Source organism: Cupriavidus sp. D384 (assembly GCF_001652915.1).
In the GTDB taxonomy this organism is placed as follows: Bacteria; Pseudomonadota; Gammaproteobacteria; order Burkholderiales; family Burkholderiaceae; genus Cupriavidus.
In genome coordinates this window covers 1-175,648 of the sequence record NZ_BBQI01000093.1, presented here as the reverse complement: position 1 = coordinate 175,648, position 175,648 = coordinate 1, and the positions used below count along the sequence as shown (strand labels likewise).

Here is a 175,648-nt window from a genome sequence, read left to right as displayed (position 1 = left end):
GGGGGGGGGGGGGGGGGGGGGGGGGGGGGGGGCATGGCGTTTCAAATTGCGACGTGTCGTGGCTTGAGCCGCTCGCCCTCTCCCCCAACCCCTCAGCCCATTAGGGCTTACGCCTCACCGCCGCTCTCCATCCTCCGCATTGCGCCACGCCTGCACGAACTTGCGCAGGTCGCCGGCGGACGCGTCGGTGATCGCCACGTAGCGCATGCCGCCGGCGTTCCAGCTTTCGAGCTGGTATCCCTGCCGGACCCGTTCCCCCACCCCTGCGCCTGAACCCGGTATCACGAAGACGTCCACTGGATGCTGGCGGCGCTGGTAGACCAGCACAGCCACGCGCTGCCCGTCGACAAAGTCGACCCGGCCGCCAACCAGTGGAAAGCCGGCCGAAGCCAGGTCGCGCACGTCGGGCGCGTAGTCGATGCGACCGTTGAACCACGGCTTGACCGTGTGCTGGTCGGTCGAGATCACATCGCTGGCCCGGTTCGAGATCAGCCCGCGCACATGGCTGGCGACGATGCTGCTGGCGAGCAGGTCATCGGGTGACGGCTCGGTCTGGTACTGGAACACGCTCAGGCCCACCGCGGCCACCGTGACGGCGGCCAGCGCGGCATTGACCGGGGGCGACCATGCGAACCAGCGGCGCCAGCCGGCCGGCGCATCGGGCGCTGGCTCGGCAAGCGCGCCGTCGCCGTCGGCGGCGGGGGTGGGCAGGGCGTCGAGAATGCGGGCGCGCAGTTCGGCCGGGGCGCGGTGGTACGTGGCGCCGTGTCGGGTGGCGCGGCGCAGGGCCTGCAGGTTGCTCAGCGCATCCACGCAGCTGTCGCAGTCTTCGAGATGGCGTTCCAGCCGCACGCTGTCGGCCGCACCCACCTCGCCGTCGGCGGTGGCCTGCAGCAGGTGGCGGGCTTCATTGCAATCCATGGCGCCGGTCTCCTGCGGGGGGGATGGATTGGTCGGGGGCGGGGTCTGGGCCGGTTGCCGGCACACCGCTGGCGGCCTGCTGCGGCGCGCCATCGCGCAGCGCCACCACGGCGGCGGCCAGCATGCGGCGGCCGCGCGCCAGCCGCGACATCACGGTGCCCACCGGAATGTCGGCAATGCGCGCGATATCGCGGTAGTGCAGTTCCTCCAGTTCGCGCAACACCAGCACCTCCCGAAACGCCACCGGCAGCCGCTCCAGCGCCGCGTGTACCAGCCGCACGTCTTCCTCGCGCAGCAACCATTGCTCCGGATCGCCAGGCGCGCCGTGCCAGTCAGGCAGGTCGGCATCGATCAGCGATTCGTCATAGCCGGTCTCGGCGGCCGCGTGGCGCTTTTGCCAGGTGGTGAACCACGTGTTGCGCACGATGGTCAGCAGCCATGGCCGGGCCTGGTCGCCGCGAAAACTGCCGAACAGCCGGAACGCGCGCAGAAAGGCTTCCTGCACCACGTCGTCGGCATCGCCCGGATTGCCGCATAGCCAGCGGGCAAGGTTGTACGCGGCATCCAGGTGGGGCAGCACCAGGATGTCGAATCGGCGGCGCGTATTGGCGGCGTCCAAGTCAGTCCTTCAGGGGCGGATCGGCAGGGCACTGCGGCATGGGGCGTCTCCCGTGTATTACCGGCGCTGGGCCGATTCTATTCCCGGCTTTCCAATTCGCCAATGGTGATTGCCCCGCTCCCACTTGTGGGAACGGGGCGAAGCCCCCGGGGAATAAATCCCGTGCGATCCCGGTATGACAGTCACCACCCACCCACCGGAGACGGTCATGAATGGAAACTGGAGCCGGCGCGACATCCTGCGCCTGGCAGGAGCGGCCGGCGGCGCCGTGTTCGCATCGGCCTTGCCGGGCTGGGCAGCCGCCCGCGACGACGATTTTGTGTTCGTCCAGCTGTCCGATGCGCACTGGGGCTTCGAGGGGCCGCCCAATCCCGATGCGCGCGGTACGCTGCCCAAGGCCGTGGCGGCGGTCAATGCGCTGCCGCAGCCGCCCGATTTCGTGATGTTCACGGGCGACCTGACACATTCCACCGACGATCCGGCGGAGCGCCGCCGCCGCATGCGCGAATTCCGCGACATCATCGCCCCGCTGCGCGCCGGGGCCGTCCACCTGATGCCGGGCGAGCACGATGCCAGCCTGGATAACGGCGCGGCCTACCAGGAGCTGTTCGGGCCCACGCACTACACGTTCGATCACAAGGGGCTGCACGCCATCGTGCTGGACAACGTGTCGGACCCCGCCGGCCAGGTGGGCGAGGCCCAGTTGGCGTGGCTGGCCGCCGACCTGGCGAAGCAGCCGCGCGACGCGCGCATCGTGGTCTTTACCCACCGGCCGCTGTTCGACCTCTATCCCCAGTGGGACTGGGCCACGCGCGACGGTGTCAAGGTGATCGACCAGCTCATGCCCTATCAGAACGTGACGGTGTTCTACGGGCACATCCATCAGGAACATCACCGCATGACCGGTCATATCGCCCACCACGCGGCGCGCTCGCTGATGTTTCCGCTGCCGGCGGCCGGGTCCCAGGCGCGCCGGCTGCCGGTGCCGTGGGATGCCGCGCATCCGTACCAGGGCCTTGGCTGGCGCGAGGTGAACGCCACGGCGTCGCCCGGCAAGGACGCGTTCAAGCTGGCGGAGCAGCCGGTGGTGGGGAGAGCATGATGACGAGCGATCCGACCGATCCGCATGATGGCCCGGCCGCAGCGGGCCGGCGCCGGATGCTGGCGCAGGTCATGGGCCTGATGCTGGCGGCCGCCGTCGTGCCCGTGATGGGCGGAGCCGCCGCGCCGCGCGTGATCCCGATGCGCGCGCGGCGCTTCGTGTTCATCCCTGACAAGCTGGCGCTCAAGCCGGGCGAGACGGTGGTGCTGGCAATCACCGCCGAGGACGTCATCATGGGCTTCTCGGCACCGGACTTCTCGGTTCGTGCCGACCTGCCGCCGGGCAAGGCGGTGGAGGTGAGGCTGACCGCGCCGAAGAAGCGCGGCACCTACACCTTCCTGTGCGACATCTTTTGCGGTTCGGGCCACGAGAGCATGAGCGGCACGATCAGCGTGGCGTAGCGGACGAGAAACGGGGGAAGGGGAAAGGGGCGCCGTCCGGGGCCGCGACGCTCAGGCGTCGTCGTACCCGGTGGCGCGCGCGTCGGCGTGCGCGGGCGGCTGGCCCGTGCGTGCCGCGCGGCGCCGCACATACCAGTGATGCGCGCGATCCAGGTACAGGTAGACCACGGGCGTGCTGAACAGCGTCAGCATCTGCGACACGACCAGCCCGCCCACCATCGCCCAGCCCAGCGGACGGCGCAGTTCCGAGCCCGCGCCGTGGCCCAGCATCAGCGGCAGGCCGGCCAGCAGCGCGCACATGGTGGTCATCATGATTGGCCGGAAGCGCAGCAGGCAGGCTTCGTAGATGGCTTCGCGCGGGGCCATGCCGCGTTCGCGCTCGGCCACCAGCGCGAAGTCCACCATCATGATGCCGTTCTTCTTGACGATGCCAATCAGCAGGATGATGCCGATCAGCGCGATCACGGTGAAGTCGTAGCCGCCCAGCATCAGCACTGCCAGCGCGCCCACGCCGGCCGACGGCAGCGTCGACAGGATCGTCAGCGGATGGATATAGCTTTCGTAGAGCAGCCCCAGCACGATATACACGGCAATCAGCGCCGCCGCGATCAGGTATGGCTGCGAGGCCAGCGAAGCGCCGAAAGCCTGCGCCGTGCCCTGGAACGCGCCGGTCAGCGTGCGCGGGCGGCCCATCTCGTTCAGCGCCTTGTTGATCGCGTCCACCGCCTCGCCCAGCGACGCACCCTGCGCCAGGTTGAACGAGATCGTCACGGCCGGAAACTGCCCCTGGTGGCCGATCGACAGATAGGCCGTGCGGTTGGTGTCGATCTTCACGAACGACGACAGCGGCACCTGCTGGCCCGTGATGGGCGAGGTCAGGTAGAGCTTGTCGAACAGCTGCGGGTCCTGCTGCATGGCGGGCGAGACTTCCAGGATCACGTGGTAGCTGTTGATCTGCGTGAAGTACTGCGCCACCTGGCGCTGGCCGATGGCGTCGTAGAGCGTGGCGTCGATCAGTGCCGGCGTGATGCCGAAGCTCGATGCGCGGGCGCGGTCGATGGTCAGCACGGCGGCCGCGGCGGCGTTCTGCTGGTCGGACGCCACGTCGCGCAGTTGCGGCAGCTGGCGAAACCGCTCGACGACGCGCGGTGCCCAGCTGTTCAGTTCGTCCAGGTTGGCGTCGGTCAGCGTGAACTGGTACTGCGTGCGCGACAGGCGGCCACCCACGTTGATGTCCTGCCCGGCCTGCAGGAACAGGTTGGCGCCCTGCACCTGCTGCAGCTTCGGGCGCAGGCGCGCGATGACCTGGTCGGCCGACGCCGTGCGGCCGTCTTCCTTGGGGCGCAGGCTGATAAAGAAGTTGCCGGTGTTGACCGTGTTCTGGCCGCCGGTCATGCCCACGGCGGCCACGTCGGGGTCGCTGCGCACGATGTCGGCCAGCGCCACCATGCGTGCATTCATCGACTTGAACGATGCATCCTGCGCCGACTCCGCCGTGCCGAACAGGAAGCCCGTGTCCTGCTGCGGGAAGAAGCCCTTGGGGATGACGGCAAACAGCACCACGGTGGTCGCCACGGTCAGCAGGAACACGCACAGTGTCAGGAACTGGTGATCGAGCACGTGGTCCAGGCCGCGCCGGTAGGCCCCCAGCATGGCGTCGAAGCCGCGTTCGAACATCTGGTAGAGCCGGCCATGCTGCTCGGCGTGGGCCGGGTCGTGCGGCTTGAGAAAGCGCGAGCACAGCATCGGCGTCAGCGTCAGCGACACCACCACCGATACGGCAATGGTCAGCGTGACCGTCACCGCGAACTCGCGGAACAGCCGGCCCACGATGCCGCCCATCAGCAGCAGCGGAATGAAGACAGCCACCAGCGACACCGAGATCGACACGATGGTGAACGCGATCTCCCCGGCCCCCTGCAGCGCGGCGTCCATCGGCGACATGCCCGCTTCCACGTGCCGGTAGATGTTCTCCAGCATCACGATGGCGTCGTCGACCACGAAGCCCACGGCGATGGTCAGCGCCATCAGCGACAGGTTGTCGCGGCTGTAGCCCAGCAGGTACATGCCGCCGGCCGTGCCCAGCAGCGCCAGCGGCACCGTCACGCTGGGGATCAGCGTGGCCGGCACGTTGCGCAGGAACACGAAGATGATGCCGACCACCAGCACGATGGTCAGCACCAGCGTGAATTCGACATCGGCCTCGGACGCGCGGATGTTCTGCGTGCGGTCGGCCAGCACATTGACGTTGACCGAAGCCGGGATCGAAAGCTGCAGGCGGGGCAGGGCGGCCTTGATGCGGTCCACCGTGGCGATCACATTGGCGCCGGGCTGCTTGGTCACGGCCAGGATGATGCCGCGCCCGTTGTGGAAGGTGTTGTCGGCGGGGGCGGCGGCGCCGGCGAAGGCCCAGCCGGCCAGCCTGGCGTTCTCGGGGCCGTCCACGGCCTGGCCGATGTCGCGCACGCGCACCGGCGCACCGTTGCGGTAGGCCAGCACGATGTCGTTCCAGGTGCTCGCCTTCGTGATCTGGTCGTTGGTGTAGACGTTGAACGCCTTGGTGGTGCCGTCGGTGGCGCCGGTGGGCTGGTTGACGGTGCTTGCGGCCACCACCGCGCGGATGTCTTCCAGGCTCATGCCCATCGCGGCAAGCTTGCCCGGGTCCACCTGGATGCGCACGGCCGGTTTCTGCTGGCCGCCGATATTGACCAGCCCCACGCCCTCGATCTGCGAGATCTGCTGGGCCAGGATGTTGTCGGCATAGTCGTTCACGGTGGTCAGCGGCAGGGCATCGGACTGCACCGCCAACACCAGGATCGGCGCGTCGGCCGGATTGATCTTGCGGAACGTCGGCGGGCTGGGCAGGTTGGTTGGCAGCTGGCCGCCGGCGGCGTTGATGGCCGCCTGCACGTCCACGGCAGCGGCGTCGATGCTGCGGTTCAGGTCGAACTGCAGCGTGATCTGCGTGGTGCCCTGGGCGCTGGCCGACGTCATCTGCGTGAGCCCGGCGATCAGCGAGAACTGCCGCTCCAACGGCTGCGCCACGTTGGATGCCATGGTCTCGGGGTTGGCGCCGGGCAGGTTGACGGTGACCTGGATGGTCGGGAAATCCACCTGTGGCAATGGCGCAATGGGCAGCAGCGGCCAGGCGGCCAGGCCGACCAGGAACAGCGCGAATGCCAGCAGCGAGGTGCCGATCGGCCGCTTGATGAAGTTTGCCGATACGCTCATGGGCGCGCGCCGGGCGGGGCGGTGGCCGGCGTATTGGCTGGCAGGTTGGCTGGCAGGTTGGCGGCCACGGCCGGTGCGCTGCCGCGGGTGTCCGGGGCGGCGGCCTGCCCGGACTGCGGCGGGGTCTCGGCAATCCGCGCGCCGGGCTTGAGCTTGTACTGGCCGTCGGCCACCACGCGGTCGCCCGGGTTGACGCCGCTGGCGATCACGGCCTGCGGGCCTTGCAGTTCCGCCACCTGCACCGGCTGCAGCTTGACGGACTGGTCTGCCTGCACGGCATAGACATAGGTGCCGGCCTCATTGCGCTGGATTGCCGAGGCCGGGATGACCACGGCGTTGTCGTGCTGCCCCAGCACCAGCCGGGCGTTGACGTACTGTCCGGGCCACAACGCCTGGTGCGGGTTCGGGAAACGCGCCTTGAGCTGGATGGTGCCGCTGGTGGTGTCGATCGTGTTGTTCAGCAGGATCAGCCGGCCCTGGCCCAGCGCGATATCGGTGCCGCGCTCGTTGGCAAACACGGCCAGCGGCGTGGCACTGGCCGCCATCGCGCGCTGGATGCGGCCGAAGGCATCGTCGGGCAGCGTGAAGACCAGGTCGATGGGGTCGATCTGGCGGATCACCACCAGGCCCGTGGTGTCGGTGGCGTGGATGATATTGCCGGGGTCCACCAGCCGCGCCCCGACGCGGCCCGACAGCGGCGCGGTGATCGTCGTGAAATCAAGCTGCACGCGGGCCAGCGCGATCTGCGCCTCGTCGTTCCTGACCGTTGCGGCCAGCTGGTTGACCAGCGCGCGCTGGGTGTCCAGCGTCTGCCGGGTGGTGGAATCGGTGCGGATCAGGTCCTCGAAGCGCTGCAGGTCCAGCCGGGCGTTGGCCAGCAGGGCCTCGTCGCGCGCCCTGGTGGCCTGGGCCTGCTGCAGCGTGGCCTGGAAGGTGCGCGGATCGATGCGCGCCAGCACCTGCCCCGCCTTCACATCCTGACCCTCGACGAAGCCCACGCTGTCCAGCTGCCCGTCCACACGTGCCTTGACCGTCACGGTCGCCATGGCCTGCACGGTGCCCACGCCGGTCAGGCCGATGTCGACCTCCTGGGTGCGCGCCGTGGCCGTGCTGACCACCACCGGCGGCACCGGCGGGGTGGCGGGGCGCGGGCGCAGCAGCCGGTACAGCCCCCACCCGGCCAGCAGCACGACGACGATGGCCAGCGCCACGGCCAGCGGGCGGCGGCGGGACGGGACAGTTGCGGACATGGGTTCGACATCCATCGCTTGACTCGACAAGGATAGGTCGCGCACGTGACCGGCGACATGCGGGGATACGACGGGCGTATTACTGTTTATTTCAGCGTACGATGCCAACGCAGTCGTGCATCATCAGGCTTGTGGCCAACTTCTCTCAGGCAGACCACCATGGAAACCCAGGAAAGCACCCTGACCCTCGCATTGCTGACGGTGCCGGCCCGTGCGGCGATCTGCCGCGCGCTGCTGGAGGCCGGCGAAGATTGCCTGCCCGCCATTGCGCTGGCCGAGGCGTCGGGCGTGACGCTGCGCCGCGCCGCCCACTATTTCCAGGAGATGGTCCAGGCCGAGGTGCTGGCGCTGGTCATCCGCGACCATCAGGTCTGCTACATGCTCAAGGCGCGCCGCGCGGTGCGCGAGGCGCTGGAATTCGTGGACCGCAGCGGCCTGAACTGACTGTGCTGCTTCAGGCGCTTTTTTGAGGGCGCCGGTCAACTGGCCGGCGTGGTTCGCCGTTCATTCAGGGCGGCCGGCCTTTGTGGCGGCGCGCCTGCATCAGGAATCCAACGTGAAACTTTCGAACCGGATCGCTACGCTTGCGCTGTGGGCGGTCCTGTATTTCGTCCTCGGCTACGCATCGCACAAGATCAACGGGCCTTTTGCCGCCACCGGCTATATCTGGCTGCCGGCCGGGGTGACCGTGGCCGCCTTCATGCTGGCGCCGGCCCGCCGCTGGGTGGAACTGGGGCTGGCCTTCCTGGCCGCGCAGATGCTGCTGGGGATGGTGGAAGGGCGCGATGCCTTCCGCATGGTGCTGTTCTCGCTGGACGAGATCGGCTTTGCGGCCCTGGCCGTGGCCCTGGTCCACATGATGCGGTTTTCGCTCGAAGGCCTGGCCTTCCTGCGCGGCCTGCTGCTGGCCGCCGTGGTTGGCAGCGTGGGCGGTGCGGTGTTCGGCGCCGGCTGGTTCTGGCTGTTCCTGGACGTGCCGTTCTGGGCCACGGCCAAGGTGTGGGCCGCCGCGGATTTCGTGGGTGTCCTGATCGTCACGCCCGTGTTCGCGGGCTGGGCGCGCTTCAGCGCGGCCCGCTCGGGTGGCCGGCGCCGGGGCGAGTTCACGGCCGGGATTGCCGCGCTGCTGGCCGTGCTGGTGACCGCCGCTGTCGTGTTCGACGGCACCCGCATCGTGCAGTTGTCGCTGGACGTGGCCTACGCGCTGACCTATATCCCGCTGTTCTTCGTCGCTATCGCGGCGCTGTTGCTGGGCGGGCGCGGCGGGTCGGTGGCGGTGGCGCTGCTGACGGCGCTGGTGCTGCTCAATACCGCGCAGGGCGATGGCCCGTTCGCCGATACGGCGGTCTACCACGGCAATTCGCTGCTGGTGGCGCAGCTTTACCTGGCCGTGGCCGCCTTGCTCACGCTGCTGATCAGTACGCTGCGGACGGCCCGCGAGCAGTTGCACGAGGCGGCGGCAACCCGCCAGAACGACGTGGAGCTGGCCCTGGCCGCCAGTGGGCAACTGGTCTACAACCTCGATCCGCATAGCGGCCGGCTGCGCTGGGGCGGCAGTGTCGAACAGGCATTTGGCGTGGTGGAGCCGGCCTTTGCCACGCTTGACGACGTGCTGGCCTGCGTGCACCCGGACGACCGCGCCGAGGTGCGCCGGCGCTGGTTGCGCGAAAGCGACGGCGAGGTGCGCGGCGACCTGACGTTCCGGCTGATGCTGCCGGTGGGGTCGACCACCACGGTGGTCGACATGAGCGGCCCGCTGCTGGACGGCGACGACTCCGTGGCGCTGATCGCCGGGGCCTGGCGCATCGTCGCCAGCCACGACACCGAGGGGCGGCGCGCGGCATGACCACCGAACAGGCGCCGCGCGTCGGGGCCTTGCTGATCCACGGCCTGGGCGGCACCCAGTACGACCTCGGGCCGATGCACAAGGTGCTGCGGCGCGGCGGCGTGGAAACCCACGCCGTGACGCTGCCCGGCCACGGCGGTACGCCCGAAGACCTGCACCACGTGCGGGCCGAGCAGTGGATCGATTCGGTCACGCAGGCCTATGACTCGCTGGTGGACCAGTACGACACGTTCCACGTGATCGGCATGTGCATGGGCGCGCTGCTGGCGGTGGCGCTGGCCGAGCGGCGCCAGCACCGCAAGGGCAAGCTCGTGGCGCTGTCCGCGCCGGTCTTTATCGATGGCTGGTCGACGCCGCCTTACCGCTGGCTGCGGCACGTGGTCTACCACCTGCCGATACTGCCGGCCCGCATCAAGGTCGAAGAGAACGAGCCGTTCGGCATCAAGAACGACCTGGTGCGCGCCATCGTCAAGGCCAAGTTCGAGCGCGGCGACAACTTCCATTACCGCTGGGTGCCGCTGACCTGCATCCGCCAGGTGGACCGCCTGCGGCGCTGGGTGCTCGACGGCGCGCGGCGCGTGGCCTGCCCGACGCTGGTGGTGCATGCGCGCGAGGACGAACTGACATCGGTGCGGTCGGCCGACTTCCTGCTGGCGAACGTGCCGCAGGCCCAGCGCGTGGTGGTCGAGAACAGCTACCACATGATTTGCGTGGACAACGACCGCGAACAGGTGATGGCCAGCGTGGCCGGGTTCCTCGGGCTCGATGCGGCCGCCGGGCGCATGCGCACGCGCCGCGCCGTGGAGGCGCCCATGCCGGCCGAGGCCGTGCAGGCGCTGGTGCAGGATTACCTGGCCGCGTTGACCGCGCGCCATTTCGAGACCATCTATCCGCAGCTCGACCCGGCCATCGTCTGGCGCCACGTGGGCGATCACCCGCTGGCGGGCGAGTATGGCGACCGCGAGGCCGTCATCGCCCTGTTCCAGCGCCTGGCGCAACTGGCCGGCGACACGATCCGGATCGAAGTGGCGGGCGCGCCGCGAATCGACGGCCAGACCGTCGAGGTCGATATCAGCGTGTCGTATCTGTTCGACGGCACCCCGATGCAGGGCCATGGCACCCAGGCGCTGCAGCTGCGCAATGGCCGCATCGCCGCTGTCGAATACCGCTCGGCGATGGTGGCCGCCAGCCCGGCGGCGCTGGCCGGCCAGGCGGTCTGAGCACCTGCCCGGCGCCTGGCGCCGGTCAGAACACGCGGCCCAGCTGCAGGTAGATATTCCAGACGCCCGCCGGGGCCGCCGCAAAGCCGAAGTAGAGCGGCCCGATCACGCTGTTCCCGCCGATGAACGCACTGGCGCTGGACTTGTACGGGCCGCTGCCGAAATTGCGCCGCCTGAGCCAGACATCGCCCACTTCCAGACTGGTGCCGAAGACCGTGGTGCGCAGCCCGGGCAGCGTGAATTCACGCAGTTCGTTCAGGTAGGTCACGCGGCCGTACAGCAGGTAGTTGCCCGAGAACTGGTCCGGCGCATAGGCGGACAGCCGCTGGAATCCGCCCAGCGTGAAGCCCAGGCCGCCGCTGACGCTGTTGTTCGAGCGGTGGTCGTTGTAGGTCATGGCACCTTCGGCGGCCAGGTTCAGCGTGTGGCGGCCGTAGCTGCCGGCCCACAGGGCCTTGGCGTGCACGTCGTCGAAGCTGTTGTCGGCCCCGCCGAACGACAGCTGGTTCACCGCATACAGGTAATAGCCCTTGCGCGGGAAGAGCGGGTCGTCGAGCTGGTCGATGGTCAGCTGGGCGCGTACCACCGGCTGGCGCACCCGGGCGCTGAACCGGCCGTTTGGCGTGCCGGCCAGCAGGTAGTCGGAGTCGTAGCGCACCTGCTGGTAGTTCGCGCCAACCCGGAACTCGCCCAGGCGGCCGATCGGCAGCCCGAAGTCGACACCGGCCTGGGCCGTTTCCACGCGCACCGCCGTCAGCGGCGTGGCATTGCGCTTGTCGCCGTTGTCCGGGTAGATGTCGACATGCTTGCGGGCGTATTCCAGATAGGGCGCGATATAGAAGCCCAGGCGGTCGAATACGGGCTGGCGCAGTTCGGTATGCCATTTCGCCTGGTTGCTGCCCAGCACGATGTCGTTGCGCCATTCGAGCCCGCCCTGCGTCAGCCACGGGTAGCGGTGGCCAAGCTGCAGGTTGAAGGCGCCCTTGCCGTCGAACGTGGTGGACAGGCCGAAGCCGAACAGCAGGAACTGCGGGCCCCATGATTTTTCCTGCGCCTCCACCTTGAGCACCGAACGGCCGCCCTCGGTCACCAGTTCCTGCGTCACGCTTTCGAAGTCGCCGCTGGTCGACAACTGCGTCAGGTCGTGGTTGACGGCGGCCGTGTCATAGCGGTCGCCTTCGCGCACGCGCAGGTACTTCCGCACGTACGATGCCGGGATACGGCCCGAGGTATGGACCTCGATGGCATCGACGCGGTGCGGCTCCATGGCGGCCACGTGCGTGGCGCGCGCCGCGATGTACTGGTCCCATGCCTCGCGCGGCAGGGCCAGCGCGGCCAGCCGGGGCGCGATGGCGGTGGCGGACGCGTAGCCGAGCCCGATGCCGTCGCCGGCGTGCGAGAAATCGGCGAAGGACAGCTTGCCCAGGTCGGGCTCCAGCAGCACGTCGCGCGGCCCCAGCAGCGCCTTTTGCGCTGCCACGTTCTGGTTGGTCAGGATCGTCACCATCTGCTGGGTGACCGCGGCGGGGGACTCTAGCGTGGCCGGATCGTCGAGCGGGGTGGCCACGTTGACGGCGATCACGATGTCGGCGCCCATGTCGCGCGCCATCTGCACCGGCAGGTTGCTGACCAGGCCGCCATCGATCAGTGTGCGCCCGTCCACCGCGAACGGCGCGAACAGGCCGGGCACGGCGGCGCTGGCGCGGATGGCGCGGGGCAGCGAGCCGTGGTCCAGCACCACGGGCGCACCGGTGCCAAGGTCGGTGGCGATCGTCCGGAAAGGCACCGGCAGCGTGTTGAAGTCGACATCGCCGGGCCATGCCGACGTCCAGTCCTGCAGCAGGGTCAGCAGCTTGTTGCCCTGTACCAGCCCGATCGGCAGCTTGACGCCGTCCTTGCCCACCCCGGCCGAGATGCCGATCGGATACTGGAAACTGTCTTCGCGCAGCGTCTGCGGCAGTTGCGCGCGTTCGTTGCGATCGAACACGATGTCGCTGAGATTGACCCGGGACAGCCGGGTCTCAAGCTCGTCGGCCCCGATGCCGCTCGCGTACAGCCCGCCAACCACGGCCCCCATGCTGGTGGCGGCGATACAGTCCACGGGCACGTGCATCTGTTCCAGGGCCTTGAGCACGCCAATATGGGCGTAGCCCCGCGCGCCACCGCCAGACAACACCAGGCCGACGCGCGGCCGGGCAGCCGGGGTGCCAGGGGCACCATTGGCCGCTTCGGCGCCACAGGCCGCTTGGGCGTGTTGCCAGGGCAACAGGGCGATCAGAAACAGCCCGAACAGTACCGCCCACCCTGGCGGGGCACGGCGCGGCGCATTGGGTTGGCGAAACATGACGGTGACTTCGGAAAAGGCGGACAGCGGTGGCGAACCCGTCTGCCAACGTGGCAGCGGGACTTTTCGTGGACATTGTCAGGGGGATGGGCGCAGAAGTGGCGATCTGGCCGGCCGGCGGGAAAAAAATCGCCGCATACGGGAAAACCCCCATTCAGGCCGCGTCTTGAAAACGCAATACCCCGTCCCTATAATTAGCACTCGCTGGGGGAGAGTGCTAACAGCCAGTTGGCGCCCCGCCCCTGCGGTATTTCCGAAAACCTGATGGCCGTTGCCGGCTGGCGTTGATCGCCTCGATAAACGGCCATTTTGTGAATCAAAACTCACTTTTTGTATTTAGGAGTCCGTATGAACCTGCGTCCTCTGCACGACCGTGTGATCGTGAAGCGTCTGGACAATGAAACCAAGACCGCGTCCGGCATCGTGATTCCCGACAATGCAGCCGAGAAGCCGGATCAAGGCGAAGTGCTCGCCATTGGCCCGGGCAAGAAGGATGACAAGGGCAACAACATTGCCCTCGACGTGAAGGTGGGTGACCGCGTGCTGTTCGGCAAGTATGCCGGCCAGGGCGTGAAGGTGGATGGCCAGGAACTGCTGGTCATGCGCGAAGAAGACATCATGGCTGTCGTCAACAAGTAATCGACGCCTGTCTCACCAGACAAAACCCCAGATTCCTGAACGTCCCGCCATGCGCGCGGGGCGCTCTATCCAGATTCGGAGATTCAAGACATGGCAGCAAAAGACGTAGTGTTCGGCGACGCCGCACGTGCCAAGATGGTTGAAGGCGTGAACATTCTCGCCAACGCAGTAAAGGTTACGCTGGGCCCGAAGGGCCGCAACGTGGTGCTGGAGCGCAGCTTCGGCGGCCCGACCGTGACCAAGGACGGTGTGTCCGTGGCCAAGGAAATCGAGCTGAAGGACAAGCTGCAGAACATGGGCGCCCAGATGGTCAAGGAAGTGGCTTCCAAGACCAGCGACAACGCCGGTGACGGTACCACCACCGCTACCGTTCTGGCCCAGTCGATCGTCCGCGAAGGCATGAAGTTCGTGGCCGCCGGCATGAACCCGATGGACCTGAAGCGCGGTATCGACAAGGCTGTTGGTTCGGCCGTGGAAGAGCTGAAGAAGCTGAGCAAGCCGACCACGACCAGCAAGGAAATCGCCCAGGTTGGCGCGATCTCGGCAAACAGCGACGCCTCGATCGGCGAGCGCATTGCCGAAGCCATGGACAAGGTCGGCAAGGAAGGCGTGATCACGGTTGAAGACGGCAAGTCGCTGGCCGACGAGCTGGAAGTCGTGGAAGGCATGCAGTTCGACCGTGGCTACCTGTCGCCGTACTTCATCAACAACCCGGAAAAGCAGGTTGTTCAGCTGGACAGCCCGTTCGTTCTGCTGTTCGACAAGAAGGTCTCGAACATTCGTGACCTGCTGCCGGTGCTGGAGCAAGTGGCCAAGGCTGGCCGCCCGCTGCTGATCATCGCCGAAGACGTGGAAGGCGAAGCCCTGGCCACGCTGGTGGTGAACAACATCCGTGGCATCCTGAAGACCGCCGCCGTGAAGGCTCCGGGCTTCGGCGACCGCCGCAAGGCCATGCTGGAAGACATCGCCATCCTGACGGGCGGCACGGTGATCGCCGAGGAAATCGGCCTGACGCTGGAAAAGGCCACGCTGCAGGACCTGGGCCAGGCCAAGCGCATCGAGATCGGCAAGGAAAACACCATCATCATCGACGGCGCTGGTGACGCATCGGCGATCGAAGGCCGCGTGAAGCAGATCCGTGCCCAGATCGAAGAAGCCACCTCGGACTACGACCGTGAAAAGCTGCAAGAGCGCGTGGCCAAGCTGGCCGGCGGTGTTGCCGTGATCAAGGTTGGCGCTGCCACCGAAGTCGAAATGAAGGAAAAGAAGGCCCGCGTGGAAGATGCACTGCACGCCACCCGCGCTGCCGTGGAAGAAGGTATCGTCCCCGGCGGTGGTGTGGCCCTGCTGCGCGCCCGCGCTGCCATCTCGGGTCTGCAAGGTGAAAACCCGGACCAGAACGCCGGTATCAAGATCGTGCTGCGCGCCATGGAAGAGCCGCTGCGCCAGATCGTGCTGAACGCTGGTGAAGAAGCTTCGGTCGTAGTGGCCAAGGTCATCGAAGGCAAGGGTAACTACGGTTACAACGCTGCCTCGGGCGAGTACGGCGACCTGGTGGAAATGGGCGTGCTGGACCCGACCAAGGTGACCCGCACCGCGCTGCAGAACGCTGCTTCGGTGGCTTCGCTGATGCTGACGACCGACTGCGCCGTTGCCGAAACGCCGAAGGAAGAGTCGGCTCCGGCAATGCCGGGCGGCATGGGCGGCATGGGCGGCATGGACGGCATGATGTAAATCACGCCGGACTGCCGGGCCAGACGGCCTGACTGTCAAAAAACCCCCGAGGGCTCGCGCCCTCGGGGGTTTTTGTTTATGGAGCTGGCGCAGGGCAGGGCGGCGAGGGCGCTGCGGATCGGCCGCCTCAGACTTCCACGACCTTGCCCCAGTCGAACATGGGGTTCTCGGGCACGCCGGTGCGGCGCGAGATATAGCCGCGCGGATTGCAGACCACGCGCGTGTCGTCGATCCAGTAGTCGAAGCTGGTGTGCGTATGGCCGTGGATCCAGAGATCGGCCTGGGCCACGAGATCGGGGCGCCGCGAAATAAAGCCGGCGGAGACGATGTCGTGGGCGTAGCGCGCGTCGAGGCTGCCGAGGTCTGGCCCGTGATGCGTGACGACCACGGTCTTGCCGTCGAACGGCTGGGCCAGCGTGCCGGCCAGCCAGGCGGTGGCGGCGCGATGGCGCGCCAGCGCGTCGGCCGGCGTGTACGGGCGCGGCTGGCCGTCGTCGCCAGCGGTGGCGATCAGGCGATGGTCGAGCATCACCCTGGCGCAGGCAGCCATGGCTTCGTCGATACGGTTCTCGCCGTACAGCGCGTAGTCGGTCCACCAGGTGGTGCCGATCACGCGCACCGGGCCGCCCGGCGCGTCGGCAAACGCCGCCACCGTGCCGTTGAGCAGCATCACGTTGCCGGACGCGGCGGCGCCTTCGGCCATTTGCTGGTCCACGGGATCGAATGCGCTTTCGTAGTATTCGTGATTGCCGGGGATGTAGAGTACCGGGCCGGCGAATGTACGGGCGGCCCAGTCGATGCCGTCGCGGCCGTTGGCGATGTCGCCAGCCAGGATCGTCAGATCGGTGCTGCAGCCGGGGACATTCTCCGGCATGTGGTGTTCGATGTGGAGATCGCTCAGGATGCGGATTTTCATGTGGCGGCCCCCGTATCGGCATACGGGCGAGGATGGATCTGCAAGCATTCTTAAAGAAGACCTGCGCCCCGGTCAAGCCACACGGCGGTTTGTGGCGCATTGCCGATGCACCAAGCAGAAAAGCCCGGACCATGTCCGGGCAAGACTGTCTTCCTGGTATTGCACCAGGGCGGGACAGCCGGGGGAACCGCTATGACAATGCGCCTGTCGGGATGGCGTTTAGTTGCCGCCCGTCATGGTGGGTAGCAGGACCCGGTAGATCTGGATGAACGCGGGTCCCAGCAGGACCAGCAGCAGCGTGGGAAAGATGGTGAAGATCAGCGGGAACAGCAGCTTGAGCGCGATCTTGGCGGCCTGCTCCTCCGCGCGCATGCGGCGCTTGGTCCGGAGCATGTCCGACAGCACGCGCAGGGACTCGCCCAGGCTGGTACCGAAGCGATCGGCCTGGATCAGCATCGACGCGAACTTGTCGACGTCCTCCACGCCCGTGCGCAATGCCAGATTGCTGAGCGCCTTCTCTTTCGAAAACCCCGAGCGCAGTTCCAGCAGCATCAATTGCAGCTCATCGGCCAGCACCGGGCAACGCAGCGCCAGTTCGTCGGCCACGCGCATCAGCGCGGCGTCGAGCCCGAGGCCGGCTTCCACGCAGACAGTCAGCAGGTCGATGACGTCCGGGAATTCCTCGAACACCGTCCGCTGGCGCGTGGCTACCTTGCGCGACAGCACCACGTTGGGGAGGTAGTAGCCGATGGCGGCCAGCACCGCCAGCATCGCGAACATCGCACTCTCTTGCTGGAATGCCGGGGTACTGGCCGTTGCCACCAGACCCAGCATCGGCAGCCCGACCGCCAGCAGCGTCTTGCCGGCAAAGTACAGCGGCGCGGCACTCGCGTTGCGCCACCCGGCATTCATGAAGCGTACGCGCAGCTGCGAGCTTTCCCAGCCGTCCTTGGGCAGCGACAGCCGCGAGACGGGCTGTGCCCATCGCACGAGCGTCTCGATCAGGGCCTGGCGTTGCCCGGTATCGCCGGTGAAGCCGCCGGTCTCGCTGGCAATCTGCTCCATCCGGCCCCGCATCCGGTTGGGCGAGAACGCGTAGAGCACGCCGAATACGGCACCGAACGCGGCGACAAAGACCAGCGCCAGCACGATCAACTGGTCCAGCCGAAACCCCTGCATGATGTCTTGCATGATCCCACTCCCCCTCAGGTTGACCGTTGAAGCCTGCCTGTTGTTATCTGACTCATACCCGGATGCGGATGATCTTGCGCATCCACAGCACACCGAAGCACATCGACGTGAGGGCGCCGCCAATCATTCGCCATCCAAGCGGGTCTTCCCACAGCACCTTCATGAAATCGGGGTTGACGACCAGGATCAGCGCGGCCGTGCCGAACGGCAGCAGCCCGAGGATCCACGCGGAGAGCCGCCCTTCGGCCGATAGCACGCGAATCTTGTCGAAGAGCTTGAGCCGCTCGCGCACCATCGTCGCGATGGTGTCCAGGATCTCCGCCAGGTTGCCGCCGCTCTCGCGCTGGATCAGCACGGCGATGACGAAGTAGCGAAGGTCGCCCACCGGCACCCGGATGGCCAGGTTCGTCATGGCCTCGTCGAGCGCAACGCCGTAGTTGATTTCCTCGAACGTGATGCGAAACTCGGGGCCGAGTGGCGCCTTGATTTCCTGGCCGACCATGCCCAGCGCGCCGGAGAACGAGTGGCCGGCACGCAGCGCGCGGCTGATCATGTCCACGGCGTCGGGCAGTTGCACTTCCATATGCTTGAGCCGCTTGGCGCGTTGCCGCATGACATGCAGGAACGGCAGGATCCAGACGAACGCCGCGCCGCCCAGCATGACCGGCACCGGCACCGGCACCAGCGGAATCAGCGCCACGGTGCACAGCACCACCATCCCGCAGTAGCCCAGCAACTGCGCCACCGACCAGGAGCTGCCCGATTGTTCGAGCCAGCGGTCCAGGGCGCCGACGCGCGGCACGGCCATCAGCCAGCGCTGCATGCGCGGCGAATCGCTGAGCAGCCGCTTCTTGAGAATGGACAGGCGTTCGGCGCTGACCTGTCCGCCGGCCGACAGCGCCCGCAGGCGCGCCTCGATGCGCTTGGCCGCCGGGCCGTGGGCGCTGTTCCACCACAGATAGATGGCTTCGACACCGAGCACCACGGCGACGAACAGCAGGATGCCGAAGGCATAGAAGATCGTGCTCATGTGTTACCCCCCGGGGAATGTTGTGGTTGGCGCGTGCGCGGGCTCAGACTTCGTAGCGCCGCGCGGGATCGTAGATTTCGTCGGGCAGGCCCACGCCGAACACGCGCAGCCGCTCGGCAAACTTCGGATACACGCCGGTGGCCTTGAAGTGGCCCCGGACGGTGCCATCCTCGGCCACGCCGGTACGCTGGAAGGTGAAGATTTCCTGCGTGTTGATGATGTCGCCTTCCATGCCCGTGATCTCCTGGATGCTGATGATCTTGCGCCGGCCGTCCGTCAGGCGTGCTGCCTGGACCACCACGGTGATCGCCGAGGCGATCTGCTGCCGCATGGCCTTCGCGGGCATGGTCAGGCCAGCCATGCTGACCATGTTTTCTAGCCGGGTCAGCGCGTCGCGCGGCGTGTTGGCGTGGATGGTGGTGAGCGAGCCTTCGTGGCCGGTGTTCATGGCGTTGAGCATGTCCAGCGCCTCGCCGCCGCGGATTTCGCCAAGGATGATGCGGTCGGGGCGCATCCGCAGGGCGTTGCGCACCAGGGCGCGCTGCGTGATCTCGCCCTTGCCCTCGATGTTGGGCGGCCGGGTTTCCAGGCGCAGCACGTGGGGCTGACGCAGTTGCAGTTCCGCGGCATCCTCGATGGTCACCACGCGTTCGTCTTCGGGGATGAAGCCTGACAGGATGTTCAGCAGCGTGGTCTTGCCGCTGCCGGTACCGCCCGAGACCAGCACGTTCACCTTTGCATGCGCCAGCGCCTGCAGCAGCTGGGCCATCGGCTGGGTCAGGCTTTTCAGCGCCACCAGGTCGGAAACCTGCAACGGATTGACCGAGAAGCGGCGAATCGACAACAGCGGACCATCGATGGCGGAGGGCGGGATGATGGCATTGACGCGCGAGCCGTCAGGCAGCCGGGCGTCCACCATGGGGCTGGTTTCATCGATGCGGCGCCCCACGCGCGACACGATCTTCTCGATCACCTTCATCAGGTGGGCGTCGTCGTAGAAGACCACGTTCGTCAGTTCCAGCTTGCCGCGCCGTTCCACGTAGGTCTGGCGCGCGGTATTGACCAGGATGTCGGAGACGGTAGGGTCGTTCAGCAGCGGCTCCAGCGGGCCGAAGCCGAACATCTCGTCATAGATCTCCACGGTCAGCTGGCGGCGCTCGTTGTCGTTGAGCAGCACCTTCTGCTCCTCGATGATCAGGTTCACCAGGGTGGAAATCTCCTGGCGCACCTGCTCCTGGGGGAAGTGCGCCAGGCGCTCCAGTTCCACGCGGTCGAGCACGGTCTCGTGTACGTCGCGCTTGAGCGCGTGATATCCCGGGGAATTCGTGTTCGCGCCCATGTTGAAATGGATCGCGGCGTGGCCGTTGGCCGTAAAGGGGGTCCCGGCGTTGGCGAGCTGTTCGCGGATTGACATGATGGCTCCTGGCTAGACGGATTCGGTTCTGGCTGCTCTGGCGGATCTGGTGGCGCTGGCGGGTCGGGCTGGGCCGGGGCTGGCGGCTTCAGGTGCTGCGGGCGCGCAGCATCAGCTTGCGCAGCGGCGATACGCTTTCCTGCCGGCTGCGGCGTTCGGCCTCCTGGCTGGGCGCCAGCTGCATCGCCATCGACTGCAACGCGCGGGCGATGCTGCTGCGCTTGCTCAGCTTGGCTACCGGCTCGCCGTGGCTCACGGCCTCCTCGACCGCGGCCGGATCGTCCGGCAGTGCGAAGGCCACTTTCATGCCGAAGATTTCCTCCATCGTGGCGCGCGGCACTTCGTTCTTGCGGCCCACGCGGTTCAGCACCACGCGGATCTTGTCGTCGGGGTAGTGCAGGGCGCGCAGGATATCGAGCAGGCGCCGGCTGGGGCGGCCAAAGGCAATGCTGGGCTCGGTCACCACGCAGACGCGGTCGCTGTGATCGAGCATGCTGATCGACAGCGGATCGATGCTCTGCCCCACGTCGAAGATCACGTAGTCGTAGTTCGGCTGCATGACCGACAGGATCCACTCCAGCTTTTCCTTCTGGATCTGGCTGGCGCGCACCGGGTCTGCGGCGCCCGCGAGCATGTCGAAGCCGTTGTCGACATGCACGAGGCAGGCCTCCAGGAATGCCGCGTCCATGCGGTCGATCTGGCTGCAGATTTCCGACAGCGTGCTGGGCGGGGGCTGGTCGGTCACGATGTAGGTGAGATCGCCGAAATGGCGGTTCAGGTCCACCACCAGCACGCGCTTGCCGAAGTGGCGGGACAGCGCGTCGCCCAGGTTCGCGGCAATGAAGCTGGTGCCGGCGCCGCCCTTGCAGGAAATCAGCGACACCACCTGGGCCACTTCCTGTGATCGCGGCACATGCGTGGCTTCGACCCGCTTGAGCGCTTCGGCGAGCTGGCTCTTGTCCAGCGGCCAGGAGAGCACGTCGCGCACGCCTGCGCGCATCGCCTGGATCAGCACGGCGGAGTCGTGCGACTGCGTGATCAGGATGCAGGGCAGGTCGGGATGCTGCTGGCGCAGCGTTTCCACGGCGAACATCTGCGCGGGCCCGATATCGGCCAGTTCCAGGATCAGCAGGTCGGCCATGCGCAGGCGGCTGGCCTGCAGCGGCAGGCGCGCCAGCCCTTCCTGCAGCGACATGGTCTGGAAGTTTCCGGCGTTGGCCGTCAGCCGGTTGATCTCAGCCAGCCGTTCGGCGTCATCGGATGCGATCAGGATCTTGAGCATGGTGTCCTCGCGATGTTCGGGTCGGATGGAGCGAATGGGTGCCTGGGCGTCAGCTGCAGACCGACCCGCCGGTCGACGTCTGCATGCTTTCGCGTGTCATGGTGGTGGTGAAGGCCGGCATGCCGATGCGCAGGCGCATCACCGGTATCACCGTGGCAATCGTCACGTTGGTCACGCTGACGGTCACGGACTGGCAGCTGGCGCGTGCCGTGGCGGGGTCGCTGTCGCAGCCCGTGGGCAAGTAGGCCACGCTGATGTTCGAGTCCTTCAGCACCGGCAGCATGTTTTCCATCTTGGTCTTGATGATGCCGGCGTTGGAGTCGCATACCACGGCTGAGCGCGCGGCCAGGCGCGTGACTTCGGCGGCGGTGTTCCAGTAGAACAGCACCCGCGAGAATTCGATGATGCCGATCAGCAGCGTGAAGAACATGCCCGCGATCAGCGCGAATTCCACCGCGGCGACGCCGCGCTGCCGGGCAAACCTGAGCGGATGGGCGCGATGTTTCATAGCACTTGCCTCATGACGGTGGTGATGTCGCCGAACTTCAGCCCGGAGACGTTGATGAACGATTGCAGCGGCGAGTAGGCAAAGCCGCTGATCCGGACGGCCACCAGGTTCACGGTGCCTGCCTGCGCGCCGGTGCCTGCGGGGTTGTCGTAGGTGGCGACGTTGCTGAACGTCTGGCCCGGGCATCCGCTGCCGTCCACGCGGTCGCAGATGACGACCATCGCCGTGGTCAGTCCCGGTGCCAGCGGCTGGCCGGAGCAGCCGGTGTTTCCATAGGTCGCCAGGCACTTGGTGGCCGCCGTCGGGTACGTAACATCGTCCGGCGAGAACTGCGACAGGTAGCGGGTCGCCGAGCGTGTGGCCTTGGTCAGCGTGTCGTACTGGTAGATCGCGCGCCCGAACTCGGCTACGCCGCACGCCATCAGCAACATCGGCACAAGCAGGATGCCGAACTCGACCGCCGCCACGCCGCGCTGGCGCTTGCGGGTGTGGGCTCGGGAGTGTGTCAGCCGGTTCATGGTCGACTCCTATTGCACCAGCACGGGAACGAGCGGGCCGACGCCGGAACTGGCGCCCGGCATGCCCTGTGTGGCACAGGGGCTGCCCGGCAAGCTGGAGTCGCCGCGATATTCGAGATGCACGGTGTCGTTGGCGCCCCCCTTCTGCATGGGGTCGAGCATCAGCAGGCAGGCCCAGCCCGTCACGGGAATCTGGTGCGTGCCAGGCGTGCTGAGCGACGAGCAGTCGACGATCGGTGCCAGCACCAGGCGCCGGTCGGCGCCACTCTGATAGGTGGCCGCATTCGCCGTGTTGCCTTGCGTGGTCAGGCCGGCGGCCGAATCGCCCTGGTACGGCTTGTAGGCCTTGCGGGCGGTCAGGAAGTTCGACTGCGAGACCCCTTTGGTGTCAGACGACGCGCCGTTGTAGGCATTGCTTTTCGCTGTCCACGACGTGGGCGTATAGGCGAAGCCCGTGAAGTCGGTCACGCCCACGGTGTTGCCCTTGACGATGCCGAAGCGGCTGTTCCATTCGTCGGCAATCGACGCCTTGTTGCCGGTCGTGCCGATCATGGCGCCCGTTGCCGGCAGGTTGCATTGGCCAGGCCCCTTGAGCTGGTTGGCCAGGTCCTTGGCGTTGCTGCCGCCGCTCAGATCCGCCCAGCCGAAATTCCCGCCCCCGTAGGACAGGTCCTGCACATCCGATGTGCCGGCCTTGGTTGTCAGCCATTGTCCAATCGTGTAGCCGCCGGGCACCGGCGGCGTGGCGGTGTCGGCCCGGCAGACAAACACCGGAATCGCGCACGTGGTCTGGGCCGAGGTGGTGGTGGCCACCGCGAAGGCGGCTACCGTGCTCGGGCCGATGTTGGTGCCGGGCAAGGCGTTGAGCACCTGTGCGAACCAGTTGGCGATGCCGCCGCGCGAGACTTCGCACTTGACGTACTTGATGGTGTTGAGCGCGTACGTGACCGAGTTCTTGTCGAGGAAGGCGTTCGACAGCGAATCGCTGTACGTCACGGCCTCGGTCGACGTGATGCCCGGCTGCTGTTCCAGCTTGCCCTGGAACAGCACCAGGTTGCGGGCGCCGGCCGTGATGCCCGCCGCTTCGGAGACCATCAGCGGGGTGGCGCCGGTCAGGTCGCGCGCCGCGGCCAGCGCGCACGAGTCTGCCCGGTTCTGCAGCTCGCTCTTGCTCACGTACAGCTTGCCGAGATCGAGGGCCAGGCCGATGAAGCCGACCAGCACCGCGATCATGATGCCGACGATGATGGCGACGGCGCCGCGCTGCCGCGCATGGATGCGCGGCAGTGGCTTGCGGTAAGGCCTGGTTCTGGACATGGTGTGACCCTCCCCGGAAAGCGTTGCGTTTGCTCTAGCGTTGGCCGCCGCCCATGCCGACGCCGCCGTAGCCGCCGCCCGAGCCGAAGTCGATGCCAAAGACGCTGGGCGAGCTGCCGGTGCCTTGTTGCAGCCGCAGCAGCGAGCGGTCGAAGTTCCGCATCGCGGCGACCGCCGTCTTGCCGTCGGTGCCTTCGACGGTGGGCAGCCCGGCAGGCGCATCGGGGTTGATGATCTGCTGCTGCTTGATGGCGGCCAGCGCCTCGCCCCGGTGCTGGTCCCACACCGGCGTCGAGGTCATGCAGGCCGACAGCCCGAGGCAGGTCAGGGTGCCGAGCACCAGTGTGGCGGCGCTGCGCGAAAGCTTGCGTGTCTTGTTCATGATCGTTCTCCTTGTGGCGCGGCGGATCAGTTGCTGCCTGCAGTGCTGGGGCCGGTGACCGCAGCGGCGGCCCTGGCCTGGGCCAGGCGCTGCGCGGTGGCCTCGATGCGCGCGACGCGTGCGGTGTGGCCCTCTGCCGCGGCGGTGGGCGCTGGGCCGGAGGCCGGCGGCGCCTGGGGCGGCCGCGGCCCGGCTGCGGCTACCGGTACCGACGCGGTTGCGGGTGCCCCGGGAGCGGGCTCGTCAAGGACCCTGCCGACCGGAACCGTCGGGACCGACGTGCCCGGGGTGGTCTCGGTGCGCGGTGCCGAAGGTGCGGGTGCCGGGGCCGTTGCCGGTGCTGCGGGTTGCGAAGGCGCCGGTGCGGGCTGCTGCGGCTGCTTGCCCCGGCCTTCCATGTTGCCCATGAAGTAGAGCGACAGCGGGTCAGGCGTGGTGAAGCCGTCGGTCGGCAGCGGATAGTTCTGGGTCGCCATCGGCTTGACCAGGCGCGGCGTGATGATGAACACCAGCTCGGTCAGGTCCTGCTGGAACTGCGTGCTGCGGAACAGCGTGCCGAGCACCGGCACTTCGCCCGCGCCGGGCAGGGCCTTCAGCGCGCCGCGTGCGCTGTCCTGCAGCAGCCCGCCAATCGCGAAGCTCTCGCCATCGCGCATCTGCACGGTGGTGGAGGCACGCCGCGTGGTGATGAGCGGCAGGATGGTCTGGCCGGTCAGGGTGCTGCCGCTGACCGTTGCGCCGGTGGGCGACAGTTCCGACACTTCCGGCGACACCTTCAGGTGGATCCGGCCGTTTGCCAGCACCGTGGGCGTGAATTTCAACCCGACGCCGTATTCCTCTTCCTGCAGCGTGATGGTGGACGCCCCGCCCAGCGCATTGCTCTGGGCCACCGGGATGTAGATCTTGCCGCCCGCCAGGAAGCTGGCCTCCTGGCCGCTGATGGTGACCAGGTTAGGTTCGGCCAGCACCTTCACCAGGCTGTCGTTCTTCTGTGCGTCGATGGCGAGATTGAACGGCTTGTTGTTGGCCTTGCTGCCGAAGAAGCCGGCCGCCGCGCCCGTGAGCAGGTTCGTGAGCACGCCACCGGTCCAGGACCCGAAGCCGCCCTGGATATTGACGGCCGAGCCCAGCTGGTTCAGCAGCGTCTTGGAGACTTCGGCAACCTTCACTTCCAGCATCACCTGTTGCGGGGTGTCGACGGACATCATGTTGAGCACGCCGCCCTTCCTGGCGTTGGCGCCGTCGCCCTGGGCCGCGTTGGCGTAGGCCTGGGCGATGTCCATGGCCTGCAGGGCCGCCTGCGAGCTGGACACGCTGCCGGTCAGCACCAGGTTGTCGGCGGCGGTCATCACGCGAATGCCCGACTCGCCGGGCAGCAGTTGCGCCAGCGATGTCTGGAGACCGTTCGAGTCCGCGTTGACCACCACGTTGATGATGCTGCAGGCGCCGCTGCGGCCCTGCACGATCATGTTGGTGGTGCCCACGGTGCGACCCAGCACATAGAGCGTTTGCGGAGACACCATCGTCGCCTGCACGACATTCGGATTGCCCAGCGTACGGTTGCGCACCGGCTCGGGCAGCGGAATCAGCTGCGACTTGCCCACCGGCACGATCACGCTCGATTCATTGCGGATCGCACCGGAGCAGTTCGGTCCCCGCGCATCGGCGGCAACCGATGGCGCGGCCGGAACCGGCGTCATGCTGATGGTCATCTGCACGGGGCCTCCCGCGCCCGGGACCTTGACCGCAGGCCCCGCGGCTGCCGCCGGCGTGGTGGCCTTGGCGACGTTGCCGGCCTCGACGGCGACCTGGGCCGCGGAGGCAAGCGGTGTGCAGAGAATGGCGGCCAGCACGACAAGGCGTGTGCCGCGTGCTGCTTTGGATGTCTTCTCGTTCATTTTGGGTCTCCCCCCGGAGAATGATTCGGATGGATGCGTGATGCGTCTCGGGTGTCACCGTCCACGTTCAGAAGCACTCAAGGCTGCCCTGGACACCTGCCAGCACGCCTACGCAGTTGCCAGAGCGCGCCGGCGCGGCCACGATGGTGCGGGTCTTGACCACGGTGCGCGGCGCGGCAGCGGGTGCGGCGGCCGGTGCCGGCGCGGGCGGCTCGGTACGGCCCAGCAGCGTGTGCTTGGTGGCGCCGCCGGTGTTGATGTCGGCCACGTCCATCTGGTTGCGCAGCACCAGCGACAGCGTGCCGACGCTGCGTGCCACATCGAGCTTCTCGGCCTGGTCAGGCGTGACTTCGAGCGTCACGGCGTTGACCACCTTCGGCTGCGTGTCGTCGCGGCTGACCTGCTGGGCCACGGCGAGCACCAGGATCTTCTCGAGCACGATCTTCGAGATATTGCCGTTCTGGGTGTTCTTGACTTCCTCGTTCGTGTTGACGATGACGTCCACGTAGTTGCCCGGCAGCGCAAATCCGGCCACGCCCACCACGTCATTGACGCGAACCGTGATGGCGCGTTTGCCATCGTTGATGACCGCCGATAGGCCGCCCTTGGTGCCGATGGGTGCCAGCTTGGCGTCAAGGATGGGTTCGCCGCGCTGCAGGCTGGTGCGGACCACGCGGCCGTCCAGGGCCTTGAGGTCCTCGAACGCGCCCGGCGGCACGCTGGTGGCCGGCCAGCTCACGAGCTTGAGCTGGCTGCCGTTGAGCGGCTGCCCGAGGTCGAGGTCGTTGGCAGCCACCACCACCTGCTTGACCGAACTCGACGACTGCTGCAGCAGCCACCGGGATGCCGATACCACCGCTGCCGCGCCGGCGACCAGCGCAATCAGCAGCATCAGGATTGCTCGCGTGTTCTTCATGATGACTCTCCCCTACGTGTGTACGTGCTTCCTGGTTGGGCCGGTTCAGCCCGCTGCACGATGGCCGGCTGGCCAGCGGTGTTCGGTGACTGGCGACGAGACTTCCGGCCTGGCGCGCAAGCCGTAGTAGCTCTGCCAGGCGCGGCACAGCCCCTCTTCGGTGACGTGCGGCGCGTCGTCGTGGTAGCGCAGGTGCGATGCCACCAGCCGCAGCAGGTCGCGCGGGATGCAGGCCAGCAGCGGCGTGTCGCTGGAGAAGTGCAGGCTTTCCAGCAGAAAGTCGAAGGCCGGTTCCGGGCACACCAGGCCGAGGTCGGCGGCGGTGCGCAGGCAGACCTCGCGGTAGTCGTCGACGGACAGCGGTCCCACATAGAGCTTGCTGCCGAGCCGGCGCAGGAATGCGTCATCGCTCAGCTGGCTGGGCTCGAGGTTCGTGGAGAACACCGGCCATACGTCAAAGGGCACCGAGAACCGCACGCCGCTGTGCAGCGTGAACATGTCGATGCCGCGATCCAGGGGCACGATCCAGCGATTCAGCAGTTGGTCCACGCCCACCATCTGCCGCCCCAGGTCATCGACGATGTAGATGCCGTTGTTGGCCTTCATGTGCGGCGGTGCCTGATAGAAGCCCGAAGCGTTGTCGTAGCGCAGATCCAGCATCGAGAGCGTCAGCTCGCCGCCGGTCAGCACCACGGGCCGGTGGCAGACGACCCAGCGGCGGTCCAAGGCCCGGGGCATGGCCGATGCCTCGCCGGCCGCAAGCGGGGTGTGCACCAGGGGGTCCAGCACCTGGATGATCTCGCCCGCCACGGTGATCGCGTGCGGCACGGGGATGGCACCCGGCAGCAGCGCGCCAAGGCGCTGCGCCAGATAGGTCTTGCCGCTGCCCGGGGGGCCGTAGATCATCAGCGCCCGTGCGGTGTTCAGCGCCATGCCGATGGCTTCGAGCAGCGTGCCCGGTACCACCAGGTCCTGGAACGCGCTGGCCACGTTGGCCTGCGTCACCGAGGTGTGGTGGATGGAGTGCAGGGCGATGGCATCGACATACGCCTGCAGCGTGACCGGCGCGGCGCCCGTGTAGCTGCATCGTGCGATGGTCTCGGCGGCGCGGGCATAGCCTGCATCGGTCAGGCGGAACCGCACGTCGATGTCGCTGGCGCCGCGATGCGCCACTTCGAGCAGCCGTTCGCGAACGCCAAGCGCTGCGATTTCGTTCACCACGGAAGCCGGCAGCCGGAGCGTATCCATCAGGATGGTCAGCGAGACGCTGCGGTGCAGGTAGGCGGCCTTCAGCAGCAGGCCCAGCAACAGCGACACGTCAAGCCCGGTATCCGCGATGGTGCGCGGCGCTACGGTCCAGGCGGGCGGTGGGTCCTGGTCGACCTGGACATGGCGGACCATCGAGGCAACTGCCTCGGGGAGTCGAGTCGCCTGGTCGTCGTGGTGATCTAGCATTGCCGTTCCCCTTGAGAATGTGGTCTGCGTATCAGCGTCGCCGCGTGGCGTTGTCCGCCCATGCGGCATGGATTGGCCCGTCATGTCCGGGCGAACAGCATGGTCAGCGTGCCGGCCGCAATCGCCACGCCGTAGGGCAGCGAGCCCACCGATGGGCCAGCCTGGCCCGTGAGCGCGATGCCGCCGAGGTTGCGCAGCAGCTGGCGGCCCTTGCCGGACACGAGCACCAGCGCCAGCGCCCAGGCGCCACCGATCACGAAACAGACAAGGGCGATCCACGCGGCAAGCTGCGCGCCCAGCCAGGCGCCTATCGCCGCCATCAGCTTGACGTCGCCCGCAGCCATGCCGCGCAGCAGATAGACGGGCAGGAAGATGCCGAAACCGGTCAGCCAGCCGAGTGCCCACGCGGAAGCCCCCGCAGCCGGCCCGTGCACCATCATCTGGACGGGCAGCGCGGCCAGCCATGCGCCGAACGTCAGCCAGTTCGGAATGCGGCGGCGTTGCAGGTCCGTGGCGGCGGCAGTCAGCACCACCGCGATGACGATGGGGCCGATGAAGGGCGAGAGCGACGGAATGGTGGTCATGGCGGACTCGGTTCGTTCTGGTTTGGCCCTGGGCTACCCGGTTCAGGGCATCTCCGCTGCAATCAATTCGTAGAGCGCCTTGACATCGCTGCCCAGGACGCTCACGGCACCAATGATCACCATTGCAATCAAGGCACCCAGCAATGCGTACTCGATCGACGTCACGCCGCGTGCATCGCGCCAGAAGGCCCGGCAGAGGGTTCGGATGGCGTGCATGGTGGTCTCCTCAGTGGGGCCGTTGCCCGGTGATGGGCCGGTTCAGTTCAGCTCCGCGCCAATAAAGCTGAAGACGCTGCTCAGGTTCGTGCCGACGGTCTGCACCGTGGCGATGATCACCACCGCGATCAGTGCGGCGATCAGGCCGTACTCGATGGCGGTGACACCGTCGTCGTCGCGAAGAAAGGCTTGCAGGCTGGCGATGGGCTTATGCATGGTTGCTCTCCTGGGTGGGGGTCCGTGATGTCGGGCGTTGCAGGCTCCGCAGCGTGGGGCACGCACGCGCCACGCTGCGGAGCCTGCGGTCCATCAGCCGAGTTCGGCGCCGATGAAGCTGAACACGCTGCTCAGGTTGGTGCCGACGGTCTTCACCGTGGCGATGATCACCACCGCGATGAGCGCGGCGATCAGGCCGTATTCGATGGCGGTGACGCCGTCTTCGTCGCGGACAAAGCGCTTCAGGTTTTGGGTCAGGGTTTGCATGGCAGCTCCTTCTGTTGGAGAAAAACACTTCTGTGGGGACTACGAACGAACAATCGGAAACTCAGAACCGGAAACGGCGGCAGCGCGGCGGCGCGCAGATGGCGCAGCAGTGGAATGGCCACCGGCCGGCGCCCGTGCCGGGGCCTTGCGGGCTGCGGGCCTGCAGGCGCCGTTCGGCGGAGGCATGAACGCACCGTGCCGCATGTTGGGCGTGGCTGGCGCGTGCCATGCAACGGAAGGGCACGCTGCCGCCGCCGCGGGCGGAGACGATGCAACCCTGTGCCCGATGCACTCTCACGAGCAGACCAATAGCTGGCATGGTGTGGCTCCCCGAATCGTTGTTGTCTGCCGGCTGTCACAGCCTTCGCTGGCAGTTGCAGCTGGCCGGTTGGCCGGTGCTGCATGCCTGGCATAGGCAAACCGCGGGCCAGCCACGGCGAAATCGTTACGGCACAAGGCTTTGCGGGAAGGAGTGTCGTCAGGGGGCGGTGGCGATGCGGGCCGAAAGGGCTGTTTCGGGCCTCCGTCGTTGCCGGGTGGAAACGCTGGGCCGGCGATTTTTTTTGGATGAGGCCGCCGACGGATGAATCAGGCCAGGCCGGCGTTGCGGTGTCGCCGGGATGCTCGGCTGCCTGGTTCATCCGAAAGCATGAGGCAGACGTGGCGGATCGACGGGGCTGGTCAGGCCGTTGGATGACAACCGGCGGAGTGGGCCTGTGCGGCACCAGCCCTGACCCGACTGATGGATGAACCGCCCGGCTGCAGGGGCAACGTTTCCGAACAGAAACGTTCGCGGTGGCCCCGTGTGCAGGCCGACTCGCGTGCCGGATTTTCGCGTCGCCCGCAAACGCTTGCGGGACGCCGTTTTCCGTCGCGAAGCCCACCGTGATTCAGAACGGAAACGTTGCAGCCGTCAACCGGGCTTCAGGCGGCGTCGCGCCGGTTCCGGGCGCCTGGCGTGCCTTGCGCAAACGCCCTCGCATGACAAGACTAAGGCAACGCCAGGCCCTGCCGAAGTCCGGAACACTGCGACACGGCGCCTGCAAGACAACAATGGAACGGGGCAAGTCATGAATCAGGAAGCGATCCGGGCAGACTCGGGAAAGCATGGGGGGCAAGCGGGCCGCGCATGGCTGGATCTGGACCGGGCACGCGTCTACAGCGCCGCGGTGCTGTTCCTGTTCATCGTCCTGATGGTGACCTGGGCCTGGTACAGCAATGGGTTCACCGACAGCCACGTCAGCCGGCCTGGTGCCGACTTCGCCGTGTTCTGGAGCGCGTCGTACCTGGCGCTGAGCGAAGGCGCGGTACAGGCCTACGACGTTGCCAGGCATCTCGAGGTGATGGCGGCCTACGGGCCACTCGGGGTCGATAGCACCATCGTGCTGCCGTGGCTGTATCCGCCCACATTCCTGCTTGTCGTGCTGCCGCTGGCGACGCTGCCGCTGGCATTCAGCTACGTGCTGTTCGTGATGGCAAGCGGCTACGCCTACCTGCGGGCGATGGGCGGCGTGGTAGGCGCCGGATCGTTGCTGCGGCGCGGCCTGTGGTTGCCGGTGCTGGCGTCGCCGGCCGTCCTGATTTCCGTCATCCTGGGCCAGAACTCGCTGCTGACGGCGGCGCTGGTCGGCGGGGCGGTCTGCCTGCTCGGCAGGCGTCCGGTGCTTGCCGGCGTGCTGATCGGGCTGCTGGCGATCAAGCCCCAGCTGGCGTTGCTGGTACCGGTGGCGCTGATCGCCGGACGCCATCTGCGCACGCTCGCCAGCGCAGCGGCCACGGCGGCGCTGTTCGCGGCCGTCAGCGTGGCGATTTGCGGCTGGGAGACCATTCCGGCGTTCCTGCGCAGCGTTGCGTGGGCCCGCGCAAACCTGGTGGAAGGCACCCCTGACGGGTGGTATGGCATGCCGTCCGTCCTGGCGGCTGCGCAACTGGCGGGGCTGGGCCCGGCCGCCGCCTATGCCATGCAGGGGCTCGCAGCCGTGGCGGCGGCAGCGTCCGTGGCCTATGTCTGGTCACGCACGCAAGAGGCGCCGCTGTGCGTGGCGGTGCTGGCCGCCGGCGCGCTACTGGCAACGCCGTATGTGCGCCACTACGAGCTGACCTGGATGGGCATTGCCGCTGCGGGCCTGGTCGGCGACGGCATCCGCCACGGGCTGGTCAATCGCGAGCGCGCGTTGCTGCTGGTGGCATGGTGGCTGCCGCTCTTCGAGCACGCGAATCCCAAGCTCGGCCTGCCGCAGATCGGCCCCGTGGTGTCGGCATTGCTGGTGCTGGTGGCTGTGCGCCGGGCGATGGCCCGTACCGTGTCCGCGCCGGTTGCGGCGCCGGTGGGGACCTGACATGACCACCCTGCGGGCTGCCGCGCGTGGCACGGGGGCGGGTGCGTCACCCACGCATTGGCTCGACCAGCGTCGCCTGCGGCTCTATGCGTGCGTGGCGCTGGCGTGCTACGCGCTGTACTTCGGCATCTGGCTGCTTCGCGCCTGCGTGCTGAAGAGCCCGGGCGTGTATGCGCCGGGTGGCGATTTCGTCGTGTTCTGGAGCGCGGCCAAACTGGCACTGTCCGGCGGCGCGGCCGCGCCCTACGACCTGGCCGCGCTGCGGCAGATGGAGCTGTCCGCCGTGCCCGGGCTTGCCATTGGCGACGGGGTGCTGCCCTGGCTCTACCCGCCCGCATCGCTGTGGTTCGTGCTGCCGTTCGGGCTGCTGCCGTACGGGCTGGCGACGCTGGCCTTTCTGGCCGGAGGCGCCGTCTGGTACGCGTGGGCGATGCACCGCACGCTGCCATGGCGCGACGCGCGCCTGGCGGCGGTGGCGTTCCCCGGTATTGCCGTTGTGCTGGCAACCGGCCAGAACGCGCTGTGGCTGGCCGGGTGCGCCGGCCTGGCCCTGACCTGCCTGCGGTCGCGTCCGGTGCTGGCGGGCGTGCTGCTGGGCGTGGTGGCAATGAAGCCGCAGCTGGCGCTGATGTTTCCGGTGGCGCTGCTCTGTGCGCGTGCCTGGCGTGCGCTCGGGGCGATGATCGCCACGACGCTGGTGCTGACACTGGTATCGCTGCTGGCGTTCGGTACCGGCCCGTTTGCCGCCTTCCTGCACAACGCGGTCTTGGCGCGCGAATCGGTAGAGCAGGGCTCCGCGCTGCTGGCGCGCATGCCCACGGTATTCGCCGCGGTGAAGCTGCTCGGTGGCGGCCTGCTGCTGCCCTATGCCATCCATGGGCTGGTGGCGGTAGCTGCACTGGCGGCGGTGATGTACGCATGGACCGGGGCCTGCAGTTTCGCGCTGCGCGCCGCGGTGCTTGTCACGGCCGGCTTGCTGCTGCCCGCCTACCTGTACGACTACGACCTGGTGTTCCTCGGGCTGGCGATTGCCTGGCTTGGCGTGCACGGCCATCGCACGGGCTGGCTGCGTGGCGAGCGCGAACTGCTGGCGCTGCTGTGGCTGATGCCGCTGTGGACCCGCGTGACCGATGCGGAGATTGGATTCCAGCCGCTGCCGCTTGGGCTGATGCTTGCCCTGGGGCTTGGCGTGTGGCGAATCCGGTTGGAAAGGGCCGAAGGCATCGGCTGATGCCGGGAGACAAGGTGCGCCACCGGGCGCGCCGGGGAGGAAAGAGATCATGGCTGACTATGACGAAAACCAGTTCTTGTCGCTGGTGGTGCCGTTCTACAACGAGGGCAGCGCGCTGCAGGCTTTCTTTGCACGGGTGGTGCCGGTGCTGGAATCGGTGCCGGGGACGCGCTTCGAGATTGTCTGTGTCAACGACGGCAGCAGCGACGACACGCTCGCGCGGCTGATCGAGGTCTCGCGGCGCGATGCACGTGTCCGCGTGATCGACCTGACACGCAACTTCGGCAAGGAGGCGGCGCTGACCGCCGGCATCGACGAAGCCTTTGGCGACGCGGTGATCCCGATCGACGCCGATCTGCAGGACCCGCCCGAACTGATTCCTGTAATGGTGGAGAAGTGGCGGGACGGTGCCGAGGTGGTGCTGGCGCAGCGTTCCAGCCGCGCCACCGACACGTTCCTGAAGCGTGTGACGGCCACCGCCTACTACCGCGTGCACAACTGGATGTCGGAACTGAAGATCCCCGAGAACGTCGGCGACTTCAGGCTGATGGACCGCGCCGTGGTCAACGCGCTGAAGCAGTTGCCGGAGCGTCACCGGTTCATGAAGGGCCTGTTCGCCTGGGTGGGCTTCAGCACGGCGATCGTCCAGTACGAGCGGGCCCCGCGCAGCGCCGGCGAGTCCAAGTTTTCCGGCTGGCGGCTCTGGAACCTGGCGCTGGAGGGCATCACCAGCTTCAGCACGCTGCCGCTGCGCAGCTGGACTTACGTGGGATCGTTTGTCGCCATGATTGCGTTCTGCTACGGCTCGTTTATCGTGGCGCGGACGATTGTGCTGGGTGTCGATGTGCCGGGCTATGCGTCGGTGCTGTCGCTGCTGCTGTTCTTCGGCGGACTGCAGCTGATCGGCCTGGGTGTGCTGGGCGAGTACATCGGCCGTATCTACGACGAATCGAAGGCACGGCCGATCTACCTGGTCAAGCGCCGCTATCAGGACCGCCGGCCGCAAGGGCGCTTTGGCAGTGGCGGCCGCGTGATCTCGCTCGCGGCGGGCGGCAAGCGGCAGTGAGTTTCCCGGGGGAGCCGCCCGGTCCCGTCAGGGCCGGGCGGTTTTGTTTTGGTGCCGCGCCACGATCATGGCAAGCAGTCCGGCCAGGACAAAGGGCGTGAACTGCGGCATGCCGTCGATCACCAGCGGGCTCACCGCCTGCGCGGGCACCAGCCACGCGACGACCAGCAGCAAACGCTCCCATGCACGGCTGCCATGCCGGACCATATCCACGCACAGCAGCGCCAGCGGAATCGCCAGCCAGGCCAGGTCGTAGTAGATCAGGTAGGGCTGGACGAGCAGGGTGCCGATCACCAATGCCGACGCACCGAGCGCAAGCCGGGCCCCGCCACACCAGATCCACACGCACGCGCCCACCGCGCACATTGCCACGGCGCCATGCAGCGCGTAGGCCAGCGGCACGTCGGCGCCAGCCACGCGCAGCATGCCGAAAATCGTCGGCGCGCCACGCAGGATGCTGCTGTTGACGGCCACGGCGTCGCGGAACATTGCCATGCTCCGGAAGAAGGCCGGATAGATGTCCAGCCCGAAGACGAGCGTCGTCAGGCCGGCAAAGAGCACGGAGCATCCGGCAGCGGCCGCAAAGGCGACCCAGCGCCGCTCGCAAAGCAGCATCAGCGGAAACAGCACGCCGAGTTGCGGCTTGACGCATAGCAGCGCGATGCAGGCCCCGGCCGCAACCGGATGGCGGCGCAGCCACCACAAGGCGCAGCCTGCGGCCACGGCCGTGAACAGCGAGTTCTGGCCTGCGATCAACGCGACCCAGAGGCCCGGGAATGCGAGCGCCGGCAGGAACCAGTAGCGGTGCAGCTGGCCCACCACGGTACGCATATGGCCCAGATACGCCGCGATGCCGGCCAGCGAGAACAGCACCAGTGCCAGCCCGAAAGGCACCAGTGCCAGGGGGTAGATCAGCAGCAGGAACGTCGGCGGATAGGCGAACGGGCCGAATGTGGTGGGCAGCAGCGGCCGCTCGGCCAGGCGCAGCAGTTCCCAGTCGTAGGCCGCGGGCGCGCCGTGCAGCTGCGCGAGTCCCGAGGCGCACCAGTACACGACAAAATCCCAGCCCATCCCCGGCACGGTCGGATTGGCAAGGATCGTGTGGCTGTACCACCATGCCGCGATCACCACGCATTCGAGAACCAGCAGCGTGCCTGCGTAGAGGCAGATGCGCCCGGGTGTGAGCCAGCGGGCAGGGCGTGTGGTATCGGGCGAAGCCGTCTTGGAAAGGTCGGTGGCCGCTGGCATGCGGGCTCCTCTTGATGGGCCGCACCGGCCCGCTGGCAGTGAGGGAGGACCCACTCAGCGATACGTCCAGGCGCGGTGCAATATGAAGGTGACGACCGGCACCACCGACAGGATCATCGCCAGGCCGGCCCAGTAGCCAAGCCCCAGGGCCTGGGCGCCGGCCGATATGCCAAGCGTCAGGCCCAGTCCCAGCAGCGATACGATCAGAAAGCGCACGTAGCTGTCGCGCGTGGGCGTGGTGCCGAAGCTCCACAGCGTGTTGAGCAGATACGACGCGACATTGGCAACGACGAACGCCACGCCGTTGGCGCCCACCTGCGAGGCGTGCAGCAGGTAGATCAACGGCGTGGCCACCGCCACGTGGATGCCGGTGGCGATAACGCCCGACACGCCGAAACGGAGCAGTCGCACGAACGTGTCGCGCGACGGCAGGCGCTGCCAGATCGTCGGCCTGGCCGTGGCCTGGTCTGGCGCGCCCCGCGAGCGCAGGCGGGGCTGGGAGCGGGACTGGGCGTGCTGCATGATCGAACTCCGCACCGGCTACCGGTTCATCCGTTCAGTTCAGTTCAGTTCTGGACGCAGACCAGCCCCACGTTGCCCTTGCGCACCTGCAGCTTGTAGTCGCGCATCAGCCGGAACAGCGTGACGCGCGAGATGCCAAGCTCGGCGGCCACATCGATCAGGCGCTCGTGGTGCCGTTGCAGGGCCTCGACAATCGCGTTCTGTTCGGCCGTTTCGCGGATCGCTGCCAGCGTGGGCGGCTTGCTCTCCACGGGCGTGCCGAGTTCCAGATCGGACGGCTGGATCACGCCGTTCTCGCACATGGCGGCCGCCAGGCGGATGCGGTTCAGCAGTTCGCGCACATTGCCGGGCCAGGAATGGGCGGTGATGGCGCGCAGGGCCAGCGGCGAAAAGCCGCGGATATGCTCGGGAGAGTCCTTGCGCACGGCCTCCAGGATGTGTTCGGCCAGCAGCAGCACATCGGAGCCGCGCTCGCGCAGCGGCGGCTGCTTGACGCGCAGCACGCACAGCCGGTGATAGAGGTCGCCACGGAACCGCTCGGTCGCGACGGCCGCTTCGAGATCGACGTGCGTGGCCGAGATGACCCGGACATCCACCGCCACCGATTCCGTGCCGCCGAGCCGTTCGATGCGCCCGGTTTCCAGGAAGCGCAACAGGCTGGTCTGGCTTTCGAGCGGCATGTCGCCGATTTCGTCCAGGAACAACGTGCCGCCTTGCGCAATCTCGATCCGGCCCGGCTTGCGCTTGGTGGCGCCAGTGAAGGCGCCACGCTCGTAGCCGAACAGCTCCGACATCAGCAGCGTGGGCGGGATGGCTGCGCAGTTGACCGCGACAAACGGCTGGTTGGCCCGGCGCGAGGCACGGTGGATGGCCTGCGCGGCCAGTTCCTTGCCCGTGCCGGACTCGCCCGAGATCAGCACCGGTGTGTCCCACCTGGACACCTTCTCAATGCTGCGATACAGCGCCTGCATGGCACTGCATTCGCCAATGATCCCGTTCGGACGCGCCTCGGGCGCTGCCGGCTGCTCGCGGCCCGGACGCAGGGCGGCCATGCCGACCGCGTGGCCGAGCGCCCGGCTCAGGTCGGCCATGTTGAACGGCGCCGTGTAGTAATCGATGAAGTAGAGCCCCAGCAGCTTGCGTGCGGTGTCGGTCAGCGCGCCGGCGCAGCTGATCGCGCCAACCCAGCCGACCTGACGCGACGCCAGCCACGGCTCCATCAACTCGACCTCGGCGTCGCTGAAGCCGCTATGGAAATCGAACAGCCCCGCCGAGAACTGCCCATCCAACGGCAGCGCGGCCAGATCCTCGAGGCTGTTGGCGAACACCAGCTTCCATCCCTGTCCAGACAGGAAGCGGCACAACGACGCGTCGTGATGCCTGGAGACATACAGCAACGGGCGGTTGACGTAGTAGCTCATTTTTTTCCCCCAGCATTTCTTGTTTTTTCCAACTGCCGTGGTGACGAGTCATATACGGACTCCACCACCTGGCTTGCGGGAGAAAGGGAACGTTGAATCGCTGGAGGCAAGCCCATCCGGCGCGGTTGCGCCTGGCCGAGCAGAGCGGCGGTAATGCGTGACCCGCGCCGCTGCGTCGTGATTATGAGTATCCCCCGGTTCCGGCTTTGGATTCGCCGATTCCCGTTTCCCGCAAACTTTTTCCCGGTCGGCCCATCCACCGGACACGCTGACTACCCCAATGAGCCGCATACAACAGAAGAAAAAACCCTGGGCATATATGTCGTGGCAGCAGTCCGGCCATTTCGCCAGATGCCGCCACGCGGATTGGATCTGTGCATCGCTGCATCAGTCCATCACTTGTTGCGGGTCCCGTATCGCCTGGGAACGCTGCGGGCCCGCAAGACCGACCCGTCCCTGGAATCAGCCCTTTGATTGGAATATAGTCATGCATCCCCGACTTGTGTTAAGTCACTGATTTTTATTGTATTTTTTTCGCGGCCCGATTTTTGCCCCGTTTTACGGTGCAAAAGTGTTCCATTCATGAAACTGGGTCAGGATCGGTCATCAGGTGGCCGGCCGTTTCCATCTAGGGTCCACCCCTCATAAGTACCAAAATCACATGCACTGCGTTGCATGTTTCTCCCCCCGGAAGTGGGTGAAGGAAATGCATCAGACACTTCTGCGGAGATGACATGCCCGACTGGTTTCCCGGGAAGGATGTCTCTCTTCTGATACTTTACCGGGCGGTCCCGTGCGACGGGCGGTTCGCTGTCTTAATCCGGCCTGAAGAAATGGGGCGGGGGTTGAAACTCATTATCGATATCGACCCGGTGCGGGCGATGACATCTCGGTTCCTGTCCGTCATTTGGTCGATTTTCAGCGTTTGGCCTCGCCTTTTCGGATGAGTTTGGGCGGGTCCGGCACCCTCCCTCCAACCTTCGCGCCAAATGGTTGCAATGCTGAAACAAGCGGGGTGCCGCGATGCGCAGGTTGTTTCACTGCTGTAGTTCATTCGCAGGCGCAATCTCGGCAATCTGCTCCTTGAGCCACGCGTGGAAGCGATGGATGGCCTTTTCGCGCGGATTCCCTTCGCGCCAGGTTACCCAGTAATGCAGGCTCGACGGGATGCGCGTGGTGCCGATCTGCACCAGCTGACCGCTGACCAGATAGTCGTGCGCCAGCTGCGCGCGCGCCGTTGCCACGCCCAGGCCGGCGACGGCCGACTGCAGCATCAGCCCGGCGTCCTGGAAGATCGGGCCGCGCTCGGGTTCCTCGGGCGGCAGGCCGGCCAGCAGCAGCCAGTCGCGCCAGGGGCGCAGCGCAAAACGCAACATCGGCATCCGGGGCAGGTCGGCGACCGTAAAGCCGGGGTATTTGGCAAGCAAGGCCGGACTGGCAACGGCAATCACATAGTCTTCAATGAGGTTGTGACATTCGAAGCCGGGCAGATCCACCCGCTGGTGCCAGATGCCGATATCGACGGAATACGGATCGGGTGGCGAGATCTCCGCATGCAGCCGCAGGTGCAGATCCAGTTCAGGCGCCTGTGCATGCAGGCTGGGCAGCCGCCGGATCAGCCAGGCGTTGGCAAGGTCGGCCATCACGCTGACCTGCAGACGCACCACGGGCGGACCCGCCACGTCGCTGGCCTCGCGTAGCGCCACTTCCAGCTGATCCAGCGCGCCGCGCACCTGTTCGGCCAGGCGGGCACCGGCGCTGGTGGGCGTCATGGTCAGCCCGGTACGCCTGAACAGCTTGGTACCGAGGTTGTTCTCCAGGGCGCGGATGTGATGGCTGATGGCACTGTGCGTCAGGGCGAGTTCTTCGGCGGCACGCGAAAAGCTGCGGTGCCGCGCGGCGGCTTCCAGCGCGCGCAGCGCCTGGAGCGGGGGCAGGTGAAGGGGGCGACTGTTGACCATGGCAGGGCGGAATGTCGTCAAATTCTACTCACAATTGCCGCGGGTATCTTTCGCTGGTCTTGCACCACGCTGGTGATCACAATGCAGGACATGAACACTTCCACCGCTCATCCCACGCAACCGGCTGCCGCCACGGCGCTGCCAAACCATGCCTCGCCGGTGCGCTGGCGTGTCCTGGCGTTCTTTTCTCTCGGCTTTCTGGTCTCTTATATCTTCCGCGGCGTGAACCTGGGGTTCGCGCCCTTCCTGACGCGCGAACTGGGGCTGACCGCCGGCGACCTGGGGCTGCTGACCAGCTTCTACTTCCTGGGCTTTGCCTGCGCGCAGTTGCCCGCCGGCATCCTGCTGGACCGCTTTGGCCCGCGCCGCACCGAGGCCGCGCTGCTGATGCTGGCGGTGGCCGGGTCGCTGGTGTTTGCCTGGGCCCCGGGCATGGTCGGGCTGGCCGTGGGCCGCGCGATGATCGGCGTGGGGGTCTCGGTGTGCCTGGGCGCCGCCATCCAGGCGCTGTCGATGTGGTTCCCGTTGTCGCGCATGCCGCTGCTGAACGGGTTGGTGATGGCGATCGGCGGCCTGGGCGCGGTGGTGGTTGGCGCTCCGCTGTCGTGGCTGCTGTCCTGGACGGACTGGCGCACGGTCAGCGCCGGCCTGGCGGCCGTATCTTTCGGCATGGCCGTATTGCTATGGTTCGGCGTGCCCGACGTCAAGCGCGTGGGCAAGGAGAGCTTTGCCGAGCAGTTGCGCGGCACGCGGTTGATCCTGAGCAGCGAACGCTTCTGGCGCGTGGTGCCGCTGACGCTGCTGAACCAGGGCATTTTCCTGGCCGTGCAGACGTTGTGGGTCAGCGCGTACATGCGCGATGTGCAGGGCCTGACCGCCGGCGCCGGCGCCCGGCTGGTGTCGGTGATCGGTATCGCGATGATGGCTGGCTGCGTGGGCGCCGGCTGGGCGGCACGCCATCTGGAGCGGCGCGGCATCAGCCTCTATGCATTCGCCGGCTTCGGCATGATCGGCTTTATCGTGATCCAGCTACTGCTGATGGCGCGCCTGCCGTTTATCCCGCTTGCCGTGCTCTGGGCTGCCTATGGCGTGTTCGGTTCCAGCGGCATCCTGACCTATGCGCTGCTGGCGCGGCGCTTTCCCGATGCGCTGATCGGGCGTGCCACCACGGCCATGACGCTGACCGTGTTCCTGGCCACGTTCGTATTCCAGGTCGGCATCGGCTTCGTGCTCGATTTCTTCCCGGCCACGGGCGGTCACTATCCGGTGGCGGCCCATCTGTGGGTCTGGGCCGGACTTGTGGCGATCCAGGTGCTGGCGGCGATCTGGTACCTGATGGAAAAACAGCCGTAGGGCGCTGGCATCGACTGACAGCGCGGCCGGTCACAGGATGATCGGCCGGTCGTCGAGTTCGTTGGGGTTGCGCCCGCCGTGGGTTGGGAAATGAGTGGTCAGCAGCGCGTGGATCTTCGCAATGGCGTCGAGCACGGGCTTGACCGACAGGTCCCCTGCCAGCCCTTGCGCCAGCTGTGCGCAGACCTGCTGCCATTGCTGGGGCGTGACGCAGGCGTCGATGCCGTGATCGGCCAGCAGTTCCACGGCATGATCGGCCAGATTGATATACAGCAGCACGCCGGTATGGTCCTCGGTATTCCAGACCTCCAGTGCGCCGAACAGCGCGCGGGCGCGTTCGCGCGCCGAGGTGCCGCGCCAGGCCAGCGCCAGCGGCAGGCTGGCTTCGATCACCACGCGTACCTCGCCACGGTGATGCTGCTCGCCCTTGTGCACCGCCACCTGGAGCTGGTGGCGCGCTTCGTCGGGAAAGGCCTTGCGGGCCGTGCCGGGGCCGGTGCCGAGATGGCGCAGCACGCGCTTGAGCGAGCGCCTGGATGAGGGATGCGAAGCCTGCGGTTTGTGCATCGGATCTCCGTTATCCATCGTTACCAGTTGCCGGACGCGCCGCCGCCATCGAAGCCGCCGCCGCCTCCACCGCCAAAACCACCCCCGCCGCCTCCGCCTCCGCCGCCAAAGCCGCCGCCACCGCCGCCACCGCCGCCACCCCAGTGGCGCCCGATCTCGTAGCCGGTCACGCCGCCGAGCCCGCCGGCCGTGCCGGTGGGCCAGCCGCGTCGGCCCGTCACCACGTGGGGGTTGCCGCCGCGCCGCAGCATGGCCGACAGGAAGAAGAACACGATGATCGCCAGCGGGAACAGCACCGGCAGCCAGTCGCCGATGTCGACATTGCCCTGCTGCTTGCGGTCTGGGGCCGCCAGGCCTTCCTTGTCGATGGCCGCCTGGATGGCCGAGATGCCGGCGGCGAGGCCGCCGTAGAAATCGTTCTGGCGGAAATGCGGTGCCATCACATCGCGCAGGATGCGGCCTGACATGGCGTCGGTCAGCGACCCCTGCACGCCGCGCCCCGCCTCGATGCGCATCTTGCGCAGGCCGGGCGGGTTGTCCTTGGCGACGATCACGATCACGCCGTCGTCAATACCCTTGCGGCCTGCGCGCCAGGCGTCGGCCACGCGGATGCTGTAGGCATCGATCGTCTCGGGATCGGTGGTGGGCAGCATCAGCACGAAGATCTGGCTGCCGCGCTGCTGCTCGTACTCGGCCAGCACGTTTTCCAGCGCGTTGCGCTGGTCGGCGCTGAGCGTGCCGGTGAGGTCGGTGACGCGTGCGTTCAGCGGCGGCACCGCCACGAAGCCGTCGGCGGCCCGGGCCGGCCAGCCGGGGACGGCCAGCACAAAGGCCAGCATCAACTCCAGGAACGAGAGCGTAACCAGTCTGCGCATGATGGCGTCCGTGTGTCCGATCCGGCGGCTCTCAGAACTTGACGGCCGGCGGGGTGGAGATGGCTTTCTCGTTCTCCACGGTGAACGACGGCTTGACCGGATACTTGAAGATCATCGCGGTCACGTTGGTCGGAAAGCTGCGGGCCAGCACGTTGTAGTCCTGCACGGCGGCGATGTAACGCTGGCGGGCGACGGTGATGCGGTTCTCGGTGCCTTCCAGCTGGCTTTGCAGGTCGCGGAACGACGCGTCGGCCTTCAGGTTCGGGTAGTTCTCGGAAACCGCCAGCAGCCGCGACAGCGCATTGGTCAACTGGCCCTGCGCCTGCTGGAAGCGGGCGAACGCCTCGGGATCGTTCAGCGTTTCCGGGGTGACCTGGATACTGGTGGCCTGCGCGCGCGCCTTGGTCACGGCTTCCAGCGTCTCGCGCTCGTGGCTGGCGTAGCCCTTCACGGTGGCCACCAGGTTAGGAATCAGGTCGGCGCGCCGCTGGTACTGGTTGACCACCTCGCCCCAGGCGGCCTTGACGGCCTCGTCCTTCTTCTGGAAGTCGTTGTAGCCGCAGGCGGAGAGCAGGCTGGCCAGCAGGCCGAGCAGCAGCCAGCGGAACAGGGCGGGGGTGTGGGCGGTGATGGTGCGCATCAAGGGACTCCTCGATCTCCGGAATGGCAATTCTGGAGTGTAGCGCAGCGTTGTCACGCCGCCGGGCAAAGTGCATGCCGCTTGACGATGGTGGATGCCGGCCGGTAGATTGCTGCGCATGTCGTGCGCCATCCGCCTTTTCTTCATCCTGTCCGTACCCGTCCTGGGCACGGCGGATCAGGCTGCGCGCGCCAAAGCCAAAAAACAGTCGCTCGTCTGACCGGAGCGCGCTGTTCCGTCAGATGGGCGACGGAACAGCACCCACCGGCTGAGAGGGCGGACCCGCCTGGTCTACTTTCCCTGCCGCAAGTCCTGCCTCGTCGCGCATCGGCGGTTTCCTGAACCGGTCGATCCGGAGTGTATGGATGCAAGCCACGCAAACTTCCTTCCAGGGCATCTGGCTGCCGCTGGTAACCCCTTTTACCGACAATGCCGGCGGCCACGCCGTCGATCATGCCGCGCTGCGCCGCCTGGTGATGCACTACCGTGCCACCGGGCTGGCCGGGTTCGTGGTCTGCGGCAGCACCGGCGAGGCCGCCGCGCTCGACCAAGCCGAGCAACTGGCCGCGCTCGATACCGTGCTGGAGGCCGCCGCCGGGCTGCCGGTGGTGATGGGCCTGGCCGGCAATCATCTGGGGCATGCCCTGGCGCGGCTGGAGCGGCTCAATACCCGTCCGCTGGCAGGGGTGCTGGCGCCGGCGCCTTACTACATCCGTCCGTCGCAAGCGGGTTTGCGCGACTGGTTCGCACGGCTGGCCGACGCCGCGCGGGCGCCGCTGGTGCTCTATGACATTCCATATCGCACCGGCGCCACGCTGACGCTGGACACCCTGCTGGCATTGGCTGACCACGACAATATCGTCGCGATCAAGGATTGTGGCGGCAATGCGCAGACCACACAGGCGCTGATCGCGGATGGCAGGCTGGCGGTGCTGGCGGGAGAGGATCACCAGTTGCTGGGTACGCTGGCATTGGGCGGGAGCGGGGCGATCATCGCGTCGGCGCATTTCCGGCCCGAACTGTTCGTCGAAATCTGGCGCGCGGTGGGAGAAGGGCGGCTTGCCGACGCGCGCCGCCTGTTCCATGCGCTGATGCCGCTGGTGCAGGCGCTGTTCGCCGAGCCCAACCCGGGGCCGGTCAAGGCGCTGCTTTCACGTCAAGGCTGGTTGCGCAACGAACTGCGCGCGCCGATGACCAGGGCATCGCCGGAACTGGCGAACCAGCTCCCGAAGCTGTTCGATGCGGCTTGTTGTTGAGGCTACGGGGCAGCCTCGCTTGATAGGGTGCCTTGCCGATGCCGCTGGTTTGCTCCCCTCTCCCGCAAGGCGGGAGAGGGGTTGGGGGAGAGGGCAGGCCTATCAGGCGCCGCCGCGCTGGATCCAACCGGCAGCCGCTTTCAAGTCGGAGGTGTCAGCCCGCCTTGAACGCCTTTTCCGCTGCCTCGATGGTCGTCTTGATGATGGCGTCGTCGTGCTTTGCGGAGACAAAGCCGGCCTCGAAGGCCGACGGCGCCAGGTAGACGCCTTGGGCCAGCATGGCGTGGAAGAAGCGGTTGAAGCGGCCCACGTCGGCCTGGGTGACTTCGGCAAAGCTGGCCGGCACGGCGTTGGTGAAATAGAGGCCGAACATGCCGCCGATGGCGTCTGCCGAGAACGGCACACCGGCTGCGCGCGCGGCGGCGGTCAGGCCGTCAGCCAGCTTGCGCGTCTGGGCGGCCAGGCGGTCGTAGAAGCCCGGTGCCTGGATCAGCTTCAGCGTGGTCAGGCCCGCGGCCACGGCCAGCGGGTTGCCCGACAGCGTGCCGGCCTGGTAGACCCCGCCCAGCGGCGCCAGCTTCGCCATGATGTCGCGCCGGCCGCCAAAGGCCGCGGCCGGCATGCCGCCGCCGATCACCTTGCCCAGGCAGGTCATGTCGGGGGTGATGCCGTAGTGCGACTGCGCGCCACCCAGCGCCACGCGGAAGCCAGTCATCACTTCGTCAAAGATCAGTACGCTGCCATGCTCGCTGCACAGGTTGCGCATCGACGTCAGGAAGGCTTCGCTGGCGCGTACCAGGTTCATGTTGCCAGCCACGGGCTCGACGATGACCGCCGCGATCTCGCCCTTGTGGCGGGCAAACGCTTCTTCGAGCTGGGTCACGTTGTTGTACTCGAGCACCATCGTGTGGCGCGTCACGTCGGCGGGCACGCCGGCCGACGACGGGGCGTTCTGCGTGGTGTCCGCGAACGTCAGCAGGCCCGACCCGGCCTTGACCAGCAGGCTGTCGGCGTGGCCGTGGTAGCAGCCCTCGAACTTGATGATCAGGTCGCGGCCCGTGAAGCCGCGCGCCAGGCGCAGCGCGCTCATGGTGGCCTCGGTGCCCGACGACACCAGCCGCACCTGCTCGATCGACGGCACGAGCTTGCAGATTTCCTCGGCCATGACAATCTCGGCCTCGGTGGGGGCGCCGAACGAGAAGCTCTGGGCGGCGGTTTCCTGCACGGCGCGCACCACGTCCGGGTGCGCGTGGCCGACGATCATCGGCCCCCAGGAGCCGATGTAGTCGATGTACTGCTGGCCGTCGGCGTCCCACATGTACGCGCCCTCGGCCCGGGTGATGAAGCGCGGGGTGCCGCCGACGGAACGAAAGGCGCGCACGGGCGAGTTGACGCCACCAGGAATGGTTTGCTGGGCGCGGTCGAAGAGCTGCTGGTTACGGGACATGGAAATCTGGCCAAAGAGAAGATTCGGGAAAGACAGGCGTCCGGCCGGGGGCGGCTTGTCGCGTGCCTGGCGGCGGTCTGCCTGAAATACAGGCAATCCTGGCCGAAAGGGTGCCGTTCAGGCGGCATCTGCACGTCAAATTGCACGAACGCGGCGATACAGGGCCATTTGCGCAGGCCCATGGGTGGCGTCATCGGCGCCGATTGGGTACCATCATGCGCTGGATTTTAATAGAGACTGGCAAGAGCCTGCATATGGAATACAAGACTTGGATGTGCCTGATTTGTGGCTGGATCTATGACGAGGCCACCGGCGCGCCGGAAGACGGCATCGCCCCGGGTACCAAATGGGAGGACGTGCCCATTAACTGGACCTGCCCGGAATGCGGGGCACGCAAGGAAGATTTCGAGATGGTGGCCATCTGAGGCCATCGTCCGGAAATGGCCGTGCGTCGCGCCAAAGCGACAGAACGGCCGGTGACGCCGGGGTGTCCGGATTGACGGCCCCCCCACGAGTTGTCACACTCTGCGGCAAAACTGAACATCCGTCCGGCCGCGCCGCCATTGGCAGGCTGAAGACGGGGTGCCGCGGCACAAGAATATTGCAGTAACGGGCAGGCGCGGACTAGAAGCGCGCCGCCACCGGCCGGGTTGCCGGGTATTTTTTGACTGGGAATTTGAAAATCGGGGGCCGCCGGTCCGCCATGCGTGGCGCCGTGCGGAAGTTCTCAAGTGAATGCCTACGCCTGTTGTGTTACGCAGGACGCGGGTCGCGGGAACAAGATGCGGGTCACTCAAACAGAACAAGACACGTCTGTCGATGGGGTCAACGCCGGCGGCACTGCCGGTGCCAGCGAGGCATCCACAGCGCGCAAGGCCGCTGCGAAGGTGCTCGTGATCGACGACTCCAGCACCATCCGCCGGACGGCGGAAATCTTCCTGACGCAGGCAGGCTTCCAGGTCATGCTGGCCGAGGACGGCTTCGAGGCGCTCGCCAAGGTGGGCGACCTGCATCCGGACGTCATCTTCTGCGACATCCTCATGCCGCGGCTCGATGGCTACCAGACCTGCTCCCTGATCAAGAAAAGCCCGCGCTTCCACGCCATCCCCGTGATCATGCTGTCGTCCCGCGACGGCGTGTTCGACCGCTCGCGCGGCAAGCTCGTCGGCGCGCACAACCATCTGGCCAAGCCGTTTTCCCGCGAAGCCCTGCTGCAGGCGGTCCAGACCTGCCTGGCGGGCTGCGTGCCGGAAGAGGGCACGGCCGTGGCGGCATGACGCATGCCGCCCGAAGCATCCAGGAATGAAACAATGACCATCAGCAAAATCCTTATCGTCGACGATTCGCCCACCGAAGCCCTGTTCATGTCCGACCTGCTCGGCAAGAAGGGCTTCAAGGTCTCCGTGGCCGGCAACAGCGAACAGGCCATGACGCGCCTGGAGGCGGAAACCTTCGACCTGATCCTGATGGACGTGGTGATGCCGGGCCAGAACGGCTACCAGGCCACCCGCGCGATCAAGCGCGACGACCGCTTCAAGGACATCCCCGTGATCATGTGCACCAGCAAGGGCCTGGAGACGGATCGCATCTGGGGCATTCGCCAGGGCGCGTCCGACTACATCGTCAAGCCGGTGGACAGCGAGGAACTGCTTTCGAAGATCGCCGCGCTGGCGCACTGAGCGCCGCGGCAGCCTAGCGGCCGGAGTGGGCGCGGGAGTCCCGTCGGGGACGCCGGCGGCGCCCGCGCACGGCCATGACAACTGGTTTCACCACTGGTTTCCAGGTCTCACTGGTATCCGATCATGAACGCGCCGCGCCAAGACATCCGAACCCGCCAGACTCGCCAGACCCGCCTGCATGACTATCAGGCCATGCTGGCCCGGCGCCTGCGCGAGGCGCGCAACCTGCCCGCCGTCGACAGCTACCTGGGCGTGCTGGTGGGCCAGCGCAACTGGCTGCTGCCGCTGATGGACACCGGCGAGGTGCTCGAAATGCGCGCGCCGGCGGCCGTGCCGCTGACGCAGCCGTGGTATCGCGGCCTGGTCAACGCCCGGGGCAACCTGCTGGGCGTGATCGATTTCGGCATGTTCTGCGGCGACGGCCCGACCCCGGTGCAGCCGGGCAGCAAGATCGTGGTGCTGTCGCGCCATGTGGAACGTGCCTGCGGCATCATCGCCACGCGCGTGGTGGGCCTGCGGCACGCGGTGGACCTGACGCCGGCCGGTGGCGCCGAACCCGAGGCCTGGCGCGGTGCCGCCTTCGCGGACCGGGAGGGGCGCGACTGGCAGGTGCTGGATATCCGTCAGTTGCTGGATGCGCCGGCATTCCTGCAGGCCGGTCGCGATGCGACCTGAGGCCTGAGGCCCGATCACAAGAACCAAACAGAAAACGAACGAACAGAGGGTTGCCATGGGAATCAAGAAGATCAGCCTGGGCCGTCGCACCGCTACCGCCGGTGCCGCTGCCGAAGCGGCGGCGCCGCGCGCATCGGTATTCGCCAAGGCCGGCGCAGGCAAGGGTGGCGCGGGCCAGACGCCGGTGGAGATGATGTCGGGCTGGCTGACGCGCATGCCGTTCTCTTCCCAGCAACGGTTGCTGACCGGCGGCGTGGTGGTGTCGCTGCTGGCGCTGCTGGCATCGGTCTATCTCGATAACCGCCAGGCCAACAACGGCGCGGCCCAGATCGAGATCGCCGGTAACATGCTGATGCACTCGCAGCGTCTGGGCAAGGCGGTGCCGGTGGCGCTGCTCGGCAATGCGCAGGCATTCACGCAGCTGCGCCAGTCCAAGGAACAGCTGACCGCCGACCTGCTGGCGCTGCAGAACGGCAGCGACGAAAAGCACGTGCGCGCCACGTCGGGCCCGGCCGAGCCGCTGCTCGAAAAGGCGTTCGGCTCGTGGAAGCGCTCGGAGAAGAGCGCGGCCGACGTACTGGCCCAGCAGCCCATCCTGACGACGATCGGCCAGACGCTGCAGATCTTCAACGCGTCGAACCCCGAACTGCTCGAAGCCGCCGAACAGGTGGCCGCCATCAAGCTGCAGGCTGGCTCGAACACCCGCGAGGTGGCCGCTTCCGCGCAGCTGGTGATGCTGACGCAGCGTCTGGGTAAAAACCTGAACGAGTTCCTCTCGGGCGAAGGCGTCAATCCTGAAACCGCGTTTCTGCTGGGCAAGGACACCAACACCTTCCGCGAAACGCTGGACGGCCTGACCAACGGCTCCGAAGCGCTGCGCCTGGCGCCCGCCAGCGATGCCGAGACGCGCAGCTACCTCCAGCAGCTGTCGCAGCGTTTCGAGGCGGTGCAGAAGACCACGCAGACCATCCTGCAGAACCTGCCCGGCCTGATCGCCGCCAAGCGTGCGCAGCAGCAGATCTTCAACGACAACGAGGTGCTGCGCGGCGAGCTGTCCGAACTGCAGACCGCCTACGCCGAGGGCGCACGGTTCCGCCCCTGGACATTTGGCGCCATGGTGGTGTCGGCCATTGCCACGCTGCTGTGCCTGGCCGGGCTGGCCGCGCTGTACCTGCGCGACTCGCGGGTGCGTGCGCTGGAAGCCGAGGCGCGCGAGCGTGAAGCCGAAGCCCGCCGCCTGGAGGAAAAGCGCAACAACGACGCCACCCAGAAGGCCATTCTGCAGCTGATGAACGAGCTGCAGGACATCGCTGACGGTGACCTGACGCGTCAGGCCACGGTGACCGAGGACATCACCGGCGCCATTGCCGACTCGGTGAACTACACGGTGGAAGAACTGAAGGAACTGGTGGGCCGCGTGCAGCAGACCGCCGGGCAGGTGCAGCACGCTTCGTCGCAGGTGCAGGACACCTCGGTGCAGCTCGCGGCCACGACCGAAGAGCAGTCGCGCCAGATCCGCCAGACCGGCGAGTCGGTGGTGGAGATGGCGGACCGCATCACGCAGGTGTCGCGCGGCGCGGCGGAGTCGGCCAACGTGGCGCGTGCCTCGCTGTCCGCCGCCGAGCAGGGCCAGCAGGCCGTGCAGAACGCCATCGCGGGCATGAACGACATTCGCGACCAGATTCAGGAAACCTCGAAGCGGATCAAGCGCCTGGGCGAATCGTCGCAGGAGATCGGTGAAATCGTCGAGCTGATCTCGGACATTACCGAACAGACCAACGTGCTGGCACTGAACGCCGCCATCCAGGCGGCTTCGGCAGGCGAAGCGGGCCGCGGCTTCTCGGTGGTGGCGGAAGAAGTGCAGCGCCTGGCCGAACGCTCGGGCGAGGCAACCAAGCAGATTGGCGCGCTGATCCGCACGATTCAGACCGATACACAGGACGCCGTGCACGCCATGGAGCAGAGCACGGCGGGCGTGGTGGAAGGTGCTCGGCTGTCGGACAACGCCGGTGCCGCACTGGTGGAGATCGGCCGCGTGTCGCGCCAGCTGGCCGAGCTGATCGAGCAGATCGCGCATACCACCTCGCACGAGGCGGGCCTGGCCACCAACGTGGCACACCACATCGAAGGCATCCTGCAAGTCACCGCGCAAACGACGGCCGGCACGCGCCACACGGCCACGTCGGTGCGCCAGCTGACCGCACTGACCGAAGAACTGCGTAACTCGGTGTCGCGATTCAAGATCGCCTGACGCCCGCCCGTACGTTGACGGCCGCACCGGAACTGGTCATGTCCCTGAATTCCATCCTCACCAGCGACGAGGCCGCCACGGCCGCGCCGCAAACGCATGCCACGCCGGATACGGCTGCAGCCGGGGTACCGGCTGCGCCGCAGCGCGACCTCTCGGTGCTTGCCTGGCTGGCGCCAAGCCTGCGCACCGCGCTGGACGACGCCGCGACCGAGCTGGGCCACTATGTCGACGAGATCCGGCAAACGCCCGAAGCGCTGGGCGCCCGCGACACCACGTCGCTGCGCCTGGCCGGCCAGCATCTGCACCAGGCTGCGGGTGCCGTGCATATCGTGGGCCTGCGCGGGGTGGATGCCTATTGCCAGGCGCAGCGCCGGCTGCTGGAAGCCGTCGACGCGGGCACCGTGGCCGCCGATGCCGCCATGCTGGCGGTGTTCCGCACCGGCGTGCAGGCACTGGCCGAATACGTCGACGACCTGATGACGGGCGACGCGGAAGACCCGCTGCGCCTGTTCCAGCCCTATGCCGCCACGCTGGCGCTGATGAAGGAAGAGCGCGTGCACCCGGCCGACCTGTGGCTGGAAGACCTGCAGGCGCTGCCCGGCATCGTGCTGCCCACACGCTCGGCGTCGGCCGTCACGCGTGCGCGCCAGCGCTTCGAGGCCGCGTTGCTGAAGGCGCTGCGCCTGCCCACGCCGTGCACCGAGACGTCGCTGCTGCGCGAGGCCTGGCTGCCGCTGCAGTCGGCGCTCGATGACGTGCGCAACCACGAGCAGGACGCGCGCCGCACCACCGACACGCCCGATCGCGGCATCTGGCACACGCTGGCGATGGTATTCCGCGCGCTGGCGCATGGCCTGTTGCCGTCCGACCTGCTTGCCAAGCGCTTTGCCGCCCGAACCCACCTGCTGGTGCGCCAGTACCTGCAAGGCCAGGTGCGCGTGCCGCAGGCGCTGCTCAACGACGCCATTTTCCTGCTGGTCAGCACCGGGCTGACGCCGGACGGCCCCGAAGATTCGACCCCGCCCGTGGTGCAGGCCGCCGTACAGGTGCTGCGTGTGGATATCGCGCGCAGCCTGCAGGCGTACCGCGTGGACCCGGCGCATAGGGTGGCGCGGGCCGATTACCGCCAGCGCTACTACGGCTGGCTCGATCCGATCGATACGCGCAACCTGCAGCATGCGGCCACCGCCATCGAGCGGGCCGCCGCCGACGACCAGTCGGGCTGGGAGCTTGCGCTGGCATCGCTGGCAGAGGCCGCCATGCCGCTGGCGCAGCCGGCGCTGCAGCAGTGCCTGACCGCAGCGGCGGCCTACGCGGGCCAGCGGCCGGCGGGCGAGGCGCTGGGCCGGGGCGGCGTGGCGCTGTTCCTGGCGGGGGCCCTGGCCATGCCGTGGCGCGTCCACGGTAAATCCGGACATGCATCGGCGGCCGAATTTGCCGTGCGATGCGAGACGCTGACGGCCTGCCTGGCTGATCTTGATGCGGCGGCGCCTGCCTGGCTGGCCGAACTGGTTCAGTCCGCCGGTGCCCAGGCGCAGCGCACCGAAGCCGTGGCGCAGGTGCGTGCCCAGCTGGACAGCGGTGAATCGTGGCTCGATACCTATGACCGCAATGCGGCACGGGCCGATGCGGGCAACGCGCTCGACGACGCCGCGCAGGCCTTCGGCGCGCTGCTGGCCTCGATCGAACGTATCCATGGCAGTGCCGCGTTGCCAGAGGGCATCGACGACGAGACCGACGCTGCGCTGGCGTCGGTGCGTGCCGTGCTGGCGCGGCTGGGCGTGCTGCGTGAAACGACCGACCACGCCGCGCGTATCGATCAGCTGTCGGATATCGCCGCCGAACTGGGCGCCGTGCACGCCTTCGCCGACCTGCTCGAATTTGGCCGCAAGCAGAACGATGCTGCTGGCGACGATCCGCTCGCGCTGCGCACGCAACGCCAGGATGCCGTGCCGCAAGGCGCGCTGGGCGCGGCGCGCAGTGCCGCGATGGACGCCATCCGTGTGGCGGCCCATGCCGATTCCCCCGAGATCCAGCGGCTGCGGGCCGCGCTGCAGGCGGTGGCCGACCAGGCCGCCATCGACGACGACGCCGCGCTGCGCCGGCAGGCCGCCGAGGCCACCACGCAGCTTCACGCCTGGCTGGCCGGTAGCGAATCGGCGGCCGAACGCATGGTGGTAGCACTGGCCGACCCGTTGCCGGCCGCCGTGGCCCCGGTGACGGCAGCGCCCGCAGCGGCGCCGATGCCGGCCGATGCTGCCGCCATCGACGCCGAACTGCTGGAGATTTTCCTGGCCGAGGCCGAAGAGGTGCTGGGCAATATCGCCACGGACCTGGCGGGCGGCCTGCAAGCCCTGGGCGATACCGACGTGCTGAGCCGCATGCGCCGCGCGTTCCACACGCTCAAGGGGTCAAGCCGGATGGTCGGCCTGAACCGTTACGGCGAAGCCGCCTGGGCTGTCGAGCAGGTGATGAACCTGTGGATCGCCGAGGCGCGCGAGCCGGTGCCCGAACTGCCGGCCCTGCTGCAACAGGCACACGACCTGCTGCGCGAATGGGCGCTGGCCCTGCTGGAAGATCCGTCGACGCTGCGCGAGATCGCGCCGCTGGTAGACGCTGCGCAGGCGCTGCGCGAGCCGGGCGGCATGGCGACAGGCGCAGGCCAGGCCGAGTCGATCGATTCACTGGACGCACTGCTGGCCCAGGCATCCGCGCCTCTGGCATCGGTGCACACGCGGTTGTCGTCCGCCGAGCCTGTGGACCTGTCAGGCGGCATCGATATCACCGAACCGGCCGGAACGGCAGACAGTGCCGGTCAGGCCGACCTGGCAGATCCCGAGCCGGTCGAAGACAACGTGCTGCCGTTCCGCCTGTCGGGCGGGCTGGCGGACGACGACGAGGGCTACAAGGTCATCGGCCCGGTTCGCATCGGCCTGGCGCTCTACAACGTCTATCTGCAGGAAGCCGACGATCTGCTGCGGCAGTTCGCGACGGATCTGTCCGAATGGCGGCACGAGAACCATCCGTGCCCGAGCGAACTGGCACTGCGCGTGGCGCACACGCTGCAGGGCAGCGCGTCGACGGTGGGCCTGGAGCCGGTGCGCGAGATTGCCGAGGCGCTCGAACATCTGCTGTTGCTGCTGGGCCGCCATCCCGTGGTCATGCATCCGGCCGACTTCCGCCTGCTGGACATTGCCGTCGACCGGCTGCGCGCGATGCTGCACCAGTTTGCCGCCGGCATCTGGCCCGATGCCGATGCATCGCTGTGCCGCGACCTGAACGATTTTGGCGAACGCGCGCTGGTGCGTCCGCGCGCGGCGCTGCCGGCGGCCCAGTCCACCGGGCAGGAAGGTTCGGTGTCGCAACTGTTCGGCCAGAACCAGGCCGTGTCGCAGCCGCTGCCCGAGATCGACGCTGACGCGCAGGCCCCGCGGGCGGAACTGCCGCCCGTGAAGCTGACGCCGATCACGTCGCTGCCGCCGGTTTCGGCGCCGGCTGTCCCGGCGCTGATGCCGGTGACCCCGGTGCAGGACGCCGTGGTGATCGCGATGCCAACGGCGCCGCGCCATGAATCGATCGCCGTGGCGCACGTCAGCCCGGATTCTCCCGATACGCCACCCGATGACATCTCGACCGACGCCTCGTCGCTGGACCCGGCGCTGGTCGAGATTTTCCTGGAAGAAGCCCATGGCGCGCTGCCCGATCTCGGCAAGCTGGTGCGCACGTGGGAAGCCTCGCCGGACGATGCGCAGCACGGCGGCCTGATCCTGCGCGGCCTGCATACGCTTAAAGGCAGTGCGCGCATGGCCGGCGCCATGGCGCTGGGGCAGGCGGCCCATGAAATGGAAACGCTGCTGGAAGCCAGCGTGCGCGGCCAGCGCGTGACGCCGGACCTGTTCGGCAAGCTGTATGCCTGGTACGACCGTATCCTGGCGCACGTGGATGCGCTGCAGAACGGCCGCCTGCTGCCGGTGGACGATGCCGATGTGGTCAACGGCCTGGTGGCAGCACCCGCCGGCGCAGCCGCTTCGGCGACGGTGCTGGAAGCATCTGCTCAGGCGGCTGTGCAGGGTGCACCGCAGCACGCGATCGTGCCGGCGGCGCCGCTGATGCCGGCCGCTCCCGCCGCCTTGCCGACCGACGCCGAGCGGCAGCGGGCGCTGGTGCGCGTGCAGGCCCGTGCGCTGGACACGCTGATCAACGACGCCGGCGAAGTCAGCGCCACGCGCGCCCGTCTGGACAGCGAGCTGGAGGCACTGCGCAGCTACCTTGGCGAACTGAACGACAACGTCGCGCGTCTGCGCATGCAGCTGCGCGAGATCGAAATCCAGGCCGAAACGCAGATGGCGTCGCGAATCGCCGATCAGCAGCACAACCAGGAATTCGATCCGCTGGAATTCGACCGCTTCACGCGCTTCCAGGAACTGACGCGCATGATGGCCGAGTCGGTGAACGACGTGGCGACCGTGGAGCAGAACCTGCAGCGCGGCTTTGACCGCGCGTCGGGTGACCTGGCGCAGCAGGCGCGGCTGACGCGGGGCCTGCAGCGCGGCCTGATGCAGGCGCGCATGGTGCAGTTCGATGCGCTGGCCGAACGTCTGTATCGCGTGGCGCGCCAGTCGGCCACCGAGACCGGCAAGGAAGTGCGCCTGCTGATCAAGGGCGGTACCGTGGAAATCGACCGCTCGGTGCTGGACCGCATGGCCGGCCCGATCGAGCATTTGATCCGCAATGCCGTGGTGCATGGCATCGAGCCGGCCGACGCGCGCCGTGCGGCGGGCAAGTCGGCCACCGGCGCGCTGACGCTGGAAGTGCAGCAGGAAGGCAACGAGGTGGTGCTGACGTTCTTCGACGACGGCGGCGGCCTGAACCTGCAGCGCATTCGCGAGCGAGCCGTGGCGCGCCAGCTGATGGCACCCGACGAGGATGCCAGCGAAGCCCGCCTGACCGAAATGATCTTCGCCCCGGGGTTCTCGACCGCCGATGCGGTGTCCGAACTGGCGGGGCGTGGCGTGGGCATGGACGTGGTGCGTGCCGAAACGGTGGCGCTGGGCGGCCGTATCACGCTGTCGACCGAGGCCGGCCGTGGCACCAGCTTCACGGTGCACCTGCCGCTGACCACGGCCATCACGCAGGTGCTGCTGGTGTCGCTGGGCGGGCGCCTGTTCGCCATGCCGAGCGGCATGATCGACCAGGTTCACCAGTTGCGCGAGAAGCCGCTGCTGGAGGCCTACAACGCTGGCCGCTTCACGGCGGCCGGTATCGAGGTGCCGTTCTTCTACTTCGGCGCGCTGCTTGAGGAAACCGCCGCGATGGCGTCGGGCCGCAAGTATTCGCCGGTGGTGGTGGTGCGCTCGGGTGCCGAACGCGTGGCCGTGCATGTGGACGACGTGCTGGGCAACCGCGAAGTGGTGGTGAAGCACATCGGCCCGCACCTGGCGCGCCTGGAAGGCATTGCGGGCGCCACCACGCTGGGCGATGGCGAGATCGTGCTGATCTACAACCCGGTGGTGCTGGCCCAGCGCTGGGAACGCGAGCGTGGCGCCACGTCACCGGCCACGCCGATGCTGGCCGCGCCGCAGCATGGCGGCCAGACCGGTGCGGTGGCCGAATTCATCGACGCTGGTGCGGCAGTGCCTGTGCCGGGGCTGATGACCCAGCCGACCGTGATGGTGGTGGACGATTCGCTGACCGTGCGCAAGGCCAGCCAGCGCCTGCTGACGCGTGCCGGCTACCAGGTGGTGCTGGCCCGTGACGGCGTGGACGCGCTGCGTCAGCTGCAGGAAGTGATGCCCGACGCGATGCTCGTCGACATCGAGATGCCGAACATGGACGGCTTCGACCTGACGCGCAATGTGCGTGCCGATGCCCGCACCAACCACATGCCGCTGGTCATGATCACGTCGCGTACGGCCGAGAAGCATCGCCGCTATGCGGCGGAAATCGGTGTGAACGTGTATCTGGGCAAGCCGTTCAACGAGGACGAACTGCTGCGCACGCTGCAGCAACTGATCGGCGAGAAGGCCGCCGCCACGGCATCGTCCGTGGCGCAGATGCTGGGCGAGGCGTAAGCCGGTTGGTCTCTGGTTGCTTCCCTCTCCCGTTGCCCGGGAAAGGGGAGCAAACACGCGCAGGCCAGCAAACCTTCAATCAATCCGCCTTCCGGCCGATCATCCTTGCCGGCACCGACAGCGTCAGTGCCGCGCCCACCACCATGCAGGCGGCCAGCAGGTACATACCCGAGTCCGTGCTCTGGGTCATGTCCTTGAGCCAGCCCACCGCATAGGGGCTGATAAAGCCCGCCAGGTTGCCCAGCGAATTGATCAGCGCAATGCCGGCGGCGGCGCCCGTGCCGGCCAGGAAGGCCGTCGGCAGGCTCCAGAACAGCGGCAGCGTGGTCAGGATGCCGATGGTGGCCAGCGTCAGCGCCACCATTGCCATCGTGGTATCGCCATGCCATTGCACCGACAGCACCAGGCCCAGCGCGCCAAGCAACGCCGGTATGGCGATATGCCAGCGGCGCTCGCCCCGGCGGTCGGCGCTGTGGGCGAACAGGATCATGCCGATCACGGCGCAGCCATACGGAATGGCGGTGAGCAGGCCCACGTCGAGCGCGCCCTTCACCCCGGTCTGCTTGATGATCGTCGGCAGCCAGAAGCTCACGCCGTACAGGCCCATCACGAAGCTGAAGTAGATCGCGCTCATCAGCCAGACGCGCGGGCTGGACAGCACCTGGCTGACCGGCGGATCTTCCTTGTGCTGGTCCTCGGCCGCGATATTGCGTTCAAGCAGCGCCTTTTCGTCGGCGCTGAGCCACTTGGCATGGGCGATGCGGTCGTCCAGATACAGCAGCACCCAGATACCGACCAGAATCGACGGGATGCCTTCGACCAGGAACATCCACTGCCAGCCGGCCCAGCCGTTGTGGCCGTCGAACGACTGCATGATCCAGCCTGACAACGGGCCGCCGATCACCCCCGATAGCGCGATGGCCGTCATGAAGAACGTGGTGGTGCGCCCGCGGCGGCTGGCCGGATACCAGTAGGTCAGGTACAGGATGATGCCCGGGAAGAAGCCGGCCTCGGCAATACCCAGCAGGAAGCGCAGCACGTAGAACATCGTCGGGGTGGTGACGAACATCATGGCTGCCGAGATCAGGCCCCATGTGATCATGATCCGGGCGATCCAGATTCGCGCGCCCACCTTGTGCAGGATCACGTTGCTCGGCACCTCGAACAGGAAGTAGCCGATAAAGAAGATGCCGGCGCCCAGCCCGTAGATGGTCTCGCTGAACTGCAGGTCGTTGAGCATCTGCAGCTTGGCAAAGCCCACGTTGACGCGGTCCAGGTAGGCCACGACGTAACAGAGCAGCAGGAACGGCACCAGGCGCCACGTAACCTTGCGGTAGGTGGCGTCCTCGAAGCCGGCGTCGCGCGCGCCGGCGTTGACTGCGGTGGTTGTCATCGGTGTCTCCTCATTGGGTCTTGTAGTCGTACGACGTTACCGCGGGATTGGAAAAACGGATCGGTGGGTGACCGGCCGGCTCAGACGCAGCGGCCGCCATCCACCTCGATGCAGGTGCCGGTGATGAAGCTGGCCTCGTCCGATGCCAGGTACAGGCAGGCGTTGGCCACGTCCTGCGGGGTGGACATGCGTCCCATGGGGATGGTCGCCAGGAACCGGGCGCGGTTCTCGGGGGTGTCGGGCACGCCCATGAACTGCTCCAGCAGGCCCGTGGCGCCAATCACCGGGTTCACGCAGTTCACGCGGATATTGTCGGGGCCCAGCTCGGCGGCCATGGCCTTGCTGGCGACGATGACAGCGCCCTTGCTGCCGTTGTACCAGACCAGCCCGGGGCGCGGCCGGATGCCGGCCGTCGAGGCCACGTTGACGAAGTTGCCACCGCCACGCTGGCGGAAGTGCGGGATGAAGTGATGCGCCGACCAGTAGATGCTCTTCACGTTGACCGCATAGACGCGGTCGAACTCTTCCTCGGTGACTTCGAGGATCGGCTTGTTACGGTGGGTGGTGCCGGCGTTGTTGACCACGCAGTGGACGTCGCCGAAGGCGGCCAGCGTGGCGTCGCGCATCGCGGCCACGTCGTCGCCCTGCGAGACGTCGGCACGTACCGCGTCCGCCTTGCCGCCCGCGTCACGAATGGCCGCCGCCACGCGATTGGCGGCGTCGAGGTTCAAGTCGGCCACCATCACGCTGGCGCCTTCCCGCGCGAACGTATGCGAGATGCCTTCGCCAAAGCCCGAGCCGCCGCCCGTCACTACCGCTACCTTGCCAGCCAGTCTGGTCATTGCCTGTCTCCATGGGTGAAGCCCGGCGCGGTCTGTTGCCGCGCTACGGGCGGAACATCGGAATCGTCTGAATCAGTGGAAGGGGCCTTTGTTCTGCAAGGCATTCGCCACCATCATGATGCCCAGCAGGAAGGGCAGGGCCACGTACATGCACCAGTGGACGCGGTCGCCCACGGTGTCGCCCCATTTGCGCTTGAACACCTGCAGGCGGGGCATGCCGGAAGGATTGGTGGCGCGCTTGTGCCGCACATGCCAGGACATCCAGAAAAAGAAGATGGCAAAGGCGACCGAAAGAAAGTTGATGCTACCCATGTTGAATGGCGATGGTTTTCAGAGTGGTGAATCCGTACAGGGCTTCGAAGCCCTTCTCGCGGCCATAGCCCGACTGGCCGGTGCCGCCGAACGGCAGCTCGACGCCGCCGCCGGCGCCATAGTTGTTGATAAAGACCTGACCCGCCCGCAGCTTGCGCGCCAACCGCATCTGGCGTCCGCCGTCGCGCGTCCAGACGCCGGCCACCAGGCCGTACGCGGTACCGTTGGCAAGGCGGATGGCCTCGTCCTCGGTGTCGAACGGCATGGCGGCCAGCAGCGGCCCGAAGACTTCCTCCTGGGCCAGCCGATGCGTGGCGGGCACATCGCGGAACAGCATCGGCACCTGGTAGTAGCCTGACTCCGGCGCCTCGCCCACGATCTGGCCCTGGGCCATCACGGCGATGCCGGCGTGCTGCGCATCGGACACGAAGTCCCACACGCGCTGCTGCTGCTTGCGGCTGATCAGCGGGCCGCATTCCAGATCGAGTTCCGACGGGCCCACGCGCAGCGCCTCGAACACGCCTGACAGGCGGTCGAGCAGGGTTTCGTAGACGGGCCGCTCCACCAGCAGGCGGCTGCCCGCCGAGCAGGTCTGCCCCGCATTCTGCACGATGCCGTTGACCACCACGGGCAACAGCGCATCGAGATCGGCATCGGCAAACACCACCTGCGGCGACTTGCCGCCCAGTTCCAGTGTCACAGGCACGTGATTCTCGGACGCCAGCTGCGACACAAGCTTGCCGGTCTGTGGCGACCCCGTGAACGAGATATGGTTGATGCCCGGATGGCGGGCCAGCGCGGCCCCGGCTTCGTGGCCGTAGCCGGTGACGATGTTCAGCGCGCCTTCGGGCAGCCCCGCTTCGGCCGCCAGTTCGGCCACGCGCAGGATCGACAGGCAGGCGTCCTCGGCCGGCTTGACCACGCAGGCGTTGCCAGTGGCAAGCGCAGCACCCACGCTGCGGCCGAAGATCTGCAGCGGGTAGTTCCACGGGACGATATGGCCGGTCACGCCATGCGGTTCACGCACGGTGAGTACCGTGTACCCGGTGGTGTAGGGGATGGTCTCGCCGTGCAGCTTGTCGGCCGCGCCGGCGTAGAACTCGAAATAGCGGGCCACGGCGCGGGCGTCGGCACGGGCCTGGCGCAGCGGCTTGCCGGTGTCGCGCGCTTCCAGCGCGGCCAGTTCGTCTTCGTGCTCGATCAGCTTGAGCGCCAGGCGGTTCAGCAGGCGCACACGATCGGCCGGGTTCATCGCACCCCATTCGCCTTCGAAGGCCTGGCGGGCGGCGCGGACGGCCACGCTGATATCGGTGGCATTGCCGCGCGCGATCTCGGCGAACGGCTCGCCATTGGACGGGTCGAACACCTTGATGCGCAGGCCGGAATCGGGGGCGATCAGGCGATTGGCGACGAAATGCTGGGCATGCATGCAGGTCTCCACGGCTCCGGTTATGGAGCAAATGCTGAAATCGGGAATGCCGCATTATCGCGCACCGCGCCGGGCGCGCAAGGCATTAACCGCCACATGGCGCGATGGCGGTTGTCAGGCTGCGGTCAGGGCCGACCCGCTATAATGCCGCCCATCCCATTCCACAGGTATTCGGAGAACTCGCATGAGCTTCAACCTCGTCTCCCCGGGCAAGGACCTTCCCAACGATTTCAACGTCATCATCGAGATCTCCGCCCAGAGCGATCCGGTGAAGTACGAGGCCGACAAGGAAACCGGCCTGTTGTTCGTGGACCGTTTCATCGGCACGGGCATGCGCTACCCGGCCAACTACGGCTTCATCCCGCAAACGCTGTCGGGCGACGGCGACCCGGTGGACGTGCTGGTGCTGACCCCGTTCCCGATCCTGGCCGGCGCCGTCGTGCGCTGCCGCGCCCTGGGCATGCTGAAGATGACCGACGAGTCGGGCGTGGACGCCAAGCTCGTGGCCGTGCCGGTGGACAAGCTGAGCCCCGCCACCGCCCACATCAAGGGCCTGTCGGACGTGGCGCAAAATACGCTCGACCAGATCAAGCACTTCTTTGAGAACTACAAGGCACTCGAAGCAGGCAAGTGGGTCAAGGTCGAAGGCTGGGCTGGCATCGAGGAAGCCCACAAGGAAATCACCGACGGCGTGGCGAACTTCAAGAAGTAATCGCACCGCTGCTTTGGGCAAGGAAAACCCCGCCGGCCGGCGGGGTTTTTTGTTGGCGGTGTGATCGGCGGCAAGGCCGGGGGCGGGCGCTGGCGCTAAGCTTTCGGCCATTCCCCACAAGCAATGGAGTATCGATGCCTGTTCAGCAAGGCATGGCGACCGCGCCTGACGCGGCCGCATTCGCCCGCTATGACGCGGTGGCTATCGCGTTCCACTGGCTGATGTTCGTGCTGGTGGCAGTGGCGTACGCCGCGATCGAGCTGCGCGGCTTTACCGACAAGGGCACCACCGCGCGCATGGTTGCCATGGAAGTGCACAAGTGGTCGGGCGCGCTGGTGCTGGCGCTGACCGTGCCGCGCCTGCTCTGGCGGGCGGTGCGCGGAGCGCCGGCGTCCGAGCCTTATCCGTGGCTGGCCCGGCTGGCCGGCGCGGCCATGCATGTCCTGCTGTACCTGTTCCTGCTGGCGCAGCCCATTCTTGGCATCCTGATGATGAATGCCGGCGGCCGGGAACTGATGGTGCCGGGCCTGGGCGTCGGCCTGCCGCCGCTGATCGCGCCCGATGCGGCGCTCAAGGACGTGCTGGGCGAGATTCACGAGACGCTCGGCAATGCCTTTTATCTGGTGATCGGCCTGCACGCGATGGCCGCACTGTTCCACCACTACATGCTGAGCGACAACACGCTGCGGCGGATGCTGCCGCGCCGGTAGCCCGGTAGCCCGCCAGGCGGGTAGGGCGTACGCGGCTGCGCTTCAGTCGCCGCCGCCAGCGGGCCGCGCGAACGGGTTGCGGTCGTTCAGCTCGTCCAGATAGGCGTCCATGCCCTGGCGTTCGCGCTCCAGGAAGCGCTCCACGGCATCGGCAAAGGACGGATGGGCCAGCCAGTGCGCCGAACGTGTTGCCACGGGCAGGAAGCCGCGCGCCATCTTGTGCTCGCCCTGCGCGCCACCTTCGAACGTGCCGATGCCCTCGGCGATGCAGAATTCCAGCGGCTGGTAATAGGCCGTTTCGAAATGCAGGCACGGGTGGTGCTCCAGCGCGCCCCAGTAGCGCCCGTACAGCGTACTTACCGCCGGGTCGGCATCGTAGACCAGCAGCGAACTGGCGATGTCGGTGCCGTCGCGCGTGGCAATCACGAGCAGCAGGTTCTCCGGCATCGCCTCGCCGATGCGCCGGAAGAAGTCCAGGTTCAGGTAGGGCGTGGAATGATGCTCGCGGTAGGTCTGGCGGTAGCAGCGGTTGAAGAACTTCCAGGCCGCGTCGTCGATGTCCGCGCCACGCAACTGGCGGAACGTGATGCCGGCCTCGGCCACCCGGCGGCGTTCGGCGCGGATGTTCTTGCGCTTCTTCTGCGACAACGTTGCCAGGAAGGCGTCGAAGTCGGCGTAGCCGGGATTGGTCCAGTGGAACTGCACGCCGTGGCGCATCATCATGCCCGCCTCCTGCATCAGGTCGGCCTCATGGTCCGACGGAAACAGGACATGCAGCGACGAGAGCTGGCTTTCCTCGGCCAGCGCCAGCGCGAACCGCAGCAGCACCATGCGCGAAAGATCGTCCTCGGCCAGCAGCCGCGCGCCGCGCACCGGCGTGAACGGCACCGCCGCCAGCCACTTGGGGTAGTAGTCGAGGCCGTGCTGCCGATAGGCGTCGGCCCAGGCCCAGTCGAACACGTATTCGCCATACGAGTGCGACTTGGCATAGAGCGGCATGGCCGCCGCCAGCCGGTCGCGGCCCGGGCCCTTGCCGTCGGGTACCCAGAGCGTCAGGAAGCGGGGCGACCAGCCGGTGTCGTCGGTGGCGCTGCCGCTGGCGTGCATGGCGTGCAGGAAGGCGTGGCGCAGGAACGGCGTGGGTTCGGCCTGTGCGGCCAGCAGCGCGTCCCAGTCGGCGGCGTCGATCTCGGCAAGGTCCGGCAGGATTTCCGTGCGGTAGTTGGGGCGCGAATCACTCATGGACGGGTTGGCGTGGGTGCCGGGCGAGTCTACCGGAATTGAAATTGTGCTGCAGGCGCCGTCAGCGTGACGCGGACGCCGGGCTGCCGCAGGGCGTCGTAGAATGCGCATATCCGTTTTCCGATGTCCACTCCCCCGACATTCCTTCCCGGTACGGGTCCAGACATGACGCACCCTTTCTACAACCTCTATTCCCACGGCTTTGCGCGCGTGGCCGTTGGCGTGCCCGAGTGCCGCGTGGCCGATCCCGCGTACAACGCCGAACAGACCATCGCCCTGGCCCGCCAGGCCGCCGACGGCGGCGCGGTGCTGGTGGCATTTCCCGAGCTTGGCCTGCCGGCCTACACCTGCGACGACCTGTTCCATCAGCGCGCGCTGCTGCGCGAATGCGAACTGGCGCTGCAGTCGATCGTCGAGGCATCGGCCGGCATTCGTGCCGCCATGATCGTCGGCATGCCGGTGCTGGTGGAGCACCAGCTGTTCAATTGTGCCGTGGTGGTGGCCAACGGCGTGGTGCAGGGCGTGGTGCCCAAGACCTACCTGCCGAACTACTGGGAGTTCTACGAGGCCCGCCAGTTCAGCAGCGCCGATTGCGCCGCCGTCGACACGGTGTCGCTGCTGGGCGCCGAAGTGCCGTTCGGGGCGAACCTGCTGTTCGAGATCGAGAACATCCCGTTCTTCCGCTTCCACGCCGAGATCTGCGAAGACGTCTGGGTGCCGATCCCGCCGTCGTCGTTCGCGGCGCTGGCTGGTGCCACCGTGCTGGTGAACCTGTCGGCGTCGAATATCGTGGTCGGCAAGTCGGGCTATCGCCATCAGCTGGTGTCGCAGCAGTCGGCGCGCTGCCTGGCGGCCTACCTCTACACGTCGGCCGGCAAGGGCGAGTCGACCACCGACCTGGCCTGGGACGGTCAGGCGCTGATCTACGAGAACGGCGAACTGCTGGGCGAATCGGAGCGTTTTGCCGATACGTCGCACCTGCTCTTCGCCGATATCGACCTGGAGCGCCTGTCGCGCGAGCGCATGCACCAGACGTCGTTCGGGCAATCGGTGCGCCGGCACAAGGACGAGGTCGAGAAGTTCGATGTGGTGGCCTTCCAGATGGATTTGCCCACCGCGCAGGCGCTGCCGCTGGAGCGCAAGGTCGAGCGCTTCCCGTACGTGCCGGCCGATCCGCGCCGCCGCGACGAGCGCTGCATGGAGGTCTACAACATCCAGGTGCAGGCGCTGGTGCAGCGGCTGTCGTCGAGCCGCATCCAGAAGGTGGTGATCGGGGTGTCGGGCGGGCTCGACTCCACCCACGCGCTGCTGGTCTGCGCCAAGGCCATGGACCGCCTGGGCCTGCCGCGCGCCAATATCCTGGCCTATACGATGCCGGGCTTCGCCACCAGCGACCGCACGCTGAAGCAGGCGCGCGAACTGATGCAGGCCGTGGGCTGCACGGCGCGCGAGATCGATATCCGGCCGAGCTGCCTGGCCATGCTGAAGGATCTGGATCACCCGTATGCGCGGGGCGAGCCGGTCTATGACGTCACGTTCGAGAACGTGCAGGCCGGCGAGCGCACCAACCACCTGTTCCGGCTGGCAAATCACAACGGCGCCATTGTGATCGGCACCGGCGATCTCAGCGAACTGGCGTTGGGCTGGTGTACCTACGGCGTGGGTGACCATATGTCCCACTACAACGTCAACGCCAGCGTGCCCAAGACGCTGATCAGCCACCTGGTGCGCTGGGTGGCAGAAACCAGCCAGATCGGCAAGGGCGGCGAAGACGTGCTGCTGGCGGTGCTGGACACCGATATCAGCCCCGAACTGGTGCCCAGCGGCCCCGCCGCCAACGGGCAGGACGAGGCGCCCGGGCAGAAGACCGAACAGATCATCGGGCCCTACGAGCTTCAGGATTTCAACCTGTACTACACGCTGCGCTATGGATATTCGCCGTCCAAGGTGGCGTTCCTGGCGCTGCATGCCTGGGGCGACGTGGCGCGCGGCAACTGGCCGAACGGCCCGCATGTGGCCCGCAACAGCTATCAACTGCCTGAAATCAAGCGCATCCTCGGGATTTTCGTCGACCGGTTCTTCCGGACCAGCCAATTCAAGCGGTCGTGCATCCCGAACGCGCCCAAGGTGGGCTCGGGCGGGTCGTTGTCGCCGCGTGGCGACTGGCGGGCACCCAGCGACGGCGAATCGGCCGTCTGGGTGCGCGATCTGGCCCGGATTCCGGACCAGGCGGGCTGATTGTCATGCCGTCTGGCACGCCGATTGCGGGCAATGTGGGTACGCCCGCAATCGGCGTGTGGTGTTTCGGGCTAGAATCTGACATCTTCCGACACCTTTAGAGACAGAGGCCAGCCATGAAGCAGATTACCGCCATCATCAAACCGTTCAAGCTCGACGAAGTGCGCGAAGCACTGGCCGACGTGGGCGTGACCGGTCTGACGGTGACCGAGGTAAAGGGGTTTGGCCGCCAGAAAGGTCATACCGAGCTGTACCGCGGCGCCGAGTATGTGGTCGACTTCCTGCCGAAGATCAAGATCGAGGTGGTGGTGGCCGAGAACCAGCTGGACACCGTGCTCGACGCCATCGTCAAGGCCGCCCACACGGGCAAGATCGGCGACGGCAAGATCTTCGTGACCGAAATCGAGCGCGTGATCCGCATTCGTACCGGCGAGCAGGACGAAGCGGCGGTCTGAGCAAACGCTTGACACTTGCGTCAGGATGGATGGAAAGCCGGCCTCATGGCCGGCTTTCTTTTTGGCTGCTCGCGGGTGATTTGCTCCGCTCTCCCGCGTGTTCAGACCGGACACATGGGTGACAGGTATGCGAGGACATGGTTGACACTTCCGGACGGACCCACTTGGACGCGATTGGCGGTGGTGGCCTTCAACTTGGCAGCTTCCACGCGAACCGGACGGACAGCAGCCGCATGCCGATCGTCACCAGCGCGCCGGACAGCAGGGCCACTTCCTGGTCTGCGCGCAGCCACGTGAGCCCCACGTAGACCCAGCAGCCCACGAACGAACAGGTGGCATAGGGCGAGCGGTCGCGCAGGATCATCGGCACTTCATTGCACAGCACGTCGCGCAGCACGCCGCCAAATACGGCGGAGATGATGCCCATCATGACTGCCACGGTCGGGGTCATCTGCGCCACCAGCGCCAGCGACGTGCCCGTGACCGAGAACAGCCCAAGGCCAATGGCATCGGCCACCAGCATCGCGCGGTCCGACGCCACGGTGCTCACCATCCGGAACACCATCGCCGCGCCGATCGACATCGCAAAGATCAGCAGCACGTAGTATTCGTGCTCGACCCAGTAGAACGGCCGGCGGTCCAGCAGCACGTCGCGCACGGTGCCGCCGCCAAAGGCCGTGGCGAAGGCGACGATGAACGTGCCCACGGCGTCCAGCCGTTGCTTGCGGGCATCCACCACGCCCGATACGGCGAATGCCAGTACCCCGGTGATCTCCATGACGTGGAGGATCAGGGGCAGCCGCCCCATCAGCAGATCGAACGGCAGGTGCATAGGTGGCGTCAGGGTTTGGGCTGGCGCAGCAGGACCATCAGGGCACCCGCGCCGCCTTGCGACTCGCGGGCCTGGACGAAAGCGATCACTTCTTCCTTCTGCACCAGCCAGCTGCGGACCTTGCCCTTGAGCACGGGCAGCTTGTCCGGCGAGCCGATGCCCTTGCCGTGGATCACCCGCACGCAGCGCACGCCATTGCGCACCGAACGGCGCAGGAAATTGGCCAGCGCCTCGCGGGCTTCGTCGCTGCGCAGGCCGTGCAGGTCCACCTTGTCTTGCGGCACCCACTCGCCACGGCGCAGTTTCTTGATCACATCCTCGCCAATGCCGGGGCGGCGGAACGACATGGTCTCGTCGATATCGAGCAGGTTCTCGACGTCGAATTCATCGGACAGCGACGCTTCAAGCACCGCCTTGTCGTTGAGCTGGGTTTGTACCGGAATGGGGGCGGGAGCCTTGGCGGCGTGCTGCACACGGTTGCGGTCGCGCAGGGAACTGACCGAGCCGATACTGGACCGGAAGACATTGGCCTCTTCCTCGGCACGCCTGGCGGCGGCTTCGGCAGCCTTGCGCTCGGCTTCGCGGCGCTCGGCATCGGCCTTGAGATCGTCACGTACCGCGGCCAGATCGTGCAGGCCGAATCGCTTGGGAGGGGTTTTGGCGCCTTGCGACATAGCAGAAGTTTCTGAAAGCTCGGCACCGATTATAAGGAAAACGGGGACGGCCGCTGCAAGGCGGGCGTCCCCGTGGGGTTCGCGCCGGGGCCGGCCAGCGGCCGCCCGGCGGGAAATTACTTCAGGGCTTCGACGTAGCGCTGGGCATCCAGCGCGGCCATGCAGCCCGTGCCGGCGCTGGTGATGGCCTGGCGGTAGACGTGATCCTGCACGTCACCGGCCGCGAACACGCCCGGGATGCTGGTGGCCGTGGCGTCGCCCGACAGGCCGCTCTTGGTCACGATATAACCGTTGTTCATCTCCAGCTGGCCGACGAACAGGTCGGTGTTCGGCTTGTGGCCGATTGCCACGAACAGGCCCGAAAGCTTGAGATCCTCGGTCTTCGTCGTGTCCTTGGTGCTGCGGATGCGCAGGCCGGTCACGCCCGACTGGTCGCCCAGCACCTCGTCCAGCGTATGGTCGTAGCGCAGTTCGACGCGGCCTTCCTTGACGCGCTGGAGCAGGCGGTCCACCAGGATCGGCTCGGCGCGGAACTTGTCGCGGCGGTGGATCACGGTAACCTTGCTGGCGATATGCGACAGGTAGAGCGCTTCTTCCACAGCCGTATTGCCGCCGCCGATCACGGCCACTTCCTGGTTCTTGTAGAAGAATCCGTCGCAGGTGGCGCAGGCGGACACGCCGCGGCCCATGAAGCTTTCTTCCGACGGCAGGCCCAGGTACTGTGCCGAGGCGCCCGTGGCGATGATCAGCGCGTCGCAGGTGTACTCGCCGGCGTCGCCGATCAGGCGGATCGGCTTTTCGGTCAGATTGGCCGTGTGGATGTGATCGAAAATGATTTCGGTGTTGAAACGCTCGGCATGCGCCAGGAAACGCTGCATCAAGTCCGGGCCCTGGACGCCGTTAGCGTCAGCGGGCCAGTTTTCCACGTCGGTGGTGGTCATCAGCTGGCCGCCCTGGGCCAGGCCGGTGATCAGCACCGGGTTCAGGTTGGCGCGGGCCGCGTAGACGGCGGCGGTGTAGCCGGCCGGGCCGGACCCGAGAATCAGCACTTTTGCGTGTTTTGCGGACATGATGCGTTCCTGTAGACAGCAAGTGAGCCGGTGCGGCATTCGCCCCGGTGTCACTCGAAACCGCCATTATATGTGGCGCGGCGTTTGCCGACTGTTGCAAATTCCAATGAAGGCGATAGGGTCAGGCAAGGTTAAAATGGCCGCCATCGTCCACTTCGCACGATTGAACAGACCCTGACGCATGGCTCGCGCTACCACGACTACCCGGACCGACCCGTCGGCACTTCCATCGCGCATCGGCAAGCTGCTTGGCGAGGTGCGCTGGTTCCTGCTGCTTGCCGTGACGCTTGGCTTCCTGTGCGTGCTGGCCAGCTACAGCAAGGCCGATCCCGGCTGGTCGCATGCCAGCCAGGTGTCCGATATCCGCAACCTTGGCGGCCGTGTGGGCGCCTGGGTGGCCGACATCCTCTTTTTCATCTTTGGCTTTTCGGCCTACTGGTGGAGCGTGCTGCTGATCCGCCGCTGCTGGCGCGGCTGGCGCGTGCTGACGGCCGAACTGCCCGAGCGCGTGCCCGACCCCCAGCACAGCACGGCCATCAGCTGGATCGGCTTTGCGCTGACGCTGGTGTCCAGCATGGGCCTGGAGGCCATCCGCATGTACCCGCTGCGTTCGGCCCTGCCGCGCGCGCCGGGCGGCGTGCTGGGCGACCTGCTCGGCGGCTGGCTGCAGCTGGCGCTGGGCTTTTCGGGCGCCACGCTGCTGCTGCTGCTGATGTTTGCCATCGGCCTGTCGCTGTTCTTCCATTTCTCGTGGCTGTCGGTGGCCGAGCACGTAGGCGGCTTTGTCGAGACGCTGTTCATGGGCTTCAAGGCCCGCCGCGAGAAGAAGCAGGACCGCATCATCGGCGCGGCTGCCAAGGTGGAGCGCACCGAAACCGTGGAAGTGCAGCGCGTGAAGCAGGAAGAGGCCGCCCCGGTGCAGATCGTGCGTCCGCAGGCCGTGCCCAAGCACGAGCGCGTGGAGCGCGAGAAGCAGCAGCCGCTGTTTGCCGATATCCAGGATACGGACCTGCCGCCGCTGTCGCTGCTGGACGCCGTGCCGGCCCACCAGGAAACCGTCAGCGCGGAGACGCTGGAGTACACGTCCCGCCTGATCGAGAAGAAGCTCAAGGACTTTGGTGTCGAGGTCAAGGTGGTGGCCGCCTATCCGGGCCCGGTGATCACCCGCTACGAGATCGAGCCTGCCACGGGCGTGAAGGGCAGCCAGGTGGTGAACCTGGCGCGTGACCTGGCGCGCAGCCTGTCGCTGGTGTCGATCCGCGTGGTCGAGACGATTCCGGGCAAGAACTACATGGGCCTGGAACTGCCGAATCCGAAGCGCCAGACCGTGCGGCTGGGCGAGATCCTGGGCTCGCAGGTCTACAACGAGAGCGCGTCCAGCCTGACCATGGCGCTGGGCAAGGACATCGCCGGCAAGCCGATGGTGGCCGACCTGGCCAAGATGCCGCATTGCATGGTGGCCGGCACCACGGGCTCGGGCAAGTCGGTGGGCATCAACGCGATGATCCTGTCGCTGCTCTACAAGGCCCGCGCCGACCAGGTGCGCCTGATCCTGATCGACCCGAAGATGCTCGAAATGAGCGTCTACGAAGGCATTCCGCACCTGCTGTGCCCGGTGGTGACCGACATGCGCCAGGCCGGCAATGCGCTGAACTGGGCGGTGGGCGAGATGGAACGCCGCTACAAGCTCATGAGCAAGCTGGGCGTGCGCAACCTGGCCGGCTACAACAAGAAGATCGACGAGGCCGCGGCGAAGGAAGAAAAGATCCCGAATCCGTTCAGCCTGACGCCGGACGCCCCGGAACCGCTGGAAAAGCTGCCGACGATCGTCATCGTCATCGACGAACTGGCCGACCTGATGATGGTGGTGGGCAAGAAGGTCGAGGAACTGATCGCCCGCATCGCGCAGAAGGCCCGTGCCGCGGGCCTGCACCTGGTGCTGGCGACGCAGCGGCCGTCGGTGGACGTGATCACCGGCCTGATCAAGGCCAACGTGCCGACGCGTATCGCGTTCCAGGTCAGCAGCAAGATCGATTCGCGCACCATTCTTGACCAGCAGGGCGCCGAGGCGCTGCTGGGCATGGGCGACATGCTCTACCTGGCGCCGGGTACCGGTATGCCGGTGCGGGTTCACGGCGCGTTCGTGTCCGATGATGAAGTCCACCGCGTGGTCGACAAGCTCAAGGAGGGCGGCGAGGCCAACTATATCGAGGGTATCCTCGAAGGCGGGCTGGTCGATGGCGATGGCGCCGGCGACAGCCTTGGCGGTGGCGCCGGGATTGGCAGCGGTGGCGGCGAGGCCGATCCGCTCTACGACCAGGCCGTGGAAGTGGTCATCAAGAACCGCCGGGCGTCGATTTCGCTGGTGCAGCGGCACCTGCGCATCGGCTACAACCGCGCGGCGCGGCTGCTGGAAGACATGGAAAAGGCCGGCCTGGTCTCGGCCATGTCCGGCAACGGCAACCGGGACATCCTGGTCCCGGCCGGCAGCAGCGCCACGGCCGAAGACTGACGCCGCGCCTCTCCGCACAGGCTGAAGTGACGGGTAATATACCGTTACGCCCGTCACAGCCTGTCGCGGAATTGGCGATACGCGGCGTGCTCTAATCGGACATCAGCCAAATCGTAAGGAACGACTCCATGCGACATCGCATTCTCGCGCCGCTGTGCGCGACGCTGGCGCTGCTGGCCGCCGTGCCCGCTGCACATGCCGCTGCCACCGACCAGCTGCAGACCTTCGTGACCAGCGTGAAGACCGCCCGGGGCGAGTTCACGCAGAAGCAGATCAAGGGGCAGGGCGCTGATGCCAAGGTGGCCGGAATGTCGAGCGGGACCTTCGCGTTCTCGCGGCCCGGCAAGTTCACCTGGCGCTATACCAAGCCGTATGACCAGCTGCTGCAGGCCGACGGACAGACGCTCTATATCTACGACAAGGATCTGAACCAGGTCACCGAGCGCAAGCTCGATAACGCGTTGGGTTCCAGCCCGGCCGCCATCCTGTTCGGCAGCAACGACCTGTCGAAGAACTTCGACGTGAAGAACGGCGCCACGCGCGATGGCGTGGAGTGGCTGGAGCTGACGCCGAAGTCGAAGGACACGCAGTTCGAGCGCATCGGCATCGGCTTCAAGAGCGGCAATCTCGAAGCGATGGAGCTGCGCGACGCGTTTGGCAATACCACGATGCTGACGTTCACGGGCATGCAGAAGAACCCGTCGCTGCCGGCGGATACCTTCCGCTTCACCGTGCCGAAGGGTGCCGACGTGATGAAGCAATAAGGCGCGAGCCCGAGAAGCCCGCCCGCCAGACAGAGCCAGACAGACGCCATAGGACAGACATGAAAGACGCCCCCGCCTTCCCCCGACTGCCGAGCCTGCGCCCGGTATCCCGCCTGGCCGCTCCTGGCGGCGCGCTGGCCGCCGCGCTGGTCCTGTCCGCCTGCGCGCACAGCCAGGCCAGCAAGTTCGATGTCGATGCCTTCCTGCGCGGCTCGGACACGGCGCTGCCGGAGGTGCTGGGCAATACCGATTTCCTGAAAGCCACGCGCATCGCGCAGAACGAGTGCGCCGCGCTGCTGCAGTCGCCGCACAACGGCGTGCTGGAAGACCTGCCCGCCAGCAACACCACGCGCGGGCCGGCATGGGTGCTGCATCCCGCCGGTACCACTGACAAGGTCTGGCTGATTGTCGGGCAGGCCAATGGCGAGCGCAGCTGCCACGGCCCGTTGCCCGCGGACGCCATGAAGACCCTGACCGAGCGGGCCAAGGGCTGAGTCACGCCCCGCAGCGCCGGCCCGGCGGCACGGCGTGCGTGGGGATTGGCGGCTGCCTACGCCGCCAGTGACTCGCGTGCGTAGCGCTGGCGCGGCTTGGGCAGCGCCTGCAATTGCTCGCGCCGGATGCGGATCGATTCCGCATCGCCACGCTTGACGGCGGCGCGCAGCCTCAGCACTGCCTTCTTGTACTGCTTCTTCTTGCGCATGCGGGTGGTGATGGCCATGGCAGTGGTGTCCTCCTGATCCTGACGTCCTGACAAGCCAGCGCGGTCGCGCTGGCTGCCAGCCATGGTACGGCCGGGCCGCCCTGGTCATGCCGGAATTCAAAAGAATTCAGATCGCCCCCCGAGCATGCTCATTGCTGCGCTGCGCAATGGCATCGCTGCCGAGTCCATCAGGGCAGGTATCAAAGCAGGAAGCGGCGGTTGTCGTTTTCGTCGTAGCGCGGCTCCACCTTCCGGAATTTGAGCTTGGTACTGCTCTTGAGCTTGCGGCCGGCCAGCTTGCGCTGCAACTGGCGGTGCACGGCGCGGATATGGCCGACCGAGTCCTGGGCATACGGCTTGCCGTCGGTGGCACCGGCCAGGCCGCCGCCGGCAGCCAGCGCCTCGTTGTGAGCGGCCGCTGACCGCGCGATCAGCACATCCAGATACTGGCGGGCGCGCACGGCAGCGTGCAGCATGCCGTCGGTGGGGGTCTGCTTGGCGCGCACGGCGTCCTGCGGCAGTTTTACATTGGCGGCGATGCGGCGCAGCGACGCGCGCACTTCGGCGCCGTCCATGTCGGCTTCCTGGACGATCCAGACTGCGTCGTGGCGGATCCAGCCTTCCGTGTCGATCATCCGGCGCAACAGCGCCGGCTGCAGCAGGCGGCCCCCGTAGCGGCGGGTGCGGCGGATGGCGGCAAGGCCGATGCGGCGCACGTGCGGATTTTCATGCTCGAACAGGTCGGTGATGACCTGGTCGGCCTCTTCCTGCGATTCGATCAGTTCGGCAAACTGCCCGGCCAGCGAGATTTCTTCCACGCCATTGAGCTTGTTCTTGCTCGCCAGCCGGTTCAGCTTGAACATCAGCATGCGGTATCGCAGCATACAAATCCCCGAAATTCGCAAACAGTGAGTGGTTCTGAAGTGAGCCGCCGGTCGTTATGCCGGCGTCGACCTTCCCGCGTGCATGAAACGCGGGCCATTGGATGTTATCGGCGGAATCGGAGCCGACTTTAGGGGCGTGCGCAGAAATATCGGCCCGGCGCCGATCGTCTACACTGTGGCGTTCCGTGCCGCCTGTGGCGGCGCTACCACACGACAAAGGCTCCAGTACCGTGGCGGATTCGCTGTTCTCCGACCCTCCTGAACGTTCCCGACAACCGCTGGCCGAGCGGCTGCGCCCGCGCAATATCGACGAGGTCATCGGCCAGCAGCACCTGCTGGGTGCGGGCCGCCCGCTGCGCGTGGCCTTTGCATCGGGCGAACCGCATTCGATGATCCTGTGGGGGCCGCCCGGCGTTGGCAAGACCACGCTGGCACGGCTGATGGCCGACGCGTTCGACGCGGAATTCATCGCGCTGTCGGCCGTGCTGTCGGGCGTCAAGGACATCCGCGAGGCGGTGGAGCGCGCCGAGCAGTACCGCGCCCACGGGCGCCGCACGCTGGTGTTCGTGGACGAGGTGCATCGCTTCAACAAGAGCCAGCAGGACGCCTTCCTGCCGCATGTGGAAAGCGGGCTGTTCGTGTTTATCGGCGCCACCACCGAGAACCCGTCGTTCGAGGTCAATGGCGCGTTGCTGTCGCGGGCGGCGGTCTATGTGCTCAAGAGTCTGGACGAGGCCGATCTGAAGCAGCTGGTGAAGCGCGCCAGCGACGAACTGGGCGGCGTGCAGTGGGACGACGAGGCCATGGGCCTGATAGTCGGGTCGGCCGATGGCGACGGGCGCAAGCTGCTCAATAACGTGGAAATCGTGGTGCGCGCCGCGCGCAATGCCGGGGTCCAGACCATCGACACGGCCCTGCTGGGCAGCGCGCTGTCCGACAACCTGCGCCGCTTCGACAAGGGCGGGGACGCGTACTACGACCAGATCAGCGCGTTGCACAAGTCGGTGCGCGGCTCCGACCCGGATGGCGCGCTGTACTGGTTCTGCCGCATGATCGATGGCGGCGCCGATCCGCGCTACCTGGCGCGCCGCATCGTGCGGATGGCGTGGGAAGACATCGGCCTGGCCGATCCGCGCGCGGCCCGCATCACGCTGGACGCCTCGGAAACCTATGAGCGGCTGGGTTCGCCCGAGGGCGAGCTGGCGCTGGCCCAGGCGCTGATCTACCTGGCCGTGGCGCCCAAGTCGAATGCGGGCTACAACGCCTACAACGCGGCGCGTGCCTTTGTCTCGAAGGACAAGTCGCGCCCGGTGCCGGTCCACCTGCGCAACGCGCCGACCAAGCTGATGAAGGAACTGGGCTACGGCCACGCGTACCGCTATGCGCACGACGAGCCGGAAGCCTATGCGGCCGGCGAGCACTACCTGCCCGACGACCTGCGGCGCCAGGACTGGTACCAGCCCACGCCGCGCGGCCTGGAGGGCAAGATTGGCGACAAGCTGCGCCATCTGCGCGACCTGGACGCCGCCTGGCATCGGGACAACCGGGGCAGGCCGGAAGACGGCGGCAAGGACGGAAAGTAAGGCCGGAAGCCCGGCGGCAAGGTGGCCGCGCACGCGCCACGGGCAGAATGCGGCGCCGAATGCCCGAAAAGCATGGGAAATCGGGTCAGATTCGCTGCTGTGCGGTCTTGCCGGTGCAGTAAAATGTCGCGTTCGCCGGCATGTCGCCGGCACTGCACACCGATTGCAACATGCTCGACATCCAGCTTTTCCGCAAAGACATTGACGCCGTGGCCCAGCGCCTGGCCACGCGCGGCTACCAACTTGACGTGGCCACGTTCCAGGCCCTGGAGGCCGAACGCAAGCAGCTGCAGACCCAGACCGAGGACCTGCAGGCCCGCCGCAACGCGCTGTCCAAGCAGATCGGCATGCTCAAGGGCAAGGGCGAGGACGCCTCGGCCCCGATGGCCGAAGTGGCCGGCATTGGCGACACGCTGAAGGCGTCGGCCGAGCGCCTGGCCCAGATCCAGAGCCAGCTCAACGACGCGATGATGTCGATCCCGAACCTGCCGCACGACAGCGTGCCGCTGGGCAAGGACGAGACCCAGAACGTGGAAGTGCGCCGCGTCGGCACGCCCCGCACGTTCGACTTCGAGGTGAAGGACCACGTCGACGTGGGCGCCCGCCTGGGCCTGGACTTCGAGACCGCCTCGAAGGTGACCGGATCCCGCTTCTCGTTCCTGCGCGGCGGCGTGGCGCGCATGCATCGCGCGCTGGTGCAGCTGATGGTGGATACCCACACGCTGGAACACGGCTACACCGAGATGTACGTGCCGTACATCGTCAATGCCGCGTCGATGCGTGGCACCGGCCAGCTGCCGAAGTTCGAGGACGACCTGTTCAAGGTGCCGCGCAAGGTTGGCGGCGACGACGGCCAGGACACGATCGAGAATTTCTACCTGATCCCGACCGCCGAAGTGCCGCTGACCAACATCGTGCGCGATGCGATTGTCGCGGCCGAGAAGCTGCCGATGCGCTTCGTGGCCCATACGCCGTGCTTCCGCTCGGAAGCCGGTTCGTACGGCAAGGACACGCGCGGCATGATCCGCCAGCACCAGTTCGACAAGGTCGAGATGGTGCAGGTGGTGCCGGCCGAGCAGTCGATGGACGCGCTCGAGCAGATGACCGGCCACGCCGAAACGATCCTGAAGAAGCTGGAACTGCCGTTCCGTACCGTGGTGCTGTGCACCGGCGACATGGGTTTTGGCAGCACCAAGACCTATGACATCGAGGTGTGGATCCCCGCGCAGAACACCTATCGCGAGATCAGCTCGTGTTCCAGCATGGGCGATTTCCAGGCCCGCCGCATGCAGGCGCGTGCGCGTGCCGCCCAGGGCAAGCCGGAACTGGTACATACGCTGAACGGTTCCGGCCTGGCTGTGGGCCGCACGCTGGTGGCTATTCTGGAGAACTACCAGAACGCCGACGGCTCGGTCACCGTGCCCAAGGCGCTGCAGTCCTACATGGGCGGCATCGAGCGCCTGGAACCGGAAGCATAAAAATTTCTGCAAAAGGGGCTTGCGCAGCAGATGGCAATGTCCCTATAATCTTGGTTTCGCTGCTAACGCAACGACCAAGTTACCGGAGAGGTGGCAGAGTGGTCGAATGTACCTGACTCGAAATCAGGCGTACCGGCAACGGTACCGTGGGTTCGAATCCCACCCTCTCCGCCAAAACAAGAAGCTGCCGATTGATTCGACCACCGGCAGACAAAAATAGCGTAGTAAAACTCAAGCCGACGTACTGTGAAAACAGACGTCGGTTTTGTTTTTGTGCGTTCGGATCAGCCGTGTTACCTTGCGTGCAAACAACAAGGAGCGGTACGACATGCGCGCAGTCCGGGGACTTTCCGTGATGCTCATCACCACGCTGGCCGCCCTTGCCGGCGGCGAGGCGCTTGCCACGACCAAATGCCAGAAGGGCACCAGCACGCTCTATACCGAGTCGGCGACCTGTCCGGCGGGCTTTGCCAACGTCAGCAGCACGATGGGTGGCAATTTCTCCACGATCGGCAAGGATGACGCTGTGCGCCAGCAGGAGCAGTCGATCTTCGACAGCGGCGCGGAGACCCGGGCTGCGGACCAGGCCAGGGCTGCCCAGTCCGACCAGGCGGCTGCGCAACAGCAACCTGCCTCGAAGGCGTTGATGTGCGGCGCAATTGCCGACCAGATGCGCGCGCTGGAAACCGACATGCAGCAGCGCCACACGCGCCAGTCAATCGAGCAGGCCAGCGACCAGTACCAAAGACTGCGCGAGCAGCAGCTGCAAGGCCAGTGCTGAGCGCCTGAGCGACGTCCCCCGACGCTGGAGCCGGGGAACGTACGCCTTCACACCACCATCGAACTCCGATCGTCAGACCGGCAGTCCCTTTGCGCGCAGCACCGCGTCAAACCGTTCGGGATCCGCCGTGCCCAGCCGGTTGGTCTCCCTTACACGCGCTTCACGTTCCAGACCGGCGCGAGCGCGTGCCAGTACGGTTTCGGCTTCGGCTGCCGGGATCGCCACTACGCCATCGGCGTCGCCGACAATCAGGTCGCCGGGCAGCACGGCCATGCCTGCACAGGCAATCGGCACATTGATCTCTCCCGGACCTTCCTTGCTGGGGCCGCGATGCGAGTGGCCGCGCGCAAAGATCGGCATGCCGTCCTCCGCCCATTCGACGAGATCGCGGATCGCACCGTCGATCACCAGTCCGCCTAGCCGTTTGGCCACGCAGGTGGTGCGCATCAGGCCGCCGATCAGTGCTTGCGTGACATCGGCACTGCCGTCGATGACGAGCACGTCGCCGGGCTCGACCATCATCAGCGCCTTGTGGATCATCAGGTTGTCGCCGGGCCGTACGCGTACCGTCACGGCCGGACCGCATAGCACTTCGTTGAGGCGGCCATGGTAGCGGTGCAGACCCATCGTGCCGACACTGCGGCCGATGGCGTCGCTGATCGCGGCCACCGGGATTTCGCGGAAGGCGGCAACCAGCGCGGCCGAAGGGCCCGCCGCGCGGGGTTCGATGCGATAGCCGGCCGGCCACTGCACGGCCTGGCGTTCGGAGGGGGTAGCGGTCATCTGTGCGTCCTTGTCTGTGCGGTTTCCGGATCGGTTCAGCGCAGCGCCTCGCATGCCGCGCGCAGACGCCCCAGACCGGCCTCAAGCCTGTCCATTGACGTCGCGAACGAGATGCGGAAGAACGGCGACGTGCCATAGGCGCCGCCCTGGAGAACGGCCAGATTCTGGGCGTCCAGCAGGTAGAGCACGAAGTCCTCGTCGGTTTCGATCACCTTGCCGTCGGGCGTCTTGCTGCCGATCAGGCCGGCGCACGACGGGTAGGCATAGAAAGCGCCTTCGGGCAGATGGCAGGTCACGCCTTCGATGCGATTCAGCGCGGCCACCACGGCATCGCGACGCGACTGGAACACGCGTGTGCGTTCGGCAATGAAGTCCTGCGGGCCGGTCAGCGCCTCCAGCGCTGCCGCCTGGCTGATCGACGACGGGTTGGACGTGCACTGCGACTGCAGCTTGACCATCGCCTTGACCAGCGCGGCCGGCGCACCGCCATAGCCGATTCGCCAGCCGGTCATCGCATAGGCTTTCGAGACGCCGTTGATGGTCAGCGTGCGGTCCTTGAGCGCCGGTTCCACCTGCGCGATGGTGGCGAATCTGCGGCCGTCATAGAGGATGTGTTCGTAGATATCGTCCGTCATCACCCAGACGTGGGGATGGCGCAGCAGCACATCGGCCAGCGCCTGCAGTTCCGTGCGCGAATACGTGGCGCCGCTGGGGTTGTTCGGCGCGTTGAGCACCAGCCAGCGTGTGCGCGGCGTAATCGCGCGCTCCAGGTCTTCCGGTGCAAGCTTGAAGCCGTTGCCGGGCTGGCACGGCACGATCACGGGCGTGCCCTCGGCCAGCAGCACGATGTCGGGATACGACACCCAGTATGGCGCGGGCACGATGACCTCGTCACCCGCTTCGATCGTGCAGAGAAAGGCGTTGAAGATGATCTGCTTGCCGCCGGTGCCCACGATCAGTTCGTTTGGCGCGTAATCCAGCTGGTTGTCGCGCCGGAACTTGTCAGCGATGGCTGCGCGCAGTTCGGGCGTGCCACCCACATCGGTGTACTTGGTCTGGGACCGGGCCATGGCGCGCGTGGCGGCTTCGCAGACGTTGGCGGGCGTATCGAAATCGGGCTCTCCCGAGGTCAATCCGATGATGTCGCGGCCCGCGGCGCGCAGTTCACGTGCGCGCTGGCCGGCCATCGAGCTGGGCGAAGGTTGGATGCGGTTCAGTCGTGCGGCAATCAGGGTCATGATGGACGATCCGGGTCAGGAGAAGTTTGGTGTTCCAGCGCCTGAGTGCGGCGCGTGGGCGTGCGCAAGGCGGCGGTGACGGCGCAGGTAGGGCACGAGGCCACCCATGTCACGGATGGTCAGCACGATGTCGGGCACCGGCTCGCAGGGAATCACATGCAACGGCGCCTCGTGTCCGGTGCCGACGCGTAGTTCGGCCCGTGCGCCCGAGAGGTGCAGGGATACCGCATCGCCTTCGCGGATGGCTTCGTGGAGCAGGTCTGTGTCGGCCGTAACGGGCAGCAGGCCGTTGTTGACCGCGTTGCGCCAGTAGGTGCGTGCAAAGCTGCGTGCGACCACCACGCGAATGCCGGCGGCCAGTACCACGGTGACGGCCACCTCCATCGCCGAACCGCAGCCAAAGTTGTGGCCGGCGATCAGGATGTCGCCATCGCGCACCGTGGCCGCGAACGCCGGGTCGTAGTCTTCGAGCAGGTAGTGCCGCAGCACGTCGCCGTCGAGCGTGTCCTTCTTGCGGCGCGACGAGATGATGTAGTCGGTGTTGATGTCGTCCCCCAGGCGGCGTGCGCGGCCCGGAATGACGGTGGAAGGCAAGGTCATGATGAACGGCTGGCTTTCAGGCTGGAGGAACGACTGGGGCAGCGGCAGGATCAGCGGCCCGCGTCGCGAGGATCGGTCAGGTGGCCGGTGGCGGCCGCCGCGGCGCATGCCCGTGGCGACGCGAGAAAGATCTGCGCCTGGCGATTGCCCATGCGCCCCTTGAAGTTGCGATTGGCCGTGGAGACCACGTGCATGCCGTCGGCGGGTATCGTTCCGCAGGTTCCGCAGCACGATCCGCAGCCAGGCGGCTGGAACTCGGCACCCATCGCAGTGAACTCGGCAAGCATGCCGGTGGCGTCAAGTTCGGCAAGCACCGATGCCGAAGCGGGCGTGACGATCAGCCGCACGCCCGGTGCCACGCCGCCGTTGGCACGCAGGACTTCGAGCGCCTCGCGGTAGTCCTTGGTACGGCCACCGGTGCAGGTGCCCAGGTAGACCATGTCGACGCGCGTGCCCGGTGCCGCTTCGAAGCCCACGACGTTGTCGACGCGATGGGGCAGGGCCACCATCGGCACGACATCGTCGAGGTGGTAGTGCAGCGTTTGCGCATAGCCGGCATCGGCATCGGCGGATACCGGGTCCAGGGCCGCGGTGGTGCGGCCCGAGAGCCAGGCCCGGGTGAAAATGTCGCACGGGAAGATGCCGGCCTTGGCGCCCATTTCCACCGACATGTTGGCCAGCACGATGCGGTCGTCCACATCGAGCGATGCCACGCCGGGCCCATCGAACTCAAGCGCCATATAGTTTGCGCCGCCGGCACCGAGCGCGCGTGCCATGGTCAGAGCCAGATCCTTGGCCGAAGCATGAGGCGGCAGCTTGCCGGTCAGGTGGATTCGTATCGATCCTGGCACCTTCAACCATAGCTGGCCGCACTGGAAAATGCCGGCCAGGTCCGATGAGCCGATGCCCGACCCGAAGGCGTTGAGCGCGCCATACGACACCGCGTGCGAATCGGCCCCGACGGCCAGCTGGCCTGGGAGCACGCGGCCGGATTCCAGCAGCAACTGGTGGCCGATGCCCTCTGCCACATCGAATACATGGATGCCGAACAGCCGTGCGAAACCACGTGCCTTGGCCTGCAGCGCCATCGCGCGCTCGCCCGACGCCACGCCGTAGTGATCGAGTGCGAAAGCCAGGCGGTCGGGCCGTGCTGGCGCGGACAGCGCGCTGTCTTCCTGCATGTCGCGGAAGTACTCAAGCGCCATCGGCACGGACCCATCGGTACCCATTGCCATGTCGGGCTCGCAGATGGCCAGGTCGCCGGCATAGACGGCATGCCCGGCGGCGCGCGACAGGAGCTTCTCGGCCATGGTCTGGCCTCGGGTGGGTGTCATGATGGTGGCGGGCATCGCGAACGTTGTCGTGGGTATGGCGGGATGGGAGCGATCAGTTCAGCTTGATGCCGGCGGTCTGGATGACCTTGCCCCACTTGTCGTGCTCGGTCTTGATCTGGCGTGCGAAGTCCTCGGGCGTGCCGCCCACTGGCTCCACGCCAAGCTGCACCAGCCGCGCCTTCACATCGTCGGATTTCAGGATCTGGTCGATCGCGCGATTGAGCTTGAGCACGATGCCCTTCGGCGTGGCCGCCGGGGCCACCACGCCGCTCCAGGACAGCGATTCGTAGCCCTTGACACCCGCTTCATCAAGCGTCGGCACATTGGGCAGGCCAGGCAGCCGCTGGCGGCTGGTCACGGCCAGCGCGCGCAGCTTGCCCTGCTGTACGAAGCCGATCGACGACGGCGCGTTGTCGAACAGCATGGTCACGTTGCCGCCCAGCAGATCGGTCAGCGCGGCGGAGCTGCCCTTGTATGGCACATGCATCAGCTTCACGCCCGTCAGCGACGAGAACAGTTCGCCCGAGAGATGCGTGGAGCTTCCGGGTCCCGACGAGGCAAAGCTCAGTTCGCCCGGCTTGGTCCTGGCCATCTGGATCAGCGCGGGAACATCGGTGGCCGGCAGGCCTGGCGCCACTACCAGGATATTCGCGTTCTCGGTGGTGTAGCTGACCGGCACGAAATCGCGGGCCGCGTTGTAGTTGAGCCTGGCGTACAGATGGTCGTTGATCGACAGGACACCGGTGGCGCCCATCAGCAGCGTGTAGCCGTCGGCTGGCGACTTGGCCACGAGTTCGGCACCGATATTGCCGCTGGCGCCGGCGCGGTTGTCCACCACGAAAGGCTGCTTGAATTTCTCCTGGAGTTTCTCCGCCAGGATGCGCGCAACGACGTCGGTGGAGCCCCCGGCAGCGAACGGCACGACGATGCGTACGGCCTTGTCCGGGTAGGCGTCCTCGGGGGCGGCAACTGCAGACAGGGGGAGGCAGGCGAGACATGCAGCAGCAAGACCGGTCAGCGTCTTCATGGGGGATTTCCCTGAAAAGGATGATGCTTGTTGTGGGTTCGGCCACGTTTGCAGTCTCGCGGCTCAGGGAAAGTCTACGGACACGGATTTCCCTGGACAAACGAATTTCTTCCCCACATTATTCGCAAAATCTGAAAAATACAGAGACGACTGCCATGCGCCACAACGTCACGCTCAAGCATTTGCGCAGCTTCCTCGCCGTTGCCGAAACCGGCTCGTTCACGGCGGCGGCGTTGCGGCTGTGTGTGACGCAATCAGCGCTTACGGCCACCATCCAGCAATTCGAGGAAGCCGTGGGCTTGCGGATGTTCGACCGCACCACCCGGCGGGTGCACCTGACCAGCCATGCCGAACAGTTCCTGCCAGGGGCACAGCGCGCTGTGAATGGCGTCGACAGCGCGATATCGGACCTGCAGGCCGTCGCGCAGGGCGAGCGCGGGCATATCCGCATCTGCGCGGCGTCGTCGGTGATCGGCCAGTTTCTGGTGCCCGCCCTGCCGCGCTTCCGGGACGCATATCCCGGCATCACGATCTCGCTACGCAATCCTGCCGCGCAGCAGACCGAGCAACTGGTGCTGGAAGGCGAGGTCGACTTTGCCATCGACAGCAGATTCCACGGGCATGACGAGCTCGACTACACGCCGCTGGTGAAGGATTGCTACGGCGTGGTCTTTCACCGCGATTCGCCGCTGGCGCAGGCGGCGGGGCCCGTGACCTGGGATGCGTTGCAGCACGGCAAGTACGTGGGCTTCAGTGCCGATACGGGCATCGGCCGCTTTCTGCGCGGCCATGCCATGCACTGGCCCGAGCTGGCGCGCGAGCACGATGAAGTGGAGAGCACCGCCTACCTGTTCGCGATGCTCGCGCGTGGCGGTTATTACTCGGTGCTGCCGGCGCTGGCATACCAGCGCAATACATACCCCGAACTGTTGTTCCGTCCGCTGCAGGGGCCGGAACTGCTGCGCGAGCTGTGCGTGATGACGCGTCCGTTGCGCGCGCAGTCAGCCAGCGCGCAGCGGCTGCTTGGCATCGTGCGCGAAACGCTTGCCGGTCAGGAGATGCCGCCGGGGGTGTCGCTGGCCTGACCGTGCTGCGCACCCAGCCGCGACACCAGCAGCTGGTCGATCTTGTGATGGTCGATGTCCAGCACTTCGAAGCGGAAGCCCGCCACGGTAATCGATTCCGACTTCTTCGGAATGCGTTTCAGCGAATAGATGACCAGCCCTGCCGCAGTGTCGACGTAGTCCTCGCCGGGCAGCGTATCGAGTTCCAGCGCCTTCTTCAGGTCCACCAGCGGCGTCAGCCCATCGACCAGCCATGACGTGGCATCGCGCCGCACGATCTGTTCGTCCTCGGCCGAGTAGAGGATGTCGCCCATCAGCGCGCCGACGATGTCGTCCAGCGTGACGATGCCGACCACCAGCCCGTATTCGTTCATCACCACGGCAAAGCTCTCGTGCATCTCGCGAAAGCGCGTCAGCGACTCGGACAGCGTCAGCGTGTCCGGGATCACCAGCACGTTCTTGTCGTAGTGCTTGCCGATATCGTCCAGCACCGATGCGTTCTCGTTGGCAAGCAGCAGTTGCAGGATCGCCTTGGAATCCATGCAGCCAAGCACGTCGTCGATGGTCTTGCCGCAGACCGGGTACTGCGCGTGCGGCTGCTTGACCAGCTTGCGGCGCACGCTGTCGGCCGATTCGTCTAGCGTCAGGAACACCACGTCGTCGCGCGGCGTCATGATCGCGGTGATGGGCTTCGAGTCCAGCTCGAACACGTTCTCGATCAGGTGCAGCTCGTGCTTGTGCAGCACGCCGGCTTCGGCGCCGGCATCGACCATGGCCGCGATGTCCTCGGTCGTGATCTGGTCCACCGGCTTGGTCGGGATGCCCAGCAGCTTCAGCATCGCGTCGGCGGCCGCGTTGAAGATCCACACCACGGGCTTGAACAGCCGCAGCATCGTCAGCATCGGACCAATCACGGCGACCGCGCAGGTCTCGGGGAAGGTCATGGCCACGCGCTTGGGGATCAGGTCGGCAAACTGGATGAACAGCAGCGTCACGACCAGGAACGATCCGATATTGGCCACGCGCTGGGCGATGTCGGGGCTGAGCCAGGGCAGCAGGGCGTCGAACAGCAGGTCGGACACGTGCTTTTCGCCCAGGATGCCGGCCAGGATCGCCACGCTGTTCACGCCGATCTGCACGACCGTGAAGAAATTGCCGGGCTCTTCCTTGAGCAGCAATACCTTGGTGGCGCGGCGGTCGCCGCGATCGGAGAGGACTTGGAGCTTGGTGCGCCGGGCCGCGGTCAGGGCGATCTCGGAGATCGAGAAGAACGCGCTCACCAGCACCAGAAGGACAAGGGTCAGGACGAACATAGGAAGGTCACGCGCCCGTCGGGGCGGATTGATGATGGTGCACGGCGTGGCGAACTGTCAATTGTCTGCTCAATGTCCGTGCAATGTCAGGGGGCCTGGCGGGCCGTCGCGTCGAACTGTGCGGCAGGCGCCTCCAGCCGATGGTCGAGCGTGGCGTCCAGGGCTTCGGCGGCGGCGGCGAACTGCGCGTGCATGTCGTCGACCAGGCTCGACGCGCCGCGATGGCTGGCGCGCAGCATCTGGATCTCGAAGCCCAGTTCGGGCTGGACATCGTGCAAGGCCACATTGGCCGGATTGGCGCTCAGCGCCGTGTACTGGTCCAGCAGCGTCAGTCCAAGCCCGGCATCGACCAGGGCCAGCGCCAGCGAATATGTCTGCACTTCCAGCGTCGAATGCGGCTCCAGCGCGTGGCGTGCCAGGGTCTGGCGAACCAGCAGGCCCAGCGAGCTGTCGTCGTCATAGCCAATGAACGGCCGCTCCAGCACCTTGCGGATCGGCACCACGCCACGTTTGCCACCGGCAGGCAGCGGCAGCGCCCGCGGGACTGCCAGCAGCATGCGGCCGGTGGCTACGGGCACGCTGGAGATCGCCTCGTGGCGGGGTGGCGAGAAGGCAAAACCCACATCGATCTGGTTCGCCAGCAATGCCGCCACGATTTCATTGGTGTGGTGGGTCAGTACCTGGACTTGCGTTTCAGGATGCCGCGCGCAGAAGCGGCGCACGGCGGGCACCAGCAGCGGGTTTGCCAGGCTTGGCGTGGCGGCCACGCGCAGGCGCCCCGCGCCCTTGTGGCGCAGGCTTTCGGATACGCGCCGCACGCGTTCGATCTCGCCATATAGCCTTTCGACATCGCCATACAGCGCCTGGGCTTCGGGGGTGGGCTGCAGGCGTCCGCGCTGGCGATCGAACAGCCGGAAGCCCAGCGACGCCTCGGCATGCTGCAGGACCCGCGTGACCACGGGTTGCGAGACATGGAGCAGGCGCGCGGCCTCGCTGACGGTGCCGGTCAGCATGACGGCGCGAAAAACCTCGATCTGACGCAGGCGCATCGTTGTGGTGCCCGAAAAAAGCCGGTTTGGTGCGAAAAATGGTGCTTTGCACTACGGGTAGACCCGGGTGGCGGGACCCATAGCCTCGGGACATATTCTGGCACGTATTGGCATTGGGCAAGTCGTGCACAGTGCTCTACGCTCTGCCCCAACGTTTGAAATGGGAAGACAAGGGCGGAGTCAGATGCGCGTAGCAATTGTGGGCGCCGGTGTGGTCGGCATGACCACCGCGTGGCGGTTGGCCAATGATGGTCATGAGGTAACGGTGGTCGAGCGCCACGATGGTCCTGGCGAGGAAACCAGCTTCGCCAATGGCGGCCAGCTCAGCTACAGCTATGTGGCGCCGCTGGCCGGACCTGGCGTGCTGTCGAAGGTGCCGGGCTGGCTGCTGGACCGCGATTCGCCGATGCGCTTCCGGCCGTCGATGGACCCGGACCAGTGGCGCTGGCTGATGGCCTTCGTGCAGGCGTGCAATGCCTCGACCAGCGAGGCGACCACGCGCAAGCTGCTGCGGCTGGCGTTTTATTCGCGCGACCTGATGCAGGCCTTCGTGAACCGGCCCGAGGCGCGCCAGGAGGGGGGCGGATTCGATTTTGCGCGGCGCGGCAAGCTGGTGGTGCATCGCGACGCGGCCGCCTATGACTCGGCATGCCGCTTGCTGGACTACCAGGCCAGCCTGGGCTGCGAGCAGCAGGCGCTGGACCGCGACGCAACCGTGGCGCTGGAGCCGGCACTGGCGGGCATCCGTCAGGAGATTGCAGGGGCCATCTACACGCCGAGCGAGGAAGTGGGCGATTGCCACCTGTTCTGCGTGTCGCTGGCCCATCTGTTGCAAGGCAACCCGGCCGTGACGCTGAAGTTCGGCACGCGGGTGACCGAACTGGTGCGCAGCGGCGATCGTGTGACAGGTCTGCGCACCGATCGGGGCGATATCGCCGCCGATGTGGTGATCGTGTCCGGCGGTATCGGCAGCGTGCCGCTTCTGAGGCCGACCGGAATCCGGCCGATGCTGTGGCCGCTCAAGGGGTACAGCATCACGGTGCCGATCGCCGATGGTGCGCGGGCGCCGCACATCAGCGTGACGGACTTCGCCAACAAGATCGTCTATGCGCGCATCGGCAATACGCTGCGCGTGGCGGGCATGGCCGATATCGTGCGCGGCGGGGCGATCATCGACCGCGAGCGTGCGCAGACGCTGGTGACGCAGACGCGATCGGTGTTTGGCAACGTGATGAACGGCGCCGATCTCGATGCGCTGCAGCCCTGGGCGGGCTTGCGCCCGGCCACGCCGACGGGGCTGCCGATGATCGGCGAATCGCGCCTGCGCGGGCTGTGGCTGAACCTTGGACACGGCGCGCTCGGGTTCACGCTGGCAATGGGCAGCGCTGGCCTGCTGGCCGATCGCCTGGCGGGCCGCACGCCCGCCATCGACGCCGAAGATTTCAGTGCAGCGTCGGCCTGACGCCTTCGGGCCAGTCTGACGCAACACGGGTTGTGCTGGAAGTTGAGTAGTACGTTGGGTAGTGAGATTGCCTCAAGTCTGAAGTCTATTAAACCAAGCCCCTTGAAGGAGCGAACCATGAAGTCACTGTCTGTCCGTTCGACCCCCATCCACCGCCTGCTGGCTGCCGCCGTGCTGGCCGGCGCCGCCGCCGGCGCCCACGCCGCCGATGGCGACACGCTCAAGAAGATCAAGGACAGCGGTGTGATTTCGCTGGGATATCGTGAATCGTCCATTCCGTTCTCGTATTCGGATGGCAGCCAGGTGATGGGCTACTCGCACGATTACCTGCTGGCGATCGTCGACAAGGTGAAGTCGACGCTGAACATGCCGAACCTGCAGGTCAAGATGACGCCGATCACGTCGCAGAACCGCATTCCGCTGGTGCAGAACGGCACGATCGACATCGAATGCGGCAGCACCACCAACAACACCGAGCGCCAGAAGCAGGTGGCTTTCTCGAACAGCCTGTTCATCTACGGCATTCGCATGCTGACGAAGAAGGACTCGGGCGTGACCGACTTCCCGCAGCTCAAGGGCAAGAACGTGGTGACCACGGCCGGCACCACCGGCGAGCGCCTGCTCGTGAAGATGAATGGCGAAGGCATGAACATGAACCTGACCAGCGCCAAGGACCACGGCCAGGCCTTCCTGATCCTGGAGTCGGGCCGCGCGGCGGCATTCGTGATGGATGAACCGCTGCTCTACGGCGAGCGCACCAAGGCCAAGAACGCCGCCGACTGGGTGGTGGCCGGTACGCCGCTGCAGACCGAGAACTACGCCTGCATGTTCCGCAAGGACGATCCGTCGTTCAAGAAGCTGGTGGACGGCGTGGTGTCCGATATCCAGAAGAGCGGCCGTGCCGAGAAGCTCTATACCAAGTGGTTCCTGCAACCGATTCCGCCGCGCAACATCAATATGAATTACGCGCTGTCGCCGGAGATGAAGCAGCTGTTCGCCGAGCCGAACGACAAGGCGTTCCAGTAACGCCTTGCTGGCGGGCGACCCCCGGCCTTGGCGCCGGGGGCGCCCGCAGTGCAGAACTCGTTATATAGCCATTTCGAATCGTTATTTCGCCGTCGATAGTATTTGCGGTACCTTGGAGCCCGTTATAGGCTCATAGAGCCGTCGGCTTTCCCTCAAAAGGGGCGCCGGCACGCAAACCGCATCCCACTGGAGAAGATATGCGAACGATTCGATCGGGTTGGTTCAAATCCCTGCTTGCCACCGCCCTGGTAGCTGGCGCCACTGGCCTTGCCGCAACGGCCGCCCATGCCGCCGACCTGCTGGATACGGTCAAACAGGCTGGCGTGCTCAAGGTCGGGCTGGAAGGAACCTATCCGCCGTTCGGATATCGCGCCGCAAATAACGAACTGGACGGATTCGATGTCGAAGTGGCGCGCGCCGTGGCTGGCAAGCTTGGCGTCAAGGCCGAATTCGTGACGACCGAATGGAGCGCGATCATCGCGGGTCTGCAGGCCGGCAAGTTCGACATCATCGTCAACCAGGTTTCGGTCACGCCGCAGCGCAAGCAGGTACTGGATTTCTCCACGCCATACGTCTATTCGGCGGCCCAGCTGATCCAGCGCAAGGACGACAAGCGCGAATTCGCCTCGCTCGACGCGCTGAAGGGCCACAAGCTTGGCGTCAGCCTGGGCAGCAACTACAACGACCTGGCGAAGTCGGTGCCCGGCATCGACGTGAAGACCTATCCGGGCGCCCCCGAATACCTGCGCGATCTGGCCGCGCAGCGTGTGGACGCCGCGCTCAATGACCGGCTGATGGTCAACTACCTGATCAAGCAGGCCAACCTGCCGCTGCGCCCGGGCGCCGTGCTGCCGGGCGCCAACAGCGAAGTCGCGATCCCGTTCCGCAAGGACAACCCGAAGTTCGCCGCAGCCATCGACAAGGCGCTGGACGACCTTCGCAAGGATGGCACGCTGACCAAGCTGTCGAACAAGTGGTTCGGCTCGGACGTGACGAAGCCGCTCAAGTAAAACGCAGCCGCAGCAGCCGGAAGCCGCAGACCCACTTGCGGAGCTTCCGGCTCCGGATGCGCCGCCAGCCGACGTGATGCGGGTTGATGAGGACGTTGCATTCCTCCGGCGCGCTCACGGACGGCACGAACAGGATTGCCGGGCGACCCTTGGCAATCCATTGTTCGCCAGCATCGGCACATTCCATGAAAGCCTGCGTGGATCTGGCCCGCCACCAGATCCTGTCCTCCGATGGTCCGCAGAGATTCGGACGCCGGGCGATAGCCCAGCGAGAACGGCTCCCAGTCAAGCTACTCGCCTCACTCGCGCCGGGCCCCGATCACGTATGATCGCGGCATTCCGGCTCCAGATTGACTGAATCCCACCCCAGCCATGTCCGCGCTCCAGCTCGTTATCGATTCGCTTCCCGTGTTGCTGCAGGGCACGCTGCTCACGCTGAAGTTCGCCGTGTTGTCGATGGCTTTCGGCCTGATGATTGGGATTGTGGTGGCGCTGATGGGGATTGGGAATCAGCGGATTCTCAAAGTGATGGCGCGCGTGTACGTCAGCATCATGCGTGGCACGCCGTTGCTGGTGCAGATCTTCGTCGTCTACTACGGCTTGCCGGGCATCGGCATCGCGCTGGAGCCCACCCCGGCCGGCGTGCTGACGCTGAGCCTGAATGTCGGCGCCTACCTGTCGGAAAGCATGCGGGGCGCCATCCTGGGCGTGCCGCGCGGACAGTGGCTGGCGGCCTACAGCCTGGGCATGACCCCGGTGCAGACACTGCGCCACGTGGTGGGGCCGCAGGCGTTGCGGCTGGCGGTGCCAAGCCTGTCCAACAGCCTGATCAGCCTGATCAAGGACACCTCCCTCGTGTCGGTGATTACCGTGACCGAACTGCTGCGCACGTCGCAGGAGATCATCGCGGCCACCTACCAGCCGCTGCCGCTGTACCTGGCCGCAGCCGCGATCTACTGGATTCTCAGCACGGCCCTGTCGGCGTTCCAGCACGTGCTGGAACGGCGCCTGTCACTGCCGACGCGTCACTGATCCTGCGTTGCCGGTGAGGTTGCCGAAGACGATGCAGGCGCGGGTGGTGGCTTGGGCGCCTCGACATTGAGCTGGCGCCCGGTTTCCAGCAGTGTCTTCAGGCCGGCCAGGATCAGCGGCCAGCCGTTGCGCCCACCCTGCAGGATCTGCTCGTCCAGCGGTTCCTGGTGAAGTTCGCTCACGGTCAGCCTGACGGCTTCGTCGCCCAGCGCGTCGATCTGCCATGTGACGACCACCTCGGGCAACTGGCGGAACGCCTCCAGCCACTCCACGCGCCAGGTGACCGACAGCCGGTAGGGCGGCTCGGCGGCCAGGACCACGCCCTGCGAGTCCACCTTGCCGTCCTCCATGCGCAGCACGAAGGGGCTGCCCACCTGCCAGTCGGATTCGACGCGGCGCCCGAAGAAGTACTTCACACTTAGCACGGGGTCGGTCAGGGCCTGCCACACCTGCTCCGCCGTCGCGGCGATATAGGTGACGACAACGGTTTGCGGCGTAGTCATATGCGGGTCTCCTCGTCGACGGGCGGGGCGGCGGCCGTTGGCGTGGCGATGGGATTCAGTACGGGATACTGTGGCACCGAATGGCGGTGGACGGCAAGTGGCGGGGGAGGCAGAGGGGAGGGGAGGAGACCCTCTCCCGGCGGGCGGGAGAGGGTGGCAGCAAGCTGCCGGATTACTGCTGGGCGACCCGCTTGGCGATGTGGTCCAGCGCCTCTTCCACCTGGTCGATCAGGATCAGGCAGAGGTCGCCCGGTTGCAGGCGCGCCAGGCCCGTGTCGATGGCCAGGAATTCGCCGCGGATTTCCTCGGTATGGCTGGTGCGTTGCGCACCGACCAGGCCTTCGCGCAGCAGGGCCAGCACTTCGCCGTCTTCACGGCCGCGCTGGCACTGGTCCTGGTACAGCAGCACGTCGTCGAACACGCCACCCAGGATCTGGGTCTGCTTGCGGATGTCCTCGTCGCGACGGTCGCCCGCCCCGCTGATGACCACCACGCGCTTGTTCGAAGGCATGGTCTGCACGGCGTTGCACAGCGCCTGGATCGCGTCGGGATTGTGGCCGTAGTCGGCGATCAGTGTCGCGCCCTTGTAGTCGAACACGTTGAAGCGGCCCGGCGCGGTGGCGGCGTCGTTGACGAACGTTGCCAGCGCGCGGCGGATGACGTTCCAGTCGATACCCAGCGCCCATGCGGCCGCGATCGACGACATCGCGTTTTCCACCTGGAAGCCGATCGAGCCGTTGCGCGTCAGCGGGATATCCGCCAGCGCAAAGCGCACGCTGGTGTCGGCTTCGGTTGCCACGATCTCGGCGCCTTCCACGAACACCACGCGCTTGCCCTGGGCGCGGTGCAGCGCCATCGTCGGCAGGCCGGCATCGTGCGCGAAGAACGTGATCGAACCCGGGCAGGCATCGGCCATGCGCGCCACCATCGGATCGGCCGCGTTCAGCACGGCCATGCCGTGCGGCGCCACGTTCTGCACGATCACGCTCTTGAGCACCGCCAGGTCTTCCACGGTGCTGATGTACGACAGCCCAAGGTGGTCGCCTTCGCCCACGTTGGTCACCACGGCCACGTCGCAGCGGTCGAAGGCCAGGCCTTCGCGCAGCAGGCCGCCGCGCGCCGTCTCGAACACCGCGGCGTCCACGTCGGGGTGCAGCAGCACGTTGCGCGCGCTGCGCGGGCCGCTGCAGTCGCCAGTGTCGATGCGCTGGCCCTGGATGTACACGCCATCGGTGCCGGTCATGCCCATGCGCAGGCCGTTCGAGGCCAGGATATGGGTGATCAGGCGGACGGTGGTGGTCTTGCCGTTGGTGCCCGATACGGCCACCACGGGAATGCGGCCATCGTCGCCATCGGTGAACATGGTCGAGATGATGGCTTCGCCCACGGCACGGCCCTTGCCGTACGACGGCTGCAGGTGCATGCGCAGGCCCGGCGCGGCGTTGACTTCGACGATGCCGCCGGCCTGTTCCTCGAACGGCTTGAGCATGGTCTCGCACACGGCGTCGACACCGCAGATATCCAGGCCCACCATCTGCGCAGCGGCTACCGCGCGTGCGGCGATGTCCGGGTGGACGTCGTCGGTCACATCGGTGGCACTGCCGCCGGTGGACAGGTTGGCGTTGTTGCGCAGTACCACGCGCGCGCCCTTGGCCGGCACGGCGTCGGCGCTCAGGCCCTGCTTGGCCAGCGTAGCCAGCGCGATGTCGTCGAAGCGGATCTTGGTCAGCGACGTGGCATGGCCTTCGCCACGGCGCGGATCGCGGTTCACTTCATCCACGAGCTGGCGCACCGTGTGGGCGCCATCGCCAATCACCTGCGGCGGATCGCGGCGTGCCGCAGCCACCAGATGCTTGCCGACCACCAGCAGGCGGAAGTCGTGGCCCGGGATATAGCGCTCGACCAGCACGTCGGTCGAAATGTCGGCGGCCACTTCATAGGCCGTCATCACTTCCTCACGCGTGCGGATGCGCACGGCCACGCCCTTGCCCTGGTTGCCGTCGCGCGGCTTCACCACCACCGGGCCGTTGATCTCCTGCGCGGCGGCCCAGGCTTCCTCGGCACTGGTCACCGAACGGCCCAGCGGCACCGGCACGCCGGCCGCATGCAGCAGGGCCTTGGTCAGTTCCTTGTCCTGGGCGATCGATTCGGACACCGCGCTCGTCATGTCGGTCTCGGCAGCCTGGATGCGGCGTTGCTTGCTGCCCCAGCCGAACTGCACCATCGAGCCCTGCGTCAGGCGGCGATACGGGATGCCGCGCGCCACGGCCGCATAGACGATCGAACCGGTGCTCGGCCCCAGGCGCACGTCCTCGTCGAGTTCGCGCAGGCGATGCAGCGCGTCTTCCAGGTCGAACGGCTTGTCGTCGCGCGCGGCCAGGCACAGCTGCTCGGCCAGCTCGAAGGCCAGGCGGCCCACTTCTTCCTCGCTGTACTGCACCACCACCTGGTAGGTGCCCGGTTCCAGCGTTGGCGCGGCATGGCTGAACGTCACCGGGCAGCCGGCGGCGGCCTGCAGGCCCAGCGCGGCGGCCTCCAGCGCGTGCGCCATGGACGGCGAGCCGGCCTCGTCGTCAGGGCGCATCGGGCCGATGCCCGGAAAGCGGGCGCGCAGCCGGTCTTCGAAGCCCGGCAGTTCGGCCAGCAGATGCGATTGGTCCGAGCACGCCACGATGGCTTCGATGGCGGTATGCCGGCACCAGAGATTCGGGCCACGCAGAGCCCGGATACGAGAGACTTCCATAGAATCGTTTGTCCGTTGTTCTTCCGGGCGGGATTACGCGCGGCGTCCGCTGCGGCCCATCCACTGGTGTACCTGCTCGACGGTGCTCTCGGTCGAGGTCTCGTCGCACTGCAGGACCAGCAGGTCACCGGCCACCAGTTGCGACAGCGCGGCTTCCACCGCCTCGCGCCGACCGGCTTCGTCGATGATCTTCGTTACGCGGCGGCCCTCGTACAGGCCCTTCTTCAGCAGCGCGCGGGCTTCGGCATCGGGCAGGTCGCGGCGCACGCTGTGGTCTTCGCACAGGAATACGCGGTCGAACGACTTGCCGATCACCTTGCCCTGCTGCACCAGGTCTTCGTCGCGGCGCTGCACGCCGGCACCGAACACCAGCATGCGGCGCTCGGCCGGGAAGCGGTCCAGCGCGGCGGCCAGCGCTTCCAGCGCCGGCGCGTTGTGCGCGTCGTCGACGATCACCGTGGCGCCCTGGCGCTCGAACAACGTGAAGCGGCCCGGCACATCCACCTGGCCCACGTCGAAGGTAACGATGCCGGCACGGATCAGGTCGTTCGAGATGCCCAGCGCCCAGCCCGTGGCAACGGCGGCCAGCACGTTCTCGATCTGGAACGCGACGCGGCCGGCGTAGGTCAGCGGAATCGCCGACACATCGGTCAGCGCGTTTTCGCTGGCGCCGGTAGCCATCACCACCTTGCCTTCGCGCACGAACACGGCGCGGCGGCCAGCGGCGCGGTGCTCGACGATTGCGGGCAGGTCAGCGGACAGGCCGAAGAAGATCACGTCGCCATCGCTCAGCTCGGCCATCTCGACCAGCCGCGGATCGGCGGCGTTCAGCACGGCCGCGCCGGTCTTGAGCACCACGTCGATCTGCGTGCGCAGCACGTTGTACATGCGGTCTTCATCCTCGACGTAGTAGTCGCCAAGGTGATCGGGCTGGCCGAAGTTCGTGACCACGCCAACCTGGCAGCGGTCGTACGGCAGGCCTTGCGAAAGAATCATGCCGCTGTCGTTCTCGAACACGGCCGCTTCCACCGCGCGGTTCATCAGGATGCGGTGGCCGGCGTCCCAGCTGGCTTTCTCGCCACGGTCGCCCTTTTCCACCTGGCGGCGGTCCAGGAACAGGCCATCGCTGCAGGACAGGCCCGTATGCTTGCCCGACAACTGCAGCAGGCGCGCCACGAGCTTGGCTACCACGGTCTTGCCGTTGGTGCCGGTAATGCCCACCACCGGAATGCGGCCGTCGTCGTCCACGCCGTTGCGGGTCGGGAACAGGTGGTCGACGATGGCGCGGCCCACGGGGCGCGGCTCGCCGTCGGCAGGCTTGATGTGCATCAGCAGGCCGGGGCCGGCATTGACCTCGACGATGGCGCCGCGCTGGTCGGCCAGCGGGCGCGAGATGTCCTCGGCCACCAGGTCCACGCCGGCGATATCCAGGCCGACGATGCGCGCGGCCAGCGCGGCATTGGCGGCCACGCTCGGGTGCACGCGGTCGGTGACGTCGAAGGCCACATTGCCGTTGCGCTGGATCAGCACGGTGCGGCCCTCGGGCGGCACGGCGCTGCCATCGGCATAGCCCTGGCGCTTCAGTTCCAGGCGCGCGGCCGAATCCAGGCGCACCCGGTTCAGCGGATGATCCTCGGTGCTGCCACGGCGCGGGTCCGAATTGATCTGCGATTCGATCAGCTCGTCGATGGTTTGCTTGCCGTCGCCCACGACCGAGGCGGTCTCGCCCATCGCGCAGGCCACCATGCGGCCGCCCACGATCAGCAGGCGGTGCTCGTTGCCGGGCACGAAGCGCTCGACGATCACGCCGTTGCCTTCCTCGATGGCTACGGCATAGGCGGTCTGCACCTCGTCGCGCGTCATCAGGTTGGTAAACACGCCCCGGCCATGGTTGCCGTCGTAAGGCTTGACCACCACGGGCAGGCCGATGCTTTCGGCGGCATCCCAGGCGTCTTCGGCGCTGTCGGCCATGCGGCCTTCCGGCACCGGTACGCCGCATGATTCCAGCAGCGACTTGGTCAGGTCCTTGTCGCGCGAGATCGATTCGGCGATGGCGCTGGTGCGGTCGGTCTCGGCCGTCCAGATGCGGCGCTGGCGCGCGCCGTAGCCGAGCTGCACCAGATTGCCGTCCGACAGGCGGATCGACGGGATGTCGCGGTCATCGGCGGCATCGACGATGCAGGCGGTGCTCGGTCCCAGGCAGTGCTCGTCGACGAGGTCGCGCAGCGTTTCCACGGCGGCGGCCACGTCGAACGGGCGGTCCTCGATGGCGGCCATGACCAGGTCCCGCGCGGCGAACAGCGCGGCGTGCGTCACCTGCTCGTGCCAGGCACGGACGATGACCTTGTAGACCCCACGTACCGGGGTCTCGCGCGCCTTGCCGAAGCCGCCCGGCATGCCGGCCAGGTTCTGCAGCTCAAGCGTGACGTGTTCCAGGATGTGCCCGGGCCAGGTGCCTTCCTTCAACCGCATCAGGAAGCCACCGCGCACGCCCGGGCTGCAGCGGTGCTCGATCAGCGTGGGTAGCCACGCCGACAGGCGCTCGTAGAACCCCGGAATCTTGTTGGAGGGGAAATCCTCCAGTTCGCCGATATCGACCCATGCCTCCAGCACCGGCCGATATGTCCACATATTCGGGCCGCGCAGCGACATGACATCGAAAATCTCAATGTCCTTCTTTTTCATTGAATTTGCTTGAGGCAGTGGGCGAGTGCCCGGGAAATGGAAAGCTAATCTTTCGTTAACGTTACTGTAGCCTCAGGGTTGACCCTTCGTTACCCTTCGAGACCGGCAACGCATTGTGCAGCGCACCAAGGTGCCCGCTTGTTTGCGTTATGTATACTTGCGGGCAAAATTGCGGGCCGCCAGCCTGGCGAACCGCTTAAATTGTTTCAAGTTATGTCCGTATTTGATCCGTTTTTGGGTCTGCGGACGCGCTTTTATCGCTTTTTGCGCCAACAATGACCCAGTCCTCCCCGTCTGCTTCCAACCACCCCGGCCCGCAAGGTCCCTGGGCTGCCGAACTTGGCACCGGCTTGCTGCCCGGGGAAACCATCCTGGCCGGGCTGATGCTGGACCTGGACGCAAGGCTGCATTTTACCCAAGGGTGGCTGGTTGTGACGGATCGTCGTCTGATCTCGCGCGCGCCCGGGGAAACCGCCCTGCAAAGCTGGGATATCGCTCCCGGGCTGACCCTTGCCCACGGCGACCACGCCGGGGTCGGCTCGCTGGAACTGGGCGATGGCCGGCAGCGCCTGGCCACCTGGCGCTATACGCTTGGTTACAATCCTGACGCATTGCGGCTGGCCGACCAGTTCGATGCGCGCCGCGATCTGCTGGCAACCGGCCATTCGGCCACGCCGGATGCCGACATCTGCCCGACCTGCAAGGCGCCCATTCCGCCAGGCGAAGAGCAGTGCCCGCAATGCAGCCGCGAACTGGAAACGCCGCCGTCCACCTGGGCGTTGCTGCGCCTGTGGCGCTTTGCGCGGCCTTATCGCTGGGAACTGCTGGGCGGCTTCGTGCTGCTGCTGCTGGGCACGGCCGCCACGCTGGTGCCGCCTTACCTGACCATGCCGCTGATGGACAAGGTGCTGATCCCGTATCAGAACGGCGTGCCGATCGACTATGGCCTGGTCAAGCTGTACCTGGCCGGCCTGCTGGGCGCCGCGCTGGTGGCATGGGCACTGGGCTGGGCCCGCACCTACCTGCTGGCACGGGTGTCGGAGCGCATCAGCGCGGACCTGCGCACCACCACATACGAACACCTGCTCAAGCTGTCGCTGGAATATTTCGGCGGCAAGCGTACCGGCGACCTGATGGCGCGCATCGGCTCCGAGAGCGACCGTATCAGCGTGTTCCTGTCGCTGCATCTGCTCGACTTCGCCACCGATGTGCTGATGATCGCCATGACGTCGATCATCCTGATTTCGATCAATCCGTGGCTGGCGCTGGTCACGCTGGTGCCGTTGCCGTTCATCGCGTGGATGATCCACCTGGTGCGTGACCGCCTGCGGCACGGCTTCGAGAAGATCGACCGGATCTGGTCCGAGATCACCAACGTACTGGCCGATACGATTCCGGGCATCCGCGTGGTCAAGGCGTTTGCCCAGGAAAAGCGCGAGGTGGTGCGCTTCCGCGAAGCCAATCGTCACAATCTGGCGATCAATGACCGCGTGAATGCCGTGTGGTCGCTGTTCACGCCGACCGTGACGCTGCTGACCGAAGTGGGCCTGCTGGTGGTCTGGATCTTCGGCATCTGGCAGGTCAGCCATAACGCGATTACCGTCGGTGTGCTGGTGGCGTTCCTGACCTATATCAGCCGCTTCTATACGCGTCTGGATTCGATGAGCCGGATCGTGTCGGTGACCCAGAAGGCGGCCGCCGGCGCCAAGCGTATCTTCGACATCCTCGATCACGTGTCCAGCGTGCCCGAGCCGCAGAAGCCCGTGCGCCTGGAAAACGTGCGCGGCGCCATCGAGATGCGCGACCTCGGCTTCCGCTATGGCAACCGCGCCGTGATCCGGGGCCTGAACCTGACGATCGAGCCGGGCGAGATGATTGGCCTGGTGGGTCACAGCGGGTCGGGCAAGAGCACGCTGGTGAACCTGATTTGCCGTTTCTACGATGTCTCCGAAGGTGCCATCCGCGTGGATGGAGTCGATATCCGCTCGCTGCCGGTATCGGATTTCCGCCAGAACATCGGCCTGGTGCTGCAGGAGCCGTTCCTGTTCTTCGGCACGATTGCCGACAACATCGCCTACGGCAAGCCCGATGCCACGCGCGAGGAGATCATCGCCGCGGCCCGCGCCGCGCACGCACACGAGTTCATCCTGCGGCTGCCGCACGGCTATGACTCGCTGGTCGGCGAACGCGGCCAGGCGCTGTCCGGAGGCGAGCGCCAGCGGATCTCGATTGCCCGGGCGCTGCTGATCGATCCACGCATCCTGATCATGGACGAGGCCACGTCGTCGGTGGATACATCGACCGAGAAGGAAATCCAGAAGGCACTGGACAACCTCGTGCAGGGCCGTACCACGATTGCCATTGCGCACCGCTTGTCGACGCTTCGCAAGGCCGACCGCCTGGTGGTAATGGACCGTGGCCAGATCGTCGAAGTGGGCAGCCACGACGAACTGTTGGCGCGCGAAGGCGCGTACTACAAGCTGTATCAGGCCCAGGCGCGCAATGTCGATACCGATCCGGACGACACCAGCGCCGGCAATCGCGCCGAAGCCGCGGAGGCAGTCAGTGCCCAGTAACTCATCAGTTCAAGAAACGGCTATGCAAACGCCCGAATTCAGCCTGTCCCGCAACAGCCTTGGCAAGCTCGTGCTGATGACCGCCGACGGCGCGCAGCACGAGGGCGTGGTGCCTGTGCGCGCGTTTCCGATTTCCGCCGCCGACGATGGCGTGGGGATGATGAGCACCGATGGCAAGGAACTGGCGTGGATTCCGCGTCTGGATACGCTGCCAGCGCCAACCCGCGAACTGATCGAGGCCGAACTGGCCTCGCGCGAGTTCATGCCCGAGATCCGCAAGATTCTGAGCGTGTCGACCTATGCCACGCCCAGCGTCTGGACGGTGCAGACCGATCGCGGCCAGACCGACCTGGTGCTGCGGGGCGAAGAGAACATTCGGCGGCTGACGGGCACCACGCTACTGATTTCGGACAGCCACGGCATCCACTACCTGATCCGCGATCAGTTCGCGCTGGACAAGCACAGTCGGAAGATTCTGGATCGCTTTCTCTGATCCGATCCCTGACCGATACAAAAACGGCACGCCTGGGCGTGCCGTTTTGCATTGTTGCGGGCGATGCGCCCCCGTTGGGGCCCGGCGGTCAGTGCAGGACGGTGGGCGCGTCGTCGTCTTCCTCGTCGTCCCAGTCCTCGTATTCCAGCGGGGCGTCGGGGGCCATGTCCCAGACCATCGAATGGAACCGGACGCTGAACCATTCCCGGAACATGGCCAGCGACAAGGTTTCGGGCCAGACCGAATCGTCGAACCACTCGCCCAGCATGAACTCGAAAAACGAGCGCCAGCGCTTTTCCACCCAGCGCAAGGCGTTCTCGGGCGTGTCGGCGACTTCCGCGGGCAGCAGGAAGACACTGGCGTCGTCACGCACGTCGCTGAGCGTCAGCGTGGGCACGGGATCGGGGTCCACCGCCTGAATCCAGTCAAGAAACGGCTGCTCGGGCAGCAGCATGACCATGGATCGGCTGACAGTGAAGCGGGGGTGGTCGGACATGAGGGCAGGGCGTAAAACAGCGACGGCCTATTGTAGCTGCCATGCGCGCGACAACTGTATGGATTCGCGTATGGATGTGTATTCGCCATCCGTTTGACCCTCGGCAGAGCAGGAACCACTTTCGGACGATTCCGATTTCGTCAGCGTTCTGGGGCGCGTCAAATCGCGCAGCCATTCTCAATAAATGGCGAGTACCCCATCAACGTTTCAAGGAAGATCGCAATGTCCCACAAGGCAATCGGCATCACATGCCTCGTGCTTGCCGCAACGGTCGCCCCGCTTTCCGCGCAGGCGCACGGCACCATGGAGCTACCCGCCAGCCGGGTGCTGAACTGCTACAACGAAGGCGCCGAACAGCCACGATCGGGCGCGTGCAAGGCGGCCCGGGCAGTTGGCGGCGCACAGCAGTTCTACGACTGGAACGGCGTTCGCCAAGGCAATGCCGCAGGAAATCATCGCGCATTCATCGCGGATGGCGAGCTTTGTTCCGGCGGTTCGGCAAGCTTCCGCGGACTGGACCTCGCGCGGCTCGACTGGCCGCAGACATCGATCGTGCCCACGACCGCCGGCGACCACACCTTTGTCTGGCGGGCCTCTGCGTCACATGCCACGCAGTATTTCAAGTATTACATCACGCGCGATGACTGGGATCCGGGCATGCCGCTGCGCTGGAGCGATGTTGAAGAATTTGCGACGGTATCGGGCGCGCAGGCCACGAAGGAAGGCGGCAGATACCACATGAAGGTGCAGCTGCCGCCGGGCAAGAAGGGCAGTCATATCATCTACAGCATCTGGCAGCGCAGTGACAGCCCGGAGGCGTTCTATGCGTGCGCCGACGTCAAGTTCCCCGGCGACGGCCTGGCGGTGCGCGAGATCGGCTGGGAGGATCAAGGGGCGCTGACGGCCAAGGGCGATCTGGTGGTGGGCACGAAGCTGACGTTCCGTGCCCTGGATGCCATGGGACGCGATGCGGGCAAGCATGTGATGACGATCACCGCAGCCAACGCCAAGGCCCGCACGTGGGCCTATCAACTTGCCCAGAAGGTCAATTTCGAGTCGAAGATCTTCCGCATCGGCGAGTTGCAGGCGCGCAATGGCGCGTCGAGCATCGTGCCGCTGGGTTCGGCCACTGCCAACCGCGTGTATCTGAGCAAGTCGTACGCGGGATATCGCTTCGAAATCGACAAGGAAGCCCCGAGCGCAAGTGGCCGATCCGGCCGTGGCTCCGGCGGCATGTCAACGGGATTGCCCGACGGGAGCACGCTCGATACGTGGCGCGAGGGCCCTGCGTATGAAACGGGTCAGGCAGTCACCTACCAGGGCAGGCGATACGTCTGCCTGCAACGTCATACCGCGTGGCGCGGTGCAGGATGGACCCCTGCAGTGACGCCGGCCTTGTGGCGTTTGATTCGCTAAGTGTTGTATTTTCGCCGGAAACTGTTCGAATCTGTTCCGATCGCTTCAGTTTTCGGCGAAATTGGCCGTCATTGTTGGCATACGGGGTTAGGAGCCGTCTGATGAGCTTTACCTTTCTACCGCCTGGCGACGCGTTCATGCCGACCATGACGGAGCGTTTTGCCGAAGCGGAAAAAATCGAAGATCGTGCCCAGCGCTGGACTGCGCAGGCAGGAATCGCGCTGGATACGGGCGACATGTACCTGGTTGGGCTGGTGCTGTTCAAGGCCATCCAGGAGTTCGGGGTAGATGCGTTCGCGGCCCACTCGGGCGAGTCGCACGCGCTACTGCAGCGACTATGGATGCCGGGCATGGTCGGCTCTGTGGATCATGCGAAGCGTCTCTATGTACACCTGGGCGTCAGCCTGCCCGTGGACCGCTTCTACGCCGCCCGGCTCGAAAGCATGCCGGTCGATGGAGTCGTGGTGCATTGACGGGAAGTGCGAAGCAAAAAAAACGGGCCGCGAGGCCCGTTTTTCATTGCCCGGACGGTGATGCGTGTCCGGGGTGGTGCGGTGTACTGGTGGAGCCGGCGGGAATCGAACCCGCGTCCGCAAGCCCTCCACAGAGAGTTCTACATACTTAGTTCTGTCATTTGATTTAACCGGCGCATCGCGGACGAACACGCTCTACGACGGCGAGTCACTAGGTTTTCGTCCTCGGGCCCGTGACACTCCCGAAGCTTATCTGACGTAAATGACCTCGCTGGTTCTTGCGAACCCTAGCCCGTCAGCGAGCCAGTGCGAGGACGGCGGCCCTTAGGCTGCCAGTGCGTAACGTTCGTCGTTAGCAGTTATTGCATTCCCATTGATTAACGAGGTGACGGGTCCTCGGTATGCCCTCACTGCTTCGTAACCCACGTCGAAACCAGGTCGGCCCCAATGTGCGCTGTGAAACGCGAAAGAAAGCGGATTGTACCCGGTTTCGACGCCTGTGGCGTGCTTCCGGTTCCGTACTGTTAGCTGGGGGCTCAGCCCAGCAATTCAAGCAGTTCGGCCGGGTGATGGATCAGGTAGTCCGCGCCCCAGGTGTCCGGCGGCTCGCCTTCGCCGCAGTACCCGTAGGCCGCCGAAACCGTGGCCATGCCTGCGGCCTTGCCGGCCTGGATGTCGCGCAGGTCGTCGCCGACATACAGGCAGCGCGCCGCTGCCACGCCGCTCAGTTCGGCGGCATGCAGCAGCGGGCCAGGGTGCGGTTTGGCGTGCGGCGTGGTGTCGCCACTGACCACTGCCGATGCGCGTGGCGCGAGGCCGATGGCGCGTACCAGCGGCACCGTGAAGCGCGCAATCTTGTTGGTGACGATGCCCCACGGCACGCCGTCGGCCTCAAGCTTTGCCAGCACCGCATCCATGCCCTCGAACAGGCGCGTATGCACGGCGATATCGGCCTCGTAGTAGTCGAGGAAGGTATCGCGCAGGGCGGGGAACTCCGGATCTTCAGGACGCTTGCCGAAGGCCGCGCCGATCAGCCCGCGCGCGCCGTGCGAGGCCACCGGGCGAAGCTTCTCGTAGGCGACGGGTGCCATGCCGTGTTCCACGACAAGCCGATTGGCTGCGGCCGCGAGGTCGGGGGCCGTATCGGCCAGCGTACCGTCGAGATCAAAGAAAACTGCGTCGAACTTCGCCATCGTCATGCAACCTTCCGAAACGCCATCATGTAGTTCACATCGGTATCGCGACCGAGCGAATAGATCTGCGTCAAGGGATTGAAGGTCATCCCGCGCATCTCGATCATCTCCAGTCCGACGTTGCGCGCAAAGCGGGCCATCTCGGAGGGCGTAATGAACTTCTGGTAGTCATGCGTGCCGCGCGGCAGCATGTTCAGCACGTATTCGGCGCCGACGATAGCCAGCAGGTAGGCCTTCAGGTTGCGGTTGATCGTCGAGAAGAACACGTGGCCGCCGGGTTTGACCAGCGTCATGCAGGCGCGCACGATCGATTGTGGATCGGGCACATGTTCGAGCATTTCCATGCAGGTCACCACGTCGACGCTGGCCGGCGCGCGGGCCGCAAGGTCTTCTACGGCGATTTCCTCGTAGGTGACCGCCACGCCCGATTCCAGGCTGTGCAGGTCGGCAACCTTCAGTGCCTTGGCGGACAGGTCGATCCCCCGGACCGTGGCGCCAACGCGAGCCATGCTTTCCGACAGGATGCCGCCGCCGCAACCCACATCGATGACCTGCTTGCCCGACAGGTGCGCGATACCGTCGATCCAGCCCAGACGGAGCGGGTTCAGGTCATGCAGCGGCTTGAATTCACTGTTCGGGTCCCACCAGCGGTGGGCCAGCTCGCTGAACTTGTCGATCTCTTTCGGATCGGCATTGCGGCCGGTTGGGGTCGAGACGTTGAGGGTGGTCGAATGCGACATCGTTGGCGCCGCGCAGGCGGCAGGTCTGATGAAAAGGCTGCGGCAACTTTACCAAAAAAACAGTGCTACGCCGAATATGGAGGAACCGGCGCGCTGACGGCGAAAACCGCCGGAGGCAGCGCGCAGGAAAAGCCGAAAATATGGGCGAAAAAAAAGCCCAGCATATGCTGGGCTTTTCGTCATCGGAGAGGATCCGATTAACGTGCGCTGCGGGTGCCGACCACTTCGACTTCCACGCGACGGTTCGGCTGCTGGCAGGCGATCTGAGCGGTGCGGTTGCCCTTGCACGACTTCGGATCAACCTTCAGCTGACGCTTGCCCTTGCCTTCGGTGTAGACGCGGTTGGCTTCAACGCCCTTGCTCACCAGGTAAGCCTTGACCGATTCAGCACGACGGATCGACAGGCGATCGTTGTACTTGTCCGAACCGAACGAGTCGGTGTGGCCAACGGCGATGATGACTTCCAGCGTGATGCCTTGCAGCTTCGAGACCAGGTCGTCCAGCTTGGCCTTGCCTTCGGGCTTCAGAACAGCCTTGTCGAAGTCGAACAGCGTATCAGCAGCGAAAGTGACCTTCTCGCTGGACACAACCGGCGGAGCGACCGGGGTCGGTGCCGGAGCCGGAGCAGCAGCCGGAGCCAGTGCGCCATCGCACAGGGCATTAGCCGTTGCCGGGGTCCAGGAGCTGTCGCGCCAGCAGAGCTCGTTCGTGCCATTCTTCCACACGTACTCGCTCGTACCGTTGCCCCAGTTATCGTTCACTGCCTTCTTTTCGTAGGGGACGGACTGGGCTTGAGCGGATGCAGCCATTACTGCGGTAGCTGCAACGAGCGCGAGCTTGGCAAATTTTTTCATATTTCTCCTCTCAGGATGAGATCACCGCAGGGTTACTGCGAGCAAATGGACGAAAACAAGTCATACATTCTTCGGAGTATAACATTCTCGATGTGGTGGATGCTCCACTTCGAACAATGTCTGGCTCTTCGCTGGGGAATTGTGCCACAAGGCTCGTTTCCTAAGAAGTAAATATATTCGATTCAACCACGTGGTTTTAGGCCTGTGGTGTTTGTGCAACATCCGTCTTGCGGCGCCTGCAAACCCTTGTCCCGTCTGGGTTGCAGGGTGCCGGGGGTGGGCGCCGGGAGCGCCGGCGAGGGCCGCGCGGGGGTGGTTCGGGCGGGGGCGGGAAGGGGTTCCGCGCGTGATAGAATGCCATGTTGGCCCGTCGCCGGCATGGCGTCTTCATGCCGTCAGATTCACGGGCTTCATTTGCTTAAACCCGCCGCATAAACCACGCCGCAATGGATCAATTCGCCAAAGAAACCCTCCCGGTCTCGCTGGAAGAGGAAATGCGCCGCTCTTACCTCGATTACGCGATGAGCGTTATCGTGGGGCGCGCGCTTCCCGACGTCCGGGACGGCCTGAAGCCGGTACACCGGCGCGTGCTCTTTGCGATGCATGAGCTGAACAACGACTGGAACCGGGCCTACAAGAAGTCGGCCCGTATCGTCGGTGATGTGATTGGTAAGTATCACCCGCACGGCGATACTGCTGTCTACGACACGATCGTCCGCATGGCGCAGAATTTCTCGCTGCGCTATATGTTGGTCGATGGCCAGGGTAACTTCGGTTCAGTGGACGGAGATAACGCAGCGGCGATGCGTTATACCGAAATCCGCCTGGCGAAGATTGCCCATGAAATGCTTCACGATATCGACAAGGAAACTGTCGATTTCGAACCGAACTATGACGGTTCGGAGAAAGAGCCCGGTATTTTGCCGGCGCGAATCCCGAATTTGCTGATCAATGGGTCGTCGGGTATTGCCGTGGGTATGGCAACCAATATCCCGCCGCATAACCTCAATGAGGTTGTCGACGCCTGTCTGCATCTGCTGCGTAATCCTGAAACCACGATCGATGAACTGATCGAACTGGTACCTGCGCCTGATTTTCCGACTGCCGGCATTATTTATGGCATCCAGGGTGTACGGGAGGGTTACCGCACCGGACGCGGCCGCGTGGTCATGCGCGCGCGCACGCACTTCGAGGATATCGACCGTGGCACGCGCCAGGCGATCATCGTCGACGAGCTGCCGTATCAAGTGAACAAGCGGACACTGCTCGAGCGCATTGCCGAGCTGGTGACCGAGAAGAAGATCGAGGGCATTTCCGACATCCGCGATGAGTCTGACAAGTCAGGCATGCGCGTGGTGATCGAGCTCAAGCGCAACGAAGTGCCCGAGGTTGTGCTGAACAACCTATATAAGAACACCCAGCTGCAGGACACGTTCGGGATGAACATGGTGGCGCTGGTGGATGGCCAGCCGCGCCTGCTGAACCTGAAGCAGATGCTGGATGCCTTCCTGTCGCATCGCCGCGAAGTGGTGACGCGCCGCACCGTGTTCGAACTGCGCAAGGCGCGCGAGCGCGGGCACGTGCTGGAAGGCCTGGCCGTGGCGCTGGCGAACATCGACGAGTTCATCGCGATCATCAAGGCCGCCCCGACGCCGCCGCTGGCGAAGCAGGAACTGATGGCGAAGGCCTGGGATTCCGGGCTTGTCCGCGAAATGCTCTCGCGTGCCGAAAGCGACACTGCAGGTGGCCGTGCCTCGTATCGTCCGGATGGCCTGCCGGCCGTGTTCGGCATGCAGCCCGATGGCCTGTATCGACTGTCCGACGGCCAGGCGCAGGAAATCCTGCAGATGCGCCTGCAACGCCTCACGGGCCTGGAGCAGGACAAGATCGTCCAGGAATACCGCGAAGTGATGGGCCTGATTGCCGACCTGCTCGACATCCTGGCCCGCCCGGAGCGCATCACCACCATCATCACCGACGAACTGGGTGCCATCCGCGCCGAGTTTGGCGACGAGCGCCGCTCGCAGATCGAGCACAACGCGACCGAACTCGACACCGAGGACCTGATCACCCCGCAGGACATGGTGGTCACGCTGTCGCACTCTGGCTATATGAAGAGCCAGCCGATCTCCGAGTATCGCGCGCAGAAGCGTGGTGGCCGCGGCAAGCTGGCCACGGCGACCAAGGAAGACGACTGGATCGACACGCTGTTCGTCGCCAACACGCACGACTACATCCTGTGCTTCTCGAACCGTGGCCGTCTGTACTGGCTCAAGGTCTATGAAGTGCCGCAAGGGTCGCGTAACTCGCGTGGCCGTCCGATCGTGAACATGTTCCCGCTGGCCGACGGCGAGAAGATCAACGTGATCCTGCCGGTGCGCCAGTTTGACGCCGAGCATTTCATCTTCATGGCGACGGCGCGCGGCACGGTCAAGAAGACCGTGCTCACCGATTTCTCGAACCCACGCAAGGCCGGCATCATTGCCGTCGACCTCGACGAGGGCGACTTCCTGATCGGCGCCGCCATTACCGACGGCCAGCACGATGTGATGCTGTTCTCCGATGCCGGCAAGGCCGTGCGCTTCGACGAGAACGACGTGCGTCCGATGGGCCGTCAGGCGCGCGGCGTGCGCGGCATGAATCTGGACGAAGGCCAGGCAGTGATCGCCATGCTGGTGGCTCCGGCGGAAACGGAAACGGAAACGGCCGAGGGCGAGGCAGCCGAGGGCGCGTCGCCCTCGGTGGGTAGCGTGCTGACTGCCACCGAGAACGGCTACGGCAAACGTACGCCGATCTCCGAGTACACTCGACACGGCCGTGGCACCAAGGGCATGATTGCGATCCAGACGAGCGAGCGCAACGGCCGCGTGGTGGCTGCAGCGCTGGTATCGCCCGAGGACGAGATCATGCTGATCACCACGGGCGGCGTGTTGATCCGCACCCGCGTGGCCGAGATCCGTGAGATGGGTCGTGCCACGCAAGGCGTGACCCTGATCAATGTCGACGAGGGTACCAAGCTTTCGGGCCTGCAGCGCATTGTCGAGTCGGATGCCGATAGCAGCGGCAACGGCGAAGACGAGGACGTGGCGGAAGATGCTACGGGTGCGACCGGTGTCGATGGCGATACCGGAGCGGGTGCCACCGACGCGGACGCGAATTCGTAATTTGTTGCAACAACGGGACGACGGCCGGAACTCGCCAGACGGCCGTTCGGACTAATCCGGACGTATTTACCAGGGAGTCATAATGCTCAAAACCTATCGACGTATCGCTGTTCTGGCTGCTTTCGCTCCGATGATGATGCTTGCGCAAGGCGCGCACGCTCAGGAAGACAAGGACAAGACCGCGGCCATCAAGGAACTGCTGACCGTCATGCAGGCTGACCAGGCCGTGAAGGGTCAGGCCGATAACTGGCAACAGGGCGCCAAGCAGGAAGCGCCGCTGGTGCTGGAGCAGGTTCTCGTGGAGAACAAGACGCTGAACGACAAGCAGAAGCAGGCCGCTGTCGACAAGCTCAAGAAGAACGGCGCCGTGCAGCGCATGGTCGATGGCGCCGGTACGGCGTTCAACACCGACGGCTTCCGCCAGGACGCCCTCAAGGCGCACTACGATGCCTTCGGCAAGTACTACTCGACCCAGGAAATCAAGGACCTGACCACGTTCCTGAAGTCGCCGACGGGCCAGAAGTTCATGGCCAACCAGGGCAAGGCCACCCAGGAAATCTGGGGTTCGATGATGCAGAAGTACGGTCCCCAGGTTGGCAAGTCGATGCGTGACGCCGCCGAGAAGGAAATCGCCGCCGCTTCGAAGTGATCGACGGCTGACCTCTCCGGGCCCTCGGGCCGGAGAGGTCGCCTGTCCAGGCCTGGTCCGGATGCCCTTGGTGTCCAAGGGGCGCGGGTTTTGGGCGATAATGGCTGCCTGGTTCCATCCGGCAGCCATTTTTCTTTTTCTCCCTCCATGAACGATCCCCAGAACCCCGCCCTCGCCGGCCTGCAACGTTCCCTGGCCGAGCGCGTCTTCAATTTCTCGCCTGGCCCGGCCGCGTTGCCCACCGAAGTCCTGCAGCAGGCCGCCGAGGAAATGCTGTCATGGCGCGGTACTGGCGTATCGGTGATGGAGATGAGCCACCGCAGCAAGGAGTTCGAGAGCATCCAGCAGCAGGCGCTGGCCGATCTGCGCGAACTGCTGCATGTGCCGAAGAACTTCAAGATCCTGTTCCTGCAGGGCGGTGCCATCGGCGAAAACGGCATCGTCCCGCTGAACCTGGCCAACCGTGTCACTGCCGCGAAGCCGAAGACCGATTTCGTGGTGACCGGCACGTGGTCGGTCAAGACCGAGCAGGAAGCGCGCCGCTATGGCGAGGTGAATATCGCCGCGTCCAGCAAGGACCAGAAGTGGCACAAGATTCCCGATGTGAACACGTGGAAGCTGTCCGACGACGCGGCCTATGTGCATCTGTGCACGAACGAGACCATCGTCGGCGTGGAGTTCCAGGACATCCCGGACATCGGCCAGACCGGCACCCATGACAAGGGCCGCATCGTCGTGGCCGACGCGTCGAGCCATATCCTGTCGCGCCCGATCGACTGGTCGCGCGTACAGGTGGTGTATGGGGGCGCGCAGAAGAATATCGGCCCGGCCGGTGTGACGATCGTCATCGTGCGCGAAGACCTGATCGGTTTCGCGCACCCGCTGTGCCCCTCGGCGTTCAACTGGCGCCTGGTGGCCGAGCATGACTCGATGTACAACACGCCGCCCACCTATGCGATCTACATCGCCGGGCTCGTGTTCAAGTGGCTCAAGGCCCAGGGCGGCGTGCCCGCGATCGAACAGCGCAATATCGCCAAGGCGCGCGCGCTGTACGACTTCCTGGACCAGAGCGACTATTACCGTAACGAAATCGATCCCCGCAGCCGCTCGCGCATGAACGTACCGTTCTTCCTGCGCGATGAATCGCGCAACGAAGCGTTCCTGACCCAGGCGCGCGCGAACGGCCTGGTACAGCTCAAGGGCCACAAGTCCGTGGGCGGCATGCGCGCCAGCATCTACAACGCGATGCCACTCGAAGGTGTGACCGCGCTGGTGGAATTCATGCGCGAGTTCGAGCGCACCGCCGCCTGACGGTGGTGCTTTCTGTCGCGGCCCTGGCAGTGCGGGGGCCCGGCATCAGCCCAGACTTTCCGCGGCTGCGCGATGCGCGGCCCACAGGCCTATGACACAGCAAGACAAGCCGGCGGCGGCAGCCACCGGCAATGACAATGCCGCACCCAGCCCCCAGGAGCAGGCGCTGTCCGCGGACCTGGCGCCGCTGCGCGACCAGATCGACGCCGTCGACCGCGAACTGCTGGCCCTGCTGAACCGCCGTGCGCAACTGGCGCTCGACGTGGGCGAGGTCAAGAAGAAGTACGGCGCGCCGGTGTTCCGCCCCGAGCGCGAGCTGCAGGTGATCCGCAAGGTGCAGGGTGCCAATCCGGGCCCGCTGCTTGGCGAAAGCGTGGCGTCGATCTGGCGCGAGGTGATGTCGGCCTGCCGCGGCCTGGAAAAGCCGCTGGAGATCGCCTTCCTGGGCCCGGCCGGCACGTTCTCCGAGCAGGCGCTGTACGCGCACTTCGGCCACGAAGTCAGCGGCGTGCCCTGCCCGAGCATCGACGAGGTGTTTCGGTCGGTGGAGTCGGGTACGGTGGAGTACGGCGTGGTGCCGGTCGAGAATTCGACCGAGGGCGCGGTGTCGCGCACGCTGGACCTGTTCCTGCAGACGTCGCTGAAGATCAGCGGCGAGATCGCGCTGAAGGTGCATCACAACCTGATGGCATCGTCGCCCGACATGAAGGGCGTGACCGTGGTGCGCGCGCACGCGCAGGCGCTGGCGCAGTGCCAGCACTGGCTCGCCGCCAACTATCCGCATCTGGAGCGCCAGGCCGTATCGAGCAACGCCGAGGCGGCGCGCATGGCCAGCGAAGATCCCACGGTGGCGGCGATTGCCGGCGAGACAGCCGCCAACCGCTATCACCTGCATATCGTGCGGGCCAACATCCAGGACGATCCGCACAACCGCACGCGCTTTGCGGTGATCGGCCGCTACGAGACCGAGCCGTCGGGCAGCGACCAGACGTCGATGATCCTGTCGGTGCCGAACAAGGCCGGCGCCGTGTACCAGCTGCTGGCGCCGCTGGCCGACAACGGTGTGTCGATGTGCCGCTTCGAATCGCGGCCCGCCCGCAGCGGCGCGTGGGAGTACTACTTCTATGTCGATGTGGAAGGCCATCAGCACGATCCGGCCGTGGCACGCGCGATCCAGTCGCTGCGCGCCAACGCCGCGTACCTGAAGGTGCTCGGGTCCTACCCGTCGAGCAAATAACGCAGGCAGGAGACACGCATGGCACAGCAGGAAAGCGGGGCAGCGAGCGCAACGGCGAATGTGGCTGCGAATGTGGCCGACTACTTTGGCCCGACGTACGTCCGCAAGATCTCGCCGTACATCGCAGGAAAGCCAATTTCGGAAGTGGCACGCGAGTTCGGGCTTGACGAGGCGCGTATCGTCAAGCTGGCGTCGAACGAGAATCCGCTTGGCATGCCTGCCTCGGCCAAGGCCGCCATTGCGGCGGCCACCGAGGATCTGGGCCGCTACCCGGACAGCAACGGCTTCGAGCTGAAGGCCAAGCTTTCGGAGAAATTCGATGTCCCGGCCGAGTGGCTGACCCTCGGCAACGGCAGCAACGACATTCTGGAACTGGCCGCGCACGCGCTGGTGCGCACCGGCGAGTCGATTGTCTACGCTGAATACTCGTTTGCGGTCTACGCGCTGGCTACCCAGGAAGTGGGCGCGCGCGCCATCGAGGTGAAGTCGCGCCAGTACGGTCACGATCTCGACGCCATGTCCGCCGCGATTGCGCCGGACACGAAGCTTGTGTTCATCGCCAATCCGAACAACCCGACCGGTACCTTCGTGTCCGCCGCCGAGATCGAGGCGTTCCTGGCGAAGGTGCCGCCGCACGTGGTGGTGGTGCTGGACGAGGCGTACAACGAGTACCTCGACGCTGACCAGCAGTACGAGTCCATCGCGTGGGTGCGCAAGTATCCGAACCTGATGGTGTCGCGTACGTTCTCGAAGGCCTACGGCCTGGCGGGATTGCGAGTGGGCTATGGCGTGGCGCAGCCGCCGCTGACCGACCTGCTGAATCGCGTGCGCCAGCCGTTCAACGTCAACAGCCTGGCCCAGGCCGCAGCCGTGGCAGCGCTGGGCGATGGCGATTTCCTGCAGCGCAGCGCCGAGCTCAATCGCGCCGGCAAGGCCCAGCTGGTGGCGGCCTTCGAGCGCATGGGCCTGGAGTACGTGAAGTCGTCGGGCAACTTCGTCATGGTCCGCGTGGGCACTGACGACGGTGCCGGCGCACGCGTGAACCTGGCGATGCTCAAGCAGGGCGTGATCGTGCGCCCGGTGGCGAACTACGGCCTGCCGCAGTGGCTGCGTATCACCATTGGCCTGCCTGACGAGAATGCCGCGTGCATCGCGGCGCTCGAGCAGGCATTGAAGTGAATCCGAACCGATCTGAAGCCGTGAGCGCTCTGCATTTTTCCCGTGTTGTGATTGTCGGTGTCGGCCTGATTGGCGGATCGCTGGCGTTGTCGCTCAAGCGTGCCGGCGTGGTCGGCACCGTGGTAGGAGTTGGCCGTTCGGCGGCGTCGCTGGAGAAGGCGAAGACGCTGGGCGTCATCGACGAGGCCGCCGAATCGCTGGCCGAAGCCGCCCGTGGTGCCAGCCTGATCGTGCTGTGCGCGCCCGTGGCGCAGAATTTTGCGCTGCTGCATGCGCTGGAGCCGCATCTGCAGCTGGGCACCATCGTGACGGACGCCGGCAGTACCAAGTCCGACGTGATCATGGCGGCCAAGACGGCGCTTGGCGACAAGGTGGCGCAGTTCGTGCCCGCGCACCCGATTGCCGGCCGTGAACTCCACGGCGTGGAAGCCGCGCTGAACGACCTCTATCTGGACAAGAAGGTGGTGATGTGCCCGCTGCAGGAAAACAGCCGCGCGGACGTGGCGGCGGTGCGGGCCATGTGGGAATCGGCCGGCGCGAATGTCCACGTGATGTCGGCCGTGCAGCATGACGCCGTGTTTGCCTCGGTCAGCCACCTGCCGCACGTGCTGTCGTATGCGCTGGTGGCGCAGGTGGCCAATGCCGAGGATGCGGCACTGAAGCTCGACTTCGCGGGCGGCGGTTTTCGCGATTTCACGCGCATTGCCGCGTCGTCGCCCGAGATGTGGCGCGACATCTGCATCGCCAACAAGGAGGCGCTGCTGCGCGAGATCAACACGTATGAAGCCGTGCTTGGTCACCTGAAGGCGCAGATCAAGGCCGGAGACGGTGCTGCCTTGGAGCGGATCTTCGCTCGCGCCAGCGACACGCGCCTGAAGTGGGGCGCGGCACGTGCCGCCACCCATAACGTAGAACCCTGAAGTCGTGGCGCCTTCCCCGGGCGCCGCGCCTACGCTGCCAAGACCATGGAACATCTGACCCTCGGCCCCCTGACCCGCGCATCCGGCACGGTACGCCTGCCCGGCTCGAAGAGCATCTCCAACCGCGTGCTGCTGCTGTCCGCACTGGCAACCGGCGAGACCCGCGTACGCGATCTGCTCGATTCCGACGATACCCAAGTCATGCTTGAAGCGCTGAAAGTGCTGGGCGTGTCCTGGCGCCGCGACGGTGGTGATTGCATCGTGACCGGCGTGGGTGGCAATTTTCCGAACAAGGCCGCCGACCTGTTCATGGGCAATGCCGGCACGGCGATTCGCCCGCTGACGGCGGCGCTGGCGCTGCAGGGCGGTACCTACAGGCTCAGCGGCGTGCCGCGCATGCATGAGCGGCCGATTGGCGATCTGGTGGACGGCCTGCTGCAGGTGGGCGCCGCCATCGAATACCTGGGCACGCCCGGCTATCCGCCCCTGCAGATCAATCCAGCGCAGATCCGTATCGATACGCCGATCCGCGTGCGCGGCGATGTATCGAGCCAGTTTCTCACGGCGCTGCTGATGGCACTGCCGATGGCGTCGGCGCCTTCGGGCCGGATCGAAATCGAAGTGGTGGGCGAACTGATCTCGAAGCCTTATGTCGAGATCACGCTGAACCTGCTGGCCCGCTTCGGCATCGTGGTCGAGCGCCAGGGCTGGGAGCGCTTCATCCTGCCGGCCGGCGCGCAGTACCGGTCGCCGGGCGAGATCTATGTCGAAGGCGATGCTTCGACCGCGTCGTACTTCCTGGCTGCCGGCGCAATCGGCGGTGGGCCGGTGCGGGTGGAAGGCGTGGGCCTGTCGAGCATCCAGGGCGATGTGCGGTTTGCCGATGCGCTGAACCGCATGGGCGCCAACGTAATGGCCGGCGACAACTGGATCGAGGTGCGCGGCACCGAGCGCGACGATGGCCGGCTCAATGGTATCGAACTCGACTGCAACCACATTCCCGACGCCGCGATGACACTGGCCGTGGCGGCGCTGTTTGCGGAAGGCACGACCACGCTGACCAATATCGCCAGCTGGCGCGTCAAGGAAACGGATCGTATTGCCGCCATGGCGGCGGAACTGCGCAAATTGGGTGCCGCAGTGGAAGAGGGGGCGGACTATCTGAAAGTGACGCCTCCTGCGCCCGGCGCCTGGCAGACTCCGGCCGATGGCATTGGCACCTATGATGATCACCGGATGGCCATGTGTTTCTCGCTCGCCGCTTTCGGGCCGCTGCCGGTGCGCATCAACGAGCCGGGCTGCGTGGCGAAGACATTCCCTGAGTATTTCTCGGTGTTTGCCGGGGTAGCGCGGTAAGCGGTCACTCCGGTTCAATAGCAGTTTTCAGGCGGCGGCCAGGCGGGGCGCCGCCGGTGCTTCGGGGCCGGCTTCGGCCCCTGCGTGATTTCCACGACGTTCACGGCGGTCCCAGTATTTGTCGAAGAAGTAGTGGGCCACCGTGTTGACGGCCGGTTCGATGAATGTAATGGCACCGCTGATGGCCAGGCTGCCGGTCAGCGCATAGGTCACGCTGAATGCGATGCCCAGGTGCATGATGCCGAAGGTCAGGGTTTTGGCCATGGTGAATTGCCTCGTGTCGAAAAAAGTTGAAATGGTCGCGCAGCGCCTTTTGTGGGGAGCGCGAACGCTGCGGCCGCGCAACCATGGATGGAATGATAACGACTCCCAATCGAAGTCGAAAATCAATAGTTTCAAGCTAATCAATTAAGAATGACTATCATTGACGTCATCACCATAGATGGGCCAACTGCATCCGGCAAGGGTACGGTGGCGCACAAGGTGGCAGATGCCCTGGGCTTTCATCTGCTGGACAGCGGTGCGCTGTATCGGCTGGTGGCGCTGGCCAGCGACCGTGCCGACGTGGATATTGGCGATGTCGATACCCTTGCAAAGATCGCCCTGCGCCTCGATGTGAAGTTCGGCCCGGACCGGGTCTGGCTCCAAGGCGAAGAGGTCAGTCAGTTGATCCGCCAGGAGGCGATCGGCAACCGGGCGTCGGCGCTGGCCGTTCATCAGCCCGTTCGTGATGCGCTGACGGCACTTCAGCGGGGCTTTCGCAAGCTGCCGGGACTGGTGGCGGACGGCCGCGACATGGGCACCGTGATCTTCCCGGAGGCCCGCCTCAAGGTGTTCCTGACCGCGAGTGTCGAGGCGCGCGCCCGCAGGCGCTATAAACAATTGATTGATAAGGGAATTTCTGCTAATATCGAAGACCTTTTGCGTGACCTCGAGGCGCGCGACGCGCGGGACCGTTCCCGTGCCGCCGCACCGTTGCGTCCCGCAGAAGACGCGCAACGCCTGGACACCTCCGAAATGACGGTGGACGAGGCGGTGGCGCAGGTGCTGGAGTGGTTCGCCGCGGTGCGGTGAGTAAAACCACGAGGCGCCGACCTGGGCCTGTGCCGGAACCCAACCCGTCCAGCACAGGTGATCAACCTGACCCCGCTGCGTGAGGCAGACTGTGCGCGATAGTCGCGCCGGCCAACGTACTGCGGATTGCTACTTTACGTTTATGTCCGACCTGCAAACCAACGAATCCTTTGCCGCACTGTTCGAGGAATCGATCGCCCGCTCCAATATGAAGGCTGGCGAAGTGATTTCCGCTGAAGTCGTGCGCATCGACCACAACTTCGTGGTCGTCAACGCCGGCCTCAAGTCCGAGGCGTTTGTGCCGGTGGAGGAGTTCCTGAACGACCAGGGCGAACTCGAAGTGCAGGCCGGCGACTACGTGTCCGTGGCCATCGACGCGCTCGAGAACGGCTATGGCGACACCATCCTCTCCCGCGACAAGGCCAAGCGCCTGGCATCGTGGCTGAACCTCGAGAAGGCGCTGGAAGACGGCGAGATCATCTCGGGTACCGTGACCGGCAAGGTCAAGGGCGGCCTGACCGTCATGGTCAACGGCATCCGTGCCTTCCTGCCCGGTTCGCTCGTCGACGTGCGTCCGATCAAGGACACCACGCCGTACGAAGGCAAGACCCTGGAATTCAAGGTCATCAAGCTCGACCGCAAGCGTAACAACGTCGTGCTGTCGCGTCGCGCCGTGGTGGAAGCCACGCTGGGCGAAGAGCGTCAGAAGCTGATGGAAACGCTGAAGGAAGGCGCGATCGTCAACGGTATCGTCAAGAACATCACCGACTACGGCGCGTTCGTGGACCTGGGTGGTATCGACGGCCTGCTGCACATCACCGACCTGGCATGGCGTCGTGTGCGTCACCCGAGCGAAGTGCTGTCGGTTGGCCAGGAAATCACCGCCAAGATCCTCAAGTTCGACCAGGAAAAGAACCGCGTCTCGCTGGGCGTGAAGCAACTGGGCGAAGATCCGTGGGTGGGCATCTCGCGCCGCTACCCGCAAGGCACGCGTCTGTTCGGCAAGGTGACCAACCTGACCGACTACGGCGCATTCGTGGAAATCGAAGCCGGTATCGAAGGCCTGGTCCACGTGTCGGAAATGGACTGGACCAACAAGAACGTGGCTCCTTCGAAGGTTGTCCAGCTGGGCGACGAAGTGGAAGTCATGGTTCTGGATATCGACGAAGACAAGCGTCGTATCAGCCTGGGCATGAAGCAGTGCAAGGCCAATCCGTGGGACGATTTCAGCCGCAACCACAAGAAGGGCGACAAGCTGACGGGCCAGATCAAGTCGATCACCGACTTCGGCGTGTTCATCGGTCTGCCGGGCGGCATCGACGGCCTGGTTCACCTGTCGGACCTGTCGTGGCAAGAGTCGGGCGAAGAAGCCGTGCGCAAGTACAAGAAGGGCGACGAAGTGGAAGCTGTCGTCCTGGGCATCGACGTCGACAAGGAACGCATCTCGCTGGGCATCAAGCAGCTGTCGGGCGATCCGTTCAACAACTTCATCTCGGCCAACGACAAGGGTTCGCTCGTCAACGGCACGATCAAGGCTGTTGATGCCAAGGGCGCCGTGGTGCAACTGGCTGACGACGTGGAAGGCTACCTGCGTGCATCGGAAATCTCCGCTGACCGCGTGGAAGACGCCCGCAACGTGCTGAAGGAAGGCGAGCAGATCACCGCCCTGGTGGTGAACGTCGACCGCAAGTCGCGCAACATCAACCTGTCGATCAAGGCCAAGGACAGCGCAGAGCAGCAAGAAGCGATGCAGAAGTTCCAGGCTGACACCGGCACGGCTGGCACGACCAACCTGGGCGCGCTGCTGAAGGCCAAGCTGGGCCAGGACAACCAGTAATTTAGAGCGCCGCGCGAAGCGAGACCGCCCATGACCAAGTCCGAGCTCGTCGAAAAACTGGCTGCCCGTTTTCCGCAGTTGCTGCTGCGGGATGCGGACATCTCGGTAAAAACGATTCTCGACGCGATGTCCGAAGCCCTGGCCGATGGCCATCGCATCGAGATCCGCGGCTTCGGCAGCTTTGGTCTGAACCGGCGGCCGCCTCGCGTGGGCCGCAACCCCAAGTCCGGCGAACGCGTGCTGGTGCCCGAAAAACGGGTGCCGCACTTCAAGGCGGGCAAGGAGTTGCGGGAACGGGTGGATCGTCCTGTCACGCCACAGGGTGGCGTCGCGACCGGCAATGGTCAGGCGCCGCACGGCAAGGCAGGGCAGTCTCTGGCCCCGTCGCAATCGGCTTCGGCCGGTCTGCACGAGGACAATCAGCTCAATCTGGTCCGTTCCTGATGCACGCTCGCCATACTGGCAAGTCTGTAGAAAAGCGCTCCTCCGGGAGCGCTTTTTGTTTGTGCGCCGATAATGACCGGCGGCTGCGGTGGCCGGGGCGTCAGGCGACCAATCGTTACCGTTTGCGAGAAGTGATTCCGCTACAATGCCGGGAATCCTTGGCCGGGTGCGCCCGAACGCTGTCGCGTGACCGGTTGTGCACTCAAGTTCCGAAGGCATTCACCGCATGAAACTCATCACCTGGATCTTCCGTATCGTCCTGTTCGTGCTGCTGTTCGTGCTGGCACTGCGCAATACCGCCGACGCCGACCTGCAGCTCTTCTTTGGCGCGGTCTGGCATGCGCCGCTGATCCTGATCCTGCTGGCGGCGTTCGGGCTGGGCATCGTGGCTGCGTTGGCGGCCGTGGCGCCTGGGCTGATGCGCCAGCGCATGGAGGCCGCGCGCCTGCGCCGTGCCCTGGGCGCGGCCCGGACTGCTCCGGCAGTGGATGCCGTGCCGCCCGAGGCCAAGCCGGGCGTACCCTATAACGTAGTCGGTCCGAAAGTTTGACCCATGATGTTTGAAACCTGGTGGCTGCTGGCGCTGCCGCTTGTATTTGGCCTTGGCTGGATGGCTGCGCGCTTCGACCTGCGCCAGCTGATGAGCGAACAGGGCGCTTTGCCGCGTTCGTATTTCAAAGGCCTCAACTTCCTGCTCAACGAGCAACCCGACAAGGCGATCGACGCTTTTGTCGAAGTGGCTCGGCTGGACCCCGAGACCACCGAGCTGCACTTTGCGCTGGGCGCGCTGTTCCGCCGCCGTGGCGAAACCGAACGCGCGATCCGCGTGCACCAGAACCTGGCGACCCGGCCAGACCTTCCCGAGCCTGAACGTGAGCACGCACTCTATGAACTGGGGCAGGATTTCCTGCGCGCGGGCCTGCTGGATCGCGCCGAGGAATCGCTGCGCCGGCTGATGTCCGGCCCGTATGCGGCGTCCGCCAAGCGCGTGCTGCTGGAACTTTACGAAGTCGAGAAGGAATGGTCGAAGGCCATCGACGCGGCGCGCGAACTGCAGACGCTGGACCAGAAGGACTATCGTGTGCAGATCGCCCAGTTCTGCTGCGAACTGGCGCAAGACGCGTTGCAAAAGAAAAAGCCGGACGAGGCCGTCGAATGGCTGCGCCGCGCCCGCGAGGAAAACCCGGCCAACGTGCGTGCGCCGATCCTGCTGGGCGACGTGGCTGCGGCGGCAGGCGACCAGGCCGGGGCACTGCAGCACTGGCTGGGCATCGAAAGCCAGGATGCCGCCTATCTGCCGCTGGTGGCTGACCGCGTGGTCAAGGCCTACGCGACACTGGGTGAACAGGGCAAGGCCCTGCAGTGGCTGCGCGATCTGCTCAAGACCAAGCTGGCGCCGGAGTTGCTCGATACCGCCTATCGCACCGAACTCGAAGCCAACGGCCCTGTGGCCGCGACCGCGCTGATGCGCGAACAGTTGCGCCGTCAGCCGACGCTGCTGGCGCTGACCCGCTACTTCGAGGCGCAGGCGGCCGAGAACAAGGCGCTGCAGCCTGCCGGCGCCAATGGCGAGGCACCGGCCGATGGCACGGCCGCGGCCGCCGAACCGGACGACCAGTCGCAGGAAACGGCGGCGATCCGCGATCTGCTGCAGCTTCGCACCCGTAACCTGGCCCGCTACACCTGCCGCGAATGCGGCTTCCGCGCCCGTTTGTTCTATTGGCAGTGCCCCGGCTGCAACCGCTGGGAGACCTATGCGCCGCGCCGCTCCGAAGCGCTTGGCTAATACATCTCAAGCGAACCCGAATTCCCTGGAGCTTCCGCAATGAAAGTTACGATTATCGGCAGTGGCTATGTTGGCCTCGTGACCGGTGCCTGCCTGGCTGAACTCGGCAACTCCGTGTTCTGCCTCGATGTCGACGAAAAGAAGATCGCGCTGCTGAACGCCGGTGGCGTGCCCATCTACGAACCGGGCCTCAAGGAACTGATCGACCGCAACCGTGCGGCGGGCCGGCTGACGTTTTCCACCGATGTGGCCGCCAGCGTCGAGCATGCCGACGTGCAGTTCATCGCCGTTGGTACGCCGCCTGACGAGGACGGTTCGGCCGACCTGCAGTACGTGCTGGCCGCCGCGCGCAATATCGGCCGCCACATGACCGGCTTCAAGGTGGTGGTGGACAAGTCGACCGTGCCGGTGGGCACCGGCGACCGCGTGGCTGCCGTGATCCGCGAGGAACTGGCGGCGCGCGGGCTGGAAGACCTGCAGTACTCGGTGGTGTCCAATCCCGAGTTCCTGAAGGAAGGCGCCGCCGTGGAAGATTTCATGCGCCCGGACCGCATCGTGCTGGGCTGTGCGCCCGATGCCGCCGGCCGTCACGCGCAGGCCATCATGCGCCAGCTGTATTCGCCGTTCAACCGCAACCACGAGCGCACGTTCTACATGGACGTACGGTCGGCCGAGTTCACCAAGTACGCGGCCAACTCGATGCTGGCCACGCGTATTTCGTTCATGAACGAGCTGGCCAACCTGGCCGACGAAGTGGGCGCCGACATCGAACTGGTGCGGATGGGCATCGGCTCCGATCCCCGCATCGGCTACAGCTTCCTGTATGCAGGTGCGGGCTACGGCGGCTCCTGCTTTCCCAAGGACGTGCAGGCGCTGATGCGCACGGCCAGCGCCTATGGCAAGCCGATGCGGGTGCTGGAAGCCGTGGAGTCCGTCAACGACGCCCAGAAGCAGGTGCTGGGCCGCAAGGTGGTCAAGCGTTTCGGTGACGACCTGACCGGCAAAACCTTCGGCGTCTGGGGCCTGGCGTTCAAGCCCAATACCGATGACATGCGCGAGGCCCCGGCCCGCGTGCTGGCCCGCGAACTGGTGTCGCGCGGCGCATCGCTGCGCGTACACGATCCCGTGGCGATGCACGAGGCCCGCCGCGTGCTGGAGACCGACCTGGCCGACATCCCCGGCGGCATCGACCGCGTGCTGTTCTGCGACGCCCAGATGGACGTGCTGAAGGACGCCGACGCGCTGGTGATCGTGACGGAATGGAAGGTGTTCCGCAGCCCCGATTTCTCGCAGATCCGTGCGTTGCTCAAGACGCCGGTCATCATCGACGGCCGCAACCTCTATGAACCGGATGCCATGGCCCAGGCCGGCATCGAATATCACGCGATTGGGCGCTCCACCGCAGCGCACTGATCCGTTTCAACCCGCGTAGCCAGACCGACCGGCCGCGCCATCATGGCGCGGCAGAGTCGCAAAGGGAAGTTCATGAGCAAGAACACGATTCCGCAGGACCAGATTCGCCAGTCGCAGGTACTGGTGGTGGGCGACATGATGCTGGACCGCTACTGGTTCGGCGATGTGGAGCGCATCTCGCCGGAAGCGCCCGTGCCTGTGGTGCAGATCAAGCGCAGCGACGAGCGCCTGGGCGGTGCCGCCAACGTGGCCCGCAATGCGGCTGCGCTGGGGGCCAGGGTTGGCATGCTTGGCGTGGTGGGCGACGACGAGCCCGGCCGCACGCTGGAGGCGTTGCTCCACGCAAGCCAGGTCCAGCCGTATCTGCATCGCGATGCCAGCCTGAACACCACGATCAAGTTGCGCGTGGTGGCGCACCAGCAACAGCTGCTGCGCGTGGATTTCGAGAACGCGCCGGCCAACGAAGTGCTGGCATCGGTACAGGACCGCTACCAGGCGCTGGTCAACGACTACCAGGTGCTGGTGCTGTCGGATTACGGCAAGGGCGGCCTGACTCATGTCGGCCGGATGGTCGAGGCAGGCCGTGCGGCCGGCCGCACCGTGCTGATCGACCCCAAGGGCGACGACTATTCGCGCTATCGCGGCGCCACGCTGATCACGCCGAACCGCGCCGAGATGCGCGCTGTCGTGGGAGCCTGGAAGACCGAGGCCGACCTGACCATCCGCGCCCAGAACCTGCGCCGCGAACTGCAGCTCGAAGCGCTGCTGCTGACGCGTTCGGAAGAGGGCATGACGCTCTATACCGAAGCCGAAGTGCTGCATGTCTCGGCCCAGGCGCGCGAAGTCTATGATGTATCGGGGGCCGGCGACACGGTGATCGCCACGCTGGCAACCATGCTGGGCGCCGGGGTGCCGCTCAAGGAAGCCGTGCAGCACGCCAACCGCGCCGGCAGCATCGTCGTCGGCAAGCTGGGTACCGCTGTTGTCACTTATCCCGAATTGTTTGGCGCCGCCTGAGGCGCGCCTGCTAGCCTGAATCCGCCATGACCATCATCGTGACCGGCGCTGCCGGCTTTATCGGCAGCAATATCGTCAAGGGCCTGAACGAACGCGGCGAGACGCATATCGTCGCGGTCGACAACCTGACGCGTGCCGAGAAATTCAACAACCTCGTGGACTGCGAGATTGCCGACTACCTGGACAAGGCCGAATTTGTCGAGCGCTTCAAGCGCGGCGATTTCGGCAATGTGCGTGCGGTGTTCCACGAAGGCGCCTGTTCCGACACCATGGAGACGGACGGCCGCTACATGATGGAGAACAACTACCGCTATACGCTGGCGCTGATGGAAGCCTGCCTGGAGCAGGGCACCCAGTTCCTCTATGCGTCGTCGGCCGCCACTTATGGCGCTTCTACGATGTTCCGCGAGGACCGCGAGTACGAAAAGCCGCTGAACGTCTACGGCTATTCGAAATTCCTGTTCGACCAGGTGGTGCGCCGCAGGCTGCCGTCCGCGCACTCGCAGATCGTTGGCTTCCGCTACTTCAACGTCTACGGCCCGCGCGAATTCCACAAGGGCCGCATGGCGTCGGTGGCATTCCACCACTTCAACCAGTTCCGCGCCGAAGGTACCGTCAAGCTGTTTGGCGAGTACAACGGCTACGCGCCAGGCACGCAGAGCCGCGACTTCGTGTCGGTGGAAGACGTGGTCAAGGTCAACCTGTATTTCCTGGACCATCCGGAAAAGTCCGGCATCTTCAACCTCGGCACCGGCCGTTCGCAGCCGTTCAACGATATTGCGGTGTCGGTGGTCAATGCCCTGCGCGAGTCCGAGGACAAACCGCCCCTGTCGCTGGAAGAAATGGTGCAGGAAGGACTGGTCGAATACGTGAAGTTTCCCGATGCGCTGCGCGGCAAATACCAGTGCTTCACGCAGTCCGACGTGTCGCGCCTGCGCTCGGCGGGCTACGAGGCACCGTTCCTGACGGTGCAGGAAGGCGTGAGCCGCTACTGCAACTGGCTGCTCGACCGTACCTGAGCGCGCTGCCCTGAAAGGCCGTGTCGCGCCTGCGCCACGGATTGCACTGGCCGGACTCGTAAAAGTCCGGCAGTGCATCATCAATATGGCGGTTGGACACACAAACGCGCGGGTGTTGTGAACTTGTGTGTCCAGCCGTTTCTGACGTCCGATCGGACTCCTATCCTGACCGCTTCCGCTGCCATCCGGTGGCGGACTTGCAACTGAAAAGGAAAGGAGTCTTATCGATGCACAAGATGTACAACGCTGGCCCGGCAAGCGCGCCGGCGCCTCTGTTTCCCGGTTTCCTGTCCAGCATGTCCCGGGGCGCCTTGCGCGCGTGCCGGCGGAGCAGCCTGGCCCTGGCGTTCATGCTGGCCCTGGCGGGCGCGGGTCCGGCCCATGCCGCGGTCGACGTGAACAGCGCAGACGAGGCGGCGCTGGGCACGATCAAGGGCATCGGCCCGGCCACGGCCAAGCGGATCCTGACGGAACGTGACAAGAACGGGGCCTTCAAGGACGCGGTCGACCTGGCGGACCGTGTGCCCGGGGTAGGGCCGAAATCGGCGGCCAATCTCCAGGAGGCGGGCCTGACGTTCGGCAAGGCGTCCGCCACGGCGCCGGCCGCCCGCAAGGACGGCAAGCCCACGCCGAAACCTGCACCGAAGGCTGCCGCGGCGCGCTGACAGCGGCAGCGGCACGGCGGGTCAACAGATCGGGGCTGGTATGCGTTGTGCTTCGCTGGCGTGGCACGCACGCGGCAGTCCCGATTTGCACCACCCGGGGTGCGGGGTATCATGCGCATCGCCGTTGCGGCCGGCGCCTGGCGCCGGCATGCACCCCGGATTTCCACACCAATAATTGAACCGGCAACGCAGCCGTACCGCTGACAGGGAGAGAACAACATGGCGAATGGCCAGGACAGCATTGACGACGGGAGTTTCCTGCCCAAGTGGCGACTGAAGACCGAGGGCGTGATCGCTCCCGACGAACGGTTGCCGGCGGGCCAGACCTTGCTTGCGGGCATCCAGCACGTGGTGGCGATGTTCGGCTCGACGGCCATTGCCCCGATCCTGATGGGCTTTCCTCCCAATATCGCCATCCTGTTCTCGGGCATTGGCACCTTGCTGTTCTTCCTTTGCGTGCGTGGCCGGGTGCCCAGCTATCTGGGATCGAGCTTTGCCTTCATCGCCGTGGTGATCGCGGCCACGGGCTACAGCGGTAGCGGCCCGAACACGAATATCCCGCTGGCGCTGGGCGGCATCATTGCCGCCGGCGCCCTGTACACGATCATCGGCCTGGTCGTGCAGGCCGTTGGCTACGCCTGGGTGGAAAAGCTGATGCCCCCGGTGGTGACCGGAGCCATCGTCGCGGCCATTGGCCTGAACCTGGCGCCAGTGGCCGTCAAGGCGGTCAGCGGGGCGGCGCTCGATACGTGGGTGGGTCTGCTGACCGTGCTGGCCGTGGGCCTGATCGCGGTGCGCGCACCGGGCATGCTCGGGCGCCTGCCGGTGCTGCTTGGCGGCCTGACCGGCTACCTGGCGTATTTCGTGGCAACCAACCTGATGGGCATGGGCAAGGCCATCGACTTCTCCGGCGTGGTGGCAGCCAGCTGGTTCGGCATGCCGGCGTTCACCACGCCGGTCTTCGACGCCAACGCCATGCTGCTGATCGCCCCGGTGGCAATCGTGCTGGTGGCCGAGAATCTGGGGCATATCAAGGCCATCGGCGTGATGACGGGCCGCAATCTCGACCCGTATATCGGACGGGCATTTATCGGCGATGGCGTGGCCACCATGCTGTCTGCATCTGGCGGCGGCACGGGCGTGACCACTTACGCCGAGAACATGGGCGTGATGGCGGTCACCCGAATCTATTCGACGCTGATCTTCGTGGTGGCGGCAGCGGTGGCGATCCTGCTTGGCTTCTCGCCGAAGTTCGGGGCGCTGATCCTGACGATTCCCGGGCCGGTCATCGGCGGCCTGACCATCGTCGTGTTCGGCCTGATCTCGGCCACGGCTGGCCGTATCTGGGTGCAGAACCATGTCGATTTTTCCAGCTCGCGCAACCTGATCACGGTGGGCGCCACGCTGACCGTGGCCGCGGGCGACCTGACGCTGAAGTTCGGCGGCATGACCCTGGGCGGCATCGGCACCGCCACATTCGGCGCCATCCTGCTTTACCACCTGCTTGGCAGCCGTCATCCGGAAGACCAGGGCCTGACGCACTGATCCGGCACGTGCCTGCGGCGGGCGGAATGGCCCGGCCGCCGGTGCGGGTAAGGTTGGTGCATTACAATGGCCGACGAAAACCGACCACCCCGCACCATGGCCTACAAAACGATTGAAGACACCATCGGCAACACGCCGCTGGTACGACTGCAGCGCATTCCCGGTGCTGCCATCGAAGCGCGCGGCAACGTGATCCTTGGCAAGCTCGAGGGGAATAACCCGGCGGGTTCGGTCAAGGACCGCCCCGCGCTGTCGATGATCCGCCGTGCAGAAGAGCGCGGCCGCATCAAGCCCGGCGACACGCTGATCGAAGCCACATCGGGCAATACCGGTATCGCCCTGGCCATGGCAGCCGCCATCCGCGGCTACCGCATGGTGCTGATCATGCCCGAGGACCTGAGCCTGGAGCGCCGCCAGAGCATGGCCGCCTATGGTGCGGAAATCATCCTGACCCCGGTCAAGGGGGGCATGGAATATGCGCGTGACCTGGCGGAAACCATGGAGCGCGAAGGCAAGGGCGTGATCCTGGATCAGTTCGCCAACCCGGACAACCCGCTGGCGCACTACGAAACCACGGGGCCCGAACTCTGGCAGGACACCGAGGGCCGCATCACCCACTTTGTCTCGGCCATGGGTACCACCGGTACCATCACGGGCGTGTCGCGCTTCCTGAAGGAAAAGAACCCGGCGATCCAGATTATCGGTGCCCAGCCGGCCGAAGGCTCGCGCATTCCGGGTATCCGCAAGTGGCCCGAAGCGTACCTGCCGAAGATCTACGATCCGAAGTTCATTGACCGCCAGGAGCCTGTCACCCAGGCCGATGCCGAGCATATGGCACGCCGCATGGCGCGCGAGGAAGGAATCTTCTGCGGTATCTCGGCCGCCGGTGCGCTGTGCGTGGCGTTGCGAATTGCCGAGGAAGTGGAAAACGCGACGATCGTCTTTGTCGTCTGCGATCGCGGCGACCGCTACCTGTCCACGGGCGTCTTTCCCGCCTGAGTCCTGACTTGACTCGCACCTGAGTGCCTGCCTGACGCACGCACTCGCCGCCCATGAAAAAGCCCCGCCGGCATCGCCGCGGGGCTTTTTCTTTGGCGATTGGCCAGGCCAGGTCAGCCCATCGCGGCCTTGACCGCCTCGCCCAGCTGATACACCGCCAGCGCATAGAAGAAGCTGCGGTTGTAGCGCGTGAGGACGTAAAAGTTGCGCAGGCCGATCATGTATTCGGTCGGCTGGTCCGGCGTCGGCAAGTCGACGATCAACACGCCGGTTTCGCCTTCGCGCTGCACGTCGATGGGCTCGTCCACACGCAGCCCGGCCTTGGTCAGCTGGTTCAGGGTGCGTGTCGGCCACGGTTCGCCGTCGGCGGCAGCGGTAGCCACGCCCAGGCTGCCGGCGTCGCCGGCAATGCGCCAGACCACGGGCCGGCCCGGTTCCCAGCCATGCAGTTGCAGGAAACGGCCGACGCTGCCAATCGCATCGGTCGGGCTGTTGCGCAGATCGACATGACCATCGCCGTCATAATCGATGGCGTACTCGCGCAGACTGGTCGGCATGAATTGCGGAATGCCAACCGCCCCCGCGTACGAGCCCAGTACCGAGAACACGTCGGTTTTGGTGTCGCGGCACCAGACCAGGTAATCGGCCAGCTGGTTGCGGAACAGCGTCGTGCGGGCGTCGCGATTCGGCGTGTCCGGGTAGTCGAAGGCCAGCGTGGACAGCGAGTCGAGCACGCGGAACGTGCCCATGTCGCGGCCGTAGATCGTCTCCACGCCGATGATGCCGACGATGACCGATGCCGGCACACCGAATTCGGCCTCCGCGCGGCGTAGCGTCTCGCGGTTCTGTTGCCAAAAGCGAACACCGGCGTTGATGCGGATCGGTTCGATAAAGCGCGACCTGTACGCGCGCCAGCTCTTCTTGCCCGGCGTGGTCGGCGGCATGATCAATCGCGAGACCGTGGCCGAATACACAGCCTGGCTGAAATACGATTCCAGTTCGGCCCGCGGGAAGCCGTTGCGCGCCACCATCTCGTCGATGAACGCCTGCGTCTTCGGATGATTCCGGTAGCGGCCCGGTTCGATTTCCTCTTCCCGGACACTCACGCGGCGTTTGCCGGCGGCCAGAAGCCCTGGAGAAACGCCGCACAGGCCCAATGCGGCAGCGGTAAGTGCGGCGCCCAGCAGCGGGCGGCGCAGGGAGCGCTGTTGGTCGGTCATGTTGTCCTTTGCAAGTCGCACCGAGTATAGCGGATGCGATACATGCGCCGCCCCGTTCGGGGGCATTTGGTTACGAAGTTCCGGCGTCTGAAACCCGGGCACGTCCTGTGCTAACGTAACGGTTGGAGACAAACTTGACCCACAATCCAAAATGCCAACGGGTTATTACACGCATCCGTCGTTCCTGCTGCACGAGATGGGATTTTTCCATCCCGAATGCCCGGAACGTCTGCAGGCCATCGAAGACCATCTGATTTCGCATGGGATGGACGGCCTGCTCGACCGGCGCGATGCCCCGGCCGCCACCGAAGAACAGATCGAACGCGTGCATCGGCCCGACTACGTTGCCAGCCTGAGCGCCAACAGTCCGTCGGCCGGCTATTACCCGATCGACCCCGATACGTCCATGAACCGCCACACGCTGACTGCCGCCACCCATGCGGCCGGTGCGGCCGTGGCTGCCACCGACGCGGTGATCGCGGGCCAGATCGAGAACGCCTTCTGCTGTGTGCGCCCGCCCGGCCATCACGCCGAGCCCGATCACGCCATGGGTTTCTGTTTCTTCAACAACGTGGCGATTGCGGCCCGGCATGCCATTGCGGCCCACGGCCTGCAGCGCGTGGCAGTGGTCGACTTTGACGTGCATCACGGCAACGGCACCGAAGCGGCTTTCCGCGACGACCCGCAGGTCCTGATGTGCAGTTTCTTCCAGCACCCGTTCTATCCGTACAGCGGGAGCGAGCACGTGGCGACGAACATGTCGAACATCCCGTTGCCGGCCTACACGAACGGCATGGCCGTGCGCGAGGTGGTGGAAACCATCTGGCTGCCGCGCCTGAACGAGTTCAAGCCGGAGATGATCTTTATCTCGGCGGGCTTTGACGCGCACCGCGAAGACGACCTGGGTCAGATGGGCCTGGTCGAGCAGGACTACAGCTGGATCACCGAGCAGCTGGTGCAGGTGGCGAAAACCCACGCCCAGGGCCGCATCGTGAGCTGCCTGGAGGGCGGCTATAACCTCAGCGCGCTGGCGCGTAGCGTATCCGCCCATCTGAAGGTGCTGATGGAAGCTTGAATATGACTTATGGGGCGCAAAATGGCGTTCTATATGACGTGAGCGCATAAAGCCATCGAAAAAATCTCGTTTGAGGTATGAAGCGGATCGCATAAAATGCGGGCTTCACAAAAATAAGACCGGCAACACCGCAGGAGACCCCGCGCTGTTGCCGTTTTCTTTTCTCTTCATGATCGAACTGCAAGGACTCTCGCAGCGGTTCCCCGGCGGGTCGGGGGAAGTGCATGCCCTGCGCGATGTCAGCCTCTCCATCGCCGCCGGCGAGATCTTCGGCATCATCGGCCGAAGCGGCGCCGGCAAGAGCACGCTGGTGCGTGCCATCAACCTGCTGAACCGGCCCAGCGGCGGCCGCGTGATCGTCGACGGCCAGGATCTGACCGCGCTGTCCAACGGCCCGCTGCGCCAGGCGCGCCGCGAGATCGGCATGATCTTCCAGCACTTCAACCTGCTGTCGTCGCGCACCGTGTACGACAACGTGGCGCTGCCGCTCGAACTGGCGGGCAAGTCGAAGCAGGAGATTGCGGCAACCGTCGAGCCGTTGCTCGAACTGGTGGGCCTGTCGAAGCTGCGCGACCGCTATCCCGCCCAGATCAGTGGCGGGCAGAAGCAACGCGTGGGCATTGCCCGTGCGCTGGCCAGCAAGCCCAAGGTGCTGCTGTCCGACGAAGCCACCTCCGCGCTGGACCCGGAAACCACGCGCTCGATCCTGGAACTGCTCAAGCAGATCAACAAGGAACTGGGCCTGACCATCGTGATGATCACGCACCAGATGGAGGTCATCAAGCAGGTCTGCGACCGCGTGGCCGTGCTCGAAGCCGGCCAGGTCGTGGAAACGGGCCGCGTGATCGATGTGTTCCTGCGTCCGCAGCATGAAGTCACCCGCGCGATGATCGGCGACGTGATCGCGCAGGAATTGCCTGCCAGCGTGCTCAAGCGCGTGGAAAGCCGTCTCGGCAATGGCCGCGACCACGTCTATCGCCTGGCTTTCACGGGCGAGAACGTCGACCAGCCGGTGCTGGCGCAGGCCATTCGCCAGCACGGCCTGGACTTCAATATCCTGCATGGCCATATCGACGAGATCCAGGGCCAGGCCTTTGGCTCGCTGGCGATCATGGCGACCGGGGAGCCCGCCGACGTGCGCGCGGCAATGGACTACCTGCAGACGCAGGGCGTAGTGGTGGAGGAGATCGAACATGTGGTCTGAAATGTTTGACCTGTTCCTGTCGTCGTTCGGCGAGACGCTGCTGATGGTGGCGATCTCGGGCGTGGTCGGGTCGCTGCTGGGTGTGCCGCTGGGCGTGCTGCTGCACCTGACCAACCGGGGCGGCGTGCTGTCGCATCCGCTGTTCAACCGCACCATCGGCGTGGTGGTGAACGCGGTGCGTTCGATTCCGTTCATCATCCTGCTGGTGGTGGTGATCCCGTTCACGCGCTTTATCGTCGGGTCGTCGATCGGTACCACGGCGGCCATCGTGCCGCTGACGATTGCCGCCGTGCCGTTTATCGCGCGGCTGGTGGAAGCCGCGCTGCGCGAAGTGGACAAGGGTCTGGTGGAAGCCGCGCAATCGATGGGCGCCACGACGAGCCAGATCGTCTGGAAGGTGCTGCTGCCCGAGGCCATGCCCGGCATCGTGGCGGGTTTGACGATCACGTTCGTCAGCCTGGTTGGCTATTCGGCCATGGCCGGCGCCATCGGCGGCGGCGGGCTCGGCGATCTGGGCATCCGCTATGGCTACCAGCGCTACATCACCGAGATCATGGTGGCCGTGGTGCTGATCCTGCTCGTGTTCGTGCAAGCCGTGCAGAGCTTTGGCGACTGGCTGGTCCGCCGTATCAGCCATCGTTGATCCAGAATAATTTTTCGCAGGGAAACTCAGGGGTAAACGCAATGCAACGTCGTAGTGTGATCAAGAGCGCCATCGTCGCGCTGGGTGTCGTGGTGTCGGCTGGCGCGTTCGCGCAGGACAAGCCGATCAAGGTCGGCGTAACGGGTGGCCCGCATGCCCAGATCATGGAGCAGGTCAAGAAGGTGGCGGCCAAGGACGGCCTGAACATCCAGGTGGTGGAGTTCAGCGACTACATCCAGCCCAACGCGGCCCTGGCTGCCGGCGACCTCGACGCCAACAGCTACCAGCACCTGCCGTACCTGGAAGCCCAGATCAAGGACCGCGGCTACAAGTTCACGCATATCGCCTTCACGGTGACGTTCCCGATGGGCGTCTACTCGAAGAAGATCAAGTCGCTGGACCAGATCAAGCAGGGCGCCCGCGTGGGTGTGCCGAACGATCCCACCAACGGTGGTCGCGGCCTGTTGCTGCTGCAGTCCAAGAGCCTGATCAAGCTGCGCCCGGACGCCGGCCTGAAGGCCACGCCGCTGGACATCGTCGAGAACCCGAAGAAGATCAAGATCGTGGAACTCGATGCCGCCCAACTGCCGCGTTCGCTCGATGACCTCGATGCTGCCGCGATCAACGGCAATTACGCCGAATCGGCCGGCCTGTCGCCCACGCGCGATGCCATCGCCACGGAAGGCCCGAAGGGTCCGTATGCCAACCTGATCGCAATCCGGGCCGCCGACAAGGACAAGCCTTGGGTAGCCAAGCTCGTGAAGGCGTACCACTCGCCCGAGATCAAGGACTACGTACAGCGCACTTTTAAGGATTCCGTGATTACCGCCTGGTAATTTCTGGAGTTTTTCATCCAAACTCTGTGCCTGCAGGGCATCCTGCGGCACAATCGGGATGAATTTTTTGGATTGCCGGCTATGCCCGGCAATTCTTTGTCTATAAAATAGTACGATCGTTCGAAAAACAAGAGAGTCGCCACCCCGGTGGTTATAATGGCGAGCGATTCAAAAACTTTGGAACTATCAGCTATCAGTGGAGTGAGCGCATGAAAGTACTCGTCGCAGTCAAGCGGGTGGTGGACTACAACGTCAAGGTCCGCGTGAAGTCGGATGGCACGGGCGTCGACCTGGCCAACGTCAAGATGAGCATGAACCCGTTCGACGAAATCGCCGTCGAAGAGGCCGTGCGCCTGAAGGAAGCCGGCGTCGTCACCGAGGTGATCGCCGTGTCGTGCGGCGTGGCCCAGTGCCAGGAAACCCTGCGTACCGCGATGGCCATCGGCGCCGACCGCGGCATCCTGGTGGAATCGAACGAAGACCTGCAGCCGCTGGCCGTGGCCAAGCTGCTCAAGGCGCTGATCGACAAGGAACAGCCGAGCCTGGTGATCCTGGGCAAGCAGGCCATCGACGACGACTCGAACCAGACCGGCCAGATGGTGGCCGCGCTGGCCGGCCTGCCGCAAGCCACGTTCGCCTCGAAGGTGGTCGTTGCCGACGGCAAGGCTTCCGTGACGCGTGAAGTGGATGGCGGTCTGGAAACCCTGTCGGTGAAGCTGCCGGCCGTGGTGACCACCGACCTGCGCCTGAACGAGCCGCGCTACGTGACGCTGCCGAACATCATGAAGGCGAAGAAGAAGCCGCTGGATACCGTGAAGCCGGAAGACCTCGGCGTCGACGTGAAGCCGCGCCTGCAGACCGTCAAGGTTGTCGAGCCTGCCAAGCGCAGCGCCGGCGTGATGGTGCCGGACGTTGCCACGCTGGTGCAAAAGCTGAAGTCGGAAGCCAAGGTTATCTGAGCGCGGGGGAGAAAAGAACATGACTGCACTTGTCATTGCTGAACACGACAATCAATCGATCAAGGCCGCCACGCTGAACGCCGTGACGGCTGCTGCCCAGTGCGGCGGCGACGTCCACGTGCTGGTGGCGGGTTCCAACGCCCGCGCTGCCGCCGACGCCGCCGCGAAGATCGCCGGCGTGGCGAAGGTCCTGCTGGCCGACGCGCCGTACTTCGGTGACGGCCTGGCCGAAAACGTGGGCGAGCAGATCCTGGCCATCGCCAGCGACTACTCGCATATCGTTGCCCCGGCGACCGCCTCGGGCAAGAACATCCTGCCGCGCGTGGCCGCCAAGCTGGACGTGGCCCAGCTGTCGGACATCACCAAGGTCGACTCGCCCGATACGTTCGAGCGCCCGATCTACGCCGGCAACGCCATCGCCACGGTCAAGTCGGAAGACAAGATCAAGGTGATCACGGTGCGTGGCACGGCATTCGACCCGGCCGCCGCCGAAGGTGGCTCGGCTGCAGTGGAAACGCTGCCGGCCGTGGCCGACGCGGGCATCTCGCAATTCGTGTCGCGTGAAGTGACCAAGAGCGACCGTCCGGAACTGACCGCCGCCAAGATCATCGTTTCCGGTGGCCGTGGCGTGGGTTCGGGCGAGAACTACACCAAGGTGCTGACCCCGCTGGCCGACAAGCTCGGCGCGGCGCTGGGCGCATCGCGTGCCGCAGTCGATGCCGGCTTCGTGCCGAACGACTACCAGGTGGGTCAGACCGGCAAGATCGTGGCCCCGCAGCTGTACATCGCCGTCGGTATCTCGGGCGCGATCCAGCATCTGGCCGGCATGAAGGACTCCAAAGTGATCGTCGCGATCAACAAGGACGCGGAAGCCCCGATCTTCTCGGTGGCTGACTACGGCCTGGTGGGCGACCTGAACACCGTGGTGCCCGAACTGGTGGCAGCACTGGGCTGATACGGCCCGACTGGCCGGTTCGACATCGCATTGAACCGGCCGCAAGCAGCACTACTATAAAGCCGTTCCGGGTAGCTTCCCGCGAGCGGCTTTTTTGCAGGATCGTGGAGACATACGATGACCTACCGCGCACCACTCAAGGACATGCAGTTCGTCATGAACGAACTGGCAGGGCTTGAACAGATCAGCCAGTTGCCCGGCTATGAAGAGGCAACCCCCGATACGGCACAGGCAGTGCTCGAAGAGGCCGCCAAGTTCAACGAACAGGTGGTGGCGCCGCTGAACCGTACGGGCGATCTCAACCCCAGCAGCTGGAAGGATGGCGTGGTTACCACCACGGCGGGCTTCAAGGACGCCTTCCGCCAGTTTGGCGAGGGCGGCTGGCAGGGCGTGCTGCATCCGGCGGAGTTCGAAGGCCAGGGCCTGCCCAAGCTGATCGCCACGCCGTGCATCGAGATGCTGAACAGTGCGAACCTGTCGTTCGCGCTGTGCCCGCTGCTGACCGATGGCGCCATCGAGGCGCTGCTGACGGCCGGCAGCGATGCCCAGAAGGCCACTTTCCTGCCGAAGCTGATCTCCGGCGAGTGGACGGGCACGATGAACCTGACCGAGCCGCAGGCCGGTTCGGACCTGGCCGCGGTGCGCACGCGGGCCGAGCCGCAGGGTGACGGCACCTTCAAGATTTTCGGCACCAAGATCTTCATCACGTACGGTGAGCACGACATGGCGGACAACATCGTCCACCTGGTGCTGGCGCGTACGCCGACCGCGCCCGAGGGCGTGAAGGGCATTTCGCTGTTCATCGTGCCGAAGTTCAAGGTGAATGACGATGGGTCGCTGGGCGAGCGCAACGACGTGCAATGCGTGTCGATCGAACACAAGCTCGGCATCAAGGCCAGCCCCACGGCCGTACTGCAGTTTGGCGACCATGGCGGTGCCATCGGCACGCTGGTCGGCGAAGAGAACCGCGGGCTGGAGTACATGTTCATCATGATGAACTCGGCGCGCTTTGCGGTGGGCATGCAGGGCATTGCGATCTCCGAGCGCGCCTACCAGCAGGCCGTGGCCTACGCGAAGGACCGCGTGCAGAGCCGCCCCGTGGATGGATCGGCGCGCGAGGCCGTCACGATCATCCACCATCCGGACGTCAAGCGCATGCTGATGACGATGCGCGCGCTGATTGAAGGTGCCCGCGCCGTGGCCTACGTGGCCGCCGCCGCCAGCGACGTCGCACACCAGCATCCCGATGACGCCGTGCGCCGCCAGAACATGGCGCTCTACGAATTCCTGGTGCCGGTGGTGAAGGGCTGGAGCACCGAGCTGTCGATCGACGTGACGAGCCTGGGCGTGCAAGTTCACGGCGGCATGGGCTTTATCGAGGAAACGGGCGCGGCGCAGCATTATCGCGATGCCCGCATCCTGCCGATCTACGAAGGCACGACGGCCATCCAGGCCAACGACCTGGTCGGCCGCAAGACCGTGCGCGACGGCGGCGCCGTGGCGCGCGCCATCTGCGCGAAGATCGCCGAAACCGAAGCGGAACTGGGCAAGCACGGCGGTGCGTCGTTCCAGGCCGTGCAGGCGCAGCTGAAGCAGGGACGCGAGTCGCTGGAAGCCGTGGTGCAGTTCGTCGTCGAGACCACCAAGGGCGATCCGAATGCGGTGTTTGCGGGCAGCGTGCCTTACCTGAAGCTCTGCGGCATCGTGCTGTCGGGCTGGCAACTGGGCCGCGCCATGCTGGCGGCCGATGCCAGGCGCGCGGAAGATCCGGCGTTCTACGATGCCAAGATCGCCACTGCGTATTTCTTCGGCCAGCACATCCTGTCGCAGGCATCGTCGCTGCGCGCAGCCATCGTGGAAGGTGCGGAACCGATCAACGCCATGACGGCCGATCAGTTCTGATCCTCTACGACGCACCGTAGAAAAGCGAAAGGGCGACCCAAGGGTCGCCCTTCTTGCCTCTGCGGGAAGCGAATCAGGCCGGCACCGGGCGCGGCACGTGGTGCGTGCGCGGCTGCTTGCGATAGCGATCCACCGACAGATCGTCGGCGCGGATTGCCGGGCGCGTGCCCGATACCAGGTCGGACAGCAACTGGCCCGAGCCGCAGGCCATCGTCCAGCCCAGCGTGCCGTGGCCGGTGTTGAGCCACAGGCCGCGAATGCCGGCAGGGCCCACTACGGGCGTGCCGTCCGGCGTCATCGGACGCAGGCCAGTCCAGAACGTGGCGCGGCTGACATCGCCGGCGCCCGGGAACAGGTCGGTGACCACGTGTTCGAGGGTGCGGCGTTTGTTCGGATCCAGCGAACGGTCATAGCCGACGATCTGCGCCATGCCACCCACGCGGATGCGGTCGTCGAAGCGCGTGATCGCCACCTTGTAGGTTTCGTCCAGCACCGTCGATACCGGGCTCTTCTCGGCGTCGAGCAGCGGCACCGTGATTGAGAAGCCCTTGAGCGGGTAGACCGGCAGGTTCGACAGCCCCGGCAGCACCGGCTTCACGAACGGCGTGGACCAGCTGCCCAGCGCCACCACCACGGCATCGGCCAGCATCGGTTCGCCGCCGACGATGGCGCCGGTCACGGCGTCGCCCTGGGTCAGCAGGCCATCAATGGACCGGTTGTACTGGAACTGCACGCCGATCGATGCGGCCATGGCCGCCAGCCGTTCGGTAAACAGCTGGCAGTCCCCGGTTTCATCGTTCGGCAGGCGCAAGCCACCGGCCAGCTTTTGGCCAGCGGCGGCCAGCGCCGGTTCGCTCGCGCCGAGTTCGTCGCGCGAGAGCAATTCGTAGGGCACGCCGGCTTCCTCCAGCACGGCGATGTCACGTGCGGCGGCTTCCAGCTGTGCATCGGTACGGAACACCTGCAGCGTGCCCTGCTGGCGACCTTCGTAGGCGATGCCGGTCTCGGCGCGCAGCGTGCGGATGCAGTCGCGGCTGTATTCGGCCAGACGCACCATGCGCTCCTTGTTCACGGCGTAGCGGTCGGCCGTGCAGTTCTGCAGCATCTGCCACATCCACTGCAACTGGAACAGCGAGCCATCGGGTTTGATGGTCAGCGGCGCATGTTCCTGGAACATCCACTTGATCGCCTTCAGCGGCACGCCCGGTGCGGCCCACGGCGACGCATAGCCCGGCGAGATCTGGCCGGCATTGGCAAAGCTGGTGCCAAGCGCGGGGCCGCCTTCGCGGTCCACCACGGTCACTTCGTGACCGGCCCGGGCCAGGTACCACGCACTGGTGACGCCAATCACGCCACTGCCAAGAACAAGAACGCGCATTTTCGGGGGCTCCGTACTGCCAAATAGGGCTATGGAAGAATTCGCTTCTATACTATTGACTTCGAAGCAGTGTTAGTTCGCGAATTTCTTACAAAAACAGGAAAGATTCATGAGAACAAGCCGTCAGCCGATTCGCTCGCTGGATCGCCTGGATCGGAAGATCCTGGGCGTGCTGCAGGCCGATGGCCGGATATCGATGAAAGACCTGGCGGAGGCGGTGGGACTGACGATCACGCCCTGCATCGAGCGCGTAAAACGGCTGGAGCGCGATGGGGTCATCATGGGGTATTACGCGCGGCTGAATCCGGCCCTGCTGGGCAGCGCGCTGCTGGTGTTTGTCGAGATTTCGCTGAACAACAAGTCGGGCAACATGTTCGAGCAGTTCCGGCGCGAGGTGCTGCGCATCCCCGAGGTGCTCGAATGCCACCTGGTCTCGGGCGATTTCGATTACCTGATCAAGGCACGCATCCGCGAGATTGGCGAGTACCGGCGGCTGCTGGGCGACATCCTGCTGCAACTGCCGGGAGCCGCGCAGTCGAAGAGCTACGTCGTGATGGAGGAGATCAAGGAGACGCTGGCGATTGCGGTGGATGCCAAGGAAAGCGGCGTGTCCGGCACGGCGTGAGATCCGGCTTGGGGTCGAGCCATCGATACTGTATATTTGTACAGTATCGTCTCGCCCCCACACCCATCCATGCCCCCGATTCCGATGCCGCCCCGCAAGGGCCGCGGCGCTGTCAGTAACCTGCAGGGACGCTTCGAACGCGACCAGCGCGAGGCCTTCGACGACGGCTGGATGGTGCCCGATGCGTTGCCGGCCGATGACGGAACTGGCGTCGGATCGGCGCTGCCGCCGAAGCTTGTGACGCAGGTCACGCGCGAGCAGGCCAGGTCGATTCTCTCCCGTAATGCTTCGCCTGATATCCCGTTCGATACGTCACTGAATCCGTATCGCGGCTGTGAACACGTTATGCGACACTGCATTGTGTTCACAGACTGTAGTACCCTGAATTTGGGGTTGGAAGTCTATTAGGTTGGGCGCCTGCGAAGCGGGCGAACCTTCGAGTGTGGGCAACCTGTGAACCTCATCGAAGGCCGTGCATGGCTTCGGGGTGTGGGCGGGCGAACTGTCCACATAGGGTATACCCACACGATTTGATATGAGGAACGCCCAAATGTCAGATTTGGATGCGGTATCCAAGGATCTGGTCGGTGAGACCGACGAACCGGTTGAATGGGTCGTACGGAAGTTTCGCAAGAAGTCGGCCGGAAGACTTCCTGATAACCCCGGCCAAGCGCCTAATGCTGCAACTATACCCCGCGGCTTCCCATTTGTTATCGACAATATCAGCGGAGCTATCGCCGAGCTCATCTTTTTCTATCTTTACGAAGGGCATTACAAAGAAAAAGCCTGGGTTTTTGTGGAAAACAAACTCAGTTCGTATGCTTTTGATTGTAAAGATTGGTTGATTTTCCTGGATGCATTTGGAATTGTGTGGCATCAGGCAACAGTCGATGATCTTGAAAGCTATATCGGGGTAATGAATGCGACCGTCTCCCCAACATCCGGGGAGGAATATCGTAATGCAACTCCGCGGAGGCGAGTTTCGACGATAGAGGGGCTTTATAAATGGGCGCGCGAGAAAAAATTATATGATGGCCCCCTTCCGTTGAAAGCACTTTTGCTGCCGGCAGTCAAAGAGGGTAATGATGGCGGAGTCGAGTCGCGGCGGAAAATTTACGTGAGCAAAATCGCCGAAGAGGACGAGCCGGTTCGGGTAATGGAAATTGAGCAGGCCCGATCTATTATGAATAGCCTCGGCCGCTTACCATCCGACTTTCTAAAATCCCGAGAAGAAGGAACCTTTGATTCTGTCGACGAGGAGATTCAAGAGTTAGGATTTGATGTGGGTTCCTCGCGTGACAGACTCGCTGGTGAGTATGCGCTGAATTCGGGATTGCGCATCAGCGAGATCCGCAATCTCAGTTATCGACTATTTGAAAAATTTGATTCTAATCTGTTGGCAGATAATCGGAACTACAAAATTCGAATTGTAGGGAAGGGTAGGAAACCGCGAAAAGTCGATGTTCCCGGATGGTTGATTAAAGAGACGCTCGTATATATCGCGTATGAACGCCGACTGATCGCGGAGAAAATCAACATTGCCACCAGTAGCGACGCTCTAATTATAAATCCAACATTTACGCATCAGCACGCGGGAAAACGAGTATCAGTTCGCACGCTCGAGCGCAGATTCGCAAAGGCATGTATCGATGTTGGGCAATGCCAGTTCGAAGAGAGAGCCAGTATCCGGCAGAGAGGGATTCGAGTCGAGAAAAAGGCTTTCGAAAAACAGTTTCCGCTTTTTGTTTTTCATGATCTACGGCATACCTATGCCGTATGGACCTACTATGCGAGAAAAAAGGCTGGAGACAGTGAGCCCTGGCTGTATATCCAGGCCCGTTTAGGTCATGCTCATCTGACGACGACGATGGACACGTATCTGAAAGCCGCTGGCGACTTCGAGGCTGCCGTGTCGGACGCTTTAATGGAGCACATCGGTGGCATCAGGTAATCATTTGCGTTACGCGCAGCTTAGTGACGAACAACTCAAGGCTATTGAGAGTAGGTCGAAGAATGTGATCGTCTCTAGTGAACTGAATTCGTATGTTGGTCCTAAGGAAAATCTTGAATTTTTCGAAAGAGCGCTGGAAAAGCTCCAAGCGACGCTTGCCGGGTGCGCTTGTGCTGAAGAGTTTGCGTCGGCTTTTGTAATTTGGAGTAACAACCCGGATCGTAAAGCGAAGCTCCTGTTTGAGCGAATGCATTCGAGGATTGCAAACAGTTGGGTTAACTATCTGAAGAGGCGTAACTTCGAAAGCCTTAGAACGGAGGAAATTACCCGACTGATAATCGATGATTTTATAAAGTTCATCAGAAAGGAGTGTCACGTTAGTTACAGCACCCAACGTGGCTACTGGGGGGCTTTTCGCAGCCTCCTAGAAGTTATCAGAGAAAGTCCGAGGCTGAGGCATCGGTTGTCCCCAGAGCTCTCTTGGCCAAGCCGACCGTTTCGACGCGAAGGGGCTTCCCATAATCCGACTGAAGCGTTGGATGCAGCAACTCTGCGAGCATTGTTGGTTGCTTGTCGGGCTGAGGCAGCGGAAACGATTCGTGAATTTCGAGAATTACGGCCGATTATCGAAGGGGGAAATCCCTATCTTGGCGACCAAGACCTTGATAGCCGGGGGCGTTATAAAACGATAGAAAGCGCCTTGTGGAGGCTAAAGGAAATCGGATTGCTGCCTATTCCCTGTCTGGCCGATATTAAGAAAATCGATGGAAATTTGGGAAATGCAATTCAGTTTTTTCACGGGATGAGGGCCGTGATTTTGCCATTTTACCCAAGCGCTGACCGATTGGTTCCCTTTATCTTGCTCCATGCTATCTATACGTCTGGAAACACCGGGTCACTTCTCGGTATGCGTCTTCGCCAGATTACTCATAAGAAGGTAATGGGTGTCAAGCGAATAGTTTACAGATTTGTCAAGCCCAGAGCGAAAGGACAGTATTCTAGGAGTTTCGCGCATCAAGATGACGACATTCTCTCGCCTGCGATGCTGCACTCTTTTCTGTTGGAGTGGACATCCTTAATTCGGGGCAAGGCAGGGAAATTCGCTGGCAATCTATATGTGTTTGGCACTCGAGAGGGCACAGTTCGAGGTTTTCTGACAGGCGCGCAGGCAGGGGTTTCTTTTGACGTCTTATGGAAGCGCGGACTGGAAAATTTTATCGACCGCCATAAATTACCAAAATTTGGCATTAAGAACTTGCGGACTACAGGGTTAGACCTAGTCCGCGTCTTGAGTGGCGACGACCTTCGTGCGGTACAGGCCGCAGGAGGTCAGAAAAGTGGACAAGTTGTGCAGGCTCATTATGAAGGCGCCTCCGCCCGGAACCGCAGAAATGAAGCCTTGAGCGAAGTGATGACGACGATGGAGGGCTGGGTTGGCTCTGCCGGGACGCTTGACCCGCGTGTGACACCGACCTACAGCGATATCCTGGCGGCAACCCCTGGGTGGCATTGTGCGGATCCGTTTGATTCCCCCGTTCCCGGTGAAATCAAAGGCCGCCGATGTCAAGCGTTCGGCAGGTGCCCAGGTTGCCCCTTCGGTGCGGTCAACAAGTTTTCTGCCTATTCCCTCGCCCGGGCTTTGCAGCTTCTCGACGAAGTGATTAATGCGAGAGCCTACCTAGACGTACGCCGGTGGTCCGCTGCATATGAAGAAGTCCAACTGGCTCTGCAGAATAGATGGATTCCGTCGTTCGATGACGAAAGCGTCTGGGAAGAAGCCAAAAAGTTGTCACTCAACCCGTTAGGAAGGTTGGAATGAAACCATCGGCGAAAGCGCCGTCAGCGGCGCACAAAGTTGTGGAGGTCGACACTCCCCTTATACGAGTGTCCACGCACTCAATTTGGCCCGACTATTCCTGGCGATTGGACACCACCACTCCCGGGCAGACCAACCGGATGTTTTGGGATTTCGCGTTGCCGGACGGATCGCGCTCAACTGACAGCCAGCATCAGGTCTTACTGGAATCATTCCGCGAAGTTTGCTGGGGAATGCTCGAGGATGGTGGTTGGTACGGGGCAGCGCTTTCGCCTGGAAGTGGGCCTGCAATGTCCGCGGGCTCGAAAGAGCTTTTTTGCTGGATGAACTATCGTGGCCTTCGGGACTTCGGTGAGCTAACCGAGGAGGCATGGGCACAATACCATTCCGACCTTCCGACTCTTCTTTTGAATCGATTGCGTTTCTATGACGACAAGGACGCCCTGTATGGCAGCGTGGAATGGGGGGAGGTTGAGGATGCAGCAGATGAGGAAGGCTTCAACGACGACGATGCCACCGGTGACCAGGAAAACGAGATCGATGAGACGTTGAACGAAGAGCAGGCGGGCGATACCGCGACCCCTCTCGATGAGGACGATAAGATCACTTACAACCAAGTGAGCACGAGAATTAAGTTAGCTTATTATATTTATGCTCAGCGCTCACGATTAGAAAAAAGAGGGTTGCCGTGTACCGATTTGGTACCGTTCGCGGGGCGGAAAGTGAACGTAGTAGCGGGCGAATTGGCAGCGCATGTTATTAAGCGCATTCCTCCGTTGCCCGATGAGATAGCACAGTTGTTGCTTAAGGCTGCGCTGAAGTGGGTCGACGAATATGCGCCGGATGTGATTCGCCTTCAAAACACTTACCTTGATGCGCGCGAAGAGGCGATTGAGAAGGGACTTGCACGCTCCACCATCAATAAATATGTTCGTACGGCAATTTCAGGATTTTCATTCAATAGCGAAGGTAGCTGCGATGGATCATGGCGAGATCAGCTCACCGCTTTCAATACTCTGATTCAAGACGGTCGAGAAACAATCTTCCGGCAGGTCGAGGCGCTAAGGTACTTCATCGTTCGAGTGCGGACCGCGGCTGTCTGCATTCTTCAGTATCTGGTGGGTCTTCGGGGTAGCGAAATCTGCGGCTTGACTGGTGGTTGGAACGAAGAAAAGGGATTGCCCGTTTGCATCTCCCGAAGGCTTTCCAGCAACGGTCTCATGGAAATGTTCTATTTGCAAGGTGTTGTCAGCAAGGGAAGGCCTGACCCGAAAGAGACGGAGTGGCTACTTGGCTGTCGTCCAGTTGGAGCAGACTATCTGCCCCCTCCAGTTCGCGCTGTCTGCACTCTGGAAAAGCTACTCGCTCCATGGCGCATCTTAGGGGGGAGATCTGAACTTGTTGTCCACTTTGTCGCAGGCCGCGGAGTAGCGTGGAATCCAAAGAAAATCACTGCATTCAAAATCACAACTTTGCTGCGGACATTCAAGAGTTTTGTGGCTTCAGAGGTGAACTTCAATAGACTGCCCTTCGATAGCAAGCGAGGAGAGGATTTATCGATCTACATAGCGACTGGAGGAAGATGCATTACGCCGTCGCAGGGGCGCAAGACCTTCGCTGCCTACGTACTCGATGTCAGAACTTCGCTGCTTCCGGCCGTGCGCCAGCATTTTAAGCACTACAGTGACGCAACCACCGAATCTGCATACTACCCCGCAGACGCCCGACAACGTCGCGATGTCGACGACCTCATTGAGTCAGAGACAATTAACTTCTTTGTTGCCGCTGTTCAGGGAGAAAAACTCACAGGCCGCATGAGCGATGTTATCGCTGAATACTTCAGCCGCGAACAGTTCACTGGGGCTAACGACTATGCTGAGTGCGTTCGCCGCGTCACGGAAGTAGTGACGACACACGATTTGCGGATTTTTTTCTCCGACCACGGAAACTGTTTTATCCGTGCAAAGCCCCTAGAGTCTAGATGCCGAGCGGCGTCGGGAACCGTGAGTTGGGGCGCGACCGTGCCTGATTTTAGTAGTCGAAACCCCGGGATGTGCGCCGGATGTGGTTGCTTTGCAATTGACGTAACGCATCTTAACTTCTGGGCCGAGCGGCACGAGCATTACGCGTTTATGGTAAGACGAGCCAAGCGAGCCGGGCGTGAGCGGGAGTTTGCAGTCCACAAGGCGCGAGCTGATCAAGCCGAGAAGGTGGTGGCGGTGCTTATCGAAGCCTGGGAAGCGAAAAGAGGTTCCTTCTATGGAAACTAACGACGACTCGATAAGCGCCGACTTCATGTCTGCGCTTAAGCGCCTGATAGAGGGCACGCCTACCAACCCAAAGGTCAAGCTGAAAGCTGCAAATGGCAAGCTACGTGTCAACGTTCTCAATGTCTCACTCGAAGCCGGGCACTCGCGGTCCCTCGTTGGGCTTGCGAATTGTGCTTACCCCAAAGTGCGCGAAGCGATTCTCGAAGCAATGGACGACCCCACCGGCCCTCGGGAAGCGCTCAAAGCCCACATCCGGCGGCTACGAAACCTCAATTCGGAGCTTGAGGACATGTTGGCCGAACGCGATAGCTACAACGCGCTGCTGCTTCTGCGATTGAGAGCTTACGAGCAAGGCAATGACATGGCTGGAAGACGAAGAAAGCCAGCGACCAGCGAAGAGCGCAAGATGGCGATGTCTATTGTCAAGGCGCCTAAACAAAAGGGCGAGGAGTAGGTCGCATTGGACTCGCTATGGAGAACCCTCTCCGTTGCGGCTATCTATTGCGAATTGCTGAAGATCCAGTTCGAAGGCTTTCCGTTTTCGGAGGTTGACGGCCATCAAAGCTGGCGTGCGTTGGGGGCTTCCTGATATCGAAAACGGTAGGACGGGCAAACTGCTGACACGCCCGACCTAATATTCCGTTGGCTATTTCCCGTCCGCGTCCTGCCCATCTGGCAACGCAGCCTTTTCAATCAACGGCAACAACGCCTCTGCTTGCAGCAGTAGCTGGGAAACGCGGATGTCCAACGCCGCCGCTATTCGCCCGAGCGTACGCAAGTTCGGCGATCCATCGCCTCGCTCAAGACGGCTCACCGCAGCCGTCTGCAAGCCAGATCGCTCGGCTAGGGTCTCCTGGTTCATGCCTAGGCCCTTGCGCCGAAATCGGACAGCCGCACCGACGGCCTGCTCAAGTTTCATATCCAGCACTTCGCTGTGAAAAACCTTAAGTTTTTCGGCCACGCGAGATGCCGTCCAGATTGCGTTTTGATAAAAATATACGTCAACGTATAATATGGTATAGAAAAGCTATTTTATCTACGCAGTTGGAGCCACTGCGAGCTATCTGACCATGCCGGAACGCCGTTGACTGGCAAACGGAGTGCCTGGCGTTTTGACTAAGGCGGCAGTGGTCACTTACTTAATAGCTGCGAGCCGAGCATCGCTTTAGAGTTGGTGCCTATGGTGCAATCGCGCGGCCGTTGGAGGGCCTGGAAGTGGAAATGGAACACATACGTAAAGGGCTGGCCGCACTGCTGGAAGAGTGGCCCGAGGGGACGGCTAACACTAGGTACAGCGCCGGCAAGGCCATTGATCAGATGAACGAGCTGGAACTGATGTACCAACTGTGCATAACAGATGGGCTCGAAATCATTGGCGATCCCGCAAAGGCCTTCGCTGCGTACGACGCGAGCAGAGGCAGTCTTCGGGTCTACTCAATGAACAACGCCCATGTTCAGCTGACGCCTTGCGACTCTACGAGCCGACTGGCCGTCCTCGAGTACGCTCAGACTCACGGTGCAAGCTTTACCGCCACCCGTGACGAAGTCGTTTGTGCAATAGAAGACGTCACAGCAACGGGGAAGACATACTTCGTGGCGGCGCTAAGGGCCATGGCGAAGTATCACGCCGCCCACAAGCCTGAATAGCAAAGTCAATGATGCCGAAACGAGCCGTTTTTCCTCGTTTCAACTGGCAACAAGTTGCCTGCAGTAGCCAGAACGGCCCACTAGCGGCAGAAATGCTCCCATTGTTGCAGAACGCTTTAGCGCCAGGAGAGTAGTGACATGGCGCGCATAGACCCCTCTCGTTTGTACACGCCAGAGGAGCTCGAATACGAGATTGGCTCCAATCTCAGGCGACTCCGTATCAATCGCAACCTGGAACAAGCCGTCCTTGCCGAGCGCGCTGGCGTGAGCACACGCGCATTGCGTAACCTCGAGTTGGGTAACGGCTCGTCATTGCACACGCTGGTCTGCGTCGTGCGAGCGCTTGGCCGGCAGGAGTGGTTCGACACCATCGGTCCAGTAGCCACCATCAATCCGCTGATGATGACTAGGGATGCAGAGCCCCGCCAGCGCGCGAGCAAGCCTCGCGCAAAGAAACCGGAGACGAACAATGAACCTCAATGACGTGCCAGAGGACTTTCCTCGCAGCACTATGTCCTCGGTAGTGACCGGCGTTCAACCGAAAATTGGTGTCCGCGAAATCGACGGGCGCTACGTCGCTGGGGAGACCGAGGAAGAGCGCTACGAGCGGTGGGACATCTGTGAAGACTTGGCGCGACAGTTGTTGCCAGTTGCGCAGAAGGATGAGACCGAGCATGCGGGGCAGCCGCGCGAGAAGACGCTCTGGCGGATACGCATCTCAGTGTCGCGGAAAGGCTGGTGTTCCGAAGACGAGCTGGATTGGCTCATTGGACGATTGACGGTGCTGCTCCGGGCTTGAGTAGCCAACCAAGGAGAAACAGGCGTGCCGCTTCAGTTGAAAGATGCCCTCGACAAGCTCTACCGACCGCCCAAAGACGGCAAGCGTCAGGTATTGGCAGTGTCGCGGGGTGTGGCTGAGAAATTGCCTCGCCTGGAGTCAGTGGCGGTCATTTCAGTGACTGCGCCAGGGAGGCCGCTGGCCAGGCTGGATGGATTCAATCATGTTTTGCGTCTGAGTTTCGCTGATGTCGACTTCATGAATCCGCAGCTTTCGGCTCGTGGAAAGGAGAAGCTGCCGAATGCTTTCCGGCCAGAGCATGGGGAGCAGATTCGAAGGTTTGTCACGGGGCTGCATGGAGAGATCGCGACCGTTGTCGTGCATTGCGAAGGTGGATACTCCCGATCATGCGCGATTGCGCTGGGACTGCATCGGCTGTATGGCTACGAGGCGGACGCGCGACAAGTTTCGACTGCTAACCCTTCAGTTTTGCACGTCTTGATGACCGTCCAGAAGAAGGTCCCCCGGAAGCCGTAGTCGGCCACATAGTGCTGTTCTCCTGATCAGCCAAGTCACTATCCTCAATTTCGCGATATTCCAACCCGTTGCGTATCGCATTGATGGGCGTCCCTATACTCGGGATGCAATCACAATCGACCGCCTACCTCGACGCGCACGACCTTGCCGCCATCCTCGAGGTCACTCCAGCCACCGTCCGTCGCCGCTCCAAACGACGACCCCATACGCTGCCTGCGCCCGCATACCTCGGCCCCCGTTTCCCACTTCGCTGGCGCCGCGCAGACGTAGAAGCTTGGCTGCGGGGAGTCGGCAAACCTTCCTCGCAAAAAAGTTCACCGCCGTTCGACTGTGAGAACGCCCTTGGTGCCTAGGCGTATTCCGCTACTGCACATGTCAGGGTAGGGCGCGCAACAACTGGCGCCCAAATCATGGCGCCAACGCGAACCTACACTTATATACAGGCGACACATGCCCTGTGCGAGCCGCTGATTGGCTTGGCTCGCAACCCCCTTTCAATCACCAAGCATGAACAACGAACAATCGAGCCACCGGCTCACCGCAGACGACGTCTATGAGGAAGTCGCGAACACCGTCGTCACTTACATGGTCGACTGTGGCCTGAAGGATATCGATGTGATTGCCGGCGAGTTTTTCTTCGCCTTGGATCACGCCTACAAGCCGCTTCCGCGGTTCTGGCGCGACTTTAAATTGCAGCCTGTGATTCACGCTGTATCCACGCAGTATCCTCAGTGGTTTTCCGTAGCACTGCGGCGCGACCGGAATGCAAAAAATGTGGTGCGCATCGTAGAGAAGTTCTTGAAACGAAGCGCATTCGACGAGGCGAACGCAGAAATGCTGATGGTTTTGCCGCCGCAGGACCGGCCGGCGACTGCTGACGACGCCTTGGACTGGATTTGTGAGCGCTTCATTGCCGAAGGCCACTATTCCAAGCTCAGGTTTGCACAATGGATAGGCCTTGATTGTGGGGCGCAGGCGCTCCAAGTGATGCGTGGCCTTGAGCTGGCTGCAGCGGGCATCGAATACTCGAGCCCTTGTGCTTCCTTCGCTCGCGAGATTCGGGACCAGTGCATTGCGAAGCGTCGTGCGGCCCTCAGCTTGGCGTGATGCTTGGCTTGGCCAGTCCCTTGCTTTCCGCTTCCTTGATGACGAGAGGTCATCGACCTCCTTGTTCACCGAGCGAAGCGTGTCTTGATGCCTGCCACGGTGTAGAAGGGTTGCGTCCCCGCGAAACTTCGAAAATTAGAGTAAAACCTCTAATCCGGAAATCTCTGCTCGCTCCAAACCAGTTTTTTCAGTCGGCTTCGGGGCGCCTCAAGAAGCGCGCATCGGGCCTCTTTTCCCCAAGAAATTCACCCCTTAAGATGCGGCCATCGCAGCAGAAACACTCTGCATCCGGGTGATTCCGGGTCATGTCAGATGCAGGAGTTTTGGCGCTATACGGGTTGCAGATCGCAGATATCCACGACGGTGCGGGACACCTCGGGGACCTCATCTGCCGCGTTCGGTTCGACCTGAGCGCGCAATCCTTGTCATAACTTCAGCAGGACATTAGAGATGGAAACGAACTTCATTACGGGCTTTGGCCCGAACTGTGTGCCGGTCGGAAAACTGCATGCCTTGCAATCGGTTGGAGCAAGGTTCAAGCAAGCGCGAGGCTTGCCTGGCAACCTTCCGGTGCTGACATGCCCTATTCGCCAGGAGGACAGGCGCATGTTCGGCCCGTCGTACGAGAATACCAACCTGGGGTTCGGGTGTATCGATCTCGAAGATGGTAGCAAGCTGCAGACAATCCGCTTCCAGATGGAAGATTTGCAGTTCTACTGGGTGGCCGATATCGTCGACCCGGTGATGTGGGCAGCTATCGATGTGTGGCGGATAGTGGGGCGCTTCCCGTTCCTGTTTTACATGCAGAACGGCGACACTTGGGATGCAACTTTCAGCGTTGTCAACGCACCGTTTGGGTCGCTTCGGAATGAAGCGTTTCGACGTGGTGCGAATGTAGCTCCTAGTGCGGCTACCGCGACCGAACTCCTCAGCCTGGTAGCGAGCGGAAGTCTGCAAGCGGGAGCGACAAGCGATATCCCTGGGGTGCCGCTGCGCCACGTATTTGTAAACGCGTTGGTGACGGAATGGGCGAAGGATGTCGTCCACCAAGTCGCGAAGGCGAGCATCGAAGAAGGAACATACGCTTAAGAGCATCTTCAATGCGCGGCCTTCGAGGTCGCGCATTCTTTTTTAGGGCCGCACTGCAGCAAGGCCCTTGGGCGGGGAGGGTTGCAACGATGGCGCGGAGGCGTCTCAAAGCTTCGCGCGCAAGGGAGATTGCGCTACCGCCGGCCGCCCAGGAAGTCAAGCCAGTCCGATGCGTAAGCGCATTGCATCGGCTCAGGGTCTTCTTCGATGACCGGACATCCCGAGAACTCAATGCGCTTGCGGAAGAATGTCGCTGCCGGCTCAGGGATCTCCGAAAGGCGGACGTACCTGGTGTCTCCCGATTGGTGAATGGGGACGCTCGGCACTTGAGGTCGCGGCGGCAACACTTCGATTCCAGTCAATCCTACTGCCAATGCGCGGGCCACCAGGTCAAAAACCGACGCCGCGTAGCGGGGATAGGCATGCAGTGTGCGCTTCTCCCGGTCGCCAAAAGGCGGCTCGCTCAATTGCACGACGTAGTCGGACACTGCGCTACGCTCAAACCTCCCTATGTAGGCAGTAGCAATCTCCTTTCCGGATTCGTCGCGTCCCGGCCGGACGACTTCCACGGTGATTTTCAGCATGATGGACGTCGCTACAGCGACTCTCCTGCGTGACAGCGGAAGCCCAGTGTATGGCGTTCGCAACGTCTGTTGCAAAAATCTTCACGTAACCGGCACAACCTTGCCCGTTGCCGGTGGCGGCTACGAAAAGTGGGGCATCGAGCGTTGCAGCGACCATTGCCGGACCACATAATCTCTCCGTCATGAAGGGGAGGCAAGCGTGCGTGTGGTGAAGTGTTGGCGGTCAGGCGCATGCGGCGCGCATCAGGAGATGACGCTGTGGCCGTGACGCAAGCAGAGACATCGTCGGTCCAACCGCTACACGTGCTCTACTTGGACTTCGATGGCGTTTTGCATCCGGACGCCGCGTACAGGACGAGGAATGGCATTGAGCTTTTGCATCATCCCGGGCACAGCTTGTTTGAGAACGTCCCTCTGCTCGATCAGCTGCTAGCTCCCTATCCCGACGTCAAAATCGTGCTATCCACATCCTGGCTTCTCATCAAGGGAGGGTACGATCACGCGAAGGCTCGACTCTCTCCGAGGCTGCAGGAGCGATGCATTGGTGGAACCTTCCATCGCCGCGAGATGCGCAAAGCCTGGTTCGAAAGCAAGTCTAGGCCGGACCAAGTACTTCTCGACGTCCATCGGCGAAAGCCGGCACGCTGGCTTGCAGTGGACGACTCGCCGGATGAGTGGCCCGACTGGGCAGGCGCGCATGTAGTCCGCACCGACCCTACGCACGGCATTGCCGAAGACCGAGTACTCGCGGAGCTGCGGGCGACGCTGGATTGCCAGTTCCGAATTCATTCTGCGGCGGGACGATGACGCTTTGACTGTCAGGAGTGTAGTGAACTATCGGCAGTCAAGCGCACGCGGCGAAAATCTGAAGATGGCGCACTGACGGCGACTACAAGAGAGACATCGTCGGTCCAACCACTGCAAGTGCGCTAACTGGACTTCGGGCGTGCTGCATGCGGATGGTACCTACCAAACGAGAAACGGCTTCGAGCTCCTGCATCATCCGGGGCACAGCTTGTTCGACACGTCGCTCTGCTGGATGCGGTGCTAGCTCCTTACGCTGACGTCAAGATTGTGCTGTCCACCTTCTGGATTCTCCTCGATGGAGGATACGAGTTCGCCAAGTCTCAGCTCTCGCCAGGCTTCCAGGAGCGATGCATCGGTGGAGACTTCAATCGTCGTGAGACGCGTGAGGCTTGGTTTGAAAGCATGTCCAGGCCAGAGCAGGTCATCCTGGACCTCAACAGAAGGCAACCAGTGCGTTGAATAGCCGTCGACGATTGGTCGGAAGAGTGGCCTATGTCGGCGCAACCTCGTGTGGTGCGAATCGATCCAGTGTTCGGAATATCCGATAGGAGTACGCTAGGGACTTGAGGCAAAAAATCAGTGGGAGTGTTGCGGTCAATCACTACCCGATGATTCCTTAATCTGAGAGTTGTGTTTGACGTGATCTCACTGGGTTGCTTCTGCTCGTATGCGACCCGTACGCTCGCGGTTGGCGAGAACCATCCCCTTCCAGGCACCGTTACGTATCGCGTGATCGATCTTTTTTGCGAGCGTCATCCTGCGGTCGACAGCCGCTTCCATCCTTATGCCTGCTTTGCGTGAGCAATGCGGGCATTCAATGTGACCAGTAACTTCCGAAGTTGGCGCGGCCGCGTAGGACACCCGCCGTTCATCCAGCTCAAAGTCGCACCACTGGCAATAGGGCGTAAGACTAGACATTCCCTTGCTGGGATCCCAGCGCCAGAAAACTTCGCCAAAGGTTCCCTGTGTGAATTCAGCGAGCCTCGGTGTGCCCTCTTTAGGCTCCTGTTGGTCGCTTTCTAAGATCGCGTATCGGCTGCGTAGATACACGGCACGTAGTACCAGCAAGCCCATGAAAATCCATACCAGTTGAACTGGATCAATGAGCGGCGTTCTGAGCCAGGTGCCGAAATCAACCACCCAGTTTGGAATCCAGTTCCAAGACCACTCCAACTTGGCTGACTCGGCCTTGCCAAGCATCCATGTGACTAGCGCACCAACTGTGCCAGCCACTGAAGCATTGTTCCAGAACCCCTTCATGCCGATAAAATTCCGAGTTTTCGTTGTGTTAGTGGGTAATTGTGCCACCATCCGAGGCAGTGTTCAGTAACAGTACCCATAGTTTGCTGAGTGTGTTTGCGCGAATGGCGGCGGCGTGTTGCCGTACCCGAGTATCTATCGTTGCTAGTCTTAGTAGGTAACTGGGCCGAAGTGTGCCCTGTAACCGACCTGTGTCAGGACGAGGCGATTCATGCATTCGACACGAACCGACCCAGCTTCGATCGGACGTCCAAACAGTGCGAAGTTGGGGATGGTGAATGCTTTGGCGTATTCTTCTGCTTCCGGATGGTAGCGACGTAGCGATAGTCCGTATGTTGTCTCAAAGGGGTGTCCACCGGTACGAATGAGGCTAAAGAACGACGGGTAGATTATTCCGTCGAAGCCCGCGTCCCTGGCTGCAATAGAAATGGAGCGTGAGATGTCGTAGGAATGGGAGCGTGCAAGGAATAGCATATGTATGGCCATATCCAAGCTCTCAAACTCCGTTACGTCTTCTTTCAATACATGCGTCAAATCTAGTAGGCGCAGGGTTCGCAATGGTTTGAGGGTGGCTACGTAGAGATCGTCTTCCGCCGTGGCTCTGCATTCGTGAACACAAACGTCGATGTCCTGCGAGCCGTACATTACGGGAAAGCCCGGAGCATCCAACCTCCCTTTACCCGCCAAGTGAATCGGTGGACTATCGTACTCCGCAGGATCATCGGGACGTTCTGGACAGACGCGCATTCGATAGAAAGCCTCATCCTGAGATAGCGATCGTTCAGGATACTCCTTCAAGATTAGTTCGATGATATTGGGTCGTGTCGCAGGGTCTTGCAGGTCCTTCAGTGGTTCAACTTCGCCGACCATCCAAAGGCGTGGACCATAATGGAAGAATCCAATTTTCGCGGCCTCTTCAATCAATTTGATGTCGTTCTTCAGCCATGGCGAAGGGGAGATATCGCTTCTGCCGTAGCGATGCTCGTTAAATTGAATTACTGGAGCTGCTCCATACTTGCATCGGATCGTTGTTCCGCCCACAAAGAAGCGCCACGCAACTCCATTTATGAGGGCCTTAGTTAGCTTCCGCCCACTCGTGCTTTTGCAGTTAGGGCACGGACCATCTTGTTCGAGACCACTGTGCATTGCATCGATCTTTAGGCCTTCATCTACAAAGCAATCGGAGCACAGGAGGGGAACTTCTTCATCTTCGATTTTTGTAGTCATGCTTGGCTTTACAGAAGGGTTAGTTGGATGAGGCGACTTTACTCGATAACGTGCGCAGTGGGACTGCGCCGCAGTAGCCCCGAGAGTACCAAGGTTGGTGCACCATTGTCCCTTCGTAAGTTGCAATGTGCGAACGCCGAACTCGGATTGAGTTACATTGTGACTTTCTTTGTCACAGGAATCCCCCATGGCGACCTACAAGCAACTACTGGCCCAGAAGGAAGCACTCGAGGCTCAACTCGCGGAAGTTCGCGCAACTGAAGTCGCTGGCGTCATTGAGCAGATTCGCACGCTGATGGAGCAATACGGTCTGTCCGTCGATGATATTCAAGGCAAGCGTCGTCGCGGACGCCCTGCAGGAAGCGGAACCGCGAAGGCAGCAAAGGAACCGTTGCCCCCGAAGTATCGCGATCCAAAGACGGGCAATACCTGGTCGGGCCGAGGTCGTGCGCCGGCTTGGCTGGGCAAGAATCCCAATAGATTCCTGATTGCCGAGGAGTGATGGGAAGCCCGTAGCACGCGGCTTTCATCATTGGGAACTCGAAACAAAAAATGGCATCCGCGAAGCGTTCGAGCGCATGGCTCGAGATTGCAGAAGATGATATCGAAGGCCGACTTTGACTCCTGCTCGGTAGGCTCACGCATGCCATTGCACGCTTAGATTTGGCTATCGTCTACATTTTCGATTCTTGGGGGGCTGAGGATGACCCACGAGTCCGTGCGCCAACGGTATCCAGTGCCGTCTAACAGTGTGCCTGCGCATCGCCGTGATGCAAGAGTTGCCCACCGACTCGGCGGCTGGTAAGCCCGAAGTCGAGATTGAACAAGACCTACTTTGAAGAGTGGGCTATTACGACTTCCGCGCGTACACCCAGATGACGTCGAGCGGGGCGAACCATGGGTTCGTGCTTGCAAGGCACCACACGCTGAGCGGGACAGGACTCTGGCGAACGCTCCATTTGAGGGGGGTGAGCTAGGCTGCTGTAACTCCAGCGTGTGGAAGGGCCGCATGTATCGATGGGCGTTCCTATACTGCACATGCAACCGCCATCGACCGCGGTTGGTGAAGGGACGTAGAAGTTTTCCCGTAACCGGCACAACCTCACCGCTTATTCGAAAGCGCAGCCAAAAGAGCGCTTCGAGCCTTGTGCGTGCCCTGTGCGCTTGAACGCCAGTGCTTCATCGCATGCACGCGAAGTCGCAACTGTCGGTTGATTTGCAGGAGCGATGCATCGGTGGAACCTTCGATCGCCGCCAAACGCGAAAGGCATGGTTCGAGAGTATGTCAAGGCCTGAGCAGGTCATCCTAGATGTCATAAAACGAAATCCACCCGCGTGGATTGCTGTCGATGATTGGCCAGAGGGGTGGCCCGACTGGACGAGCCCGCATGCTGTCCGCGCCGACCCTACGCATGGCCTTGCTGAATGCCAAGTACTTTCGGACCTGAGGGTCAAGCTGGATTGCCAATTTGGGTCACCTTAACGCACGATTCGCATCCCAAACCTGGAAAGCAGTGGGGCGCCCTAACGACAGGGTGCCCATCGCGTGCGTTAGTCGCTGTTGAAGCCATAGAGTCTCGCGGGGTTGTCCACAAGAATCTGGTCTCGAATTGCGAGGTTTGGTGTCCAGTCGCTAAGTAGATCTAACAGTGCTGCGTCATCTGGCATACCGCTCCCCAAGCCTGGGTGTGGCCAATCTGTGCCCCACAGGCATCGGTCAGGGGCCGCATTCACTAGCGTCCGTGCCAAGGGCTGAACGTCATCGTGCGGGTAGGGATTGTCGGAAGAGCGGTAGCCGCAGAGCTTCACCCACGTTTTGTTGTTGGAAAGTAGGCCCAGCATTGCTTCAATCTCATCGCGGTATGTCGGAGAGTTGGCTCTAATCATCCCCATATGGTCTATGACGGCGGGCGTCGGCAATGCGGCAATCAACGGTGCTAGCTCCTGAAGTTGGCGGCCCTCCAGGTAAAACTGCAGGTGCCATCCCAATGGAGCGACGCGTTGCGCGACGCGTGCTATCTGGTCGGAGGTCATCCCACCCGCGTTTACCAAATTGAAGCGAACGCCTCTTGCGCCTCTGAGATGCATCCGTTCAAGTTCGGCGTCTGACACGGAGTCATGCAGCACAACCACCGCGCGAGAACGTTCGATGCCAAAGGTTTGAACTGCGTCAAGCGTGCAGCGGTTGTCATGGCCGTAGACGCTAGGTTGCACTACGACCGTGCGCCCTAGGCCAAGCTGCGCGGCCATTTTTCGCCAATCCTGAATGGACGCAGGAGGCGGCGTGTAGTCCCGCGGTACCCCGAATGGATAGACACGCTCGTCTCCAAAAATGTGGAAGTGGCAGTCACATGCCAAGGGAGGGGCTGGAATGCGCGGAGAACGGCTTACAGGCAATGCAGGCAAGCAGGGCGTAGTCATAAGAATCCTGAGCGAGTGCCGTTCACCGGGCACTCATCGCGCGAGATGGGTAAGTGTGTGCAGAAACTTTCTACCGGAACTGAATGGGCTCGATCTACACTTTCGAAGTGACACCCGGCTCAGGCGCGGACGATGCGTCGTCTTTGCCGTCTTCGGGTGTATCCGGCAAGCCCTTTCCCATGGTTTCCGGCAACATGCAGAGGGCGATGATCATGCATCCGTATGCGATGAAGCCAAACATTGCAATTGACTTCCCGAGTGGCATTTTCGCAGCCAGGAGGCCAATAAGCAGGGGGAATAGAGCGCCGACTCCGCGTCCTGCGTTATAGCAGAACCCTTGACCTGCGCCACGCATAGCAGTTGGGTAGATCTCGCTGAGATACGGGCCCAGCGGTGCAAACACCATGTAAGTGAACAATCCCAAGAAGAATCCGCTCGGAAGCATGACGGTATTGGTGATTGGTAGCACGAGGTAGACGACAAGCATCAATGCCGCACCAACGGTACTTACGAAGAAAGTCTTGCGCCTTCCAATGGCGTCTCCGAGAAATGCGCCGATGATGAATCCTGCGAATGCGCCAAGAATAAGGGCGAAGGTGAATGCACCGGTCCCAATCACAGAGAGGCCGCGTTCAGTGCGCAGATATGTGGGAAGCCAAACCTGGTAGACGTATGTGGCGCCTTGACAACCGGTCGTGAAGAGTGACAGCTTAATGGTCGTCGAAAGATACGTCGGGCTAAACACCGCGAAGATGGACTGCTTCGGCTGACGTGCCTTGTTGCGGGTGAAAATCTCCGGTTCATCTACATGACGCCGCAAGAAGAACACGAGGCCGGCCGGCGCGATGCCGATCCAGAATAGCCAACGCCAGGCTTGCTGCTCAGAGACTAGCGAGAACACCACTGTGTAGAGAATCGCTGCGATGCCCCAGCCCACCGCCCACCCACTTTGCACGAAGCCTCCCGCTCGACCGCGATATTTGTCACGGATGACTTCCGCGATGAGCACCGAACCCGCCGCCCATTCGCCACCGAATCCAATGCCTTGCAGAGCGCGAAAAATGAAGAACTGCTCGAAGTTTTGCGCGAACCCACAGAGAAAGGTGAATACTGCGTACCAGGCGACCGTCAGTTGAAGTACCTTCACCCGCCCGTAGCGGTCGGACAGGATTCCAGCGAGCCAGCCGCCGATAGCAGAGGTGACGAGTGCAACCGTTCCAAGTACGCCAACTTGTTGCGTACTGATTCCCCATGCTGCAATTAGCGTGGGTATGACGAAGCTGAACAATTGGACGTCTAGTGCGTCCAAGGTCCAACCCGCGAAGCAAGCCCGCAGCGTCGTATTCTCGCGCGGTGTGAGATCTTTCATCCATCGAAACATTCCGGTCTCCTTGCCCGGAGCAAGCTCCGGCTATATTGGCTACCTCGCTCTTGTCATGGGCGGGTAACTCTTGCGCTCCCTGGTGAGCCAGCCAAAATGGGCCATTAGCCAGGGTTTTGACACATCCGCGTTTGCACCGCCTACGAGAAAGGGTGACGAGGGGCGATTTCAGCAAACACTAGAGGCGATTTTTTTCCAGCCGTGCGCGTCACAGCACTGGCGTTAATGCAGGGTTCCCCTGTAGCACCGCATGGAGGTTGTCCAACGTGAGTCGCAGCATCTGAATACGGGTCTGAACAGTAGCAGAGCCCGCATGAGGAGAGAGCACGACGTTGCCAAGACTTCGCAGGGGAGAGTCGTTGAGGGGCTCTTCTTCAAAGACATCTAGAGCGGCACCCTGAAGCGACCCGCGCTGCAGCGCGTGACAGAGCGCCGCCTCATCGACCACGCTACCTCTCGATAGATTCACGATCCAACCATCGCCCAAGGCATCAAGGACTGTCGCGTCAATCAGGCGATGGGTATCTTCTCCGCCACGACAGCAGAGCACCAGAATGTCTGCCCACCCGGCGAGCGACATGACGCTTGGGAAGTAGCACCACGGGACGTCTTGTTGGCGACCACCGCCGTAGCCGACTGATACGCCGAACGGCTCAAGGCGACGCGCAAACTCTTTACCTATGCGTCCCAAGCCTACAATTCCAACGTGCATTCCACTGAGACTAGTCGTCAATGGATATGCGCCGTTTTGCCACTCTCCAGAGCGCACGTAGTCATCAGCCCCCGGTATTTTCCGGAGCATGGCCAGCAACAGGCCAATCCCGAGTTCGCATACGGCGGCGTCGAGAACGCCTGGCGTGTTCGTGACTGTAATGTTGCGAACGCGCGCCTCCTCCAGCGGAATGCCGTCGTAGCCGACGCCTGAAGTTGCGATAATCTCTAACGCAGGGAGTTGATGGATCAGCTCAACAGGGACGTGGTAGTTGCTGCGGGTTACGATTGCTCGAACTCTTGACCGCAGCCCGTCGTCTTTTAGCACCACATCAGGATCGAGGCAGACGAACTCTTGGTCAATCCGTCGCTGTAGCTCGGGGGGGAATTCCCCCACCTTTACGATTTGTTCCATAGGTCTCTAGTCGCGACAACGTGAGGTTGTCGGGGCGCTCTCATTTGTAGTGCGAGAGCACCTCGGTTCATCCGCCGATGGCTACACTTCTGGCGTGATTCCCTTTTCCTTGATAAGTTGCGCCCACTTGTTGCGCTCTGTGCGCATGAACGCGGCGAAACGCTCCGGAGTTCCGCCCCCATCCTCGGCGCCAAATTCGTCGAGACGTGCGATCACGTCCGGCATAGCAAGCACCTTGTTTACGTCGCTGTTGATTCTGTTGACCATCGCCGTCGGCATCTTTGCCGGTCCGACGAGCCCGAACCAAATGCTGGCGTTGAATCCGGGATAGCCAGATTCTGCGACGGTCGGCACATCCGGAAATGACTTGGCTCGCTTCAGTCCGGTCTGGGCAATGGCCTTCAGCTTTCCGCTTTTGATAAACGGCGCAGTGGTAGTCATGCCTTCAAATGCGTAGTCGACCTGGCCGCCAATCAGATCGTTCATCACCGGAGCAGCGCCCTTGTATGGCACATGCAACGCAGAGATGCCCGCAGATTTTTCAAAGAACGCAAGCGCCAGATGCTGAGCCGAACCAGCTCCCGCGGAACCGAACGAGACCTTTCCTGGGTTCTTTTTGCACCTGTCGACGACCGCTGCCAGGGTCTTCGCTGCTTGAGCGTCGTTTGACACGAGAACTTGAGGGGTCTGTCCAACGAGGGCGATGGCAGTGAAATCGCTTTCCGCATTGAACGGAAGCTTGGGATACAAGCCTGGTGCGATTCCGAGTGCATTGATATGTCCCATGAGCAAGGTGTTGCCATCCGGCGTGGCCTTCGCTACTTCAGTCGCGGCAATGCGGCCAGCGGCACCAACCTTGTTGTCCACAAGGACGGAAATCCCCCACAGGGCGCTGAGCTTGTTGGCGACGATCCGGGCAAGGACGTCGGTGCCGCCGCCAGCCGGGAAGCCAACGACAACGCGCACGGGCCCCGTTGGTAGTGGGCCGCCATTTGCCAAGGCGGGTAGGGCGCATCCTGCCGATGAAGCGGCAAGGATAGAGAGGAATCGGCGGCGTTCCATAAAGTCATGTCTCCTGTTTTTTTGCTGATAGTCCAGTGGCTTGGATGCCTTTGAGGCACTGTGCCTCCAACCGAAGTACAAAAAAAGCGGCTATAACCGTCGTCAGAGCACGTAAAATTAGTCGTTATGGATACGCGATTCCTTCAGACCTTCATTACCGTTGTGGACATGGGTTCCATCGCCGAAGCTTCGCGAAGACTGGACCTGGCGCCCACAACGGTCGCTCAGCAGATTCGTGCGCTGGAAGCGGATATCGGGGCTCAGTTGCTTACGCGCTCGGGTCGTACCGTTAAGCCAACGGTTGTCGGGACCCGGATCCTTGAGCGCGCCCGTGACCTATTGAGCGATGTTCGTGACTTGCATTCGGCGGCATCTGACACTGGATTGCCAGCAGGGCCCTTGCGTCTGGGCGCGACGCCTACTGCATTGATGGGGTTGCTACCGCCGCTGCTACGACAATGGATGAACGCCAATCCGAATATCTCGGTCTTCATCGAGCCAGGCACATCGGCCCGACTCTTGGATCGTGTGATTTCCGGGGAGTTGGATGCGGCAATCCTCGTGCATCCGACATTCGAACTCCCGAAAACTTGTGCCTGGCGTCAACTACGCGAAGAGCCGTTGATCTTGCTGACGCCCAGCAGCATGCAGGTAACGGACCCGCTGGCTACGGCTGCGCGAGAGCCGTTCATTCGTTATGACCGGAACGTTGTTGCTGGAAAAATGGCGGACGACTACTTGCGAGCGCATGGTGTACGCCCGAAAGTGCACTTTGAACTGGACGGCATTGAACACATCGCCAAACTCGTGGCCGAAGGCTTCGGGGTTTCGGTCCTACCCGACTGGCCAGTGATTGGCAATTCTGACCCTGCACTACGTCGTTGGCGCCTTCCCTCCCCATGTCCCTCTCGCCGCGTCGGTATGTGCTGGTTGCGTGCGTCAGTGCGTGCGCAGTTGGCAGAGGCTTTCGTCCAGATGGCCGAAGCTCACCTGGACGAAGGGAAGAAGACGCGTCGCAACAAGTAGTTGCTTAAGAGCGCTCGTCAGCGGGCGTCGAGAGTGCGCCGTGTATGTCGTTTCCGGGATTTTCAGTGCGATTGCGCCGCGGATGAATGAAGAGGATCGCTATCAACGCTGCGAGGCCAGCCATTGTTGCCAACGCGAAGAGGCCACTTGCATAGCTGCTGGATTCGCCCTTGAAGCTGCCAACGAGGTAGGGGCCCGCAAAGCCTCCTAGGTTTCCAATAGCGTTGATGAACGCGATGCCACCTGCCATGGCTGAGCCGCTGAGGTATGTAGCCGGCAGCGACCAGAACGGCCCTTTGCATCCCAGAATCCCGATTGCGGCGACACTGAGTGCAACGATGGACCAGGGTGATGCGCCTAGAGAGCCGGCCAATGCTAGTCCTCCGGAGGCGAGGATCATCGTCAGAGCGAGGAACCAACGCCGCTCGTTAAATCGATCCGACAAGTATCCTATGAGGAGCATGCCCCCGCAGCCTGCAATGTACGGAATGGACGTGATGAGACCGACCTGCATTGTGCTGTAGCCCTGCGCTTTGATGATCTGCGGCAGGAAGAATGACAGTCCAAGGTTGGCAGCAATGGCGCAGAAATAGACGGATGCGAGCACCAAGATAGCGGGATTCGCAAATGCCTGGCGCAGCGCCGAAACGTTGTGAGCACTGCTAGCGCCAGCGTCCTTTGCAAGTTCACTGTCCAACCACGCTCTTTCTTCAGGAGTGAGCCAAGATGCTTGGTCAGGGCGGTCCGTAAGCAATCGGAGGACAGCGAACGTACCTATCACAGCGGGTAGCCCTTCAATGACAAAGAGCCATTGCCAGCCTTTGATGCCCAATACTCCGTCGAGCTCAAGGATAAGTGTGGATAGCGGTGCACCGATAGCAATCGACACGGGAATCGCGAGGCTGAAAATAGCGACAATTCTCGCGCGGTATCTGGCTGGGAACCAGTAGGTCAGGTAGAGAATTACGCCGGGGAAAAAGCCTGCTTCTGCGACACCTAGTAGAAAGCGGAGAGCCAGAAAGCTCGTAGGCCCTTGCACTAGCGCCATAGCACAGGAGAGTATGCCCCAGCTCAGTAAGATGCGGGCAATCCAGCGGCGTGCGCCGAACCGTAGCATCAGGAGATTGCTTGGTACTTCGAAGAGACAGTAGCCGAAGAAGAATATCCCAGCGCCCCAACCGAACATGTAGGCCGTCAGACCAATGTCCTTGTTCATGGTAAGGGCCGCGAAGCCAACGTTTATGCGGTCGATGTAGGAAACCACATAGAGGATCATCAATAGCGGAATAACGCGCCAGAAGATTTTGCGCATTACCACTTGTTCATCAGGCTTTTGCATACTGTCTCCAAACAAATTCAGATTCTCGCGGCGTAAGTGCAGTGAGCCATTCGAACAGTTGCCTCTGCTCGAATGGCTCACCACGTTCTTGAGCGCAGTATCGCGCTCAAGAACCCACCGTCTTATAGTTATGTGACGCTGCGAATTACGACACAGTCGACCATTTGCCGTACTTTGCGACTTCCTTCTCGTCGAAGCCAAAGCCCAGACCAGGCGTCTGATGAAGAACGACACGGCCCTCTTTGTGGTCCAGTTGACGGTCAACCAGACGACGGAAGTTCAGCACCTGGTCATCCCAGAAGAACTCGACATATCGTGCGTTCGGCGTGGCAGCGACCAGCGGTGCATGCACGTCGTGGAACCAGTGCGGACACACCTGAATGCCGTAGCCGGCTGCCATCGCAGCAATACGCTTCCACTCCGTGATGCCACCGCATACGGCAGCGTCCGTCTGCAGGATGGCGGCGCCACCCATATCCAGGAGTTGCTTGTGGTACCAGCGTCCGTAGCCAATTTCTGCGGTAGCGACGGGAATGCGGGTCAGCTTCGCCAGGCGCGCGTGGCTTTCGATGTCGTCGGGGCTGAACGGCTCTTCAATGAAGTACGGATCGTATTGTTCGATGCGGCTAAGGTATTGCATAGCCTGGACGGTATCGGTCCAGCCGTTATTGCAGTCGAGCATCAGCTCCACGTCGGGGCCGATGGCCTCGCGAGCGGCGCGTACCCGCGACTCCTCGCCTTGCGGGGACCAGCGACCGGTCTTCATCTTGACGGCCTTGAAACCCTTGGCAACGTAGCTGGCCATTTCTTCGCCAACCATCTCAGCCGTCTTGCCTTCGACGTAGTAGCCGCCACTGGCATATGCAGCCACGGTCTCTGTTTCGACTGCGCCAAGGAACTTGTGGAGCGGCAGGCCAACGCTCTTAGCATTCAAGTCCCACAGCGCGATGTCCACTGCGCTGATGGCGCGCATCACGGTACCCATGCGGCCTTGCAGAAGAGCCTCTTGGTACATATCTTTCCAGAGGCCTTCGACCGCCAGTGATTCCTTTCCAAGGAGCACCGGGGCAAGAAGTTGTTCAACGGCGACACGGAAGATCTCGCCTGCCGCGCTTCCCACATAGCAGAAACCGATGCCTTCAAGACCGTCGGCAGTGCGTACCTTGACCAGACCATAGTGACGGTCGTACACGGTGCGACTAGAGAGGGAAGTTACGTTATCCAGCGGAACGCGGGCTGCGCAGACTTCGATAGATTTGATGATTGGCACGGACAGGTCTCCTTTGGTTCGCACGTTCATGCGGGTGCAGGAGAACTATGGGGCAAGGACATCTGCGCAAAAAGCGCCTTCATACTTATTCATAACGCGTAAAAACCGTGTTGTTGACGAATTGGTTGCAGGCGTCGCGTTGGCCGCGTACGTGGTGCATGGTGCGCTCGTTAAGGTGCTTTGATGACGAGCAAGGGCAAAGCCATCAAATACAAGCAATAGATTCAGGCGCAATCGTTCAGAGTGCCTGGCGGGGGTCAACTTCGGTCGAGGGGCTGAGAGCAAATCCGCACGCTGATGGAGCGATACGACCTGCCCGTGGAGGACATCCAAGGCAAGCGCCTTCGTGGCCCGCTGGCAGTGGGGCCGCGAAGGCTGCCAAGGAGGCATTGCCTCCCAAGTATCTTGACCCCAAGACGGGCGCGACCTGGTCGGGCCGTGGCAGGGCGCCGGCCTGGTTGGGAGAGTATCCGAACCGGTTTCTGATTGCGGAAGAGTAAATGGGTCGGAACCACCGCCTCTGTCAGACGGTGGCCAGGTATTCGCCAGGTCTACTTGCCTTTTGCGGCGCCGTGTTCAGATGCCGGGGCCATGCACAGAGTGCACCTCAACCTGCTGAAGTGGTCTCAGGGCAGAGAGGACGGTGTCCATTGACCGCGCGTCAACTCTCCAGTTGAAGGTGCAATCCAATGAGTTGTTAGTTATTCCGCCACGATACCTGCTGCCTTGATAATTTTTGCCCACCGTGCCGTCTCGTCCGCTTGAAATGCTCGCAGATGTACGCCATCGCGAAATTCAATCAGATTTCCTGAGGATTTTGAAAATTGCTTAACGCTCTCACTTTTTAGCGAATCGTTAAAAAGTCGACTGAGCTTTGTGGAGATTGGCAAGGGAGTGCCTGCTGGGGAATAGGCCGCAAACCAGTTGCTAAATACATATCCTGAGATTCCTGCCTCTTCCATGGTCGGGACATCAGGTAGCAGTGGATTCCTCTTCTTTCCAGTAACTGCTAGGGCTCGCAGGGATCCTTGCTTTATGTGAGGGATGCCAGTGGCGGTGTCCGTGCTCATAAAATCAACCTGTCCTCCAAGTAAGTCAATGATCGCCTGTGGGTTGCTTTTATATGGAATATGGGTGACTTTTATGCTGCTCATCTGTTGAAGCAGCTCGGTGGATACGCGACTTGACGCGCTGCCAGCGGCAAAAGTCAAAGTGTTAGGTTTGATTCTTGCCGCATTGATAAGATCGGATAGCGAGCGTATCGAAGACTTAGCATTGACGACAAGGACATTCTCACCGCTTCCAAGAAGCGCCAGTGGCGTAAAGTCAGCTACCGGATCATAAGGAAGGGATTTGAACAAGTTGGGGTTGGCGACCTGAGTTGTGTTGCTTGTAAAGAAGATGGTGTAGCCGTCGGGCGCGGACGTCTTAGCTGAGACAGCTGCCAAAAAACCGCTAGCACCTGGCTTGTTTTCTACGACAACGACCTTGCCGGTCTGCTGACCCATCGCTTCAGCCACGGAGCGAGCGAACAGATCTGTGGCCGATCCGGCACCGAATGGAACAATCATTCTGATCGGCTTCTGTGGAAAGCTTGAGGAAATGTCGGTGGATGCTATTGATTCGCAAATAGAGAAGGAAGCGAATATTGCAGCCAGAAAGATTCGGGTCATTAGGATGGTCTCCTTTTTTTTAAGTGTGGGCTACCCGATATCGATTGGAAGGGATAGCAAGTGAAACGAAAGAGTTTTCCCGTGTGCATCCAGATTAAGGGAATTATTCACGCCGCCGTCCAGTACATCGTCGAGGACGAAGTTCATCGCGCCAAGCCTTGGTAAGAGATAACGAACGACATGAGTTGGCGTCCGATGCCTAAAATGCTCCGTAACACGATCTTCAGTCACCTGGGTCACAAGTAGATCGTAGTCTTCTGGCCGGTAGACGATCACGCTAATATTTGATCGATTTCCCTTATCACCCGTGCGAGCGTGCGCAAGTTCGTAGAGTGGAACGGTTTTGATTGGCATCAGAGGCCTCATTGCGTGACGAAATGGAAGCGGGCTGGAACCGCGGAACGAGGAACGAAGCAGGTTTGCATCGAGACGCGCCGGCGCTTATTTAGTCTAACGCCGCCACCTCCTGCAGGACCGTTGTTATATAAAGCGTTCACTTCTCGTAGCATGCGATCGATGACGTCTGCTTCAGCATGAGCACCGGCCACGCGCAGCCGTACATCGCTAGCGAAGCCCCGAGCCGTCGATTTCAAAAGACGTCCTGAGTCGTCGCCACTGATGCTCACGACACCAATGAGATCGAATCGAAGGTGAAGCGCACCTTTCAGGCGAGCTTCAATGACTTGCATGCTAAGGCGAGCGCGGGCTTCGGCATTGCAGCCGGAATAGGATATTTCGGCTTCCCCGAGCCAACCGTCGTCGAAGTAGACGTTGGTCTTTAAGGTATCCGGTCGTTGTTGGCCGCGCACTCCGTGTACACGAACCGCGTTTGCACCTATCTGTTCGAGCTCAAGTTCGCCAATATCTGCCACTACGTCGGGCGTCATGAACCGGGCAGGATCATGGATCTCGTAGATCAGTTGCTCCTTGACGGTCAGTAGGTCAACCATTCCTCCCGTGTCGTCCGCCTTCGTGATGATGCAACTGCCATCTGGGAAGATCTCCGCGATGGGGAAGCCTAGCTTGTCCATTCCAGGCACATCTTTCATGCCGGGGTCGCAGAAGTACCCCCCTGTTACCTGGCTGCCGCATTCCAGGAGATGGCCGGCAATAGAGGCACCCGCCAGCTTGTCCCAGTCGTCTTCTTGCCAGCCAAAATGCGCAATGGCGGGGCCGAGAGTAAGTGCTGGATCGGCGACGCGCCCAGTCACGACGATTTGCGCGCCTGCTTTGAGGGCCTCTGCGATCGGAAACGCACCTTGATAGACATTGGCGCTTACTACCTTCTCCTGTGGCACCGATGTCGCAAACAGAGTTGCCATGGCTTCAATGTGGCCATCCAGAGGAACCTCGTCACCGCTGACTATCGCAATTGTCGGAGTTGGCAGTCCAAGTTCGGCGGCGAGTTCCAGAATCCGTTTGGCAGCGCCCTCTGGGTTGGCCGCGCCGAAATTGCCAACGATTGGAATGCCGTGACTAAGACACTTGCCGAGCACGGGGGATAGTTCCAATGCGAGCAACGGCTCATATCCCAGTTGCGGATCGTTGGACTTCGCAATGTGTGCAAACGCAAGCGTGCGCTCAGCTAGGTTCTCGTAAATTAGTACGGCCGGTTGAGCTCGACGGATCAGCGTGTCAACGACCGGCTCAGCGGCGTCAACTCGATCGCCCGAAAACCCTGCACCGCATCCAACGAGAAGGCTCTTCACCATTGTTGTCTCCTGCTAGAAAATGACTGGCAGGATCTTGCGTCAAGTCTATTTTGTAGTAAATTGGGCTTATTCGTAAAATAATCCTGTTTTACTTAACAATGAGACTTTCGACTGCCCAACTAGACGCATTCTTGGCCTTGTGTGAGACGCTGCGGTTCTCGCTCGCAGCTGAGCGAGTACACGTCTCGACGTCAGCATTCAGCCAGATCATCAGTCGCCTGGAGGAGGATGTGGGCGTACGCCTGTTCGACAGAAGTACCAGGCATGTGGCGCTCACCCCCGAAGGAGAGATATTTGAGCTGGGTGCGCGTCGGATTGCTGCTGAGGTCGATTTTGCGATGGATGAACTGCGCGCGAGAATCGCAGGGAAGTCAGGTGAGGCGTCCATCGCAGCGACTCCTACTCCATGCGTGTCTTGGTTGCCCGAGAGGCTGAGTGAATTCTCAAAGGGCAATAGTGGGATACGGATCAATCTGCGCGATGGTGTGTCTCAGCGGTGCTTTGAGATGGTGAGCCAAGGTATTACTGATCTAGCGCTTGCTGCCGAACCCGGTGATTTGGCTGAGTTCGAGGCTACACCGCTATTTGACGCAGAATTCTCGGTCCTGCTGAGGAAAGATGATCCGCTCTCCGCACGTCGGCGCTTGTCCTTGTCTCAACTAGTCGGGCGAGACTTCGTCCATGTTGCGGGCCGGGGCGACGTTTGGGAGCAACGCCTAATGGATTTGCGAAAAGCTGGCATACGCGATTCTGGGTTCGAGGTGACCAACTTTGGAACGCTGGTTGGGCTGATTAGTGCGGGGTTCGGTTTAGGCGTCGTTCCGCGAATGGCGCTGCCACTTTGCCAGCGCGACGACCTTGTCTCTCGCCCGCTGACTGATGCTCACTTCGTGAGGCGGTTTTACCTCGTTCGTCGGCGCGGAAGAAGCTTATCCACAGCAGCCACGCTACTGTGGGATCACTTGGTAGCTGCCAGTAAAAAGTCATCCTCGACTTTTATCCCATGCAACTGACGTGCCGACGTGGGAGCCTCCTAGTATGCTGAAAACCAGGATAATTGTGCAAACAATCTCGATTATCAGGATTGGATAGTTGGCACATACTCGTCCGCGAAGTACATAAAACGGAGGAGACTATGAGTAAATTCGTGCATGCTGTCCCGCGCATTTGCGCTGTGGCAGTTGGGTTGGTTGCGATGCTTACGAGCCCCTATTCAGTTGCCAAATCTGAATGGCCAACTAGAGCAGTGCGTGTTGTGGTTCCGTTTGGTCCTGGCGGCCCAGCTGACGTGGTGGCAAGAGCGATCGGCCAGAGGTTGAGTGAACGTTGGGGGCAGAGTGTCATCATCGACAACAAGCCGGGGGGGAATACGACGATTGGGGCAGTCGACGTTGTCCGGGCCGCGCCTGATGGATACACGTTGCTTCAGGCGATCAACTCGACATTGACCGTGAACCGGTTCACGTTTTCGAAGTTGCCTTACAACGTGCAAAGCGACTTTGTGCCAATTTCGCTCGTGGCAAACGTACCCGTGGTTCTCGTCTCGAACCCGAAGGTACCTGCGAAGAGCATGGCTGAGTTTCTGGCATTGGCGCGTGCCCATCCAGGGAAATACACCATCGGTGGCGGCACCGTAGGGCTTCAACTCGCGGCGGAGCGTCTAAGCCGGGACGCCAAAATCCAGCTTCAGTATGTACCCTACAAGAGCGGAGCGGATGTCACGCGTGCGTTGGCGGGTGGGGAGATCGACATGGCGGTCGATGGTATTGCCGCGAATCTGCCCTTCATCAGGCAAGGCAAGATGCGCGCGCTTGCCACAAACGACACAAAGCGCATTCCCGCTTTGCCAGATGTTCCTACGCTGGCAGAAGCCGGGCTCATGAACTCTGAGGCGGGGCTCTGGCATGCGATTCTCGCCCCGCGAGGGTTGCCAAAAGATATTCAGCAGAAGATTCAACATGACATCGCTGCAGTGTTGAGCCTGCCTGATATCAGGCAACGGTTCGCAGAATTGGGGATGGAGGCGACGGCCAGCACTTCCGAAGAGTTGTCCCAGAAGATCGAGAGTGAAAGTAAGGCCCTTGGGCCGCTTATCAAAGATCTTGGACTGAAGATGGACTAAGGAGAAACGCTAGCAATGTTCTTCTCCGCTCCGCCTCGCATTGAGGCAACCGTGTTTGCCGAGCTCCCACAACATCTGCGTCCTGCTAAACCGAATGCAGAATGGTGCACTGGCCAACCAGCCGGCACGCCGTCCGAGACGCTCTTGGAGGGGCCGTCGTTCGACAGAGACGGAAATCTATACTGTGTGGACCTGCCGAATGGGCGAATCTTTCGTATCGCCGGCGATGGGAGCTTTGAACTTCTAACGGAGTATGACGGCTGGCCGAATGGACTCAAGGTTCATCGCGATGGCAGGCTATTCGTCGCAGACTTCAAGCGTGGGCTGCTCACGGTCGATCCGCAAACAGGGAAAGTATCGTCATTTCTTGAGCGAGCGGGCCTGGAGCACTTCAAGGCAATCAACGACTTGTTTTTCGCGACAAACGGGGATCTCTACTTCACCGATCAGGGATTGACCGGGCTACATGATGCTACAGGGCGATTATTTCGCGTGACGCGAGACGGTAAGGTATCTTGCCTACTCAGCAACATTCCCAGCCCAAACGGTGTTGTCATGGATTTGGAGGAGCGAAGCGTTTTTGTTGCAGCAACTCGTGCGAATGCCGTGTGGCGCGTACCCCTGGACAAGGATGGCAACGCAACAAAGGTCGGTATTTTTGTCCAGCTATCTGGAGGCAACGGGCCTGATGGCCTTGCGCTCGATGCGCAGGGCGGATTGGCTATCGCTCATGTTGGTTTGGGATCGGTCTGGTTAGTCGATAGATTCGGCGAGCCAACCGCAAGGATTCAGGCAGATGGGCATCGACACACAACGAATGTCGCCTTCGGGGGGCATGACGGTAAGACGCTCTTCATCACGGAATCCGGATCGGGAACTATTCTTCAAGCCAGTGTAGAAATCGGGGGCAACCGAATGTTCTCACACCAGTAGCCCGACCGATGGGGCTTGTCGTTTAGGGATGACGGGGAGTTTGTCGACTTGTTGTTTGTGGGACCGAAGGCTTACGATTCGTACGGGACACGAACTGATTGTCTTTGTGCCGGTTTGCCAAGGGCATGCCGGCACAAAGGAAATGCGAATAGCCACGCGTTAGGTTAGACGACCGAGTTCTCGCAAGCGTTTGACTCTTTGCTTTTCCCGCGCGTAGGTGGAAGCTGCGAATTTCCGATAGTCGTCAGCTCCCAAGTAGTTTACCCGTTGATTCAACTGTTGCAGGACTCGGGTGCTGGCGGGCGATTCTAAGGCAAGTCTGAACGCATCCTGTATGAGCTTGATCCTGGATGGCTCCATCCCCTTCGGACCCGCAATCCCATATGGGGAGTCGACCCACACTGGATACCCTTGTTCGACGATCGTCGGTAGCGTGGGAAAGCGGGCAATTCGCTTCTCTGCGAAGGCGCCGATGTACCGCATCTTTCCAGACTCGATATGTGGGACGGCCACGCCGGAAAGCACGGCCGCATCGATGTGGCCGCCCAAAAGTGCGTTGACGACTTCACTGTCGCCTTTGAACGGCACCGCGTTGACTTTCACCTTGGCGGTGTCTATCAACTCCTCGGCTGCAATGTTGGGAGTTCCAAGAAGCCCTCCACCTGAACCGATGCTGAGATTGTTTGGCCGCTGAGTTGCATCGACCACGAACTCCTTGAATGACTTCCACGGCGCGTCGCTTCGTACAGCGATGCCGAACGTGAAGTCGGTCAACAGGGCGATGTAGGTGAAGCTAGTTAGTGGATCGTAGCTCGTCTTGTTCAGATAGGGCTCGCGATAGACAGATTGCGGTATTACTGCGAGTGTGTATCCGTCGGCGGGAGCGCGGGCCAGCGTTGCAGCCCCGACCGAGCCATTGGCCCCTGGGCGGTTTTCGACGACCACCGGTTGCCCCAATGATTTGCGCGCCTCCTCTGCAAGGACACGAACCACCACGTCCGTGGGACCACCTGCGGGATACGGAATAATCAAAGTGATTGGCTTGGCAGGGAAGGACTCCGCTCGCGACGTGGTGGTGGCAAATGGAATACAGCACGCAGCAGCTAACAAAGTCCGCCGGCGGGGCGAATGAACGGTCATCGTTGTCTCCGTTGTTCTGATCTTCTAGGGCACTTTGAGTGCCCGCCGGAGATGCGCGTGCTGCAGTGTGGAATCGCTGCGTGCGGTGCGACCATACCGGTATAACGATTCTTTCGGCACGACCTTTGGTTTGTCCAATACGGATAATGAATCCATCGATTTATTATCTGTATCGACGTTTGGCCCTATGTGACGACTGTCGTCGAAGTCCGATGCCACTCCGCTGGAGAACCCGTTTCCGTTCCTAGCTCTCCATCGGTAGAGTGGTCAAGAAGCGCTGCATCTGGGAAGAGACGTTGTCGATCGCCTGAACGCTACGACTCGCCCGGGATAGGGCAATTGCGCCTTCGCATGCGGCGATGACAAAATCAGCTGTTTGAGTAGCTTCGGTTGGGCAGACTCCATGCTCTGAAATGGCTTCTGCGAGAAGCAGCCGCCATTCGGTGAATGCGGCGTTTGCCGCTTCGAGTGCCTTTCGGTCCGTCTCGCTGTCCGTAGCCTCGACGGCGATTGCCATAACGGGACAGCCAGCCTGGTAGTCGCTCGCCGCAACGATGTCGCGCCAAACTGAAAAGAACTGCCGCACGCCCTCTACAACGCCACGCTCGAGCGCCTTTCGCAGCTGCTCGGAGATGTATCCAGTGGCCATGGCAACGGCCTCGGAGATCATCTGGGACTTTCCATCAGGAAAGTAGTGATACGTGGAGCCGAGCGGCGCGTGCGCATGCTTGGCGACGTCCCGAATGCTGGTTGCATGTAGTCCACGCCGGCGGAGCATGTCCGCGGCGGCCAATACAAGGCGGTCGCGCGCGGAGGTGTCATTAGAGGGCATGTACAAGCGCATTGCTATAACGAGTGTCATAGCGTAGCATGAGTTTTCGCCTATAACACTCGTTATAACCATGACAGAGGCTGTTGACGTTGGGTCGGGTGCACCGCCCGTGAGGTTGACCATCCCTACCGCGGATGGCTTTCCGCTCGTGGGATATCGTTTCGACGCCCATGGAGCAGAGTTGGGCCGGTTCGTGGTAGCCGGTGCAACTGGCGTGCAGCAGCGCTACTATCGAAAATTTGCGCGCTTTGCTGCTGCGCGCGGCTTTACAACGCTGACTTTTGACTATCGGGGCATCGGACTGTCGCGGCAAGGTTCGTTGCGCGGATTTTCTGCGACTTATCTGGATTGGGCACGGCTAGACGTCACGGCAGTCGTGGCGGCGGCGCGATCGGGCGATACGCCCGTCCGGCTAGTTGGTCATTCCTTCGGTGGGCAGACGCTCGGCCTGCTTCATAACCACGCAGGGCTCAGCGGTGCCTACATTTTCGGGACTGGGGCGGGTTGGGCAGGCTGGATGCCCAAGCTGGAAGCGTGGAAGGTCAGATTGATGTGGAGCGCCGTCTTGCCTGTCCTGGTTGCCACCAAGGGCTACATGGCGTGGAGCAAGTTCGGCATGGGTGAGGACTTGCCTCTGGGCGTTTATCGACAGTGGACGCGTTGGTGCAAGTATCCCCGTTGCTTCTTCGATGACCCCGAGCTCCAGCATTTGACTGCGGCTTTTGCCGAAGTACGTATGCCAATCGTTGCAGTGAATTCGGTGGACGACCTGTGGGCGCCACCGAAGTCTCGGGACGCGTTCATCGAGCAGTACGCGAACTGCGATATTCGGCGCGTCGACCTCTCCCCGCAGCGAGAAACTGCAGGGATAGGCCACATGGGCTATTTCAATGCGGAGGCGTCATGGATGTGGGAAGACGTCCTGTCATGGGCAAGGCCCGTGGCTTCTACCGCGACGTCCCCGGACCAAAGGGAATGCTCGATCGCATGTCAATAGGAAGCCGCTGCGGTGCTACCGAATCTCCACGGCGACATCCCCGACGTCTGCGAACTGCGCCAGGAACTCGTCGCCTGTACGAGCCGCAGCCAGGACGTTGCAGGCACCTGAGCTGACGATATCGTCTTGGCGCAGGCCCATGGATCTCTTGCGCAGCCAGTTCGCGAGCCACGTGACGGCGTGAAGAGGGTTGTTCATGACGTCCCTAGACGACCCTCGGCCGTGCACCTTTCCGTTTCGAATGAGCGTTACGTCGATGCCGTCCTGCAACCTTCGATGCCAGTCAGGAACCGATGCACCATGAATGTAGCGGCCGGAGGCGAAGCCGTCGGCATAGACATACAAGGGCGCAGGAAGCTGCTTGTGCGGGAACCGGCATTCCGCCACCTCAATGCCGATGCGCACGTCGCGGACGGCGCTGGCGACTTCATCCAACGTGTAGGGCGCCATCTTTGGGGGTAGGTTCTGGTCAATTACGAAGAAGAACTCGCACTCGATGACGGGATCCAGCAAAGCCCTTCGTGCGAGGGTGGCCGGCTGAAGGGTGTGAAACTGAGCGAAGGTAATCCCGCATACCGGTCCTGCTGTGCGAAGACGCTCTTGAAGACGGGCGTTAGTCGCCGCAATCTTCCAGCCGGATTGCGTCCACGCAAGGGATTCGGCGACGTCGACCATGATTTCAAAGGCGGCAACCTCGTCGTTGATTTCGAATAGTCGCTCCACATCGGTCACCTGTCGACCACTCGCTCGTGCTTGAGCCAGGGCCTGGACCAGCATCCTTCGTGAGCCTTCGATGTTGTTGACGTCGGCCATGGCTTAGTCGATAGACGCGCCTGTCGCGGTGATTAGACGCTTCCAGGCTTCGGCTTCCGTCTTCATCTTTCGACGCAAATCCTCTGGGGTGCGCTGTGACGGCAGGTTGAGCCCGCGTGCTTTCAGTTGTGCTTGCAGCTCTCCGTCGTCCTGAACTCGCTTACTAACTGCGACGAGGAATTGCTGGACTTCGGAGGGAATGCCAGCAGGAGCAAGCAGCGCGAAGAAGACGCTGACATCGATGTCTTTCATACCTTGCTCCTGCAAGGTAGGGACCTGCGGGAGTAGCGCCGAACGTTCCGCAGAGGTTACGCCGAGGATCTTCAGCTTGTTGGCTTTCAGGAATGGATCGGCCGTGAAGACGTCGGTGAAGGTCATTGTGACCTGATTTCCCAAAAGTGCTTGAAGCGCGGGTGCGGAGCCTTTGTACGGCACATGCATCAATGAGATTCCTGCAGCCTTGGCAAACAAGAGCCCCGAGAGATGGGTTGTCCCACCGCTACCGGCAGAAGCAAAAGTTGCCGGGTGCGCTTTGGAATAGGCAATGAGTTCCGGGATCGAGCTGACGGGAAGGGCTTCGTTGACCAAAACCGCGTTTGGCATGCTGCCGAAATCGGCCACCGGCTCGAAGTCCTTGAGAGGGTTGAATTTCAGGGACCTGTAGAGGCCTGGATTGATGACCAGTACGGGCGAAGACCCGAAAAGTAGGGTGTAACCATCCTTTGTCGCTCTGGCGACATACTCGCCCGCAATGTTCCCGCTAGCGCCGGCCCGGTTCTCAACGATGACCGGCTGGCCGGCCAGGGTGCTCATTCGGGTGGCGACGGCGCGGGCTATAAGGTCGGCGGGCCCTCCCGCAGGGTACGGCACGACAAACGTAATGGCTCGTGACGGAAAATCGGATTTGGCCAGGGTAAAGGGCGCTGCAAAGGCCAGAGTGAGCAGCAGCAGGCCGCGGATGGTGTTCTTCATGGTTGTCCCCGTTGTTCGTAGTTTGCTTATCTTGGGTAATCGTACGGCTGCCGGAGGCGCCATGATTCTGAATCTGATATGGACCGATACGAACTTTGTATTGAATGAGAAGACGCGTTCTCTACCATGACGTTTCGTCACAACGTCGGTCGGAGAACATGGAAAATCGATTGCAGTACGGGGCGCTAACAGGGCTCCGCGTCCTGGATGCGTCCAGGGTGCTTGGTGGACCGCTAAGCGGCCAGATTCTTGGGGACCATGGCGCCGATGTCCTCAAGGTGGAGGGGCCCGAGGGCGACGATACGCGTCAATGGGGGCCACCTTATCTGGGGAGTAACTCTGCGTACTTCTCCGGCGCAAACCGCAATAAGAGCAACACGATCCTGAATCTTCGAGATGCCGCGGACCGTGAAAAATTCCTAGCGTTGCTCGACCAATCGGATGTGCTGATCGAGAATTTCAAGCCCAGCACGCTCCAAGGTTGGGGATGGGACCTTGGGACATTCCTGCAGCGCAATCCGAGGCTGATTCACTGCCGTGTATCTGGATTCGGTGCGAATGGTCCATACGGTGGCTTGCCTGCCTACGACACCGCTGTCCAAGCGCTATGCGGGCTCATGAGCGTGAATGGTGATGAAGCATCCGGGCCGTTGCGCGTCGGGCTTCCAGTCGTTGATATGACGACGGGTCTGAACGCCACGATTGGCATTCTTCTGGCCTTGCAGGCACGTAATCAAACTGGGCGCGGTCAACTGGTGGAAACGACGCTGTACGCAAACGCTGTCTCGTTGCTTCACCCGCACGCCGGCAACTTCCTTTCGACGGGCAGCTGTCCGCAGCCGACAGGGAACGCCCATCCGAATATCTATCCCTATGACAGATTCGAGACGGCAACCGGACCCATTTATCTGGCGGTCGGCAACGATACTCAGTTTCGAACGTTGTGTAGCGAGTTGGCCCTCGAGGATGTCGCGCTGGATGAGCACTTTGCAACCAATCCAGCAAGATCGGTGAACCGTGGAGTGCTTAGGGTAGTCCTTCGGGCTGCTCTGAGTGAACGTGACGGACGCGCGATGGTTGACTTGCTGGTACGAAAGGGTGTGCCATGTGCCCCCATCAGTTCGGTCCAAGAGGCGCTGCAGGATCCGCATACAGCGCATATGGGCCTGCTTGTTGAGATGGCGGACGGCTACAAAGGAGTGGCTTCGCCCATCATGCTGAGCGAGACGCCTCCGACATATCGGATGCCGCCTCCTACGCTTTGAAGAGGATACTGCAATGTCGTTCGATGAAACCAATGCACGTTTTCCGTATGGTTCGAGGAAGCGTTACCACTTGCACCATCCGCATCTCCTTTGTGCTGATCTCGAGGCCACTATTCGGTTCTATCGCGAATGGTTCGATGCGGAGGTGGCGTGGGATGGTATCTACGCAGGAACACGCAATGTTTTCATGAAGATTGGTATTGGTGCTATGCACTTGTATGAGAAGCCGGTTGACACTTTGAAGAAGAATGCGGTGCATCATCTAGGCTTTCAGGTGGTGGGTCTTCAGGAGTTGCATGACCGGATGAAGTCGGCTGGTCTGCATATTCCGTCTGGCGTCCGATCGTCACACGGAGGCGGCTATTTCATGGTCGAGGCGCCAGATAACGTCTTGCTCGAAGTCTTCGAACCTGGCCCTGAGCGGCCAGCCGACGTTCTGGCATACTACGGATACAACCAGCCAGAAGAAGAGCCGCGTTCGTAATTGCATGCGCGCGGCACATAAGAGCCGTGTATGCACAAGGAAGCGATTGAGTTGCGTCACCTCCGCTATTTCGCAGCATTGGCGGAGGAACTTAGTTTCGGCAGGGCAGCAGCGCGATGTCACGTCTCTCAGCCACCATTCAGTGTGGCGATCCAGCAGTTGGAGTCTTTTCTAGGCGTCACGCTGGTCACGCGAAGTAGCCGTAGCGTTGAGTTGACGGAGTCTGGGCGCCAGTTCTATCAGCGCGCTGTGGCGCTCATCAGCCAGGCGAACGCTTCGTTCGACGAAGTCCGGCGATTCGACGGCTTGCTGGCCCAGCGCTTCAATGTCGGATTTCACGCCTCAATGTTGTATCGCGGGCTAGGCGATGCCATTGGTGCGTTCCGAACTCAATTCCCGGATGTCCGCGTCTCACTTCATGAGATGTCGTCGATGAGTCAGCTCGACCGAATTCAACGGGGAGAGCTGGACGTCGGCTTCACGCACTCCATCGTCCCTCATCAGGAACAGCTAATTGATTGCACGACGCTCTTCAACGAGCGTTTCATGATTTGTGCGCCCAAGCACTTCAAATTGCCGAACGAACCGCTGGATCTGGTGCGCCTGAAGGATGAGAACTTCATTCTTTTCAACAGAAGCTCCTCACCGTATTACTTCGATACGATTTTGAGTCTTTGTGTCGCAGCAGGTTTCTCGCCTCGGATCGAGCATCGCGTAAGCCAATGGCTGACTGCGGTATCCGCAGTCTCGATGGGCATTGGTGTCGCCATCGTGCCAGAATGCCTTGCGACAACAGGCATCGGTGGCGTTATTTTTCGAGACATAGAGACGGCAGTACGCTCGCCAGTGCAGTACCTGGTGGCGAAGGACGCGAACGCCCAGTACGCGACAGCCATGCTGGACTTTGCGCGTACCCATATAAGGCCGTCGCGGGGTGCCAACTGACGGACGGCGGTGTTCTGAGGGGAGGGGCGTTGGGAAACGCCCCTTACGCCGACTGTATCAGCCCCAATTCGCGCTACGCTTTTCCACGAATGCCGAGATGCCTTCGCGCGCATCGTCGGTAGCTGCAACGCGACAGAACGTATCTACCGCGTAGGAAACTCCGCGACGGTAGTCACTGTCGACGGCTCGGTGGAATGCCGCTCTGCCAATGCGCATCGCGGATGCGGATTTGGCAGCTAGGCTTGCCGCCAGTGACCGTGCCTCCTCGAGCACCATGTCCGCCGGAACGACGCGATTCACCAGATGCAAGGCGTGCGCCTCGCTCGCAGTGAAGGAGCGCCCAGTGAAGAGCAAATCGAAGGCGACGTGACGACCTACGATGCGCGGCAAGTGGGTAAAGTGGATCGCCGGCAGCATGCCAACGTCAATCTCCGGGTAGCCGAAGCTGGCATCCTCGGCAGCCACAATCAGATCGCAGGAGATCGCCAGCGTCATGCCGCCGCCGCGCGCAGCGCCACTCACCGCGGCAATGGACGGCTTGCCGAGGCGATACTGTGCTTCTGACAACTGGACGTAAAGCTTGTCCAGTAGCGTGTGGACGGTATCTGCCGAAGCACCCTGCAGCGCTGCGATATCAAGCCCGGCACAGAATCTTTTTGGTGCTGCGCTTGCAACGATGACTGCGCGAGCCGAGTCGTCGGCGGCGGCGCGATCCAACGCCCGAATCAGCGCGTCAACCATCGGAACGGTCAGTGCATTGACAGGCGCGTTGTCGAGAACGATTTCGGCGACGTGGTCGCGGACGGTATAGGTGACTAGAGACATGGTCTGCTCAATATTGGGTTGGGCTAGGCGGCTGCGGTTGTCGCAGCGGAAGTCACGGTGCCAGCGCGGTGCAGGCCTTCAA

At 63.7% G+C, this 175,648-nt stretch carries 159 protein-coding genes, 1 tRNA gene, 1 other RNA gene and 3 pseudogenes; 87 read left to right on the top strand and 77 right to left on the bottom strand.

Annotated elements, in window-relative coordinates:
- Positions 1–114: 114 nt before the first annotated feature.
- Both A9J21_RS22160 and A9J21_RS22155 read right to left on the bottom strand, forming a co-directional pair.
- On the bottom strand, positions 115–921 hold the full coding sequence (locus A9J21_RS22160; RefSeq protein ID WP_066739305.1) for an anti-sigma factor: 807 nt from the start codon (positions 919–921) through the stop codon (positions 115–117).
- Positions 908–1,540: an RNA polymerase sigma factor gene (locus A9J21_RS22155; RefSeq protein ID WP_066739304.1), complete on the bottom strand. Its 633-nt coding sequence runs from the start codon at positions 1,538–1,540 to the stop codon at positions 908–910. The genes A9J21_RS22160 and A9J21_RS22155 overlap by 14 nt, the downstream gene beginning before the upstream one ends.
- A 208-nt stretch (positions 1,541–1,748) precedes the next feature.
- On the opposite strand from A9J21_RS22155, the gene A9J21_RS22150 reads away from it, so the two are divergent.
- On the top strand, positions 1,749–2,642 hold the full coding sequence (locus A9J21_RS22150; RefSeq protein WP_066739303.1) for a metallophosphoesterase: 894 nt from the start codon (positions 1,749–1,751) through the stop codon (positions 2,640–2,642).
- Positions 2,639–3,043 (top strand): cupredoxin domain-containing protein, encoded by a 405-nt coding sequence (locus A9J21_RS22145; protein WP_404851405.1) that lies wholly within the window; start codon positions 2,639–2,641, stop codon positions 3,041–3,043. The genes A9J21_RS22150 and A9J21_RS22145 overlap by 4 nt, the downstream gene beginning before the upstream one ends.
- A 51-nt stretch (positions 3,044–3,094) precedes the next feature.
- Here the strand turns inward: A9J21_RS22145 and A9J21_RS22140 are convergent, their stop codons facing one another.
- Positions 3,095–6,274 carry an efflux RND transporter permease subunit gene (locus A9J21_RS22140; protein WP_066739302.1) on the bottom strand — a complete coding sequence of 1,060 codons (3,180 nt, stop codon included), beginning with the start codon at positions 6,272–6,274 and terminating at the stop codon, positions 3,095–3,097.
- The gene (locus A9J21_RS22135) at positions 6,271–7,524 is read right to left on the bottom strand and encodes an efflux RND transporter periplasmic adaptor subunit (RefSeq protein ID WP_066739320.1); all 1,254 of its coding nucleotides are present in this window, start codon (positions 7,522–7,524) and stop codon (positions 6,271–6,273) included. Before A9J21_RS22135 ends, A9J21_RS22140 begins: the two co-directional genes overlap by 4 nt.
- Positions 7,525–7,683: 159 nt before the next feature.
- Here A9J21_RS22135 and A9J21_RS22130 point away from each other — a divergent pair, with 159 nt between their 5' ends.
- The 3 genes from A9J21_RS22130 (at position 7,684) to A9J21_RS22120 (ending at position 10,590) form a co-directional block, all read left to right on the top strand.
- A complete protein-coding gene (locus A9J21_RS22130; RefSeq protein WP_066739301.1) occupies positions 7,684–7,968 on the top strand; it encodes a hypothetical protein in 285 nt (94 codons plus the stop codon).
- A gap of 112 nt (positions 7,969–8,080) precedes the next feature.
- Complete coding sequence (locus A9J21_RS22125) at positions 8,081–9,370, top strand: MASE1 domain-containing protein (protein ID WP_066739319.1); 1,290 nt, start codon at positions 8,081–8,083, stop codon at positions 9,368–9,370.
- Positions 9,367–10,590 carry an alpha/beta fold hydrolase gene (locus A9J21_RS22120; RefSeq protein ID WP_066739300.1) on the top strand — a complete coding sequence of 408 codons (1,224 nt, stop codon included), beginning with the start codon at positions 9,367–9,369 and terminating at the stop codon, positions 10,588–10,590. The genes A9J21_RS22125 and A9J21_RS22120 overlap by 4 nt, the downstream gene beginning before the upstream one ends.
- A gap of 25 nt (positions 10,591–10,615) precedes the next feature.
- Here the strand turns inward: A9J21_RS22120 and A9J21_RS22115 are convergent, their stop codons facing one another.
- Entirely contained in the window at positions 10,616–12,934 is a 2,319-nt protein-coding gene (locus A9J21_RS22115; RefSeq protein ID WP_066739299.1) for a patatin-like phospholipase family protein, read from the bottom strand.
- A gap of 348 nt (positions 12,935–13,282) precedes the next feature.
- Between A9J21_RS22115 and groES the strand changes: the two genes are divergently transcribed.
- Both groES and groL read left to right on the top strand, forming a co-directional pair.
- Positions 13,283–13,573, top strand: a complete 291-nt coding sequence (gene groES / locus A9J21_RS22110; RefSeq protein WP_008644494.1) for a co-chaperone GroES — start codon at positions 13,283–13,285, stop codon at positions 13,571–13,573.
- A gap of 90 nt (positions 13,574–13,663) precedes the next feature.
- Positions 13,664–15,307, top strand: a complete 1,644-nt coding sequence (groL, locus tag A9J21_RS22105) for a chaperonin GroEL (protein WP_066739298.1) — start codon at positions 13,664–13,666, stop codon at positions 15,305–15,307.
- 127 nt (positions 15,308–15,434) lie between these two features.
- Here the strand turns inward: groL and A9J21_RS22100 are convergent, their stop codons facing one another.
- From A9J21_RS22100 to A9J21_RS22025, 16 genes are all read right to left on the bottom strand, one after another.
- A complete protein-coding gene (locus tag A9J21_RS22100) occupies positions 15,435–16,223 on the bottom strand; it encodes a metallophosphoesterase (protein ID WP_066739297.1) in 789 nt (262 codons plus the stop codon).
- Positions 16,224–16,442: 219 nt separating this feature from the next.
- Positions 16,443–17,414 carry a type II secretion system F family protein gene (locus A9J21_RS22095; RefSeq protein ID WP_066739296.1) on the bottom strand — a complete coding sequence of 324 codons (972 nt, stop codon included), beginning with the start codon at positions 17,412–17,414 and terminating at the stop codon, positions 16,443–16,445.
- Between the two features lie 52 nt (positions 17,415–17,466).
- Complete coding sequence (locus A9J21_RS22090) at positions 17,467–18,444, bottom strand: type II secretion system F family protein (RefSeq protein ID WP_066739295.1); 978 nt, start codon at positions 18,442–18,444, stop codon at positions 17,467–17,469.
- Between the two features lie 43 nt (positions 18,445–18,487).
- Complete coding sequence (locus tag A9J21_RS22085; protein WP_066739294.1) at positions 18,488–19,858, bottom strand: CpaF family protein; 1,371 nt, start codon at positions 19,856–19,858, stop codon at positions 18,488–18,490.
- 88 nt (positions 19,859–19,946) lie between these two features.
- Positions 19,947–21,140 carry an AAA family ATPase gene (locus A9J21_RS22080; RefSeq protein WP_066739293.1) on the bottom strand — a complete coding sequence of 398 codons (1,194 nt, stop codon included), beginning with the start codon at positions 21,138–21,140 and terminating at the stop codon, positions 19,947–19,949.
- A 49-nt stretch (positions 21,141–21,189) separates the two neighbouring features.
- Positions 21,190–21,648, bottom strand: coding sequence for a TadE/TadG family type IV pilus assembly protein (locus A9J21_RS22075; protein WP_066739292.1), 459 nt, complete (start codon positions 21,646–21,648; stop codon positions 21,190–21,192).
- Positions 21,645–22,166: a TadE/TadG family type IV pilus assembly protein gene (locus A9J21_RS22070; RefSeq protein ID WP_066739291.1), complete on the bottom strand. Its 522-nt coding sequence runs from the start codon at positions 22,164–22,166 to the stop codon at positions 21,645–21,647. Before A9J21_RS22070 ends, A9J21_RS22075 begins: the two co-directional genes overlap by 4 nt.
- A 9-nt stretch (positions 22,167–22,175) precedes the next feature.
- On the bottom strand, positions 22,176–23,483 hold the full coding sequence (locus A9J21_RS22065; RefSeq protein ID WP_066739290.1) for a pilus assembly protein TadG-related protein: 1,308 nt from the start codon (positions 23,481–23,483) through the stop codon (positions 22,176–22,178).
- 34 nt (positions 23,484–23,517) lie between these two features.
- Positions 23,518–23,865 (bottom strand): hypothetical protein, encoded by a 348-nt coding sequence (locus A9J21_RS22060; protein ID WP_066739289.1) that lies wholly within the window; start codon positions 23,863–23,865, stop codon positions 23,518–23,520.
- 26 nt (positions 23,866–23,891) lie between these two features.
- A complete protein-coding gene (locus A9J21_RS22055; protein ID WP_066739288.1) occupies positions 23,892–25,763 on the bottom strand; it encodes a type II and III secretion system protein family protein in 1,872 nt (623 codons plus the stop codon).
- A 67-nt stretch (positions 25,764–25,830) separates the two neighbouring features.
- Positions 25,831–26,679: a Flp pilus assembly protein CpaB gene (gene cpaB, locus A9J21_RS22050; protein WP_066739287.1), complete on the bottom strand. Its 849-nt coding sequence runs from the start codon at positions 26,677–26,679 to the stop codon at positions 25,831–25,833.
- A 45-nt stretch (positions 26,680–26,724) separates the two neighbouring features.
- Positions 26,725–28,134 carry an ATP-binding protein gene (locus tag A9J21_RS22045; RefSeq protein ID WP_404851404.1) on the bottom strand — a complete coding sequence of 470 codons (1,410 nt, stop codon included), beginning with the start codon at positions 28,132–28,134 and terminating at the stop codon, positions 26,725–26,727.
- An 80-nt stretch (positions 28,135–28,214) separates the two neighbouring features.
- Positions 28,215–28,718 (bottom strand): prepilin peptidase, encoded by a 504-nt coding sequence (locus tag A9J21_RS22040; protein WP_066739285.1) that lies wholly within the window; start codon positions 28,716–28,718, stop codon positions 28,215–28,217.
- Between the two features lie 42 nt (positions 28,719–28,760).
- Complete coding sequence (locus tag A9J21_RS22035) at positions 28,761–28,934, bottom strand: Flp family type IVb pilin (protein WP_066739284.1); 174 nt, start codon at positions 28,932–28,934, stop codon at positions 28,761–28,763.
- Positions 28,935–28,976: 42 nt separating this feature from the next.
- Positions 28,977–29,150: a Flp family type IVb pilin gene (locus A9J21_RS22030; protein ID WP_066739283.1), complete on the bottom strand. Its 174-nt coding sequence runs from the start codon at positions 29,148–29,150 to the stop codon at positions 28,977–28,979.
- Positions 29,151–29,243: 93 nt separating this feature from the next.
- Entirely contained in the window at positions 29,244–29,417 is a 174-nt protein-coding gene (locus A9J21_RS22025; protein ID WP_066739282.1) for a Flp family type IVb pilin, read from the bottom strand.
- A 1,070-nt stretch (positions 29,418–30,487) separates the two neighbouring features.
- Here A9J21_RS22025 and A9J21_RS22020 point away from each other — a divergent pair.
- From A9J21_RS22020 to A9J21_RS22010, 3 genes are read left to right on the top strand one after another with little or no spacing between them, the layout of a single operon-like run.
- Positions 30,488–31,756, top strand: a complete 1,269-nt coding sequence (locus A9J21_RS22020; RefSeq protein WP_066739281.1) for a glycosyltransferase family 87 protein — start codon at positions 30,488–30,490, stop codon at positions 31,754–31,756.
- A 1-nt stretch (position 31,757) separates the two neighbouring features.
- Complete coding sequence (locus A9J21_RS22015) at positions 31,758–32,987, top strand: glycosyltransferase family 87 protein (protein WP_066739280.1); 1,230 nt, start codon at positions 31,758–31,760, stop codon at positions 32,985–32,987.
- A 49-nt stretch (positions 32,988–33,036) separates the two neighbouring features.
- Positions 33,037–34,053 carry a glycosyltransferase family 2 protein gene (locus tag A9J21_RS22010; RefSeq protein WP_066739279.1) on the top strand — a complete coding sequence of 339 codons (1,017 nt, stop codon included), beginning with the start codon at positions 33,037–33,039 and terminating at the stop codon, positions 34,051–34,053.
- 27 nt (positions 34,054–34,080) lie between these two features.
- Here the strand turns inward: A9J21_RS22010 and A9J21_RS22005 are convergent, their stop codons facing one another.
- The 4 genes from A9J21_RS22005 to A9J21_RS21985 form a co-directional block, all read right to left on the bottom strand.
- A complete protein-coding gene (locus A9J21_RS22005) occupies positions 34,081–35,301 on the bottom strand; it encodes a glycosyltransferase family 87 protein (protein ID WP_066739278.1) in 1,221 nt (406 codons plus the stop codon).
- Positions 35,302–35,355: 54 nt separating this feature from the next.
- Positions 35,356–35,823 (bottom strand): GtrA family protein, encoded by a 468-nt coding sequence (locus tag A9J21_RS22000; protein ID WP_066739277.1) that lies wholly within the window; start codon positions 35,821–35,823, stop codon positions 35,356–35,358.
- A 44-nt stretch (positions 35,824–35,867) separates the two neighbouring features.
- Entirely contained in the window at positions 35,868–37,244 is a 1,377-nt protein-coding gene (locus A9J21_RS21995; protein WP_066739276.1) for a sigma-54 dependent transcriptional regulator, read from the bottom strand.
- Between the two features lie 1,037 nt (positions 37,245–38,281).
- Entirely contained in the window at positions 38,282–39,205 is a 924-nt protein-coding gene (locus A9J21_RS21985; RefSeq protein ID WP_066739274.1) for a LysR substrate-binding domain-containing protein, read from the bottom strand.
- Positions 39,206–39,295: 90 nt separating this feature from the next.
- Between A9J21_RS21985 and A9J21_RS21980 the strand changes: the two genes are divergently transcribed.
- Positions 39,296–40,558, top strand: coding sequence for a nitrate/nitrite transporter (locus A9J21_RS21980; protein WP_066739318.1), 1,263 nt, complete (start codon positions 39,296–39,298; stop codon positions 40,556–40,558).
- 30 nt (positions 40,559–40,588) lie between these two features.
- Here the strand turns inward: A9J21_RS21980 and A9J21_RS21975 are convergent, their stop codons facing one another.
- The 3 genes from A9J21_RS21975 to A9J21_RS21965 are packed head-to-tail and all read right to left on the bottom strand — an operon-like array spanning position 40,589 to position 42,640.
- On the bottom strand, positions 40,589–41,125 hold the full coding sequence (locus A9J21_RS21975) for a TPM domain-containing protein (protein WP_066739317.1): 537 nt from the start codon (positions 41,123–41,125) through the stop codon (positions 40,589–40,591).
- Positions 41,126–41,145: 20 nt separating this feature from the next.
- Positions 41,146–42,000: a YgcG family protein gene (locus A9J21_RS21970; RefSeq protein WP_066739273.1), complete on the bottom strand. Its 855-nt coding sequence runs from the start codon at positions 41,998–42,000 to the stop codon at positions 41,146–41,148.
- Between the two features lie 31 nt (positions 42,001–42,031).
- Complete coding sequence (locus tag A9J21_RS21965) at positions 42,032–42,640, bottom strand: LemA family protein (RefSeq protein ID WP_066739272.1); 609 nt, start codon at positions 42,638–42,640, stop codon at positions 42,032–42,034.
- Positions 42,641–43,005: 365 nt separating this feature from the next.
- On the opposite strand from A9J21_RS21965, the gene dapA reads away from it, so the two are divergent.
- Positions 43,006–43,896 (top strand): 4-hydroxy-tetrahydrodipicolinate synthase, encoded by an 891-nt coding sequence (dapA, locus tag A9J21_RS21960; RefSeq protein WP_066739271.1) that lies wholly within the window; start codon positions 43,006–43,008, stop codon positions 43,894–43,896.
- Between the two features lie 154 nt (positions 43,897–44,050).
- Here dapA and hemL read toward each other — a convergent pair whose 3' ends face one another.
- Entirely contained in the window at positions 44,051–45,343 is a 1,293-nt protein-coding gene (hemL, locus tag A9J21_RS21955) for a glutamate-1-semialdehyde 2,1-aminomutase (protein WP_066739270.1), read from the bottom strand.
- A 254-nt stretch (positions 45,344–45,597) separates the two neighbouring features.
- Here hemL and A9J21_RS21950 point away from each other — a divergent pair, with 254 nt between their 5' ends.
- From A9J21_RS21950 to A9J21_RS21925, 6 genes are all read left to right on the top strand, one after another.
- The gene (locus A9J21_RS21950; RefSeq protein ID WP_011298773.1) at positions 45,598–45,768 is read left to right on the top strand and encodes a rubredoxin; all 171 of its coding nucleotides are present in this window, start codon (positions 45,598–45,600) and stop codon (positions 45,766–45,768) included.
- Between the two features lie 357 nt (positions 45,769–46,125).
- Positions 46,126–46,620 (top strand): response regulator, encoded by a 495-nt coding sequence (locus A9J21_RS21945; protein WP_066739269.1) that lies wholly within the window; start codon positions 46,126–46,128, stop codon positions 46,618–46,620.
- A 33-nt stretch (positions 46,621–46,653) separates the two neighbouring features.
- Positions 46,654–47,022, top strand: a complete 369-nt coding sequence (locus tag A9J21_RS21940; protein ID WP_066739268.1) for a PleD family two-component system response regulator — start codon at positions 46,654–46,656, stop codon at positions 47,020–47,022.
- A gap of 123 nt (positions 47,023–47,145) precedes the next feature.
- Positions 47,146–47,697 carry a chemotaxis protein CheW gene (locus tag A9J21_RS21935; RefSeq protein WP_066739267.1) on the top strand — a complete coding sequence of 184 codons (552 nt, stop codon included), beginning with the start codon at positions 47,146–47,148 and terminating at the stop codon, positions 47,695–47,697.
- A 55-nt stretch (positions 47,698–47,752) separates the two neighbouring features.
- Positions 47,753–49,948: a methyl-accepting chemotaxis protein gene (locus A9J21_RS21930; RefSeq protein ID WP_066739266.1), complete on the top strand. Its 2,196-nt coding sequence runs from the start codon at positions 47,753–47,755 to the stop codon at positions 49,946–49,948.
- Between the two features lie 38 nt (positions 49,949–49,986).
- Complete coding sequence (locus A9J21_RS21925; RefSeq protein ID WP_066739316.1) at positions 49,987–56,019, top strand: Hpt domain-containing protein; 6,033 nt, start codon at positions 49,987–49,989, stop codon at positions 56,017–56,019.
- 79 nt (positions 56,020–56,098) lie between these two features.
- Here A9J21_RS21925 and A9J21_RS21920 read toward each other — a convergent pair whose 3' ends face one another.
- The 4 genes from A9J21_RS21920 to A9J21_RS21905 all read right to left on the bottom strand — a co-directional run bounded on the left by A9J21_RS21920 (position 56,099) and on the right by A9J21_RS21905 (position 59,995).
- Positions 56,099–57,412, bottom strand: a complete 1,314-nt coding sequence (locus A9J21_RS21920) for an MFS transporter (protein WP_066739265.1) — start codon at positions 57,410–57,412, stop codon at positions 56,099–56,101.
- Between the two features lie 80 nt (positions 57,413–57,492).
- Entirely contained in the window at positions 57,493–58,254 is a 762-nt protein-coding gene (locus A9J21_RS21915; RefSeq protein ID WP_066739264.1) for an SDR family oxidoreductase, read from the bottom strand.
- 72 nt (positions 58,255–58,326) lie between these two features.
- Positions 58,327–58,566 carry a hypothetical protein gene (locus A9J21_RS21910; protein WP_066739263.1) on the bottom strand — a complete coding sequence of 80 codons (240 nt, stop codon included), beginning with the start codon at positions 58,564–58,566 and terminating at the stop codon, positions 58,327–58,329.
- Positions 58,559–59,995 (bottom strand): aldehyde dehydrogenase family protein, encoded by a 1,437-nt coding sequence (locus tag A9J21_RS21905; RefSeq protein ID WP_066739262.1) that lies wholly within the window; start codon positions 59,993–59,995, stop codon positions 58,559–58,561. Before A9J21_RS21905 ends, A9J21_RS21910 begins: the two co-directional genes overlap by 8 nt.
- A 184-nt stretch (positions 59,996–60,179) precedes the next feature.
- Here A9J21_RS21905 and ppa point away from each other — a divergent pair, with 184 nt between their 5' ends.
- Complete coding sequence (gene ppa / locus A9J21_RS21900) at positions 60,180–60,707, top strand: inorganic diphosphatase (protein ID WP_066739261.1); 528 nt, start codon at positions 60,180–60,182, stop codon at positions 60,705–60,707.
- 134 nt (positions 60,708–60,841) lie between these two features.
- Positions 60,842–61,417 carry a cytochrome b gene (locus tag A9J21_RS21895; protein ID WP_066739260.1) on the top strand — a complete coding sequence of 192 codons (576 nt, stop codon included), beginning with the start codon at positions 60,842–60,844 and terminating at the stop codon, positions 61,415–61,417.
- A gap of 42 nt (positions 61,418–61,459) precedes the next feature.
- On the opposite strand, the gene A9J21_RS21890 is transcribed toward A9J21_RS21895, so the two are convergent.
- Positions 61,460–62,659, bottom strand: a complete 1,200-nt coding sequence (locus A9J21_RS21890) for a GNAT family N-acetyltransferase (protein ID WP_082926558.1) — start codon at positions 62,657–62,659, stop codon at positions 61,460–61,462.
- Between the two features lie 165 nt (positions 62,660–62,824).
- On the opposite strand from A9J21_RS21890, the gene A9J21_RS21885 reads away from it, so the two are divergent.
- Together A9J21_RS21885 and glnK are read left to right on the top strand one after the other, a co-directional pair.
- Positions 62,825–64,897 carry an NAD(+) synthase gene (locus A9J21_RS21885; RefSeq protein WP_066739259.1) on the top strand — a complete coding sequence of 691 codons (2,073 nt, stop codon included), beginning with the start codon at positions 62,825–62,827 and terminating at the stop codon, positions 64,895–64,897.
- Between the two features lie 116 nt (positions 64,898–65,013).
- Entirely contained in the window at positions 65,014–65,352 is a 339-nt protein-coding gene (gene glnK, locus A9J21_RS21880; protein WP_006162803.1) for a P-II family nitrogen regulator, read from the top strand.
- 190 nt (positions 65,353–65,542) lie between these two features.
- Here glnK and A9J21_RS21875 read toward each other — a convergent pair whose 3' ends face one another.
- The 3 genes from A9J21_RS21875 to trxB all read right to left on the bottom strand — a co-directional run bounded on the left by A9J21_RS21875 (position 65,543) and on the right by trxB (position 67,928).
- Positions 65,543–66,184, bottom strand: coding sequence for a trimeric intracellular cation channel family protein (locus tag A9J21_RS21875; protein ID WP_066739258.1), 642 nt, complete (start codon positions 66,182–66,184; stop codon positions 65,543–65,545).
- An 8-nt stretch (positions 66,185–66,192) separates the two neighbouring features.
- Positions 66,193–66,858: a Smr/MutS family protein gene (locus A9J21_RS21870; RefSeq protein ID WP_066739257.1), complete on the bottom strand. Its 666-nt coding sequence runs from the start codon at positions 66,856–66,858 to the stop codon at positions 66,193–66,195.
- 116 nt (positions 66,859–66,974) lie between these two features.
- The gene (trxB, locus tag A9J21_RS21865) at positions 66,975–67,928 is read right to left on the bottom strand and encodes a thioredoxin-disulfide reductase (RefSeq protein ID WP_066739256.1); all 954 of its coding nucleotides are present in this window, start codon (positions 67,926–67,928) and stop codon (positions 66,975–66,977) included.
- Between the two features lie 181 nt (positions 67,929–68,109).
- On the opposite strand from trxB, the gene A9J21_RS21860 reads away from it, so the two are divergent.
- The 3 genes from A9J21_RS21860 (at position 68,110) to A9J21_RS21850 (ending at position 71,698) form a co-directional block, all read left to right on the top strand.
- Complete coding sequence (locus A9J21_RS21860; RefSeq protein ID WP_066739255.1) at positions 68,110–70,440, top strand: DNA translocase FtsK; 2,331 nt, start codon at positions 68,110–68,112, stop codon at positions 70,438–70,440.
- Positions 70,441–70,568: 128 nt separating this feature from the next.
- Positions 70,569–71,204 (top strand): outer membrane lipoprotein chaperone LolA, encoded by a 636-nt coding sequence (gene lolA, locus A9J21_RS21855; protein WP_066739254.1) that lies wholly within the window; start codon positions 70,569–70,571, stop codon positions 71,202–71,204.
- Positions 71,205–71,263: 59 nt separating this feature from the next.
- A complete protein-coding gene (locus A9J21_RS21850; protein WP_066739253.1) occupies positions 71,264–71,698 on the top strand; it encodes a hypothetical protein in 435 nt (144 codons plus the stop codon).
- A 56-nt stretch (positions 71,699–71,754) separates the two neighbouring features.
- On the opposite strand, the gene A9J21_RS32055 is transcribed toward A9J21_RS21850, so the two are convergent.
- Together A9J21_RS32055 and A9J21_RS21840 are read right to left on the bottom strand one after the other, a co-directional pair.
- Positions 71,755–71,925 carry a hypothetical protein gene (locus A9J21_RS32055; RefSeq protein ID WP_197497547.1) on the bottom strand — a complete coding sequence of 57 codons (171 nt, stop codon included), beginning with the start codon at positions 71,923–71,925 and terminating at the stop codon, positions 71,755–71,757.
- A gap of 182 nt (positions 71,926–72,107) precedes the next feature.
- On the bottom strand, positions 72,108–72,791 hold the full coding sequence (locus tag A9J21_RS21840; protein WP_066739251.1) for a hypothetical protein: 684 nt from the start codon (positions 72,789–72,791) through the stop codon (positions 72,108–72,110).
- Positions 72,792–73,021: 230 nt separating this feature from the next.
- Here A9J21_RS21840 and A9J21_RS21835 point away from each other — a divergent pair, with 230 nt between their 5' ends.
- The 4 genes from A9J21_RS21835 (at position 73,022) to A9J21_RS21820 (ending at position 76,633) form a co-directional block, all read left to right on the top strand.
- Positions 73,022–74,374 (top strand): replication-associated recombination protein A, encoded by a 1,353-nt coding sequence (locus tag A9J21_RS21835; protein ID WP_066739250.1) that lies wholly within the window; start codon positions 73,022–73,024, stop codon positions 74,372–74,374.
- Between the two features lie 170 nt (positions 74,375–74,544).
- The gene (gene serS, locus A9J21_RS21830; protein ID WP_066739314.1) at positions 74,545–75,852 is read left to right on the top strand and encodes a serine--tRNA ligase; all 1,308 of its coding nucleotides are present in this window, start codon (positions 74,545–74,547) and stop codon (positions 75,850–75,852) included.
- Positions 75,853–75,936: 84 nt separating this feature from the next.
- Positions 75,937–76,026 (top strand) — tRNA-Ser (locus tag A9J21_RS21825).
- 154 nt (positions 76,027–76,180) lie between these two features.
- Positions 76,181–76,633, top strand: a complete 453-nt coding sequence (locus tag A9J21_RS21820; RefSeq protein ID WP_156546088.1) for a hypothetical protein — start codon at positions 76,181–76,183, stop codon at positions 76,631–76,633.
- Between the two features lie 72 nt (positions 76,634–76,705).
- Here A9J21_RS21820 and A9J21_RS21815 read toward each other — a convergent pair whose 3' ends face one another.
- The 5 genes from A9J21_RS21815 to A9J21_RS21795 are packed head-to-tail and all read right to left on the bottom strand — an operon-like array spanning position 76,706 to position 81,615.
- A complete protein-coding gene (locus tag A9J21_RS21815) occupies positions 76,706–77,416 on the bottom strand; it encodes an RraA family protein (RefSeq protein WP_066739248.1) in 711 nt (236 codons plus the stop codon).
- Positions 77,417–77,451: 35 nt separating this feature from the next.
- Entirely contained in the window at positions 77,452–78,654 is a 1,203-nt protein-coding gene (locus A9J21_RS21810; RefSeq protein WP_066739247.1) for an aspartate transaminase, read from the bottom strand.
- 15 nt (positions 78,655–78,669) lie between these two features.
- Positions 78,670–79,254, bottom strand: coding sequence for an alpha-IPM isomerase (locus A9J21_RS21805; RefSeq protein WP_066739246.1), 585 nt, complete (start codon positions 79,252–79,254; stop codon positions 78,670–78,672).
- 50 nt (positions 79,255–79,304) lie between these two features.
- Entirely contained in the window at positions 79,305–80,588 is a 1,284-nt protein-coding gene (locus A9J21_RS21800) for an aconitase/3-isopropylmalate dehydratase large subunit family protein (protein ID WP_231907005.1), read from the bottom strand.
- 52 nt (positions 80,589–80,640) lie between these two features.
- The gene (locus A9J21_RS21795) at positions 80,641–81,615 is read right to left on the bottom strand and encodes a tripartite tricarboxylate transporter substrate binding protein (protein WP_066739244.1); all 975 of its coding nucleotides are present in this window, start codon (positions 81,613–81,615) and stop codon (positions 80,641–80,643) included.
- Positions 81,616–81,770: 155 nt separating this feature from the next.
- Here A9J21_RS21795 and A9J21_RS21790 point away from each other — a divergent pair, with 155 nt between their 5' ends.
- Positions 81,771–82,700: a LysR family transcriptional regulator gene (locus tag A9J21_RS21790; RefSeq protein ID WP_066739243.1), complete on the top strand. Its 930-nt coding sequence runs from the start codon at positions 81,771–81,773 to the stop codon at positions 82,698–82,700.
- On the opposite strand, the gene A9J21_RS21785 is transcribed toward A9J21_RS21790, so the two are convergent.
- Both A9J21_RS21785 and A9J21_RS21780 read right to left on the bottom strand, forming a co-directional pair.
- On the bottom strand, positions 82,667–83,992 hold the full coding sequence (locus A9J21_RS21785; RefSeq protein WP_066739242.1) for a hemolysin family protein: 1,326 nt from the start codon (positions 83,990–83,992) through the stop codon (positions 82,667–82,669). The genes A9J21_RS21790 and A9J21_RS21785 overlap by 34 nt on opposite strands.
- 86 nt (positions 83,993–84,078) lie before the next feature.
- On the bottom strand, positions 84,079–85,041 hold the full coding sequence (locus A9J21_RS21780) for a LysR substrate-binding domain-containing protein (RefSeq protein ID WP_066739241.1): 963 nt from the start codon (positions 85,039–85,041) through the stop codon (positions 84,079–84,081).
- A gap of 184 nt (positions 85,042–85,225) precedes the next feature.
- Between A9J21_RS21780 and A9J21_RS21775 the strand changes: the two genes are divergently transcribed.
- The 3 genes from A9J21_RS21775 to A9J21_RS21765 all read left to right on the top strand — a co-directional run bounded on the left by A9J21_RS21775 (position 85,226) and on the right by A9J21_RS21765 (position 88,539).
- Positions 85,226–86,503, top strand: a complete 1,278-nt coding sequence (locus tag A9J21_RS21775; RefSeq protein WP_066739240.1) for a D-amino acid dehydrogenase — start codon at positions 85,226–85,228, stop codon at positions 86,501–86,503.
- Between the two features lie 117 nt (positions 86,504–86,620).
- Positions 86,621–87,529: a glutamate/aspartate ABC transporter substrate-binding protein gene (locus A9J21_RS21770; protein WP_066739239.1), complete on the top strand. Its 909-nt coding sequence runs from the start codon at positions 86,621–86,623 to the stop codon at positions 87,527–87,529.
- A 197-nt stretch (positions 87,530–87,726) separates the two neighbouring features.
- A complete protein-coding gene (locus A9J21_RS21765) occupies positions 87,727–88,539 on the top strand; it encodes a transporter substrate-binding domain-containing protein (RefSeq protein ID WP_066739238.1) in 813 nt (270 codons plus the stop codon).
- Here the strand turns inward: A9J21_RS21765 and A9J21_RS21760 are convergent.
- Positions 88,532–88,726, bottom strand: a complete 195-nt coding sequence (locus A9J21_RS21760) for a hypothetical protein (protein ID WP_066739237.1) — start codon at positions 88,724–88,726, stop codon at positions 88,532–88,534. The genes A9J21_RS21765 and A9J21_RS21760 overlap by 8 nt on opposite strands.
- A gap of 185 nt (positions 88,727–88,911) precedes the next feature.
- Here A9J21_RS21760 and A9J21_RS21755 point away from each other — a divergent pair, with 185 nt between their 5' ends.
- Entirely contained in the window at positions 88,912–89,571 is a 660-nt protein-coding gene (locus A9J21_RS21755; RefSeq protein WP_066739236.1) for an amino acid ABC transporter permease, read from the top strand.
- Here A9J21_RS21755 and A9J21_RS21750 read toward each other — a convergent pair.
- The 3 genes from A9J21_RS21750 to cphA (A9J21_RS21740) all read right to left on the bottom strand — a co-directional run bounded on the left by A9J21_RS21750 (position 89,565) and on the right by cphA (A9J21_RS21740) (position 95,502).
- On the bottom strand, positions 89,565–90,074 hold the full coding sequence (locus A9J21_RS21750; protein ID WP_066739235.1) for an SRPBCC family protein: 510 nt from the start codon (positions 90,072–90,074) through the stop codon (positions 89,565–89,567). The two genes, A9J21_RS21755 and A9J21_RS21750, sit on opposite strands and share 7 nt — an antisense overlap.
- 172 nt (positions 90,075–90,246) lie before the next feature.
- On the bottom strand, positions 90,247–92,817 hold the full coding sequence (gene cphA / locus A9J21_RS21745; RefSeq protein ID WP_066739234.1) for a cyanophycin synthetase: 2,571 nt from the start codon (positions 92,815–92,817) through the stop codon (positions 90,247–90,249).
- Positions 92,818–92,850: 33 nt separating this feature from the next.
- Positions 92,851–95,502 carry a cyanophycin synthetase gene (cphA, locus tag A9J21_RS21740; protein ID WP_066739233.1) on the bottom strand — a complete coding sequence of 884 codons (2,652 nt, stop codon included), beginning with the start codon at positions 95,500–95,502 and terminating at the stop codon, positions 92,851–92,853.
- Between the two features lie 275 nt (positions 95,503–95,777).
- Between cphA (A9J21_RS21740) and A9J21_RS21735 the strand changes: the two genes are divergently transcribed.
- The gene (locus A9J21_RS21735) at positions 95,778–98,078 is read left to right on the top strand and encodes an ABC transporter ATP-binding protein (RefSeq protein ID WP_066739232.1); all 2,301 of its coding nucleotides are present in this window, start codon (positions 95,778–95,780) and stop codon (positions 98,076–98,078) included.
- Between the two features lie 22 nt (positions 98,079–98,100).
- On the top strand, positions 98,101–98,571 hold the full coding sequence (locus A9J21_RS21730) for a DUF1854 domain-containing protein (RefSeq protein ID WP_066739231.1): 471 nt from the start codon (positions 98,101–98,103) through the stop codon (positions 98,569–98,571).
- Positions 98,572–98,659: 88 nt separating this feature from the next.
- Here the strand turns inward: A9J21_RS21730 and A9J21_RS21725 are convergent, their stop codons facing one another.
- The gene (locus A9J21_RS21725; RefSeq protein WP_066739230.1) at positions 98,660–99,067 is read right to left on the bottom strand and encodes a hypothetical protein; all 408 of its coding nucleotides are present in this window, start codon (positions 99,065–99,067) and stop codon (positions 98,660–98,662) included.
- A gap of 93 nt (positions 99,068–99,160) precedes the next feature.
- Here A9J21_RS21725 and A9J21_RS21720 point away from each other — a divergent pair, with 93 nt between their 5' ends.
- A complete protein-coding gene (locus tag A9J21_RS21720; RefSeq protein WP_156546086.1) occupies positions 99,161–100,483 on the top strand; it encodes a lytic polysaccharide monooxygenase in 1,323 nt (440 codons plus the stop codon).
- A 101-nt stretch (positions 100,484–100,584) separates the two neighbouring features.
- Complete coding sequence (locus tag A9J21_RS21715) at positions 100,585–100,956, top strand: hypothetical protein (RefSeq protein ID WP_066739228.1); 372 nt, start codon at positions 100,585–100,587, stop codon at positions 100,954–100,956.
- Between the two features lie 87 nt (positions 100,957–101,043).
- Here A9J21_RS21715 and ssrA read toward each other — a convergent pair.
- From ssrA to ompA, 4 genes are all read right to left on the bottom strand, one after another.
- Positions 101,044–101,402, bottom strand: a transfer-messenger RNA (tmRNA) gene (ssrA, locus tag A9J21_RS21710).
- 90 nt (positions 101,403–101,492) lie between these two features.
- Positions 101,493–102,149, bottom strand: coding sequence for a phosphoglycolate phosphatase (gph, locus tag A9J21_RS21705; RefSeq protein WP_066739227.1), 657 nt, complete (start codon positions 102,147–102,149; stop codon positions 101,493–101,495).
- Between the two features lie 2 nt (positions 102,150–102,151).
- A complete protein-coding gene (gene ubiG / locus A9J21_RS21700) occupies positions 102,152–102,889 on the bottom strand; it encodes a bifunctional 2-polyprenyl-6-hydroxyphenol methylase/3-demethylubiquinol 3-O-methyltransferase UbiG (RefSeq protein ID WP_066739226.1) in 738 nt (245 codons plus the stop codon).
- Positions 102,890–103,086: 197 nt separating this feature from the next.
- Positions 103,087–103,743 carry an outer membrane protein OmpA gene (ompA, locus tag A9J21_RS21695; protein ID WP_066739225.1) on the bottom strand — a complete coding sequence of 219 codons (657 nt, stop codon included), beginning with the start codon at positions 103,741–103,743 and terminating at the stop codon, positions 103,087–103,089.
- Positions 103,744–104,189: 446 nt separating this feature from the next.
- Between ompA and gyrA the strand changes: the two genes are divergently transcribed.
- The 7 genes from gyrA to aroA all read left to right on the top strand — a co-directional run bounded on the left by gyrA (position 104,190) and on the right by aroA (position 113,559).
- Positions 104,190–106,907: a DNA gyrase subunit A gene (gene gyrA / locus A9J21_RS21690; RefSeq protein WP_066739224.1), complete on the top strand. Its 2,718-nt coding sequence runs from the start codon at positions 104,190–104,192 to the stop codon at positions 106,905–106,907.
- Between the two features lie 82 nt (positions 106,908–106,989).
- Positions 106,990–107,556, top strand: coding sequence for a DUF2059 domain-containing protein (locus A9J21_RS21685; protein ID WP_066739223.1), 567 nt, complete (start codon positions 106,990–106,992; stop codon positions 107,554–107,556).
- Positions 107,557–107,703: 147 nt separating this feature from the next.
- Positions 107,704–108,867 (top strand): 3-phosphoserine/phosphohydroxythreonine transaminase, encoded by a 1,164-nt coding sequence (gene serC, locus A9J21_RS21680; protein ID WP_066739222.1) that lies wholly within the window; start codon positions 107,704–107,706, stop codon positions 108,865–108,867.
- A 91-nt stretch (positions 108,868–108,958) separates the two neighbouring features.
- Positions 108,959–110,104 (top strand): prephenate dehydratase, encoded by a 1,146-nt coding sequence (gene pheA, locus A9J21_RS21675; RefSeq protein ID WP_066739221.1) that lies wholly within the window; start codon positions 108,959–108,961, stop codon positions 110,102–110,104.
- 18 nt (positions 110,105–110,122) lie between these two features.
- Positions 110,123–111,283 carry a histidinol-phosphate transaminase gene (hisC, locus tag A9J21_RS21670; RefSeq protein WP_231907004.1) on the top strand — a complete coding sequence of 387 codons (1,161 nt, stop codon included), beginning with the start codon at positions 110,123–110,125 and terminating at the stop codon, positions 111,281–111,283.
- 20 nt (positions 111,284–111,303) lie between these two features.
- Positions 111,304–112,203 carry a prephenate dehydrogenase/arogenate dehydrogenase family protein gene (locus A9J21_RS21665; protein WP_066739312.1) on the top strand — a complete coding sequence of 300 codons (900 nt, stop codon included), beginning with the start codon at positions 111,304–111,306 and terminating at the stop codon, positions 112,201–112,203.
- A 45-nt stretch (positions 112,204–112,248) separates the two neighbouring features.
- Positions 112,249–113,559: a 3-phosphoshikimate 1-carboxyvinyltransferase gene (aroA, locus tag A9J21_RS21660; RefSeq protein WP_066739220.1), complete on the top strand. Its 1,311-nt coding sequence runs from the start codon at positions 112,249–112,251 to the stop codon at positions 113,557–113,559.
- 27 nt (positions 113,560–113,586) lie between these two features.
- On the opposite strand, the gene A9J21_RS21655 is transcribed toward aroA, so the two are convergent.
- Positions 113,587–113,823, bottom strand: a complete 237-nt coding sequence (locus A9J21_RS21655; protein WP_066739219.1) for a DUF2061 domain-containing protein — start codon at positions 113,821–113,823, stop codon at positions 113,587–113,589.
- 150 nt (positions 113,824–113,973) lie between these two features.
- Between A9J21_RS21655 and cmk the strand changes: the two genes are divergently transcribed.
- The 11 genes from cmk to cysM all read left to right on the top strand — a co-directional run bounded on the left by cmk (position 113,974) and on the right by cysM (position 125,358).
- Positions 113,974–114,633, top strand: a complete 660-nt coding sequence (gene cmk / locus A9J21_RS21650) for a (d)CMP kinase (RefSeq protein WP_066739218.1) — start codon at positions 113,974–113,976, stop codon at positions 114,631–114,633.
- Positions 114,634–114,724: 91 nt separating this feature from the next.
- On the top strand, positions 114,725–116,470 hold the full coding sequence (gene rpsA / locus A9J21_RS21645; protein WP_255366043.1) for a 30S ribosomal protein S1: 1,746 nt from the start codon (positions 114,725–114,727) through the stop codon (positions 116,468–116,470).
- A 30-nt stretch (positions 116,471–116,500) separates the two neighbouring features.
- A complete protein-coding gene (locus A9J21_RS21640; protein WP_066739217.1) occupies positions 116,501–116,914 on the top strand; it encodes an integration host factor subunit beta in 414 nt (137 codons plus the stop codon).
- Positions 116,915–117,140: 226 nt separating this feature from the next.
- A complete protein-coding gene (locus A9J21_RS21635) occupies positions 117,141–117,464 on the top strand; it encodes a lipopolysaccharide assembly LapA domain-containing protein (protein WP_066739216.1) in 324 nt (107 codons plus the stop codon).
- A 3-nt stretch (positions 117,465–117,467) separates the two neighbouring features.
- Entirely contained in the window at positions 117,468–118,700 is a 1,233-nt protein-coding gene (gene lapB, locus A9J21_RS21630) for a lipopolysaccharide assembly protein LapB (RefSeq protein ID WP_066739215.1), read from the top strand.
- Positions 118,701–118,739: 39 nt separating this feature from the next.
- Positions 118,740–120,113, top strand: a complete 1,374-nt coding sequence (locus A9J21_RS21625) for a UDP-glucose/GDP-mannose dehydrogenase family protein (protein ID WP_066739214.1) — start codon at positions 118,740–118,742, stop codon at positions 120,111–120,113.
- A gap of 72 nt (positions 120,114–120,185) precedes the next feature.
- Positions 120,186–121,130 carry a D-glycero-beta-D-manno-heptose-7-phosphate kinase gene (gene rfaE1 / locus A9J21_RS21620; protein WP_082926562.1) on the top strand — a complete coding sequence of 315 codons (945 nt, stop codon included), beginning with the start codon at positions 120,186–120,188 and terminating at the stop codon, positions 121,128–121,130.
- A 26-nt stretch (positions 121,131–121,156) separates the two neighbouring features.
- Positions 121,157–122,149, top strand: a complete 993-nt coding sequence (gene rfaD, locus A9J21_RS21615) for an ADP-glyceromanno-heptose 6-epimerase (RefSeq protein WP_066739212.1) — start codon at positions 121,157–121,159, stop codon at positions 122,147–122,149.
- A gap of 227 nt (positions 122,150–122,376) precedes the next feature.
- On the top strand, positions 122,377–122,814 hold the full coding sequence (locus A9J21_RS21610) for a helix-hairpin-helix domain-containing protein (RefSeq protein ID WP_307188117.1): 438 nt from the start codon (positions 122,377–122,379) through the stop codon (positions 122,812–122,814).
- Between the two features lie 219 nt (positions 122,815–123,033).
- Positions 123,034–124,359, top strand: coding sequence for a solute carrier family 23 protein (locus A9J21_RS21605; protein ID WP_066739211.1), 1,326 nt, complete (start codon positions 123,034–123,036; stop codon positions 124,357–124,359).
- 96 nt (positions 124,360–124,455) lie between these two features.
- Positions 124,456–125,358: a cysteine synthase CysM gene (gene cysM, locus A9J21_RS21600; RefSeq protein WP_066739310.1), complete on the top strand. Its 903-nt coding sequence runs from the start codon at positions 124,456–124,458 to the stop codon at positions 125,356–125,358.
- 113 nt (positions 125,359–125,471) lie between these two features.
- On the opposite strand, the gene mltB is transcribed toward cysM, so the two are convergent.
- Positions 125,472–126,578: a lytic murein transglycosylase B gene (mltB, locus tag A9J21_RS21595; RefSeq protein ID WP_066739210.1), complete on the bottom strand. Its 1,107-nt coding sequence runs from the start codon at positions 126,576–126,578 to the stop codon at positions 125,472–125,474.
- Positions 126,579–126,729: 151 nt separating this feature from the next.
- Here mltB and A9J21_RS21590 point away from each other — a divergent pair, with 151 nt between their 5' ends.
- The 7 genes from A9J21_RS21590 (at position 126,730) to A9J21_RS21560 (ending at position 134,152) form a co-directional block, all read left to right on the top strand.
- The gene (locus A9J21_RS21590; protein WP_066739209.1) at positions 126,730–127,653 is read left to right on the top strand and encodes a histone deacetylase family protein; all 924 of its coding nucleotides are present in this window, start codon (positions 126,730–126,732) and stop codon (positions 127,651–127,653) included.
- A 169-nt stretch (positions 127,654–127,822) separates the two neighbouring features.
- Positions 127,823–128,857 carry a methionine ABC transporter ATP-binding protein gene (locus A9J21_RS21585; RefSeq protein ID WP_066739208.1) on the top strand — a complete coding sequence of 345 codons (1,035 nt, stop codon included), beginning with the start codon at positions 127,823–127,825 and terminating at the stop codon, positions 128,855–128,857.
- The gene (locus tag A9J21_RS21580; protein WP_066739207.1) at positions 128,847–129,500 is read left to right on the top strand and encodes a methionine ABC transporter permease; all 654 of its coding nucleotides are present in this window, start codon (positions 128,847–128,849) and stop codon (positions 129,498–129,500) included. Before A9J21_RS21585 ends, A9J21_RS21580 begins: the two co-directional genes overlap by 11 nt.
- 41 nt (positions 129,501–129,541) lie before the next feature.
- Complete coding sequence (locus A9J21_RS21575) at positions 129,542–130,336, top strand: MetQ/NlpA family ABC transporter substrate-binding protein (protein ID WP_066739206.1); 795 nt, start codon at positions 129,542–129,544, stop codon at positions 130,334–130,336.
- Between the two features lie 209 nt (positions 130,337–130,545).
- Positions 130,546–131,295 (top strand): electron transfer flavoprotein subunit beta/FixA family protein, encoded by a 750-nt coding sequence (locus A9J21_RS21570; protein ID WP_066739205.1) that lies wholly within the window; start codon positions 130,546–130,548, stop codon positions 131,293–131,295.
- A gap of 19 nt (positions 131,296–131,314) precedes the next feature.
- Positions 131,315–132,250, top strand: coding sequence for an electron transfer flavoprotein subunit alpha/FixB family protein (locus A9J21_RS21565; protein WP_066739204.1), 936 nt, complete (start codon positions 131,315–131,317; stop codon positions 132,248–132,250).
- 117 nt (positions 132,251–132,367) lie between these two features.
- Positions 132,368–134,152 carry an acyl-CoA dehydrogenase gene (locus tag A9J21_RS21560; RefSeq protein ID WP_066739203.1) on the top strand — a complete coding sequence of 595 codons (1,785 nt, stop codon included), beginning with the start codon at positions 132,368–132,370 and terminating at the stop codon, positions 134,150–134,152.
- A 73-nt stretch (positions 134,153–134,225) separates the two neighbouring features.
- On the opposite strand, the gene A9J21_RS21555 is transcribed toward A9J21_RS21560, so the two are convergent.
- Positions 134,226–135,530, bottom strand: coding sequence for a D-amino acid dehydrogenase (locus tag A9J21_RS21555; protein WP_066739202.1), 1,305 nt, complete (start codon positions 135,528–135,530; stop codon positions 134,226–134,228).
- Between the two features lie 109 nt (positions 135,531–135,639).
- Between A9J21_RS21555 and A9J21_RS21550 the strand changes: the two genes are divergently transcribed.
- From A9J21_RS21550 to A9J21_RS21520, 6 genes and pseudogenes are all read left to right on the top strand, one after another.
- The gene (locus tag A9J21_RS21550) at positions 135,640–136,155 is read left to right on the top strand and encodes an Lrp/AsnC ligand binding domain-containing protein (RefSeq protein ID WP_066739201.1); all 516 of its coding nucleotides are present in this window, start codon (positions 135,640–135,642) and stop codon (positions 136,153–136,155) included.
- Between the two features lie 69 nt (positions 136,156–136,224).
- Positions 136,225–136,512 (top strand): annotated as a pseudogene (locus tag A9J21_RS21545) (radical SAM protein); the annotation flags it as partial.
- A gap of 193 nt (positions 136,513–136,705) precedes the next feature.
- A complete protein-coding gene (locus A9J21_RS31150; RefSeq protein WP_197497546.1) occupies positions 136,706–138,106 on the top strand; it encodes a tyrosine-type recombinase/integrase in 1,401 nt (466 codons plus the stop codon).
- Positions 138,093–139,925, top strand: coding sequence for a hypothetical protein (locus A9J21_RS31700; RefSeq protein ID WP_156546084.1), 1,833 nt, complete (start codon positions 138,093–138,095; stop codon positions 139,923–139,925). The genes A9J21_RS31150 and A9J21_RS31700 overlap by 14 nt, the downstream gene beginning before the upstream one ends.
- 104 nt (positions 139,926–140,029) lie before the next feature.
- On the top strand, positions 140,030–142,192 hold the full coding sequence (locus tag A9J21_RS21525; protein WP_156546082.1) for a hypothetical protein: 2,163 nt from the start codon (positions 140,030–140,032) through the stop codon (positions 142,190–142,192).
- Positions 142,182–142,646: a hypothetical protein gene (locus A9J21_RS21520; protein ID WP_066739195.1), complete on the top strand. Its 465-nt coding sequence runs from the start codon at positions 142,182–142,184 to the stop codon at positions 142,644–142,646. Before A9J21_RS21525 ends, A9J21_RS21520 begins: the two co-directional genes overlap by 11 nt.
- Before the next feature lie 192 nt (positions 142,647–142,838).
- Here the strand turns inward: A9J21_RS21520 and A9J21_RS21515 are convergent, their stop codons facing one another.
- A complete protein-coding gene (locus A9J21_RS21515; protein WP_082926555.1) occupies positions 142,839–143,153 on the bottom strand; it encodes a helix-turn-helix domain-containing protein in 315 nt (104 codons plus the stop codon).
- A 260-nt stretch (positions 143,154–143,413) separates the two neighbouring features.
- On the opposite strand from A9J21_RS21515, the gene A9J21_RS21510 reads away from it, so the two are divergent.
- From A9J21_RS21510 to A9J21_RS21485, 6 genes are all read left to right on the top strand, one after another.
- Entirely contained in the window at positions 143,414–143,839 is a 426-nt protein-coding gene (locus tag A9J21_RS21510) for a hypothetical protein (protein WP_156546080.1), read from the top strand.
- A 138-nt stretch (positions 143,840–143,977) separates the two neighbouring features.
- Positions 143,978–144,322 (top strand): helix-turn-helix domain-containing protein, encoded by a 345-nt coding sequence (locus A9J21_RS21505; protein ID WP_066739193.1) that lies wholly within the window; start codon positions 143,978–143,980, stop codon positions 144,320–144,322.
- Positions 144,309–144,638, top strand: a complete 330-nt coding sequence (locus A9J21_RS21500) for a hypothetical protein (protein WP_066739192.1) — start codon at positions 144,309–144,311, stop codon at positions 144,636–144,638. The genes A9J21_RS21505 and A9J21_RS21500 overlap by 14 nt, the downstream gene beginning before the upstream one ends.
- Before the next feature lie 24 nt (positions 144,639–144,662).
- Positions 144,663–145,154, top strand: a complete 492-nt coding sequence (locus A9J21_RS31145; RefSeq protein WP_156546078.1) for a hypothetical protein — start codon at positions 144,663–144,665, stop codon at positions 145,152–145,154.
- A 507-nt stretch (positions 145,155–145,661) separates the two neighbouring features.
- On the top strand, positions 145,662–146,261 hold the full coding sequence (locus tag A9J21_RS21490) for a hypothetical protein (protein WP_066739190.1): 600 nt from the start codon (positions 145,662–145,664) through the stop codon (positions 146,259–146,261).
- A gap of 450 nt (positions 146,262–146,711) precedes the next feature.
- Positions 146,712–147,350: a hypothetical protein gene (locus A9J21_RS21485; RefSeq protein ID WP_066739189.1), complete on the top strand. Its 639-nt coding sequence runs from the start codon at positions 146,712–146,714 to the stop codon at positions 147,348–147,350.
- Positions 147,351–147,484: 134 nt separating this feature from the next.
- Here A9J21_RS21485 and A9J21_RS21480 read toward each other — a convergent pair whose 3' ends face one another.
- Positions 147,485–147,934, bottom strand: coding sequence for a hypothetical protein (locus A9J21_RS21480; RefSeq protein WP_066739188.1), 450 nt, complete (start codon positions 147,932–147,934; stop codon positions 147,485–147,487).
- 231 nt (positions 147,935–148,165) lie between these two features.
- Here A9J21_RS21480 and A9J21_RS32730 point away from each other — a divergent pair, with 231 nt between their 5' ends.
- A complete protein-coding gene (locus A9J21_RS32730; protein WP_404851403.1) occupies positions 148,166–148,741 on the top strand; it encodes an HAD domain-containing protein in 576 nt (191 codons plus the stop codon).
- Between the two features lie 645 nt (positions 148,742–149,386).
- On the opposite strand, the gene A9J21_RS21470 is transcribed toward A9J21_RS32730, so the two are convergent.
- Together A9J21_RS21470 and A9J21_RS21465 are read right to left on the bottom strand one after the other, a co-directional pair.
- Positions 149,387–150,001: a hypothetical protein gene (locus tag A9J21_RS21470; RefSeq protein ID WP_066739186.1), complete on the bottom strand. Its 615-nt coding sequence runs from the start codon at positions 149,999–150,001 to the stop codon at positions 149,387–149,389.
- Between the two features lie 150 nt (positions 150,002–150,151).
- The gene (locus tag A9J21_RS21465) at positions 150,152–151,228 is read right to left on the bottom strand and encodes an RES family NAD+ phosphorylase (protein ID WP_066739185.1); all 1,077 of its coding nucleotides are present in this window, start codon (positions 151,226–151,228) and stop codon (positions 150,152–150,154) included.
- Between the two features lie 187 nt (positions 151,229–151,415).
- Between A9J21_RS21465 and A9J21_RS31135 the strand changes: the two genes are divergently transcribed.
- Positions 151,416–151,730: an H-NS family nucleoid-associated regulatory protein gene (locus tag A9J21_RS31135; RefSeq protein WP_082926554.1), complete on the top strand. Its 315-nt coding sequence runs from the start codon at positions 151,416–151,418 to the stop codon at positions 151,728–151,730.
- Between the two features lie 684 nt (positions 151,731–152,414).
- Entirely contained in the window at positions 152,415–152,711 is a 297-nt protein-coding gene (locus A9J21_RS32725) for an HAD domain-containing protein (RefSeq protein WP_197497545.1), read from the top strand.
- A gap of 68 nt (positions 152,712–152,779) precedes the next feature.
- On the opposite strand, the gene A9J21_RS21460 is transcribed toward A9J21_RS32725, so the two are convergent.
- The 4 genes from A9J21_RS21460 to A9J21_RS21445 form a co-directional block, all read right to left on the bottom strand.
- Positions 152,780–153,649, bottom strand: a complete 870-nt coding sequence (locus A9J21_RS21460) for an amidohydrolase (protein WP_066739184.1) — start codon at positions 153,647–153,649, stop codon at positions 152,780–152,782.
- 94 nt (positions 153,650–153,743) lie between these two features.
- Positions 153,744–155,030, bottom strand: coding sequence for an MFS transporter (locus A9J21_RS21455; protein WP_066739183.1), 1,287 nt, complete (start codon positions 155,028–155,030; stop codon positions 153,744–153,746).
- Between the two features lie 208 nt (positions 155,031–155,238).
- The gene (locus A9J21_RS21450) at positions 155,239–156,156 is read right to left on the bottom strand and encodes a 2-hydroxyacid dehydrogenase (protein WP_066739182.1); all 918 of its coding nucleotides are present in this window, start codon (positions 156,154–156,156) and stop codon (positions 155,239–155,241) included.
- A gap of 81 nt (positions 156,157–156,237) precedes the next feature.
- Positions 156,238–157,218, bottom strand: a complete 981-nt coding sequence (locus tag A9J21_RS21445; RefSeq protein ID WP_066739181.1) for a tripartite tricarboxylate transporter substrate binding protein — start codon at positions 157,216–157,218, stop codon at positions 156,238–156,240.
- Between the two features lie 126 nt (positions 157,219–157,344).
- On the opposite strand from A9J21_RS21445, the gene A9J21_RS21440 reads away from it, so the two are divergent.
- Positions 157,345–158,244, top strand: coding sequence for a LysR family transcriptional regulator (locus tag A9J21_RS21440; protein ID WP_066739180.1), 900 nt, complete (start codon positions 157,345–157,347; stop codon positions 158,242–158,244).
- A gap of 4 nt (positions 158,245–158,248) precedes the next feature.
- On the opposite strand, the gene A9J21_RS21435 is transcribed toward A9J21_RS21440, so the two are convergent.
- A complete protein-coding gene (locus A9J21_RS21435; protein ID WP_066739179.1) occupies positions 158,249–159,583 on the bottom strand; it encodes an MFS transporter in 1,335 nt (444 codons plus the stop codon).
- 145 nt (positions 159,584–159,728) lie between these two features.
- The gene (locus A9J21_RS21430) at positions 159,729–160,853 is read right to left on the bottom strand and encodes a mandelate racemase/muconate lactonizing enzyme family protein (RefSeq protein ID WP_066739308.1); all 1,125 of its coding nucleotides are present in this window, start codon (positions 160,851–160,853) and stop codon (positions 159,729–159,731) included.
- Positions 160,854–161,200: 347 nt separating this feature from the next.
- Between A9J21_RS21430 and A9J21_RS31130 the strand changes: the two are divergent.
- Positions 161,201–161,353 (top strand): annotated as a pseudogene (locus tag A9J21_RS31130) (H-NS family nucleoid-associated regulatory protein); the annotation flags it as partial.
- Positions 161,354–161,554: 201 nt separating this feature from the next.
- Here A9J21_RS31130 and A9J21_RS31125 read toward each other — a convergent pair.
- Genes A9J21_RS31125 through A9J21_RS21425 form a run of 3 tightly spaced genes read right to left on the bottom strand, consistent with a single transcriptional unit; the run spans position 161,555 to position 164,238 of the window.
- Positions 161,555–162,526, bottom strand: coding sequence for a tripartite tricarboxylate transporter substrate binding protein (locus tag A9J21_RS31125; protein ID WP_082926553.1), 972 nt, complete (start codon positions 162,524–162,526; stop codon positions 161,555–161,557).
- A gap of 30 nt (positions 162,527–162,556) precedes the next feature.
- Complete coding sequence (locus A9J21_RS31120; RefSeq protein WP_156546076.1) at positions 162,557–162,880, bottom strand: hypothetical protein; 324 nt, start codon at positions 162,878–162,880, stop codon at positions 162,557–162,559.
- An 8-nt stretch (positions 162,881–162,888) separates the two neighbouring features.
- Positions 162,889–164,238, bottom strand: coding sequence for an acyclic terpene utilization AtuA family protein (locus A9J21_RS21425; RefSeq protein ID WP_066739178.1), 1,350 nt, complete (start codon positions 164,236–164,238; stop codon positions 162,889–162,891).
- A gap of 98 nt (positions 164,239–164,336) precedes the next feature.
- Here A9J21_RS21425 and A9J21_RS21420 point away from each other — a divergent pair, with 98 nt between their 5' ends.
- The 3 genes from A9J21_RS21420 (at position 164,337) to A9J21_RS31115 (ending at position 167,293) form a co-directional block, all read left to right on the top strand.
- Positions 164,337–165,251, top strand: a complete 915-nt coding sequence (locus A9J21_RS21420) for a LysR family transcriptional regulator (RefSeq protein ID WP_066739177.1) — start codon at positions 164,337–164,339, stop codon at positions 165,249–165,251.
- 122 nt (positions 165,252–165,373) lie between these two features.
- A complete protein-coding gene (locus A9J21_RS21415; protein ID WP_066739307.1) occupies positions 165,374–166,360 on the top strand; it encodes a tripartite tricarboxylate transporter substrate binding protein in 987 nt (328 codons plus the stop codon).
- Between the two features lie 15 nt (positions 166,361–166,375).
- Entirely contained in the window at positions 166,376–167,293 is a 918-nt protein-coding gene (locus tag A9J21_RS31115) for an SMP-30/gluconolactonase/LRE family protein (RefSeq protein ID WP_082926550.1), read from the top strand.
- Positions 167,294–167,452: 159 nt separating this feature from the next.
- Here A9J21_RS31115 and A9J21_RS21410 read toward each other — a convergent pair whose 3' ends face one another.
- The 3 genes and pseudogenes from A9J21_RS21410 to A9J21_RS32530 all read right to left on the bottom strand — a co-directional run.
- The gene (locus A9J21_RS21410; RefSeq protein WP_066739176.1) at positions 167,453–168,433 is read right to left on the bottom strand and encodes a tripartite tricarboxylate transporter substrate binding protein; all 981 of its coding nucleotides are present in this window, start codon (positions 168,431–168,433) and stop codon (positions 167,453–167,455) included.
- A 244-nt stretch (positions 168,434–168,677) separates the two neighbouring features.
- Positions 168,678–169,103 carry a TetR family transcriptional regulator C-terminal domain-containing protein gene (locus A9J21_RS21405; RefSeq protein ID WP_231907008.1) on the bottom strand — a complete coding sequence of 142 codons (426 nt, stop codon included), beginning with the start codon at positions 169,101–169,103 and terminating at the stop codon, positions 168,678–168,680.
- Positions 169,104–169,211, bottom strand: a pseudogene (locus A9J21_RS32530) (TetR family transcriptional regulator); the annotation flags it as partial. It lies immediately after the preceding gene.
- 163 nt (positions 169,212–169,374) lie between these two features.
- On the opposite strand from A9J21_RS32530, the gene A9J21_RS21400 reads away from it, so the two are divergent.
- Entirely contained in the window at positions 169,375–170,262 is an 888-nt protein-coding gene (locus tag A9J21_RS21400; RefSeq protein WP_231907002.1) for an alpha/beta fold hydrolase, read from the top strand.
- Between the two features lie 15 nt (positions 170,263–170,277).
- On the opposite strand, the gene A9J21_RS21395 is transcribed toward A9J21_RS21400, so the two are convergent.
- Together A9J21_RS21395 and A9J21_RS21390 are read right to left on the bottom strand one after the other, a co-directional pair.
- Complete coding sequence (locus A9J21_RS21395) at positions 170,278–171,075, bottom strand: 2-keto-4-pentenoate hydratase (RefSeq protein WP_066739174.1); 798 nt, start codon at positions 171,073–171,075, stop codon at positions 170,278–170,280.
- A gap of 3 nt (positions 171,076–171,078) precedes the next feature.
- Entirely contained in the window at positions 171,079–172,047 is a 969-nt protein-coding gene (locus tag A9J21_RS21390) for a tripartite tricarboxylate transporter substrate binding protein (protein ID WP_066739173.1), read from the bottom strand.
- A gap of 158 nt (positions 172,048–172,205) precedes the next feature.
- Between A9J21_RS21390 and A9J21_RS21385 the strand changes: the two genes are divergently transcribed.
- Genes A9J21_RS21385 through A9J21_RS21375 form a run of 3 tightly spaced genes read left to right on the top strand, consistent with a single transcriptional unit; the run spans position 172,206 to position 174,741 of the window.
- Entirely contained in the window at positions 172,206–173,312 is a 1,107-nt protein-coding gene (locus A9J21_RS21385; protein WP_066739172.1) for a CaiB/BaiF CoA-transferase family protein, read from the top strand.
- Between the two features lie 13 nt (positions 173,313–173,325).
- The gene (locus A9J21_RS21380; RefSeq protein ID WP_066739171.1) at positions 173,326–173,796 is read left to right on the top strand and encodes a VOC family protein; all 471 of its coding nucleotides are present in this window, start codon (positions 173,326–173,328) and stop codon (positions 173,794–173,796) included.
- Positions 173,797–173,826: 30 nt separating this feature from the next.
- Complete coding sequence (locus A9J21_RS21375) at positions 173,827–174,741, top strand: LysR family transcriptional regulator (protein ID WP_066739170.1); 915 nt, start codon at positions 173,827–173,829, stop codon at positions 174,739–174,741.
- A gap of 57 nt (positions 174,742–174,798) precedes the next feature.
- On the opposite strand, the gene A9J21_RS21370 is transcribed toward A9J21_RS21375, so the two are convergent.
- Complete coding sequence (locus A9J21_RS21370; protein WP_066739169.1) at positions 174,799–175,566, bottom strand: enoyl-CoA hydratase/isomerase family protein; 768 nt, start codon at positions 175,564–175,566, stop codon at positions 174,799–174,801.
- Positions 175,567–175,648: the final 82 nt, after the last annotated feature.

What these genes read in the sequence shown, in the direction of transcription:
- A9J21_RS22160 (WP_066739305.1), bottom strand. Translation starts at nt 921, where the DNA reads ATGGATTGCAATGAAGCCCGCCACCTGCTGCAGGCCACCGCCGACGGC.
- A9J21_RS22150 (WP_066739303.1), top strand. Translation starts at nt 1,749, where the DNA reads ATGAATGGAAACTGGAGCCGGCGCGACATCCTGCGCCTGGCAGGAGCG.
- A9J21_RS22145 (WP_404851405.1), top strand. Translation starts at nt 2,639, where the DNA reads ATGATGACGAGCGATCCGACCGATCCGCATGATGGCCCGGCCGCAGCG.
- A9J21_RS22140 (WP_066739302.1), bottom strand. Translation starts at nt 6,274, where the DNA reads ATGAGCGTATCGGCAAACTTCATCAAGCGGCCGATCGGCACCTCGCTG.
- A9J21_RS22135 (WP_066739320.1), bottom strand. Translation starts at nt 7,524, where the DNA reads ATGTCCGCAACTGTCCCGTCCCGCCGCCGCCCGCTGGCCGTGGCGCTG.
- A9J21_RS22130 (WP_066739301.1), top strand. Translation starts at nt 7,684, where the DNA reads ATGGAAACCCAGGAAAGCACCCTGACCCTCGCATTGCTGACGGTGCCG.
- A9J21_RS22120 (WP_066739300.1), top strand. Translation starts at nt 9,367, where the DNA reads ATGACCACCGAACAGGCGCCGCGCGTCGGGGCCTTGCTGATCCACGGC.
- A9J21_RS22115 (WP_066739299.1), bottom strand. Translation starts at nt 12,934, where the DNA reads ATGTTTCGCCAACCCAATGCGCCGCGCCGTGCCCCGCCAGGGTGGGCG.
- groES (WP_008644494.1), top strand. Translation starts at nt 13,283, where the DNA reads ATGAACCTGCGTCCTCTGCACGACCGTGTGATCGTGAAGCGTCTGGAC.
- groL (WP_066739298.1), top strand. Translation starts at nt 13,664, where the DNA reads ATGGCAGCAAAAGACGTAGTGTTCGGCGACGCCGCACGTGCCAAGATG.
- A9J21_RS22100 (WP_066739297.1), bottom strand. Translation starts at nt 16,223, where the DNA reads ATGAAAATCCGCATCCTGAGCGATCTCCACATCGAACACCACATGCCG.
- A9J21_RS22095 (WP_066739296.1), bottom strand. Translation starts at nt 17,414, where the DNA reads ATGCAAGACATCATGCAGGGGTTTCGGCTGGACCAGTTGATCGTGCTG.
- A9J21_RS22090 (WP_066739295.1), bottom strand. Translation starts at nt 18,444, where the DNA reads ATGAGCACGATCTTCTATGCCTTCGGCATCCTGCTGTTCGTCGCCGTG.
- A9J21_RS22085 (WP_066739294.1), bottom strand. Translation starts at nt 19,858, where the DNA reads ATGTCAATCCGCGAACAGCTCGCCAACGCCGGGACCCCCTTTACGGCC.
- A9J21_RS22080 (WP_066739293.1), bottom strand. Translation starts at nt 21,140, where the DNA reads ATGCTCAAGATCCTGATCGCATCCGATGACGCCGAACGGCTGGCTGAG.
- A9J21_RS22075 (WP_066739292.1), bottom strand. Translation starts at nt 21,648, where the DNA reads ATGAAACATCGCGCCCATCCGCTCAGGTTTGCCCGGCAGCGCGGCGTC.
- A9J21_RS22070 (WP_066739291.1), bottom strand. Translation starts at nt 22,166, where the DNA reads ATGAACCGGCTGACACACTCCCGAGCCCACACCCGCAAGCGCCAGCGC.
- A9J21_RS22065 (WP_066739290.1), bottom strand. Translation starts at nt 23,483, where the DNA reads ATGTCCAGAACCAGGCCTTACCGCAAGCCACTGCCGCGCATCCATGCG.
- A9J21_RS22060 (WP_066739289.1), bottom strand. Translation starts at nt 23,865, where the DNA reads ATGAACAAGACACGCAAGCTTTCGCGCAGCGCCGCCACACTGGTGCTC.
- A9J21_RS22055 (WP_066739288.1), bottom strand. Translation starts at nt 25,763, where the DNA reads ATGAACGAGAAGACATCCAAAGCAGCACGCGGCACACGCCTTGTCGTG.
- cpaB (WP_066739287.1), bottom strand. Translation starts at nt 26,679, where the DNA reads ATGAAGAACACGCGAGCAATCCTGATGCTGCTGATTGCGCTGGTCGCC.
- A9J21_RS22045 (WP_404851404.1), bottom strand. Translation starts at nt 28,134, where the DNA reads ATGCTAGATCACCACGACGACCAGGCGACTCGACTCCCCGAGGCAGTT.
- A9J21_RS22040 (WP_066739285.1), bottom strand. Translation starts at nt 28,718, where the DNA reads ATGACCACCATTCCGTCGCTCTCGCCCTTCATCGGCCCCATCGTCATC.
- A9J21_RS22035 (WP_066739284.1), bottom strand. Translation starts at nt 28,934, where the DNA reads ATGCACGCCATCCGAACCCTCTGCCGGGCCTTCTGGCGCGATGCACGC.
- A9J21_RS22030 (WP_066739283.1), bottom strand. Translation starts at nt 29,150, where the DNA reads ATGCATAAGCCCATCGCCAGCCTGCAAGCCTTTCTTCGCGACGACGAC.
- A9J21_RS22025 (WP_066739282.1), bottom strand. Translation starts at nt 29,417, where the DNA reads ATGCAAACCCTGACCCAAAACCTGAAGCGCTTTGTCCGCGACGAAGAC.
- A9J21_RS22020 (WP_066739281.1), top strand. Translation starts at nt 30,488, where the DNA reads ATGAATCAGGAAGCGATCCGGGCAGACTCGGGAAAGCATGGGGGGCAA.
- A9J21_RS22015 (WP_066739280.1), top strand. Translation starts at nt 31,758, where the DNA reads ATGACCACCCTGCGGGCTGCCGCGCGTGGCACGGGGGCGGGTGCGTCA.
- A9J21_RS22010 (WP_066739279.1), top strand. Translation starts at nt 33,037, where the DNA reads ATGGCTGACTATGACGAAAACCAGTTCTTGTCGCTGGTGGTGCCGTTC.
- A9J21_RS22005 (WP_066739278.1), bottom strand. Translation starts at nt 35,301, where the DNA reads ATGCCAGCGGCCACCGACCTTTCCAAGACGGCTTCGCCCGATACCACA.
- A9J21_RS22000 (WP_066739277.1), bottom strand. Translation starts at nt 35,823, where the DNA reads ATGCAGCACGCCCAGTCCCGCTCCCAGCCCCGCCTGCGCTCGCGGGGC.
- A9J21_RS21995 (WP_066739276.1), bottom strand. Translation starts at nt 37,244, where the DNA reads ATGAGCTACTACGTCAACCGCCCGTTGCTGTATGTCTCCAGGCATCAC.
- A9J21_RS21985 (WP_066739274.1), bottom strand. Translation starts at nt 39,205, where the DNA reads ATGGTCAACAGTCGCCCCCTTCACCTGCCCCCGCTCCAGGCGCTGCGC.
- A9J21_RS21980 (WP_066739318.1), top strand. Translation starts at nt 39,296, where the DNA reads ATGAACACTTCCACCGCTCATCCCACGCAACCGGCTGCCGCCACGGCG.
- A9J21_RS21975 (WP_066739317.1), bottom strand. Translation starts at nt 41,125, where the DNA reads ATGCACAAACCGCAGGCTTCGCATCCCTCATCCAGGCGCTCGCTCAAG.
- A9J21_RS21970 (WP_066739273.1), bottom strand. Translation starts at nt 42,000, where the DNA reads ATGCGCAGACTGGTTACGCTCTCGTTCCTGGAGTTGATGCTGGCCTTT.
- A9J21_RS21965 (WP_066739272.1), bottom strand. Translation starts at nt 42,640, where the DNA reads ATGCGCACCATCACCGCCCACACCCCCGCCCTGTTCCGCTGGCTGCTG.
- dapA (WP_066739271.1), top strand. Translation starts at nt 43,006, where the DNA reads ATGCAAGCCACGCAAACTTCCTTCCAGGGCATCTGGCTGCCGCTGGTA.
- hemL (WP_066739270.1), bottom strand. Translation starts at nt 45,343, where the DNA reads ATGTCCCGTAACCAGCAGCTCTTCGACCGCGCCCAGCAAACCATTCCT.
- A9J21_RS21950 (WP_011298773.1), top strand. Translation starts at nt 45,598, where the DNA reads ATGGAATACAAGACTTGGATGTGCCTGATTTGTGGCTGGATCTATGAC.
- A9J21_RS21945 (WP_066739269.1), top strand. Translation starts at nt 46,126, where the DNA reads ATGCGGGTCACTCAAACAGAACAAGACACGTCTGTCGATGGGGTCAAC.
- A9J21_RS21940 (WP_066739268.1), top strand. Translation starts at nt 46,654, where the DNA reads ATGACCATCAGCAAAATCCTTATCGTCGACGATTCGCCCACCGAAGCC.
- A9J21_RS21935 (WP_066739267.1), top strand. Translation starts at nt 47,146, where the DNA reads ATGAACGCGCCGCGCCAAGACATCCGAACCCGCCAGACTCGCCAGACC.
- A9J21_RS21930 (WP_066739266.1), top strand. Translation starts at nt 47,753, where the DNA reads ATGGGAATCAAGAAGATCAGCCTGGGCCGTCGCACCGCTACCGCCGGT.
- A9J21_RS21925 (WP_066739316.1), top strand. Translation starts at nt 49,987, where the DNA reads ATGTCCCTGAATTCCATCCTCACCAGCGACGAGGCCGCCACGGCCGCG.
- A9J21_RS21920 (WP_066739265.1), bottom strand. Translation starts at nt 57,412, where the DNA reads ATGACAACCACCGCAGTCAACGCCGGCGCGCGCGACGCCGGCTTCGAG.
- A9J21_RS21915 (WP_066739264.1), bottom strand. Translation starts at nt 58,254, where the DNA reads ATGACCAGACTGGCTGGCAAGGTAGCGGTAGTGACGGGCGGCGGCTCG.
- A9J21_RS21910 (WP_066739263.1), bottom strand. Translation starts at nt 58,566, where the DNA reads ATGGGTAGCATCAACTTTCTTTCGGTCGCCTTTGCCATCTTCTTTTTC.
- A9J21_RS21905 (WP_066739262.1), bottom strand. Translation starts at nt 59,995, where the DNA reads ATGCATGCCCAGCATTTCGTCGCCAATCGCCTGATCGCCCCCGATTCC.
- ppa (WP_066739261.1), top strand. Translation starts at nt 60,180, where the DNA reads ATGAGCTTCAACCTCGTCTCCCCGGGCAAGGACCTTCCCAACGATTTC.
- A9J21_RS21895 (WP_066739260.1), top strand. Translation starts at nt 60,842, where the DNA reads ATGCCTGTTCAGCAAGGCATGGCGACCGCGCCTGACGCGGCCGCATTC.
- A9J21_RS21890 (WP_082926558.1), bottom strand. Translation starts at nt 62,659, where the DNA reads ATGAGTGATTCGCGCCCCAACTACCGCACGGAAATCCTGCCGGACCTT.
- A9J21_RS21885 (WP_066739259.1), top strand. Translation starts at nt 62,825, where the DNA reads ATGACGCACCCTTTCTACAACCTCTATTCCCACGGCTTTGCGCGCGTG.
- glnK (WP_006162803.1), top strand. Translation starts at nt 65,014, where the DNA reads ATGAAGCAGATTACCGCCATCATCAAACCGTTCAAGCTCGACGAAGTG.
- A9J21_RS21875 (WP_066739258.1), bottom strand. Translation starts at nt 66,184, where the DNA reads ATGCACCTGCCGTTCGATCTGCTGATGGGGCGGCTGCCCCTGATCCTC.
- A9J21_RS21870 (WP_066739257.1), bottom strand. Translation starts at nt 66,858, where the DNA reads ATGTCGCAAGGCGCCAAAACCCCTCCCAAGCGATTCGGCCTGCACGAT.
- trxB (WP_066739256.1), bottom strand. Translation starts at nt 67,928, where the DNA reads ATGTCCGCAAAACACGCAAAAGTGCTGATTCTCGGGTCCGGCCCGGCC.
- A9J21_RS21860 (WP_066739255.1), top strand. Translation starts at nt 68,110, where the DNA reads ATGGCTCGCGCTACCACGACTACCCGGACCGACCCGTCGGCACTTCCA.
- lolA (WP_066739254.1), top strand. Translation starts at nt 70,569, where the DNA reads ATGCGACATCGCATTCTCGCGCCGCTGTGCGCGACGCTGGCGCTGCTG.
- A9J21_RS21850 (WP_066739253.1), top strand. Translation starts at nt 71,264, where the DNA reads ATGAAAGACGCCCCCGCCTTCCCCCGACTGCCGAGCCTGCGCCCGGTA.
- A9J21_RS32055 (WP_197497547.1), bottom strand. Translation starts at nt 71,925, where the DNA reads ATGGCCATCACCACCCGCATGCGCAAGAAGAAGCAGTACAAGAAGGCA.
- A9J21_RS21840 (WP_066739251.1), bottom strand. Translation starts at nt 72,791, where the DNA reads ATGCTGCGATACCGCATGCTGATGTTCAAGCTGAACCGGCTGGCGAGC.
- serS (WP_066739314.1), top strand. Translation starts at nt 74,545, where the DNA reads ATGCTCGACATCCAGCTTTTCCGCAAAGACATTGACGCCGTGGCCCAG.
- A9J21_RS21820 (WP_156546088.1), top strand. Translation starts at nt 76,181, where the DNA reads ATGCGCGCAGTCCGGGGACTTTCCGTGATGCTCATCACCACGCTGGCC.
- A9J21_RS21815 (WP_066739248.1), bottom strand. Translation starts at nt 77,416, where the DNA reads ATGACCGCTACCCCCTCCGAACGCCAGGCCGTGCAGTGGCCGGCCGGC.
- A9J21_RS21810 (WP_066739247.1), bottom strand. Translation starts at nt 78,654, where the DNA reads ATGACCCTGATTGCCGCACGACTGAACCGCATCCAACCTTCGCCCAGC.
- A9J21_RS21805 (WP_066739246.1), bottom strand. Translation starts at nt 79,254, where the DNA reads ATGACCTTGCCTTCCACCGTCATTCCGGGCCGCGCACGCCGCCTGGGG.
- A9J21_RS21800 (WP_231907005.1), bottom strand. Translation starts at nt 80,588, where the DNA reads ATGACACCCACCCGAGGCCAGACCATGGCCGAGAAGCTCCTGTCGCGC.
- A9J21_RS21795 (WP_066739244.1), bottom strand. Translation starts at nt 81,615, where the DNA reads ATGAAGACGCTGACCGGTCTTGCTGCTGCATGTCTCGCCTGCCTCCCC.
- A9J21_RS21790 (WP_066739243.1), top strand. Translation starts at nt 81,771, where the DNA reads ATGCGCCACAACGTCACGCTCAAGCATTTGCGCAGCTTCCTCGCCGTT.
- A9J21_RS21785 (WP_066739242.1), bottom strand. Translation starts at nt 83,992, where the DNA reads ATGTTCGTCCTGACCCTTGTCCTTCTGGTGCTGGTGAGCGCGTTCTTC.
- A9J21_RS21780 (WP_066739241.1), bottom strand. Translation starts at nt 85,041, where the DNA reads ATGCGCCTGCGTCAGATCGAGGTTTTTCGCGCCGTCATGCTGACCGGC.
- A9J21_RS21775 (WP_066739240.1), top strand. Translation starts at nt 85,226, where the DNA reads ATGCGCGTAGCAATTGTGGGCGCCGGTGTGGTCGGCATGACCACCGCG.
- A9J21_RS21770 (WP_066739239.1), top strand. Translation starts at nt 86,621, where the DNA reads ATGAAGTCACTGTCTGTCCGTTCGACCCCCATCCACCGCCTGCTGGCT.
- A9J21_RS21765 (WP_066739238.1), top strand. Translation starts at nt 87,727, where the DNA reads ATGCGAACGATTCGATCGGGTTGGTTCAAATCCCTGCTTGCCACCGCC.
- A9J21_RS21760 (WP_066739237.1), bottom strand. Translation starts at nt 88,726, where the DNA reads ATGGAATGTGCCGATGCTGGCGAACAATGGATTGCCAAGGGTCGCCCG.
- A9J21_RS21755 (WP_066739236.1), top strand. Translation starts at nt 88,912, where the DNA reads ATGTCCGCGCTCCAGCTCGTTATCGATTCGCTTCCCGTGTTGCTGCAG.
- A9J21_RS21750 (WP_066739235.1), bottom strand. Translation starts at nt 90,074, where the DNA reads ATGACTACGCCGCAAACCGTTGTCGTCACCTATATCGCCGCGACGGCG.
- cphA (WP_066739234.1), bottom strand. Translation starts at nt 92,817, where the DNA reads ATGGAAGTCTCTCGTATCCGGGCTCTGCGTGGCCCGAATCTCTGGTGC.
- cphA (WP_066739233.1), bottom strand. Translation starts at nt 95,502, where the DNA reads ATGAAAAAGAAGGACATTGAGATTTTCGATGTCATGTCGCTGCGCGGC.
- A9J21_RS21735 (WP_066739232.1), top strand. Translation starts at nt 95,778, where the DNA reads ATGACCCAGTCCTCCCCGTCTGCTTCCAACCACCCCGGCCCGCAAGGT.
- A9J21_RS21730 (WP_066739231.1), top strand. Translation starts at nt 98,101, where the DNA reads ATGCAAACGCCCGAATTCAGCCTGTCCCGCAACAGCCTTGGCAAGCTC.
- A9J21_RS21725 (WP_066739230.1), bottom strand. Translation starts at nt 99,067, where the DNA reads ATGTCCGACCACCCCCGCTTCACTGTCAGCCGATCCATGGTCATGCTG.
- A9J21_RS21715 (WP_066739228.1), top strand. Translation starts at nt 100,585, where the DNA reads ATGAGCTTTACCTTTCTACCGCCTGGCGACGCGTTCATGCCGACCATG.
- gph (WP_066739227.1), bottom strand. Translation starts at nt 102,149, where the DNA reads ATGGCGAAGTTCGACGCAGTTTTCTTTGATCTCGACGGTACGCTGGCC.
- ubiG (WP_066739226.1), bottom strand. Translation starts at nt 102,889, where the DNA reads ATGTCGCATTCGACCACCCTCAACGTCTCGACCCCAACCGGCCGCAAT.
- ompA (WP_066739225.1), bottom strand. Translation starts at nt 103,743, where the DNA reads ATGAAAAAATTTGCCAAGCTCGCGCTCGTTGCAGCTACCGCAGTAATG.
- gyrA (WP_066739224.1), top strand. Translation starts at nt 104,190, where the DNA reads ATGGATCAATTCGCCAAAGAAACCCTCCCGGTCTCGCTGGAAGAGGAA.
- A9J21_RS21685 (WP_066739223.1), top strand. Translation starts at nt 106,990, where the DNA reads ATGCTCAAAACCTATCGACGTATCGCTGTTCTGGCTGCTTTCGCTCCG.
- serC (WP_066739222.1), top strand. Translation starts at nt 107,704, where the DNA reads ATGAACGATCCCCAGAACCCCGCCCTCGCCGGCCTGCAACGTTCCCTG.
- pheA (WP_066739221.1), top strand. Translation starts at nt 108,959, where the DNA reads ATGACACAGCAAGACAAGCCGGCGGCGGCAGCCACCGGCAATGACAAT.
- hisC (WP_231907004.1), top strand. Translation starts at nt 110,123, where the DNA reads ATGGCACAGCAGGAAAGCGGGGCAGCGAGCGCAACGGCGAATGTGGCT.
- aroA (WP_066739220.1), top strand. Translation starts at nt 112,249, where the DNA reads ATGGAACATCTGACCCTCGGCCCCCTGACCCGCGCATCCGGCACGGTA.
- A9J21_RS21655 (WP_066739219.1), bottom strand. Translation starts at nt 113,823, where the DNA reads ATGGCCAAAACCCTGACCTTCGGCATCATGCACCTGGGCATCGCATTC.
- cmk (WP_066739218.1), top strand. Translation starts at nt 113,974, where the DNA reads ATGACTATCATTGACGTCATCACCATAGATGGGCCAACTGCATCCGGC.
- A9J21_RS21640 (WP_066739217.1), top strand. Translation starts at nt 116,501, where the DNA reads ATGACCAAGTCCGAGCTCGTCGAAAAACTGGCTGCCCGTTTTCCGCAG.
- A9J21_RS21635 (WP_066739216.1), top strand. Translation starts at nt 117,141, where the DNA reads ATGAAACTCATCACCTGGATCTTCCGTATCGTCCTGTTCGTGCTGCTG.
- lapB (WP_066739215.1), top strand. Translation starts at nt 117,468, where the DNA reads ATGATGTTTGAAACCTGGTGGCTGCTGGCGCTGCCGCTTGTATTTGGC.
- A9J21_RS21625 (WP_066739214.1), top strand. Translation starts at nt 118,740, where the DNA reads ATGAAAGTTACGATTATCGGCAGTGGCTATGTTGGCCTCGTGACCGGT.
- rfaE1 (WP_082926562.1), top strand. Translation starts at nt 120,186, where the DNA reads ATGAGCAAGAACACGATTCCGCAGGACCAGATTCGCCAGTCGCAGGTA.
- rfaD (WP_066739212.1), top strand. Translation starts at nt 121,157, where the DNA reads ATGACCATCATCGTGACCGGCGCTGCCGGCTTTATCGGCAGCAATATC.
- A9J21_RS21610 (WP_307188117.1), top strand. Translation starts at nt 122,377, where the DNA reads ATGCACAAGATGTACAACGCTGGCCCGGCAAGCGCGCCGGCGCCTCTG.
- A9J21_RS21605 (WP_066739211.1), top strand. Translation starts at nt 123,034, where the DNA reads ATGGCGAATGGCCAGGACAGCATTGACGACGGGAGTTTCCTGCCCAAG.
- cysM (WP_066739310.1), top strand. Translation starts at nt 124,456, where the DNA reads ATGGCCTACAAAACGATTGAAGACACCATCGGCAACACGCCGCTGGTA.
- mltB (WP_066739210.1), bottom strand. Translation starts at nt 126,578, where the DNA reads ATGACCGACCAACAGCGCTCCCTGCGCCGCCCGCTGCTGGGCGCCGCA.
- A9J21_RS21590 (WP_066739209.1), top strand. Translation starts at nt 126,730, where the DNA reads ATGCCAACGGGTTATTACACGCATCCGTCGTTCCTGCTGCACGAGATG.
- A9J21_RS21585 (WP_066739208.1), top strand. Translation starts at nt 127,823, where the DNA reads ATGATCGAACTGCAAGGACTCTCGCAGCGGTTCCCCGGCGGGTCGGGG.
- A9J21_RS21580 (WP_066739207.1), top strand. Translation starts at nt 128,847, where the DNA reads ATGTGGTCTGAAATGTTTGACCTGTTCCTGTCGTCGTTCGGCGAGACG.
- A9J21_RS21575 (WP_066739206.1), top strand. Translation starts at nt 129,542, where the DNA reads ATGCAACGTCGTAGTGTGATCAAGAGCGCCATCGTCGCGCTGGGTGTC.
- A9J21_RS21570 (WP_066739205.1), top strand. Translation starts at nt 130,546, where the DNA reads ATGAAAGTACTCGTCGCAGTCAAGCGGGTGGTGGACTACAACGTCAAG.
- A9J21_RS21565 (WP_066739204.1), top strand. Translation starts at nt 131,315, where the DNA reads ATGACTGCACTTGTCATTGCTGAACACGACAATCAATCGATCAAGGCC.
- A9J21_RS21560 (WP_066739203.1), top strand. Translation starts at nt 132,368, where the DNA reads ATGACCTACCGCGCACCACTCAAGGACATGCAGTTCGTCATGAACGAA.
- A9J21_RS21555 (WP_066739202.1), bottom strand. Translation starts at nt 135,530, where the DNA reads ATGCGCGTTCTTGTTCTTGGCAGTGGCGTGATTGGCGTCACCAGTGCG.
- A9J21_RS21550 (WP_066739201.1), top strand. Translation starts at nt 135,640, where the DNA reads ATGAGAACAAGCCGTCAGCCGATTCGCTCGCTGGATCGCCTGGATCGG.
- A9J21_RS31150 (WP_197497546.1), top strand. Translation starts at nt 136,706, where the DNA reads ATGTCAGATTTGGATGCGGTATCCAAGGATCTGGTCGGTGAGACCGAC.
- A9J21_RS21520 (WP_066739195.1), top strand. Translation starts at nt 142,182, where the DNA reads ATGGAAACTAACGACGACTCGATAAGCGCCGACTTCATGTCTGCGCTT.
- A9J21_RS21510 (WP_156546080.1), top strand. Translation starts at nt 143,414, where the DNA reads ATGGAACACATACGTAAAGGGCTGGCCGCACTGCTGGAAGAGTGGCCC.
- A9J21_RS21505 (WP_066739193.1), top strand. Translation starts at nt 143,978, where the DNA reads ATGGCGCGCATAGACCCCTCTCGTTTGTACACGCCAGAGGAGCTCGAA.
- A9J21_RS21500 (WP_066739192.1), top strand. Translation starts at nt 144,309, where the DNA reads ATGAACCTCAATGACGTGCCAGAGGACTTTCCTCGCAGCACTATGTCC.
- A9J21_RS21490 (WP_066739190.1), top strand. Translation starts at nt 145,662, where the DNA reads ATGAACAACGAACAATCGAGCCACCGGCTCACCGCAGACGACGTCTAT.
- A9J21_RS21485 (WP_066739189.1), top strand. Translation starts at nt 146,712, where the DNA reads ATGGAAACGAACTTCATTACGGGCTTTGGCCCGAACTGTGTGCCGGTC.
- A9J21_RS21480 (WP_066739188.1), bottom strand. Translation starts at nt 147,934, where the DNA reads ATGCTGAAAATCACCGTGGAAGTCGTCCGGCCGGGACGCGACGAATCC.
- A9J21_RS32730 (WP_404851403.1), top strand. Translation starts at nt 148,166, where the DNA reads ATGCGGCGCGCATCAGGAGATGACGCTGTGGCCGTGACGCAAGCAGAG.
- A9J21_RS21470 (WP_066739186.1), bottom strand. Translation starts at nt 150,001, where the DNA reads ATGAAGGGGTTCTGGAACAATGCTTCAGTGGCTGGCACAGTTGGTGCG.
- A9J21_RS21465 (WP_066739185.1), bottom strand. Translation starts at nt 151,228, where the DNA reads ATGACTACAAAAATCGAAGATGAAGAAGTTCCCCTCCTGTGCTCCGAT.
- A9J21_RS31135 (WP_082926554.1), top strand. Translation starts at nt 151,416, where the DNA reads ATGGCGACCTACAAGCAACTACTGGCCCAGAAGGAAGCACTCGAGGCT.
- A9J21_RS32725 (WP_197497545.1), top strand. Translation starts at nt 152,415, where the DNA reads ATGCACGCGAAGTCGCAACTGTCGGTTGATTTGCAGGAGCGATGCATC.
- A9J21_RS21460 (WP_066739184.1), bottom strand. Translation starts at nt 153,649, where the DNA reads ATGACTACGCCCTGCTTGCCTGCATTGCCTGTAAGCCGTTCTCCGCGC.
- A9J21_RS21455 (WP_066739183.1), bottom strand. Translation starts at nt 155,030, where the DNA reads ATGTTTCGATGGATGAAAGATCTCACACCGCGCGAGAATACGACGCTG.
- A9J21_RS21450 (WP_066739182.1), bottom strand. Translation starts at nt 156,156, where the DNA reads ATGGAACAAATCGTAAAGGTGGGGGAATTCCCCCCCGAGCTACAGCGA.
- A9J21_RS21445 (WP_066739181.1), bottom strand. Translation starts at nt 157,218, where the DNA reads ATGGAACGCCGCCGATTCCTCTCTATCCTTGCCGCTTCATCGGCAGGA.
- A9J21_RS21440 (WP_066739180.1), top strand. Translation starts at nt 157,345, where the DNA reads ATGGATACGCGATTCCTTCAGACCTTCATTACCGTTGTGGACATGGGT.
- A9J21_RS21435 (WP_066739179.1), bottom strand. Translation starts at nt 159,583, where the DNA reads ATGCAAAAGCCTGATGAACAAGTGGTAATGCGCAAAATCTTCTGGCGC.
- A9J21_RS31125 (WP_082926553.1), bottom strand. Translation starts at nt 162,526, where the DNA reads ATGACCCGAATCTTTCTGGCTGCAATATTCGCTTCCTTCTCTATTTGC.
- A9J21_RS31120 (WP_156546076.1), bottom strand. Translation starts at nt 162,880, where the DNA reads ATGCCAATCAAAACCGTTCCACTCTACGAACTTGCGCACGCTCGCACG.
- A9J21_RS21425 (WP_066739178.1), bottom strand. Translation starts at nt 164,238, where the DNA reads ATGGTGAAGAGCCTTCTCGTTGGATGCGGTGCAGGGTTTTCGGGCGAT.
- A9J21_RS21420 (WP_066739177.1), top strand. Translation starts at nt 164,337, where the DNA reads ATGAGACTTTCGACTGCCCAACTAGACGCATTCTTGGCCTTGTGTGAG.
- A9J21_RS21415 (WP_066739307.1), top strand. Translation starts at nt 165,374, where the DNA reads ATGAGTAAATTCGTGCATGCTGTCCCGCGCATTTGCGCTGTGGCAGTT.
- A9J21_RS31115 (WP_082926550.1), top strand. Translation starts at nt 166,376, where the DNA reads ATGTTCTTCTCCGCTCCGCCTCGCATTGAGGCAACCGTGTTTGCCGAG.
- A9J21_RS21410 (WP_066739176.1), bottom strand. Translation starts at nt 168,433, where the DNA reads ATGACCGTTCATTCGCCCCGCCGGCGGACTTTGTTAGCTGCTGCGTGC.
- A9J21_RS21405 (WP_231907008.1), bottom strand. Translation starts at nt 169,103, where the DNA reads ATGATCTCCGAGGCCGTTGCCATGGCCACTGGATACATCTCCGAGCAG.
- A9J21_RS21395 (WP_066739174.1), bottom strand. Translation starts at nt 171,075, where the DNA reads ATGGCCGACGTCAACAACATCGAAGGCTCACGAAGGATGCTGGTCCAG.
- A9J21_RS21390 (WP_066739173.1), bottom strand. Translation starts at nt 172,047, where the DNA reads ATGAAGAACACCATCCGCGGCCTGCTGCTGCTCACTCTGGCCTTTGCA.
- A9J21_RS21385 (WP_066739172.1), top strand. Translation starts at nt 172,206, where the DNA reads ATGGAAAATCGATTGCAGTACGGGGCGCTAACAGGGCTCCGCGTCCTG.
- A9J21_RS21380 (WP_066739171.1), top strand. Translation starts at nt 173,326, where the DNA reads ATGTCGTTCGATGAAACCAATGCACGTTTTCCGTATGGTTCGAGGAAG.
- A9J21_RS21375 (WP_066739170.1), top strand. Translation starts at nt 173,827, where the DNA reads ATGCACAAGGAAGCGATTGAGTTGCGTCACCTCCGCTATTTCGCAGCA.
- A9J21_RS21370 (WP_066739169.1), bottom strand. Translation starts at nt 175,566, where the DNA reads ATGTCTCTAGTCACCTATACCGTCCGCGACCACGTCGCCGAAATCGTT.